Source organism: Lentzea sp. NBRC 102530, assembly GCF_030269365.1.
GTDB lineage: Bacteria > Actinomycetota > Actinomycetes > Mycobacteriales > Pseudonocardiaceae > Lentzea.
This window is the reverse complement of the sequence record NZ_BSTF01000007.1, coordinates 287,471-488,321: the sequence shown is the minus strand read 5'-3', so window position 1 is coordinate 488,321 and position 200,851 is coordinate 287,471. Positions and strand designations below refer to the sequence as shown.

The window sequence follows — 200,851 nt, the reverse complement described above, 5'->3', positions numbered from 1 at the left end:
GGTGAGCCGGGGTGGCCGACCGGTCCGAGCGGGTCTGCCCAGGTGGTCATCGATCTTGACGTAGAGTGCGGTCAGAAGGGTGTTCAGGTCGGTCCTCACAAACTGATCTTGAACACCCTTCGTCTGTCTCCAGACACCGCCCATGCTTAGGACTTACTCATCTAGGCGTTGTAGGCCTCGACGGTCACGCGGGGCTGTTCGGAGGTGAGGTCGCGCCGGTGCCAGGACAGCGTGACCTCGCGGGTCTCCCTGGGCAGCAGCCACAGGTAGTTGTCGCTGTAGAACGTCGGCAGCACGCGGGTGTCCGACCGCCGGTCGCGCAGCCCGATCCGCGTCATCGCGGCCACGACCTCGCCGGTGTTGCGCACCTTCACCTCGAGCGTGCGGCGGTCGCCATCGCGGCGGGTGGTGCCGACGTCGGTGGAGATCCTGGTGCGGACCGAGTTCAGGCCCTGGAGGTCCGCCGGAGTCCGGTGACGCCAGTAGGTGTTCTCGGAGAGCAGGCGGTCGCGGTCGAACAGGCGCAGCCGCACGAGGTGCAGCGGTGAGTCGTGCGGGGTGACGGTGAACAGGTCGGCCTTCGCGGACGGGCCCGCCTCGACGTCGGTCCGCTGGGTGCTCAGGACCTCTCCGGTCAGCGCGTGCACCGTTGCTTCGACGTGGCCGCGCAGGGACGTGGTGGTGTGGTTGAGGACCGTGACCCGCCAACTGTCCGAACTGGCCTGGACGTGGTGTGGTTCGCACGCCTTCTTCGCGCCGAAGTACGTGCCGTTGACGTCCATGTCGTAGTCGTAGGTCTGCCAGACGGTGGAGTGCCACGCCGGGTGTGACATCCACAGCAGCAGTCCGGAGGCGTCGTCCCAGAGGTTGGCGTTCCAGGCCTCGAACATCGCCCGCATGTTCTCGTAGTTCACGAACTGGGCCTTGCGGCAGAACTCCTCCATGCTCGCGGACTCGCCGAGCCCGGCGTCGACGGCGGCCTGGTAGAGCTGCGGGCGCTGGTTGCCGCCGGTGCACCAGTCGTGGGCGTACCAGACGTCGCCGATCGGCCACGACGGTTCGTCGCCGACGAGGGCGCGCATCGTCTCGGCCACGGGGACGGTCGGCATGCCGATCTCGGTGTGGAAGCCGAAGCTGGACGTGTCGTAGGTGGCGGGGTCGAAGTACTTCGCGGGCTCGACCCAGTGGTACGGGCCGTGGCCGGAGACGCTGCCGTCGGCCGAGTGGCTCTGGTAGTGGACGTCGGTGTGCTGCTCGGTGACGACCTTGCGCAGGCCCGCGTCGGTGTTGGGCGGCGGGGAGGCCTCGTTCGCGCCGCACCACACGACGATGCTCGGGTGGTGGCGGTAGCGGGTGACGGTGTCCAGGGCGGTCTCGAGGTAGTCCGGGATGTCGTCGGGGAAGTGGCCGACGACCCAGAAGTCGTTCCACACCAGGATGCCGTGCCGGTCGCAGGCCTCGAAGAACTCGGCGCGGTTGCTGCTGCCGATCCAGTTGCGGATCATCGTGAAGTTCAGGTCGCGGTGCAGCCGGACGAGGTCGTCCATGCGCTCGGCGGGCATGCGGCGCAGCAGTTCGTCGAAGCCCCAGTTGCCGCCGCGGCAGAAGACCGGGACGCCGTTCACGCGGATCTTCAACGGCCTCGGCGCGGTGCTGCCTTGGTCGATGGTCCGGGTGACGGCGTTGCCGGCGGGCGGGAACTCGATCGGCACCTCGTGCTCGTAGGTGAACTCGCGGACGCCGAAGTGGGTGGTGCGCTGGTCGCTCTCCGCGCCGTCGGTCGTGACGGTGACCGTGAGGTCGTAGAGGTTCGGGTCGCCGTACCCGTTGGGCCACCACAGTTTCGGGTTCGTGATCCGGTGGGTGGGGAGGGTGACCTCGGTGGTTCCGGGCGGGAGCGTGACGGTCTGGGCGAGCTTCGTGCCGTCGAACCGCGCCTGCAGCGTGACGGGCAGGGCGGCGGTGCCGGTGTTGCGGACGGGCACGCTGATCGTGACGTCGGCGGTCCGGTGGTCTGGGGACAACGATGTCACGACTCGGGTGTCGCCCAGGGTCGCGGGGCCGGTGGCGCGCAGCCGGACGTGGTCCCAGAGGCCGGTGCCGCGGTCGCGCACGGCGGGCATCCAGTCCCAGCCCGAGATGCAGAGGTAGGTGGGGGAGTCGAGGTAGAGCTGACCGGAGTTCGGGAACGCGCCGCCGTCGCCGCCCTTGTCGGTCGGGCTGCCGGGGTGCTTCATCGGGTTGAGCCGCAGCGCCAGTACCTGGGTGCCGTCTGTGAGCGCCGCGGTGATGTCGAACGAGCCGCGCACGAACGGGTTGGTGACGTCCCCGATCCTGGTGCCGTTGAGCCAGATCTCGGCGTGCTGCATGACGCCGTCGAGTTCGAGCCACACCGTGCGGTTCCGGAAGCTCTCGGGCAGGTCGAACGCGCGGCGGTACCACCACGAGTGCCTGGACAGCGCCTCCGGGATCGCCGTGTTGTGCAGGGCGAGCGCAGGGTCGGGAAGGTGGCCCTGGTCGACGAGCGATGTCAGGACCGTGCCGGGGACCGTCGCGTCGAGCCACTTCGACGTGTCGACGTGCGGCTGTGCGAGTGCGGCGCCGTCGGTGGTGCCGGCGAAGTCGTCCATCGTGAGGTGCCAGCCGCTGTGGAGTTCGGCCGTGTTGTCCGCTCCGGGCTTGAGGGCGGGCGGTCGCACGGTGCTCCGCCAGTCGGTCCAGCCCTTCGCGCTCGGCTGCTCGCCGGTGCCGTGGACCTGGAAGCCGTTGAGACCCAACGGGTTGCCGTTCGACGGGCGGCTCAGGCTGAGCCTCACGTACCGCGCGGTGGCCGGTTCGTCGAGCTGGATCCTGGTTTCCGCGCCCTGGCCGTCGTCGGTGCGGAGGACCTCGCGCCACGTCTCGTCGTCGGTGCTGAGTTCGATCGCGTAGGTGAGCGCGGCGGCCGAGAGGACCTCGTCGCCGGTGGTGTCGTTGCGCGGCTGGTAGGTCGGCACGGGCACGAACGTCGGGTCGTCCAGCCCCGCCTCGAAGACCAGCACGAACGCCTCGACCTCGCAGACGGCCTGCAGGTCGACCGTGACCTGCTGCGGGTCGCCGTTCGCCGCCCGCCACCCGGACCCGCGCACCCCGACCTGCTGCAACCCGTCCGTGATGAACTGCGCCGGTGTGGCGGCGTGGGCGGTGGACGTGACGCGGACGGGCCGGTTGCGGGCGAGGTCGACCACCTCGCGGGCCGCTTTCTCCCGGGCGGCGGGGGAGACGGGGCGGGAAAGCTCGTGCGACATCGACTCTCCATGCGATCAGGCGCCCGCCGACCACCATCGTGGGCTGCCCGAGCGAGGGTCAAGAGGACAAGCGAGACAAGATGACAAGGTTGTCGTGAACGTTCCCATAGTGGCGAGCTATGCGCGGAAGAGATGATCGCCGCGCTGTGGGCGGTGTGACGCTCTGGGCACCTCGAACCCCTGCTTCGGAGGACCCGATGAGATCACTCGCCCTGGTGGTGGCGCTGTCGGCCGGCTTGCTGGTGCCGGTCCACGCCACCGCCGCTCCCGCCGGCACCTCGCCCTCCGGCCGACCGGAGACGGTCCGTGTGACCGGTCAGCCGACCAGCCCGTTGCTGCCGCCTGCCGTGGCTCGCGACCTGCACCCCGGCGAAGCCCCCGACTCGACCATCCACACCGCCGCCGTCACCGACTACCCGGCCGAACTGCGCGCGTTGGTCCGCGTCCTCGACAACTACACCCCCTCCGACGACGCGACCGTGCACGCCGGAATGCTCCTTCTCTACTACGGCCACAGCTATCCGGAGTTCGTCACGGCCGTGCGCGCCGATCCGGAGATCCTGCGCGCGCTGTGGCGGTTCGTCGTGCGCCACCAGGACCTCTTCGGCACCGACCGCCAGTACCAGGTCCAGAACGCCACCCGAGAGCTCGGGAGGTTCCTGCAGTACAACGACCTCGCTCTGCACGCGCGTCCGCTGCTCGCCGACATGGCCTCGCGTGCGGACGTCGTCGGCCGCCTGGCTCCGATGTGGGTGGGTGTCGCGGAAATGGTCGACTGGTACGACAAGGCGAACTGCCGCCGTTACGGCACCTGTGACTTCCGCGCGCAGATCGACCGGCGCGTGCTGACCGTCCGGCACACGTGCAGCGCGTCGGTGAAGGTGCGCGCCCAGCAGCTGACCCAGGCGCAACTGCGGCAGACCTGCACGTCGCTGGCCAACCAGGACGCGGCGTTCCATCGCGTCGTGCGTGACCCGGGACCCGTTGCCGGCGACAACAACACGTCACTCGAAGTCGTCGTCTTCAACACGTCCAACGACTACCGGACGTACGCGGGCGTGCTGTTCGACATCTCCACCAACAACGGCGGCATGTACCTCGAAGGCGATCCGGCGCTGAATCAGGCGCGGTTCATCGCGCACGAGGCCGACTGGCTGCCGACGTTCGCCATCTGGAACCTCAACCACGAGTACACCCACTACCTCGACGGCCGGTTCGACCTGCACGGCGACTTCGAGTCGAACATGACCACGCCGACGGTGTGGTGGATCGAGGGGTTCGCCGAGTACCTGTCGTACAGCTACCGGGGCGAGGTCTACGCCGACGCGCTGGCCGAGGCGAAGAAGAAGACGTACGCGCTGAGCACCCTGTTCGACACCACCTACGACCACGACTCCACGCGGGTCTACAACTGGGGTTATCTGGCCGTGCGGTACCTGGTGGAGAAGCACCCGCAGGACGTCGCGGCGGTGCTCGCGGACTACCGGGTGGGTGACTGGGCCGGTGCTCGCGACCACCTGGGCAGGGTGATCGGGTCGAGGTACGACAGCGACTGGTACGGGTGGCTCGGGACGCTGAGCTGAAGGTGACGGCGCGGCCGGAGGCTCAGTCCGCCGAGGTGAGAGCGGCCCCCCGTTCCTCCCACCAGGGCCGGAACGCCGGGCTCGCCACCGCCTGCTCCGCGTAGGCCTCCAGCACCTCGGTGAACACGCGGCTGGCCTGGCGGAAGGTCAGCCGCTCCCGCCGCCACGCGAACACCAGCCGCATCCGCATCGGCGCCCCCGCCAGCGGGCGCACCGCCACCCCCGGACCACCCTGCGACGTCGGCTCCACCAGCTGCACCGCCTTGCCCGCCGCGATCAGTTGACGCCCGGCACCGCTCGGCATCTCGAACCGGATCCGCGGCACGAACCCCACCGCCCGGCAGGCCGCCCGCAACGCCGTCAACGACCCGTCCTCGGCGCCGGGAGGCCCGACCCACGACTCGCCCGCCAGGTCCGCCAGCTCGATCTCCGAACGGGCGGCAAGCCGGTGACCGGCGGGAACCGCGATGAACACCGGCACCCACGGCACCACGATCCGTTGCGCCACCCCACGCGGCAGGCCCAGGTCGCCGTCCTCGTCGACGGCGATCACCGCGGCGTCGAGGTGCCCGTTCGCCAACGCCAGCGCCAGACCGGTCGACGACGGGTCGACCACCAGCGTGATGTCGTCCAGCACCTGCTCCAGGCGCGTGTACAGCGGCCCGACGCACTCCATGTGCACCGAGCCGAGGCGGGTCGGTCCGCCCCGTTGCACCATGTCCGAGCCGAACGCGTCCAGTTCCACCAGCAGCAACCGGGCCCGTTGCAGCATCTGCGCCCCCAGGGCCGTGGGTTCGGCACCGGCCCGGCCGCGGTCGAACAGACGGCCTCCCACCAGGCGTTCCACCCGTTGGAGCAGGGTCGTCAGGGACGGTTGGGAGATGCCGAGCTGGGTGGCCGCGCGCGACAGCGAGCCCGCGTCGCCGATGGCACAGATCGCCCGCAGGTGCCGGATCTCCAGTTCCATAGCCTGAGGCTATCCCCGTTCCGGATTGGCGGGATCCCTCCGGGTGGGGGGAGGGTGGCAGGCAGGACCACTCTGGAAGGACCCGAATTGGCTCGGACACGCCGCGACATGGCGAAACTGGTGGACGCGGACGGATTCCGCACGTACATCCGCGACGGCTGGGGTGACTGGGACAGCGCGATCGACCTGCCCAAGGGCACGGCCGAGGCCGCCGCGGCCCACCGCGCCAGGCTCACCGCCGCGCTGCCCGGCAAGCGGATCGCGCTCGCCGCGGGACGGGCCCACGTCCGGTCCAACGACACGTTCCACGAGTTCCGCGCCGACAGCGACTTCGTGTGGCTGACCGGGTGCCAGGTCGAGGGCGCCGTGCTGGTGCTCACCGACGACGACGCCACGCTGTTCGTGCCGGTGCCCAGCGAGACCCACAGCGTCGACTTCTTCGGTGACGCCGACCGCAGCCCGTTCTGGATCGGCGCCGCCGCCGGACCGAAGGAGTGGGGCGCCGCGCTCGGCATCACGGCCCGGCCCCTCGAAGACCTCGCGAACGCGCTGCGCGGCCGCCACCCGCAGACGCTCACGGCGCAGGGCGTCGACCCGCTGCTCGACGCGCTCACCGGCGGCCACAGCGACGAGCTCCGCACCACCCTCGCCGAGCTGCGCCGCATCAAGGACGACTGGGAGGTCGACCAGCTCCGCCAGGCCGTCGACGCGTCCGTCAAGGGCTTCGCCGACGTCGCCATGGAACTCGGCCAGGCCGTGCGCGGCGGGGGAGAGCGCTGGCTGCAGGGCACGTTCGACCGCCGGGCCCGCACCGAGGGCAAGGGCCCCGGCTACACCTCGATCGTCGCCGCCGGCCCGCACGCGCCGGTCCTGCACTGGACGCGCTGCGACGGCCGCGTGAACGACGCCGACCTGCTCCTGCTCGACGCCGGCGTCGAGATGAACTCCCTCTACACCGCCGACGTCACCCGCACGTTCCCGGTCAGCGGTGAGTTCAGCGAGCCGCAGCGCCAGGTCTACGACCTCGTGCACAGGTCGCACGTCGCGGCGTTGGCGGAGGTCCGGCCGGGCAACGACTACAGCGCCTTCCACCACACCGCCATGCGCGTGCTCGCCGAGGGCCTGCACGACTGGGGCCTGCTGCCGGTGAGCGTCGACAAGGCGCTCGACCCGTCCGGCCAGCACCACCGCCGCTACATCGTCTGCGGCACCGGCCACTTCCTCGGCCTCGACGTGCACGACTGCGCCGACGCCCGCCAGGAGACCTACCAGCAGGGCATCCTCGAACGCGGCATGGCGCTCACCGTCGAGCCGGGCCTGTACTTCCACCCGAACGACGAGACGCTGCCGCCGGAGCTGCGCGGCATCGGTGTGCGCATCGAGGACGACCTGGTCGTCACGTCGACCGGCGCGGACATCCTGTCGGACGCGCTGCCGATCGCCGCCGACGACGTCAGCGCATGGGTGAGGAAGCAACGCTCCTAGTGGAGCGGCCCGGCGCGAGCAGCGGCGCTCCTAAGTAGACGGACTGGAGCGGGCCCACGCGAACGTGAGTTCCACGGCCCGCTTCCAGTTCGCGTACTCGGCCTCGCGGTACCCGGCGTCCATCGCCGGGTTCCACCGCGCGGCGAGGTGCCAGTTGCGCCGCAACCCCTCCAGGTCCGGCCAGTACCCGGCCGCCAGCCCGGCGGCGTAGGCGGCGCCCAGCGACACCGTCTCGGCGACGAGCGGCCGTTGCACCGGGATGTCCAGCACGTCCGCGATGAACTGCATCAGCAGGTGGTCCGCGGTCATCCCGCCGTCCACCTTCAGCACCGGCGTCGGCGCACCCAGGTCCGCGTTCATCGCGTCCACGACCTCGCGCGTCTGCCAGCCCGTCGCCTCCAGCACGGCCCGCGCCAGGTGCCCCTTGTTGATGTACGACGTGAGCCCGACGACCAGGCCGCGCGCCTGCGCGAGCCAGTGCGGCGCGAACAGCCCGGAGAACGCGGGCACGATGTAGCAGCCGCCGTTGTCCTTGACCGTGCGCGCGAGCGTCTCGATCTCGGGCGCGCTGTGGATCAGCCCGAGGTTGTCGCGGAACCACTGCACCAGCGACCCGGCGACGGCGATCGATCCCTCCAGCGCGTACGCGGGCTCGCCGCCGATCTGGTACCCGATCGTCGTCAGCAGCCCGTGCTTCGACCGCACCAGTTCCGTGCCGGTGTTCATCAGCAGGAAGCCACCGGTGCCGTAGGTGCCCTTGATCGATCCCTTCTCGAAGCACGTCTGCCCGAACAACGCGGCGTGCTGGTCGCCGAGGGCCGCCGTGATCGAGATCCCCGGCACCACGCGGGTCGTGACACCGCTGATCTCCGTCGACGGCCGGATCTCCGGCAGCATCGAGGCGGGCACGCCGAAGAACTCCAGCAGCATCGGATCCCATTGCCGCGTCGAGAGGTTCATCAGCATCGTCCGCGACGCGTTGGTCACGTCCGTCACGTGCAGGCCGCCGTTGACCCCGCCGGTGAGGTTCCAGATCAGCCAGGTGTCCATCGTGCCGAACAGGACGTCACCGCGTTCGGCCTTGGCGCGCAGCCCGGCCGTGTGGTCGAGCATCCACCGCAGCGAAGGAGCCGAGAAGTAGGTCGCCAACGGCAACCCGCACCGTTCGCGGACCTCCTCGATGCCGGGCTGCTCGCCGAGCCGCGCAACGAGTTCCTCGGTCCGGATGTCCTCCCAGACGATGGCCCGCCCGATCGGGACGCCCGTGTGCCGGTCCCACAGCACGAACGTCTCGCGCTGGTTCGTGATGCCCATCGCGACGACCTGCTCGGCCGTGATCCCCGCCTGCCGCAACGCCTGCGGCACGATCCGGTCGACGTTGCGCCAGATCTCCACGGCGTCCTGCTCCACCCAGCCGGGCCGCGGGTGGTACTGCCGGTGCTCGCGCTGCGCGACCGCGACGAGGCGGGCGTTCTGGTCGAACACGATGCAGCGCGTCGACGTCGTGCCCTGGTCGATCGCCATTACGAACCGTTGCACGGCGAGCCCTTCAGTTCTCGTCGACGAGGGACGTGGTGACGGAGTCCGCTGCCTGGACGACCTGCCGCACCAGGGTCGCACGTGGACGGCCCGTCGCGTCGCACAGCCGGTCGGCGGCACCCGAGATGCCGATCGCGCCGACCACCAGGCCGCCGGGGATGCGGATCGGCGCGGCGATGCTCGCCTCGCCCGGCATGTACTCCTCGGCCTCGCCCGCCCAGCCCTGCCCGCGCACCTCGGTCAGCACGCGCTCCAGCATCTGGGTGCGCGTGATCGTGCGGCGCGTCAACGACGTCAGCTCCCGCCGGCGTGCGGCCGCCGACAGATCCGGGTCGTAGGCGAGCAGCACCTTGCCGAGCGCCGTCGCGTGCAACGGCAGCATCGCGCCGATGCCGAGGGTTTGCACGGAGTCATCGGGACGGAACACGTGGTGCACGACGAGCACGGCGCCGTCGTGGTGCATCCCGATCCGCACTTCCTGACCCGACCGCGCGGCGAGCGTGTCGGCCCAGTTGATCGATCGAGAACGCAGTTCGTTGGCGTCGAGGTAGGACGTGCCCAGGTGCAGCAGGGCCGCGCCGAGGCGGTAGCGGCCGGTCGTGTGATCCTGCTCGACGAACTCGACCCGTTGCAGCGTGCGGAGAATCCCGTGCGCGGTGCCGCGCGCGAGACCGAGCGAGTCGGCGATCTCCGTGAGACCGTGGTGGCCGGAGCCACGCGCGAGCAGCCGCAGCACGGCGGCGGCGCGTTCGATCGACTGGATGGGTCCCGGCACGCGAGAAACGTAATTGAGACGACCCGTGTCGGCAATGTCGAACAGCTACGACGCCCGTCACCCCTGGACACGGGCCTGAAACGCCTTGTCTGCGCGCAGCGTGACGGATCAGTCACGCGATCGTGGGCAGCAGGTGTCGACATTGTCGAAACGCGCCTGTTGAACAGCTGTTCAGACACTCATACGTTCCGCCTCAATCACCACGGGGTGATCAGCCGTTCAGAGTCGAATGGGAGGCCAGCGTGGGTCTCGGGTCAGTGTTCCTCAGCGAGGTGCTCGGTACGGCAGTCTTGCTGTTGATGGGTGCGGGCGTGGTGGCCAACGTGCTGCTCGCCAAGTCGAAGGGTTTCGACGGCGGTTGGCTGTTGATCAACTTCGGCTGGGGTCTCGGTGTCTTCGCCGGTGTGTACGTCGCCTTCAAGTCGGGTGCTCACCTCAACCCTGCGGTGACGATCGGCATTCTCACCAGCGGTGCGGCCGACTACGCGCCTGGTGTTCCCGTCAGCTTCGGCTCGACGCTCGTCTACTTCGCCGGTGAGTTCCTCGGCGCGTTCCTCGGTGCCGTCGTCGCGTGGCTCGCCTACAAGCCGCACTTCGAGGAGACCAACGACCACGGTCTCAAGCTCGCCGTCTTCTCCACCGGCCCGGCGATCCGCAGCTACGCCTGGAACCTGGTGTGCGAGATCATCGGCACGTTCGTCCTCGTCTTCGTGGTCCTCGCGTTCGCCAAGACCCCGTCGCAGCTCGGCCCGCTGGCCGTCGCGTTGCTCGTCGTCGGCATCGGTGCCTCCCTGGGCGGCCCGACCGGTTACGCGATCAACCCCGCCCGTGACCTCGGTCCGCGCGTCGCCCACGCCCTGCTGCCCATGTCCTACAAGGGCACCGAGGGTGCGGAGATCGGCAAGAAGGACTCCGACTGGGCTTACGCCTGGGTGCCGGTCGTCGGCCCGATCATCGGTGGCGCGCTCGCCGGTGTGATCGCCTCCATCGCGTTCTGACTCTCCGGAAAGGACTTCTTCGATGTCGCAGTACGTTCTCGCCGTCGACCAGGGCACGACCAGCACGCGGGCGATCATCTTCGACCACAGCGGTTCCATCGTCGCCGTGGGCCAGAAGGAACACGAGCAGATCTTCCCGCGCGCCGGCTGGGTCGAGCACAACCCGGTGGAGATCTCCGAGAACACCCGGTTCGTGATCGGTCAGGCGCTCGCGAAGGCCGACCTCAACACCGGGGACCTCGCCGCCGTCGGCATCACCAACCAGCGCGAGACCGCGGTGGTGTGGGACAAGAACACCGGCGAACCCGTCTACAACGCCATCGTCTGGCAGGACACCCGCACCCAGGCGATCGTCGACGAGCTCGGTGCGCTGGGCGGCGGCGCCGACCGCTACAAGGCGAAGGTCGGCCTGCCGCTCGCGACCTACTTCTCCGGTCCCAAGATCCGCTGGATCCTCGACAACGTCGAGGGCGCCCGTGAGCGCGCCGAGGCGGGCGACCTGCTGTTCGGCAACACCGACACGTGGACGCTGTGGAACCTCACCGGTGGCCCCAACGGCGGCGTGCACGCCACGGACGTCACCAACGCGTCGCGCACCATGCTGATGGACCTCGACACGCTCCAGTGGGACACCGAGATCGCCGGTGAGATGGGCATCCCGGTGTCCATGCTGCCGGAGATCCGGTCCTCCTCCGAGGTGTACGGCAACGGTGGTCCCGGCGGAGTGCTGAAGGGCGTGCCGATCGCGGGCATCCTCGGCGACCAGCAGGCCGCGACGTTCGGCCAGGCCTGCTACGAGCCCGGCACCGCCAAGAACACCTACGGCACCGGCAACTTCATGCTCCTGAACACGGGCACGGAGAAGGTCGCCTCGAAGAACGGTCTGCTCACGACCGTCTGCTACAAGATCGGCGACGAGGCCCCCGTCTACGCGCTGGAAGGCTCCATCGCGGTCACCGGGTCGCTGGTGCAGTGGTTGCGCGACAACCTCGGCATCATCGGCTCGGCGCCGGAGATCGAGACTCTCGCCGCCTCGGTCGAGGACAACGGCGGTGCGTACTTCGTGCCCGCGTTCTCCGGTCTGTTCGCGCCGTACTGGCGTTCGGACGCCCGCGGTGCCGTCGTCGGCCTGACCCGGTTCGTCAACAAGGGTCACCTGGCCCGTGCCGTGCTGGAGGCGACGGCGTTCCAGACCCGCGAGGTGCTGGACGCCATGAACGCCGACTCCGGTGTGCCGCTGACCGAGCTGAAGGTCGACGGCGGCATGGTCGCCAACGAACTGCTCATGCAGTTCCAGGCGGACGTCCTCGACGTGCCCGTGGTCCGCCCGGTCGTCGCCGAGACGACCGCCCTCGGTGCCGCGTACGCCGCCGGCCTCGCCGTCGGCTACTGGTCGGGGCTCGACGAGCTGCGCGCCAACTGGGCCGAGGACAAGCGCTGGACGCCCGAGGCCGACGCCGACGAGCGCGAGCGCCAGTACCGCAACTGGAAGAAGGCCGTCACCAAGTCGTTCGACTGGGTCGACGACGACGTCCGCTAGTCCTTTCTGCTGAGGAGCTGAAGTTGTTCGCGAGGCTGGATCCGGCTCGGCGTGCCCACTCCCTGGAGGCGTTGGGCAGCACGGAGTTCGACGTACTCGTCGTCGGAGGAGGTGTGGTCGGCGCGGGTGCTGCTCTCGACGCGGCGTCGCGCGGCCTCTCCGTGGCGCTGGTCGAGGCCGACGACTGGGCGGCGGGCACGTCGAGCCGGTCCAGCAAGCTCGTCCACGGCGGGCTGCGGTACCTGGAGCAGCTGGAGTTCAAGCTGGTCCGGGAAGCTCTGAAGGAACGCGGGTTGTTGCTGCGCCGGCTCGCACCGCACCTCGTGCGGCCGGTGCCGTTCCTCTTCCCGTTGAAGAAGCAGTGGGAGCGCGCGTACGTCGGCGCGGGCGTGCTGCTGTACGACTCGATCGGCGGGGCCGGTGCCGTTCCGATGCACCGGCACCTCTCCCGTCGCCGGATGGCGGCCGTCGGGCCGTCGCTCGACTCTTCTGCCTTCGCCGGCGCGATCCGGTACTACGACGCGCAGATGGACGATGCGCGGCTTGTCGCCACTGTGGTCCGTACCGCGGCTCAGCACGGTGCGACCGTCGTCTCGCGGGCCCGGGTCACGTCGTTGCTCCGGGCGGACGGCCGGGTTTCCGGGGCTTCGGTGCGGGACGAACTCTCCGGCGTGACGCACGTGGTGCGCGCTCGGCGCGTGATCAGCGCTACCGGCGTGTGGACCGACTCGCTGAACTCGATGTCGCCCGGTGCGCCGCCGTTCCACGTGCGGATGTCCAAGGGCGTGCACGTGCTGGTGCCGCGGTCGCGCATCTCGCTGGACGGTGGGTTGATCACGCAGACCGAGAAGTCGGTGCTGTTCGTGATTCCCTGGGGCGCCTACTGGATCATCGGTACCACGGACACGCCCTACTCCGGCGCGCCGGAGGACGTTTCGGCCACCGCTGAGGACGTCTCCTACATCCTCGACCACGTGAACGCTGTGCTGCGGACGCCGTTGTCCGTCGAGGACGTCGTTGGGACGTACGCGGGGCTGCGTCCGTTGCTCGCCGGTGCCTCCAGCGACACCTCCAAGTTGTCGCGTGAGCACGCCGTGGCCGAGCCGGAGCCCGGGTTCTTCGTGATCGCCGGCGGCAAGTACACGACGTACCGCGTGATGGCCGCTGACGTGGTGAACGCTGCTGTGGCCGGGTTGGGGCGGGCGGTCGCGCCTTCGTTGACCGCTCGGCTGCCCCTGTGCGGGGCGGTCGGGTTCCAAGAGCTGTGGGCGGACCGGGCTCGGATCGCTGCGGAGTCCGGCCTGCCCACGTCCACTGTGGAGCGGCTGTTGGGGCGGTACGGCTCTGCGGTGTCGGATGTGCTGGCGTTGGTCGCGCAGGACCCGTCGTTGGGGGCGCCGGTCGCCGGGTACCTGGCGGCGGAGATCGTGTACGCGGTCACCCACGAAGGGGCGTTGGGGCTGGAGGACGTGCTGGCTCGGCGGACCCGCGTCGCCATGGAGCACCTGGACTTCGGCGCGTCGGTGGCGGGGGAGGTCGCGTCGCTGATCGCGGGTCCGCTGGGGTGGTCTCCGGGCGAACGTGACGCTGCTGTCGAGGCTTACCTGGCTGATGTCGCGCCGGCGGGTCGGGCCGGGAACCGGCGGTAGGTCGCGGCGAGCTGGTTCCTGTTCCAGCGGGGCCGGTCGCGTTCGTCGGTTGGGCTGCCGGTTGAGTGCGCGCGCCTGGCTCGGAGAACGCCTCGCCGGCCCGGAGTGCCGGTGCGGGCCCGATCCGGGGTCGTCGGCGGGATCGTGACGGTGGCGACCAGGCCCGCGAAGCCCTGGGGATGGCGGGGGACTGGTGCAGCAGGACGTCCAGTGAGTTCGTGGACGAGGGGCCGATGACTGTCATGATCACGAAATAGCGGTGGATCGGCCCGCGTTCGTGGTCCAGTCGCGGTGCGTTTTCGTGGGCGACTGAGGTGTTCGGCGGCGCGGGTGCTGGAGCCCGTGGGCCGTGTCCGATTTGAAATCCAGTCCTCTGAGCTGGGCTTTTCTTCTCGTGGGACCCATGTGCGGCCGTCGCCGCCCTTGTGCCGGTCCGCATCACGTGCCTATATTTGCCGAAACAGCCGAATGTAAGCGCTTACATAACAAAGAGTGACATGTAAGCGCTTACATGAACAGTCAGCGACGACAGAGGCGGCAGGCAGCGCGTATGGGCAAGCAACAGGCCTCACCCGAGGCCAGGTCCGCGGGGGCGACCATCTACTCGGTCGCCGAGCACGCCGGCGTCAGCATCGCCACCGTCTCGCGGGTCCTGCAGGGTGCGACGGTCGTGGCCGAGACCACGAAGCAGAAGGTGCTGGCCGCCGTCGAGGAACTCGGGTACGTGCCGCTCGGTGCCGCGCGCAGTCTTGCCGTCCGGCACCACGAGGCGCACGGCCTGGTGTTGCCGGAGCTGTCCGGTCCCTACTACGCCGAGCTGCTCATGGGGTTCGAGGCGCGGGCCGCGGAACTGGCGCAGTCGGTCGTGCTCGTGCTCACCGACAGCCGGACCGACCTGGCCGCCGCCGTGCGGCAGCTGGCCACGCGGGTCGACGCCATCGCGGTGTTCGGGTCGGCGGCCTCGGGGGACGTGGTGCGGTTGTTGCGCGCCAAGAAACCCGTCGTCGTCATCGCCGGAGAAGCGAGTGACGGGGTCGAGGCGGTGTCGGCGGAGAACCTGGAGAGCGCGCGGGAACTGGCCGGGCACCTGCTCGGCCACGGACGGCGGCGGGTGCTGTTCGTCGGCGACCCCGACAGCGGGCCCGACATCCGCGACCGGTACGCGGGATTCGTCGCCGCGCACCGGGATCGCGGACTCACGGCGGCCGAACCGGTGCGGGTCGCGTTGAACGAGGCCGACGGTCTCGTCGTCGCGCGGCGACTGCTGAACGGTGAGCTGGAGGCGGACGCGTTGATGTGCGCCAACGACGAGTTGGCGCTGTCGGTCATGACCTCGTTGCAGGACGCGGGACGCAGCGTGCCCGGCGACGTGGCGGTGGTCGGCTGGGACGACGTCATGACCTCGCGGTACGTGAGGCCGGGGCTGACGACGGTGCGTCAGCCCGTGCACGAGCTCGGAGCGCTGGCGGCCACCAGGCTGCACGAGCTGGTCGGTGGTGAGGCGGCGCGGTCGGACGCGCGCACACTGCCCACGCAGCTCGTCGTGCGCTCCTCCTGCGGCTGCTGACGCCGCAGTCCACTTGAGACGAACGCCGAGAGGAAGCGAGAAGCCGATGGCGCGCAGCACTTCCAAGATGCTCGCGAGCGTGACCGCCCTGGTGCTGGTGCTGGCCGCATGCGGGCGCGAGGACTCCCAGGGCGGCGGGCAGACGGGGGCGGAGATCGGCTCGGGACCCGCCACCGGGACGATCACCGTGTGGGCCATGGGGGCGGAGGGCGAGAAGCTCCCGGCGCTCGCCAAGGAGTTCGAGGACGCGAACCCCGGCGTGGACGTGCAGGTGACCGCGATCCCGTGGGACTCCGCGCACAACAAGTTCACCTCGGCGATCACGGCGGGGCAGGCGCCGGACGCGGCCATGGTCGGGTCGACGTGGATGGGTGAGTTCGCCGGGATGGGCGCGCTCGACCCGACGCCGTCGTCGATCGACAAGGGCGCGTTCTTCGAGGGCGCGCAGAAGACGACCGAGGTGGACGGGACGTCGTTCGGCATCCCCTGGTACGTCGAGACCCGGTTGCTCTACTACCGCAAGGACCTCGCCAGGACGGCCGGGTTCGAGACGCCGCCGAGGGACTGGGCGGGCGTGAAGGAGATGGCCAAGGCGTTGCAGGCCAAGGCCGGCGCCAAGTGGGGCATCGGCCTGCAGCCCGGCGGCACCGGGTCGTGGCAGTCGCTGCTGCCGTTCGCCTGGTCCAACGGCGCCGAGCTGACCAAGGACGACGGCAAGGCCTACAACTTCGACAGCCCCGAGATGAAGGAGACGCTGGAGTACTACGGCTCCTTCTTCTCCGAGGGCATCGCGGACAAGGAAGCACCCGCGCAGCCCACGACCGAACCGGACTTCGCGAGCGGTCGCGTGCCGATGTTCATCTCCGGCCCCTGGATGATGTCCGCGGTCGAGAAGGTCGGCGGCGAGGGCTTCAAGGACAAGTACGACGTCATGCCGATGCCGACCAAGAAGACGTCGTCGAGCTTCGTCGGCGGCTCGAACTTCGTGGTGTTCAAGGAGAGCGAGAACCGCGACTCCGCCTGGAAGTTCGTGCGGTGGCTCGCGGACGCCAAGACGCAGGTCAAGTGGTACCAGTCCTCGACCGACCTGCCGTCGGTGAAGAGCGCGTGGCAGGACCCGGCGCTGACCGCCGACACCAAGCTCGCGACGTTCGGCAAGCAGCTCGACACGGCCCAGTCGCCGCCCACGTTCCCCACCTGGGAGCAGGCGATCACCGCGCTCGACACCGAGGTCGAGAAGGTGGCGCGCTCCGGTTCCGACGCGGCGGCCGCGCTCAAGGCCGCCCAGGCCTCGGCCGACTCCATCGGTACCGGCAAGTGAGCTCGTCCGTGACGCTGCGCCGCCGCGGGGCAGAACGGGCGGCGTGGTTGCTGATCCTCCCGTTCTGCCTGCTGTTCGCGGTGTTCACGGCGTGGCCGGTGGTGCAGTCGCTGTTCATGAGCTTCACCGACACCCGCAACCGCGACCTGCGCACGCCGTTCGCGGTGGACTTCGTCGGGCTCGACAACTACGTCCAGGCGTTCGGCGACCCGCTCTTCCGCACGGCCGCGGCCAACACCGCGTACTTCGTGCTGGTCGGCGTGCCGCTGACGCTGGTCATCGCGCTCACCGCCGCCGTGGTGCTGGACAAGGGGATCACCCGGTTCCGGGCGTTCTTCCGGCTCGGCTTCTACACGCCGGTGATCACGTCGATCGTCGCGATCGCGGTGGTGTGGCGGTTCCTGCTGCAGGACGAGTACGGGCTGATCAACACCATGCTCGGCTGGGTCGGCGTCGAGGGCCCGAACTGGCTCGGCGACCCGGACTGGGCGATGCCGGCGATGATCCTCATGGCCGCGTGGCGCAACTTCGGCACGGCGATGATCATCTTCCTGGCAGGGTTGCAGGCGGTGCCCCAGTCGTTGCACGAGGCCGCGTCGATCGACGGCGCGGGCGCTGTGCGGCGGTTCCGGCACATCGCGCTGCCGTTGCTGCGGCCCACGCTGCTGTTCGTGTCGGTGACGACGGCGATCGGATACCTGCAGTTCTTCGAGGAGCCGTTCGTCATGACCAACGGCGGCCCGCTCAACTCGACCATCTCCGCGACGATGTACACCTACAAGCAGTTCGGCTTCGGCAACTACGGCTTCGCCTCCGCCATGAGCTATCTGATCTTCGTCGTGATCGCGATCGTCACGGCGATCCAGTTCCGGTTGCTGCGGGAGAGGAGCTGACGTGAAGAACCGCTGGCTGTACCTGCCGCTCACGGTCGCGTTCGTCGCCGTCGTCGCGCCGTTCGCCTGGATGGTGCTCGGCAGCTTCAAGGGCGAGGGCGAGATCCTGCGCAACCCGCCGACGTGGTGGCCTGACAGCGCCTCGCTCGACAACTACACGCAGCTGTTCTCCCGCCTGCAGTTCGGCACGTACTTCTTCAACTCGGCGGTCGTCGCGGTGGCGGTGACGCTGGGGAACCTGCTGTTCTGCTCGGCGGTCGGCTACGCGCTCGCCATGCTCGACTTCCGGGGCAAGAAGCTGTTGTTCACGATCGTCATGGCGACGCTGATGATCCCCGGCGTGGTCACGTTCGTGCCGCTGTACGTGCTCGTCGTGAACGCCGGTCTCGCGAACTCGCTGCCCGCCCTGATCCTGCCGTTCCTCGTCTCGCCGTTCGGCGTGTTCCTGATGCGCCAGTTCATCTCCGGCCTGCCGGGGGAACTGCTCGACGCCGGGCGGGTCGACGGCGCCGGCGAGATCCGGATCTTCGCGCGGATCATCCTGCCGCTGTGCGGGCCCGCGCTCGCCACGCTCGGCATCCTCACCTTCCTGGGCAGCTGGAACAACTTCCTGTGGCCGCTCGTGGTGGCGCAGCAGGAGAGCCAGTTCACCCTGCCCGTCGCGCTCGCCCTGTACTCGACCGGGCAGAACTCCATCCAGTACGGCCTGCTCCTCGCCGGGGCCACGATCGTCGTCGTCCCCGTGCTGCTCGTGTTCCTCGTCTTCCAGCGGCGCTTCATCGAAGGCATCGCGACCACCGGCATCAAGTGAGAGGTCCAAAGGGGACTCCTGTGACGTTCACCCGCCGAACCCTGCTCCTCGGCAGCGCCGTCGCGCTCGCCGCACCCGCCGTCTCCGCCACCGCCGCGCCCCGGCGCTTCGACCCGGTCCGGGTCCGGGGCTGGGCGAAGGACACCTGGCGCAGCCTCGTCGCCATGACCCCGTCGGGCACGGGGCTGCCCGCCGACAACATCCCCGAGTCGCTCGCGGCGGGCGACCGGTCCGGCTACACCTCGCCGACCAACGTCGGCGGCTACCTGTGGTCCACGGTCGTGGCCCGTGAACTCGGCTTCATCGGCAGGGAAGAGGCGTCCGCGCGGCTCGTCCGCACTCTGTCCACTCTGGACCGGATGGAGCACCACACCGCGAGCGGCATGTACTACAACTGGTACGACGAGGAGACGGGTGAGGCGTTGCGGGCCTGGCCCGGCACGGGCGCCGTCGTGCACCCGTTCTGCTCCAGCGTCGACAACGGCTGGCTCGGCGCGGCCCTGCTGGTCGTGGCGGGCGCGGACCGGGCGGCGGCGGACCTCGCGCGCCGGATCTTCGCCCGGATGCGGTGGGACGCCTTCTACAACCCCGGCGACGACCCCGCGCACCCCGCCGTGCGTCCGGGAGGCCTGATCCACGGCGGGTTCTTCCCGTTCGACCACGACCGGCCCGGCGGCGTCTACCAGGGCACGCACATCGGCGGCGAGCCCGTGTGGCTCACCGACCACCACTACGACACGACGGTGTCGGAAACCCGCATCACCAGCTACCTCGGCATCATCACCGGGCAGGTCCCGCCGAAGCAGTACTTCGCGATGTGGCGGACGTTCCCGGCGTCGTGCGACTGGTCGTGGCACGAGATGCAGCCGGTGGGGGAGAACCGGACCTACCACGGCATCGAGGTCTTCGAGGGCGCCTACACCTATCGCGGCATGCGCATCGTGCCCGGCTGGGGCGGGTCGATGTTCGAGGAGCTCATGCCGGACGTCTTCGTGCCGGAAGCGAAGTGGGCGCCGAAGTCGTGGGGCCGCAACCACCCGCTGCACGTCCGCGCGCAACGCGAACACGGTCTCCTGGAAGCGAAGTACGGCTTCTGGGGCTTCAGCCCGTCCAGCAACCCGGCCGGCGGCTACCGCGAGTACGGCGTCGACGCGCTCGGCATGGGCCCCGGCACCGAACCGGGCAACGGCGCCAACGGCTACTTCTCCGACCAGGAGATGACCAACTACGACGTCGGCTTCGGCACCTGCCGTCCCGCCACCGCGCCGACACCGGCGTACGGGGACGGCGTGGTCACGCCGCACGCCGCGTTCCTCGCGATGATGCACGAACGCGACGAGGCGTTCGCGAACCTCGCGCGCGTCCAGGACGACCTGCGCGCGTACGGCAGGGGCGGCTTCTTCGACGCCGTCGCCGTCCGGTCGGGCACCATCGCCCGCCGCTACCTCTCCCTGGACCAGGCGATGGTCATGGGGGCGATCGGGAACGTCCTGTGCGGTGACGTCATCCGCAGGGCGTTCAGCACACCGGCCGTCGAACGCGCGCTGCGCCCGGTGATCGGTGTCGAGGAGTTCGGCGCGAGCCGAGTCTGAAAATCTCAGGAGGTAAGGGAATGCGGCCCGTACGGCTGATCTCCGAGGACGGCGTCGAGTACCGCGACCTCAACGGCAACGGCGTGATGGACCCCTTCGAGGACCCGCGCCTGCCGGTGGCCGACCGGGTCGCCGACCTGCTGGGGCGCCTGTCGCTGGAGGAGAAGGCAGGCCTGCTGTTCCACACCGTCATCGAGGCGGGCACCGACGGCACGGTCAAGGAAGCACCCGGTGACATCAGCAAGTCGCCGACGAGCGTCGTGGTGACGCAGAAGCACCTGAGCCACTTCAACGTCCACGCGTTGCACGACGCGCGGATGGCGGCGCGCTGGTACAACAACCTCCAGCTGATCGCCGAGAGCACCCCGCACGGCATCCCGGTGACGATCTCCACCGACCCCCGGCACGCGTTCCTCGAGAACGCCGGGGTGTCGTTCAGCGCCAAGGCCTTCTCGCAGTGGCCGGAGTCGCTGGGACTGGCGGCGCTGCGCTCACCGGAGCTGGTCGAACGCTTCGCGGACGTCGCCCGTCAGGAGTACGTGGCGGCCGGCATCCGGTGCGCGTTGCACCCGGCGATCGACCTCGCCACCGAACCGCGCTGGGCCCGTCAGGCGGGCACGTTCGGCCAGGACAGCGCGCTGACCGCCGAACTGGCCGTCGCGTACGTGCGCGGGTTCCAGGGCCCGGAACTCGGGCCGGAGTCGGTGGCCTGCACCAGCAAGCACTTCCCCGGCGGCGGCCCGCAGAAGGACGGTGAGGACGCGCACTTCCCGTACGGGCGCGAGCAGGTCTACCCCGGTGGCCGGTTCGACGACCACATGGCGCCCTTCAAGGCCGTGATCGACGCCGGGACCGCCGCGGTGATGCCGTACTACGGGATGCCGGTCGGGCTGGAGGTCGGCGGCGAGGCCATCGACGAGGTCGGGTTCGGCTACAACAAGCAGGTCGTCACGGGCATGCTGCGCGAGGGTCTCGGGTTCGACGGCGTGGTGCTGACCGACTGGGAACTGGTCATGGACAACCACGTCGGCGACAAGGTGCTGCCCGCCCGCGCGTGGGGCGTCGAGCACCTGGACGCGTTGGGGCGCATGGAACTCATCCTCGAGGCGGGCGCCGACCAGTTCGGCGGCGAGGAGTGCGTGGACGTCCTGCTGGAGCTGGTCGCGCAGGGCCGGGTGACCGAGGAACGGATCGACGAGTCGGCGCGCCGGTTGCTGGCGGTGAAGTTCCGCCTGGGGCTGTTCGACAACCCGTTCGTGGACGAGGACCGCGCGGCGGAAGTCGTGGGACGGCAGGACTTCCGCGACGAGGGCCACGCCGCGCAGGCCCGGTCGGTGACCGTCCTGCAGAAGGGCTCGCTGCCCCTGCCGCAAGGGCTGAAGCTGTACGTGGAGAACTTCTCCGCGGAGGTCGCGGGACGGTTCGGCACTGTCGTCGCCACCCCGGAAGAGGCCGACCTCGCGCTGGTGCGGCTGATGGCGCCGTTCGACCCGAGGGCGGACCTGTTCCTGGAGTCGTGGTTCCACCAGGGATCGCTGGAGTTCCAGCCAGGACTGGCCTCGCGGCTGGCGCGGATCGCGGCGGTCTGCCCGCTGGTGCTCGACGTGACGCTGGACCGGCCCGCGGTGCTGACGCCGTTGCTGCCCCTCGCCTCGACCGTCGTGGTCAGCTACGGCTCCACGGACGAGGCGCTGGCCGACGCGCTGACCGGTGTCATCGCGCCGGAGGGACGGCTGCCGTTCGACCTGCCCCGGTCGATGGAGCAGGTGCGGCGGCACCCCGAGGACGTCGCGGGCTACGACGACCCGCTCTTCCCGTTCGGCCACGGCCTGTAGGGGCCTCCCGGCGGGGGAGGAGAATGCGCGGAATGCACCACACCGTCATCTCCTCCCCGGTCGGGCCGCTCACGCTCGTCGGCGACGGCACCGCGTTGATCGGGCTCTACTTCGACGGCCACCTGCGCACCCCGCGCCTCGACTTCGGCCCCGCGTCGGACGCCGGGTTCGACGAGGTCCGGCGGCAGCTGGACGAGTACTTCGCGGGCACGCGGCGGACGTTCGACCTGGAACTCGCGCCGCGCGGGTCGGCGTTCGAGCGGAGCGTGTGGGAGATGCTGATCGCGATTCCGTACGGCGAGACGCGGACGTACGGGCAGCTGGCCGCCGCACTCGGTGATCCCGCCGCGGCCCAGGCCGTCGGGAACGCCAACGGGTGGAACCCGATCAGCATCATCGTGCCGTGCCACCGGGTGGTCGGCTCGAAGGGAACGCTCACCGGCTACGCGGGCGGGTTGCGGCGCAAGCGGTACCTGCTGGAGCTGGAGGAGCCGCCCGCCGAGGAGGACGGCCGCCTGTTCTGACGTACGGTGCGGAGCATGGCGGAGAACAGTGCCAAAGTGGAGAACAGCGCAGTGCTGGTGACGGGCGCGTCCCGCGGAATCGGCAGGGCGACGGCGCGGGCGTTCGCCGAACTCGGGCACCGCGTCGCCGTCCACTGCAGCAGCCGGCGTGACGACGCCGAGGAAACGCTGTCCCTGCTCCGCGGCGACGGGCACGCGGTGCTCGGTGGCGACCTCGCCGACCCCGAGGCCGCCCGCACCCTCGTCGCGGAAGCCGTCGATCGGCTCGGCGCGGTCGACGTGCTCGTCAACAACGCCGCCGTCGCCCCGACAGCGAGCAACCGGCACCGCGTCGGCGAGGCGGAGTGGGACGTGTGGACCGGCGCGTGGCAGCAGATGTTCGCCGTCAACCTGCACGGCGCCGTGAACGTCACCTGGGCCGTGGCGCGGCATCTGGTCGAACGGGGTGTGCCCGGCGCGATCGTCAACGTCGGCTCGCGGGGTGCGTTCCGGGGCGAGGCCGACCACCCGGCCTACGCGGCGAGCAAGGCCGCGCTGCACGCGTTCGGGCAGTCGGCGGCGATCACGCTGGCGCCGCACGGGATCTCGGTGACGTCCGTGGCACCGGGGTTCGTCGCCACCGAACGCCAGGCCGCGAAGCTCGGCGGCGCCGAGGGCGACGGGGTGCGCGGGCAGAGCCCGTTCGGCAGGGTCGGCACACCCGAGGAGGTCGCGGCGGCGATCGTGCACCTGGCCTCGCCGGGGGCTCAGTGGGCCTCGGGTGCGGTCCTCGACCTCAACGGGGCCTCGTACCTGCGCTGACTCACAGCTCGGCGATCGGCACCGGCCGGCCGAGGTAGAACCCCTGCGCCAGGTCGCAGCCCAGGCCCCGCAGGATCTCCAGCTGCTCCGGCTGCTCCACGCCCTCGGCGACCACCGTCATGTCCACGGCGTGCGCCATGGCGATGATGCTCGTGACGATCGCCTCGGCCTCGCCGGAGTCGCCCAGCCCGACCGTGAACGAGCGGTCGATCTTGAGGGTGTCCAGCGGCAGGGTGAGCAGCTGCGCGAGCGACGAGTACCCGGTGCCGAAGTCGTCGATCGCGAGCCGGACCCCCAGATCCCGCAACGCCGCCAGCGTTCTGGACGCCAGCGCCGGGTCGCGGGTGAGAGCGCTTTCGGTGATCTCCAGGCAGAGCGAGCTGGGCGCCAGGCCCGCCTTGTGGGTGGCGTTGCGGACCGCCGAGACGAGCCACGGGTCGTCGAGCTGGCGGGCCGAGAGGTTCACGGTCAGCTGGAGTTCCGGGGCCTGCTCGGCGATCTCGCGGGTGGCGGTGTGCAGCATGTGCGCGCCGATGATGTTGATGAGATCGCTCTCCTCGGCGAGCGTGATGAACTCCGCCGGGGTGATCGGGCCGTAGCGGGGGTGCGTCCAGCGCAGCAGGCCCTCGACGGCGGTGCGCTCGTCCGTGCGCAGGTCGACGATCGGCTGGTAGGCGACCCACAGCTCGTGGCCGAGCGGGGCCATCCGCAGGTCCTGCTCCAGCTGCAGGCGGCGCTGGATGCGTTCGCGGAGTTCGACGTCGAAGAACGCCGTGCGGCCGCGGCCCCGCGTCTTGGCGTGGTACATCGCGAGGTCCGCGTCGCGCAGCAGGTCGGCGCCGTCGCGGCGGTCGCCCGGTTCGGCGATCACGATGCCGACGCTCGCGTCCACGTGCAGCTGCCGGCCGGCGACGGTGATCGGGCGGTTCAGCTCGGACCGGACGTGCTCCGCGAGCGCCGCCGCCTCCTCGGGGCCGCTCAGGCCGTAGGCGATCACGGTGAACTCGTCGCCGCCGAGCCTGCCGATCACGTCGCCGCGGCGGGAGCTGCGCCCGAGCCGGGTGCCGACCACGCGGAGCACCTCGTCGCCCACGCTGTGGCCGAGGGAGTCGTTGATGACCTTGAACTTGTCCAGGTCGATGAACAGCACGGTGGTCGGGCCGGACCGGTGCGCACGGGCGGCCGGGCTGAGGCGGTTGATGATGACCGTGCGGTTGTTCAGACCCGTCAACGAGTCGTGCGTCGCCTCGTGCTCCAGCTGGCTGTCGATCATGCGGCGTTCGGTGATGTCGGTGAACGACACGACCGTCGCGGACGGCACCGAGCCGTCGGGAGACAGGGCGCGGGCGCTCAGCGACAGCCACACGTGCGAGCCGTCCGGGCGCAGCGAACGCAGGATCCGGCCGTGCTGCGCCCTTCCGTTGGCGCGGGTGTTGGCCGACGGGTAGTCGCTGCGCGGAACGGGCTGACCGGACTCGTCGTGCAGTTCGGCCAGCGACGCGGGCTTGCCGATCACCTCGTGCGCGCTCACGCCGAGGATGCGTTCGGCCGCGGGGTTCACCGACTCGACCAGGCCCGTGCCGCCGACGACGAGCACGCCCTCCTCGATGGCGGCGACGACGGCGGTGAAGTGGTGCTCGGCCCGGCGGCGCGCTGTCTCGTCCGCGCAGATCAGCACGTACCCGTCGTCCATCCGCGCGACCGACACGCGAACCGCGAGCGTGGCCCCGTCCGAACGGCGGTGCACGGCGTGCACGACACCGCCCGCCTGGAGCACCGCCACGGGGTCCAGCGGCGCACCCACGACGTGGCTGATCGGCTGGCCGACGGCGTCGGCGGTGCTGTGCCCGTAGACGGTCTCGGCGCTGGGGTTCCAGCTCGTCACGACGCCGTCCGAGGTGGTGGCGATCAACGCGTCGCTGACGTGCGCGGCGAGGGCGGCCTGGTAGCGCAACGCCGCCGCGGCCGCCTTCTGCTCGGTGACGTCCCGCATGATCACCTGGAAGGCGGGCCTGCCCTCCCAGGTGGTGCGCACCGACACCGACTCGACGTCCGTGGTGCCGCCGTCGAACCGGACCAGCACGGCGTCGGCCGGATCGCTCGTCGCGCCCGGCTCGGTCAGCTTCGCGATGCGCCGCAGCATGTCCTGCGTGGAGTCCGGGTGGACGAAGTCGGTGATCGGCCTGCCCAGCAGGTCCGCCTCGGACTTGGCCCGCACGTACTGCACCGCCGCCGGGTTCGCGTACACGAGCAGGCCCGCCTCGTGCACGACGATCGCCTCGGGCGCGAGGTCGACCAGCAGCCGGTAGCGGTCCGCGAGGTCGGCGAGCTCCTGCTGCTGGGTGTGCCTGCGGGTGACGTCGGCGACGACACCGACCAAGGCGCGTGCCGAGTCGTGCGTCGAGACGCGGGCGCGGAACTGGAGCCAGCGCGTACCGTTCGGGGTGTTCAGGGGCTGTTCGAGCTCGAAGTCCTGCCAGGCCGCAGCGGCCTTCGTGGCGACGGTCAGCGGTGCTACGAGCTCGGCCAGCCGGTCGCGCACGGTGTCGGTGTCCTCGCCAGGGACGCCGATGACCACGTCGAGGCCGGGAGCCCAGCCGAGCCGGTCCGTCCCCAGGTCCAGCCACCACACCACGGCGGCACCGACCGAGAGCGCGAGGTCGACCAGCAGTTCGTGGTCGAACTCGGCGTCACCGATCAGGTCGCTCACGTCTTGGCTCCCAGATCACACGTGTGGTTTCGACATGGTGTGCCGTTATATCCGGTCGAACCTACCGGGTCGTGACCAGGGTCCGTCCCTTCCTGGTCCATTGTGGACGGGGGAGGTGCTCGCTGGGAGCCCTTTTGCCCGGTTATCCTTGCAGGCAGTCGAGTCGTTGGCCCTCGGTGTGGGGGAGCTGGAAGCTATGGTCGCGCCTGGTGTGGGCATCTGCGGAATCGGTGTCGTCAGCGCGTACGGGTGGGACCGCCCGTCGCTCTGGGAGGGGCTGATGAGCGGCAAGCCCGCCGCGTCCATAGTCCCTGAGCTTGGCCGATTCCCGGGTGACACGGTCTGGGCCGCGTACGTCGGCGAGGGCGGCGACCCGGTGGACGGTCCGAGCAGGTTCGCGCGGGCGATGCGCGCCGCGGCCCGCGAGGCCATCGAGGACGCGGGCACGCGCGGGTGGCGTCCCGGTCGCCGAGTAGGCCTGATGCACGCGGTCGTGCTGGGCGAAGTGGACCTGTGGCGCGACTTCTACGTCACGCGCGGCGGCAAGTTGCCCGTCCACGACTACCTCGCGTTGATGCCGTCGACCCCGATGTCGACGTTCATGCAGGAATACGGTTTCCACGGCCCCGCGATGAACGTCTCGGCGATGTGCGCGTCCGGCAACGCCGGCCTGATCACCGCGAAGGCCTGGCTGGACGCCGGGATCGTCGACGACGTGGTGTTCGTCGCGACGGACCTGTCGCTCACCCCGGAGAACGTGTCGCACTTCGTCCGCCTCGGGGTGGCCGTCGTGGACGCCGAACCGCTCGACGCGTGCCGCCCGTTCCAGGAGGGCAGCAGGGGCTTCGTGATGGGCGAGGCGTCCGTCGCGTTCGTCCTGTCCCGGCACGCCACCAACCCGTACGCCCTCACCCTCGGCGGCGCGATGTCGCACGACGCGTACCACGTGACGTCGATCGACCCGGCGCTCGACCAGATCACCTCCTGCTTCACCGACGCCCTGGACAACGCCTCTGTCAGCGCCGCCGACGTGCGCTACCTCAACGCGCACGGGCCGGGCACCGCGCAGTGCGACACCGCCGAAGCCGCCGTGCTGGAACAGCTCTTCGGTCCGGAGACCGGGATCTACTCCGTGAAACCGCTGACCGGCCACTGCCAGGGGGCGGCGTCGGCGATCGAGGTGGCCGTGGCCGCGATGGGGTACGACAACGGCGTGATCCCGGCGCCGCCGGTCGTCGCGCCGGGACACCCGCGGCTGCTGAACGGGCCGACACCGGTGCGGGACGGGCTGACGATCAAGTCGTCGCTCGGGATGGGCGGCCACAACTCCGCCGTGGTGCTCGCGCCGCCCGCCTGACCCGGCGGGGCGTTCCACATCGCGGGAGCCCTTGCCCGCCCTGCCGCCCGGCTCGGACGATGACGCCCGAGCGGAGGAGGACCGGGTGGAGACGGACGAGGGCGTGCGCCGCGAGCGCAGGCTGGCGTGGAACGAGGACTGGGCCGCCACGATCGTCGGGCTGGTGCTGCTGGCACTGGTGCTGACGCAGTTCATCCCCGGCTGGCTGGTGCCCTGATGACGGAAGTCCAGGCGCGGCAACGGTCTCAGGTCTGGTGGGCGGTCGGCGGCGTCGCGGTCGTCGTGCTGCTGGGAGCGCTCACCAGATACCTGGAGCAGAACGTGCCGGTGTTCACGAAGGGCACCTGGCTCGGGGGCATCGCGAAGAGCGTCGAGTACCCCGTCTACGCGATCGTGCTCGGGCTGCTGGGCAACGCGGTGCTGACCGGTCTCGGATTCCGGGACCGGCTCGCCGCGGGGTTCCGCACCGAGTTCTTCATCAAGACGGGGCTGGTGCTGCTGGGCGCGTCGATCAACTTCGCGGTGATCGTCAAGGCGGCGGGACCGGCCATCGCCCAGGCGTTCCTGCTGATCACCCTGGTGTTCGGGTTCACCTGGTGGCTGGGCGGGAAGGTCGGGCTGGGGCCGAAGCTGCGGGCCCTGTTGTCGTCGGCGGTGTCGATCTGCGGGGTGAGCGCGGCGATCGCGGCGGCCGGGGCCGTGCAGGCGCGGCGGGAACAGCTCGCCTACACCGCGAGCCTGGTGATCATCTTCGCGCTGCCGTCGATCTTCGTGCTGCCGTTGCTGGTGGACGCGTTCGGGTTGCCGACGGCGGTGGCGGGCGCGTGGATCGGCGGCAACATCGACACGACCGCGGCGGTGAGCGCGGCGGGCGCGCTGGTGGGCGAGGAGGCGTTGCAGATCGCGACGATCGTGAAGACGACGCAGAACGCGTTGCTCGGCGTGGTCGCGGTGGCGCTGACGGCCTACTTCGCGCTGAAGGTCGAGAAGACCGGTGAGGCGAAGGTCAGCGGGCGGGCGTTGTGGGAGCGCTTCCCCAAGTTCGTGCTCGGGTTCCTGGTCGCGTCGGTGGTGGCGACGGTGTTCCTGGAGTCCGGCGGCGACAAGACGGTGATCGCGACCGTCAACGACCTGCGGACGTTGTTCCTGATCCTCGCGTTCGTCTCGATCGGGCTGGAGTTCCGGGTCGCGCCGCTGCGGGAGGCGGGCTGGAAGCCGATCGGGGTCTTCGCCAGCGCGACCGTGTTCAACCTGCTGGTGGGGCTCGGGCTGGCGAGCCTGCTGTTCGCGAACTTCAGCGGCTGATCTCGCGGCGATCTTCGTGCGGACGGGCGTGGTCCGCTCGACCGCCTGGACGTGGCGCACCGGCTGGTCTCGAACCGGCAGCCGGCGCACCACGACCCGGTGTGCTGCCCGCCGAGCGCCGGGCACGGGGGACCAGCCCGAGTTCGGCCGTGCTCGCTGTCGTCGCGGGGGCGTCAGCCCGAGTCCGGCCGTGCTCGGCGTCGTCGCGGGCATCAGGACGGCGTCGGCGCGGTGGTGACCGGGACCCGCGCGACGCCGGAGGCCGCCGGGGACGCGAAGATCGTCGGCGTGACTGATCACCCGGCCACCCTCCTGCGCGAATGGGTCCGCGAGCACGCGCCCGTCACCTTCGCGACCCTCACGGCCCAGCCCGACGACCGGGGCGTCTTCCTGTTGTCCGGTCTGCGCGACCTCTTCCCGCCGATGTGGGAGGCCATGACCCCCGAGAGCTCGGCGAGGCAGCGGGTCTGGCTCGCCGAGCTGTGCGAACGCTCCCCGCACCCCGAGGACCCGGACGGACCGGCCGGAACGCCGTCGGCCGACTTCCGCCGGACGTTCCTGCCGATCGCCTCCAACGGGTCCGGTGACGTCCTCTACGTCGACGAACGGCCGGGGCCGGAGTCGGGGTGCGTGTGCCAGTGGTGGCACGACGACTACATGTGGGCGAAGTTGTGGCCGAGCGTCGACGCGATGCTCACCGACGTCCTGCAGGCGGTGCGGACGGGCGGTGTGGTGCTCGGGAAGTACCGCGCGCAGGTGCGGGACGGCGTGGTCGGCTGGGTGTTCCTCGACTAGGACTCCCAGGGCGGGACCCGGTGGACGTCCGCACCCGCCGCGGCCACGAGCGCCGCGCACTCGGGCTGCCCGCCCCGGCTCGCACCCCAGTACGCCGTGTCGAGCTCGTCCTGGCTCGCCCCGGCCAGCAGAGCTTCGAGCCGGTCGCGCAGCCCGAGCGTGGCGGCGTCGGCGAGCGTCACGGCCGCGCCGCGCTCGACCAGCCGGTGCGCCGCGGCCCACTGCGCGAACACCCGCGCGTCGGTCAACGCGGTGCCACCGGCGACGACCGCGCCGTCGGCGTCGATGTCCGCACCGTGGTCGAGCAACGCGTCGAGCACCTCGACGTCATCGGCGCTGGCGGCCCAATGCAACGGCGTCTCCCGGTGCGGACCTTCGAATCGTGCGTTGACATCGGCGCCTGCTGCCACCAGCACCGCAACGGTTCGGGCGCCGTTGGGGCGGCGTGCGGGCCAGTCCGTCAGCACGTGCAGCAGGCTCCGCGCGTGGCCGTGCTCGTCGACGATCCGCGCGGTCGCGAGGCCGGGGTGGTCCGCGAGCAGACGTGCCAGGGCGGGCACGTCACCTGCCTGGATGGCGGCGGTCACCGCGGCGGCCAGTGGATCGTCGTGTCGCACGGTCACCTCCGTCAGGCCTCGTCGGCGGTCCCCGCGTCGTGGTGGCGCCGAGGGAGTCGCACGGAGGCTACCGGTCCCGCCGTCACGCCGGAGGCGTCGAGCACGCGCAGTGCGGCGTGGTGGCCCGCTCGTGGCCCAGGATGCGGAGCAGCCGGGCGCTGTCCTCGGCGCCGCCTCCCGCGGCAGGCACGAACTCCGCCTCGCCCGGGATCCGTCCCCGGCCCAGCCCGCCGCTGGACTCCGCGATCGGCGAGATGGTCACGCGCCTCCCGGAACCCCGCTAACGGGTCCAGCGCACGACGTCGTCGAACGTCACGTTGCCGCCGCACACCACGACGCCCAGCCGTGCGCCCGGGCCCACCCGGTCGAGCACGGTGCGGGCGGCCGGCAGCAGGCACCCGGCGGCGGGCTCGGCCCACACCTTCTGCGTCTCGGCCAGCGTGACCGACCCGCGCACGGCGTCCGCGTCGGACACCAGCAGCACGTCCTCCACCAGCGACGTCACGTGGTCGTAGGTGAGCTGGGAGGCGTGCGGCGCCGACAGGGTCGAGACGATCGACGTCGGCGTGATGTCGACCGGCCCGCCCGCGGCGAGTGCCTGGCGCACCGCGTCGGCGCCCTGGGTCTCGACGCCCCACACCCGCACGCCCGGCACGAGAGCGTGCAGCGCCGTGGCGACACCGGAGATGAACCCTCCGCCGCCGACGCTCACCAGCACGTCGGTGACGTCCGGCGCGTCGGCCGCGAACTCCAGCCCGACCGTGCCCTGCCCGGCGACGACGATCGGGTCGTCGTAGGGGTGCACGAGCGTCGCGCCCGCCTCGACCAGTTCGCCGAGCAGCGCGAACGCGGCCGCGAGGCCGTCGGTCAGGCGCACGTCGGCGCCGCAGGCGCGGGCGAGTTCGACGGATCGGGCGGGTGCGGACGACGGCATGACGACCGTCGCGGCCACCCCGAGTTCGCTCGCGGCGGCGGCCAGCGCGATGCCGTGGTTGCCGCCGCTGACGCCGACCACGCCGGCCGCGCGGTCCTCGTCGGACAGCGAGAGGATCTTCGCGAGCGCGCCGCGGATCTTGAACGAACCGCTGCGCTGCAGCAGTTCCAGCTTCACCGTCGTCGGCACGCCCAGCAGGGCGGACAGGCCGGGCGACGCGAGGGTGGGCGTGCGCAGCACGCGGCCGTCGAGCACCTCGGCCGCGGCCCGGACGTCGTCGATGGTCAGCAGGTCCGCCATGGCGACACCCTAAGCCGCGTCGGAACTCGCGATCTCGTGGACGTGCAGGTCGGGGTGGGACGGGTCGCTGTTCCGCAGAAGCGGCAACTAGGATCACCTGGTGTCGGATCTGCGGGTCCGTCGTCGCCCTCGAGGAGTTCCGGAGGCCTGAGATGTCCAGCTGCCCGATCGCGCCGGGCTCCGGCGGCCCGTGACGCGCCACCGGGTGCGGGGACGGCTGCCCGTCGTCCTCGTCGTGCCCGCCGTGATCGGGCTGGCCTTCCTGCTGGTGCCGCTGGCCGGGCTGCTGATCAGGACGCCGTGGACGTCACTGTCCACCTTGCTCAGCGCCGAGGTCGGCGAGGCGCTGCGGCTGTCGCTGATCTGCGCCTCCCTGGCCACCGTGTTGTGCCTGTTCCTCGGGATCCCGCTGGCCTGGTTGCTGGCGCGCTCGGGGTTGCCCGGTCGTGGCTTCCTGCGGGCGCTGGTGACCGTGCCGCTGGTGCTGCCGCCGGTGGTCGGCGGTGTGGCTCTTCTGCTGGTGCTGGGACGGCGCGGGCTGATCGGCGAGCACCTCGACGCGTGGTTCGGGATCTCGCTGCCGTTCACCACTGCCGGGGTGGTGGTGGCCGAGGCGTTCGTGGCGATGCCGTTCCTGGTGATCTCGGTGGAGGGGGCGCTGCGGGCGGCCGACCCGCGGTTCGAGGAGGCAGCGGCCACGCTGGGGGCGTCGCGCTGGCTGACGTTCCGGCGGGTGACGCTGCCGTCGGTGCTGCCGGGCGTGGTGGCCGGGGGCGTGCTGTGCTGGGCGCGGGCGCTGGGGGAGTTCGGGGCCACGATCACGTTCGCGGGCAACTTCCCCGGCGAGACGACGACCATGCCGCTGGCCGTTTATCTCGCCCTGGAAACGGATCCGGACGCGGCGATCGTGCTGAGCATCGTGTTGTTGCTGGTGTCCGTCGGGGTGCTGGCCGGTCTGCGCGACCGGTGGATCAGCGGGCCGACGTGACCCTGAACGCGAACCTGCGCGTCACGCGCGGCACCTTCGACCTCGACCTCGACCTGGCGATCGCGCCCGGTGAGGTGGTCGCGCTGCTCGGTCCGAACGGCGCGGGCAAGTCGACCGCGCTGCGGGCGCTCGCCGGACTGTCGCCGCTGACCTCGGGCAGCATCGCGCTCGGTGAGTCCACCTGGGACGGCGACGGCACGTTCCTGCACCCCGAGCACCGCCCGATCGGCGTGGTCTTCCAGGACTACCTGCTGTTCGCGCACCTGACCGCGCTGGAGAACGTCGCCTTCGGCCTGCGGGCCCGGGGCACCCGGCGCGCCGAGGCCAGGGCCGAGGCGGCGCGGTGGCTCGACCGGGTCGGGCTCGCGGAGTTCGCCCAGCGCAAGCCGCGCGCGTTGTCGGGAGGCCAGGCGCAACGGGTCGCGCTCGCCCGCGCCCTCGCGACCGGTCCGAGCCTGCTGCTGCTGGACGAACCGCTGGCCGCGCTGGACGCGAGCACCCGGCTGCAGGTCCGCTCGGAACTGGGCAGGCACCTGGCCGAGTTCGGCGGGCACACGCTGCTGGTGACGCACGACCCGCTGGACGCGATGGTGCTCGCGGACCGGCTGGTGATCCTGGAGCACGGCCGCGCGGTCCAGCAGGGCCCGCCCGCCGAGGTCGCCCGGCAGCCGCGCACCGACTACGTGGCCAACCTGGTCGGCCTCAACCTCTACCGGGGCACGGCCAACGGCACGGCCGTCGACCTGGCGGACGGCGGCGTGCTCACCGTCGCCTCGCCGGTGACCGGCGCGGTGCACGTGGCGTTCCCGCCCACCGCGGTGAGCCTGCACGTGGCGCGGCCGGACGGCAGCCCGCGCAACACCTGGCAGGTGACCGTGGCGGCGATCGAGCAGCACGCGCACACCACCCGCGTGCGGCTGGACGGCGCGCCGTCCGTGCTCGCTGACATCACCACGGCGACGCTCGCGGACCTGCGGCTGCGGCCCGGCGACACGCTGTGGGCGGCGGTGAAGGCGACCGAGACGCACACCTACCCGGCCTGAACCCGGTGCACGGGGTCTACGGCTGCAGGCGCTGCGCGAGCCAGCCCTCGCCGGTGCGGACGTAGCGCAGGCGGCGGTGCAGGCGGTTCGGTTTGCCCTGCCAGAACTCGATCTCCTCCGGCAGCAGGAGGTAACCGGTCCACGTCTGCGGGCGGGAGAGCGGTTCGTCGCTGTCAGCCAGGGCCTGGGCGCGGTCGTGCAGGGCGGACTCGTCGTCGAGCGGGGTGCTCTGCTCGGACGCGATCACCGCGGCCTGGGCGGCGCGCGGGCGGTCGGCGAACAGGACGTCGGAGGCCTCGGGCGCCACCTTCCGCACGGTGCCGACGACGGTGATCTGCTGCAGGGTCTCGCGCCAGTGGAAGGTGGCGGCCGCGTGCGGGTTCGCCGCCAGGTCGCGGCCCTTGCGGCTGGCGCTCGAGCCGGCGAACACCAGGCCGCCGTCCGCGAACTCCTTGAACAGCACGACCCGGCTGGACGGGCGGCCCCGGTCGTCGGCGGTGGCGAGGACCATCGCGAACGGCTCGCTGACCTCGCGGGCGACGGCGCCGGCGAACCACTCGGCCAGCAGGACGACCGGGTCGGCCGGGGGCGCGTCGAACTCGGGCAGGACCAGGGTGGCGTCGCCGCTCAGCGTCATGATCCCACCGTAGTCCGATCTTGGTGGTCGCCCTGCCGAGTCCGGTCGACTGTGATCCAGTGGGGGCGCGGCTACGGCGAAGGGGCTCGGGATGACAGAGACGGCACCGCGGGGGTGGGTGCCGGTCGAGCACCGGTTCCTCGGACTCGACCGGCGGACGTTCGGCCCGGCCCTGAGCGTTCTGGTCATCGCGCTGGTGCTGCTGGCCGGGTTGCCCGCGGTGAACGCGCTCATCCCGTGGCACAACGAGATCCGCGCCGGTGACGTGCTGGACCTCGGTGACGGCGCCACCGCCGTGCCGCCGGTCGGGTGGCAGCTCGAGGACGGCACCCTGGCCGGTACCGGGGCGGCGTCCGCGACGGGCCTGCAGGTGCAGCTCACGACCGGTGGCGCCACGATCTCGTTGCGCGGCACGGCTTTCACCGGCACGGCGGACGCCTTCCTGGACCAGGTGCTGCGGTCGGAGGGCAGCGCCGGGGTCGACGGGACGCGTGGCACGGTGACCACGGCGAGCGGCCTCGCCGGCGTCGCGCTCGGGAGCACCTCGCCGCAGGGCGACGGCCTGGACGTCGCGTTCAAGATGGCCGGGCCGCCCGCGCGGGCCGAGACGGCGCCCGCGTTGCTGGTGCGGGTGCGGACGGCGCCGGGGCAGTTCGAACGGCAGCAGGACGTCGTGGGCGAGTTCGTCCGCAGCATCACCCCGGGAGCGTCCCGATGACGATCACCGACGCGAAGACCGCGCAGCTCGTCGCCATCGAGGAGTCGGGCTGGGGGCTGCCGTTCCGGTTCGTGCAGCCGCGCAACCTGGCGTTCTGGGTCTACCTGGTGGGCGTGGGCGGCGGCGCGCTCGCGATCCTGCGCTACTTCGGCCCCGGCGCCCACTTCTACGGCCCGGCGCTGACCGGCGGCGTGCTGCTGTTCGGCCTGTACCTGGTGCCGTGGTTGCTGTTGCTGCGCCACCAGAACCGGTACACCGCGCAACCCGCGGCGTTGCTCGCGGCGGCGTTCGCCTGGGGTGGCCTGGCCGCGACGTTCTGGATCGCGCTGCCCGCCAACACCGCGTTGCTGGAGATCTGGTCGAAGGTGGGCGGCACCGAGTTCGCCTCCGCCTGGGCGGCGGGCCTCACCGCGCCGATCAACGAGGAGTTCGCCAAGGCGCTCGGCCTCGTGCTGCTGATCGGCCTGGCGCCGCGGCTGGTGCGCAGCGCGTACGACGGGTTCATCATCGGCGCGTTCCTCGGCCTGGGCTTCCAGGTGTTCGAGGACGTCCTCTACGTCTACAACGGTGCCGCCCAGACCTTCGGCGCGAACCAGCTCGCCTCGTCGTTCCAGATCTTCGTGGTCCGCGGCGCCACCGGCATCGTGTCGCACGCCCTGTTCAGCGCGATCTTCTGCGCGGGCCTGATGTGGGTGCTGGGCCGCACGCCCGGCGATCGGAACGTGCCTCGCGGGCTGCTGACCATGCTGGCGGCGATGGTGTTCCACTTCGCCTGGGACGACATGGGCGGGCTGAGCGGGGGCGTCGCGGTCCTGGCGGTCCTGGTGCCGTTCGTGATCGTGGTCGTGGAGCTGCTGACGCTCTTCTCCGTCCTGCGCCGCGCGGCCCGGCAGGAACGGGTCTGGATCCGCCAGATCCTCGGGCCGGAGAGCGAGGTCGTCGATCCGGCGCTGTTGTCGGCGGTCAGCGGTCTGCGGCGCGACCGCAAGGCGTTCCGCAAGCTCGTGCACGACCGGCGCCGGGCCCGGCACCTCCAGGAGGCGGCGGCGGATCTGGCCCGGGAGATCGCCCGGGCTCGCGGCCAGGAGACGGCCGAGGTGGCGCACGCCCGCGCCGAGGTGCTCCGGCTGCGCGGGGTGCGGCCGACCGGGTGACCGCGCCGCGCCGAAGGCTTACGGTGGAGGCGTGACGACCACGGCGGAGGTTGTGAGCCAGGCCGACGAGCGGATCCGGCGCCTGGAGTCGCGGCTGGTCCGCGAGTTCGGGGACGTTCCGCCGAGCCTCGTGCACGAGTGGATCGAACGGGCCAGGGCGCGGTTCGGGAGCGCGAGGGTGCAGGAGTACGTGCCCCTCTTCGTGGCACGGGAGGTGCGGGCCTCGGCCAGGGCGTTCCCGGTGCAGGCGCAGGAGAGCTCGTTCCTGGCCACCTGGGCGCGGAACACGGCGCGCAGACTGCTCGCCCCCGAGCTGCCCAAGAGGTGGGCGCACACGGCCGGGGTGGCGCGGCGGGCCGAGCGGGTGGCGCGGGTGCTGCCCGAGGACGAACGCGAGTTGCTCGTGGCGGCGGCCTGGGTGCACGACATCGGGTACGCGGCGGAGGTGAAGGACACCGGGCTGCACTCGTTGGACGGGGCGCGGTACCTCCGGCGGGCCGGGCTGAGCGAACGGGTGTGCGGGCTGGTGGCGCACCACTCCGGGGCGTCGGCGGTGGCACGGCTCGTCGGGCTCGGGGACGAGCTGGGGGAGTTCCCGGACAACCGGGGGCGGCTGCGGGACGCGCTCTGGTACTGCGACATGAGCACCGGGCCGGACGGGCAGCCGACGACGGTGCAGGGGCGGTTGCAGGAGATCCGGCAGCGGCGCGGGCCGGACGACCCCGTCGTCAGGGCGCTCGCTATCAACGGCGAGGAGCGGCTGGCGGCCGTGCGCAGGACGCACCGGCTGCTCAAGCGGCAGTGACGGACGCCGCGCGCATTTACTTGAATATTGAACTATCTTGGGTGTCATGAAGAAGATCGGTTTTCTGTCGTTCGGGCACTGGACGGACAGCCCGCACTCGCAGACGCGGTCGGCGGCCGACGTGCTGACGCAGTCGATCGACCTGGCCGTCGCGGCGGAGGAGCTCGGCGCGGACGGGGCGTACTTCCGGGTGCACCACTTCGCCCAGCAGCTCGCGTCGCCGTTCCCGCTGCTCGCGGCGATCGGCGCGAAGACGGAGCGCATCGAGATCGGCACCGGCGTGATCGACATGCGCTACGAGAACCCGATGTACATGGTCGAGGACGCGGGGTCGGCCGACCTCATCTCGGGCGGCAGGCTCCAGCTCGGCATCTCGCGGGGATCGCCCGAGCAGGTCATCGACGGCTGGCGGCACTTCGGCTACGGGCCGGCGGAGGGCCAGACCGACGCCGACATGGCGCGCATGCACACCGAGTTGTTCCTGAAGGTGCTGGAGGGCGGCGGGTTCGCCCAGCCGAACCCCAGGCCGATGTTCCCGAACCCGCCCGGGCTGCTGCGCCTCGAGCCGCACTCGCCGGGGCTGCGGAACCGCATCTGGTGGGGCGCGGGCTCGAACGGCACGGCGGTGTGGGCGGCGCAGCAGGGCATGAACCTGATGAGCTCCACGCTCAAGTTCGACGAGGGCGGCGCGCCGTTCCACGTCCAGCAGGCCGAGCAGATCAGGGCGTTCCGCAAGGCCTGGACCGAGGCCGGTCACGAGCACGAGCCGCGGGTGTCGGTGTCGCGCAGCATCTTCGCGCTGACGACGGACCTCGACCGCATGTACTTCGGCGGCGACGGCAAGAGCACCGACTCGATCGGGTTCATCGACGGGCCGCAGAAGGCCATCTTCGGCCGCTCCTACGCCGCCGAACCCGAACTGCTCGTCAAGCAGCTCGCGGAGGACGAGGCGATCGCCGAGGCCGACACGCTGCTGCTGACCGTCCCGAACCAGCTCGGCGTCGACTTCAACGTGCACGTCCTGGAGAACATCCTGGTGCACGTCGCTCCGGCACTCGGGTGGCGCTGACGCCGATCACCGCCGCGTCCCGCGTGCTCGCGGCCTCCGCCAGGTGCGCGAGCACGCGTCGGTCACGATCGGCGTCGCGGTGGACCTCGGCCGCACGTCGAGTCCTCACCCAGGCGTCGCAACAGCTTCAGTGCGGGTCGAAAGGAAACATCGGCTGGAAGCACGAGAGCTGCCGCCGGCACCGGTCCGCACGCGATCATCGCCGGGACCGCCGACCTTGCCACTGCCGGCGGTCCCCGGGCGATCAGCGGCGGCGGTCCTTGACGTAGACCGCCGACTGCTTGCCCTCGCCGTGACCGCGCCGGTCCACCTCGAACAACGTCGTCGCCGTGATCAGGTCGCTGAGCTTCGAGTAGCCGTACGTGCGGGAGTCGAACTCCGGCCGCTGCTTGGTGATGATGCTGCCGACGGCCGACAGCGACGCCCACCCGTCGTCGTCCGAGGCCGCCTCGACCGCGTTGCGCAGCAGCTTCACCAGCGTGGTGTCGCCCTTGAGCTGGGCCGCGGCCGCCACGGGCTTGCGCACCAGCGGTGTCTCGGCCGGCACCTCGGCCTCGGGGGAGACGAGGTTCTCGACGTAGACGAACTTGTCGCAGGCCGCCACGAACGGCTTGGGCGTCTTGCGCTCGCCGAAGCCGTACACCGTGAGCCCCGACTCGCGCAGCCGGGCGGCGAGCCGGGTGAAGTCCGAGTCGCTCGACACGATGCAGAAGCCGTCGAAGCGGTCGGAGTACAGCAGGTCCATCGCGTCGATGACCATCGCCGCGTCGGTGGCGTTCTTGCCGGTCGTGTACGCGAACTGCTGGATCGGCTGGATCGACTGGGCCAGCAGGTGGTCCTTCCAGCCCTTGAGGCTCGTGCCGGTCCAGTCGCCGTACGCGCGCTTGACGTGCGCGGTCCCGTACTTGGCGATCTCGGCGAGCAGTGCCTCGGTGATCGAGGGCTGGGCGTTGTCCGCGTCGATCAGCACCGCGAGCTTGACGGCGCTCTCATTGGCTGTGGCCACGGGGCGAACGGTAGCCGCACACCGGTTGTGACACCGAACCGACACGATCTCGCAAAGCACCACGAACGCCCTGTTCCCGCATTACGGTGGGGACGGCAAAGGGACGTGAGAGAGGCGGAACCGGGCGTGACGTCCTGGGTCGATGTGATCAACTATGTCCGGCTGCGCTACGAGGTGCTGGAGGAGACCGACGACTGGCTGCGCTTCCGCCTCGACACCGAGGGCGAGCGCACGCAGCAGGTCTCCGTGCACCACCTGAGCGATCTCGGCGGGGCGGCCTGGGTGGAGATCTCCTCCCCGGTCGGCCGGGCCGACGACGTGGACCTGCGCCGCTTCCTCGAGCTCGCGGGCGGGTCGCAGGTCGGCGGGGCCGCCGTGGTGGACGGGCTGGCGCTGCTCAAGCACGTGGTGCCGCTGGAGGACCTGAGCGTGCGCGAGGAGTTCGAACGGCCGCTCGCGCTACTGGTCGGCCGGGCGGACGCGATCGAGCACGAGCTGACGAGCCGCGACCACTTCTAGTGCCGCGTGGCACGCGTGGGCACGGCCGCGGCCTGGGCCGAGCAGCAGGTGGCGGCGGTCCGCGACGACCCCGCAGGGCGCCTCGCGCTGATGGAACGCTGCTACCGCGGACCGTTCGGGCAGGCGCCCCGGCACCTGCCGTTCCGCCGGGCCGCGCGGTCGTTCATGCGCTGGCAGCTGGCCAGGGGTGTGCTGCGTCCGGACACCGGCAGTCCGTGGTGGCGGGTGGTCAACGAACGCATCCTGCGCGACGGCTGCGAGGCCGTGGCGTTGTCGGGTGGGCTCGGTGGTCCGCCCTCGTCGCGCACGGCCGCGGACTGGCTGGCGTTCGCGCTCGAACCCACGGCGCGGGCCTGGTACCGGGCGCACAACGGCAGCGTGGTCGCGGCCTACCTGGAGCACCGGGTGATGGCGGAGCGGGAGAACGAACCCGAGCGGTTCTTCCTGAACGTCATCCTGTGCCGGGTGCTCTACACGCACGCGCTGGTGGCGGCGCCACGGCTCTCGCTCGGCTGGTTGCGCGGGCTGGCGCCGGTGCTCGGTGACCCCCGGCTGGGCATGACCGGGATCTTCCTGCAGCTCTCGCGGGTGTTGCCGGCGCGGTACCCGCTCGACGACGAGGTGAGCTACTACCTCGCGCAGGAGCACGGGTTCGCGCGGCTCGTCGACTTCGGCATGATCGTGCCGCGGCTGGACCGGCTCTACGAGTGGTCGGCGGCGGACCTGGGAGCCCCTGGACTGCTCGACTGCGTGCGGGACGGGGCGTTGACGTACGCGTGGCGGTTCGAGGACCGGCACGTCTGGGACCCGCCGAAGTCGGTCGTGCTGCCCCTGGTCCACCGGCTGCTGCCGGTTCGGTAGGTCCGGTCGATCGCAATTGTCCGGGGAAATCTTGACTCCGCAGTCAATGTTGCCCAGGGTGTGCGGCGTGACTGAAGTGGCGCAGCGCCCGGCCGACGTCGTGATCGTCGGCGCGGGCTACGCGGGACTGGCGGCGGCGACGCGGCTGGCGTCCGCCGGGGTGGACGTCGTCGTGCTGGAGGCCGCGGACCGGGTCGGTGGGCGGGCGTTCAGCGAGGTGCTGCCGTCCGGGGCGCGGGTCGACCACGGCGCGCAGTGGATCGGGCCGTCGCAGAAGCGGTTCCACGAACTCGCGGCGCGGTTCGGCTGCACGACGTTCCCCACCCGGGAGTCCGGGCGGCACGTCGAGGTCTGGCACGACGGCACGCGCACCGACCACTCCGGTACGGAGCCCAACACCGGACCGGGGATCGCCGAGTACCGGCGGGTCACCGAGACGCTCGACGAGCTGGCGCGGACCGTCGACCTGGAACAGCCGTGGCGCACGCCGCGGTTCGAGGAGTTCGACGCCCAGTCCGCCGAGGACTTCTTCCTGCGGCAGACCCACGACCACGACGCGCAGCGCAGGCTGGCGCTCGCCGTGCGGGGCGTGTGGTGCTGCGAGCCCAGGGAGATCTCGTTCTTCCACGTGCTGTTCTCCCTCGCGTCGGCGGATGGGTTCGAGCAGCTGGTGGAGATCTCGGGCGGTGCGCGGGACTCGCGGTTCACCGACGGCGCGGACGCTCTCGCGGTGGCGATGGCGGCGGCGTTGCCCGGGGTCGTGCGGCTCGGCGAGCCCGTGCTGACGATCCGGCACTCCGCCGAGGGCGTCGAAGCCGTGACGGGCAACGGGGTCGTGCGCGCGCGACGGGCGATCGTGACCGTGCCGCCCGCGGCCGTGGGGCGGATCGGGTTCGAGCCCGCGTTGCCGATGGCGCGCCGCGGCTGGGCCGGGCACACGCCGATGGGGCGGGTCGCGAAGGTGCACGCGGTGTTCGAGGAACCGTTCTGGCGCAAGAAGGAGCGCTCCGGCATCGCCACGCTGTTCAGCCGCAGCCCGGTCGGCGTGGTGTTCGACAACTCGCCGGAGGACGGCTCGCGCGGCGTGCTGGTGGCGTTCGTCCACGGCGACCGGGTGGACCGCTGGGTCGCCGCGCCCGACTCGACGCGGCGGGCGGAAGTGCTGGAGGCGCTCGGCGAGGTGGCCGGGCCGCGGGCGCGCATGCCGATCGACTACGCCGAGATGGCGTGGTCCGAGGACGGCTGGACGATGGGCGGGTACGCGTGCTTCGTGACGCCCGGCGGCTGGGCCGAGCACGGCGAGCACGGCTGGCGGCGCGCGACCGGCGGCGTGCACTGGGCGGGCACGGAGACGGCGTCGGTGTGGAACGGCTACGTCGACGGCGCGATCACGTCCGGGGAGCGGGCCGCGGACGAGGTGATGGCCGCGCTGGAGATCCCCGGACAACCGGCGTGAGAGCGTCCCCGCTGCCATACTGACGGCGATGACCAGCGCAGATGGCCTTCCTTCCCGTGTGCGGACGGCACTTCGGGCGGCCACGCTGTCGCAGCGCGCGCTGGCGGGACGCGTCGGGATGGACCCGACGGCGTTGTCGAAGTCGTTGCGCGGCACCCGGCGGTTTCGCGACGAGGAGATCGCCGCGATCGCCGCGGCGTGCGGGGTCGGCGTCGAGTACCTGACGACCGGGGCCGGGCCGGAACCCGTGGTGTCGCAGGACGTCCGGGACCGGGCGCCTGCCACGCCGGACCGGCGGGACCAGATCCTCGCGGCGGCGACGGCGGTGATCGCCCGGCGCGGGTACCACAACGTGCGGGTCGCGGACATCGCGCGGCAGTGCGGCACCAGCAGCGCGACCGTGCACTACCACTTCCCGACCAAGGAAGCCGCGCTGCACGCCGCGCTGGAGCACTACGCAGGGACGTTCCGGGACCGGGTGCACCGGGAGTTCGGCAAGGCCACGTCGGCGCGGGACAAGCTGCGCCGGCTCGTCGAGGTGCAGTTGCCGGTGAGCGCCGCCGACGTCGACGAGTGGTCGGTGTGGGTGCAGTTCTGGGGGCAGGCGGTGCTGCAACCGCGGCTGCGCCCGGCCCAGCGCCAGGTCTACTCGGAGTGGCGCGCGGTCGTCGTCGGGTTGCTGCACGAGTGCCGTGCGGAGGGCCTGTCCCCGGACGCCGACGTCGAGGCGCTGGCCGACCGGTTCACCGCGCTGGTCGACGGGCTCGCGGTCCAGATCCTGGCGGGATCGACCGCCATGACGCCGGACCGGATGCGGGAGTTGTTGCTGCGGGCCTTCGAACCGGACCTGGTGCTGGCGGACGGCGCGTGAAACTTGACGCTCGATGTCCAGGTTTCCTAGCATCGGCCGGTGCGGATGAACCAGGGCGTCGAGTGGGCGGTGCACGTGCTGCTCTCCCTCGCGTGGCTGGACGACGACCGCCCGGTGAGCACCGCCGCCTTCGCCGCGAGCTACGACCTTCCCCAGGCGTACCTGCACAAGCAGCTGCAAGCCCTCGCGCGGGCGGGCCTGGTCGAGTCGATACCGGGCGCTCGCGGCGGTTTCCTGCTGGCCCGCCCGGCGGACAAGATCACGTTGATGGACGTCGTCACCGCCATCGAAGGGCCTGAGCCCGCGTTCACCTGCACCGAGATCCGCCGCCGGGGCATGGGGGAGGACGCGCCGAAGAGCGCGTTCCGCCGCACGTGCGCGGTGCACGGGGCCATGCAACGCGCGGAACTCCAGTGGCGCCAGTCGCTCGCCTCGCAGACCATCGCGGACGTCAAGGCCGAGGCGGACGCGCACGCCCCGTCCGCGGCCAGGCTCGCCCGCCGGGCCTACGGCCGCGAGGAGTAGCTCTCGCCGGCGAGCCGGTTGGCGGCGCCGCTGTTCAGGATCCTCCCGTCCCCGCCGTCCATCATGGACAGTGCTGCCCATCGCGCCGATCGACGTGGTGCCCTCCGCGGCACCGCTCGCGTCGGTGCTGTCCTGGTTCCGTCTCGGTGTCAACGGTTGATACGCCGGCCACGGCAACGGACGTCCCCGCCCGGTCGTGCTTCTGACGTCCGCCGCACGGAAGCAGTCAGAAAGGGGAGTCTGATGAGGTTTTCCAGGGGGATGGCCGCGGTCGGCGTCGCCGCCGCGCTGACGACGTCCGCGTTCGCCGCGCCCGCGTCCGCTGACGCGTCGATCTTCATCCGGCACTACGAGACCGGGTCGTACCTGGACGCGAGCGAGACGAGGGGTGTGCGCCTCGGGGAGTGCTGCAGCGAATTCCAGGTCTGGGAGCAGATCGGCACCAGGATCGAGCAGGTGCGGTCCGGGTTGTGCCTGGACGCCAGCGTGAGCCAGGGCGTGCGGCTCAACGCCTGCAACGGCAGCGCCTACCAGCAGTGGACCTGGTCGAGCGACGCCATCGTCAACCGCGGTGCCGGGATGTGCCTGGACGGCAGCGCGAGCAAGGGCGTGCGGCTCAACGCGTGCAACGGCAGCACCTACCAGATCTGGACCCGCAAGAGCTGACCCGTGGCGTGGACGGGCCTGCCGAAGCGATCGGCAGGCCCTCCCGTCAGGCGATCGCCGGTGCCGGAACGGGTTCGGCCCGCTGCCGTTCCGCCCGCACCGACGCGATCCCCGCGAGGATCAGCAGGCCGCCGAACAGTTGCAACGGCGAGAGCGCCTCGCCCAGCAGCAGCCAGGCGAAGATCGACGCCGACACGACCTCCAGCAACGCGATGAACGACGCCACCCGCGACCCGAGGATGCCGGAAGCCGTGATGCCGCTGGCATAGGCGAGCGCGGTGCCGACCACGGCGACGATCAGCAGGGGCACCCACCAGGCCACCGGCGTGCCGAACAGCGCGACGTCGCTGAACGTCGCCGTGAACGGCAGCAGCCCGAGCCCGCCGATCACCGCCAGCACGGGAGCGGCCAGCAGCAGTCCGGCGCCGGCCAGCGCCACCGGCGGCAGGCCGTTGTTGGGCCGCGCGGCGATCACGAAGTACACCGAGCACCCGATCGCCGCGCCGAAGGCGGCCAGCAGTCCGAGCGGGTCCACGGCCTGGATCGCGCCGGGACCGATCACCAGCACCAGGCCGCCGACCGCGAGCACCGACCCGATCAGCACGACCGGGGCGGGCGTCTTCCTGCTGACCGCCCAGGTGAACCCGACCAGGATCAGCGGCGCGAGGAACTCGATCAGCAACGCCGTCGCGACCGGGATCCGGGCGATCGCCGCGAAGTAGAGGACCTGGGTGATCGCGACGCCCACGAGGCCCATGCCCAGCACGGGCCACCGCGCCGCCACTAACAACGACCAGCGGCCTCTCATCATCACGATCACGAACGGCAGCAGCACGAGTCCGGCGGTGAACGCGCGGGCCGTCACGGCGGCGGCCGGCGACCAGCCCGCCTCCAGCAGTGGTTTGACGAACGCCCCGGACGTGCCGAACGAGATGAACGAGACCGCGGCCGCGATCAGGCCGGTGGACTTCGACGGCATCCCCACGCTTGCCTCCCAGCTCCGAGCGATGTCATGGCCTAACCTGGCTGACACTCCTGACGCTAGGTCAGTCGAAGTAAGGAGTCAATTTGCGTTTTGCCCCTGACACGGAGGAGTCGCTCGCATTCGTCGTGGCGCTGGCCAACACCGACCCGTCGGCGTCTCGCGGCGGTGACGACGAACTGGCCACCATCGCGCAGTTGCAGGCACTGCTCGGCCGGTACCGCTACAGCGGTCGCATCGACGGCGACGAGGCGGAGTTGAAGGACGTGCACCGCACCCGTGCCCTGCTCAGGCGGGTGTGGTCGCTCGACCGGGACGACGCGGTCGAGGCCGTCAACAAGATGCTGCGCGACGCCAGGGCGTTGCCCCACCTCGTGCGGCACGACGACCTCGACTGGCACATGCACGCCACCGAACCCACCTCGCCGCTCGCCGAACGGATGCGCGTCGAGGCCGCCCTCGCGCTCATCGACGTGATCCGGATGAACGAGATGGACCGGCTGCGGGTGTGCTCGGCCGACGACTGCGAGGGGCTGCTGCTCGACCTGTCGCGCAACGGCCTCAAGCGGTTCTGCTCGGTGCGCTGCGGCAACCGGATGAACATGATCGCCTTCCGGGAGCGGCGCGCCACCGAATCCTGAGCGTCTTGTGTCGCTGCTATCAGCGATAACGGCACGCCGCGCAGGTCGAGCCCACGGTGACGCCGCACGTCCGCGACATGGCCTCGATCGGCGGGCACCTGTCGCGGCGCGCCAGGTGCGGTCACTTCCGTGACTCCGCCTCGCCGTGCGACAAGCGACCTGCCCGATCACCCAGGACAAGCTGCTCTGAGGCAACGAGGAGGTGCTGGAACTGGCCGCCGCTTCGCCGGAGCGCGCACCGGCTGCGTCAGCCGCGCCGCATCAGCGCCTGTGCGAGCTTGCGGCCGAGGTCGTGGAACGGCGGCTGTGCCAGGCGGAGCGTGTCGAGCAGGAGTGGCTTGCGCAGCACGGGTTTGAGGTGCGAGAAGGCCTGCCACGAGTAGGTGCCGTGGTAGGCGCCCATGCCGCTGGCGCCGACGCCGCCGAACGGCAGCCCGGCCGCGGCCACGTGCACCAGGCCGGCGTCGTGCACGACCGCGCCGGACGACGTGCGCTCCTCGAACAGCCGCCGGGTGCGGGCCGAGGCCGAGAAGACGTACAGGGCGAGCGGCTTGTCCCAGCCGGTGACCAGGTCGACCGCGTCCTCGGCCGAGTCGACGGCGACGATCGGCAGCACCGGGCCGAAGATCTCCTCCCGCAGCACGGGGTGCGCGGCGTCCGGGCCGATCGCCGCCGTGCCGCTGAGCGTCACGACCGTCGGCGCGAGGTAGCGCTCCGACCGGTCGTGTTCGCCGCCGACCACGACGTTCGTGCCGTCCAGCAACGACACGAGCCGGTCGAACTGCCGCTCGTTCACGATCCGGCCGTAGTCGCGGCTCTCCCGCGGATCGGCGCCCCACAGGTCGGCGATCGCCCTGCGGCACGCCTCGACCAGGGCGGGCACGCGGTCCGGCGTGGTCAGCACGTAGTCCGGTGCGACGCAGGTCTGGCCCGCGTTGGTGAACTTCGCCCACACCAGCCGCCGTGCCGCCTGGTCGATGTGCGCGTCGTCGTCGAACCAGGCCGGTGACTTGCCGCCGAGTTCCAGCGTCACCGGCGTGAGGTGCTCGGCGGCCGCGCGCATCACGATCCGCCCGACCGCGCCGCTGCCGGTGAACACGATGTGGTCGAACCGCTGCGCCAGCAGGTCCGTCGTCTCCTCGACCGCGCCCTCGACCACGCGCACGGCGCCGTCGGGGAAGTACCGCGGCACCAGCTCCGCCATCAACGCCGACGTGGCCGGCGCCAGCTCGCTCGGCTTGAGCACGGCCGTGTTGCCCGCCGCCAGCACGCCGACCAGCGGGGCGAGCAGGAGCAGCACCGGGTAGTTCCACGGCGCGATCACCAGCACCACGCCCAGAGGTTCGGACACGAGCTTCGCCCGCGCCGGCCACAGCACCATCGGCACCGGGCCGCGTTTGGCCCGCGTCCACTTCCGCAGGTGGCGCAGCGTGTGGCTGATCTCCGCCAGCACCACGCTGATCTCGGTCAGCTGCGCTTCACCCGCGCTCTTGTGCAGGTCGGCGTGCAGCGCGGCCTCGAACGCGGCCTCGTTCTCGACGAGCATCGCGCGCACGGCCCTGAGGCTCGCGGCACGCACGGCGGGGGAGCGGGTGGCACCGGAGTCGAAGACCTCGCGCGCGGCGGACACGACCGCGGGGATGTCGGCTGTCGTCGTGGGCATGCGCCCACCGTACACCAATACGAAACAGATCCTTTTCGTTTCTTGCGGCCTGTAGACTCGGCGGCGATGACCACGAAGGACGCGGCACAGGGACGCCCCAAAGATCCTCGGGTGGACGCGGCCCTGATCAGCGCGGCGATCGAGGTCCTGACCGAGTCGGGCTGGGCCGCCTTCACCACGACCGCCGTCGCGAAGCGAGCCGGTGCCTCCACCGCCTCGCTCTACCGCCGCTGGCCGTCCAAGCAGGCGCTCGCCGGCGCCGTCGCGCGGCACATCGCCCAGACCGAGCTGTCCGGCATCGACACCGGGTCGCTCGAAGGTGACCTGCGCGAACTGCTGGACCGCAAGCGGCAGGTCCTCGAAACCGCCACCGGTCCCGCGTTGCTCTCGCTGATGGGCCAGGCCGCGCACGACCCCGAGCTGCGGCAGATCCTGCACGACGACGTGTACCTCGCGGTCCGCGAACAGCTCGGCGCGCTCATCGCGAAGGCCGTGCGGGCCGGCGAGCTGGCACGGGAGATCGATCCCGCCCAGGTCGACGTGCTGACGCTCGTGCTGATCGGAACGGCGCTGGCCCGGTCGGTCTTCGTGGTGCCGTCCGGGCGCGACGCCGAGCTGATGATGCTGCTGGGCGTGATCATCGGAGCCAGCGCGCAGGGCTGAGGCCTCAGGGGCAGTTCGCGCGCAACACCACGCCGGTGGTCCCGGCCATGCTCACGGACGTGACGGGCTTGCCGTCGTGGTCCTGGTAGGTGCGCTGGAGCTGGACCGTGGTCGGCGGCGTGTCGGTCGGGTTCGCGTTGACCAGTGCCACGCCACAGGTGAAGTCGCGGCGGAACAGCTTGTCGCCGATGGCGCGGTAGGCACCGGCCGGGTGCCCGAGGTTCCAGTCGTACTCCGGGTGCCACGCCGTGGGGTCGGAGTAGCCGTCGGTCTGGGCGATCTCGGCCATCGCCGCGGTGCCGCCGGTGGTCATGTACAGGCTCGCCAGCGCGTAGCGGAACGCCCTGGCGTCACCCGCGTCGAAGTGCGGCTGCACCCAGGCCATCTTGCCGTTCGACTCGTTGACCGCGATCTCGGCGACCTGCCTGCGCCAGCCCTGCGGGTAGTCCTCCAGCAGCCGCTCGCTCGAGAACGTCAGCCACCACTCGTCGAACCCGCCGTCGAGGTAGGCGCCGTAGGCGTCCCAGCCGCCCTCGTGCAGGCGCGCGTCGGTCAGGTTGCCGACCGAGAGCAGGCCCGCGGCACCGAAACCGGCCTCGACCTCGGCCAGCATGCCCTTGTACGCCTCCTGGAACCGGGCGTTGTCGGGGTACTTCGGCGGGCAGACGCCGGGGTGGTGCGCGTCGCACGTGTAGAGCGCGTTGTCGAGGAACACCCCGTCGAACCCGGTGGCCTTCGACGTGGCCACGACGGCCGTCACCCACGCCTTGCGGTAGGCGGGGTTGCCGACGTCCATCTGCCAGTGGTCGCGGTAGCCCGCGTACTCGAGGTTCCTGCCGTCCGGTCCTTCGAGGAACCAGTCCGGGTTGGACGCCTTCACCGCGCAGTACCCCAGCCCGGCCGGCAGGTGCACGTCGTCCTGGCCGCCCTTGCACGCGTACGACCGGGTCGACGACAGGTCTTTGTAGACGTACACCTTCACCGCCGGGTTGGCGGCCTTGAGCTTCTCGAGGATGTCGCCCTCCCACGCGTTCAGCACGACGTGGGCGCGGCGCTTGGCCTCGGTGGCGATCACCGCGTCGGACACGGGGGTGCTGTTGAGGTGCAGCCAGAACGACTGCGTGCGCGCGACCGGGGCTGTTGTCCGGGGAGTCGTGGCCTCGGTCGGTCCGGCGACGAGTCCGGAGATCAGCGCGGCCACCGGGAGAAGAATCTTGCCTGCCTGCTCAAGCATCGTTCCTCCTGGCTCTGGAGACGTCCCGCTGAGGTACCCCGTTGCGAGACGGGCCAGTGCCGGTGAGGCGGTAAACCACCTGTTGCGGTCAGCCGGGCCGGGGGAGTGACACCGTGAGTGCGCCTGCTCGTCGCGCTGACCGCGCGACGCCGGCACGACCGGTTCACCGTGCCGCCGCGGCTCTCCGGCGCGGCGGGCTGACCGGTGCAGGAGGTCCCGGTTAGGATGCGGTCCGGCGAGTTCCACGCCGAACCTCCTGACCGGGTGCCCACGCCACCCGGCTCTCGCGGGGGCAAAGGGGACCTGGGTGCCTCGGGACGGCGACCTCGTCACGCCTGGAGAGACCAAGGCTGTCGTGACATCGGGGCGCGTGGGGTTCGGGTGTCAGCCGCGACGGCCGGGGAGTTCGGCGATGACGTCACGCAAACAGCTCAAGGCCCAGGTCCGCGCCCGGATGGCGAAGACCGGCGAGCGCTACACCACCGCGCTGGCCCACCTGACGGGCGCGACGCCCGCGGGCGGCTGGACGTTGCGCGGGGGCACCGACCCGGACGCGGCCGGGGTCGCCACGATGCTGGCCGCGCGGGGGATCACCGGCCTGACCGAGGCGCTGCTGTTCGGCATCGGCGGCGGGCTCGGCGCGGGCTACATCCTGTGGGAGTTCAAGCAGCACAACAGCCGGCACGTCACGCTGGGCTTCGGCAACTCCTGGCAGTACGTCACCCGCCGCACCGAGAAGGCGCTGGTCCGGCTGGGCGTCGAGCACGAGTGGCACCGGTCCGGCAACAAGGCCGCGCAGACGTGGCTGACCGGGCAGCTCGACGCCGGCAACGCCGTGATGGTGTGGCCGGACCGCTACCAGATCGGCTACTGGGACCTGCCCGAGGAGTTCGACGGCCACGGCGGTCATCCCGTCGTCGTCTACGCCACCGCCGGGGACCAGGTGTACCTCGACGACCGGAACCTGGTGCCGTTCACCGTGGCCCGCGAGGACCTCGACCGCGCAAACGCCCGCGTCGGCACCTGGAAGAACCAGGCGCTCGTGATCACCGACGAGGACCGTGCGATCGACGTCGGGGCGGCGGTGCGCGAGGGCCTGCGGGACTGCGTCGAGCACCTGTCGCAGAAGTCCGACTCGTTCTCGCTGCCCGCGTGGCGCAAGTGGTCGCGGATGATGACCGACACCAAGGCCGCCAAGGCGTGGCCCAAGGTCTTCGCGGACGGGCAGGGGCTCGACGTCGCGCTGCGCGGGGTGCGCGAGGGCGTCGACGAGCGGTACGGCGTCACCGGCGGCAACCTGCGGCCGGTGTTCGCCGACTTCCTCGACGAGGCGGGGCATTCCGGGCAGGCGCCGCGGTGGCGGGAGATCGCCGAGATGTGGCACGCGCTGGGCGCGATGACCGAGTTCGCGGACATGGGCAGGCAGCTCGCCGCGCTGTACGACGCCGAGACCGAGGCGATCGCGCGGCTGAAGACCGTCGTGGACTGATCCGGTGCGGGGGTGCGGACCGGCGCCCGCACCCCTTCAGTCCTCGGACTCGATGACCATCAGCCGGAACGTCGCCGACGGCGCGATGCGGCCGCACGTCTCCAGCATGTGCCACGCCAGGTTGCCGGGACCGTTGCCCGCCTGCGGCAGGCGTTCGCGGCTGATGCCGAGCACGCCGTCCTCGCTCGCGTTCAGCAGGTCGGGCGTGCCGACGAGCACCGCGATGCCGAACGCGAGCACGTCGGCGCGCAGGTCGTCGTCGAGGTTGTCGGTGAGGCCGATCTTGCAGACCGGACCGCCCGGCGCGTCCAGGTCGACGCCGACGAGTCCGGCGAGCCCGATGCTGTGCCGGGCGGGCACGTCGAACACGCGGATGTTGGTGCCCATGGCCAGCGCCATCAGCCTCGCCATCGGCGTGGTGAGCATCGGGTCGTCGATGACGGGACGTTTCTTCGAGTGTGCGCCCATGATTTCGGAGCGTATTGCTTGGAAACGCTCTGTCACCAGTCAGGCGATGCCGCGGGTCAGCACGTCGATCATCGCGTCGAACGGGGCGGGGTCCCGCAACGCCCGCGCGGTGATCAACGCGCCCTCGGCGCCCGCCACGGTCACGTCCGCGAGCCGGCGCGCGTCGTCGGGGGCGAGGCCGAACGCGACGAAGTGCCCGGCCAGCGCCGCGATGATCGTTTCGAAGGACCGTCTCCCCACGGCGTCCAACTCGTCGGAGTCTCGGGTGGACTCGATCACCAGGGGCGCGATCGTGCAGCCCTGCCGGTAATCGCTCGCCACCAGGTTGGTCCGCGCCCGCTCCAGGTAGGCGCGGACCAGCTCGGCGGGGGAGGTGGCCGCGGCCGCCGCGCTGTCGATGGCGCTGACCTGTTCCTGCGAGTGCAGTGCGGCCGCCTCCACCGCCAGCTCGGCCTTGCCCCCGGGGAAGTGGAAGTACACCGAACCCCGGGGAGCCTCGCTCCGCCTGAGCACGTCGGACAACGCCGTCGCGTGGTAGCCCTGCTCGCGCAACAGCTCCCGAGCCGCGGAAACCATCTTCTGCCGCGCGTCGGTGCGTCGTCCTGCCATGTCACCCATGCTACGTCAAGGTATGTCGTGCGACATAGCTTCTTGACATGTATGACGACCGACATAGCATCGGAGTCACGGAACTCAGGAGGTCGTCATGTCGTCAGTGCTCATCACCGGTGCGTCCAGGGGGATCGGCCGCGCCATCGCCGTCGAACTGGCCGGGCGGGGTCACCGCGTGGTCGCCACCGCCCGCACCCCCGAGGACCTGGCCGGCCTGCCCGTGGCCGCGCGGCTGCGGCTCGACGTCACCGACCAGGCGAGCATCGACGAGGCCGTGACCGCGGCCGGGCGGATCGACGCCCTGGTCAGCAACGCGGGCACCACGGTCCGCGCCCCGCTCGAGAGCGTGCCGGTGGACGAGGTCGAGAACCTCTTCCGGCTCAACACGTTCGGCGCCTTGCGGGTGGCCCAGGCGGTGCTGCCCGCCATGCGCGAACGCGGCGACGGGCGGCTGCTCTTCGTGTCCAGCGTGCAGGGCCGGGTGGTGCTGCCGATCATCGCCCCCTACGGCGCGAGCAAGTGGGCGCTGGAGGCGATCGCCGAGGGCCTCGCCCTCGAAACCGGTCACTTCGGGGTCAAGGTGAGCATCGTGCAGCCCGGCGCGGTGTCGTCCGGTGGGGCCGAACGGGCGAAGTCGTTCTTCGCCGACGACGATCCGTACCTGCCGTTGCTGCGTCAGGTGCCCGCGTTGCGCGGCGAGTCCGTGACGCCGGAGGAGGTCGCCGCGGCCGTCGCGGACGCCCTCGAAAACCCGGCCCCACCACTGCGTGTCCCGGTGGGCGCTCCTGCGGCGAACGCGTTGGAAGCCCGCAAGAAGGCTTCGGACGAAGAGCCCTTCCTGCCCGTTCCCCTTGACTGGTGAGCGTTCCGGCCGATTGAGACGCGACCTGGCGGGGAAGCGCTTTCATGCTAGCTTCGGATGAGAGTGACCTCTCGGAACGGAGCAGCCTATGCCGGCTCTTTGGGGTGTCTCGTTCGACGCCACGGCCATGTCCGGCGTGGTGGTGGAGTTCCTCAAGACCGCCAGATCCTTTGCGGAGCAGGGTTTTCGCGTTCACCTCGACCTCGGCTACGACATCAAGGCCGACAAAGGACGATTCTTCGAGCCGTACCGGCACGAACTCGTGCCGGAGTGGGTGAGGCTCGATCGCGTCGACGGCGTCGAGGAGATCGCCGGGTACGACCAGGACTTCGTCGCGGCGACGCTGGAGTCCGTGCGCCGCAACGAGGTCCCCGACACCGAACGCGTCACCGAAGCGTTGGCCGACGCGCTCGTGCGCACGTGGGAGGCCCGCGAGGTCTCGCTCGTCATGGTCGAGAACGGCACGCTGCCGGAGAACGTCGCCTACACGAGAGCGCTCTACCGCGCCATCGAACGGTACGGGGCCGCGCACGACCTCGGCCGGTTCGTGCTGTGGCGCGACCACGACCTGATGTGGCAGAGCGAGCCGGTCAAGTACGGCAGCTTCCCCTATCCCGCAACGCCTCCGATGGTGAACTCGCCGCACATCCACTACTTCGCGCTGCACGAGGAGGCGAGACGGCGCACCCTGGAGTGGATGCCGCACCTGCGCAACCTCGACCTGCTGCCGAACACCTTCACCGCACCGACGCGCGCGGCCAGGCCGGACTTCCTGGCACACCACGGCATCGCGCCCGGTGCGCACGTCGTCGCCCGGTTCACGAGGATCATTCCGCAGAAGCGCATCGACCGCGATCTGCACCTGGTCGCGCAGTTGCCGGACACCTGCCTGTTCATCGCGGGCGACACCGAGGAGGACCCGGCCGAGACGGCACGGCTCCGCGCGCTGGCCGACGAGCTGGCGGTGCCGGTCGTCTTCGGTGGCGTGCTGGAACCGTGCGAGTCGGCGGGCGCGGGGTTCAGCGTGCGCGATCTGCTCGCGCACGCCTCGGTGGTGTCCTTCCTGACCTCCTACGACTACGAGAGCTTCGGCAACCCGATCGGCGAGGCGATCGCGGCCGGCGTGCCGTACGTCGCGAGCCGTTACGCCCTGTACGACACGGTGTACGGCGGCTACGAGGCGCCGGTCCTCGAAATCCTCGAGCACGACCTGCCGACGGCGGAGTTCGCCCGGCAGGTGCACGAGCTGATGACGAACGCGGAGAGGCGGGCGGAAGTGGTGGAGCACAACAGGCGGCTCGGCACGCACACCCGTGCGGCCGCGACCGGTCTGGTCAGCGAGCTGTTCCCGCCGGCGATGGGGCCGCGCGTGCGGGTCAGCGTGGTGCTGCCGGTGCTGAACGAGGCCGCGAACATCGACGCGGTGCTGGCGTCGTTGCGCGACCAGGAGGACGTCGACCCCGAGACGTACGAGATCGTGCTGGTGGACAACAACTCCACCGACGCCACGGTCGAACTCGCCCGCCGGTTCGCCGAGACCTCGCCGGTCGCGGTGCACGTGATCAGCGAACGCGAGCAGGGCGTGGCGTGTGCGCGCAGAGCGGGCATGGAGTTCGCGGTCCGCCGCAGCCGTCACCGCAAGGACCCCGGCGAACGCTTCTACCTGCTCTCGGCCGACGCGGACTGCCAGGTCGACCGGCGGTGGATCACCGAGCTGATCGCGGTGATGGAGGAGGACAAGGCCGCGATCGGCGTCTGCGACTACTACTACAACGAGGAGCACTTCGTCGGCAGGCCGCGGCTCTGGGACGCCATCCAGCGCACGCTGCGGTGCCGCGCGGTGACGTTCTCGCTGTTCGGCGGCTTCCCGGACGGCAAGGGCTTCGCCGTCGAACGCGAGGCGTACGAGGCCGTCGGCGGCATCGAGATCTTCTACCAGCTGCAGAACGGGCGGTTCGTCAACCACCTCTCCGACGACTGGGACTTCGGCATCCGGGTCGCGGGCTCCGGCCACGACATCGCCTACGCACCGCTGTCGAGGGTCGAGATCAACCCGCGCCGGGTCAACCACGCGATCGACGAGGTCATCACCGGCCGCGCGTACGGCAACGACGGCATCATCGTCATGCGCGACATCCGGCCGGAGGCGCCGGCGAAGACCGCCGACCTCACCGAGGCCGAGGCGCTGCAGGCGTGGGAGTTCTCGATCAAGGACTTCACCCCGAAGAACACCATCCTGCCGGTCCTGCTGACACCGTCCTTCCTGGACGAGGACGCGGTGGTCGCGTTCTTCGGCGAGGACCTGGCCGCCCGGCTGGGCAAGCGCATCGCGGAGATCAAGGCCGAGATGAGCGTGACCGACTTCCTCCCGATCCACTCCTACAAGACGCCGACGTACCGGCTGTACCTGGAGTTCCGCGACGAGATCTTCGCCCGGCTGCGCGCGGCGGTCGGCGAGGACATCGGGTACCCGCCGCCGTTGCCGGAGTGCTTCGCGGACGTGCCGGAAGGGCGGTTCGCCGAGTTCGTCAAGTACTACTGCGAGGACCGCGAGTCCGGGGAGGCGCACAACTACTTCGGCAATGGAGGCGTGTTCTGATGGCGCAAGTGCTGACGGCCGAACCCAGGGTGTGGGCGGCGTTGCAGGACCCGGCGAACGCGCACCTGCTCGACTACGTCACCGAGGACCCGTTCGGGGCGCACGTGTTCCCCGGCAACGTCGAGGGTTACGGCGTCGACGACTTCCTCGGCGACCTGAGCTCCCAGCTCGCCGGGACCGCGCCGATCCACCTCTGGTCCTACATCCCCACCTGCGCCTACAAGTGCCGCTTCTGCCAGTACCCGGTCGTGCTGGTGAAGGGCGGGCGCAACGAGGAGAAGCTCTCGCAGTGGGTGGACTGGAACATCCGCGAGGCGCAGCTGTGGCTGGACCGCGTCCCCGAACTGCGGCGCGCCCCGGTCGGTGAGTTCAACGTGTTCGGCGGCACGCCGTCGTTGTTGCCGGAGAAGGACATCCGGCGGTTGCTGGACTTCTACCGGGAGAACTTCGGGTTCACCGACGACACGACGATCCGGTTCGAGGGCGACCCGAGCACGTTCACGCCGGCCAAGCTGGAGACGTTGCGGGAACTGGGCTGCACCAAGCTGTCCAGCGGCGTGCAGTCGTTCGACGACCACGTGCTGCGCGAGTGCGGCCGCGAGCACTCCTCGCAGATGTGCGTGGACTTCGTGCGCAACGCGCAGGCCGCCGGGTTCGAGTGGATCAGCATCGACCTGATGTACGGACTGCTCGACCAGACCGTCGACAGCGTGCGGCGCGACCTCGACGTGGTGCTGGAGAACGAAGTCACGGCTGTGGTGTGCACCAAGCTGCACCTGAAGTCGTACGCCGAGACCAGGACCGGGGTGGCCGGCGAGCAGCCCGCGCCGTGGCAGCTGCCGCAGTACCGGGAGAAGCTGGTGCGGGACGGGCACTTCTGGCCGACCCTGCTGGAGCAGTACCGGATGCGCGAGGTGCTGACGGACGGTCTGCGGGCCGCCGGCTACACCGAGCACCCCACCATGTACTTCGCGCGCGACGGGCTCGGGCCGGAGAAGTGGAAGTCCATCATGGTGGACCAGGACAAGCAGGAGGCCGAGGTCGCGATCGGCCTGGGCGGCAGTTCCAGTTGCCGGGTGTCGGAGGCGATCACCGACGTGAACTGGAAGAACTACGCGCAGGCCGTCGAGGCGGGGCGGGTGCCGCTCGGGTCCGCGACCGGGTTCGACGCGGGCGCGCAGGAGGCGCGTGCGGTCAAGATGGCGCTGTCGACGTTGCAACCGGTGCGGGAGGACCTGCACCGCGCCCGGTACGGCAGGTCGTTGCACGACGGCCCGTGGCGGGAGAAGTTCGCGTCGCTGGCCGCGCGCGGTCTGGTCACCGTGGACGCCCGGGGCGTCGCGCTGACCGAGGACGGCGAGGTGCTCGTCGAGGCGATCATCAACACCGAGCTGTGAGAGCGGGGTGGGCTTGGCGGCCCACCCCGCTTCAGTTCGTCAGCAGTGGTCGAAGGCGTACGCGGAGTTGCCCGGCGCCACCAGGTAGCGGTCGCGCAACGTCGTCGTGGCCGGGGTGTCCGGGTCGTTGCAAACGTCCTCGAACGTGCCGCGCAGGTCGTCGGTGTACTCGATGTCCATCACGTGCTCCTTGTAGACGTCGGAGTACGAGGAGCACTCCTCCCAGCGGTGGCACTCCTCCGACACCGCGAAGTCGAAGCCGACCTCGCTACGGGCGCGCGCGGTCTGCTCGGCCGAGTTCTTCTGACCGATCGCGAGGCCGCGGTTGTGCGTGCGGTCGGCGAGGAGCTTCGCGTACGCCAGGTTGTCGTCGACGCTGAGCTTGCCCTTGGACCGCAGGTAGGAGTCGAGGTTGTCGACCTCGACGGCCTTGAAGCCCTTGTTCGCGCAGGTGTCGATCGTCGCGCCGATGATCCCGGCGAGTTCGCTGCGCTTGGCCGAGGTCGAGGTGTCGAGCAGGAACTCGTCCGGCCAGTTCGGGTCGATGATCGGCTTGCCGTTGGAACCCTTGAGGATCAGGTGTCCCCGCTGGTTCAGCCAGACGTTCCGGTCGGCGGGCTGGGTCTGGAACCCGTTGACGTAGCAGATCGAGTACATCCCGGGCGCGGGTGAGGCCGTGCTGTCGCGCGTCACGAGGTTCACGCCGGACGGCGGGGGGTACGCGGCGCCGAGCTGGTAGTCGAGCACGGCACCGACGGGCGGCAGCTCGAAGGGCGCGGGACTCGCCGCGCCGGAGGCCGGCGGGACGGCCGCGCAGGCGGCCACGGCGAGCGCGGTGAGCACTGTTCCGGCGAGGGCGCGGGCAGGGGAGGTCATAGGCGCCAAATCTCCTTGATCGCTCAGGCTTGTTGATCGGGTGTGAGCGACCGTACCGACAATGTCCGAATCAAGCTAGGAACCAATCTCAATCGGTCACGACTCTTGCGTGTTTGAGCGATTTCGGCTTACTGTCCCCGACCACAGAGCCGCACCCACCACGCGAGGGAGTCGACATGGCGCACGGCAGAGGGCTGAGTCGCCGCACGGTGCTGACGATGGGCGCCGCGCTGGTCATGACGGCCGCCTGCGGAACGGGGTCGAGCTCCGACGGCAAGGTCCGGGTGTGGCACGGCTACACCGACAAGGAAGCCTCCGCGCTGACGAAGCTCGCCGACCGCTGGAACACCACGCACCCGAACCAGCAGGTCGAGCTGGTGTTCAACGGCGGCAACGACAACGCGTTGCAGAAGACGCTGGCCTCGTTCGCCTCGGGCAACCCGCCGGAGGCGGCCTACCAGTACGGCTCCTCGATCACCGGCCTCACCGGCAGGCAGCAGACCCAGGACCTGACCGACGTCCTGCGCGGCGACAGCGCGTTCAACTGGGACGACCTGTTCCAGGCCGGCCGCGAGGCGTCCACCGTGGACGGCAAGGTCTACGGCGTTCCCGCGCTCGTCGACAACCTCTCGCTGGTGTACAACGAGAAGCTGTTCGACGAGGTCGGGATCGCGCACCCGACGCCCACCTGGACGTGGGACGAGTTCCGTGCGGCGGCCCAGAAGCTGACGGCGGACGGCCGGTTCGGCTGGGCCTACGTCAACGACGGCACCGAGGACACGGTCTGGCGGTTCCTCGCGCTGCTCTGGCAGGCGGGTGGTGACCTGCTGTCGGCGGACGGCAAGAAGTCGGCGTTCGCCTCGCCCGCGGGTCTTCAGGCCATGCAGTTGTTGAAGGACATGGCCGTCACGGACAAGTCGGTCTACCTCGACGCCGGTGACCAGCAGTACCTGAACCTGTTCAACTCCGGGCGCATCGGCATGCTCTGGACCGGGCCGTGGGACCTCGGCTCGATCAACGAGGACGTGTCGTACGGCGTGCAGTTCCTGCCGGGCAAGGTCAGCCACGCGACGATCGCGGGCCCCGACACGTTCGTCGTGTTCGGCGAGAACGGCCGCAAGAACGCCGTGCCGTTCCTGAAGTGGCTGCTGTCGGCGGAGATCCACCTCGAGTTCGCCATGGAGACCGGGCACCTGCCGATCCGGCAGTCCGAAGTGGACCTCGCCGGGTACGCCGAGTTCGAGGCGAAGTACCCCGGCACCAAGGTGTTCGTCGACAACCTCGCGCAGAACGTCACCAAGGCGCGGCCGAACATCCCGCAGTACCCGAAGATCTCGCAGGTGCTGGGCACGGCCGTGCAGTCGGTGCTGCTGGGGCAGGCGGAACCGCAGGCGGCGCTGGACCAGGCCCGCGGTGAGGTCGACCAGGAGCTCGCGGGTTCATGACGGCCGACCTCGAGACCCGGCCCGCGCAGGCCGTCCGCGAGCGCGCGCCGGCGAACCGTCCGCGCAACCTCGCCGACCACGTGTCCGGCTGGGGCTTCGCGGCACCGGCGGTGGTCCTGATCGGCCTGTTCGGCCTGGTGCCCGTGGTGTGGTCGGCGGTGCTGTCGTTCCAGCACACCGACCTCACCTCACCCGGCACGTTCGCGGGCGGCGACAACTACGCCAAGCTCGTCGCCGACCCGTTGTTCTGGGACGCGGCCCGCCGGACGTTGGTCTACGTCGTGCTGTTCGTGCCGGTGACGCTCGCGCTGGCGTTGCCGATCGCGGTCATGCTCAACCAGCAGATCCGCGGGGTCGTGCTGTACCGGCTCGCGGTGTCCGTGCCGCTGGTGACCTCGACGGTCGCGACCGGCATCATGTTCAGCTGGCTGGCGAACCCGCAGTTCGGGCTGGTCAACGCCGCGCTGGACGCCGTCGGCCTGCCGAAGCAGGGCTTCTTCGCCGATCCCGGCCAGGCGTTGTTCTCCGTCGTCGCGATGACGGTGTGGGGCTGGCTCGGGTTCGCGGTCATCATCTACCTGGCGGCGTTGCAGAACGTGCCGAAGGACCTGATCGAGGCGTCCAGCCTGGACGGTTGTGGCCGCGCCCGGTCGTTCTGGCACGTCGAACTGCCGCTGGTCGCGCCCGCCACCGGGTTCCTGCTGGTGTGGCTCACGATCAACGGCTTGCAGCTCTTCGACGCCGTCTACGTGACGACCAAGGGCGGGCCGCTGCGCGCGACGACCGTGCTGGTCTACCACCTCTACAACGAGGCGTTCGTCAGTTTCGACGGCGGCTACGCGGCGGCCATCGGCTGCGCGGTGTTCCTGGTGATCGGCGCGTTCACCCTCGTCCAGTTGCGGTTCAACCGCCGCACGTCCCACTACGAGGTCCGATGAGAAGGCCGAGCGCCCTGCACCTGGTCCTGCTGCCGCTCTCGCTCGTGATGGTGACGCCGCTGGTGTGGATGATCCTCGTGTCGATCTCCACCCAGGAGGAGTCGCGGCGGTTCCCGCCGGGGCTGCCGGGTGGGATCGAGTGGGAGAACTACCTCGCGGCCGTGCGGGACGCACCCTTGGGGTCGTGGCTGGTCAACAGCTTCGTCGTGTCGATCGTGTGCGTCGGCGGCAACCTGCTGCTCTGCTCGCTGGCCGGGTACGCGTTCGCGCGCATCCCGTTCATCGGGTCGAAGGTCGCGTTCGTGCTGATGCTGGCGACCCTGATGGTGCCGTTCCAGATCGTCATGCTGCCGCTGCTGATCATGATGCGGTCGCTGGGGCTGGTGGACACCTTGGGGGCGTTGATCGCGCCCAACCTGGCGACGGCGTTCGGCGTGTTCCTGATGCGGCAGTTCTTCACGACCTTGCCGCGGGAGCTGGAGGAGGCCGCGCGGATCGACGGCGCGTCTCGCCTGCGCACGTTGCTGCAGGTGCTGCTGCCGTTGATGCGGCCGACGCTCGCCACCCTCGCCGTGCTCACGTTCCTGCAGACCTGGAACGACTTCCTGTGGCCGTTGATCGCGGTGCAGAGCCCCGGTGTGATGACCGTCCAACTGGGACTGCAGTCGTTCCAGGGCGCGCACACCACGAACTGGCCCAAGCTCATGGCCGGCACGGTGCTCAGCCAGCTGCCCGTCCTGCTCGTCTTCTTCTTCGCCCAGCGGTTCTTCGTGCGGTCGGTGGCCGCAGCGGGCATCAAGTGACTGAACAACCGGAGGAATCCGCCATGCACACTCAGCTGCACACCACCGAGGAGATCGCGTCCCAGCCCGCGTGCTGGCGCCGGGCGATCGCACTGGCCGCCGATCCTGACACCGTCGCCTCCCTGCCGTCGCCGGGGGAACGCGTCGCCGTGATCGGTTGCGGCACGTCGTGGTTCATGGCCCAGGCCTACGCCCGGCTGCGCGAGGACGCGGGCCTGGGCGAGACGGACGCCTTCGCCGCGTCGGAGTTCCCGTTCGGCCGGGCTTACGACCGCGTGGTGGCGTTGACCCGCTCGGGCACCACGACCGAGGTGATCGACGTGGTGCGGCGCCTGACCGTGCCCACGACGGCGATCGTCGGGACGCCTGGCACGCCTGTGACCTCGTTGGCGGACCACGTGGTGGCGCTGGAGTTCGCCGACGAACGCTCGGTCGTGCAGACCCGGTTCGCGACGACCGCCCTCGTGCTGCTGCGCGCCCACCTCGGTGAACGGCTGGACCGCGCGGTGCTCGACGCGGAGCAGGCGCTGGCCGATCCGCTCGGCGCGGACCTGGTGGAGCGCAACCAGTTCACGTTCCTCGGCGGTGCGCCGTGGACGACCGGACTCGCCGCCGAGGCCGCGTTGAAGATGCGCGAGGCCTCGTTGTCGTGGGCCGAGTCGTACCCCGCCGCGGAGTACCGGCACGGGCCGATCGCGATCACCGACGAGGGGTCGCTGGTGTGGTCGTTCGGGACGCCGCCGACCGGGCTCGAGGTGGACGTCGCCGCCACCGGGGGCCGCTGGATCGCCCGCGCCCGCGACCCGCTGGCCGAACTCGTGGCCGTGCACCGGTTGGCCGTGGAGGTCGCCCTGCTGCGCGGGCTCGACCCCGACGCGCCGCGCAACCTCACCCGCTCGGTCATCCTCGACGGCACGCCGTGAGGGCGTTGACGGTCACCCTGAACGCGGCCCTGGACGTCACCTACCGGGTCGGGGCGGTGGAACCCGGTGCCACGCATCGGGTTTCGGACGTCGCGGTGCGGGCCGGCGGCAAGGGGGTGAACGTGGCGCGGGTGCTGCACGGGCTCGGGGTGTCCGTGGTCGCGACCGGGCTGGTGGGTGGCGCGGCGGGGGCGGCGTTGTGCGACGACCTGGCCCGGGCCGGGATGGCCGCGGCGATGTTCCCGATCGCGGGGGAGACGCGGCGGACGGTCGCGGTGGTCGGGGAGGCGGGGGAGGCGACGTTGTTCGCCGAGCCCGGGCCGGTGGTGACGGAGGAGGAATGGGCGGGGTTCGTCCGGCACTTCGCGGGGCTGGAGGCCGACGTCGTGGTGTTGTCGGGGTCGTTGCCGCAGGGGCTGCCGGGGGATGCGTACGCGACGCTCGTGCGGGCTTCTCGGGCGCCGGTGGTGCTGGACGCGGATGGGCCGGCGCTGGCTGCGGGGGCGGCGGCGGGGCCCGCGGTGATCACGCCGAACCGCGGGGAACTCGCGGCCGCGCTCGCGGTGAGCGAGTCCGCCGCGAGCGCGCTGGACACCTCGTCCCGGCCGGAGTCCGCCGCGAGCGCGCTGCTCGCCTCGTCCCGGCCGGAGTCCGCCGCCGCGTCCGCACTGGCCACCTCGCACCCGCGCCCGGCCCCCGCTTCCTCCACAGCGGACGACCCTCGGGTGCTTGGTGCCGAAGCCGCCCTCGTCTCCGACGGCGCCAACGGCATGACCGCCTACACCCCCGACGGCGTCTGGACCGCCGCGCCACCCGAGGTCCTGCGCGGCAACCCGACCGGTGCCGGCGACGCCGCCGTCGCCGCCCTGGTCGCCACCTGGCACCTGCCGTGGCCACGACGGCTCGCCGAGGCCGTCGCCCTGTCCGCCGCGGCCGTGCGCGCCCCGCTCGCCGGCGACTTCGACCGCTCCTTCTACGACCAGCACCGGGCCGTCATCGTGCCCAGACGAGTGTGACGGGAACCAGACCATGCCGTTGATCCAGCTCCGCGAGATCATCGACGGGCCCGCGCCGGTGCCCGCGTTCAACGTGATCCAGGTCGAGCACGCCGAGGCGATCGCCGCCGCCGCCGACGAGACCGGCGCGTCCGTCGTGCTCCAGATCAGCGAGAACGCCGTGCGCTACCACGGTTCGCTGAAGCCCATCGGGGCCGCCACGCTCTCGGTCGCGGCCGCCGCCCGCGCGCCGATCGCCGTGCACCTCGACCACGCCACGTCCGAGGACCTGGTGCGGGAGGCGGTGCGGCTGGGGTTCGGGTCGGTCATGTTCGACGCGTCCGCGCTGGCGCACGAGGAGAACGTCGCCCGCACCGCCGAGGTCGTGCGGGAGTGCCACGAGGCCGGGGTGGCCGTCGAGGCGGAACTCGGGGAGATCGGGGGCAAGGACGGCGTGCACGCGCCGGGGGTGCGCACCGATCCGCGGGACGCGGCGGCCTACGTGGCGGCGACGGGCGTCGACCTGCTCGCCGTGGCGGTCGGGTCGTCGCACGCGATGCTGACGCGGGACGCCGAGCTGGACTTCGAGCTGATCTCGTTGCTGCACAGAGCTGTGCCGGTGCCGTTGGTGCTGCACGGGTCGTCCGGGGTGGCGGACGAGAGCCTCGCGGCGGCGGTGCGAGCCGGGATGCGGAAGATCAACATCGCCACCCAGCTCAACAAGCACTTCACCGCGAGCGTGCGGACCGTGCTCGACGAGCAGCCGTCGCTCGTCGACCCCCGGCGCTACCTCGGTGCCGGTCGCGAGGCCATGTCCGCCGAGGTCGCTCGGCTCATCCGGGTACTGGAAGGCTGATCAATGTTCACCATCGCGTTCGTGGGCGCGGGTTCCGTCGAGTTCACCCGCCAGCTGCTCCGCGACGTCCTGTCGTTTCCCGAGCTGGCCGAGTGCACGATCTCGTTGCACGACATCGACGCCGAACGGCTGGAGGTCGCCGAGGCGCTGGCCCGCCTGGCCGGGGCGGCGAACGTGCGCGCCTCACTGGAGCGCAGGGAGGCGTTGGCAGGCGCGGACGTCGTCGTCAACATGGTCGCGATCGGCGGGCACGAGGCGACGTTGAAGGACTTCGACGTGCCGGAGTCGTTCGGGCTGCGGCAGACCATCGGCGACACGCTCGGCATCGGCGGGATCTTCCGGGGGCTGCGGACGTTCCCGTTCCTGGACGGGCTGGCGGCCGACGTCCTCGCCGTGTGCCCGGACGCGTGGCTGCTCAACTACACGAACCCGATGGCCATGAACATCCAGTACATGGCGACCGTCGCGCCACGGCTCAAGGTCGCGGGGTTGTGCCACTCGGTGCACTGGACGATCCACGACCTGAGCGCCCTGGTCGGCGTGCCGCACGAGGAGGTCGACTTCCTCTCCGCCGGGGTGAACCACCAGGCGTGGATCCTGCGCTGGCAGCACCGGGGACGTGACCTGTACCCGGCGCTCGACGCCGCGATCGCCGCCGATCCGGGGCTGGCACGGCGGGTGCGCGTGGACGTCTACCGCAGGTTCGGCTTCTACCCGACGGAGACGAGCGAGCACTCTTCGGAGTACGTGCCGTGGTACCTGACGCACGAGTCCGAAGTGGAGCGACTTCGGCTGCCGGTCCGCGACTACGCGACGATCAGCGCGGAGAACGTGGCCACGTACGAGAAGACGCGGGACGCGCTCAACGCCGGTGACGCACCGCCACCGCTGACGGAGGACGCCGTCGAGTACGCGCCGCAGGTGATCCACAGCCTCGTCACCGGGCAGCGGCGGACGATCCAGGTGAACGTCGCGAACGACGGCCTGATCACCAACCTGCCCGCCGGCGCGGCGGTCGAGGTGCCCGCCACGCTCGACCGGCTGGGCGTGCACCCGCACCACGTCGGGGCGTTGCCGCGGCAGCTCGCGGCGCTGAACCGCAGCTTCCTCAACGTGGTCGACCTGACCGTGGCCGCCGCCGTCGAGGGCGATCCCGCGCACGTCCGGCACGCGGCGTTGTGCGATCCGGCGACCGCGGCGGCCCTGACCGCCGGGCAGGTCGACGACCTCGTGGCGGCGATGACGGCCGCGCACGGCGACCTGCTGCCGGCCGCGTTGCGGGGCGCGTGATGCTGGACCTCCTCGTCGTCGGGGACGCGAACCCGGACGTGCTCGTCTTCGGCGCGCCTGCCGCTCCGGCCTACGGGCAGGCGGAGACGCTGGTGGAGCAAGGGGTGCTGGCGCTGGGGGGCTCGGCCGCGATCGTGGCGCACGGGGCCGCGCGGCTGGGGCTGTCGGTGGGACTGGCGGCGATGGTCGGCCGGGACGCGGCCGGGGACTTCGTGCTGGACGCGTTGCAAGACGCGGGCGTGGACATCAGCGCGTGCATCAGGCACGAGTCGTTGCCGACGGCGTTGACGGTGTGCCTCAACCGATCCGGCGGCGACCGCGCGATCCTGACCGCTCCGGGCTGTCTGGCCGAGTTCGGTGCCGAGCACGTGCCGGACGTCGAGGCGCGGCACGTGCACGCGGCGTCGTACTTCCTCCAGCCACGCCTCGCCGCCGGGCTGCCGGAGGTGTTGCGCAGGGCGCCGGGGAGCACGTCGCTCGACACCAACGACGACCCGTCCGGGAACTGGAAGGTGCCGCCGGAGTTGGTGCGGCACTGCACCTTCGTGCTGCCCAACCGGGCCGAGGCGGTGGCGTTGACCAGGGCTGAGGACCCGCTGGCCGCGTTCGCCGACCTGGGCACGACCCCGGTCGTCAAGAACGGCGGGGACGGTTGCGAGGCGCTGCTCGGCGGCGAACGGATCACCGCGCGCCCGCCGGTGCTGGAGCCCGTCGACACGGTCGGCGCGGGCGACTCGTTCGACGCGGGTTTCCTCGCCGGGTGGCTGCACGACCGGGACCTCGCCTCCGCGCTGGCCCTGGGCGCGGCGGCGGGCGCGTTGTCCACGCGAGGAGCCGGCGGCACGGCGACCCAGCCGACGTGGGCCGAGGCGTCGGCGCTGGCGCGTCGGGTGGCGATAACGCGCAGGACCGATGCGTGATTAGGTCGCAAGTTGCCGCAAAACGAGCAACATTCGTGCGCTATAGTGATCGAATGCGTCAAGAGCAGCGGCTCGCTGCCATCCTGGGTCAGCTCGCGGACACGGGCTCGGTCACCGTCACCGGGCTCGCCGAGACCCTGGACACCTCGGTCGCCTCGATCCGCCGCGACCTGCAGGCGCTGGAGGAGCAGAAGCTGCTCAAGCGGACCCACGGCGGCGCGGTGGCGGTCGAGGTCATCTACGAACTGCCGCTGCGTTACCGGGTCGGCCAGCAGGAGGAGAAGCGGCAGATCGCCGGGGCGGCCGCGAGGTTCGTGACCGAGGCCGTGCACTCCGTCGGGCTCAACGGCGGCACCACGACCACCGAACTCGCCCGCCTGCTCGCGACCACCCGGTCGTTGAAGGTCGTCACGAACGCGCTGAACATCGCCTCGGACCTGTGCTCGCGCCCCACGATCGACCTGGTCGTGACGGGCGGCGGCGTGCGGCCGGAGAGCTACGAGCTGGTCGGCCCGATCGCCGACCGGGCGCTCGCGGGCATCAGCCTCGACCTCGTGTTCCTGGGCGTCGACGGCATCGACGCCCGCGCCGGCATCACCACGCACGACGAGGTCGAGGCCCAGACCGACCACTGCCTGCTGCGCACCGCCGCCCGCGTGGTCGTGCTCGCGGACGGCTCCAAGGTGGGCAAGCGGGCGTTCTCCCGCATCGCCGCCGTCACCGACGTGCACGTGCTGATCACCGACTCCTCGGCGAACACCGAGGAGCTGGACCGGCTGCGCGCGGCAGGCGTCGAAGTGGTCGTCGCCTGAACTACTTCGGGTCGAGCACGAACACCGGGATCTGGCGGTCGGTCTTCGTCTGGTACTCGGCGTAGTTCGGGAACGCCGCCACGGCCCGTTCCCACCAGGCGGCCCGCTCGTCGCCGTCGACCTCACGAGCCGTGTAGGTCTTCGCCTCGGTGCCGTCCTGCAGCACGATCTCCGGGTGCGCCACGATGTTGTGGTACCAGGTCGGGTGCTCCGCCGCACCGCCCTTGGACGCCACGACCGCGTAGCTCCCGTCGTGCTCGACGCGCATGACCGGCGTGTAGCGGAGCTTGCCGCTCTTCGCGCCGCGCACGGTCAGGAGCACGATCGGCCGGCCGAGCACCTTCACGCCCTCGGTCGTCCCGGTTTCCAGGATCGTCTTGGTCTGGTCGTGCACCCATTCGGTGGGGCTGAGCTCTACGTCTGCCATGTCAGTGATCAACGTCTCGGCTCCCGGCCGCATTCCCGGCCAGTAGTGACGTCACCACCTTGCGCACCGCCTCGGGCGCGGTGTCGCTGTGCTCGGTGAACTTGAGGTGCGCGGCGCCGATCAACGTCGGCGCGAGCGTCTCGACGTCGGCGTCCGGTGCGATCCGGCCCGCCGCGCGCTCGGCCCGGAGGTAGTCGGCGATCATCGCGGTGTACTCGCCGACGAGCGGGAGGTGCGCGGTGCCGGCCGCGCGGAGCCGCCGACGCAGCCCGTCCCGCGCGACGACCAGCACGATGATCGACACCATCACCGGCTCGAAGCCCCTGACCAGGGCGTTCGTCAGGTTGTCGGCGACGGACCCGGTGGCGTCGCGCAGCTCGGCCGCCTGCACCTCGATCTGCGCGATGCGGTCCAGCACCAGTTCGGTGAGGAAGCCGTCGAAGTCGGTGAAGTGCCGGTGCAGCACACCCTTGGCGACCCCGGCCTCGGTCGTGACGGACCTGCTGGTCAGCTCGCTCGGACCGTCCCGCAGCAGGACCCGTGCGGCCGCGTCGAACAACTGCCGGCGCGCGTCGTGCAGCGCCACCCCGGTGGGCACATCTGCTCCTCTAGTGGGCACTTGCCCACTAGAGTGGGCGCATGGTCACTTTACCGCCGCACAGCCACCGAGCGGTGGCGGAGTCGTTCGGCACCGACCCCGCCCGCTACGACCGCACCCGTGCCACCTACCCCGAGGCGGTGCTCGACCGCCTGCCCGGCCGCGACTTCCTCGACGTCGGCTGCGGCACCGGCATCGTCGCCCGCCAGCTGCTGGGGCGCGGCCGCACCGTCCTCGGCGTCGAACCGGACGCGCGGATGGCCGAGTTCGCGCGGGGGACCGGCGTCGCCGTCGAGGTCGCGACCTTCGAGGAGTGGGAGCCGGCGGGACGCACGTTCGACGCCGTGGTCTCCGGCACCGCCTGGCACTGGATCGACCCGGTCGCGGGCGCCAGGAAAGCCGCGCAGGTCCTGCGTCCGGGAGGTGTGCTGGCGCCGTTCGGGCACGTCTACGAACTCCCCGATGGTGCTGCCGAGGCCTTCGCGAGGGCGTTTGGGAGGTTCGTTCCCGACTCGCCCGTCGTGCCGCGAACGTCCATGCTGGACGCCTACCGGGGGCTCTACGTGCGGGCCGCGGAAGGGATCCGCGAGGCGGGCGGCTTCGGCGAACCCGAGATCTGGCGGCACGACTGGGAACGCGTCCACACCCGCGCCGAACTCCTCGACCTGATCCCGACCTCCGGCGGCCTGACGATGGTGTCGTCGTCCGATGTGGACTCGCTGCTCGCGGAGGTGGCTGCCGAGGTCGGTGACGTGGTGACCCTGAGGTACGCCACCTGGGGTCTCACCGCGGCCAGGCGCTGACCGTTCGGGCAGTCCGCCTGTGGGCTGAGGGGGATATCAGGCGATCGTCAGGGGAAACCCTGATGCCGCAGGTGACCGATCGCGGGCACTCTGTAGTTGTCAGGGACAACCGCAGTTCTAGGAGAGTCATGAGCGAACCCAAGCCCGAGTCCGCCCGTTCCGCCGTCGACTCGGTGGTCGACGCCGTTCGAGGGCTGGTCAGCGAGGGCATCAACCGCCGCGTGGTCGTGCGTGACAGCAAGGACGACGTGGTGCTGGAGGTGCCGGTGGCTCTCGGTGTCGTGGCGGCGCTGGCGGCCCCGGTGGCCACGACGATCGGTGCCGGTGTCGCGCTGGTGAGCAAGTGCGGCATCAAGTTGGAGAACCGCGAGCAGCCCGCCGCGCAGCCGCCGGCGACGACCGTGGAGTCCGAGCGCATCTGAGCGTGCTGAACCGCCGCGGCCGGAGGGGAACGACCCTCCGGCCGCTTTGGCGACGTGGTCGTGGAACCCGAACAACGCCGTCAGCCGCAGCGTGTTCGCGTTCAACACCATCGCCCTGCCGGTCGATCTACGGCGGCACCGACGACCGCATCGAGGACTCGCTCATCGCCGGCACCGTCTTCAACGGTTCCGGTGTGATGGTGTCGAGCCGGCACGACGCCAAGCCGTTCGGGGCACGACGCTGACGTGCGCCGGTACCCGCGACTGGGACTGGAACACGCACACCGGCGCGGTCTGGGTGTTCGCGGATCACCGGGACGGGCGGGGCGACCAACGCGTTCACCGACGACAAGAGCGAGGTCTTGCCGAATGCCGGGCCCCGGTTGCGAACGCGGGGGGTGGCCCCTGCTTCACCTGATCCGCGTTTTCTCGAGCGAACGTGCGCCACCTGGCCGAGGGGGACTCACCGGTGCAGTTTCTCGACCCAGTCGGCGGGAACGCGCCCGGCCGGTCCGGGGGCGGGCTGGTCGACCGGGTGGTGCGCGGGTGCCGCGAGTTCCGGCCCGCTGTCGTAACCGGTCTGCGCCTCGAAGTCCCAGAACCACTCCTCACCGGGCTCGAAGCTGCGCAGGATCCTGTGCCCGGTGGCCTGGAAGTGCGCCGTGGCGTGCTGGGACGGCGACGAGTCGCAGCAGCCGATGTGCCCGCACTGCGCGCACCGTCGCAGGTGGAACCACCAGCCCTCGCTCGCCTCGCACTCCGCGCAGCCGGTCCCGCTCGGCACCGCCGCCGGGTCGACGCCCGCAGTCGTGTTCACCATGTCCGTGCTCCCGTCGAGGTCGAGGTCGATCGACTCCATCCTCGCCCTGAACGCCGGTCCGCAGCGCCCGTCATTTGACGGGCGTTCGCCTCAGCGCACGGGCGCGCTCTCAGCGGTGGCCTAGCGCTCCCAGCACCGTCGAGACCTGCAGCGCGGTGCGCGCGGTGAGGTCGTCGCCGTCGCCGAGTTCGGGTGCGCCGACCGGCAGTTGGTGGACCTCGTCGAGGATCGCGAGGTAGACGCGCAGGCACCAGGACGGGTTCGCGGCGGTGATCGCGCCGGCCTCGTGCAGCCGGACGAACAACTCCTTCGCCCGCTCCTGCACCTCCGGGCTCAGGAACGAGTGGCCGACGCCGCTGCCGTTCACGACCTCCACCGCGAGGCGGTGCCGGAACTTGATCTCGATGACCAGCTCGGTCACCCGGTGCAGGGCCACGAGCGGGGGAGCGGTCTCGGCCCTGGCCTCGGTCAGCGCGTGCAGGTACTGGTCGTTGAGCTGCGCGAACAACGCCTCCAGCAACGCTTTGCGCGAGGAGAACCGGCGGTGCACGGTGGCGCGGGCGAGGCCTGCCTCGTCCGCGATGCGTTCGAGCGACGCGGTCGGGTCGTCCGCGAGAACGACCTTGGCCGCCTCCAGGATGCGCGTCACGTTGCGTTCGGCGTCCGCGCGGACCGGCCGCGGCGGGGTGGGCGCGCTCATCTGACCTCCATGGTGTGACCCAGCCTAACGACCACGATAAATGCAACACCTAAGTCTCACTTGTTGACATAAGTGAGACTTAGGTGTTGCATTTGTGGCATCGGTCGTTCGACAAGGAGCTGAGAGTCATGGATCTGAACCTCGCCGGGAAGCGCGTGCTCGTGACGGGCGCCAGCAAGGGCATCGGGCTCGCGATCGTGCGGGCCTTCCGGCAGGAGGGCGCGGACGTGGTCGCGGTGTCGCGCCGCTCGACGCCCGAACTGGAGGCGACCGGCGCCACCTTCGTCGCGGCCGATCTGTCCGAAGTGGAGGGACCGCGCCGTGCGGTCGAGGCGGTGCTGGCGGCGAACCCCCGGCTGGACGTGCTGGTCAACAACGCCGGGGGCGGCGACGGCCTGCCGGACGGCTCGTTCGGTGACGTGCTCGACGGCGGCGACGACATCTGGCGGGACGTCTTCGAACTCAACCTGCACGCCGCCGTGCGCGTCACCAGGGCCGCGCTGCCCGCGTTGCTCGAGGCGCGCGGGGCCGTCGTCAACATCAGCTCCGACAGCGGGCGGCGGATCGGCGCTCCCGGCGCCACCCCGCTGCCGTACGCGGTGGCCAAGTCGGCGATCAACATGTTCACCCGCGCCCTCGCCGAACGCGTCGGCCCGGAAGGCGTGCGGGTCAACGCCGTGTCGCCGTCGCTCACCCGCACCCACACGATCGCGGGGGAGGGCGGCTACCTGTCGCAGGTCGCCGGGGCGATCGGCGTCGGGCACGGCGACCTGCTGGCCGCCTTGCCGAAGGAACTGGGCATGCTCACCGGCACGATGATCGAACCGGAGGAGATCGCCCGCGCCGTGCTGGTGCTCGCGTCGCCGACGATGCCGAGCGTCATCGGCTCGAACTGGGCGGTGGACGGCGGCTCCACCAAGGTCGCCTGACGCGCGGGGCGGGCGTCAGTCCGCCCACTCGGCGAGGCGGGCGGCGCGGACGTCCGGCGGCAGCACCTCCGCGATCTCCCGGAGCAGCGGCAGCGGCACCGTCGAGTACCGCGGGAACCGGTGGTAGGGCTTGACCATCGGGTGGAAGTGCTCCGGCACCCCGCCGGACCGGGCGAGCGCCGCCAGTGCCGTGCCGATGCGCTGGCCGGGCACCTGGAACGCCAGGTCGTGACCCTCCACTTCGGACACCACCGGCAGCCACTCGTCGAGGAACGCCCCGGCCCGGTCGCGGTGACCGGCCAGGGCGTCGGCGAAGGTCGAGCACAGCTGGAGGGTCGCGGCGTTCTCCCGGCCGTCGCCGTAGAGGTGGCGCACGGTGAGGGTGATCTTCTCGGCCCTGCTGTCGGGGCGCGGGGCCGCGAACACCTCGCCGAGCGCGGTCCACGCGTCCACCTCGGCCAGTGCGGCGAGCGCGGTCTTGGTGTCACCGGAGGCGAGCAGGGCGTCCTCCAGCACGAACCACAGCAGGCCGGCCGAGGTGCGCCGGGTGAGTTCGCCGGTCGCGGTGCCGAGCAGCCGCCGCGCCGCGGGCACCGATCCCGGTACGTCGATCCACCGGTAGGTGACGTCCGCGCCGGTGATCGTCTCGGGCGCGGACCGCAGTGCCGTTTCCAGCGTGAGGCGCTGGGCGTCCGTCAGTTCTTCCGGCGCCACCGGCCGGTAGACCTCGCCGCTGCGGCGGAACTGCCGCGTCATGCGTTCGAGCAGGCGGCTGTGCAGGGGCGGGTTCGTGTGCGAGGGCGTGGCGAGCAGACCGTCGTCGGTCGTGCCGAACGTCCACGCGGCGGCGGCCAGTTCGGCGAAGTCTCCCGTCCACGCGTCGAACACCCGGTACTCGCCCTGCGCGAGGTGGTGCAGCAACGCCAGCGCGTGCTCGTCGGCGAACCCGGAGTACACAATGGACACCGCAGCCGCGCACCGCACATGGAGCGACGGGCTGCTCGTCATCAGGTCGCGGGCCGCCGCAACGTGCTCCACCGACACGTCGCGCTGCCTCGGAACACCCGCCGTGACGCCGTTGGCACGGGCGGCGGCGAAACCGTGCGCCAGGCACAGCGAGGCGGACGCGTCCGGGGTGAGCGCGGGCAGCGAGGGCTCGCGGCCGAGCAGGACCAGCAGCCGCAACGCCTCGTCGTCGCCGGTGCGCACCCACATCGCCTCGACGTCGGCGGCGAACTCCGCGACCACGCCCGCGTACCTGCTCGTGGCGTCGCGCAGGTCGTCCGGCCGCGTGACGAAGTGCGTCTCGCCGACCGCGATCCTGGCGAGGAACTGCACGGCCAGTGCGTTGTCGTGGCGGACCGATTCGGCCAGGAACGGGATCGCGGCCTCGGAGGCGGTGTAGACCGAACCCTGGTGCGTGGTCGCCGAGTACAGGCCGTAGAGGCCGAAGTTCCGGTCGCCCGCGTCGTCACTGGTGATCGCCTCGATGAACAACGGCGTCTGGTCGGCCGTGTCGTAGGCGTCCTCGAGCGAGGCCCAGTCGACCTCGTCCATCCCGGCGGGCGGGGTGGTGGTGCCGCGCAACGGCGGCCGCTCGTCCTCGTCCGGCTGCTCCTCCTCGAACTCCGGCGGCTCGAAGGCGGGCAGGTCGGTGGCGTCGAACGAGGTCCCGGGCACGGCCGCAGCATATGTGGTCGAATCCAGGCATCCGATCCCCGGAGGGACGACCCGTGACCCACACGTTCACCACCCCGGTCGAGCTCAACGGCAAGACCGCGACCGGCCTGCGCGTCCCGGCGGACGTGGTCGAGGCGCTCGGCCAGGGCAAGAAACCCAGGGTGCTGGTGACGATCGGCCCTCACACCTACCGCAGCACCGTCGCGGTCCACGGCGGCGACTTCATGCTGCCGCTGAGCGCCGCCAACCAGGAGGCGGCGGGCGTCGAGGCCGGCGACACCGTCGAGGTGACGCTCGCACTCGACCTCGCGGAACGCACCGCAGAGGTGCCCGACGACCTGGCGGCGGCACTGGACCGGCACCCGGACGCCAAAGCGGCGTTCGGTGCGCTGTCCTACAGCAACCAGCGGCAACGGGCCGAGGCGGTGGCGGCGGCGAAGCAGTCCGAGACCCGCGCGCGGGTCTCGAGAAGATCATCACCGAGCTGTCCTGACCCGGTGGGCACGGGCTAGCCCGGGCGCGTGGCCGGCACGATGCGGAAGATCGCGCGAGTGGGTCTCGTGCGCGTCTTCGCCGTGCTCGCGCTGGCCGTGGGGATCGCGCTGCTGCAGGGAACACCGTGCGAGGGCGACTTGGTGCCGTCGGAGGAGTGCTCGATCTCCAGCGTCCAGGTGCTGGCCGACCCCGATGATCTCGACGGTCTCGGCGCTGTGCCCGAGATCTGCCTCGCCGTGTTGTTCGCCGTGCTGCTGCTGGTGATCGGGCTTCGGCTCCCGCATGTCTTCCCGGTGCGCGGTGCCGCCGTGCCGGTGCGGCGCGGTGGTCCGTGTCGCCGTCCGGAAGTGCGGCTGACCCAGCTCTGCGTGTCGCGGACGTAGACCGAGCCCGTTCAGTGCTCGTTCCCCGTCCCCGAACACCCAGAGGTGTGTCGTCGTCATGTCCAAGAACGCCCGGATCTCGTTGATCATCATCGCGACGGTCGTCGTGGTGGTAGGCGGTTTCATCCTGCTGAGCAGGCTCACCGGCCCGTCGCAGCCCCAGGCGGGCACCACCACGGCGGCGGGACCGGTGGCCGCCGCGCCCGCGGAACTCCTCGTCCGGCCCGACAGCCACCGGCTCACCGACGTGCCCGGTGCCGAGGTGACGCTCGTCGGGTTCCTCGACTTCGAGTGCGAGTCCTGCCGCGCTGCCTACCCGAGTGTCGAGCGGTTGCGCGCCGAGTACGGCGACCGCGTGACGTTCGTGCTGCGGTACTTCCCGATTCCCAGCCACCGCAACGCCGAGCTGTCGGCGACCGTCGTGGAGGCGGCGAGCCGGCAGGGCAAGCTCCAGGCGATGTACCAGCGCATGTACGAGACCCAGGCCGAGTGGGGCGAGCGGCAGGTCGAGCAGCGCGACCTGTTCGTCGGCTTCGCCCGCGACCTCGGGCTCGACCTGGCGAAGTTCGAGGCCGACCTCGACGACCCCGCCACGCTGGAGCGCGTGCTGAAGGACCGCGAGGACGGCGCCGCCGCCGGGGTGCGGGGCACGCCCACGTTCTTCGTCAACGGCACCAGGTTCACCGGCCGGGCGAGCTACGAGGGGTGAAGGCGGCACTCGAGCAGGAACTCGCCAAGTAGCGCGGAACCGTTGGAAATCCCGGAAAAATGCGCTTTTGGTACCGGGAAATCTGCCTGAACGGGCGTGTTGTGCCGGTCGCGATGGACGCTTCCCGTCTCGTATCGCCCCAGTCGCCGTGCCCGTGGTTTTCATGGAGAGGAGGCAATACCCGCAGCGAGACTGAAGAGGTTTCTGCATGAGCTACCAGCTCAACCGCCGCAAGGTGCTGCAGGCGTTCGGTGCGGCCGGTGCCGCGAGTGCCGCCGCGATGTACGCGGCGGATCCCGTGCTCGGGGCGACGCTCGGCTACGACGAGTCGATCGGCGTCGACCCGGCCACGTACGCGGCACCGACCGGCATCGCGAAGGACAGCGCGGGCAAGGCGACCGCGCTGAACTGGCTGCGTGACCACGGCGGTGAGGTCACCGGGCTGTCGGACCGGATCTGGCAGCACGCCGAGTTGTCGTTGCGCGAGTGGAACTCCGCGTGGGACAGCGCGGAACTGCTGAAGCGGCACGGGTTCACGATCGAGTGGGGCACCGGCGGGTTCCCGGCCGCGTTCACCGCGACGTACGGCTCGGGCAAGCCGGTGCTGGGCTTCAACGCCGAGTACGACGCGTTGCCGGGCCTGTCGCAGAAGCAGGGCGTGGCGACGCACGACCCGCTGGTCTACAACTACGACGCGTACGGCCCGACCTACGGGCCGGGCCACGGCGACGCGCACAACGTGCTGGGCGCGGGCTCGATCGGCGCCGCGATTGCCGTGAGCAAGGCGATGAAGCGGGACAACCTCACCGGCACGCTGAAGGTCTACGGCTCCAGCGGCGAGGAACAGCTGGTGGGCAAGGCGTTCAGCGCCAAGGCCGGTGTCTACAACGGACTCGACGCCTACCTCGACTGGCACCCGCTGACCTCGACGCTCGCCGACTGGGGCACCACGGCCGCGCTGATGTCGGCGACGTTCACGTTCCTCGGCGCGGCGGGCCACGGCGGCACGCCGCTGGGCAACAAGAGCGGCCTCGACGGCGCGTTGCTGATGGCCACGATGAGCGAGTACCTGCGCGAGAAGAACGTGGCGCCCTCTGGGCGGTTCCACTACGCGATCATCAACGGCGGCGGCGCGCCCAACGTCACCCCGGACATGTGCTCGATCTGGTTCTTCGTGCGCGAGGGCAGCCCCGCTCGCGCCCAGGTGCTCTACGACAAGATCGTCGAGTGCGCGAAGGCGGCCGCGCAGGCCAGTCAGACCCGCCTGGTGCACAAGTTCCACTCCGGCACCTGGAACTCGCTCGGCAACAAGGTCGCCGCCGAGGTGCTCAACGACAACATGGTCAAGATCGGGCCGCCCGTCTTCACCGCCGCCGACCACGACCTCGCCAAGGGACTGCAACGCGCACTGGGCAGGCCGGAGGCCGGCATGTCGACCACGCTGGTGCCGCTGACCGCGCCCGCTCCGGTGTACCTCGGCGGCCCGTCGACCGACGCCGCCGACGTGAGCTGGCAGGCGCCCAAGGTCACCGCGCTGGTGGCGACGTTCCCGATCGGCGTGCCGCACCACAACTGGGCGGTGTCGGCGGTCGCCTCGACGAACATCGGGCACCAGGCGGCGTTGTCGGCGGCCCGGTACCTGGCGGCCACGTCGATCGACCTGCTGACCCAGCCGGACCTGCTGAAGCGGATGAAGGACGAGTTCGTCGCCAGGACCGCGCCCGCGCAGTGGAAGAGCATGATCCCGGACGGCGTGCAGCAGCCGCTGTACCAGCCGCCCGCGGACTTCTTGGCTCGAACCGGACAGACCTTCCCGCCTGCCGGGATCACCTGGCCGGTGCCGCAGGTGGTCGCGCAGGAACACCTGGGCACGACCGGGCCGGCGTTGCCGCCGGTGAGCTAGCGGTGTGACACAGGACGTCGGCGGAGTGTCCGCGCCCAGCGGGGCGCGTCGCGGCGCCGCCCCCACCCCCGCTCCGCTGACACGATGGTCTTCCAGGTCCCGCCGTGGGCCGACTCCGGCACCGGCCGTGAGGGCATCTCCGCGCACACCGGCAGCCCCACGCTGTACCGCGACGGCGAGGAGGACGGCGCGGGCAACTCGGTCACGGAGACGATCGTGGACACGTTCCTGCTGAAGTGAGTCGCGAAGGCATCGGGCGTTCGAGGGCGCCCGATGCCGCGTGACTAACGGCGGGCACGCGTCTTCTCGGCGATCCCGCACTCCAGGCGTCGCAGCATCGCGATCATGGCGTCGACCTCGTCCTCGTCGGTCACCACGCCGTCGAGCAGGTCGCTCCAGATGTCGTTGAGCCGCCGCAGGTTCTCCTGCGCGCGGGCGGTGGGGTAGAGGCGGACCCTGCGGGCGTCCTCCGGGTCGGTCTCCCGGCGTACGCGGCCCTTCTCCTCCAGGCCGCGCAGGGAACGGCTGAAGTTGCTGGAGGTCTGCTGGGTGGCGTCGGCGGCCGCGCGGGCGGACGTGCCGGGGTTGCGGTCGATGTACCGCATCACCGCGATGTCCGACGCCGACCACGTCTCCTTGAGCACGCCCTCCTTGGTGGCCGTGATCTGCCGGCCGACCGCCGCGATCAGGTCGGCGAGCTCGAACAACCGCGACTTCTGAGCCTCGTCCACCTGCCCATGGTACTTTTCCTCTCAGATGATAGCTATCACCTGAGAGGGGACTGCGGTGGACGCGCCGTCTCGCAGCACCATCCCGACGCCGTTGCTGCTCGTGCTCGCCCTGCTGGCGAGCGTGGCGCCGTTCGGCATCGACCTGTACTTGCCCGCGTTCCCGCGCATGGCACTGGACCTGCAGACGAGTGACACGTCCATCCAGCTCACGCTCACGATGTTCCTGCTCGGACTCGCCGCCGGGCAGCTGGTGTTCGGCCCGGTCTCGGACCGCTGGGGCAGGCGCGGGCCGTTGCTGATCGGGTCGACGGTGTTCGTGGCGGCCAGCGTGCTGGTGGCCCTGGCGCCCACGATCGAACTCCTGCTGGCCGGCCGGCTCGTGCAGGGGCTGACCGCCGCCGCGGGCATGGTCATCGGCCGCGCGGTGATCGCCGACCTCGCCACCGGACGGGCCGCCGCCCGCGCGTTCAGCCTCATGATGATCGTCGGCGGCGTGGCCCCGGTGGTGGCGCCGCTGCTGGGCAGCCTGCTCGTGGACGGCATCGGCTGGCACGGCGTGCTGTTCGTGCTCGCCGGGCTGGCGGTCGCGATGCTCGCCGGGTCCGCGGTCGTCGTGCCGGAGACCCTGCCCCGCGAACGCCGGGGCACCGCGCGCGAAGGCCGGTTCCGCGCGCTCGGGCACCGCGCCTACCTCACCGCCACGGCCACGTTCGTCTTCTCGTTCGCCGTGCTGATGGCGTACATCTCCGCCTCACCGTTCCTGTACCAGGTCGTCATCGGCATGAGCCCGGTGAGCTACGGCCTGTTCTTCGCGCTGAACGCCCTGGGGTTGGTCTCGAGCAGCGCCACCGCCTCACGCCTGCTCAAGACCCGTCACCCGCGCCAGGTGCTGGCCATCGGGCAGCGCTGGCTCCTCGTCGCCGCCGCGGTGCTGCTGGTGTTCGCGGTGCTGCCGATCAACCCGATCTGGCTGGTGGCGCCGATCTTCTTCGTCATCTCCTCGCTCGGCTTCGTCATGGGCTCGGCCACCGCGCTGGCGCTCGACGCCGTGCCGGGAGCCGCCGGCACCGGCTCGGCCGTGCTGGGCGCCGCGCAGTTCGGGTTCGGCGCGGCCATCTCGCCGCTGGTGAGCGTCGGCACCGGGCACTCCGCGCTGCCGATGGCGATCGTCATCGCCGTGCTGGCGGTCCTCGCCAACGGCGCGTTCAGCCTGCTGACCACGCGGGAGAGCGCCGAGGCGAAGGTGCCGGCCCTCAGCGGGTGACGACGCCGGTGCGCCACGCCCAGGCCGCCACCTCGACGCGGTTGCGGACGGAGAGCTTGCGCTGGGCGTTGGCGAGGTGCGTCTTGACCGTGGCGACGGAGACGTAGAGCTTGGCCGCGATCTCGTCGTTGGTGTTGCCGTTCGCGACGAGCCGCACCACGTCGAGCTCGCGATCGGTCAGCGGTTCGGGCAACGGCCGGTGCCGGTCCTCGGACGGCTTGGGCGCGAGCTTGGCCAGCAGCCGCACCGTGACGGCCGGGGAGATGAGGCTGGTGCCGGTGGAGGCCGCACGCACCGCCTCGACCAGCAACGCCGGGGACATGTCCTTGAGCAGGAACCCGCACGCGCCGTTCTGCAACGCCCGGTAGACGTACTCGTCGAGGTCGAACGTCGTCGCGATGAGGACGTTGAGCGGCGCGTCCACGCCCGGCCCGGCGAGCAGCCGCGTCGCCTCCAGACCGTCGAGCGCCGGCATCCGGATGTCGAGCAGGCACACGTCGGGGCGCAGCCTGCGGGCCTCGGCGACCGCGCTCTCGCCGTCGCCGACGCTCGCCACGACCTCCATGTCGGGCTGCGTGCCGAGGATCATCCCGAACGCCGAGCGGATCATCTCCTGGTCGTCGGCGATGAGCACCCGGATCGTCATGCGCCCGAGGATGGCAGAAGCGCCGTGACCGTCCACCCGCGACCCGCCGGGCCCGCGGTGAGGCTGCCGCCCGCCGACTCGACCCGTTCCGCGAGGCCGACCAGCCCGAACCCGCCCTTCGGCAGGCCGTTGTCGCTCGCCTGACCGTCGTTGGTGACGCTGATCTCCACCTCCGCGCCCCTGGACCGCGCGCTGATCATCACCTGGGTGACGCGGGTGGCGTGCCGCAGCACGTTGGTGAGCGCCTCCTGCACGACGTGCCTGGCGGCGTCCACAGTGGACGTCGGCAGGTCGAGGTCGGCGATCGCCGGGTCGATGTTCGTGCTGACCGGCGCGCCGGCGAAGCTGGTGGCGAGGTCGTTCACCATCAACGTGAGCGCCTGGTGCGGGTGCATCGGGGCGTTGTCGTCGCGCAGGACGTCGACCATGGTCCGCATCGACGTCAACGCCTGCGAGCCGGCCTTCTCGATGCCGTCGAGCATCTTGTCGAGCACCGCCGGGTCGGGCAGTTGCCCGCTGCCGGTGGCGAACCGGACCGCCTGGGTCTGCACGACGATCGCGGTCACGTGGTGGGCGACGAAGTCGTGCAGGTCGCGGGCGTACTCCAGCCGTTGCGTCTGGCGGGAGAGCTGGAACGAGTCGGTGCGCGTGCGGTCGTGCAGCCGCATGACCAGGCCGAGCAGCTGCACGAACGCCAGGACCAGGGCGATGAAGAAGGCCATGGCGGGAGTGAGCTCGCGTTCGACGTCGGCCAGCCGCAACGGCAGCGTGACGGCGGCGAGCCCCAGCAGCGCGCACAGCCCTGCCGCGCGCCAGGCGGGGAACTCCACCAGGGCCCGGACCGACAGGCACGCCAGCCCGATCAGTTCGAACAACCCGAACGTGTTGTCGAGGTGTCCGGGGACCACGGTCGCGCACAGGACGGTGAAGACGACCGACAACGTCGCGACGCCCGCCACCGCGCCCTCGGTGAGGTTGCGGGTGAACAACGCCGCCGACGGCAGGATCCCGCACAGCGCGAGACCCACCGCGCCGTAGACGCTCGGGGAGCTGAACGCCTCGACGGTCAGCATGGCGCCGCCGGCCGCGATGATCAGCCAGAAGACGACGCGCTGCCACCACGTGAGCCGGGTCAGGATGCCTGTCATGGAGGCGACGGTAGGCCAGGGGCGTCGCCGGAGGCCTCAACCTTTTGGCGGAGTGGCCCCGAAGTCACTCAACAGTGCGGTGGATCCGCGTGATCGTCCCGGTCAGCAGGCTGGGAGCCGTTCCCCAGAAGTCGACGAGAACGGTGTCCGATGGATCAGGCAACGGTGGCGGTGGCCGAGCGGCTCGGCAAGGTGTACGGGTCCGGCCAGGCCGCGGTGACGGCGCTGGCCGGGGTGTCCGCGCGGTTCCGGCGCGGTGAGTTCACCGCCGTGATGGGACCGTCCGGTTCCGGCAAGTCCACCCTGATGCACTGCCTGGCGGGCCTCGACACGCCCACCTCGGGCAAGGCGTGGGTCGGCGGCGTCGACCTCGGCGCGGTGAAGGAGGCCGAGCTCACGAAGCTGCGGCGGGAGAAGATCGGGTTCGTCTTCCAGTCGTTCAACCTGCTGCCCACGCTCACGGCGTGGGAGAACGTCGTGCTGCCGCTGACCCTCGCCGGGGTGAGGCCCGACCCGGACTGGACGCGCCGCGTCGTCGACGCCGTCGGTCTCGCTGACCGGTTGCGGCACCGTCCGTCCGAACTGTCCGGTGGCCAGCAGCAGCGCGTGGCGTGTGCGCGGGCGCTGGTGTCGCGGCCGGAGATCGTGGTGGCCGACGAACCGACCGGCAACCTCGACTCCCGCACCGGCGCGCAGATCCTGGCGTTGCTGCGCCGCTGTGCGAAGGAGTGGGGCCAGACGGTGCTGATGGTCACGCACGACCCGATCGCCGCCGGGTACGCGGACCGCGTGCTGTTCCTCGCCGACGGCCGGATCGTCGACGAGATGCTGAACCCGACGCCCGACCTGGTGCTCGACCGCATGCGCCACTTCGACGGTCAGGCGGTGCGCGGATGATCCGGGTGGCCTGGCGGTCCATGACCGACAACCGGCTGCGCTTCCTGCTGCCGGCGATCGCGATCGTGTTCGGCGTCGCGTTCGTCACGGGTTCGCTGGTGTACGGCGACACCGTGCGTGCGGCCGTCGAGGGCGTCACCAAGGACTTCGACGTCCACGTCGACCGGCGCGACAACCACGCGATGTCCGCCGAGACGCTGGCGGAGCTGCGCGGTGTGGCCGGGGTGGGCGGGGTGCGGCCGGTCGCGGAGGGGCCGGCGTTCCTGGTGGGCAGGGACGGGAAGCTCGTCGGCACGCCCGGTGCGAAGGGCGGGGTGAACTTCGACCCGCAGCGGCACACGTTGATCAGCGGTTCGGCCCCTGCCGGGCCCACCGACATCGCGCTCGACAGGTGGGCCGCGCACCGCACCGGCTACCAGGTCGGCGACGAGGTGCGGGTCGTGGTGGCGGGGGTGGCCCGCGACGCCCGGCTCGCCGGCGTGTTCGACTTCCAGAGCACCGAACTTGCGCAGGGCGGCACGCTCGTGGCGTTCACCGGCGCGGCGGCTCAGGAGTACTTCGGCGGTGGGTACAACACGGCGTTGCTGACCGTGACGCCCGGTACGAGTCCCTCGACGCTGGCCGGCGCGGTCGAGAAGGCGTTCCCCGGCCTGCTGCGGGTGTCCACAGCGGACGAACTGACCCGGCTCGAGGCGAGCTACGGCGACAAGCTGACCATGATCCTGCTGATCTTCGCGGGCGTGGCGTTGTTCTCGTCGATCTTCCTGGTGGCCAACACCTTCACGATGCTCGCCGCCGCCCGGTCGCGCGAACACGCGTTGCTGCGGGCGGTCGGCGCCGGGCGCCGGTACGTGCTGCGGCTGGTGCTCACCGAGGCGACGCTGCTGGGTGTGGTCGCGACCGTGCTCGGCTACCTGCTGGGGATCGGGGGAGCGGCGGTGCTGAAGTCGCAGTTCGCCGTGTTCGACGGGGCACCGGTGCCGTTGCGGCTGTTCAGCCCGACGACCGTGCTCGCGGCGTTCGGTGTCGGTCTCGGGGTGACGCTGCTCGCCGCCTGGCTGCCGGCCCGCCGCGCGGCGTCGGTCCCGCCGATCGCGGCGCTGCGCACCGGGCTGCCGCCGACGGCGAAGTCGTTGCGGTGGCGGAACATCACGGGGTTCGTGGTCACCGCTCTCGGCACGGCGATGGTGGTGTTCGGGCGCGGCGAGGAGACGATGATCTACCTCGGCGCACCGGCGATGCTGATCGGCCTGATCATCCTGACGCCGTTGCTCGCTTCGGGTTTCACCGCCGCGCTGCGCGGGCCGCTGACCCGGGTCGCCGGGCTGACCGGCACCCTCGCGGTGGAGAACACGCGACGCAACCCGCGCCGGACCGGTGCCACGGCGAGCGCGCTGATGATCGGGCTGTCGGTGTGCGCCGCCGTGACCGTGCCGATCGCGTCGATCTCGGCGAAGGCCGAGGAGTCGGCGAAGACGTGGAACAACGCCGACGTGCGGCTGGAGGCCTTGCCGTTCGCGGACATCGCGCCCGGCGTGGCCGACGAGATCGCCCAGGTCCCCGGCGTCACGCACGTCACGGCGTTGCGACAGGCGTTGCTGCCGCTGGACGAGGGCTCTCTCGAGATGACCGCGGTGAACGCCGGTGCGATCAGCGCGCTCGTGCCGCTGCGGGTGCGCGGGGGTTCGCTGGACGGGCTGGGTTCGGGCATCGCGGTGGCGAGCGAGGTGGCGGCGAAACGCGGCTGGACGCTGGGATCGCTGGTGGGCAAGGAGAAACCCCTCCCGGTCGTGGCGATCTTCGACGCGCCCGCGGAGTTCGGTGCCGACGCCCTCGTGGACACCGCGAACGTGCCGTCCGACGAGCTGTGGAACCGCGAGGTGCTGGTGAAGGTGAGCGGCTCGGCGGAGCAGGTGCGCGACGCCATCCGCGGCAAGCTCGACAACCCGGTCCTCGTGGTGCAGACGCGCGACGAGCACGTCCAGGCGCAGGCCTCCGAGTACGACCTGTACCTGAACCTGCTCTACGCGATGCTGAGCGTCTCGGTGCTGATCGGCGCGATGTCGGTGGTCAACACCATGACGATGTCCACGATGGAACGCATCCGCGAGATCGGCCTGCTGCGCGCGATCGGTCTCGGCCGGTCGCAGGTGGGGTCGGTGCTGCGGATCGAGTCGGTGATCATCGCGGTGATCGGCGCGGTGGCGGGCGTGGTGTCCGGGTGCGTGATCGGGGCGATGACGGTGAGCGGGCAGGCGGGCACCACCCCGGTGCTCCCGTGGGACCGGCTGGCGCTGTTCATGCTGATCACGGTGGCGATCGGGGTCGCGGCGGCGTTCGTCCCGGCGAGGCGGGCGGCGCGGATCCCGATCCTGACGGCGATCAAGACGGACACGGAGTAGTGAGCGACGACCGGGGTGTCGCGCGGCGTGACACCCCGGTCAGGTCCTGCGTGAGCGCGAGCAGCCTCGGCCCTCACCGATCACCCGCGAAGACCTGCCGCCCGCGGGACTCGGCACCACCGACGGCTGCTCAGCCTGTCCGCCGGCGTCGAGGCCCCGGCCGACCTGGTCTCGGAGCTCGGAGCCGCACTGGCAGGCTGACGCTCGTGAACGCCGAAGCGGCCTGCGGCTAAGAACCACCGTGATGACCGTGATCAACCGTAGTTCGCGGGACGAAGTCCCACCCGGCCCGGGTCTCGGGGACACCGGGGCCGGGGAGGACTTCACAGTTCTGTTCACCCGCCACGCCGACGAGTTGCACCGCTATCTGGCCAGATGGGTGCCGATGGCGGCGGACGACCTCGTCGCGGACGTGTTCGTCTCGGCGATCCACAGCCGCACCCACTTCGACGCCACCCGCGGCACCGCGCGGGCCTGGCTGTTCGGCATCGCGACCAACCTCCTGCACACCCACCTGCGCGGACGCAGGCGGGAACGGGAGGCCTACGCGCGCCTCGCGCCCGGTCACGAGAGCGACAGCCACGAGGGCCGGGTGGTCGACTCAGTGGACGCCGAGGTCAAGGCACGTCAGTTCGCCGTGGCGGTCCAGCAGCTCAAGCAACGGGACCGCGACGTGCTGCTGCTCACGAGCTGGGCCGGACTGGACACCACCGAGGTCGCCCAGGCGCTCGACATCCCCGTCGGCACCGTGCGTTCCCGGCTCCACCGCGTCCGGCAGCAGCTGCGCACCGCGTGTCCCGCCGTCGTCCTGGAGAGCAACGATGACTGACACCACCTGGACCGAAGAGGAACTGGACGCCGCGATCGCGGCGCAGCCGGAGGGGCCCGCCTTCTCGGCCGAGGCCCGCGAACGCGCGCTCGCCCGCGTGCTCGCCGCCGTGGAGGAGGTGGAAGGAGGTACGGGACGTGGGCTGGTGGTCGCCGGAGGGGCACCGGAGCACGGCTCAGTGGCTGCCGGCGCGGCGCCGCAGGCCGGCGGTCGGCTGGTGGCCGCAGGCGAGGCGTCGGAGAGCGGCGGCGGGCCCGGGCTGGTCGCCGCGGGCGGAGCACCGCGGGGTGGCCGGGAGCGAGGCTCGGTGGCTGTGAGCGGAGCACCGCGGGGTGGCCGGGAGCGAGGCTCGGTGGTTGCGGGCGAAGCACCGCGGGGTGGCGCCAGGCGCTGGGCGGGGGCCGGCGGCAGGCGCTGGCTGGTCGCCGCCGCGGCCGTGACCCTCGTCGCGGGCGCCCTCGTCGCCGTCCCCACCCTGTGGTCGAGCGACTCGGGTCCCGCCGCGAGCGCCGCCGAGACCCTGCGCCGGGCCGCCGCCGCCACGACCGCGCAGCCCGGCCCGTCCACGGGCCAGTACCGCTACGTCGCCCGGCACTCCTGGGACCTCGGCAGCGCCCGGACCAGGACCGGCAAGCCCTTGTCGGCGCTCTTCCACAACCTCCAGGAGGTGTGGATCCCCGCCGACCGCACGGGGGAGTGGCTCGAACGCCGCGCCGTCCTCGACCACCGGTGGGTGGTCGGCAGCGAGGAACTCGTCGAGGCGGAGGGGGACGGCGGCCTGTTCTCCGGCAGCAACCCGATGCCGGAACTGCGGGGCCCGTGCGGCGACTACCCCGGCATGAACGAGGAACTCGGCGGGGACCCCGACTGGGGCAAGCCCTGCGCCGAGCGGGCGGGTGGCTGGCACAAGCCCAACCCCCGGTTCATGGGCGCGCTGCCGACCGAGCCCCGGGCGCTGTACGACCGCCTGTGGAACGACTCGCGCCAGGACGCCGGGAGCGCGCTGTACAACGCCGGTCTGGTCCTGGCCTCCCCGGAGGCGTCGAAGGAACTGCGGTCCGCGCTCTACCAGGCGTTGCAGCACCTGCCGAACCTGCAGGTCACCGAACGGACGGCGAACCTGAACGGGAAGGTCGGCACCGCGCTCGGCCTGCCGGGAGGCGCGACCCGCGAGGACATCATCATCGACCCGGAGTCCGGCCGGTACATCGGCACGCGCATGGTGTTGCTGCAGCCGGGAACCGACTCCTGGGAGGGTGTGCCGGCGGGCACCGACGTCTCGTTCTCCGCCGTCGACACCGGGGTGGTCGACCGCGCCGGGGACAGGCCGTGACCGGCCTCCGGTAACGCTGCGGAGCCGGAGATCGCTGCCTGCCAAAGGATTCGGCAGTCAGCGATCTCCGGTGTGCGCGGGCACCGGACGTTCACTCGGCCGGGTAGACCTTGGCGGGGAGTGCGGGTGACGGTGCCGTCCGCCCCTAGCCTTGTGCCCCATGGGTTCTGGCAAGACGTGGGGCGCGGCAGGCATGGCGCTCGCGCTCACCGCGGTGTTGGCGCAACCGGCTCAGGCGGCCGGCCCGTTGCTCCCCGACCTCCGCCAGGCGCCGGTCGGCTGCCCCGGCGGGTACGGCGGCGACCCGTCGCTGTGCCGCGACTGGGACGTGTGTCTGGTCGCCGATGCCAAGGCGCCCAACGGGGAGTGCGTGACGTCGGGCGACATCAGGGCCGTCCGCATCCGGTTCACCACCGCCATGGACAACGTCGGCGACGGCCCGCTGATGCTGCACGGCCGCCGTTCGGGCGGGTCGACCATGGAGGTGCGGCAGGCGTTCCAGACCGCGCGCGGCGCCGAGATCCCCGCCACGTTCGACGACGCGCGTCGCTCCACCGCCACGTCGATGTACTACGAGCCCGCCCCGACGCACCTGCACTGGCACCTCATGGGGTTCGCGCACATGCAACTGCGCACGCCGGGTGGCCGCACGGTGGTGGCCGACCGCAAGAACGGCTTCTGCCTGGGCGACCGGTACCGCACCGCCGACGCCGACCGGCTGCCCGGCGCCCAGCGCGACGCCGCCAGCCCGGAGGGCCGGCTCGCCGAACGCCTGAAGAAGAGCAACTGCGGCCGCAACGATCCGGACGCCACCGAGATGTTCGAGGGCATCTCGGTCGGCAGCGGCGACGACTACCGCAAGGCCGTCGACTTCCAGTGGCTCGACCTCACCAACGTCGCCTCGGGCACCTACGACCTCGTCAACACCGTGAACTCCGACCGCACGCTGGTGGAATCGCGCTACGACAACAACTCCTCGTCCATCTCGATCTCCGTGCAGTGGCCGGGCGGGGCCAAGCGCCGCCCGCCGGTGATCACCGAGGCGCCCGCCGTGACGCTGGTGAAGAGCTGCCCCGGCACCGACCGGTGCTCGGACCAGGAACGGCAGCTGCCCCCGCTCGCCCCGCGCAGCGGCCCGGTCCACGAGCCCACGCCGGGCAGGCCGGAGTGCGGGAGCGACGACGCGAGTTGCTGCGCCTGCGAATGACGTCCGCGTTGCTCCGTCCCGGGCGAGTTGTACCACCAGCGTAACGAGCCGGTCGCTCTCAGAGACATCAGCCTTGGTGTCCGCACGAGGTGAGGGTGTGTGCCGATGAAGATCGACCTGTTCAACGAGATCCAGAACCCCGGCCCTGCTCCCGAGGAGTTCCGCTTCCGCCAGGCCCTCGACCAGGCACGACTCGCCGACGAGCTCGGCTACGGCTGCTGGTGGCAGGTCGAGCACCACGGCGCGGGGGAGTTCAGCCTGTCCTCCGCGCCCGAGCTGATGCTCGCCGCGCTGTCCCAGCAGACGTCCCGCATGCGCCTCGGCCACGCCGCCGTGCTCGCGCCGGGCAGGTTCAACCACCCGATCCGCGTGGCCGAACGCGCCGCCACCCTCGACCACCTGAGCGGCGGCCGCGTCGAACTCGGCCTCACCCGCTCCACCATCCCCGAGTGGAACCTGTTCGGCATCGAGCCCGCCGACGCCCGCGCCCAGACCGCCGAGGCGTTCGAGATGGTGCCGAGGATGTGGACCACCGACCGGTTCTCGCACCGCGGCGAGCACTACGACATCTCCGACGTCTCGGTCATCCCCAAGCCGTTGCAGAACCCGCACCCGCCGCTGTGGCAGGCCGCCGCGTCCCCGACGTCGTTCGAGGAGGCGGGCCGGCGCGGGGTGGGCGTGCTGGGGACGACGATCTGGGAGTCCATCGACCGGGTCGCCCGCATGATCGAGCTCTACCGTTCGGCCGCCGACCAGTGCACCTCACCCGTCGGGTCGTTCGTCAACAACCAGGTCGCGTACTTCACCTTCGTGCACTGCGCCGAGACCGACGAGCAGGCCATGCGCAACGGGGCGGCCGCCGCCGCTGCCTGGTACACGGTGACCGCGCTGCGCTTCTTCAACGCCGCCGCCGAGTTCGCCGCCACCATGCAACGGCACCAGGACATCCTCGCTGCCGGCGACGGCGGTCTCACGGGTGAGTTCCTGCGCGCCGAGGTCGACGCCGCGCCCACCGACGCGCAGCTCGTGATCGGCCGGATCATCCAGGGTGAGGACGTGCCGGAGGACGAGCTGTTCGAGGTGCTGTCGGCGCAGCAGTCGCTGATCGTCGGCAGTCCCGACACGTGCCGCAAGAAGCTGCGGGCCTACGCGGACCTCGGGATCGACCGGCTGATGTGCCTGCAGCAGATCGGGCCGATCGGTGCCGAGGAGGTCATGACGAGCATCAGGCTGATCGGCGAGCTGATCCCGGAGTTCGACCGGTCCTGAGTCTGCCCACAACCGCCCGAAAGTCCGATAAGGACGTTCTGGGGCGTTGCCACCGGTGCCCGAACTCGTTGTGGCACAAGGTAGTGTCGAGTTCGGGCACAACCGGAGGAAGTGAGCACATGGGCAACCTCGGAGCAACCGAACTGCTGATCATCGCGGCGGTCGTCCTGTTGTTGTTCGGCAGCAAGAAACTGCCGGAGATGGCACGGTCGCTGGGCCAGTCGGCGAAGATCCTCAAGGCCGAGTCGGCGGGTCTGCGGGACGAGCCGCAGGCGGAGCGCGAAAAGCCCCAGAACGGCAGCAATCCGGCGAGTTGACGCGCGCCGCCGGCGAAAGTTCCCAACCCCTCCACGCGGTGAACGCGATCGCGTAGCCTGCGACGCGCACGTGTTGTTGACTTTCGGGGGAAGTTGAAGTGACGGACCGCCAGGAGCGCATGCAGTCACTGATGCGCTCGTTCGAGGAACAGGCGAAGAAGGCCGGCGCGTTGCAGCAGGCCATGAAGGACCTGCGCGGGGTCGGCCGCAGCCGCGACGGCGCGGTCACCGTGACCGCCGCCACGTCCGGCGCGGTGCTCGGGTTGCAGCTCGCGCCGAACGCGATGAACCGCTCGCACGTGCAGTTGCAGCAGGAGATCCTCGACGCGATCAGGATGGCGACGCAGAACGCCGCGCAGCAGCTGGAGCAGGCCGTGGCGCCGATCCTCGGGGACCAGCTGCAGCAGTTCAAGGACGGCATGCTCGCGTCGGGCGTCGAGCCGATCATGCCCTCGGCGCCCCCGCCGCCCGGCCAGCCGCCGGCCCCGGCACCACAGCCGCAGCAGCCCCCGCGGAACCGCCCGGCACAAGATCACGTCGAAGACGAGGAACCGCCGAGCACGTACCTGAGGTAGGGGGAACCGGGTGAACTTCCAGATCCAGCCGGACGCGCTGACCGCGTTCGCGAAGGGCAGCGACAGCCTCGCGGAGAAGTTCGGCGCGCTCGCGAAGCTGCTCGAACAGGCGCGGGTCGACGACCAGTGCTTCGGGCCGATCGGCGACGCGGTCGGGCTGAGCAGCGGCTACTTCAAGAGCCTGCAGGAGTGCCAGCAGCTCGCGACGGACGCGCAGGGCTTCCTGAAGCAGACCGGCGAACAGCTCCGGGAGAGCTCCTCCGTGTACCGAGGCGTCGACCAGGGGCTCTCGCAGGCGTTCGGCCGGCTCGGCAAGGGGCTCGGGGGCGGCGCCTGATGACCGGCCCCGGCACGTTCGCCGACCTCAACGGCGCCGACCAGAAGAACTGGGCCGAGCAGGCCGCCGAGCGCGGCAGTTCGGCCTACGGCGCGATGGCCGACCTCGCGGACGCCACCTCGCCACCGCAGATGACCGCCGCGACGATCGCCGGCCGGATGGAGTTGCTCCAGACGCTGGCGAGTCCCGGGCAGGCGTTGCTGGACAACGGACTCGGCTTCCTCGTCTCGATCGTGCTCAGCCCGCTGATCGAGCTCGCCGAGTGGGCGATCGGCGACCCCGAGCAGATGCGTGCGACCGGCGAGGGCTGGGAAGAGGTCGCCAAGTGGCTCGACGAGGTCGCCGAGTCGGAGAAGAAGCGCGGCGCGGCCACCACCCAGATGTGGGCCGGCGCGGCCGGTGACGGGTTCCGCAAGCAGGTCGACGAGTTCGCCGGGGGTGTCGAGGCGCTCGCGGAGGACATCCGCGGCCTGAAGCAGACCCTGGAGACCATCGCCGAGCTCTTCGACATGTTCGTCGAGTTCGTGATCCAGGTGCTCACCGAACTGATCATCGGGTTGATCGTGCAGTGGCTCGCCGCCCTCGCGGCCTCGTGGATCACCGCGGGCGGCTCGGTCGCGGCGGCCGGCGCGACGACGACCGTGCAGGTCGGCAGCACCGGGGTGCGGATCACGATGCGCGTCTCGAAGCTCCAGATGGAGCTGTTCAAGGCCGTGCAGCAGATCGAGAAGCTGCTGGTGCGCCTGCGCGGCCCGTTGCGCCAGGTCATCCAGCGGATGAACGGCCTGCGCGGCGGCAACGTGGTGCAGCAGGCCGCCGGCCGGCACCTCGGCGCGAACCCGATCGTCAACGTCCTCACGCGCGCCGACGGCACGTCGCTCGCCTCGACCACGGCCAACCGGTTCATGCAGGGCGTCACCGGCGAGGGCGCGCTCGCGAGCAACGTGGCGCAGACCGTGCTCACCGGCGCGCTCGGCGGCCAGACCCGGATCACCGGCGCGCTCTTCGACGCGGGCGTCAGCACGGCGGTCGACGGCGCGATCAAGTTCGGCAGCCAGGAAGCCTACGACGCGGCGCAGAACAAACCGTCCGAAGAGGAGCGTCGCGACGCTCAGGAACGCGGGTTCAGCTGGTGAAGCTCGACGGCGTTCTCGCCATCAGGCAGTCGTGGTGCCAGGCGGGCGAACCGATCCTGCTGTGCGTCGGCACCGACGTCGCGAGCACCAGGTTCGACCTGAGAGGACTGGACTGGCAGGGCCGTCCCGAACGGGGCGGGCTGGGCAAGGTCACCGGCGCGTTCGGCAACGCGGCGGCGGGCGTCTTCGACGCGGCGTTCGCGGGCAGCGGTCCCGAGGACGGCGGTGCCGACGTCCCGCACGTCGTCGCCTGGGGTCCGCACCCCACCTCGGCCACCGCCCAGCTCTGCCGGCCGGTCGCCGGGGTCTCGTGGCTGGTGCTGACGCCGGGCAGGCTCGCACGGGTCGCCCTGGTCGGGGAACCGGCCGCACCGGAACCGGAGAAGAGCCTCCTCGACCGCGTGAGCGGCTTCGCGAAGAGCGCCAAAGAGGCGTTCAGCACCAGGAGCCCGTACCCGCCGCACCAGCCGATCGAGACCGCCGACGTCACGACGGTCGCCGAGGTGGCGCGCGGCCAGATCGCCGCCGTCGCGCTCGCCGAGCGGAAACTCCCGAAGCAGTACCAGATCCGCGACGTGCACGCGGTGCGGGTGTCCTTCGTGGACGGTTCCGGGGTCGACGTGCTCACCCCGGCGCCGGACAACGCGCGACGCCTGCTCGCCATGGCCAACGGACAGGGGTGACCGGTGCCCAGGGACAGGTTCAAGCTCGCCGAGATCGCCCAGAAGCACTGGACCCGCGCCGGTGAGCAGATCGTGTGGGCCGTCGAACGCAAGGGCCACGTCGGCTCTGCGGGCACCGCGCCACACCGGATCGCGGGCGCGGTACCGGACGCGGAGATCGCCGAACCCGAGTGGCCGCTGCCGACCGCCGCCGTGAGCAGCGGCCGGTTCGGCACCGACGAGTGGGCGCACGACCCGGCGGTGTGGGGCTGGGCGCACGCGCGTGGCCCCGAGCAGATCTCCGTGCGGTGGGCGGACCTCTTCACCGCCGGGCGCGACGAGTGCTGGCTGCTGCTGAGCAACCAGCGACTGGGCCTCGTGGTCGAGGGCGAAGTCCTGACGCCCGAACGGGGTGGCCTGTTCAGCCGGTCCCGCGAAACCCAGGCCGAGCCGCTGATCACCTGGTGGGAGGCCCCGGTCAGCGCCGCCCGCAGGTTCGTGGCGGTGCCGCTGGGCCGGCTGGTCGAGCCGGAGTGGTTCGTGCGGGTCGAGTTCGCCGACGGTTCGGCGTTCGACTTCCGGGACCCGCAGGCCGAGCAGTCGGTCCGCACGGCCTACGCGAACCTCTAGACGCCGAACGGCGCGCCCGGCGGCAGTGCCGGACGCGCCGTTCGACTACACGATCTTGTTGAGACCTAGCTTCCCGTCGCCTCCAGCGGCAGCCGCACCTGGAACCGCGTGTCACCCGGCACCGACTCGACCCGGATGTCGCCGTGGTGCTTGTTGACCACGATCCGCCACGAGATCTCCAGCCCGAGCCCCGTGCCCTCACCGACCGGCTTGGTGGTGAAGAACGGCTCGAAGATCCGGCCCTTCACCTCGGGTGGGATGCCGGGCCCGGTGTCGCCGATCTCCACGACCAGGTTCCGGTCCTCCGCGAACGTCCGCACCGTCAGGGTGCCCGCGCCGCCCATCGCGCTCAGGGCGTTGTCGATCATGTTCGTCCACACCTGGTTGAGCTCGCCGGCGAACGCGGAGATCCGCGGCAGGTCGCGGTCGTAGTCCTTGACCACCCGCACGTCGCCGAGCTTGCCGCCGAACATCACCAGTGTGGAGTCGAGCAGTTCGTGCACGTCGACGACCTGGAACGGCGCGCGGTCCATCTGCGAGTACTGCTTGGCCGCGCCGACCAGGGTGGACACGCGGGTGGTGGCGTCCTCGATCTCGTTCATCAGCATCTCGGTCTCGACCGTGTACCGCAGCCAGTAGACGGCCGAGCCGGTGATCGCGGCCGGGCACGGCCTCAGCGACGTCTCCAGCCACTCGACGTCGAGACCGCCCGCGACCAGCACGGGAGCCAGTTCCCAGCCGCCGGTGATGCCGTGGTCGTCGAGCCAGTCGGAGACCTCGTCCTCGGCGTCGCTGGTCTCCAGCGGGCTGAGCTTCGGTGCTTTGGCGACCTGTTCGACCGCCTTCTCCTGCAGCTTCACCAACGCCGGCAGCTCGGCCGGGTCGAGCGCTCCCTGCGCCAGCAGCGCGAGCTTGTGGCGCATGCCCGCGACCCGTTCGCGCAGGGCTGCGGTGGCCCGGACGGCTGCGGCCGCCGGGTTGTTGAGCTCGTGCGTGAGGCCCGCGGACAGCGCGCCGAGGGCGGTGAGGCGTTCGTGCTGGCCGACGGTCGCCTGGGTGTTGCGCATGCCCCAGAACAGGCCCTCCAGCAGGTGCATCGCCATCGGGAACCACGTGCGGATCATCGGGCCGAACTCGTCCGCGTCGAACTGGAGCATCGACGTGGCGGTGATCGACTCGACGGTCATCTGGTAGGTCGGCTGGTCGAGCTCCAGGTACGCCTGGGTGGCGCCGAAGTACGAGCCGCGCTGCTCGCTGCGGCTCACCTCGATGCGCTGGCCGCCGATGGTGCGGCAGAGCGCGACCGTGCCTTCGAGCAGCACGAAGAAGCACGTCGCGGCGTCGCCCTCGGTGAGCACGGGCGTGCCCGCCTCGCGCGTCTCGATGTGCCCGTGCGCGGCGAGCCACTCCAGCTGGGCGTCGTCGAGCCTCTCGAACAGGAACAGTTCGCGCAGCTCCGCGGGGGTGAGCCTGTCCATCAGGACCTCTCCAGGTAACGGTGGACCAGGGTGACGGCCATCGCGCCCTCGCCGACGGCGGAGGCGACGCGCTTGACCGAGTCCGCGCGGACGTCGCCCGCCACGAACACGCCCGGCACGTTCGTCTCCAGGTGGTACGGCGCCCGGCCGAGGTCCCAGCCCGGCGGGGTGGTGCCGAGGTCGGGACCGGCCAGCAGGAAACCGCGGTCGTCGCGTTCCAGTGTGCCGTCGAGCCAGTCCGTGCGCGGGGCGGCGCCGATGAACGCGAACAGCCAGCTCGCCTCGACCGTCGTCCGCTCGCCGGTCTTGTTGTGCAGCAACGTGAGCGTTTCGAGGTGGTCCTCGCCCGTGCCGGCGCAGACCTCGGTGTGCGTGCGCACCTCGACGTTCGGGATGGCGTCGAGCTGGTCGATCAGGTACCGCGACATCGACTGCTCCAGCCCGTCGCCGCGCACCAGCAGCACGACCTTGCGCGCGTGCCCGGAGAAGTAGACGGCCGCCTGGCCCGCCGAGTTCGCGCCACCGACCAGGTAGACGTCCTGACCGGCGCAGTTCGGGCCCTCGGTGGTCGAGGCGCCGTAGTAGACGCCCCGCCCGGTGAGCGCGCCGAGTCCGGGCGCGTCGAGCAGCCGGTACGACACGCCGGTCGCGAGGATGACGGTGTGCGCGGCGAGTTCCGTGCCGTCGCCGAACCGCACCACGCGGGCGGAACCCCGGCGTTCCAGGGAGACGACGTCACGGGTCGTGAGCAGCTCGACCCCGAACTTGACCGCCTGCCTGCGGGCGCGTTCGGTGAGCTGGCCGCCGGACACGCCGTCGGGGAAGCCCAGGTAGTTCTCGATGCGGCTGCTGGTGCCCGCCTGGCCGCCGGTCGCGATCCGTTCCACGAGGACGGTCCGCAGCCCCTCCGACCCGCCGTACACCGCGGCCCCGAGCCCGGCGGGCCCACCGCCGACGACGATCAGGTCGTAGAAGTCGGCCGACGGCTGCGTGCTCAGCCCCACCTCGGCGGCGAGGTCCGCGTCGGACGGGTCCACCAGCGCCTTGCCCTGCGCCGTGACCACGACCGGGAGCTTCGTGCCGTCCTGGTGCGCGGCCTTGAGCAGGCACTGCGCCTCCGGCTCCTCGAGCGCGTGCCAGACGAACGGCACGCTGTTGCGCGCCAGGAAGTCGCGCACCTCGTAGGACCGGGGCGACCACCGGTGCCCGACCACCCGCACCCGCTGCGGCGGCTGCCGGTCGCTCACCGCCCACGCCCGCAACTGCTCGTCGAGCACCGGGTAGAGGTTCTGCTCCGGCGGGTCCCACGGCTTGAGCAGGTAGTGGTCGAGGTCGACGACGTTGATCGCCTGGATCGCCGCGTCGGTGTCCGCGTACGCCGTCAGCAGCACCCGGCGGGCCTGCGGGAACACGTCCATCGCCTGTTCGAGGAACTCGATGCCGCTCATCTGCGGCATCCGGTAGTCGGCCAGCAGCGCCGCGACCTCCTCACCGCGCAGCTTGATCTCGTGCAGGGCCTCCAGCGCCTGCGCCCCGGACTCCGCGCGCACGATCCGGTAGTGCTCGCCGTACTGGCGGCGCAGGTCGCGCGCCACGGACCGGGACACGGCGGGGTCGTCGTCCACGGTGAGGATCGAAGGTCGCGCGACGCGACCGGCAGTCGTCATGCGTCCAGTCAAACACCAGAACTCGTCGATGTCCTCAACAGAGGTACCGTCGTCGCGTGACCACCAAGACCTGCGCCCACGTCGCCGAGCTGCCCGCCGAGCCCGCACCCTCCACGTTGGAGGGCTGCGAGGACTGCCTGGCCGTCGGCGGCCGGTGGGTGCACCTGCGCCTGTGCCTCGGCTGCGGCAAGGTCGCCTGCTGCGACTCCTCGCCCGCCAAGCACGCCTCGAAGCACTTCGCCGACGAAGGCCACCCGATCATCCGTTCGTTCGAGCCGGGGGAGACCTGGCGCTGGTGCTTCGTGGACAACACCCTCGTCTGACCTGGTCGACAGCCGAGGGCTGTCAGGCAACAGAAACGTTCGTTCGGACACCCGGATCCCTTGCCTGAGGAAGGTCGAAATCGCTCGACCTTCCTCAGACAAGGGAAACCTGCAATGGCGAAGGTTCTGTGAGTCCTCTACGACGACCCTGGCAACGGCTCCCCGAAGACCTGCGCGAGGGACGGCCTGCCGCACCTCGACGGCTATCCGGGCGGCCAGACGCCGCCGACGCCGTCCGGGATCGACTCCACGCCCGGCCACCTGCTCGGCAGCGTGTCCGGTGAACCGGGCCCGCGGCAGTACCTGGAGAGCCAGGGCCACGACGATCAGGCCGAGGCGCGCACCACCAGCTCGGTCGGCAGGATCAGCGACGTCGGCTGCTCCCCGTTCAACAGCCTGATCAACATCCGGGTCATCTCCCGCCCCAACGCCTCGATCGGCTGCCGAACGGTGGTCAGCGCGGGTTGGGTGTGCTGCGCCGTGACGATGTCGTTGAACCCGACCACCGCGACGTCCTCCGGCACCCGCCTCCCGGCAGAACGCAGGACGGTCAACGCCCCGGTGGCCATGGCGTCGGAGGCCACGAAGACCGCATCGAGGTCGGGGTGGTCGTCCAGCAGAAGTTTCATCCCAGCAGCACCGCTGGGTTCGCTGAAGTCCCCGTGTGCCACGCGCTTGTCGCTCAACCCGGCCAGCACCACCGCCTCGCGGTAGCCCATGTAGCGGGACATGCCGGCGTGGGTGTCCAGCTCACCGGTGATCGTGGCGATGTTCTTGCGGCCCTTGGCTATAAGGTGTTCCACGGCGGCGCGGGCGCCGCCCCGGTTGTCGGCGTCCACGTACCACTGCGGGGCCCTGTCCAGGGAGCGGCCGCCGTGCACCGCGGGCAGGCCGCTGTCCTCCGCCATCTTGGAGAGCGGGTCGTTCTCCTTCAACGCCAGCAGCATGATGCCGTCGGCGCCGCGGGACTGGATGACCTGGGCGAACCTGTCACGGCCTCGCTGGGAGGCGGCCAGCAGGAGCATGAGGTGCAGGTCGGTCTCTTCGAGGGCAGCGTTGACGCCGGTGATGGCCTCGGCGAAGAAGAGGTTCGCGAACAGGGCCGGGTCGTCGCTGGAGATGACGAGGACGACCACGCCTCGGCGTTGGGTGGCCAGCGAGCGGGCGGCGGTGTTCGGGACGTAGCCCAGGTCCGCGATGGCGCTCTGCACGGCCAGGCGCGACTTCTCGCTGACGTGGCGGGCGTTGTTGATGACGCGGGACACGGTGCCGGTGGAGACTCCCGCCCGTTGCGCCACTTCCTCCAGGGTGGGAGGTCTGGTCATCGTGGGGTCCCCCTGTGTGCGTCGGCGTACGGGCAGCGTAGCAACTCTGTAAGCGCTCACAGTCCGCCACGCCGGATCACGGCCGCGTACCAGTGCGCGCTGTCCTTGAGTGTGCGCTCCTGGGTCTGGTGGTCGACGTGCACGAGGCCGAAGCGCTGGGCGTAGCCGTAAGACCACTCGAAGTTGTCCAGCAACGACCAGGCGAAGTAACCGCGCAGCCGGACACCGCGCGCAGCAGCCTCCCGGCATGCTCGGACGTGACCGTCGAGGTAGGCGATCCGATCCGCGTCGTGCACGCCGTCGAACGCGGCGCCGTTCTCGGTGACGTACAACGGGATCGCGGGGTAGTCGGCGTCCAGGCGCACCAGCAGGTCGCGCAGGCCGCGGGCGTCGATCTCCCAGCCGATCGACGTGCGGGCGCGGCCGCCGTCGAGGTGGGTGACGTGCTCGGAGCCGACGTACGCGGACGGGCCGGACGACGAACCGTGGCCGACGAGCATGGGGGAGTAGTAGTTGACGCCCAGGAAGTCGAGCGGTGCGGCGATCACCTTCAGGTCGTCGTCCTGCACGAAGGAGAAGTCGGTCACCGGCGCCAGGTCCGCCACCACGTCGGCCGGGTACTCGGCCAGCAGCACGGGGTCGAGGAACAGCCGGTTCTGCAGGCCGTCGATCCGGCGCGCCGCGTCGAGGTCGGCACCGGCGTCGGTGCCCGGTGTGACGTGGGTGAGGTTGAGCGTGATGCCGACGGACGCGCCGGGCATGGCCCTGGCCGCGAGGCCGTGACCCAGCAGCAGGTGGTGGGCGGCGCGGACGGACGCGGCGGGCTCCTGGCGGCCCGGCGCGTGCCTGCCGGTGGCGTAGCCGAGAAATGCCGAACACCACGGCTCGTTCAACGTCGTCCAGTGCGTGATGCGGTCGCCCAACGCCTCGTGGACGATCTGCGCGTACTCGGCGAACCTGAGCGCGGTGTCGCGTTCCGGCCAGCCGCCCGCGTCCTCCAGCGGCTGGGGGAGGTCCCAGTGGTAGAGGGTGGGCCACGGCTGGATCCCGTTGTCCAGCAACGTGTCCACCAGGCGGCGGTAGAAGTCGAGGCCGCGTTGCTCGACCGTGCCGGACCCGAGCGGCTGCACGCGCGGCCAGGCGATGGAGAACCGGTACGCGCCGAGCCCGAGCGAGCGCATGATCGCGACGTCCTCGGGGTAGCGGTGGTAGTGGTCGGCCGCCACGGCACCGGTGTCGCCGTTGTCGACCTTGCCCGGCGTCGCGCAGAAGGTGTCCCAGATGGACGGGAGGCGGCCGTCAAGATCGGCGGCCCCTTCGATCTGGTAGCTGGAAGTCGCGGCGCCCCAGAGGAAACCGGGCTCGAACGTGGTCATGCCTTGACCGCCCCCTCCATGATGCCGCCGATGATCTGACGGCCGAACGCGATGAACACCAGCAGCAACGGCACGGTCGCGACCAGCGCTCCGGTGAACATGAGCGTGTAGTCGGTGTAGTAGGTGGTGGACAGCTGCGACAGCGAGAACTGCACCGTCGGGTTGTCGGCCTCCAGCACGGCCAGCGGCCACAGGAACTCGTTCCACGTGCCCATGAACGTGGTCAGCGCGAGCACCGCGGCACCGGGCCGCAACGCCGGCAGCACGATCGACCAGAAGATCCGGAACGTGCTGCACCCGTCGATCCGCGCGGCCTCGATCAGCTCGTCCGGCACGGCCTGCTCGGCGTACTGGCGCATCAGGAACACGCCGAACGCCGACACCAGTGCGGGCACGACGATCGCTTCCATCCGGTTCTGCCAGCCCAGCTCCACCATGATCATGTACAGCGGGATGATGCCCATCTGCACGGGGATCATCATCGTGGCGAGGATGACGAGCAGCAGCCCGTTGCGGCCGCGGAACTTGAGCTTGGCGAACGCGAACCCGGCCAGCGACGAGAAGAACACCACCGAGACGGTCACGACGGCCGACGTCAGCAGCGAGTTCCCCATGCCCAGCAGGAAGTTCGCGTCCTCGGCGGCGAAGAGCCGGCCGAGGTTGTCCCAGAGGTTCTCGCCCGGCGCGAGCGGGGGCGGCCAGTCGCCGACCACGTCGTTCGAGCGGGTCGCGACGACGAAGAGCCAGTACAGCGGGAACGCCGACAGCACGATGCCGACGAGCAGCGTGGCGTAGAGCAGCGGCTGGGTCTTGCGCGTGATCAACGAGACCTCCGCGTGATCAGGAAGTTGACGACCCCGAGCAGCGTGATCAGCAGGAAGATCATCCACGCGACGGCGGAGCCGTAGCCGTAGTCGAAGTCCCGGAACGCCTTCTCGAACATGTACATCGACACCGTCTGGAACTGGCGCAGGCTGCCGCCGGAGATCGCGAAGCTGCCCTGGCCGAAGATCAGCGGCTCGGTGAAGAGCTGCATGCCGGCGATGGTCGACATGACGACGGTGAAGACGATGGCGGGCCGGATGTTCGGGACGGTGATGCTCCAGAACTGCCGGATCTTGCCCGCACCGTCCACCGTGGCCGCCTCGTAGAGGTCGCGCGGGATCGCCTGCATGGCCGCGAGGTAGATCAACGAGTTGTAGCCGGTCCACCGCCAGTTGACCATGGTCGAGATCGCCGTCCAGGACGACCACTTGTCCGCGCGCCAGTCGACCGCGTCGACGTTCACGAGGCCCAGCAGGCCGTTCACCATGCCGGCGTCGCGGTCGAAGATCTGGCTGAACACGATGCCGACCGCCGCGACCGACGTGACGATCGGCAGCAGCACGCCCATCCGGAAGAACGTGACGGCGCGCAACCGCTGGTTGAGCAGGCTCGCGAGCACCAGCGCCATCAGCAGCTGCGGCACGGTGGCCAGCACGAGCATGCCGACCGTGTTGTAGACCGAGTTCCAGAAGTCGGGGTCCGCGAACAACGTGACGTAGTTGTCCAGCCCGACGAACGCGCCCGCGCCGGTGATGTCCCAGTCGTGCAACGACACCCAGGCCGTGTAGACCAGCGGGAACAGCCCGAACACCGCGAAGATCACGAAGAACGGCGCGATGAACAGGTACGGCGACCACCGCACCTCGACGCGCGAGACGCGGTCCCGCAGCCGCGGCCGCTCGGGGGGCGTGCGCCCGGCCGCCTTCCGGGCGACCGGACGCTGCTTCAGGTCGACCATCACTTGGTCAGGCGCTTCGCGTCGTCGACGGCCTTGGCCCACGCCTCGTCGGGCTGCAGCTTGCCCTGCTCCACGGCGAGCAGCGCGTTGCCGACGCGGTCACCGATGGCGTTGTTGTCCGGGCCCAGGTAGACGGGCTTCAACGCCTTCACGCTGTCACCGAAGATCTTGCCGACGGGCGCGTCGTTGAAGTACGGGTTCTTGAAGTCCCGCACCGCCGGGTCGTCGATGGCCTGCGGGGACGACGGGAAGTTGTTCTTCGCCTTGAACGCCGCGGTCTGGCCCTTCGCGCTGGTCAGGAACTTGGCCAGCTCGGCGGCCTCCTTCTGGTGCGTGCTCTGCGTCGGCACCGCGAGGAACGAGCCACCGCGCACCGCGCCGTCACCGGGCACGCGGGTGACGTCCCACTTGCCCTTGTTCTCCGGCCCCGCCTGCTTCTCGATCGTGCCGAGCATCCAGGACGGGCAGGGGATCGTGGCGAACGTGCCGTTCTTGAAGCCCGCGTTCCACTGTGGACTCCACTGCTCGATGTTGGCCGACAACCCGGCCTTCACCATGTCGATCGAGGCGTTCCAGGTGGTCCTGACGGCCGTGTTCGAGTCGATGACCAGCTTGTTCGAGGCGTCGTAGTAGGTGTGGTCACCGGACTGCATGAGCATGTTCAGGTAGACGCTGCCGGTCGAGTCGTAGAAGCCGATGTCGGGCCTCCTGGACTTGAACAGCTTGCCGGTCTCCAGGTACTTGTCCCAGGTGGGCCAGAGTGCGCCGACCGCCTCCCGGTCGGTCGGCAGTCCGGCGGCCTCGAAGAGGTCCTTGCGGTAGCACATGCCCTGCGCGCCGACGTCCGTGCCGAGCCCGACGACCTTGCTTCCGTCCGGAGTGGACGCCTGTTGCCACTTCCACGGCAGGAAGTTGCCGGAGAGTTCCTCGGCGCCGTGGTCGAGCAGGTTCACGAACTGGTCGGGCTTCGCCATGAACTGCGAGAGGATGCCCTCCTCGATCGCCACGACGTCGCCCGCGCCCTTACCGGTGGCGAGCCACTGCTGCAGCTTCGGCGTGTAATCGCCGAGCTTGCCGATGTTCTCTTCCTTGATCTTGATGCCGGGGTGGCTCGCCTCGTACTCCTCGTACAGCTCGTCGTAGCCGAACTGGCTGAACGTCTTGACGATCAGCGTGACGTCCCCCGACGCGGAGCCGGCAGCGCCGCCACCGCACGCGGACATGGCCACGAGCGAGCCGAGCAGAGTCGTGGCGAGCAGAGCGCGCCCTGGTCGAACACCCATCGAAGAACCTCCAGTCGGCGGATGGTCCGCAAGCGCTAACACCTGAAACGGGCTGCTTCGCGGACCCCTGGAACACCGTTCACCTGCTGCGACGCTGCGGCTTCGGCCGGTGTGCGCCCAGCAGGATCGGGGGAGACTGTGAGCGCTTACAGGACTGTAACCACGAGTTCACCGGGATGGGAAGACCCCGCCCCGATCACGTTTCGATGACGCGGGGTCGTTGACACCGCGAGTCGGGTGGGTGAACATTCGCTCCGACGCTGCGGTCGTGCCGGAAGACCTCCGACCCAGAAAAGGCTCCGGTATGTCCGTGAAAACCAGGCTGACAGCGGTCGGCCTCCCGCTGGTCCTGATAGCCGCGCTGGTGCCGTCCGCGAACGCCGCGGAAGCCTACGAGCGGGTGCTCAACGGCAAGTTCGACACGGTCAAGACCCCGTGGTGGAGCAGTGGAATCGCTCCGTCCACTGTGGTCGGCGGCAGGCTGTGCGCGCAGATCCCCGGCGGCACGGCGAACCCGTGGACGGCGATGATCGGCCAGAACGACGTGCCACTCGAAGCCGGCCAGCCCTACACGTTGCGCTTCACCGCCACCGCCACGAAGGACGTCACGGTCAGGGCCGCTGTGGCGCTCGCCTCGCCGCCGAACACCACCGTGCTGAACAAGGCCGCCGCGCTCACCGGCACCCCCAGGACGTTCGAGTTCACCGGAACGTCCACAGTGGCCACCCGCACCGGCGGCCAGGTCGCGATCCAGGCGGGTGGCGCGTCCGCCGAGCCCTACACGCTGTGCATCGACGACGTGTCGCTGACCGGCGGCGTCGTCCCGCCCGGCGGTGGCTGGGACCACGGCTCGCCCGTGCGCACCAACCAGTACGCGTACCCGACGGCGGGCGCCAAGCGCGCCTCGATCGTCAGCAGCTCCGCGACCCCGCTCGACTGGCAGCTCAAGGACGCCGCGGGCACGGTGGTCCAGACGGGAAAGACGCAGGTCAAGGGCAGGGACGCGATGACGCGTGACGACGTGCACATCGCCGACTTCTCGGCGTACCGCAAGGCTGGAAGCGGTTACAGCCTGACCGTCGGGAACGACAGCAGCTACCCGTTCGACATCGCCGACAAGCCCTACGACCAGCTACGACGTGACTCGCTGGCGTACTTCTACCACAACCGCAGCGGCACCCCGATCGAGGCGAAGTACGTCGGTGACGCCTACGCACGACCGGCGGGGCATGTCGGCGTCGCGCCCAACCGGGGCGACGTCTCCGTGCCGTGCCTGCCGGGGGAGTGCGACTACACCCTGGACGTGAGCGGTGGCTGGTACGACGCCGGTGACCACGGCAAGTACGTCGTGAACGGCGCGCTCGCGGCGTGGCAGCTGATGGACACCTACGAGCGTTCGCTCCACACGTTCGACATCGAGGGCATCCGCGACGGGCTGCTCAGCATTCCCGAGCAGGACAACCGGCGGCCCGACGTGCTCGACGAGGCGCGCTGGGAGGTCGAGTTCCTGCTCAAGATGCAGGTACCGGCCGGCAAGCCGCTCGCGGGCATGGCCCACCACAAGATCCACGACCTCGCGTGGACCGGGCACCCGATGCTGCCGGGCAACGACCCGCAGCCGCGCTACCTGCACGCCCCCTCCACCGCCGCCACCCTGAACCTCGCCGCCGCCGGTGCCCGGTGCGCCCGCGTCTTCAAGATCTGGGACCGCGCGTTCTCCGACCGGTGCCTGGCGGCGGCCGAGACGGCGTGGCAGGCCGCGCTGGCCAACCCCGCGAAGTACGCCCCGGACGAGGACAGCGTCGGTGGTGGCGCCTACGACGACACGAACGTCACCGACGAGTTCTCCTGGGCGGGCGCCGAACTCCACGCGACGACCGGCAAACGCGAGTACCTGACCAAGGTGACCACGAAGCTGACCTCGGCCGGGTTCTCCTGGAAGGACACCGGCGGACTCGCCGACCTCACGATCATGAGGCTGCCGCTGAGGTTCCCGCTCGACCGCGTGCTCACCGCCCGTGCCCGGCTGATCAACGTCGCCGACGGCCACCTGCGCGACCTGAAGGCGCAGGGCTACCCGAACCCGTCCAGGCCGGCCGACGGCCAGTACGCCTGGGGTTCGACCAGCGCCACGCTCACCGCGTCGATGATCATGGCGATGGCCCACGACACCACGCTCGACCGCAAGTACAGCGACGGCGTGCTCGAATCGATGGACTACCTGCTCGGCCGCAACGGCCTCAACCAGTCGTTCGTCAGCGGCTACGGCGAGCGGGCCAGCAGGAACCAGCACCACCGGCACTGGGCGCACTCGGTCAACGCCGCCTACCCGAACCCGCCCGCCGGATCGCTCGCCGGCGGCCCGAACTCGGGCCTGCAGGACCCGGTCGCGCAGCAGAACCTGCCTGGCTGTGCCCCCGCGAAGTGCTACATCGACGAGCTGGGTTCCTGGTCGACCAACGAGGTCGCCATCAACTGGAACTCCGCGCTCGCCTGGGTCGCGGCGTTCGCCGACACCCGCTGACACCGGTGGCCCGCGGGTGCAGGCAGCCGCCCGCTCCCGCCGCGACCTCCCTTCCCCGAGAACTCCCACCGCCCCCGCCCGCACGACGCCGTGCGGGCGGGCCCCGCGGTGGGCGAGAGGAAAACCGTCCCCCACCGAGAGGAGATCCACAGTGCGGTGGATCATCCGTTCCGCGGCCGCCGTCTGCGCGGTCCTGCTGCTGTCATCCGCGACCCCTGCCACAGCAGCCAGTCCGATCAGCCTGACGAGCGGCTGGTACGTCAACCCGGGTTCGGCACCGGCCACGTGGGTGCGGAACAACCCGAACGACTCGCGGCGCACGCAGATCCAGAACTCGATCAGCTCCAAGCCGATCGCGCGCTGGTTCGGCAACGACGCCGACATCGCCTCCACGGTCGCCAACTACACGGGCGCCGCCGACGGCCAGGACGAACTCCCCGTGCTGGTCGCCTACAACATCCCCAACAGGGACGCGTGCGGCGGCCACTCCGGCGGCGGAGCGGGCAGCGCGGGCGCGTACCGGACCTGGATCGCGAGCTTCGCGGCCGGGATCGGCACCAAACCCGCGGTCGTGATCATCGAACCGGACGCGCTCGCCGCGTACGGCTGCCTGACCCAGGCGCAACGCGACGAGATGGCCGGCCTGCTCAAGTACGCCACCGAGCAGTTCAAGGCCAAGGCGCCCAACACCTACGCCTACCTCGACGCGGGCAACGCCGGGTGGGGCACTCCCTCGACCATGGCGTACCGGCTGAACGAGGCCGGCGTGGCCGACGTCCGCGGGTTCGCCGTCAACGTGTCCAACTACTACACGACCAGCCAGTCGATCACCTACGCCAACCAGGTCAACAGCTTCCTGCCGGCCGCGAAGCCGTTCGTGGTCGACACCAGCCGCAACGCCAACGGCCGCAACTCCGACCCGAACGGCTGGTGCAACCCGGCCGGCGCCAAGCTCGGGGTGACCGCCCAGACGGGCGGCGGCGCCGAGATGGTGTTGTGGATCAAGACACCCGGCGTGTCGGACGGCCCGTGCGGCATCGCGCCGTCCACCCCGGCCGGGACGTTCAACCCGGACCTGGCCGTCCGGCTGATCAACGGGACGTGACCCGCGCGTAGGTCGCGACGATCACGCCCTTGGGCGTCGTGACACTGCTGGTCAGGTCGAACTCGGTCACCGGCGCGGGCCCGTCGAACAGGCGTGCGCCGGTGCCGAGGGTCAGCGGGTGGATCACCAGCGTGTACACGTCGATCAACCCGGCCGCGTGCAACGACCGCACCAGCGCCGCGCTGCCGATGATCGACAGGTCCTCGTCCAGCGCGGCCACGTCGTCGTTGCCCCGCAACAACACGGAGTTCTGCCACGCACTCGCGTCGGCGAGGCTCGACGACACCACGTACTTGCGCGCGGCGTTCATGTGCGTGCTGAACGGGTTGCCGTCCGTCGCCGACGCCCACACGCCGATGAAGTCCTCCCAGGTGCGGCGCCCGAACAGCATCGCGCCGCTCCGCGCCATGCCCTTGCCCATCTCGGCGGCCAGCACGTCGTCGTTGTACGCCGTACCCCAGCCGCCGTGGGTGAACCCGCCGCGGGTGTCCTCGTCCGGGCGGCCGAAGCCCTGCACCACACCGTCGAGCGTCACGAACATCGTCGCCGAGATAGATCGCATCACCGCACCCCTTAGGAAGTCGAAGTCACCCCTGCACGAACGGCGAGACGCGGTTTCGACACCTAGAGCGAAAACTTTCCGACCCGCCACTGCCAGTGGTGACCGGCCTCCAGGTGGTCGAGGACCGCGCGCTGCAGGAGCGTGCGGCGGGGCAGGCGGTCGAGCGGGGTGGTCAGCGTCCGGAACACGAACCGCAACACCTCCACGTCGGCGTCGATGCCGTCCAGTTCCGCGTGCGGTTCGAGCTCGAACCGCCGCTGGAACCGGATGATGTTGGAATCGGCGGGCAGGTACTCCCGCAGTTGCGGGTCCAGCAGCCACGACCCGCAGGAGAACGCCGAGTAGTGCTCGTCCGGGAAGTGGCGCGGGAAGAACGCGCGGGCCGCGTCGAGCGAGGCGTCGACCAGTTGCGGTGCCAACGGTCCGGCGTCCGGCACGTGCAGCGAGAGAGCGCTGTCACCGCGCTGGTGCTGCAACCGGCCGAGTTCGTAAACGCCGCCACGCCAGTGCAGGGTCAGCCAGCTCTGCATGACCGGCCAGCCCTCGCCGCGCATGCGCCGGTCGACCGCGAGGTTGCGGCCCAGGTCCGCGAGGGTCGTCCAGGACACCTCGTCGGAGACGCCGTGATCGCGGTGGTAACCGCGCACTACGTCCACCAGCGCCAGGTACACGTACACGTAGAAGTGCCGCCAGGCCGGACCGCGTTCGCGCGGCAGTTCCGGGCCCGGTGACAGCCAGTCGGTGCCACCGAGGTCGGCGCGGACCAGCGCGGTCGACCGGTCCAGCAACCAGTCCAACTCGGGTGTCCACAGTGGAGTTCCGGGCCAGCCCGCCAGGATCTCGGCGGCGTCTTCGGCAGGCACCCCGAGCCGGTCGAGCAGCGCGGGCGCCCCGGCCTTCGCCGGCAGGGGAGCGGACGGCCGATCGCCGGCGAGGTCGTGCACGCGGTGCAGTTCCTCGAAGGGAACACCGAGCAGGGTGGCGGTCTCCTCCAGATCCACGCGCACGACCCTATCCAGTTCCGAGTCACAGCACTGAGCACTCGGCCGGAAGTCCTGTCCGTGGTCGCGCTCGCTTCGCGAGCGCGTTTCACTTCCGGGCAGTTGCTCAGAAGGCGTCCTCCGTGAAATCGCTCGGCAGATCATCGTCGTAGTCGCCGCGTGACGGCCGGGCACGTTGCTGACCGGCCGCGACGATGTCGTCGAGGTTCTGCCCCTCCTTGATCCCTGCGTAGGCGCGCTTGAGCGACGGCATGCTGGTCTGCATCGCCCGCTGCACGTCGGGGTCGTGCACGGCCCGGCCGGACGCGATGTCCTGCCAGGACAGGGCACCCGAGTCGACCTTGCGCTGGAGGTCCCTCAACGCGTTGGGCGCGTCCTTCGACTTCGCGAACTTCTCGATCTCGGCGATGTCGGCGGGGGAGAGGTCTCCGCCGCGGCTCTGCACCCGCGACGCCTCGAGGGCGACCTTCTCCAGTTGCGCGCCGCGCGCGTCGAGATCCTGTTGCCAGGCCTGCAACTGCTGGCGGGCGCTGTCGTACGGGAACGTCATTCCGCACCGCCTGAAGTGGCCTTGTCGGCCCAGCGTTCTTCCTTCGCGGCCTCGTTGAACTTGCTGCGCGCCTTGTACCCGCTCTTGGCCACACCCCACGCGCCGCCGCCCGCTGCGGAGGCGCCGTCGCTGAACTTCTCCCTGCCGTCCTGCCACGCGTCGACCACGTCGAAGAAGTCGTTGACGTCGCGGACGTCCGGGATGCGCGCGAGGGCCGTGCCCATCAGCCTGATGCCGTTGATCATGCCCTTGACGCCCTCGATCAGCGTCTGCATCGACTGGATGAGCTTGCGCACCTGGTCGACGATGTTGACCACGTCGTAGACCATCCACACCGCGCGGCCCCAGCCGACGAGCGGGATCCACGCCGTCATCGCGGCCTTCATCAGCTTGTCGCAGATCTTGTCGAGCAGCGTCAGCGCGAGCTTCGCGGCCGTCCGGCAGGAGCTCGCCATGTTCTTGAAGCGGTCGCCGATGAACTTCGCGATCTGCGAGTCCCACTCGATCGCGGTGGTCCACGTCCGGCGCACGCGGTTCTCGAAGCTCTGCGCCGCGCCGCCGTCCCAGTGCGGCGCGAGCTCCTCGACGCCGTTGTTCACGTTGTGCCGCACGTTGTCGAGCGCCTTCGCGATCCGGTCCCACGCGGCGGCGTTCGCGTCGATCTTCTCGAAGTCGCCCGCCAGCGGCATGACCAGGTCGCGCACCAGGTCGTCACCGGTGACCTGCTGGTAGATCCAGTTGACGCCCTGGATCTTCCACCCGGCGGCCTCGATCAGCTCCTTGACGGTCTGCCGTCCCGGCCGGTCCTCGGGCGCGGCCCGCAGCGCGACGTTCGGGTCCTCGACGTCCTGGTACCCGTTGCACACCCCGGCGCTCATCCGCCCAGCCCCAGGAACCGGCCGAGCCACGACGGGGCCTCCGCGGACCCGGCCGCCGTGTCGATCAGGCAGACGCCGACCTCGTCCGCCTTCTCGTAGGCGCGCGCGGCCTTGACCAGCGACTCGGCGTCCTGGCCCATCTTCCCGTTCGCCGCCGTGAGCGTCTCGCCGTAGAGCTGGGCGACTCCGATCACGACGGGATCGAGCAGGGACAGCAGCCCGGTGAACCCGGACGTGTCCCCGCCCTTCTCGATCGCGTGCTCCCGGATCGTCAGGAAGTGCTCGGCCTGGCGTTCGAGCAGCCCGCTGTACCCGCGGAGCTCATCCGGCTCGACGTGGAACTTCTCTCCCATAACCGGGAAAGTCGTCGCTGCGCGTCAAGCGATACATAAGGATTCCTGATGGGGTGGATCAGTCCTGCGCCCTGAGCATCGGCGCCATGTCGAACACGCTGATCACGTGGCTGATCCTGCCGTCGGTGACGGTGAGGTACTCGGTGCCGTGCACGTTCCGCACGAACGGCAGATCGATGTTGTAGACGGTCACGGCACGGCTGTCGCGCGCGAGCACGTCGAGCACCTCGCCCCTGGTGAGCCTGCCGACGAACGGCGCCAGGAACTGCCGGTAGCCCTCGATGCCCTCGATGCGCCCGGTGGGTGCCTCGCACACGACGTCGTCGGCCACGAAGCCCAACGCCGTCTCGGCGTCCCCGCTCGTCCAGGCCTTCACGTACTGCTCGGCGATCATCTGCGCGGTCATGACCGGTGGTTCCTCTCGTTCGATCCGATGTGGACCAGAGTCTTGCGCGCCTTATATGACATCCCCTGTCATGTACGTGGAGGAGATTGGGGAACATGAAGTCCGACCGGTTGCTCTCGATCCTGCTGCTCCTGCAGACGCACGGGCAGCTGTCCGCCGCCGACCTGGCCGCCCGGCTGGAGGTGTCGGCGCGCACGATCATGCGCGACTTCGAGGCCCTGTCGGCCGCGGGCGTGCCGGTCTACACCGTGCGCGGACCGCAGGGCGGCATCGCGCTGCTGCCCGGCTACCACACCGACGTCACCGGGCTCACCGCCGACGAGTCCCGCGCGTTGTTCGTGGTGCTGGCGGGCTCGGCGCACGCGGACCTCGGCCTCGGCCAGGCCCTCGGGTCGGCGCTGCGCAAGGTGATGGCCGCCCTGCCCGCCCCGCACCAGGGCGGCGCCGACCTGACCAGCAGGCGCGTCCTGATCGACCCCGTCCGCTGGCGCGGCTCTCCCGGGGCCTCGGACCTGGAGGTCTACCAACGGGCCGTGTTCGCCGACCGGCGGCTCCGGCTGCGCTACCGGCACGGGCGCGACAACCGGGTCCGCACCTACACCGTCGACCCGTACGGCTTGGTCAACAAGGCCGGCGTCTGGTACCTGGTCGCCGACCACCAGGGTGAACCGCACCTCTACCGGCTGGACCGGGCCCGGTCGGCCGTCGTCGTCGCCGAGCCCGTCCGGCGCCGGGCCGGGGTGGAACTCGACGACGCCTGGGAGGCGTTGCGCCGCCGGATCGACGACCTCCCGTCGCCGGTGGCCGTCACCGCTTTGGTGCGGGACGACGTGCTGGCGTTGTTCCTGCGGATGCACGAGGGGGATCTCGACGGCCCGCCGGTGCCCCGCGACCCCGGTTGGAACGAGGTGCGCGTGCGGTTCCGGTCGTTGCGCGCCGTGGAGACGCTGCTCGCGTTCGGCGCGGGCGTCGAGGTGCTCAGCCCCGACGCCGCACGCGATGCCCTTGCCGCACAGGCGAAGGCGATCGCCGACCTCTACGCGGTCAGCTCGGCACCTCGTCCAGGTACGCCTGCGCCTGGAGCGTGAACAGCTCGGCGTAGCCCGCCTTGGCCGCCATCAGCTCCTCGTGCGTGCCGTACTCGGCGACCTTCCCGTGCTCCAGCAACAGGATGCGTTCCGCCTGTCGCACGGTCGAGAACCGGTGCGAGATGTACAGCGTCGTCCGGCCCTCCGACAGCTCCCGCAGCCGGGAGAACAGGTCGTGCTCCGCCTGCGCGTCGAGGGCCGAGGTCGGTTCGTCGAGCACCAGGATCGGTGCCTCCCGCTGGAACGCCCTCGCGAGCGCGATCTTCTGCCACTCGCCGCCGGACAGGCTCACGCCCTGGTCGAACCAGCGGCCGAGCGGGCTGTCGTAGCCGCGGGGGAGACGTTCGATCCGTTCGTCCGCACCGGCGCGGCGGGCCGAGTTCTCGATGTGCTCGCGGTCCTCCAGCCGGGTCAGGTCGCCGAGACCGATGTTCTCCGCCGCTGTGCCCTGGTACGTCACGTAGTCCTGGAACATCGCGCTGATCCGGGTGCGCAGCGCGACCGGGTCGTACTCGCGGATGTCGACGCCGTCGAGCAGGATGCGCCCGCCCGTCGGGTCGTAGAGGCGGCAGAGCAGCTTGAACAACGTCGACTTGCCCGCGCCGTTGCGGCCCACGACCGCCACCGTCTCGCCGGGACGGATCTCGAAGCTGACGTGGTCCAGCGCGGGTTCCGGCGCCCCCGGATAGCTGAAGGTCACGCCGTCGAAGGTGATGTGACCCTCCACCGTGGACGGCATCGGGCGCGGTCGCGCGGGTGCGGTGATCTCCGGCTTCGTGTCCAGGAACCGGTACAGCGTGTCGAGGTAGAGGTTGTTCTCGTACATCCCGGAGAACGCCGTGAAGAGTCCCGACACCGACGCCTGCACGGAGGCCGCGGCGGCCGTGTACAGCGCCAGGTCGCCCAGCGTGAGCCTGCCGCCGACCGCTTCGAGCGCGATGTACAGCGTGATCGCCGACCCCGCGGCCGTGCTCAGCAGGCCCCAGGACGTCGAACTGACGTTGCGGTTGACGGTCAGCTTGCGTGATCGTTCGTAGGCCACCGTGCCGAGCCGGCGGAACCGGTCGACGAAGTACGGGCCCAGGCCGAAGAGCTTGGTCTCCTTGGCGTACGTGTCCGTGGTGACCAAAGAGGACAGGTAATCCATCCGCCGCTTGATCGGCGACATCATGAACGTCAGCCAGAACGCGCGCGAGCCGTACTTCGACTGCGAGATGAACGCCGGGATCGGCGCCAGCAGCGCGACGAGCGCCAGCAGCGGGCTGATCGCGACGAGCAACGCGATCATGCTGCTGAACGTGATCAGCGTGCGCAGCAAGCCCAGCGCGGAGTTCATCATCGCGAGCGGGCGCGTCGGTGCCTCCTGCGCGGCCTGGCGCAGCATGTCGTACGACGTCGAGCCCTCGAAGTACGCGAGGTGCAGGTCGCTCGCGTGCGCCATCACCCGGTGCCGGATCGTCAGCGTCATGCGTTCCTGCAGCAACGACTGCGCGATCGACGTCAGCGCGCTGCTCAGCGCGGTCCCGGCGAGCACGGCGAACTGGAACAACGCCACGTTCACGATGTCGCGCGTGGTGCCGGTGCCCTGGATCGCCGCGACGACGGAGTCCAGCAACAGCTTCGCGACGTAGGCCGTCACGGTCGGCAGGAGTCCCGCCAGCACCGTGATCAGCGCCAGCACGATCGTCAGGGCCGGGCTGGCCTCCCAGGTCAGCCGCGCGACCTTCGGCAGGCCGCGGACCGTGCCCACCACGGACGTCCGCACGCGCTTGAGCCGTGAGCGCAGGTCCTTCGGTTCGTCGTCCTGCGTCGGTTCCGGGATGTCGACCGGCCCGGTGAGCCCGCTGTCCGGCACCGTCGACGCGCGCCGGCGGCGGTTTCTCCGCCCCAGCGCGAACTCCATGCCCCCTCCCGGGATCATCCAGCCTCCACAGCGCCGTGCAGGAAGAAGTCGACCACCTGGCGCGTGGTGGGCGCTTCGACGTCCGGCGCCAGCCTGCGGCCGCCGGACAACAAGGTCAGGAACAGGCCGGCGAGCTGCTCGGGTGGCAGCCTCATCCGGTCCTCCTCGGGGTCGAACAGCTCGACCACCGCCGCGCGGATGGCGACCATCGACTCGCGGCGAGCGCCCCTGCGGGGGCTCTTCGGGTCGCGGTGGCGGACCCGGCCGGACGCGTGCAGGGCGCTCATCAGCGCGCTCATGCGTTCGAGGTGCGCGCCGAGTGCGTCGGCGGCCTCGACCAGCCGGTCCTCCAGGGGCTGGTCGGCGGGGATCTCGGCGATCGCGTCGAGCACGTGGTCGGGTTTCAACGCCTCGGCCGTGCAGGCGTCGAGGAGCTCGTCCTTGTCCTTGAACGCCCGGAAGACCGTGCCCTCGCCGATGCCCGCGGCACGGGCGATCTGGCTGCTCGTGACGTTGGCGCCGTGCTCGACCAGGAGCGGCAGCACCGCGTGCACGATCATGGCGCGCCGCTCGTCGGCGCTCATGCCCGGCGCTCGTCGCCGGGTCTCGGGTGCTGGTGTCATGCACCCATAGTGCGGAGTGAGCGCTCACTCCGTCAAATGAGTTCGCCGGGTCCCTTCAGCAACACCCTCGCGACCTGCGCCAGGTCGGGGTTCGCGCCACCGGCCCTCGCCACGTCCATGAGGGTGGCGACGGACCTGCCCCAGCACTCGGCGAACTCGTTGATCATGCACGCCGACCGGTCCTGCACGCCGGACACGGGGAACACGACCGAGATCAGCTCGCTGAACCGGGCGGCGACGGCGGGGCTCGCCGCGGGGTTGAGGGCGGCGGCCGCCTGCGCCTCGAGGTAGTCGCGCACAGCGGCCCGGATGCGCTGGTCGTTCACCACGGAGAGGGCCACGGCCGGTCACCGTCCCCCGCCGAGACGGCCCAGGTCCTCCAGTTCGCGCAGCCTGCCCTGCCTGTCCCGGCCGCCGATCGGCCGGAACTCGCGGAGCAGCCGGGGGCCCTCGGGGTGGCCGCGGAGCAGACGCGCGTAGTCGTCCCAGCTCAGCTCTGCCCGGCGGCGGGCGTTGTCGATCTCGTCGACGGATGACCTGGCCATCGGTGCTCCTCGGATCGGCGGGAATTCCTCCTGGTGCGGACAAAGCTCGACTCGGCCGGTACATCGGACCGGAATGCGTCGGCGTTATGCGGCGTGCGCGGATCGAGTCCGCATTTCGCCCCGGAAGATCGCCTGTAGGCTGCGGGCGGCAGGTGGGGCGTCAAACAGTCGGCGCGGTGGAACTCCCTGCCGAGTTCGTCGTGTGCCGGCTGCCTGAGGAGACCTGTGTGACTGCGGACGCGGAGCGCGCCCAGACCCTGACCGACCTGTTGCGCGCCAACAGCGAACCCCTGATCGACCAGTGGGTGAGCGCGGTCGCCGCGCTGCTGCGCGGGCGGTCGACGCGGGTGGAGCTCGAGGCCGACTTCAAGGAGTTCTTCGCGGCGTTGCTGCCCCTGGTCGGGCGGGACGGCAAGGACACCGGCGGGCCCGAGTTCGCCGAGATCCGGTCGCTGCTGGAGGAGTACTCGCGCACGCGGGTGCGGGCGGGCTTCACCCCGTCCGAGACGGCGGCGAGCGTGTTCTCCCTCAAGCGGCAGGTCTTCGACCTCACCGAGAACAGCGACGACCCGCAGATGTTCCGCCAGCTCATGGCGTTCTCCGGGCTGCTGGACGCGCTCGGCCTGCTGACGTTCGAGTTCTACGCGCGGGCTCGTGACGAGATCATCCGCGAGCAGTCCGAGCAGTTGCTGGAGCTCACCACGCCGGTGGTGAAGATCTGGGAGGGCGTGCTGGCGGTGCCGCTGGTCGGCACGCTCGACTCCGCCCGCACCCAGGTCGTGATGGAGAAGCTGCTGGAAGCGCTCGTCGAGACCGGGTCCGAGCACGCGATCATCGACATCACCGGGGTGTTCGCCGTCGACACGCAGGTCGCGCAACACCTGCTCAAGACGGTCGTCGCGGCCCGGCTGATGGGCGCGGAGTGCATCGTGTCGGGCATCCGCCCGCAGATCGCGCAGACGATCGTGGCGCTGGGCATCGAGTTCGGTGACATCGTCACCAAGGCCTCGCTCGCCGACGCGCTGCGGCACGCGCTGCGCCGCGAAGGCGTCGACGTCGTGCGCCGCGAGGCCCAGTGATGGACCAACGCGTCCCGATCCTGAAGATCGGTGGTGTGCTGCTCGTCTCCATCCAGATCGACCTGCAGGACCAGAGCGTGCTGGCCCTGCAGGAGGACCTGGCGGAGAAGATCAGCGCCACCGGTGCGCACGGCGTGGTCATCGACATCTCGGCGGTCGAGATCGTCGACTCCTTCATCGGGCGGATGTTCGCCACGATCGCGTCGATCTCCCGGCTGTTCGACGCCGACACGGTGGTCGTGGGCATGCGCCCGGCGGTGGCGATCACGCTGGTGGAACTGGGTCTCACGCTCGGCGGCGTGCGGACCGCGCTCGACCTGGAACGCGGCATGAAGATCCTCGAGCAGCTCCGAACGCGGGACGCCTGATGCCGCCCCGGTCCGAAGGGCCGGAGGAGCTGCCGATCAGCGGGGACGACGACGTGGTCCGGGTGCGCCAGCTCGTGCGCACGTACGCGCAGGACACCAAGCTCTCGTTGGTGGACCAGACGAAACTGGTCACCGCGGCGAGCGAGCTCGCGCGCAACACGCTCATCTACGGCGGGGGAGGGTTCGCCCGCGTCGAGCAGGTCAGCGACGGGCGCCGCGCCGGCGTGCGCGCCTCGTTCCACGACGAGGGGCCGGGCATCCCGGACCTCACCCTCGCCCTCGCCGACGGCTGGAGCAGCGGCAGCGGACTCGGGCTCGGCCTGAGCGGCGCCCGCCGCCTGGTGGACCTGTTCGACCTCGACACCGAGGTCGGCCGCGGCACGGTCGTGACGGTGACCAAGTGGAAGAGGTGACTGCGGCGCAGTGCCTGCCGCTGGTGCGCGACGAGGCGTGGCTGCCGGTGGAGGAGACCGCCCACGTGGGCAGGATCCGCCGGGCGGTCACGTCCCTGGCCGAACGGCTGGGGTTCACCGCGAACCGCACCGCCGAGATCGGCCTCGCCGCCACCGAGATCGGGACGAACCTGCACAAGCACGCCTGGGACGGCGTCGTGCTGATCCGGTCGGTGCGGGGAGAGCACGACGCGGCCGTGGAGGTCGTCGCGATCGACCGCGGGCCCGGCATCGCGGATCTGGCGCTGGCGTGGGAGGACGGGCACTCCACGACCGGCACGCTCGGCGTGGGGCTCGGTGCCGTGGCGCGGCTCGCGACCTCCTGCGCGATGACGTCCCGGTTCGGCGCGGGCACCGCGCTGGTCGCGAGGTTCGCGCCCGTGCTCGACTGGAAGCCCGAGTGGGGCGACGAACCCGCGGCTGGGCTGACCAGGCCGATCAGCGGTGAGGAGATGTGCGGTGACGCCTACGCGGCCTGCCGCACCGCCGACCGCATGACGTTGATGATGTGCGACGGCTCCGGGCACGGACCGCTCGCGGCGGCGGCCTCGGACATCGCGGTGCGCCTGTTCCGCGAACAGCCCTTCCTGCCGCCGGAGCAGGCGGTCGCACGCCTGCACACCGCGTTGCGGGGCACGCGCGGGGGAGCGGTGGCGGTCGCCGACCTCGACCTCCGCGCCAGGACCGTGCGCTTCTGCGGGCTCGGCAACATCGCCGCGGCCGTGCTCGGCGACGACCGCAAGCACGGCATGATCTCGGTGCCCGGCGTGGCGGGTCACCAGGCGCGCACGATCCGCGCGTTCGACTACCAGCTCCCGGAACGCGCCGTGGTGGTGCTGCACTCCGACGGCCTCACCGAGCGCTGGGGCCCCGAGCAGTGCAGCGACCTGCGCGCCGACCCGCCCCTGCTGATCGCGGCGACGTTGCTGCGCGAGGCGGGGGTGCGCAGGGACGACGCCTGCGTGCTCGTGGCCAGACCGGCATGACCACCGACCTGCTGCGCCTCGTGGTCGGCGAGGAGCCCGACGTGTTCCTGCTCCGGCAGCGGGGCCGGCAGGTCGCGGCGTCGGTGGGGCTCGACGGCCAGGACCAGATCCGCGTGGCGACGGCGTTGAGCGACCTCGGCCGGGAACTCGTGCGCCAGGAGGTCAGCACGACCGCGGTCTTCCGGTTGCGGCGCGCCCCGGTCGCGGCCCTGCTCGTCGAACTGACCTGGCACGCGCCGGTCACCGCGGCAGGACCCGGCTGGGACACCGCGCGCAGGCTGATGAACGAGATGCTCACGACCTCGACCGGCGTGACGCTCGTGAAGCACGTCCCGCGCGCCGTCGTCCCCGACGGCGCGTTGCTGGACGACCTGCGCGACAGCACCGGCACCACCGCGCTCGACGAACTCCGCACCCAGAACCAGGAACTGCTGGAGACGCTCGAGCACCTGGAGGCCAAGAGCAAGGAGCTGGAACGGCTCAACGCCGAGCTCGAGGAGACCAACCGCGGTGTCGTCGCGCTCTACCAGGAGCTGTCCGACGAGCTGGAGCAGACCAACCAGGGCGTGGTCGCCCTCTACGCCGAACTCGACGCCAAGTCCGCCGAACTGCGCGAGGCGGCCGCCGCCCGGATCCGGTTCTGGTCCAACATCAGCCACGAGCTGCGCGGCCCGATCAACTCGGTGGTCGGCCTGACCCGGCTGCTCGGCGGGCCGGGCGGCGACCCCATGACCGACGACCAGCGCCACCACGTGGACCTGATCAACGAGTCCGCGGCGACGTTGCTCGCCCTGGTGAACGAACTGCTCGACACCGCCAAGGCCGAGTCCGGCAGCCTCCAGCCGCGACCGGCGCCGGTCGCGCTCGACTACGTGATCTCCCAGCTGCGGTCGGCGGTGCGGCCGTTGCTGCGCTCCGGTGACGTGAAGCTGGTCGTCGACGAGACGCCCGCGCTGCCGCCGCTGGTCACCGACGAGACGATGCTCGTGCGGATCCTGCGCAACGTGCTGTCCAACGCCGTCAAGTTCACCAAGCGCGGCGAGATCCGCTTCACCGCCGAGGCGGGCCCCGGACCCGACGAGGTCCGCTTCGTCGTCGTGGACACCGGAATCGGCATCCCGGCCGGCGAGCAGACCAGGGTGTTCGAGGAGTTCTACCAGGTGCCGAACGCGCTGCAGGTCGGTGCCGGCGGCACGGGCCTCGGCCTGTCCTACGCGCGCAAGCTCGCCGAGATCCTCGGCGGGACCCTGACGCTGAGCAGCACACCGGGCGTCGGCACCGAGGTCGTGCTGACCCTGCCCACCGCGAAGGACGAGCTCGTCCAGGCCGCGCCGGTCGCGTGCGCGGTGATCGCGGACGGCGACGAGGCGGGCCGCGCCCGGCTCCGCGACGCGTTGACGGGCATCGCCGCCGAGGTCGTCGAGACCGGCGACGGCCGCAGCGCCCTGAACCTCGCGAAGCAGCGGCGGCCCGACCTGGTCGTGGTGCACGCGGGCGCGCCGGTGATGAGCGGCAGTGCGGTGCTGTCGGTGCTGAGGCTTGATCCAGAACTCGCCGGGGTACCAGTGGTCATCGTGTGCGGCGACGATCCCGGTGGTCTGGCGCGCAGCGTGCACGGTCTCGGCGCGGCGATGCTGCACGAGGCCCGGATCTCGCCGGAAACGGTGTCCCGGGCGATCAGGGACGCCCAGCTCACCGCACGCAGAACGGACAGCCGATGAACCCGACAGCCATGGGCGGCGGACCGGCCAGGGTCCTCGTGGTCGACGACCTCGAAGCGAGCCGCTTCATCGCGTGCACCTGGTTGCGCCGCAACGGTCACACGGTCGTCGAGGCGACCACGGCGGCCGAGGCGCTCGTCGCGCTGGAAGCGGACTCGTTCGACCTGATCCTGCTCGACGTGCACCTGCCCGACATGAGCGGCTACGACGTCACGGAGCGGATCAAGTCGGATCCCCGCACGAGCTCGATCCCCGTCGTGATGCTGTCGGCGACCTACATCGAGCCCGAGGACAAGGTCACCGGCCTCACCCGCGGCGCGGACGCCTACCTGACCGAGCCGGTCGATCCGGGGGAGCTGCTCGCCAACGTCGAGGCGGCGCTGCGTTACCACCGCGCCCGCGCCCTCGCCGAGCACCTGGCCGCCCGGCTGACCCGGCTGACCACCGCCACGTTCGCCATCAACGCCGCGACGACGTTCGACGCGCTCGCCGAGGCGGCCGCGATCGGGGCCGCGGACGTGCTCGGCACGGCGGCGACCGCGGTCCTCACCACCCCGTCGAACTCCCTGCGCGTCGCGGCGGCGGGCGTCGGTCCTCCTGACCGGCCGGACATCGCCGAGGTCGAGCAGTGGATGTCGGCCCGGCTGTCCGGCGTCGGCGTCGCGCTCGTCGAGGACGGTCCCGCGCCGTGGCACCCGGTGCAGCCCGCCGCGGTGGTGCTGGTGCGCACCAAGCCGCGCAGGCCGCCCATCGGCATCGCGGTCGCGTGGACGGCGGTGACGAGCGACGAGGACCGCAACCTGCTGCGCCAGCTCGGTCAGGCGACGGCGCTCGCGGCGGAGGGCCTGCACACGTTCGCGGAGGAGCACTCGCTCGCGCTGACGTTGCAACGCAGCCTGCTGCCCCGCACGTTGCCGAGGAACCCGGCGCTGCCGATGACGGCGAGGTACGTGCCGGCGTCGAGCAACGCCGAGATCGGCGGCGACTTCTACGACGTCATCGAGCTCGACGACCACGTGCTGATCGCCATCGGGGACGTGTGCGGCCACTCGATCGAAGCCGCCACCGTCATGGCGGAGGTGCGGCACACGTTGCGCGCGTACGCCGTCGACGGGCACCGGCCGGCGGAGATCCTGCGCCGGGTCGACGCCCTGCTCCAGCGCTTCCACCCGATCGGCGGGCTGACCACGATGTGCCTGCTGCGCGTGGACCTGGCGACGGGCACGATGGCCGTCGCGAACGCGGGCCACGTCCCGCCTCTCGTCGTCGACGACCAGGGCGCGCGCTACGCCGGCGTCCACGGCCCGTTGCTGGGCATCGGGCTGGCCCGCCCGGAAGCCACCGAACTGCCGTTGCCGCCCGGCACCACCGTCCTGCTGATCACCGATGGCCTGGTCGAACGGCCGGGCGTCGACCTGGACGAGGGCATGGAGAAGCTGCGCGGCACCGTGTCGAACACCGAGGACATGGACGACCTGGCCGACCGCCTGCTCACCGAACTGGGCCAGGGCAAGCAGGACGACATCGCGCTGCTGTTGCTGCGACGGCTCGGATGACGGCCCTGGTGGCGGACCTGCCCGTGGAACCCGGCATGTCGATGTCGTCGCTGCGCAGGCAGCTCACGACGGTCCTGCGGATGCTCGGCGAGGACCACCTCTACGACGTCCAGCTCGTGGTGACCGAGCTCGTGACGAACGTCCTCGACCACACGCCGAGCACCGGCCGCCTGCGCCTCCTGCTGGGTCACGACCCGTGCGAGGTGACGGTGGAGGTGGACGACGGCTCGCCCGCCCAGCCCGTGTACGGCCGGTCCCGCCTGGGGGAGAACCGGGGCAGGGGAATCGTCGTCGTGGACAACATCTCCCGCGAATGGGGCTGGCGGCCGGGCGTGGTGACCGGCAAGACGGTCTTCGCCGTGGTGGCCTGCGTCAGCTGACGACCCGGACGGCCCATCTCGGGCGGGACTCCCATCGGACCGGGCTTCGACACAGGCCCTAGGCTGGCGATCATGACGAAGCACCGGTGGGCCGCCGAGGACCTTCCCGACCTGACCGGGCGCACCGTCGTCGTGACGGGTGCCGCCAGCGGGGTGGGCCGGGGCACCGCCACCGCCTTCGCCGCCGCAGGGGCCCGCACCGTGCTGGCGGTCCGTGACGTCGCCGCCGGTGAACGGGCGGCGGCCGCCATGTCCGGCACCACCGAGGTCCGAGCGCTGGACCTGGCGAACCTCGCGTCCGTGCGGGCGTTCGCCGAGGGCTGGCAGGGCGACCTCGACGTCCTGGTCAACAACGCCGGGGTGGCGATGACGCCGTTCGGCCGCACGGCCGACGGGTTCGAGCTCCAGTTCGGCACCAACCACCTGGGCCACTTCGCGCTGACCAACCTGCTGCTGCCGTCGATCACCGGCCGCGTGGTGACGGTGGCCTCCGGCGCGCACAAGGTGGGCGTGCTCGACCTCGACGACCTGGACATGGCCCGCGCCGGCTACACGGCGGCGAAGGCCTACGGCCGCTCGAAGCTCGCGAACCTGCTGTTCACCCTCGAGCTGGACCGCCGCCTGCGCTCTGCCGGGTCGCCGGTGCTCGCGTTGTCGTCGCACCCCGGCTACACGGCGAGCAACCTGGGCACCAAGGGCCGCAACCCCTACCTGGTCAAGATCGTCCACTTCGCCGGGCGCCACCTGGCCCAGACCGAACTGCAGGGCGCGCTGCCGTCGCTGTACGCGGCGACCCAGGACCTGCCGGGCGCGAGCTACGTCGGGCCGGACGGCCGGTTCGAGCTGCACGGCCACCCCGCGCTGGTGGGGCGGTCGGCGGCGGCCAGCGACCCGGTGCTGGCGGGGCGGCTGTGGGAGACGTCGGAACGGCTCACCGGGGTGAGCTTCCCGCTGGCGGAGCAGAAGGACCGTGCCGAGTAGTCAGGAGGCGGTCCGCGAACTCCTGCTGGACGGCGTGGACGACTGGGTGTCGCTGGACCGGATCATCTGGGCCGCGCGGCAGGTCTCGGAGTCGAGCAGCGCGGATTTCGGCGACGAGTTCCGCGACCTCCTCGACACCCTGGTCCGAGGCGGCCTCGTGGTGCCCGGGGAACTCGGCGACAGCGGCTTCGAGAGGTGGGGCGGAGAGCCCGGCGAGCTCATCGCCCGCGTCATCGAGCAGGCGCAGGAGTTCGGCTGGGCTCCGCAGGGGGCCGGGTGCTGGTTCGCGAACACCGAACTCGGTGATCGAACGGCCGGGTGAGGCGGCGCGTCACAGCCAGCCGCGGCGCTCCGCCAGCGACCCCGCCTGGAACCGCGACGACGCCCCGAGCTCGTTCATCAGCCGCTGCAACCGCCGGTACGTGGTCAGGGCGTTCCAGCCGTCCACCCGTGCTGCCCCTTTCCCGAACCGTTCTGGGACAACGCTGGACGTGCCGCTACCGGCTCTCCCGCAGGATCGCGCCACCACCGCCCAGGAACGCGTCGACCTCGGCCGCGTCAGGACTCGTGGCCGGACCGGACCGGGTGACGGCGAGCGCGGCGGCCGCGTTGGCCCGGCGCGCGGCCTGCTGAGGTGGGAGCCCGGCGGCGAGCCCGGCCGCCAGCACCCCGGCGTGGGCGTCACCGGCGCCGTTGCTGTCGACGGCGTGCACCGGGAAACCGGGGACCAGCACCGGTTCCCGCACCTGCGACCCGGCCAGCCAGCAGCCCGCCGCACCGTCCCGCACGACGACCAGCCCTCCGGGGCGGATGCGTCCGGTCAGGGCGGAGGCGGCGGCCGCGAGGTCGGTGAGACCGGTCGCGACGGCCGCCTCGCGGGCGTTGGCGCTCAGCACGTCGGTGCGCCGCAGCACCGGGCCGAGCACGGCGGGGTCGAGGTCGCCGACCAGCGGGGACGGGTCGGTGATCAGCCGCGTGCCGGTGGGCAGGCCGGGCAGCCAGCCGGTGAGCGCGGCCGCGTTGACCGGGTGGGCGAGGCTGTAGCCGGAGACGTGCACGAGGTCGCGTTCGGTGACGTCCACGCGGTCGAGGTCGGCACGGGTCAGCCTGCCCTCCGCGCCGACGGCGGTGACGAACGTCCGCTCGGCGGAAGGATCCACCAGGACGACGCAGTAGCCGCTGTCCACGTCGTCGAGTCCTGTTTGGACGACCGAGGCGCCGCTCTCCTGCAGTGCGGCCCGGACGATGTCGGCCATCGGGCCGGTGCCGTACTGGCCCGCGAACACCACCGGCAGGCCGGCGCGCCGGGCGGCGACGAGGGTGTTGAGGCCGCCGCCCGCGGTCATCCGGGAGTCCGCGGCGATGACGTCGCCGCCCGGTTCCGGCAGGTGGGCGACGGTCATCACGATGTCGACGATCACGTTGCCGGTCGAGATCAGCCTGGCCTCAGTCACGGGCACCACCCAGGGCGAAGTAGCCCGCCGCCGCCACGGCGAACGTGACGATCCAGCCGATGGAGCTGAAACCGCCCGCCAGCAACAGGTACCCGGCGACGATGGCGACGGCCCAGGCCGCGGTCGCACGCCATTCGACGCCGCCCTGGTACCAGTAGGCGCTCGCGCGGGTCATGTCGAGCAGCGCGTCCGGGTCGTAGTGGCGGCGCTTGACCATGTCGACGAGGAACACGCCGAGCCAGGCCGTGATCGGGATGGCCAGCAGCGAGATGAAACCGATGAAGGGGCCGTAGAAGTTGTCGGCCAGCAGCATGAAGTAGATCGCGCCGAGGAACGTGACGGTCACGTCCAGCGCCACCGCGTACACCCGTGGCACCCGGACACCGAGGGTGAGCGTGGTCAGCCCGGCCGAGTAGACCGACAGGTGGTTCGACAGCAGCAACCCGCCGAACGCCGCGATCAGGTACGGCACGGCCATCCAGGACGGCAGCAGCTCGCGGATCGCGGCGACCGGGTCGGACGCGGATGCCAGCGAGTCGTCGCCCGCGGTGAGCAGGGCGCCGAGGCCGATCAGCAGCACCAGCGGGATGCCTGCACCGGCGGCGCTCGCGCTGATCAGCCTGCCCGCGCGCACGCTCGTCTTCTGGTAGCGGGCCATGTCGGCGCCCGCGTTGGCCCAGCCGATGCCCGTGCCGCCCGCGATCACGCCGATCCCGGCCAGCACCGCGGTGATCGGTCCCGCCGGCATCGCGGCGACGGCGTTCCAGTCGACCGTGGCCACCAGCACGACGCCCACGACGACGTTGAGCGCGCCGAAGATCCACGTCGCCCACTTCTGGATCACCAGGATCGCGGCGTGGCCGAGGCCGGAGACCAGCAGCGTGCACAGTTCGAAGATCGCGATCGCGACGATCGTCAGCACCGGCACGGACTTGGCGTCGGTGGCGGTGCCGAACGCGATCGTGAACAACGACAGCAGCACGAACGCCCCGGTCGTGGTGTTCACCGTCTCCCAGCCGAGGCGGGACGCCAGGGCGACCAGGGTCGGACCCGCGTTGCCGCGCGTGCCGAACACGGCGCGGGACAACGTCATGCTCGGCGCGCCACCCCGCCGTCCGGCCACCGAGACGACGCCGACCACCGCGAACGATCCCGCCGCGCCGACCGCCGCGACGATCAGCGCCTGCCAGACGTTGAGGAACTGGAACGCGACCAGCGTGGCGCCCAGCGGCAGCCCGAGGATGGAGATGTTGGCGGCGAACCACACCCAGAACAGCTGCAGGGGGTTGCCGTTGCGGTCGGCGTTCGGCACGGGCTCGATGCCGCGCTGCTCGACGGCGCTCAGGGCACCGCGGGTGGTGGTGGACATGGCTGTCTCCAGACGACGGTGGTGGAAACGCTTCAGGGGCGGCGCCGCGGCCTTTCGCGCAGAGCGAGCAGGGTGCTCACGAGCGGGTCGAGTGCGAGGTCGTTGACGCTCGCGACGGTCGTCACGGCGGCGGCGGGCCAGACCTCGATCCCGTGCACCGCACCGAGAACGGCTCCCGTCATAGCGGCGATCGTGTCGGTGTCGCCGCCGAGACCCGCGGCCTGGCAGAGCGCGGCCCACGGGTCGTCGGCCAGTGCCGCGAGCGCCAGCGCCGCGACCACGGACTCCTGCGCGGCCACGGACGTGCCGACTACCTCGATCAACGCCTCTTCGCGGGCACGCACGGAAAGCGACTTCAAGTAGGGGAGTGCCCAGCGCAGCCGGGCCGCGATCGTGCCGCCCGCCACCCAGTGCCCACGCCGGCCGCCCTCCTCGGCCGCGGCGACGGCGACCTCGACGGCCTCGGGCAGGCTCGCTCCACCCACGCCCGCGCTCACCGCGGCGCCGACGGCGGCCGCGGCACCGATGCCCAGACCCGTGTTGTGCGTGGGAGCGCTGGTGTGCGCGACGACGTCCACAAAGGACTTCAAATCCGAGGCGTCACAGGCGATCCCGACCGGTGTGATGCGCATGGCCGCTCCGTTGGTGGCCCCGTTCCGACCGGCCTCGTCCGCGGGAACCCCGTCCTCCAGCCGCGCCAGCGCCGCCTTGGTGGACGGCCCCAGCAGGTCGAGCGACCCGCGTGCGCGCATCCGGTCCTCCCACGCGAGCAGCCGCCGCGCCAGTTCGACCGGGTCGACGACGCCGTCGTTCTCGACCAGCAACTGCGCGAGGAGCACGGCCTGCTCGGTGTCGTCGGTGATCGACCCCGCCGCCATGCCGTGCGCGATCCGCTGCCGGGGCCCGGCGGCGACCAGTCCGGTGATCGGCCCGTGGTCGGCGAGGATCTCCGCGCGGGACATCGACTGCGTGGGCATCCCCAGCGCGTCGCCGAGCGCCAGTCCCCAGAACGCGCCGAGCGCGTTGCTCTTCACCTCAGCCCCCGAAGCTCACGTGCAGCCGGAACCGCTTCGGGTCGAGCCAGCTCACGACCTTCTCGACGAAGTTCCCGTCGGCGTCGCGCGCGATCCGGGTGGTGTGCAGGAACATCTCGCCCGGCTCCCGCCCGAGCAGCCGCGCGTCGGCCTCGCCCAGCGCCGCGACCGCGATCCACTGATCTCCCCGCGCCGGCACCAGGCCGGAAGCCGTCATGGTCTCCGACAACGAGTCGTCGGTGAGCCCCAACTCGGGGACCTGCCGCACCGCACCGACCGCCGGCACGCGGCTGCGTTCCAGCGACACGGCGGTCCCGTCACCCACGAGCCGGCGGATCCGGTCGAGCGCCAGGAACTCCATCGCGCCCGCTCCGACCGTGGCCGCCAGGTCGGGATCGACCACCCGTTCCGCGCGCACGACCTCGGCCCTGGTGTGGACGCCGGTCATCGCGAGCGCGAGACCCCAGCTCGGCGACTCGTCGAGCGACCGGCCGTCGAACGTGACGAACGAGCCGACGCCCGTCTGCGTCTCGATCAGGTTGTCGCGGGCCAGGCCTTCGAGCGCGCCCCGGACGGTGCTGCGGCTGACGGCGAACCGGCGGGCCAGCTCGTTCTCGCCCGGCAGCAACGAGCCGGTCGGGTGCTCGCCGGAGCGGATCGCCTCGCGCAGCCGTTCCGCGACCTCCTGGCGTTTGAGCGACGATCGTCCGCGACCCTGGTTGTCCATACCTGGACCATACCTGTCCGGTACCTGTCTGACTAGGTGTCGGGACATCGCCGAACGCACGGACCGTTTTTACGCGATCTTGATGCCTGACCCCTCCTGCCTTTACGAGGGCCGGACTTCACGCGAAGTTGACTCGTTCCCCAATGACTGGACAGCACTTCGGGGGCACGGGCATGACCGAAACGTCGCAGTACGCGATACCTGACCGCGTGGAGAGCCCGGTGCGCCCGGCCGCCCCCGCGACGGGGCTGGGACGGTGGTTGCTGAAGCACCGGGTGCAGCCGGTCGTCGGCCCGGAGAGCGGCGAGACCCACGCCGTGCCGCAGTCGTGGTGGAAGGTCATGTGCCTGACCGGCGTGGACTACTTCTCCACGCTGTCCTACCTGCCGGCCATCGCGGCGCTGGCGGCCGGGGCCGTGTCGCCGCTGGCCACGCTGTTGATCGTGGCGCTGACGTTGCTCGGCATGCTGCCGATGTACCGGCGGGTGGCGAAGGAGAGCCCGCACGGGCAGGGCTCGGTGGCGATGCTCGAGAACCTGCTGCCGTTCTGGCGGGGCAAGCTGTTCGTGTTGGTGCTGCTGGGGTTCGTGGCCACGTCGTGGATCATCACGATCACCCTCTCGTCCGCGGACGCGACCGTGCACCTGCTGGAGAACCCGCTGGCGCCGGGGTTCCTGCACGGCCACGAGGTCGCGGTGACCGTGGTGCTGTTGCTCGTGCTCGGCGGGGTGTTCCTGCTCGGGTTCAGCGAGGCCGTCGGCGTGGCGATTCCGCTGGTCGCGGTGTTCCTGCTGCTCAACGCCGTGGTGGTGGCCGCGGGCGTCGTGCAGGTGCTGTCCGAACCGGTCGTGCTCGACCGGTGGGTGGACGCGCTGACGGCCAGCGGCGGGTTCACCGGCGCGGTCGGCCCGGCGGTGCTCGCGTTCCCGTTGCTGGTGCTGGGGTTGTCGGGTTTCGAGACCGGCGTGAGCATGATGCCGCTGGTGGCCTCCAAGGGAAGGACGGAGCAGGAGCGGCTCGCGGACCGGGTGCGCAACACCCGCAAGCTGCTCACGACGGCCGCGCTGATCATGTCGGTCTACCTGATCGCCACGAGCTTCGTCACGACCGTGCTGATCCCGGCCGAGGAGTTCCGGCCCGGCGGGGAGGCCAACGGCCGCGCGCTCGCCTACCTCGCGCACGAACTGCTGGGGGAGGGCGTCGGCACGGCCTACGACATCAGCAGCATCCTGATCCTCTGGTTCGCGGGCGCGTCCGCGATGGCCGGCCTGATCAACATCGTGCCGCGCTACCTGCCGTCGTACGGCATGGCGCCGGACTGGTCGCGCGCGGTGCGGCCGGTGGTGATCGTCTACACGGTGATCTGCGTGCTGGTCACGATCGTCTTCAACGCCGACGTCAACGCGCAGGCGGGCGCCTACGCCACCGGCATCCTGGCGATGATGGTGTCCGCGTCGGTCGCCGTCGCCATCTCCGCGGTGCGCAGGAGGCAGCGCAAAGCCGCGGCCGCGTTCACCGTCCTGACGCTCATCCTGGTGTACGCGCTCGTGGAGAACGTCATCGAGAAGCCCGACGGTCTCACCATCTCGTTGTTCTTCATCCTCGGCATCATCGCGATCTCGCTGGTCTCCCGCGTCACCCGCACCACCGAACTGCGGGTCGAGCACATCGAGTTCGACGAGACCGCCCGCCGGTTCGTCTCCGCCACGCTCGCCCACGACGGCGCCGTGACGCTCATCGCCAACCGCAGGCAGGCCGGTGACGCCGCCGAGTACGCCGAGAAGGAGGCCGAGCAACGCGGCACGAACCCGGTGCCCGGCACGGCGGACGTGCTGTTCCTGGAGATCGACGTGGTCGACCCGTCGGACTTCAGCGAGGTGCTCCAGGTGCGCGGCGTGGAGGTCGACGGGCACCGGATCCTGCGGGCGGACAGCCCGGCCGCGCCCAACGCCATCGCCGCGATCCTGCTGGCCCTGCGCGACTGCACCGGCGTGCGGCCGCACTGCCACTTCGCCTGGAGCGAGGGCAACCCGCTGGGGCACCTGTTCCGGTACCTGCTGCTCGGCCGCGGCGACACCGCGCCGGTGGTGCGGGAGATCATCCGGGCGAGCGAGCCGGACCCCGACCGCAGGCCCGGCATCCACGTCGGAGGCTGACGCCCGTCAAGACGGCGCCCGTCAAGACCGCGCCCGTCAAGGTGGCGCCCGGATCGGGTGAGGACGCCCGACCCGATCGACGCCTGCGCGGGTGTCCAGGTCACATCGGGTAACCCCTCTCCGTGCCGTTCGGGTGAGACGCAGATCGCTCCGCGTCAAGATCCCGTCAAGGAAGGCACCGCCGGTGTCAAGGTGTTGTCAGGCGGCGCTGACCTGCGGGTTTTCCTGATGCACGCTTCCCGGCGTCAGGAAAACCTCGTTGAAGTCGGAAGGGAGCGCGCCATGGCCGACCTGGCCTACGCGTTGCTGCTGATCGTGAGTTTCCTCGTGCTGGGACTCACCGTGCGCGGACTGGAGAAGCTGTGAGCGGCACCGGTCTGATCGCGAACGCCGTCGCGGGCGTGCTCGCCCTCGCGTTGATCGTCTACCTGTTCGTCGCACTCGTCCGGCCGGAGAAGTTCTGATGTCACCCCTCGTGGCAGGCCTCGTGCAGGTCGGCATCCTCGTCGCGGCGCTGGCGGTCGCGTACCGCCCGCTCGGCGACCACATGGCCCGCGTCTTCCGCGTCCAGGAAACCGAAGACCAGAAGCATTCGAAGGTCGAGCTGGCGATCTACCGCTTCGCCCGCATCGATCCGAACGCCGAGCAGAAGTGGAGCACCTACGCGTTCGGCGTGCTGGGCTTCTCGTTCGTCGGCATCGTGTTCCTCTACGTGATCCAGCGGATCCAGTCCGTCTTACCGTTCGCCTTCGACCGCGGCACCGTCTCGGAGGGCATGGCGTTCAACACGGCGATCAGCTTCGTCACCAACACGAACTGGCAGTCGTACGTGCCGGAGGCCGTCCTGGGCCACACGGTCCAGATGATCGGCCTCACCGTGCAGAACTTCGTGTCGGCCGCCGTCGGTCTCGCCGTCGCGGTCGCGTTGATCCGCGGTTTCGTGCGGCACCAGACGGACCGGCTCGGCAACTTCTGGGTCGACCTCGTCCGCGGCACGCTGCGGATCCTGCTGCCGATGGCGTTCGTCTTCGCGATCGTGCTGATCGCGCTGGGCGTCACGATGTCGCTCAAGTCCGGTGTGGACGTCGACGGCCAGACCGTCGCGAACGCGCCCGTCGCCTCGCAGGAGGCCATCAAGGAGCTCGGCACCAACGGTGGCGGCGTCCTCAACGCGAACTCCGCGCACCCGTTCGAGAACCCGAACGAGTGGAGCAACCTCGTCGAGATCTTCCTGCTGCTGGTCGTCCCGGTCGCGCTGACCCGCACGTTCGGGCGGATGGTCGGCCAGCCGAAGCAGGGCTACGTGCTGCTGGGCGTCATGGGCACCATCTGGTCCGCGATGCTCGCGGTCATCTGGGCCGCCGAGGCGAACGGCATCAGGCCGTTGGAAGGCAAGGAACTCCGCTTCGACGTCGCCGCCAGCGCACTCTTCGCGAACTCCACCACGGGCACGTCGACCGGCGCGGTCAACTCGTGGCACGACAGCTACACCGGTCTCGGCGGTGGCGGCACGTTGCTGAACATGCTGTTCGGCGAGATGACGCCCGGCGGTGTCGGCACCGGCCTCTACAGCATCCTGGTGATGGCGATCATCGCGATGTTCCTGGCGGGCCTCATGGTCGGCCGCACGCCCGAGTACCTCGGCAAGAAGCTCGGCCGCCGCGAGGTCACCGCCGCCGCGGTGTCGATCCTCGCGATGCCGACCGTGCTGCTGATCGGCGCCGGCATCGCCGCCGTGCTGCCGAGCACGCAGGGAGCGTTGAACAACCCGGGCGAGCACGGCCTGTCGGAGATCCTCTACGCCTACGCGTCGGCCTCCAACAACAACGGCAGCGCGTTCGGCGGCATCACGGTGACCAGCGACTGGTTCCAGTCGTCACTCGGCCTGTGCATGCTGTTCGGCCGGTTCGTGCCGATCATCGCGGTGCTCGCGCTCGCGGGTTCCCTGGCGGCGCAGAAGAAGGTGCCGGTCACGTCGGGCACGCTGCCCACCACCGGGCCGCTCTTCGCCACCCTGCTCGGCGCCAGCGTCGTGCTCGTCGCCGCGCTCACGTTCGTTCCCGCTCTCGCTCTTGGTCCCATCGCGGAGGCTTTGCTGTGACCAGCACACTTCAGCGGTCTCCGGAAGAGAACCGCTCCCGGCCCGCGGAGAACCCGGGCCACCAGGTCGGCGCCGGTGTCTTCGACCCCAAGCAGCTGCTCAAGTCCTTTCCGGACGCACTGCGCAAGTTCGACCCGCGCCACCAGTTGCGCAACCCCGTCATGTTCGTCGTGTGGGTCGGTTCGCTGCTGGTCACGTTCTTCGCGGTCACGGACCCGAACGTCTTCAACGTCGCCGTCACGCTGTGGCTGTGGTTCACGGTCCTGTTCGCGAACCTCGCCGAGGCCGTCGCGGAAGGCCGGGGCAAGGCGCAGGCCGAGTCGTTGCGCAAGACCAAGAAGGACGCGGTCGCGCGGCTCGTGAACGGTGACGTCGTGGCCGGTACCGAGCTCAAGATCGGCGACCTGGTCGTGGTCGAGGCGGGCGAGGTGATCCCCGGCGACGGCGACGTGGTCGAGGGCATCGCGACCGTCGACGAGTCGGCGATCACCGGGGAGTCCGCGCCGGTCATTCGCGAATCGGGTGGTGACCGTTGTGCGGTCACGGGTGGCACGACCGTGCTGTCGGACCGGATCGTCGTGCGGATCACCACCAAGCCCGGCGAGTCCTTCGTGGACCGGATGATCGCTCTCGTCGAAGGCGCGGAGCGGCAGAAGACGCCGAACGAGATCGCGCTGACGATCCTGCTGTCCACGCTGACGATCATCTTCATGCTCGCGGTCGTCGCGTTGCAGCCGTTCGCGATCTACTCCGGCGGCGAGCAGTCGGTGATCGTGCTGACCGCGTTGCTGGTCTGCCTGATCCCGACGACGATCGGCGCGCTGCTGTCCGCCATCGGCATCGCGGGCATGGACCGGCTCGTGCAGCGCAACGTCCTGGCCACGTCCGGCAAGGCGGTGGAGGCCGCGGGCGACATCGACACGTTGCTGCTGGACAAGACCGGCACCATCACCTGGGGCAACCGGCGCGCGACCGAGTTCATCGCGGTCAACGGCACGGACGAGCGGACGCTGGCGGAGGCCTGCCGCCTGTCGAGCCTGGCCGACGGCACGCCCGAGGGTCGCAGCGTCGTCGAGCTGTGCGTGGAGAGGTACGGCCTGCCCGCCGAGGCGAGCGATCACGAGAAGACCGGCGAGTTCGTGCCGTTCACGGCGCAGACCCGCGTGTCCGGCATCGACCTGGGGGACCGTCGCATCCGCAAGGGTGCCGCGTCCGCGTTCGACCTGCCCGGCACGGCCCGCGAGATCGTGGACGAGATCAGCGGCCAGGGCGGCACGCCGCTCGTCGTCGCCGAGAACGACCGGGTGCTCGGGGTCATCAGGCTGAGCGACGTCGTAAAGCCCGGCATGAAGGAACGCTTCGCCGAGCTGCGCGCGATGGGCATCCGCACGGTCATGGTCACCGGCGACAACCCGTTGACCGCCAGGGCGATCGCCGCCGAGGCCGGTGTCGACGACTTCCTCGCCGAGGCCAAGCCCGAGGACAAGATGGCCCTGATCCGCAAGGAGCAGGAGGGCGGCCGGCTCGTCGCGATGACCGGTGACGGCACGAACGACGCACCGGCGCTCGCGCAGTCCGACGTCGGCGTGGCGATGAACACCGGGACGTCCGCGGCCAAGGAGGCCGGGAACATGGTGGACCTCGACTCGGACCCCACCAAGCTGATCGAGATCGTGGAGATCGGCAAGCAGTTGCTGATCACGCGGGGTGCGCTGACGACGTTCTCCGTCGCCAACGACCTGGCGAAGTACTTCGCGATCCTGCCCGCGATGTTCGCGGCGATCTACCCGGCGCTGGACAAGCTCAACATCATGCACCTGGCCACGCCGCAGTCCGCGATCTTGTCGGCGGTGATCTTCAACGCCCTGGTGATCGTGGCGCTGATCCCGCTGGCCCTGAAGGGCGTCCGGTACCGGCCGTCCAGTGCAAGCGCCCTGCTCCGGCGCAACCTGCTGATCTACGGCCTGGGCGGCGTCGTGACGCCGTTCGCCGGGATCTGGCTGATCGACCTGCTCGTGCGACTCATCCCCGGGATCGGCTGAACCATGGACAACTTCTTCAAGCAGGCGTGGGCGGGACTGCGGGTCCTGCTGGCGCTCACCGTGATCCTCGGCGTGGCCTACCCGGCCGTGGTGTGGGGCGTCTCGCGCGTCCCCGGCCTGCACGCCAACGCCGAGGCGTCCGGCACCTCGCTGGTGGCCGTCGTGCGGGAGGGTGACGAGTACTTCGTGCCGCGCCCGTCCGCCGCGACGCTGCCCGCGTCCGGTGGTACCAACAAGAGCGAGATCAACGAGGACTACACCAAGGTGATCGCCGAACGCCGGACGGAGATCGCGCGGCGCGAGGGTGTCGCGGAGGACCAGGTGCCGCAGGACGCCGTCACGGCGTCGGCCTCGGGCCTCGACCCGCACATCAGCCCGGCCTACGCCGAGATCCAGGTTCCCCGCGTGGCCAGGGTGTCCGGCCTGCCCGTGGAGAAGGTGCGGGAACTGGTGGCGGCCGCCACCGAGGGCACGTTCACCACCACCGTCAACGTGACGGCGCTCAACCGTGCCCTCGACGCGGCCTGAGCGTCGCCGCGGCGAGCTGAGGATCTACCTCGGCGCGGCTCCCGGTGTCGGCAAGACCTTCGCCGTGCTCGGCGAGGCCCACCGGCGCCGGGAGCGCGGCACCGACGTGGTCGTCGGCCTCGTCGAGACGCACGGGCGGGAGAAGACCCAGAACCTCGTGGAGGGCCTGGAGGTCCTGCCGCGCCGGGAGTTCCGGCACCGGGGCGTCGACTTCTCCGAGATGGACGTCGACGCCCTGCTGGCCCGCGCCCCCGAGGTCGCCGTCGTGGACGAACTGGCGCACACCAACGTGCCCGGCTCGCGCAACGAGAAGCGCTGGCAGGACGTCGGGGAACTGCTCGACGCCGGCATCGACGTCCTGTCCACGGTCAACGTCCAGCACCTGGAGTCCCTCAACGACGTCGTCGAGCGCATCACCGGTGTGCCGCAACGGGAAACCGTGCCGGACGAGGTGGTGCGCGGAGCCGACCAGCTGGAACTGGTCGACATCACCCCGGAGGCGTTGCGGCGCCGGCTCGCGCACGGCAACGTCTACGCCGCGCACAAGATCGACGCCGCGCTGGGCAACTACTTCCGGGTCGGCAACCTGACGGCGTTGCGCGAACTGGCCCTGCTGTGGGTGGCCGACCAGGTCGACGTGGCCCTGCAGCGCTACCGCACCGAACAACGGATCACCGACACGTGGGAGACGCGCGAGCGGGTCGTCGTGTCGGTCACCGGCGGCCCGGAGAGCGAGACCCTGATCCGCCGCGCGCGCCGGATCGCGTTGCGCGCCGGGGCAGAACTGCTGGTGGTGCACGTGCTGCGCGGTGACGGCCTCACCGGCGCGACCCCCGAGCTGATCGCGAAGTGCCGCAGGATCTCCGAAGACGTCGGCGCGACGTTCCACCAGGTCGTCGGCGACGACGTGCCGACGGCGCTGCTGGAGTTCGCCCGCGGCGTCAACGCGACCCAGCTCGTGCTCGGCACCTCCCGCCGCTCCCGGCTCGCGCGCGCGTTCGACGAGGGCATCGGCGCGTCGGTCGTGCAGGAGTCCGGCGCGATCGACGTGCACATGGTCACGCACGACGAGTCGCACCGCGTGCTGCGCTGGAAGATCGGCCGCAACGCGTTGAGCCCGTCCCGGCAACTGGCGGGCTGGGCGGCCTCGCTGCTGCTGCCCGCGCTGACGACGGTGCTGGGTATGTCCTGGCGCGACGACGTCACCTACTCGACCGACCTCGTGGGCTTCCTGCTGGCCACCTGCGTGGTCGCGCTGATCGGCGGACTCGGCCCCGCGCTGGTGAGCGCGTTCCTCGGCGCCGGGCTCCTCAACTACTTCTTCACCGAGCCCTACTACAGCCTGGCGGTGAACTCGCCGGAGAACGTGATCACGCTGGCGGCCATGGTGATCGTGGCGGTGATCGTCGCCCTGGTCGTGGACCGGGCGGCCCGCCTGGCCGAGCAGGGCGCCCGGGCCCGCACCGAGGCCGCGCTGCTGGCCTCCTACTCCCGCACCGTCCTCACCTCCCCGTACCCGCTGGCCCGCCTGCTGGAGAAGATCCGCGAGAACTTCGGCCTGGACTCCGTGGCCCTGCTGGAGAAACGAGGCCCCGGCTGGGAACGCGTGGCCTGCGTGGGCGCCCGCCCGTGCGACGAGCCGGACGACGCCGACGCCGACATCGCCGTGACCGCCGACATCCACCTGGCCCTGAAGGGCAGAACCCTGCCCGCGAGCGACCAGCGCGTCCTCGAAGCCGCCGCCGGCCAGGCCCTGATGGCGTTGCGGCAACAACGAATGGCCGACGAGACCCGCGACGCCCAGCGCAAGGTCGAGACCACCGAACTGCGCACCGCACTGCTCTCCGGTGTGGGCCACGACCTCCGCACGCCCCTGACGTCCATCAAGGCCGCGATAGGCAGCCTCCGCGACCACGACCTGGCCCTGTCCTTCGAGGACGTGAACGACCTCATGGAGACCGTGGAGGAGTCCGCCGACCGCCTCAACGCCCTGGTCGACAACCTCCTGGACTCCTCCCGCCTCGCCACCGGCTCCGTGACTCCGCTGATGCGTCCGGTCGGCTACTACGAGGTGGTGGCGCGCGCACTGTCCGCAGTGGACGAACGCCGCGCCGTCACGGTCGACGTGGACGAGGACCTGCCGGCCGTGGACGCGGACCTGGGCCTGCTCGAACGCGTGGTGGCCAACGTGATCGACAACGCGCTCCGCCACGGCCGCATGACCCCGCGCCGCACCGTGGACGTGGACGGCGACGGCCGGATCACCCAGGACGAACCAGAGGTCGCGGTCCGCGCCAGCACCCACGGCTCCTTCGTGGAACTGCGCGTGGTCGACCACGGCCCAGGCCTGCACAAGAAGGCCCTCGCAGGCGTCTTCACCCCGTTCCAGCGCCTGGGCGACCGGGACGCCACCCCGGGAGTGGGCCTGGGCCTGAGCGTGGCCAAGGGGTTCACCAACGCGATGGGCGGCGAGATCACCGCCGAAGACACCCCCGGCGGGGGCCTGACCGTCGTCATCTCGTTGCCGGTGCACAAGGAGAACCACACATGACCTCAGTGCTGGTGGTAGACGACGAACCGCAGATCGTCCGAGCCCTGAGAATCAACCTGAGCGCCCGCGGCTACGACGTCATGACGGCCTACGACGGCAAGACCGCACTGACCGTGGCCGTGGAGACCAAACCGGACGTGGTCGTCCTGGACCTCGGCCTGCCGGACCTGGACGGCGTCGACGTGATCGCGGGCCTGCGAGGTTGGTCCACCGCCCCGATCATCGTCCTCTCGGCCCGCACGGACTCAGCCGCCAAGGTGGAGGCCCTGGACGCGGGCGCCGACGACTACGTGACCAAGCCGTTCGGCATGGACGAACTCCTCGCCAGACTGCGCGCCGCGGTGCGCAGGAAGTCCACCACCACCCGCATCCCGGACGAACCACTCGTCCACACCGCCACCTTCACGGTCGACTTCACCGTCAAGCGCGTGCACCGGGGCGACCGCGAGGTGCACCTCACCCCGACGGAGTGGGGCATCCTCGAGATCCTCGCCCGCAACCCGGACCGCCTGGTGACGCAGAAGCAGCTGCTGCAGGAGGTGTGGGGTCCCAAGCACCTCAACGAGACCCAGTACCTGCGGGTGTACATGGCGCAGCTGCGCCGCAAGCTGGAGAACAACCCCTCGCACCCGCAGCACCTGATCACCGAGCCGGGGATGGGCTACCGCTTCCAGGCTTGAGGCGGGGTGACAACAGCTTCAGTTCATGAGTTGGCGCCCAGGCTGGAGAGCATCATGCCTGTTGTTGTGTGAGAAAGCCGGAATCGTGCGGCAGTGGCAGGTGGTGAACTCGCAGGTAGTCGCCGAGCAGCCGCCGTACGTCGATGGCAGCCAGCTTCAGGTCGTGCAGCGACATGTCAGGAAGCGGTCCGCCGTCGGCGGAGACTGCGCGCCACGTGGTGCCTTCGAGCCGGTACAGGAACCACCTGTCCATGTGGGACAACTCGAAGAGGTGGTCGTGTTCCGGAGTGACGAGGAACTGCCAGATCAGTCCGTCAGGCCGGTATTGGATCTCGAAGGAGTTGTCCAGTTCTGGGATGGGAACGCTGACCGGTCGTTGAACGTGACGGGCGTGGGCCACGCCCTGGTCGAACGAAGGCCGGTGCGCAACCATGACGATCCGCACGAACTCTTCCGTCAGACTGTTGATGTACGCGCGGTTGAGTCGGATCAGAGCCTCGTCAGTGGGGTCCACGGGTGCCTTTCGCGGTGGTCACGAAGACGGTCGGTTGCCGTACAACACATCGGTGAAGCGAATCGCGGGAACATCGCTCGGCGCCTGGAATTTCTTGGTCGCCGATCGCCTGTCAATCGTTACGGGCAGGGGCGCGCGTGTCCGGTGTTTGTCCACTGAAAGACGGGTTGTCCTTGCCGTGGCAGGAAGTTGACACCGTTCTGGACAGAAAGATGTCAGTCTCCCACGAGGTGTGGTCCCCTCGTTCGGGGCCGTGGGAAGCTCCCCTTCGCTCGAAGGGAGGAGCCGATGACGGGTGAGGAAGACGAATCGACCGAGACCGGCCGAAGTGCATTGACCATCGCTGTCGAACGCCGTGAGCGAGAAAACAGCCAACCGGAGGTCGAGGCCACCGCGCACACCGATCACACCGCGTTCTCGTCGAATCCTTGGTAGTGAACCACGACTTGCGGGGGCCACCATGACGTCACAGGGGAGTACGGCTGCTGCCGGCACCGTCCTCAGCGGTGAGCAGGCCGGGCAAAGCGCGATCGAGCGGGCGCTCGTGCGGTTGGGCCGTGAGCGGGACGGCGGCGCCGACGAGATCAACGCCCACACCGACCACACGAACACGCACTCGTCGAACCCGTGGTGAGCCGGGGATGAAGCCGATCGGTGAGTGGCCGGACAACGGCGCGGTCGATGCCGCAGAGCTGATACGGCACGGTTGGCAGCCGCGGCCGCTCAGCGAGTTCATCCTCAAGGTCCAGTCGCGGTGCAACCTCAACTGCGACTACTGCTACGTCTACCACCTCGCCGACTCCAGCTGGCGGCAGCAGCCGAACAGGATGTCCGAACGGACCGTGCGCGCGGCGGCGGCGCGGATCGGCGAGCACTCCGCCCTGCACGGGCTCGAGCAGGTCAGCATCAGCATGCACGGTGGAGAACCACTCCTGTGCGGGCGCGACTACCTGGAGCGGTTCATCTCCATTGTGCGCGAGCAACTCGGCGATGTGCGCGTCAGGTTCTCCCTTCAGACGAACGGCGTGCTCCTCGACGAGGAGACGGCCGCGTTCCTCGTGCGCGAAGGGGTTTGCGTCGGGGTGAGCCTCGACGGTGACGAGGCGGCGAACGACCTGCACCGCCGATTCCGCAACGGCAGGTCGAGCTACCGAGCCGCGTCCGCGGGGGTGCGGACGATGCTGCGCCCGGAGCACCGCGCCGCCTTCGGTGGCGTGCTGTGCACCATCCAGCTCCCGTCGGACCCTCTGCGGGTCTGGCACAGCATGCTGGAGCTCGGCACTCCCCAGGTCGACTTCCTGCTGCCGCACGGCACCTGGACGAACCCGCCTCCGGGTCTGACTCCCGGCGACGGTGCCACGCCTTACGCCGACTGGCTCCTGCCGATCTTCGACGAGTGGTTCGACGCGCCGGTGAAACAGGCCGGGGTGCGGATCTTCGAGGACGTGATCAACCTCCTGCTCGGCGGCCGTATCAGCTACGAGTCGTTCGGACTCCGCCCGGTCGGGTTGCTGGTGGTGGAGACGGACGGGAGTTACGAACAGGTCGACAGTCTCAAGGCGGCTTACGAGGGTGCCGCGGCCACCGGGCTCAACGCGTTCGACCACCCGCTGGACGACGTGCTCGCCTTGCCCGGCGTCACGGCGCGCCAGATCGGTGCCGACGCGCTGAGCGACACCTGCCGTCGTTGCAAGTTCGCCGAGGTCTGCGGCGGTGGCCTCTACTCGCATCGGTACCGGCCGGGCACCGGGTTCCTCAACCCCTCCGTGTACTGCGCCGACCTGTACGCGTTGATCTCCCACGTCGAACGACGGGTCACGGCCCAACTGGTCCAGCGCGGGCTCGACCTCGACGTCGTCCGCACCGCCTTCGAGCCGGAGAAGAGCAACCGATGACCGCTCTCGACAGCAAGACCCCGGTCGTCGCGGTGGACGCCGTTCGGATCGGGCTGGGGCTGGGTCTGCACCGGATGGTCCGCGACGCCGCGGAGTTCGGCTGCGTCGTCGACGCCTGCGAGGAGCTCGGAATCGACTCGCTGTGGCTGAGCGAGCACGCGACGACGGACGTGTTCTCCCCGCTGGTCGGGCTGGCTGTCGCCGCCGGCCGCACCCGCAGGATCAAGCTCGGCACCAGCGTCGCCGTCGTGCCGGGCCGCGAGCCCGCGTTGCTCGCCCAGGACCTCGGCACCCTGGACCAGTTGAGCGGAGGCAGGATGCTGCCGGTGTTCGGCCTCGGTACCCGGGAGGACGAGGAACACCAGGCGTTCGGCGTTCGCGCGGACGAGCGCGCCCGCCGCATGGACGAGGCGCTCCCGCTGGTGCGGCGTCTCCTGTCCGGCGAGACCGTGACGCACGAAGGAGAGTTCCACCGCTACGACGGGATCTCCGTCGGGCCGCAGCCCACGCGGTGCCTGGACCTGTGGCTGGGCGGAATGAGCACCACCGAGCTGCGCCGCGCCGGACGGCTGGGCGACGGCTGGCTGGGCAGCTTCCTGAGTCCCGCGGAGACCGCGCGGGCCCGTCAGACGATCAACGCGGAGGCGCACCGCCACGGCAGGGTGATCGACCAGGGACACTTCGGCACGATGGTCTTCCTGGCTACGGACGGCGTACCCGACGAACTCGCCCAGGTGCTGCGGCGGCATCGACCGGACCTCCCGGTCGAGTCGCTCGTCGCGGACAGCTTCGACGCGCTCCGGGAACTCATCGCCGCTCACGTCGCCGGCGGCCTCACGAAGTTCGTGATGCTGAGCGCGAGCCGGCCGCGGGACTGGGCGGCGTGGCTCGCCACCGTCGCTCCCCACCTCCGCGCGGTGCAGGACGAGTTCTCGCCGACGCGCCACACGCCTCGGGAGGCCGCCCCGACGCGGCTGCCGATCATCGACGCCGACTGCCACGTCGTGGAGCCGTTCGAGCTGTGGCAACGGATTCCGGAGAAGTTCCGGGACCGGGTGTGGCGCCGCGAAGTGTCTGAAGAGGACGGTGAGGTCCTCTGGTTCGAAGGCAGGCGGATCAAGGCCGAGTGGACCACGGGAACGCTCAGCACGCCGGGCGCCGCCGCCGAGGGAGGCAGGCTCGACGTCGACTTCGACCACGAGGTCGACAGCGGCGTGTGGGAGCCGCACCGGCGACTCGAGGTGATGGACGAGCAGGGCATCGCGGTCAGCGTGCTCTTCCCGTCGATGATGCTCGGCCTGTGCGATGTGGACAGTGCGGAGCTGCAGGCTTGCTATGCCGAGGTCTACAACGCCTGGATGGCCGAGTTCTGCTCGGTCGACCCGATTCGCCTGCGGTGGGGCGCGTTGCTCCCCACCCGTGAAGTCGACGGCGCGGTCTCGGCACTGCGCAAGGCGGTGGACCAGGGTGCGTGCACGGGGATGCTGCCTCCGACGACGGCACCCGACGTACGGCTCAGCGACCCCGAGTTCGACCCGCTGTGGGAGGCGTTCGGCGAGCTCGGCGTTCCGGTGGTGTTGCACGCGGTGAACCCCGCGAACAACTGCTTGCGGGTGGGGCGGCTGTGGGCGAACCGGACCCAGTGGCAGATGGGCTACCCGTTGCAGCACCAGCTGTCACTGCTCCAGCTCATCGACGGCGGCGTGCTCGACCGCCATCCCGCGCTCCGGGTCGGGCTCTTCGAGGCCGACTGCGGCTGGCTCCCGCACTGGCTCGGCAGACTGGACGCCACGTACCGCAAGATGGCCCTGGTCTCCCGCGTGCCCAGCCGGTCGCCAGTGCGGCAGTTCCTCGACCAGTGCGTCATCTCCGGCGAACCCGGTGACGCCGGACTCGCGCCGACGTTGGACCTCATCGGTGCCGACAGGTTCCTGTTCGCGAGCGACTGGCCCCACCAGGACGGGTCGTGGCCCGACCCGATCATCATCGTGCGTGATCGCACCGACCTGGACGACCGGCAGAAACTCGGGATGCTGGTGCACGGCCCCGCGGCGTTCTTCGGCATCGATCTGGCCGAACTGGCCGGTCACCTCGGTGGCGCCTGGTCGGTCGATGCCGCGATCGCGGACCTCACCGGCCTGCTGCCGGACGGCAGGCCCGGCATCGACTCCCCGGTCACGACATGAAGAACGGCGCCTACCCGCACAACGTGCAGCTGATCGTCACCGAGCGGTGCAACCTGGCCTGCCGCCACTGCGCGGTGCCGGAGGAGGACTCGCCGGCCGGGACGGAGTTGACGATCGACGACTGGAAGGCGTTCACCACGCTGCTCGACGGTGCGGGTGTCCGCTCGCTCACCATCTCCGGCGGTGAGGCGCTGCTGCGCCACGGCGTGATGGACCTCACCGAGCACGCGTGTGCCCTGCGTTTCGACCAGGTGTGCCTGGTGAGCAACGGTCTGGTCATGCGCGAACCCGATCGCGTCGCGGTCGCCCGCCTGCAGCGGCAGAGCCACGCCTTCGGCTACCACGTCAGTCTGGACGGCGCGAGCGCGCGGACCCACGACTGGATGCGTGGCCAGGGCGCGTGGGCACGCACGTGGCGAAATCTGGAGCGGCTCCGTGCTGCAGGCGGGCGGGTCGACGGTGTGCAGGTCGTTCTGCACGAAGGCAACGCCGACGAGCTCGAGCAGCTCGCGCACCAGGCGCGCGAGCTCGGGTCTCGCGTCGTGGTCGTGTTCCCCCACGCCGCGATCGGACGTGCGCGGCGCACTCCGCACGGTCTCACACCGGACGGCTGGAGCGAGGTGTACCGCCGGACCGCGGCACTCGAGGCGGCCACCGGGCTCAGCATCGTCCTCATGGGTCCCGTGCTGATCGACGAGTGGCCGGACTCGGCGTCCGTCGTACCCAACCCGGCGACACCGACGAGCATGAACATGTGCGTCGGCCCGGACGGCGAGGCCTTCACCTGCCCGCCGCTGCGCCCGCGGTCGCTGGGCGCCGTCGGCGATCTGCTCTCGGGCGCCGACAGCTTCGACGCCGTCGCCGCCCGCGGCGGCCTGCTCACCCACGAGGTGTGCGGGACCTGCAAGTTCCAGCTGCTGTGCACCGGGGTGAACCGCGCCCAGCCGTGGCGCGATCGCGCGGCCGGTCAAGTCTTCCGGGATCCTCATGTGGTGGCTTGAGCCCCCGAACGCGCTACCCGCCTGGCAGCGGGCCACCACGGCGGTCGCACCGGACCGGGAGCTGCGGGTGCCGCCGCTGAGCCGGTTCCCGTTGCCCGGCGGGCAGGTCGCACTCGTCGACAGCGACACCGGTGGTTGGTGCGTCACCGACGACGTCGAGGCGGGCCTGCTGACCGAGGGACGTCGTTTCAGCAACGCCATCGGGTCGGCGTGGACCACGCAGGCCTGGCGGCGCGGTCTGCTCCGGGACGGTGACCGCCACGTCCTGGGCGACGCCGACCTCGCCGGCGAGGCCGCTGCCTGTCGTGACACCTACGGTCTCGTGCTCCTGCTCAACGGCGGATGCAACCTGGTGTGCACGTACTGCTACCTGGGCCACGAAACACCGTCCAAGAAGCGGATGATCGACCTCTCCCTCGCGGAGGAAGCCATCCGGTCGGCGCTCCAACGGCCGGAAGAACAGATCATCGTCGATCTCGGTGAGATCGCGGTCAGCAACCCGCACTGGCGTCACCTCGCGACGTACACGCGTGAAGTCGCGGCGAGCAGTCCCGGCGAGGTCCGGCTCACCGTCCAGACCAACGGCACCACCCTCGATCAGTCCTCAGTGGACTTCCTGGCGCAGCACGAAGTCACCGTCGGCCTCAGCCTCGACGGGCCGGCCCGCCACCACGACCGGGCGCGGATGTTCCGCACCGGGGCGGGGTCGCACGAACTCGCCGTGCGAGCGCTCGAACGGTGCGCGAAGACGGGCGTGAGTACGCACCTGATCGCGACCGTGGCCCGGCACAACGTGGCGGTGCCCGAACTCGTGGTCGGGGAGCTGCTGTCCCATCGACCTGGCTCCTACCTCCTCAAACCGGTGCTCGCGCACGGCGAGGCGGCCACCGCGTGGGACCGGGAGGGAGTCACCTCGGACGAGTACGCGTCGTTCATGGAACGGGCGATCCGCGCGGCGGTCGAGTCCGGTGGAGCGCTCGACCAGTCCGCGGCCAAGTTCGCCCAGCGTCTCCTCGGCGAACGACGCGGCTGGGCGGACGGGTGCACCTCACGGCAGTGCGGCTCTGGGAGGAGCCTGCACGTCGTCGCGAGCGACGGGGAGGTGTTCGCGTGTCCGCGGTTCGTCACCGGCGGCACCGGTTTCCGGCCGCCTGGGCGGCTCAGCCTGCCGCTCCTGCTCGCCGACTCCCTGCGCGCCGTGCCGGAGAGTTGTGCGGGGTGTCCGTGGCTGCGCAGCTGCGGTGGCGGCTGCACCTTGTCGGGGCACGACGGCACGCGCGGGACCGTTCCGCTGCCAGATCCGCAATGCACCGCCTACCAAGTGATGCACGAGGTGTTGCTGCGTCAGGTGATCGCACCCGCTGCCCTCGGTGCCGACGGTCTGGTCAACGGGCGCGTCAAGAGGTGTTCGGTGCGGCCGGACCATCTCATCGAAAGCGAGTCCAGGTGAACGTCGAACACGTCTGCGATCAGCTGCACGCGCGATTGGACCTCGATCCCGCTCCTTGGCCGGACGACTGCCTACGTTCGTTCGTCGGATACGCGGAGGACACCGAGATCGATGCGCTGCTGCGCGACTCGCTGCGCCGCAGGAGGCTGGCCTTCCTCCGTGCCAGGGTTCCCGCGCATCTGGCAGCGGCAGACGACCGCAGCCGCCGGGCGTGCGCGCTCCTGCTGCAGGTGCTTTCCGAGGCGCCGTCGGTGTTGGTGGAGCATCTGCTCGAGTCTCCTGCTCTCGAAGGCTGGCTCTGCGGGCCGCCGACCGCGGACTCGGTCTCCGCGCTGGGCGGCTTCCTGGCGGCGGCGCAGCTCGCGCACCCCGATGTCACGCTGCGGTGGTCGGCCGGGGTGGCGCCATTGCACCTCGGCCGGGTCGTCGTCACCGGGCTCGGCGCCGGCGTCGTCGACTCGTTGGACGACGGCAGTCTCCGGGTCACCGGTGACACCGGCGTGGTCGAGATCGATCCCACCGCTCTTGCACACGACGACACCGGCGTGACCTGCACGGGTACGGCGGTCGCGACCGTGTTGCCGCGGACCCGGCTCGGTGAGCTCGTGCTGGACGGTCTCGACCCGCGCCTGCGTGAAACGCCGCTGCCCGTCGAACCGCTCCGCGCAGGGGAGGCGAGAGCCCAGCACTGGGTCGACCTGGTGGACGCCGGCACAGCCCTGCTGGAGTCCGTCGAACCGCCGGCCGCTCGCCAGGTCCGGCGCGCGCTGCGGGTGCTGGTGCCGCACGAACAACTCGACGGTCGCGTCTACGGCATGCGCCGACTCGAAATGATCAGCTCCACGGCCGAACGCACCGTCGGGGCGTTCGGCATCAGCCTCGGCGAGGAAGATCCGCTGCAGATCGCTGAATCGCTCGTTCACGAACACGCGCACACCCGGCTCCGAGCGCTTCTGTGGGACCGGCCGATGCACAGGGCGGACAACCTGCGCTACGAAGCACCGTGGCGTCGTGATCCGCGGCCCATCAGCGGTCTGGTCCAGGGAATCGCGGCGTTCACCTTGGTCACCGAGTTCTACCGGGCCGCCTGGCAGGTGAGGTGCGCGGATGCGTGGCCGGGAGCGGACGCACCGAGTGCGGCGTCGTTGCTCTCGACCATGAACAACAAGCGTGAAGAGGTGCTGTACGGCATTCGCCAGGCGCTTGACGCAGACGAGCTGCTGTCCTTCGGACGGGACTTCCTGCTTCTCTCGGCCGAGGTGCTTTCGAGGGCGTCCGATCAGCCCGTGTCGTCCGTGTGACGCCAGGGGTCAGGTCATCCCACAGGGCCTGGAACCGGTGAGCGGTGTCCCCGTCGCTGGGGACACGCTCCGGCAACCGGTGATGTGTCGGAGCATCCACTGCTGCGACCTGCTATCGCCAGTATCTGGCAATAGCAATATGCTCGCAGGTGATCGAGTGCGTTGAGGAGTGGCCACGCGCACCGGGCCTGGCGACGAGTTGGTGGTTGCGATGCAGGGAGTGGGCGGCGCGTCGGTGCTCGCAGGCGCGTCCCTGCTGGTGGGGTCGGCGGCCTTTTTGGTGGCGTTCGTACTGGTCAGGGATGAGCCGGCGAGTCTGAGGACCGCCAGGTCGCTCGCCTTCAAGCTGCGCGTGACGTGGGTGGTGGTGGTCCTGGCAGCGGTGGCTGTGTGCGCTGGTTTGTGGCTGGACCGGTAGAGAACGGGGAACCTCAGCCGGTCCCGTGCGTTGGTGAAGGTGAACGCCGAGCGATCCACCGGGAGGACCGGACGTGAAACTGCCGGACCACGAGCAGCGCGAACTGGAAGAGATCGAGCGAAGACTGGCCGAGGACGACCCGAAGTTCGCGGCCAGGCTCAACCGCCCGGCCCCGAGAATCCCGCACCGAACCCTGGTCCTGGCCGGGGTGCTGGCGTTCTACGTGGCAGGCCTGGTGGTGGTGATGACCGGGGTGAGCCTGGCCTTGCCGGTGATCACCGCGCTGGGCGCCGCCATGCTCCTCGCGGTGTTCGCGTGGTTCGCCGTCCGGGCCTGGCGCGCCGACCAGAAGTAGGTCACCCGCGATCGAACGCCCCGCGCACGCGAGCCGGGGCCTTGATCCGCCATGCCTGCTCGACGAGTTCGGCGAGCCGGCCCGGATCGACGCGGGCCAGGTCGACGAGGATCGCCCCGTACCCGTCGTAGTGCGCCGTTGTGCAGAACGCCGGATCGCCGGACGCCAGGAGCGCCGCCTTCTCGTCGAGGCCGCACATCAGCACGAGCCCGCCCTCGGCCTCGCTGCGCAACCGGGCGAACCCCTTGCCGGACACCTTCAGCGAGGGCGTCCGGTACCAGGTCGACTCCGCGACCTCCGGCAGCCGCAGGCCCATCGTCACCACGTCGTCCCAGGTAGCCATGCGCACCATCGTCGCAACGACCGGCCCGGCCTGTCTTGGACGAAGGGAAACTCTCAGCGCGGCAGCGTGAACACGACGGTCGTGCCACCACCGGGGGTGTCGAGCAACGACAGCTCCCCGCCGTGGCGCTCGACGATCCGGTGCACGATCGCCAGGCCGGCGCCGTGCCCGCCGCCGTGCGCGTCCCGCTTGTGCAGCCGGCGGAACAACCGCAGCGCCTCGGTCCGGTGCTCGGGCGCGATGCCGATGCCGTTGTCCCGCACGTGCACCGCGTCGCCGACGGCCAGCACCTCCACCACCCGAGGTCCGTCGGCACGCGCGTACTTGGCGGCGTTGACCAGCAGGTTCACCAGCACCTCCGACAGCCGGTCGGCGTCGGCCCACACGTACCGACCGGGCTCGGGCAGCACGACGGAGACCTCCCGCTCGGTCAGCCGGGGACCGGCGACCTCCAGCGCCGCCAGCACGGCGTCGCGCAGGTCGATCTCCGAACGCCGCAACGACCCGTGCCCCAACTGGGCGAAGTGCAGCAGCGAGTTGATCAGCTCGTCCATCCGCTGCGCCAGCCGTTGCACGGTGTCGAGGCGGCGGACGGTGGTGGGGTCGAGGTCGGTGGCGTCCTCGCGGATGAACGCCGTCGAGTTGAAGATGCCGCGCAGGGGTTCCTTCAGTTCGTGTGCGGCCACGTGCGCGTAGGTGTCGAGGTCGCGGTTCGCGCGGCTGAGTTCGTCGTTCAGCGAGGCCAGCCGCGCGTGGTGGCGCAGCACCATCGTGCTGACGGCACGGCCGAACTCGCTCGCGACCGCCTCGTCCGTGGCGGTCCACGGCACGCAGTGGCCGCGCGTCACGGCCCGGTAGACCGCCGACGAGCCGCGCGGGGTGAGGCGCTCGCCCCGTTCGCCGAGCTGCACGGGCTTGTCCGGGTCGGTCGCCCAGGTGCGGCTCGCGCGGCGTTCCGGGCGCACCCAGGCGATGAGGTCGCCGGTGCCGCTGGCCAACGACAGCACCAGCGCCCCGCTGAGGTGCTCGGCATGGGGTGCCAGCGAGTCGGAGTGCGCGGACAACGTGTCGGCACTCCAGACCTCGCCGGCGTCCAGCGCGGGCACGACCTCCCACAACGCGTGAAGGCCCGGCAGCAGCAGCTCCGGATCGCCGCTCACGATCGTCGTCACACCCTCCAGCCGCAGCACGACGGCCGAGGCGTCGATCAGCTCGTGCAGCAGGTCGACGCTGGTCGAGACGGACTGGGTGATGTCCGTGCTCAGCTCGGTGACCAGCCGCGACAGCGCCGTGCGGGTGTCGTGGCGGGCACGGGACGTCTGCGCCTCCTCCAGCGCGGCCAGCTGCAGCGACAGCGTCACGCCGAAGAACTCGCAGGCCGAGCGCACCTCGGGGTCGAGCCGCCGCGGCGCGACGCCGTGGCAGGCGATGAGCCCCCACAACGAACCGGAGTGCAGCAGCGACACCGACATCGAGGACGCCACCCCGATGTTGCGCAGGTACTCCAGGTGGAACGACGAGACCGTGCGCAACGACGAGTCGGACAGGTCGAGCGGCGCCGACGTGCCGGGCAGCACCCGGGGGAGCAGCGTGGCCGTGGCGTCGTCCACGTCGTGGATCACCCGGATCCAGTTGCGCTCGTAGAGCCGCCTGGCCTGCGGCGGGATGTCGGTCGCCGGGAACCACAGGCCGAGCCACGGCTCCAGCCCGTCCGCCACCGACTCGGCGATCACCTCGCCCGGACCGGCCTGGCCCTCGAAGCGGTACGCGACCACCCGGTCGTAGCCGGTCAGGGCCCGGATCTCGGCCACCGCCGAGGCGCACACGTCGACGACGGTCCGTTCGCGCTGGAGCTTGGTCAGCGAGGCCCGCAGCCGGGGGAAGAACTGGGAGAAGCGGAACGCCTCCTGCGCCGGGCGTGGCTCGAACTCCAGCACGGTCCGGCCGTCCGCGCGGTAGACCGTGACGTCGAAGTGACCACCGGAGGCGGGCAGCACCAGCCCGGTCAGCCCGCGGTCCCCGGTCGGCGCCTCCAGCGTGGCCCGCACCGCCGCCAGCCCCTCGGCGCCGACCAACGCCTCGACCGGCGTGCCGAGCAGTGCTTCCGGCGCCACGCCGAGCACGGACGTCGTGTTGGCGCTGGCGACCTCGACCACACCGGAGCCGTCCACCGCGAGCAACGCGCCGTGGGACTGGATGCCGCCCAGCAGGTGGATCGGCTCGGTCAGGCACACCGTGAGGTCGAACGACGTCGCGCCCGCCTCGGCCTCCGCCTGCGCGACACGAGCCCACTCGGCGCCGAGTCCGCTCTCGTCGGTACCGGAACGCTCTTGATCGTCGTGCATACTCGTTCCAGCTCCCGGTGGACGTGCGGAAAGGAGGTGCCGGGCCGCGTGACCGAGAGACGAGTGCCGACCTGGCCGGACCTCCTGCACGCCCTGTGGCGGGCCGCGTTCGCGGCGGGCAGCACCAAGGTCTTCGCGAAGGAACTCTACTTGGGGCTCCTGGAGCTGCCGCACGTCCGCGGTGTGCTCGGGGCCCGCATCCACCCGTCCGGGGAAGTGCCGGTCGTCCGGTGGGCCGACCACGACGGCGGGGTGCGCAGCGGTCCGCCCGGGCTCGCCGCCGACGTGCTGCCGTGGGTGGCCACTTCACCCGAACTCGTGACGCGTGACGAGGGTCAGGCGAAGATCGCGAACCTCACCGTGGCCGAGGTGGCCGCGTTCGCCCCGCACCTGGCCGAACGGATGCGCGAGGCCGGCGGCACCGTCGTGGTGGCCGCGGCGTTCCGCGCCGCCGAGGGGGACCGGGGCCTGCTGCTCGTCACCCTGGACGCCGCGGCGGGGGCCGAGACGGTCGCGACCGCGCTCGGGCAGGTCGCCGACGTGGTGATCGCGGCCGACGACCGGATCGCCGACCAGGCGTTGCTCGACACCAGGCTCGCGGCGGACGCGGTGCTGGCCGAGATCTCGCTGCGGCTCGCGCGGTCGCTCGACGTCGACGAGACCCTCCGCGCGGTCGTGCGGATGGCGGTGCCCGGCCTTGCCGACGGCGCCGCCGTGCACGTCCAGCGCGACGACAAGCTGGTGCAGATCGCCGCGGCCCACGTGGACGTGCGTCGGGAACGCCTGCTCAACGAGCACCTTCGGCAGGGTCGGTGGGCCGGGGTGCAGGCGTCCGGTGACGAGATCGACCCGATGCCGTCGCTGCTGCCCGCCGACGTGGGGCTGGAGTTGATGACCAGCGCCGTCCTGCAGGCCCGCAGCCGGGTCCTCGGCGTGCTGACGTTCTTTCACCGGGCCGGTGCGCGCCGCGTGCCCACCAGGGAGTTCGTCCGCGACATCGCGGCACGGGCGGCGCTCGCCATCGACAACGCCACCCTCTACAGCCAGCGGCGCGCGGAGGTGGAGGAACTCCAGCTGCACCTGCTGCCCTCGGTGCTGCCGGACCTGCCCGGCGTCGAGATCGCCACCGGTTACAACGTCGCGGGCCACCTGCTGGAGGTCGGCGGCGACTTCTACGGCGTCGTCCGGCAGCCGACCGGGTTCACCGCGCTCATCGGCGACGTGTGCGGCCGAGGCGCCGCCGCCGCGGCCCTCACCGGACTGGCGCGGCACACCGTCGAGACGATCCTGGAGGAGGGCGGGCGCGCGGAGGACGCGGTGCGCCTGCTCAACGCCAAGATGCTGCGCAACGAGGTCACCAAGTTCCTGACGCTGGCCACGATCACGTTCGGCACGCCCGGCCCCGACGGTCTGCCGATGCGCGCGCTCACCGCCGGCCATCCACCACCGGTGATCATCCGCCGCGACGGCGGGATCGAGGAGAGCACCTGCCGGGGCCCGCTCGTCGGCGTGCTCGACGAGCTGAGGTTCACCCCGGCCGACGACGTGCTGCGGCCCGGCGACGCGGTGATCCTCTTCACCGACGGGCTGGTCGAGGCCCGCGACGCCGCCGGGGCGTTCTTCGGCGACACCGACCTGGAACCCACGCTGGCGGCGTTGCACCGACTGCCGTTGCCGCAGATGGCGAGCACGCTGGTCGCGGGCGACGGCCGGTACGCCGTGGACGACGACGCGGCTGTGCTGCTGATCCGGTACCGGGGCGACCGGGTCCTCGACACGACACTGCCGGCGGAACAGGCGCTCGACGCCGCACTCGCGGCCGTCCGGTCGCTGGGCAGACCGGTGGACCGCCTCACCACCTCGCTCGAACCGGGTGACGTGCGGGTCACCGTGGACGGCGACGCCGAGTGGGCGCGGGTGGAGTTCCACCGGGGAGAAGAGACGTGGTGGGAGGTTCTGTGACGGCCGGCGAGGAACAGCTCGTGCTGGTCGTGGAGGACAGCGACGAGGACCGGGAGGCCATCCAGCGCGCCCTGTCCCGCTCGCACCCCGAACTCGTGCTGGAGTTCCTGCCCGACGGAGACCGGGTCGCGGACCGGCTGCGCGACGGCACCCGGTCGTTCCCGGCCCTGGTGCTGCTCGACCTGAACATGCCGGGCGTGGACGGCTACCGCGTGCTCGCGGACCTGCGCGCCGATCCCGACCCCCGGCTGAAGGACGTGATCGTCGTCGTCTTCACCTCGTCGACGACCTCGGCGGACATCGACCGCTGCTACGAGGCCGGCGCGGACAGCTACGTCTACAAGCCGGTGAACTTCACGCTGTTCCGCACGGTGCTCCAGGGTGCGGTGGACTACTGGCACACCAACGACTTCGTGCGTCCCAGCGCGGACTCATGACCCTGCTCGCGCGCCTGCGCACCGAGACCCGTGCGGCTCATCTCGCGCTGGAGGACGACCTCGGGATCGGTCCGGACACGATCTCGCGCGCGCGGTACGAGGATCTGCTGGCGACCTTCCTCGGGTTCCACGAACCGCTCGAACGGGCGTTGGCCGCGTCCATCGCGGCACACGACCTGCACTGGGAACTTTTGCCCGGCGCGGCACATCTCCGTTCGGACCTGAGCGGACTCGACTGGAGCGCGGAACGGATCGACGAGTTGCGGCGATGTGTGCCACCGGACGTGAGCACGCTCCCGAGGTTGATCGGCGCGCTGTACGTCGTCGAGGGCGCGCGGCTCGGCGGCCAGGTGATCACGCGCTGGGTCGCGGACGCCCTCGGGCCGGTGCCGGTCGCGTTCTTCGGCGGGAACGGGGACGCGCGCCGGAGGTTCCGCGGGTTCGGAGCGATGGCGGAGGCCGCCCTGCCCGCCGCCGGGTTCCCGGCGGCGAGCGACGCGGCGAACGCCTGCTTCTCGGCGTTCCGCACCTGGTCAGGGCACCGCCACCGGGTGCAGCCAGCAGGCCACTGACCGGTTCTGCCTGCTCTGCCCCAACGCCGGGGTCTGGCTGTCGCAGACGTCCAACGCGCGCGGGCACCTCGGGTGGAACGCGCACCCGGTCGGCATCGTCCTCAGGTCCGGTGGCGAACCGGGGATGCCCGCGAGGTCGCGGCGCGGCCCCTTCAACGCGGGGAACGACCGCAGCAGCCCGTCGCTGTAGGGGTGCAGGGGAGTGCGGTAGAGGTCCGCCGACTGCGCCTCCTCGACCACCCGGCCCGCGTACATGATCGCGATCCGGTCCGAGAACTCCACCAGCAGCGACAGGTCGTGGGTGATGAACACGACCGAGAACCCGAGCCGTTCGCGCAGGTCGACCAGTGTGCGCAGGATCTGCCGCTGCACCACCACGTCCAGCGCGGTGGTCGGCTCGTCCATGATCACGACGCGCGGTTGCAGGGCGAGCGCCATCGCGATCATCACGCGCTGCCGCATGCCGCCGGAGAGCTGGTGCGGGTAGCTGTGCAGCCGGTCCGTCGCGATGCCGACCAGCGTCAGCAGTTCCCGCGCCCGGTCCTGGCGGAGGCGGTGCGGCGTGCGCGGGGAGTGCGCCTTGAGGACGTCCACCAGCTGGGTGGAGATGCGTTGCACGGGGTTGAGCGAGTTGATCGCGCCCTGGAAGACGATCGCGATCTCGGACCACCGCAGCCTGCGGAGGTCGGCGTCGGGCAACCGCAGCAGGTCGACCGACGAGCCGTCCTCCAGGTGGTACAGCACCTCGCCGCCGGTCACGACGCCCGGCGGTGGCAACAACCTGGTCATGCCGTAGGCCAGAGTGGACTTCCCGCTGCCGGATTCTCCCGCCAGGCCCAGCACTTCGCCCTTGTGCAGGGTCAGGTCGACGTCGCGGACCGCGCGCACCGCGTCGTCACCGAGGCCGTAGCCGACGTTCAGCCCGCGCACGTCGAGGATGCGCTCCTTCATGACGACTCCTTGATCAGCACGGGGGTGAAGCCGACGCGCATGTGCACGCCCCGCAGGGACGACCGGGTGCGCAGGCGCGGGTTGACGTACTCGTCGATGCCGAAGTTGACCAGCGACAACGCCGTGCCGAGCAACGCGATCGCGAGACCGGCCGGCACGAACCACCACCAGGCGCCCTGCGCCAGCGCCTGCTGCGACTGGGCCCAGTAGAGCACCGTGCCCCAGTTCCAGCCGCCCGCGTCGGACACGCCGATGAACGCCAGCGTGATCTCGGAGATCACCGCGAACAGGACCGTGCCGACGAACCCGGACGCGATCACCGCGTACAGGTTCGGCAGGATCTCGAACAGGACGATCCGCCACGTCGACTCGCCGTTCGCGCGCGCCGCCTCGACGTAGTCCCTGCGCCGCAGCGACAACGTCTGCGCACGCAGCACGCGGGCGTTCCAGGCCCACGACGTCAGGCCGATCACCAGCGCGATCGTGAGGTTGCTCGTCTCGGGCAGCGACGAGGTGATGATGACGATCAGCGGCAGCGCCGGGATCACCAGGAACACGTTGGACAGCGCGGACAGCCCCTCGCCCGCCGAGCCGCTGAGGTACCCGGCCGTGACGCCGACGAGCACCGACAGCACGGTCGCGACGATGCCCGCGACGGCCCCGACGAACACGACGCTGCGGGTGCCGGCCAGGACCTGGCTGAAGATGTCCTGGCCGAGGTGCGTCGTGCCGAACCAGTGCTCCGACGACGGCGGCTGCAGCAGGGCGTTGCTGCGCATCGACGGTTCGAACGGCGCGAGCCACGGCCCGACGACCGCCAGCACGGCGAACACACCGAGGGCGACGAGTCCGATGAACGCCTTGCGGTTGTGGCGCATCAGGCCTCCCTGCGGGTGCGCGGGTCCAGCGCCAGGTAGGCGACGTCCGCGAGGAGGTTCGCCAGCAGCACGGACAGCGTGATGATGAGGAAGATGCCCTGCAGCAACGGGTAGTCCTTGGCGCCGACCGCCTGGAACAGCTGGAGGCCGAGGCCGGGGTAGGAGAACACGATCTCCACCAGCAGGGTGCCGCCGACGATGAACCCGAGCGCCAGCGCGAAGCCGGACACGTTGGGCAGCAACGCGTTGCGGGCGGCGTAGGCGAGCATCACCCGGCGTTCGGGCAGGCCCTTGGCGTGCGCGACGGTGACGTAGTCGTCCGACGACACCGTCACCATCATGTTGCGCATGCTGAGGATCCAGCCGCTGACCGACGACACCAGGATCGTGAACGCCGGCAGCAGACCGTGCTGGACGGTGCTGCCGATGAACTGCCAGTCCCAGTTGGGCACGAGGCCGATCTCGTACGCGCCGGACGCCGGGAAGAAGCTCCCCGGCCCGGTGAGCAGCGCGATCGCCACCAGGCCGAGCCAGAAGTACGGGATCGACGAGACGAACGTGGTCACCGGGATCAGCGAGTCCGCCCACGTGCCGCGCCGCCAGCCCACCACGGCGCCCGCGGCGGTGCCGAGGAAGAAGCCGATCACGGTCGTGATGCCGACCAGCCCGACGGTCCACGGCAGGCCGTCGCCGATCACGTCCGCCACCGGGCTCGGGAAGAACGTGAACGACATCCCGAGGTCACCGCGCAGCAGTTGGCCTAGGTACGAGAAGTACTGGCTGGCCAGGCTCTCGTCCTTGTCCAGTCCGAAGAGGACGTACAACGACCGGACGGCCTCGCTGGTCATCTGCCCGCGCTGCTTGGTGATCAGTGCCTGCACCGGGTCGCCGGGGATCATCCGCGGCACGAAGAAGTTGATCGTGACCGCGGCCCAGACGGTGAGCAGGTAGAAGCCGAGGCGTTTCAGCAGGTAGCTCACGACGCCTCCCGCTCGCCGTGGTTGCCGTGGTCACCGTGGTCGCCGTAGAGCCAGCAGGCGGCGAAGTGGCCGTCACCCAGCTCGAAGCGCGGGGGAACGTCCGTGCGGCAGACGTCCAACGCGTGCGGGCAACGCGGGTGGAACCGACAGCCCGGCGGCGGTTCGATCAAGGACGGCGGCTCGCCGAACCCGCCGTCCTTGTCCTCCACCGCCGGCCTGTCGGGGTCGGGTGCCGACTCGATCAGCAACTGCGTGTACGGGTGCGCGGGTCGTTGCGTGACGGTCTCGCTGTCGCCGCCCTCGACGATCTGGCCCGCGTACATCACGATCGTCTCGTCCGCGAAGTACCGGGCGGACGCGATGTCGTGCGTGATGTAGAGGATCGAGAGGTGCAGGCGTTCCTTCAGGTCCCGCAACAGGTTCAGCACGCCGAGCCGGATCGAGACGTCCAACATGGACACCGGTTCGTCGGCCAGCAGCACCTCCGGGCTCGCCGCCAGCGCCCGTGCGATCGCCACGCGCTGCCGTTGCCCGCCGGAGAGCTCGTGCGGGTACCGGTCGAGGTACCGCTCGGCGGGCGTCAGGTGCACCCGGGTCAGCAGGTCCGCGAGCGAGGACTCCAGGTCGTCGCCGCGGTTGCCGTGGATGGTGAGCGCCCTGGTCAGGTGGTAGCGGATGGTGTGCACGGGGTTCAGCGAGGCGAACGGGTCCTGGAAGATCATCTGGACCCGGCGGCAGTACGCGCGGAACTTCCTGCCGCGCGTCAGGCCTCCTCGTACCGCGACGTTCGCGCCGTGCAGCCGGATCTCGCCGGACGTCAGCGGGTAGAGCTGGGCGAGCAGGCGGGCGACCGTCGACTTGCCCGAGCCGGACTCGCCGACGAGCGCGGTCACGCTCGCCTTGCGCAGCTGGAACGACACTCCCTCGACCGCGCGCACAGCCTTCTTCGTGCGCGCGAACGGCTTGCTGACGGGGAAGTGCTTGGTGAGGCCGTCGGCCTCCAGGACGATCTCCGAAGAGACCGTCCCGGAGACCGCCGGCGCTGCCTCGGCCGTCACGAGGCAGGCCTCAGCTTCAGCACGATGTCGAGGGCGTTTTCGAGGGTCGGCTGAACGGGGGCGTACTGGTCGGAGTCGCTCGGCCAGCCCACCCAGTTCTTCGTGCTGTACTGGCCGCCGCCGTTCGCGGCCGACGTGATGATCACCGGCATGTCCTGCACGAAGATCTTCTGCAGCTCCTGCAACGCCGCGTTGCGCACCGACTCGTCGGCCGCGTTCGCGAAGTCGTCGAGCGCCTTGGTGGCGGCCGGGTTCTCGTAGCGGCCGTAGTTGCCGTTGACGCCGGGCGTGCCGATCGGCTTGTACAGCGCACCGTCCATGATGGACTGGTAGATGTCGTAGAGCGTCTGACCGTTGTTGGTCCAGTGCATCGCGGCGCCGAAGTCGCCCACGTCGAGCGCCTTGGTCCACGCGTCGGCGTTCTGCAGGTTCACCGTGGCGTTGATGCCGATCTTGGAGAAGTTGTCCTTGATGATCTCCAGGTCGGTGACGTAGTCGGACCACCCGGACGGGACGGTGAGCGTGATCGTGACGGGCGCGCCGTCCTTGCCCTTCAACGTGTTCCCGTCGAACGTGTAGCCCGCCTCGGTCAGCGCCTTCTTCGCGCCCTCGACGTCGACGGTCACCTTCTTGTCCTTGAACTGCGGGGCGATGAACGACTCACCGGCGGGCGTCGGGATGCCGGTGATGTTGTCGACCTTCGGGTAGAAGTAGCCGGCCTCGCCCTGCGTGAAGATGTCGTCGCGGTTGACGACCATGTTCGCGGCACGGCGCAGGGCCGGGTCGTCCCACGGCTTGGCCTTGGTGTTGAACCAGAGTCCGTGCACGCCGAGGACCGGCGGGAACCACAGCTTGTGGTTCTTCGGGTCCTTGCTGGTGTAGGCGGCCTCGTAGTTGGGGATGAAGACGAAACTCCACTCCGCGGCGCCCGTGGCGAGCGCGTTGGTCTGCGCGTTGTTGTCGCTGTAGGAGGTGTAGCGCAGCTCCTTGACCTTCGGGAGCTCCTGCCAGTACTTGTCCCGGACCGACAGCGTCACCGTCTGCGGGGTGAACGACTTCAGTGTGTACGGGCCGCTGCCGATCGGGTCCTTCAGCGTCTCGGTCGACGGGTTGGCGAACGTCGACCACTGGTGCTTGGGCACCACGAACTGCTCGAGGATCTTCTTCTGGTTGACGAACTGCGACTTCGGGAAGCCGACGGTGACCTCGCTGCCGGAGAACGAGATGTCCTGGTAGGGCACGCCTTCGATGTTGAGCCCGGGGTTCTTCTTGAGGAGCTCGAAGGTGTACGCCACGTCCTCGGCCGTCAGCGGCTTGCCGTCGGACCACGAGACGCCGTCGCGGATGGTGAGCGACAGCTTGTGGTAGTTGTCCGACCAGGTGAACTTCGTTGCCAGCCAAGGCTTCGGCTGGTCTGTCACCTTGACCTCGTTGACCATGGCGAGCGGTTCGAAGAGCAACCGCCGGTAGCCGAGCGACGAGGACGCCGACGAGTTGAGGAACGGGTTGTTGTTCTCCGTTTGGGGTCCGTTCGGCATGCCCACGTTGAGCACGCCGGCGGAGTTGCCCCCGCTGCCCGGGTTTGTCGCCGAACAGGCACCGGTGAACGCCAGGGCGGTCGCGGTGACGGCAGCGCAAACACGCCTCATTCTCATGGAAACTCCTTGTTCTCCAACGAAAGCGAGAAGAATCAAGTGAGCGCTGGGAGAAGGTGACCGCGCGTGCCATCGCGGGTGAGGCCGTGGTGGCCCTCTGGTCGCCGTAGAGTAGACGCCTGACCTCTTGGGCAAGTCAATAACGAAGAGGTCACGACCCGAGGCTTATTTTTAGGCGCGAACTAACCTCGGCGCTCATGGTGCGTACTCGGGCGACCGTGCGAGACCTCCGCCGGCAGAACCGATCGGTGCTCTTGACGGCCCTCTTCCTGGACGGCCCGCTGAGCCGTCAGCAGCTGAGCCTGGCCACCGGGCTGAGTCCGGCGACGGCGTCCACGATCACCGGCGAACTGCTCGATGAGGGCCTGCTGGTGGAGGCCGGCTCGGTCGACTCCGACGGCGGCAGACCGCGCGTGCTGCTGCGGGTCAACCCGGCGTTCGGGTACGTCATCGGCGTTGACGTGGGTGAGACGGGGATCAAGGTCGAGCTGTTCGACCTCGCCATGACCCGTCTGTCCACTGTGGACCGTCTGCTGACCGCGCTGGAGCCCGCGCTGGTCGCCGACCTGATCGCCTCGGGGGTCGACGAGGTGCTGGCGGGCGTCGAGGCGTCGTCGGTCCTCGGGGTCGGCGTCGGGGTGCCCGGCACGGTCGAGCAGGGCGAGTCGGCGGTCGTGCACGCGCAGACCATCGGCTGGGACGCGGTGCCGCTGGAGAAGATGATCCGCGCGGCGGGCGTCACGCTGCCGTTGCTGGTGGAGAACGGTGCGAAGACCCAGGGGCAGGCCGAGATGTGGTTCGGCGCCGGCCGGGGTGCCCGGCACGCGGTGATCGCGCTGGTCGGGTCGGGCGTCGGCATCGCGGTGGTGGCCGGCGGCGTGGTGCACCGGGGTGCGACCAGCAACGCGGGGGAGTGGGGCCACATGACGATCGCGTACGGCGGCAGGCGCTGCCGGTGCGGAGCCCGCGGCTGCCTGGAGGCCTACGCCGGCGCCTCGGCCGTGCTCGCCCGCTACCGGGAGGCAGTGCGACGAGACGACTCGTCGTTGGACGAGCAGTCCGCTTTGGAGGAACTGCTCACCTCGCGCTCGGCCGTGGCCCGCCGGGTGGTGGACGAGTCGGTGGGCTATCTGGGCGCGGGCATCGCGAACCTGGTGAACCTGTTCAACCCGGAACGCGTGGTCCTCGGCGGATGGGCGGGCCTCGCGTTCGGTGCTGTGAAGCTGGACGAGATCGTCGCCGCGACGTCCTCGCACGCGTTGCGCCACCCGTTCGGCCAGGTCCGCATCGAACTGGCTCTGACCGGCCCGGACGCCGTCGCCGTGGGTGCCGCGACCCTCCCGCTGGCCGTCCTCCTGGAGACCGGTGCGCCGGGGTGACCCCGGCGAGAAGCGACCTTCCGACGCATTGACAGCGGCGCCCGGCACCCCGACCCTTTGGAGAGCGCTCTCCAAGGAGGTTCCGTGCACGACGACCACGAGCTGGTCCGGCTGGTCGGCAAGCTCGACCTGCGCGCCAAGGTGCGCCTGCTGGCCGGCGGCTCCGTCTGGCGCACCTGCGCCGAACCGTCGATCGGCCTGCGCGCCCTGACGTTCTCCGACGGCCCGGCGGGAGTCCGGGGCCCCGGCTGGGACGAACGCCGCACCTCGCTCGCGTTGCCGTCCCCGACGGCCCTGGGCGCCACCTGGGACGAGGGCCTGGTGCACCGCCTGGGCGCCCTGCTGGCCGAGGAGTCGCGCCGCAAGGGCGTCGACGTCCTGCTCGCCCCGGTCCTGAACCTGCACCGCACCCCCTACGGCGGCCGCCACTTCGAGTGCTTCTCCGAGGACCCGCTGCTCACCGCCCGCCTGGGCGTCGCGTACGTGGAGGGCGTCCAGTCGCGCGGCGTGGCGGCGGCACCGAAGCACTTCGTGGCCAACGAGACCGAGACCGACCGCCTCACCCACGACGTCCGGGTGGACGCCCGGACCTTGCGGGAGCTGTACCTCGCGCCGTTCGAGGCGGTGGTGGAGGCGGGCGCGTGGGCGGTGATGTCGGCCTACAACGGTGTCAACGGCCATCCGATGTCGGAGAACCCGCTGCTCACGGAGGTGCTGAAGGACGAGTGGGGGTTCGACGGGGTCGTGGTGTCGGACTGGGGTGCGGTGCGGACGACGGTGGAGTCGGCGGCCTCCGGGCAGGACCTGTCGATGCCGGGACCCTGGGGGCCGTGGGGGGACCTGCTGGTGGCCGCGGTCGAGGCGGGGGAGGTGGCGGAGAGCGCGGTCGACGACAAGGTGCTCCGGCTGTTGCGCCTGGCCGCACGGGTCGGGGCGCTGGAAGGTGAAGTGGCGCTGGAAGGTGAAGTGGCGCTGGAAGGCGAGAGCGCGTCGGAGGCGGGCCAGGCCGGGGAGGTCGTCTTTGCTGGTGACGTGTCACCTGAGGCGTCCGACGTGGAGCTGCTGCGTGAAGCGGTGGCCGCGAGCACGGTCCTCCTGCGCAACAACGGAATCCTGCCCCTGCACCCCGGCCGCACCATCGCCCTGATCGGTCCCGGCGCCGCCGTCCCGCGCGTCCAGGGCGGCGGCAGCTCCGGCCTCTACCCCTCCGCCGAGAACTCCCTGCTCGACGCCCTCCTCCCCCGAGCCGAAGTGGTGCACGCCCCCGGCGTCCGCATCGACGACCAGCCGACCCCGGTCCGCGCACCCGTCCTCGTGCGCGTGCTCGGCGAGAACGACGAGGAGCTCTTCCGCGAGCACCGCCTCACCGGCCGCATCCTCGAAACCGAGGAGGTACCGGGAGCGCGGGTCCTGGAGATCAGCACCACCCTGCACGTCACCGGGACCGGTCCGTGGCGGCTGGCGGTCGCGGGCTACGGCCGGCTGACCCTGGACGTGGACGGCACCAGGGTGCTCGACGAGGTGCAGCCGGTGGACACCGACGACCCCGCCGTGAAGCACCTCCGCCCGCCCCACCGCGAGGTCGAGGTCCAGCTCACGGACAACACCGAGGTCGAGCTGGTGGCGAGGCGCGAGCTGGGCGAGGACAGCGGGATGGCCTCGTTGCTCGCCGCCGACCCGCCGAGGCCCGACGCCGACCGGGAGTTCGGGGCGGCGGTAGGAGCGGCGAGCAGGAGCGACGTCGCGATCGTCGTCGTCAGCACCACGGACGCGATCGAGGGCGAGGGCCGCGACCGGACCACCCTGGAGCTGCCGGGGGAGCAGGACGCGCTGGTCACGGCCGTGTGCCTGGCGAATCCGAACACGATCGTCGTGGTGAACTCGGGAGGCCCGGTGCTGTTGCCGTGGCGCGGCGACACCGCCGCTGTGCTGCTCACCTGGTTCCCGGGGCAGGAGGGTGGGAACGGGCTCGCGGACGTGCTGTTCGGTGAGCGCGAACCCGGCGGGCGACTGCCCACCACGTGGCCCGTGCGGGAGGAGGACGTGCCGGTCGCGGACTTCCTGCCGCGGAACCAGGAGCTCGTGTACGGCGAGGGCCTGGACATCGGGTACCGGGCGTGGACGGCGCACGACGTGGAGCCCGCGTACTGGTTCGGGCACGGGCTCGGCTACACCACCTGGGACTACCTGGGGGCGCACGCCGAGCGGGGTGCGGTGCGGGTGCGGCTGCGCAACACCGGCAGGCGGCGCGGGCGGGAGGTCGTGCAGGTCTACCTGTCCCGCGAGGACAGCGCGGTGCCGAGACCGCCGCGGTGGCTGGGAGGCTTCGCCGCGGTCGTCGCCGAGCCGGGGGAGGCGGTCGAGGTGCTGGTGGAGGTCTCGCCGCAGGCCACGCGGCACTGGGAGAACGGGTGGTGCACCGAGTCGGGCGGGTTCACCGTCCACATCGGACCCGACGCCGGGACCACCCGTGTTCGCCTCGCGGCCAGGCACGTCTTGAGGCCGCGGTAAGCGGATGATCAGGGGGATCCCGACGCTGGAGGACGTCGCGCGGGTCGCCGGGGTGTCCCGGGCGACGGTCAGCCGCGTCGTCAACGGCACGCGCAACGTCGACCCGTCGTTGCAGGAGACGGTGCGCGACGCCATCGAGCAGACCGGGTACACGCCCAACCACGCGGCGAGGTCGCTCGTCACGCGCCGGACCGGGACGGTGGCGCTGATCATCTCCGGAGCCGGTGGCGGGTCGGACGTGTTCGTGGACCCGTTCTTCGGGCGGGTGACGGCCGGGGTGGTCGACTTCCTGCGCGGCCACAGCGTGCACCCGGTGCTGATGCTCGCGGACACCGACAAGGCGCGCACCGAGGTCGTCGAGTTTCTCAAGCAGGGCAGCACGGACGGGGCGTTGCTGGTCACCACCCACGCCGCCGAGCCGTTGCCCGATCGGTTGCTGGAGGCCGGCGTGCCCGCGGTGCTCTACGCGCGGCCCGGCAGGCCGTTGCCGGTCAGCTTCGTCGACCTCGACCACCAGGCGGGCGGACGGCTGGCAGCGACGAGGCTGGTCGCGATCGGACGCACCAGGGTCGCCGCGATCTCCGGGCCGCTCGACGTGCCCGCCAGTCAGGACCGGCTCACCGGGTTCCGGGATGCCATGGCGCGCAACGGTTTTCCGTACGTCCCGGCGGTCGAGGGCGGGTTCACGGCGGGCAGCGGCGCGCGGGCGATGGCGCGGCTGCTCGTCGAGCACCCGGACGTCGACGGTGTGTTCGCGGCCAACGACCTGATGGCCCAGGGAGCCGTGGAGGTGCTCCAAGCTGCGGGAAAGCACGTTCCCGGGGACGTCGCCGTGGTCGGTTTCGACGACAGCGCGCCCGCCACGTCCTGCCGCCCGCCGCTCACCACGATCCGCCAGCCCGTCGAGCAGATGGCGGCCAAGATGGCGGAAGTGCTGCTCACGACCCTGGACGACCCGGAGGCGCGCCCCCGGTCCATCATTTTTGAACCGGAACTCGTACTGAGGGGGTCCGCGTGATTGACCTGTCCGTCATCGCGCGTTAATCTGCGGGAGAGCGCTCTCCCGACGCCCGGTGCCACGGGCGTCACCGTTCGGGCTCACTCGCCCCAAAGGTGTCAGGCAGGCTCATGAGCTCTCCCCTGTCCAGGGTGGCCGGTCTCGCGGCCGCCGCCTTGTGTCTCGTGACCACGGCAAGCATCAGTTTCCCGGCCGGCGCCGCCGCGTGCGGCACCACCAACATAGCCCTCAACAAGACCGCCACCGCGTCCTCGACCGAGAACGGTGGCACCCCGGCGTCGGCCGCGGTCGACGGCAACGCCGGAACGCGCTGGTCCTCGCAGTTCGCCGACCCGCAGTGGCTCCAGGTCGACCTCGGCTCCACCCAGCAGGTCTGCCGCGTCTCCCTGAACTGGGAAACGGCGCACGGCAAGGCGTTCCAGGTCCAGGTGTCCGACACGGCCGCCGCGAACTCGTGGCGCGACGTCTACTCCACGACCACGAGCACGGGCGGCAACCAGTCGCTCGACGTCACCGGCTCCGGCCGGTACCTGAGGGTGTTCGGCACGCAGCGCGGTACCGGCTACGGCTACTCGTTGTGGGAGCTGGGAGTCTTCGCCACGACCCCGGACGTCCCCGGCGTCACGCCGACCGACCCGCGCAACCCGGACTTCGGTCCGAACGTGTACGTCTACGGCCCGGGCTCGTCGCAGTCGGACATGCAGGCCCGCCTCGACGCGATCTCCGCGCAGATGAAGACGAACCAGTTCGGCCCGCAGCGACACGCCGTGCTGTTCAAGCCCGGCACCTACAACGCCGACGTCAACCTGCGCTTCTACACGCAGATCGCCGGCCTGGGCCTGATGCCGGACGACGTGAACATCAACGGCCACATCCGCGTCGAGGCCGACTGGCTCCAGCAGGGCAACGACCCCAACAACCTCGGCAACGCCACCCAGAACTTCTGGCGCGGAGCGGAGAACCTGTCCGTCACGCTGCCGGCGAACCAGATCGAGCGCTGGGCGGTCTCGCAGGCGACGGCCTACCGCCGGATGCACCTGCGCGGCCAGCAGCACCTGTGGAACGGGTACGACGGCTGGGCCAGCGGCGGCCTGATCGTGGACAGCAAGATCGACGGCACCGTCATCTCGGGTTCGCAGCAGCAGTTCCTCACCCGCAACAGCAACCTCGCCGGTGGCTGGTCGGGTTCGGTCTGGAACATGGTGTTCGCGGGCACGCAGGGCGCGCCGCCCGACAACTTCCCGAACCCGTCGCACACCACCGTCGACACCTCGCCGGTCACCCGCGAGAAGCCCTACCTCTACTTCACCAACGACGGTGAGTACCGGGTGTTCGTCCCGGCACTGCGGCAGAACTCGCGCGGCACCAGCTGGGAGAACGGCAACCCCGGCAGCTCCCTGTCGCTCGCGGACTTCTTCATCGTCAAGCCCGGCACCCCGGCCGCGACCATCAACGCGGCTCTCCAGCAGGGCAAGCACCTCCTGCTCACGCCGGGCATCCACCAGCTCGACGACACGATCCGGGTCACCCGCCCGAACACCGTCGTGCTGGGCCTCGGCCTCGCGACCCTGACGCCGACCACCGGCAAGGCGGCGCTCACGACGTCCGATGTGGACGGTGTGAAGCTCGCGGGCTTCCTCGTCGACGCGGGCGTGCAGAACTCCCCGGTGCTGCTGGAGATCGGCGACTCGACCACCACCGACCACGCGGCGAACCCGACGTCGATGCACGACGTGTACCTGCGCGTCGGCGGGTCGCAGGCCGGCAAGGCGACGACGAGCCTCCGCGTCAACAGCCGCAACACGATCATCGACCACACCTGGGTGTGGCGCGCCGACCACGGTGAAGGCGTCAGCTGGACCGCGAACCCGGGCCAGAACGGAGTCGTCGTCAACGGCGACAACGTGATCGCGTACGGTTTGTTCGTGGAGCACTACCAGCAGCACAACCTGGTGTGGAACGCCAACGGTGGCAAGGTCTACCTGTACCAGAACGAACTGCCGTACGACCCGCCGAACCAGGCCGCGTGGATGAACGGCTCCAAGCGCGGCTGGGCCGGCTACAAGGTGGCCGACACCGTGACCACGCACGAGGCGTTCGGCGTCGGCGTGTACGCCTTCAACCAGGCCGACCCGAGCATCGTCACGGACAACGGCTTCGAGGCACCGAACCGGCCCGGTGTGCGCTTCACGCACCTGGTCACCGTGTCGCTCGGCGGCGTGGGCACGATCGCCAACGTCATCAACGGCATCGGCGGTGAAGCGAACCTCGCCACCCAGGTCCGTTACCTGGTGACCTATCCGTGAGCCTGATCGGCGTGCTCTCCCGGGACTCCCTTCCCGGTGAGAGCACGCCCGCTCTGGCGGGCATCGGGCACGCGGCGCACCGGGCGGGCAGCGGCCTGCTCCTGTGCGCCGATCTCGACTTCGTGGACACGAGGGGAGTGGCCCTGAGCGGCTGCGTCCTGCTCGACCGCACCGCCGACGAGCACGACCTGGCCTGCCTCGCCGACCACGCGATCCCGTTCGTGTCGATCGGCAGACGGGACAGCACGTCCAGACAGATTCCTTACGTGGACGTCGACTACGCCGCGGGCGTGCGCGATCTCGTCGCGCGCACCGCGGCTCTCGGCCATCGGCAGATCGTCTACATCGGACTGCCCGGCGGCACCGCCTCCGCCGAACGCCTGCACGGTTTCCGTGCGGCGGCGGAAGCCATGAACGTCAGGGGGATGCACGCGCCGGCCGTCTGGCTGGACCAGCTCGTGCGCATCGGCGTGACGGCCGTGATAGCGGAACACCCCGACGACGCCTCCGCACTCGTCCGTGCGGCGCGCAGCCGGGGCATGTCGGTTCCCGGAGAACTCTCGGTGCTGGCGCTCGACGTGCCGGAGACCGACCTGCTGGGCCTCACCGGACTGCGCGTGCCGAGGTGGGAAACGGGCAGGCGGGCCGTGTACCTGCTGGCCCGCCTGCCTCAGAAGCGTCCTCACGAGCTCATCGCGTGCGAGTTCGTGCGGGGAACCACGTTGTCAGCGCCGGAGGATCACCGCGGCAGGCGGTAGTCCGGTCCGAGCGCCGCGCCCCGGTGGGGCTTGTACTGGTCGTAACCACGGGGATCGCACTGCAGTCCACCGTTGATGCAGTGCCGGACGAGCGCGGCCTGGGTGGGTGCGTCCCAGGCGTTCATGAAGTCGTAGTGCCAGGTGTAGCCGCGGCCGCTCGACAACCTCACCCGTGACATGTCCCCGGAGACCGGGAACGCCATCTTGAACTCGATCATCGGCACCGCCACGGGGTGCGACGGCGGGCAGACGAGCGTCGCGCGGTCCGGGTAGGCCATGTGGGACCTGTGGTCCGCCGAGTCGAGGTCACGGCCGTTCCAGCAGCTCGGCGCCTGGAAGCGGACGTTGAGCTGGCTGCCGGGGGCGCACCAGGACGGGATGTCCCAGTTGTGGAAGCTGTCGCCGCACTCGAAGCCCTCGACCGCGCCGGGGTGGTCGCGGAACTGCTCGAGCGTCGAGGTGGGGCTGCCGACCACGAACCGCATGCCCGGCGGGAACGGCTGAACCTCCTGGTACTTCAGAATTCCCGACTTGTAGTAGACGACCTGGTTGCCGGTCGGGCGCACGACCTGGTCGCCGTTGAGCACCGACGGGAACCAGTACGCCGACCTGTCGTCGGGGGTGATGCAGTTGGTGCTGCCCTGCCGCAGCGAGTCGTTGGTGCTGTTGGCGTCGATGGAGTTGTTGCCGAGGAAGGTGTGCAGGTGCGACGCGCCCGGCAGGCCGGGGAAGACGATCGGGTCGTCCGGGCGGTCCGTGGCGAAGGAGCAGTTCGCCTGGAACTCGTGGTGGCTCACGTAGTCGTCGGCCTGGGCCGACTGGGTCGCCACCGCGAGCACCGCGGCGACGAGGCCGGCCGCGACGGCCGGCGCGCTGAGTTTTCGGGACAAGTCGTGTCCTCCTGCCGATGTGGGAACCGGCTGGGAGAGCGCTCTCCCAGGAAGAGTCCCGCTCGCCGCCCGAGGTGTCAAGGGGCCAGTTGACACCGTTGAAGTCCGTTCGTAACATTCGCCAGCAGGGTTGGGAGAGCGCTCTCCCGCACTTCAACCCATCGATTCCCCTGCAGGAGACGCCATGTACCGCCTCCGCTCTGCCGGCACGGTGATCGCCGTGCTGGTGGGACTAGCAGTCGTGCCGGGCACGGTCAGTGCCGCGCCTTCACTGCTGTCCCAAGGCAAACCCACCACCGCGTCGTCGATCGAGGGCGGCGGCACCCCCGCGGCCGCCGCGGTCGACGGGAACTCGGGCACGCGCTGGTCGAGCACGTGGAGCGACCCGCAGTGGTTGCGCGTGGACCTCGGCGCCACGTCGCGCGTGTCCAGGATCGAGCTCGACTGGGAGGGCGCCTACGCCACGGCGTTCGACCTCCAGGTGTCCGACAACGGCGACTCGTGGCAGACGATCCGGTCGGTCACCGGTGGCACCGGCGGCAACCAGGGCTTCGACGTCACCGGCACCGGCCGGTACGTCCGCATGAACGCCACCCAGCGCGCCAACGGCTACGGCGTCTCGCTGTGGGAGTTCCGCGTCTTCGGTGAGCAAGGCGGCTCGAACCCGCAACCCGGTTCCGGTGTGCGGGTGACCGGGTCGCAGGGCAACTGGCAGCTCACCGTCGACGGTGCGCCGTGGACGGTCAAGGGCCTGACCTGGGGTCCGCCCGCCGCGGACGCCGCGCGGTACATGCCGGAGCTGAAGTCCATGGGCGTCAACACCTTGCGCACCTGGGGCACGGACGCCTCCACCAGGCCGCTGCTGGACGCCGCCGCCGCCAACGGTCTGCGGGTGATCAACGGGTTCTGGTTGCAGCCCGGCGGCGGTCCCGGTTCCGGTGGCTGCGTGAACTACGTGACCGACACCCAGTACAAAGCGGACATGCTCGGCCAGATCCGGCAGTGGGTCACCACGTACAAGGACCACCCCGGCGTTCTCATGTGGAACGTGGGCAACGAGTCCATCCTGGGCCTGCAGAACTGCTACTCCGGCGCCGAGCTGGAGACGCAGCGCGTCGAGTACGCCAAGTACGTCAACGAGGCGTCCCGGGCGATCCACGCGATCGACACCAACCACCCCGTGACGAACACCGACGCGTGGACCGGCGCGTGGGCGTACCTGAAGGCGCACACGCCCGACCTCGACCTCTACTCGGTGAACTCCTACGGCAACGTGTGCAAGGTCCGGCAGGACTGGATCGACGGCGGCTACACCAAGCCGTACATCCTCACCGAGGCCGGCCCCGCCGGTGAGTGGGAGGTGTCCAACGACGCCAACGGTGTCCCGGCCGAGCCGACCGACGTCCAGAAGCGGGACGGCTACACGCAGGCCTGGAACTGCATCACCGGGCACACCGGCGTTTCGTTCGGCGGCACGTTGTTCCACTACGGCACGGAGTACGACTTCGGCGCGGTGTGGTTCAACCTGACCCCGGCGGGCAAGAAGCGGCTGTCGTTCTACTCGGTGCAGCGGGCGTTCGGTGGCGCGACGCCGTCCAACACGCCGCCGGTGATCTCCGCGATGAACCTGCCACAGACCATCGCGGCCGGGGCACCGCTGAACATCGACGTCGCGGCCTCCGACCCCAACGGGGACGCGATCACCTGGTCGGCGGCGTTCAACAGCAAGTACATCGACAACAGCGGCGGCCTGGCCAACGCGCCCGTGCAGGTCAACGGCAACCGCCTCACCGTCACCGCCCCGGACCGCCTCGGTGTCTGGAAGGTGTACGTGATGGCGGAGGACGGGCGCGGCAACATCGGCATCGAGACCAGGTCGGTCCGGGTCGTCGCACCCCAGCCCGCCGGGACGAACGTCGCACTGGGCAAGCCCGTGACGGCCTCCTCGTACCAGCAGGTCGGCGACGGGGCACCGTTCCCGCCGTCCAACGCGGTCGACGGCAACGCCGGCTCGCGGTGGGCCACCGACTGGGCCGACCCGCAGTGGCTCCGGGTCGACCTCGGCGCGGTGACCACCTTCCAGCACGTGCAACTGGTGTGGGAAGGCGCTTACGGACGTGCCTACGAGATCCAGGTGTCCGACGACGGCAACAACTGGCGCTCGGTCCACGGCACCACCACCGGCAACGGCGGCGTCGACTCCATCGACGTCACCGCGACCGGCCGGTACGTCCGGCTGCACGCCACGCAACGCGGTACCGGCTGGGGCTACTCGCTGTACGAGTTGGGCGTGTACCGGCGGTGAGTTGCGGCGACCGGGTGGATTCCGTGACCGCATGAGGTGAATGTCGTTCTTCGGCCCCGACGTCATGACTAATTTCGGATCATGACCGTGGACGTGGCGTTGGGGCCGGGATCGAGCACGTGGGAACGCCTGGGCCAGTGGCGTTTCCTGATGGTGATGCACCGGGCGTTGGTGTTGCAGGCGGCCCATCCCGCCGTGGGCGCCGCAGTGGCCGAGTACTCGGTCTACAACGCACGGCCGTGGCGAAGGTTGTTCCGCACCATCGAAAGCCTGCACACGTACGTCTACGGCAGCCCGGCCGAACAGCGCCGTGAGCTCGCCCGCCTCGAACGGCTCCACCGCCGCATGCAGGGCACCGACGGCTACGGCCGCGCGTTCGACGCGGGCGACTCCTCGTCGAGGGCGTGGGTGCACCTGACGTTGTTCGAGGCCGTGCTGACCATGCAACGGCTTGGCGGAGAACCGTTGTCGTCGGAGGAGACCGGCCGGTTCTACGACGAGTGGCGACGCGTCGGGCGCCAGTTCGGCCTGGCCGAGGACGACCTGCCCGCGACGCCCGAGGAGTTCCGCGCGTACTTCGACCACGTGGTGGCCGAGGTGCTGGAGGACAACGCGACGGTCAGGGACCTGTTGTCGGGCAGCATCTACCGCATCCCGCCGCCGTCCGGCGTGCCGGTTCCCGGCCTGGTGTGGGCGCCGCTGCGGTTCGCCGTCGTCACGGCCGCGGTCCAGGCCACGACCGCGACGCTGCCTCCCGCCTACCGCGAACGGCTGCGGCTGGCCCCGGTGCCCGGCTCCGAGTTCGTGGTCGGCGGCCTGCACCTGGCCGTCCGGATGATCACCGACCTGCTGCCGAAGCCGTGGCGGTACATGCCGCTGGCGGCGGCCTCGATCAGGGCGGCCGAAACACCCGCGGAGGTGGTGGTGCCGGAGTCGTTCTTCGGCACGGTGCTGGACCAGAGCGGCGACGGCGTGCTGCGGTGGAGCGACCTGCTGGCGATGGCCCGCGAGATCAGCACCCACCTGGACCTCGACGAGAAGGACGAGGACGCGCTGCACGACGCCTTCCGGTCGTGGTGGGAGCAGCTGGCCACGGCCACCGGCACGCCGGTGGACGGCAGCGTCACCGAGGCCGCGTACGCCGTGGCGCTGGCCGATCGCGCGTACCCCGGCGAGGCCGATCGCGAACGGGGGTACGGCGCGGTGGCGGCGGTGGTGCGCGGGCTGATCGACCGCGACGGCAACGGCGAGGTGCGGCAGGACGAGTACACCCGGCTGCTCGACCACAGCCCGCGCCGGCACGAGCTGATCGCGGCGTTGCGGGAGCTCGACCACGACGGCGACGGGACCGTGCACGGGGACGAGCTGGAGCAGGTGTTGCGGCAGTTCCTGGTGGGGGAGCGGGACTTCGAGGCCGCCCGCCACCTGCTCGGCCGCGTCTAGGGGCGGTTTGGGGGAGGGCGTGCCTAGGGTGGAGGGCGTGCCCTCCGCTGTGATCGTCGAGTACGACCCGTCCTGGCCGGTTCGCGCGCACCACCTGCTGGAGGAGGTGCGCGCGGCGTTCTCGGTGCTGCCCGGGGCGGACGGGTTCGCCTACGAGCACATCGGATCCACGTCCGTTCCCGGGCTCGGTGCGAAGCCGGTCGTCGACCTCCAGGTGTGCCTGCCGGACCTGCCCACGCGGGACGAGTCGGCAGCGTTGCTCGCCTCGACGCCGTTCGTGCCGGCGCTCGGGTCGCGGCCGGACTCGCCCGGCGTGCACCGCGACGCGCGCCGGCCGGGTGAGCACGCCGACGCCGTGTACGAGAAGCGGCTGTTCCACATCCCGGACTCGGCGATCCTGCACGTCCGGCGCGCCGACTCACCGTTCGCGCGGTTCGTCGTCGACTTCCGCGACTGGCTGCGCGCCCACCCCGGCCAGGCCGTGCGCTACGAGCGGATCAAGCGCGACCTCGCCGGCGTGCACGCGGGTGCGGCCGACTACGACGACTACACCCGTGCCAAGACGGCGTTCTTCACCGAGATCGGGCCGGAGCTCACGCGCTGGGCAGCCGGATCGTGACGCGCAGGCCGCCTTCCGGACGCGGCGCCAGGTCCAGCGCCTCGCCGTGGGCGCGCGTGTCGAAGACGTCCGAGAGCTCGCGGAACTCGTCGGCCTTGCCCGGCAACCGGATCCGGTGCGCGAGCGAACTCCGCGCGGCCAGCCGCCGACGAGCCCGACCGCGGTGAGCCCGACCACGGCGATCGCGGTGACCCGGCCGAAGATCATGGTGAGCAGGTCGCGGCTGGGGCTGATGCCGATGAGTCCCCTGAGGCTTGTCGGCAGGTACCGCAACAGGAAGAACCAGCACCAGCAGGACCGTGCCGGACACGATCACGACGCCCGCGTAGCGCAGCGCGAGCTTCATCCGGGCGCTGGGGCCGGGCGGCCTACGCGTCGATGCGGTACCCGACCCCCGGTACCGTCGCGATCAGCCACGGCTCGCCGAGCCGCTTGCGCAGCGCCGACACCGTGATGCGCACGGCGTTGGTGAACGGGTCGGCGTTCTCGTCCCAGGCCCGTTCCAGCAGCTCCTCGGCGCTCACGACCCCGCCCTGCGCGCCGACGAGCACCTCCAGCACCGCGAACTGCTTGCGGGTCAGCGCCACGTACTGGCCGTCGCGGAACACCTCGCGCCGGAACGGGTCGAGCCGCAGCCCGCCGATCTCGCTGATCGGTGGCCGCGCGTAGGCCCTCCTGCGGGCCAGCGCACGCAACCGCAGCACCAGCTCGCGCAGTTCGAACGGCTTGGTGAGGTAGTCGTCGGCGCCGAGCCCGAACCCCGACGCCTTGTCGTCGATCCGGTCGGCCGCGGTGAGCATGAGGATCGGCATGCCGCTGCCGGACGCCACGATCCGGCGCGCCACCTCGTCCCCGGACGGCCCTGGGATGTCGCGGTCGAGCACGGCGAGGTCGTAGGAGTTGACGCTCAGCAGTTCGAGCGCCGTGTCGCCGTCCCCCGCGATGTCGGCGGCGATCGCCTCCAGCCGCAGCCCGTCCCGGACGGCCTCGGCCAGGAACGGCTCGTCCTCCACGATCAGCACGCGCATGCGGCCCAGCCTAGGGAGCACCACATATCGCCCGCGTATTCAGACCGCGACCAGGTGCCGGTCCTCTGCTTCGTGGCGGGGACGCCACCAGTACCAGGACAGCAGGCTGGCGACGGCCGCGCCCGCGGCGTTGAGCAACACGTCGTCCACAGAGGACACCCGGTCCAGCAGCAGCACGAATTGGAGCACCTCCAAGAACGCCGAGCAGGCCGCCGCGAACACGAACACCCTTCCTGGCGATCGGAGTTTCGCGAACCGCAGCGGCGCGAAGCACCCCAGTGCCGCGAACACCAGCATGTTGCCGACGATCTGCCCCCAGTCGTTGTGCGAGAGCAGGTCCGCGACGTCCGCGAACGGCACGAGGCTCAGCTCGCCGGGCGTTCCCGGCTCCGCGCCCGGCAGCATGATGATCCAGACCCACGGCAGGGTCCCGTAGACCATCCCCACGTCGGCCAGCGCCTTGCGCGCGCCGGTCCTGCGGCACAGCGCCAGGAGCGGCACTGCCAGGACGGCCAGCGGCAGTCCCAGCACGGACCCGAGCACGACCCCGGTCTCCGTTCCGACCCACTCCTGCCAGGTGTTGAGCACGTTCACTCCAGCTTCCGGTGACGAAGGTGCCCACTCCAGCCGCACGCGCGTTGCCAGGGCGTACGCGTTTTTGCATACGCGGGCGATATGTGCAGAATGCTGGCGTGCTGGAGGCGAGACTGCTTGCGACCGTCTCGCGTCTCGCGGGGCCCGTCCGAGGCGCCGGCGTCGCGCTGATCAGCCTCTTCGGTGCCTTCTCGCTCAACTCGCCGCTCGGCTGGGGCCTGTTCGCGGTGGTCGGGCTGAGCACCCTCGCCGACTTCCGGCTGCCCCGCGTGGCGCTGCCGGTGGCGTTCCTGCGGGTCGTGCTGCTCTCGCTGCTGCTGGGCGCCGACGCCGACCAGTGGGTGCTGACCGTCCTCACGACCACGTTGATCACCTGGCAGTGGCAGTGGCCGCTCCGGGTCACCGTGCCCGCGACCGCCGCGCTGCTCGCCGTCCAGGTGGTGACGACCGGGCCCGGTGTGCTGGTCAGGGCAGTGCTGGAGTCGGTGCTGGCCAGGCTGGCGTACGAACTGCTGCGGAGGTCCAGCCGGCGGGTGGACGTGCTGCGCGAACGCGCGGCCACGCGGAGCCGGGCCGCGGCCGTCGCCCTGGACCAGGGACGGCGGGAACGCGAGTACCTGGCGTTGCTGCACGACACGGCCGCGTCGACGTTCCTGATGGCCGCGCACGGCGGCGATCCGGCCGAGGTGGCGGCGCAGGCCCGGCGGGACCTGGTGGTGCTGGCCGAACGCGACGTGCCGGGCACGGTGGACCTCGGAGCGGCGCTGTCGGCGGTGGCGCGGGACTCCGGAGTGGAGGTGCGGGTGGAGGCCGCCGTCGTGCCGGTACCGGCCGGGGTGGCGCTGGTGCTGGTGCGCGCGGTGCGGGAGCTGCTGACCAACGTGGCGCGGCACGCGGGGACCGGGCGTGCGGACCTGTCCGTGTCGCCCGGGGTGGTGGTCGTGCGGGACGAGGGGCGGGGGTTCGAGGTCGCTGACGTGCCGGAACACCGCCGAGGGCTGCGGGGGTCGGTGGTCGAGCGGATGGTGGCCGCGGGTGGGACGGCCGTCGTCGAGTCGGCGCCGGGACGAGGCACGCGGGTGCGCCTGGAGTGGCCGGTGGGCGGTCTGGCGGCGCGGACGGTGACCGATGGCGACCGGCCGGACTGTGGTGTGGCGGCTGGCGGCGGTGCGGCCGGCGGCAGGGGTGGCGGCGCGGTGGGTGGCTGCTTGCCGGCCGGCGGCGGTGTGGACGGCGGCGAGGCGGCGGGTGGCTGCTTGCCGGTTGGCGGCGGGCCTTCCAGCGATGCTGGTGGCAGTGCGACCGGTGGTGGAGGGCCTGCCAGGGGCGTCGGCGGTGGTGCCGATCGTGGCAGCGCGGCCGGTGGCGGCAGTGCGACCGGTCGTGCCGATCAAGGCAGCGCGGCCGGTGGCGGCAGCGCTCACCATGGCGGAGCGGCCGATGCCTGACGTCGCCGTCGTCACCCTCACCCGGCGGGTCCTGCTCGTCGTGGTCCTCGCCGTCCAGCTCGTCCTCATGCTGCCCCAGCTCATCGACCACCCCCACGCCCCGCCGGCCTGGCTCGCCTACGCCCTGCTCACCGCCGTCCTGGCCGCCGTCGCCACCCTCGTCGCCGCCGGCAGCCCGACCGTGCCGCCGATCCTGGCCGCCCTCCCGCTGGGCGCCTCGGTCCTGGCCACCACCGCGCTCCCCGATGGAGCGTCGCTGGGCCCCGCCGACTGGGGGTTCGGACTGGTCGGCTGGTACCTGCTGCTCGTGCTGGTCGACCGCCCACCGGCGCTGATCGCCGCGCTCGCCGCGCACATCTGCTTCAGCGTCGGCTGGTTCGCGCACGACGGGAACGGCGACGCCGGCACGGCCGGGGTCGTGATCCTCAGCGGCACGAGCTTCCAGCTGGGCGTCCTGGTGATCACGCGCGTGCTGCACCGCGACGCGGAACTCGCCGCCGAGGCGGCGGCCGCGCACGACGCCGCCAGAACCCGGGAAGAGCTCGCCCGTCAACGGGAGCAGGACCTGCGGGCCGGGTTCGAGGGGCAGCTGGGGGCGTTGCTGCCGCTGCTCGCGGACCTCGCCGACGAACGGGTCAGCACCGAAGACCCCGGGACGAGGCTCAGGTGTTCGGTGGCGGCCGTGCAGTTGCGGAGGTTGTTCGCGGAGAACGACGACGTGCCCGATCCGTTGCTGCACGAGCTGACGGCGTGCGTGGACGTCGCGGAACGGCGCGGGGTCGTGGTGCAGCTCGCGGTCAGCGGCACGGCCACGCCGGTGCCCACGGAGGTCCGGCGGGAGCTGGTCGCGCCGATGGCCCAGGCCCTGGCCGTGGCGCACGGGCGTGCGAAGGTGAGTCTGTTGCGCACCGCGACCGAGGTGCGGGTGGCGGTGGTGGCGGACGCGGAGCACGAACCGCCCGAAGCCGCGAAGCCGAACGAGGTCACGGTCGAGACGAGTGTCCACAGCGGACTGGTGAGGAGCGAGGCGCGATGGCGGACGGCGTGACGGCGGTCCTGGTCGACGACCATCCCGTGGTGCGGGCGGGGGTCGCGCACTGGCTGTCCACGGCGGACGTCGAGCTCGTGGCCTCCGGTGAGGACCCCGCGGTGGCGTGGGACGGGCCCGGCGCGACGGCCGACGTCGTCGTGCTCGACCTGCACCTCAACAGCGTCACCCCGGCGACGGCGGAGCTGCGCAAGCTGGTCGAGGACGGCCGCAGGGTCATCGTCTACTCGATGCGGTCCGACGACGAGATCGCGTTGCAGTGCCTGGAGATCGGCGCGCTCAGCTACCTGACCAAGGCCGAGGGCGCCGACCACCTCGTGCAGGCCGTCAAGGCGGCGGCGGAAGGCCACTCGTACACGCCGCCGGCACTGGCGGGCGCGCTGGCGGGAGACCGGAGCGAGACGCGGCCGGCGTTGTCGCCACGCGAGACCGAGGTGCTGGTCGAGTGGTTCCAGTCCGAGTCGAAGGAGTTCGTGGCGCAACGCCTCAACATCACGCTCAGCACCGTCAACTCCCACCTGGAGCGGATCAGGGTCAAGTACGCGGCGATCGGCAGGCAGGCCCCGACCAAGGCCGCGCTCGTGGCGCGGGCGATCCAGGACGGGCTGATCGGCCTCGACGACCTGTGAGCGCCCTGTGGTGTGATCGACCGATACCGGCGTTGCGGCATCTGGCCTAGCCTGCTGGGCATCCCCAGGTTCCGCAGCCGGATGGAGTTCCACCAGTGACGCACGCCCGTGGCCCCCTGTTCCTCGCCGTCGCCGCGACAGCAGGTCTGCTGCTGACGGCCTGCGGTGGGGAGACCACCGGATCACCCGTCGCCGCACCGGAAACGACGACGGAGACGACGTCCGAGAGCCCGACCAGCACGTCGAAGAAGGAAGACACCCCGGTCGCGGCGGGCGGCGACGTCACCGCCCCCGGCACCAAGCTCAAGGTCGGTGCCCGTGCCGTCCTGCCGATGTCCTCCGGGGACAAGACCGGCACGATCGCCGTCACCCTCACCGCCATCGAGGCGGGCGCCAAGGAGGACCTGGCGAAGTTCGGCGACAAGGCCAAGAACGTCACGCCGTTCTACCTGCGCGTCAAGGTCGAGAACCTCAGCGGCACGGACCTGAGCTACACCTCGGTCTCGTTGCGCGGCCTCGGCACCGACGGCAAGGGCACCGGCGTGATCATCAGCGGCGACACCCCGAAGTGCGACTCCACCAGCGCCCCGAAGACGTTCAAGACGGCCGGCGAGACCTACGAGACCTGCGTGCTCACCGCGGCTCCGGACGGCTCCGCGGTCGTGGCGGGCGAGTACAACCGCGGCGACGGCTACACCAAGTCACCGGTGGTCTGGGAGAGCTGAGCCGCGGGGTACGACGAGGGGTCCCCGCGGCTCAGCGGCTCTGCACCAGCCCGTTCATGTGCGCGTACGCCACGGCGTGCACCCGGTCCCGCAGCCCGAGTTTCGCCAGCACGCGGGACACGTGCGTCTTGACCGTCTCGTCCCCGACGTGCAGCCGCGCGGCGATCTCGGCGTTGCTGCACGCCGCCGCGACGAGCTGGAGCACCTCGCGTTCGCGCGCGGTCAGCAGTTCCAGCTCGGGCGGCGTCGGGGGAGGGGCGAGGCTGACGGCGAACCGCGCGATCAGCCGTTGCGTGACGGACGGGTCGATCAACGCGTCCCCGCGCGCCGCCACCCGCACGGCGGAGATCAGCTCCTCCGGTGGCAACGACTTCAGCAGGAACCCGCTGGCCCCCGCCTTCAACGCCCGGTAGACGTACTCGTCGGTGTCGTACGTGGTGAGCAGCAGGACCTTCGTGCGGTTGCCGGGATCGGCCAGGATCCGTTCCGTGGCACCGAGTCCGTCGAGCTTCGGCATGCGGATGTCGAGCACGGCCACGTCCGGTCGCAGCCGCGCGACCTCGGCGACGGCCGCGTGGCCGTCCGCGACCTCGGCGACGCACCGGAGGTCGTCCTGCGTGTCGAAGATCGCGCGCATGCCGGAACGCAGCATCGCGTGGTCGTCGGCGAGCAGCACCGAGAGCGTCATGAGGCCTCCAGGGGGAACGTGACGACGGTGCGCCAGGTGCGGCCGTCCGGGTCGAGCCCGGACCGGGTGGTGCCCGCGAACATGCTCGCGCGGTTGCGGATGCCGACGAGCCCGCGCCGCACCGCACCGGTGTCGTCGCCGCGCCCGGCGACGTTCACCGCGGCGACGGTCAGCGAGTCCGGCGCGTACTGCAGCGTCACGGTCACACCGGACGAGTCGCCGTGCCGCAGCGCGTTGGTCAGCATCTCCTGGATGATCCGGTAGACGGTGACGTCCACCGACTCCGGCACGTCGCGGCGTTGCCCGCACACCTCCAGCCGGGCCGGGGTGCCCGCCGCGCGGACGCCGTCGAGCAGCTCGTCGAGGTTGTCGAGACCGGGTTGCCGCGCGCCCTCGGACTTGTCGCCGTGCAACAGGTCCAGGAGGTGCCGCAGGTCGACCATGGCCGCGCGGCTGGACGTCTCGACCGCGCGCAACGACGTCATCAGCTTCGGGTCGCCCTCGGGCGTGCCGAGCCGGGCGGCACCGGCGTGCAGGTTGATCGCGCTCACGTGGTGGATGATCACGTCGTGCAGGTCGCGGGCTATCGCGCCGCGTTCCTCGGTCACCGCCTTGGCCACCGCCGCCTTCGCGTCCTTCTCCGCCATCGCCGACTGCTTCTCCAACTCGGCGAGGTACGCGCGCCGGGCCGTGGTGTACCGGCCGACGAGCCACGGCAGCAACGCGCCCTTGGCCGCGACGAGCACGGCGAACAGCGGGCCGTAGCCGTTGAGGAACATGGTGGCCATGAGACTCGCGGAGAGCACGCCGAGCGACGCCCACGCGGGCGCCCCGCGCAACCAGGCCCCCGCGCGGTAGCCGGCGATCAGCAGGCCGGCGTCGTTGGAGTCGGCGCCGTTGAACCAGGAGAGCAGCACGACCACCGGGACCACCGCCTGTGCCACGGCCACCCAGAGGGAGAGCCGCGCGGGGCCGGCCAGCATCGCGTCCACGGCGAGTGTCATCAGCAGCACGACCGCGGTCTGCGCCGGCGGTTCGCCGTCGAGCAGCACGAGACCGCCGTCCACGGCCATGCACACGGCGGCGACCAGCCACGACTGGTGCTTGAGGGGCAGCTTGATCAGATCCATCGGGCTCGATCCTGCCCCATCGCGTCCCTGAGGACCTCCCGCCTCACAGGGGTCCGGGGTCCCCCGCGCGGGGGACCCGGTTTCCGACTCCGCAGTGACGCGCCGGGCACCGCGTGATCGCTACGTTCGGTCGCGATGAAACGACGTGTTGTGACCTTGCTGCTCGCGCTGGGGGCGATCTTCGGGATCGCGGCCCCTGCGCTGGCCGACGGTGCCCAGAACGGCGCGGACGTCCACGTCGCGCAGAGCCTCGGCGACCGCGACCTCACGGTGATCGTCCGGCGGGTCGCGGAGGTGCCGGGGCCGGTGCACGTGGACGTCGTGACGCACGCCGGGACACCGGCCGGTGAGCTCTCGCTGACCCTGCGCTCGGCGGGCGCGCCGTCCAGCGCCACCAAGGTGGTTCTCGGTGCCACGCCGGGCTTCTACTCCGGCCTGCTGCACGTGGACCGGCCCGGCCCGTGGGAGCTCGCGGTCGACGAGGCGACGATCCCGTTCGTCGTGCCCGCGCTCGTGCCGTCGCCGTGGGAGAACGCGACCTACGGCGGGTTCATCGCCGCGGGCGTGCTGCTGCTGGCGGCGCTGGTCCTGGCCGTGCTGGGCCGGCCCGGGTTCGCGCTCGTGCCCGCGGCGGGGATGGTCGCGGCGATCGCGGTGGGGGTGACGGCGGCGCTGCTGTCGCCGAGCATCCCACCGGTCCCCGCGCCGGGCTCCGACCTGGACCCGACCTACGACACCGTGATGAACCCGTACGAACGAACCTCCATCGCGGACTTCTCGCGGCCGCCGGTGAACATGGTGCCGCGGGTGGACGGCCAGGACCTGGTGCTGAGCCTCACCGACGGCTCGTCCGGACGGCCGGTGGACGACCTGCTGGTGCACGACAGCGCGTTCGTCCACCTCGTCGTGGTGTCGCCGTCCGGGCACCTGCGGCACCTGCACCCGGTCCGCACCGCGCCCGGCGAGTACCGGGTGAAGCTGCGCGACCCCGAACAGGGCACGCACGCGCTGGCGGCGGAGATCGCCCGGCGCGGCGGGGGAGTGCAGCTGCTGCGGTCCACTGTGGACGTCGAGGGCGGTGCGGCCGCTCCCGCGCACGACGGGAAAGCCGACACCGGGATGGAGATCCGCGAGGCCGGCCGGCCGAGCACGCTCACCGCGAACTTCGGTGAGCGCGACCTGCAACCGTGGCTCGGCATGCTCGGCCACATGATCGTCGTCGGCCCGATCACCGACGGACCGGCGGGAGCACCGATCTGGGCGCACGTGCACTCGATGCTCCCGCCCCGGCCGGGGCAGCCGGACCAGCCCGACGAGAGCGTCGCCGCGTACGGGCCGGACGTGCCGTTCACCTACTCGTTCCCGTTGCCCGGCAGGTACCTCGTGTGGATCCAGGTCGAACGCGACTACTCCGTCGTGACCGTGCCCAGGACCGTCGACGTGCCCGCGGGAAAGGCGGCCGTGAAGTGAAGCGCTCAGTCGTGGCGGTCGTCGCGGGCGTTCTCGCCGTCATCGCGGCCGCGGTCGTGCTCTGGCCGCGCACGGTCGAGGCCCAGCCGCACCTGGCCGAGAGCGCCGACCTGCGGTTCGAGCTCACGCCGGACAGCACCAAGTCCGGCAGCAACGCGTTCGACCTGCGCATCACCGATCGTTCCGGCAACGCCGCCGACGGCGACGTCACGGTCGAACCGGCGATGCCGCAGATGGGCCACGCGCTCGCCCCGATCACGGCGGCGGCGCAGGCACCGGGCCGGTACCGGGTCGCGGGCGTCGACCTGACCATGCCCGGCCAATGGGAGATCACCGTGTCACTGCGCGGCGAGCGGGTCGTCATCCCGCTGCTGCTCACCTGAAGGGGGAGGAAGAACCTTGACCACAGCGGACATCACCGCGGCGACCTCGGCGTCGTCGGCGAGGACGGTGCCGAGGGGCCTGGTCCCGGCGAGCGTCGTGCTCGGCGGCACCCTGCTCTCGTTGATCGGCCTGACCTGGGACATCCAGTGGCACAGCGACGTCGGGCCGGACACGTTCTTCACGATGCCGCACCTGTTCCTGTACGCGGGCAGCGCGATCTCCGGCCTCGCGAGCCTCGCCGTCGTGCTGCTGACGACCGCGAACGCCAAGCGGGACAGGGAGGTCGACCCGCTGGTCGGCGGCAGGGCGGTCGCCGTCCTCGGCCGCACGTTCGCCGCGCCCGTCGGCTACCTGGTCTCCGGTACCGGCGCCGCGCTGTTCCTGGTCTACGGCCTGTGGGACCAGTGGTGGCACGGCCTGTACGGGTTCGACGCGGTGATCGACTCACCGCCGCACATCGGCCTGCTGCTGTCGATCTCGATCACCATGGTCGGCGCGGTCATGATCTTCGCGGTCGCCCGTGACCGGGGCTGGGGCGTCTACGGCGTCGCGGGCGCGGCGGGCACGCTGCTCGCGTTCAGCATGGTCACCGTGCTCGGGTTGCGCGCGTTGCCGGGCGGCCCGGTGAACACGGTGAACGCCGGCAGCGCGTTCTTCTCGGTGATGATCCTGTTCATGGGCGCCCACGTGCTCAACCGCCGGGGTGGCGCGCTCGCCGTCGGTGTCGTCGTGGCCGTGCTGCAGGCCGTGTTCTGGTGGTTCTCGCCGTGGGCCACCGAGGTCTACGCCGACGCCACCGGCCTGCCGTTGCGCGACTACGTCGACGGCGTTCCCGGGCTGCCGAACATGATCCCGATGAGCCTGGTCCTCGTCGCGGTCGTCGTGGAACTGCTGCGCGGCCTGCCCGCGTGGGCCACGGGCGCGGCCGGCGGCGTGATCATCACGGCCCTCGCGCCGGTCCAGCGGATGATCACCTACGGCGCGGGCTTCCCGAACGCCGAGCGCTACGTCGCCACCGTCGTCGCGGGTGCCGTGTTCGGCGCACTGGCCGGGATGCTCGGCCGGCGGTTCGGTCACATGCTCCGTCACCTCGCACCAGCAAAGGAAGACCGCCATGCGTAAGACCCTGCTGGCACTCGCGGGCACGGCCGCGCTGCTGTTCGGGCTCACCAGTCCCGCGCTGGCGTTCGAACCCGTCAACGTCGTGCACACGGAGAAGGTGCAGGCCGGACCGTACGACCTGACGATCGGCTTCAGCACGTGGCCGGTGAAGGCCATGCAGTCGCTCGACTTCACCTTCGCCCCGGAGAACGGCGTCGACGGCAAGAAGGGCACGCTCACCCTGTTCCGGGAGGGCGTCGAGGCCGACGACAGCCCGCTCGCCCGGCACCCCCGCAAGCGCGAGGTGTGGGGGCTCGACATCTTCGCGTTGCCCGAGCAGGGCAGCTGGTCGATGAAGTTCGACGTCGACGGCCCCGCCGGTCCCGGCTCGGGTGAGCTGAAGAACCTCCAGGTGATGGAACAGCCCGGCCCGCCGATGGGCCTGTCGTGGGCGATCAGCACCATCCCCCTCTTCGGCCTGATCGCGTTGATCGTGATCGCGTGGCGCCGGACGCGGACCGTGGTGGACTGATCCGGTTCGGACTTCACCCGGCCACCTGACCGGGTGAAGTTCCGCCCGAACGGATGTACTGGCTGGATTTGCCGGGCCGAGGTCCGATAGCCAGTTCGCCGTGCGTTTGCCTCACGCGGTTTGGATTGGCGGGCTCTTGGTGCCCGCGTTGCTCGCCGCCACCGGCGTGATCGTCTACGGCGGTGGCATCGAGCGGGACCTGCACGCCGAAGTGCGTGCGGCGCTCGGCAAGGCCGGCTACCACGGCGTCGTCGCCGTCGAGGGCCGGTCGGTCGTGGTCAGCGAAGTAGCGCCGCGCTCGGTCGACGCCGTGCGCGCGGTGGTGTCGGACGTGTCCGGCGTCGGCAGCGCGGACGTGCGGCAGGCCGAACCGGAACAGCTGCTCGTGGCCGTGCGCGGCAGCGAGATCCTGGTGTCCGGCGCGGTCGCGGACGACGCCGAACGGCGCGCGCTGATCGAGGCCGTCCAGACCGACGGCCACCGCGTCACCGCCGCGCTGCGCCTCGGTGGCCTGCTGCCGATCCCCCCGGCCGTGATCGGCAGGGTCGTCACCGCCGCGCTGTCCGCCAAGGTCTCCGAGGTGACCACCACCGTCCACAACGGACAGGTGGTCGTCGCGGCCCGCGTGCCGGACGAGACCAGGGCCGCGGCGGTGCGCGACGCCCTGAAGCAGGCGGCCAACGGCCTGCAGGTCACCGACCGGATCGAGGTGGGCCCGTCCACCAACGCGGGCGACCTGAACGTCGAGGCGTTGCACGACTCGATCTCGCGGCTGGTCAACGGCAACGGCGCCATCCGCTTCGTGCAGGGCACCACCGCCTACGAGGGCCACGGCACCGTGCTCATCCAGCGTGTCGGCCGGATGCTGCTCGTCGCACCCCGGGCCTCGATCACGCTCGTGGCGCACGGCACGGACCCGACGATGGCCCAGACGCGCGGCCAGATGGTGCGCGACGTCCTGGTGGGCCAGGGAGTGTCCCCCGCGTTGATCGCCATCGAGACCCGTCCCGCCCCCGACGGCGAGTACGACCCGGCCACGCGCCAGGTCGACGTCGTAGTCCGTTAGGAGAGTTCCTGTGCTCTGGTTGTTCTCGCAGATGTTCCTGCTGTGCCTGGCGTCCTTCGCCGTCGGCGCGCTGGTGACGTGGCTGTCGGTGCGCGGCCGCCTGCAGCCCGAACGCCCGAAGACCCGCCTCGCCCTGCCCGCCCCGCGCCCGGCCGCCGAGCAGGTCGTGATCGCCGAGCAACCAGCGCCGCGCCAGGAACCGAAGCAGGAACCCCTGCCGGTCAAGGGAAACTCGAAGACGATGGTCTACCACACGCCCGATTCCCCTTATTACCGGCGGATGAAGGGCGACATGACGTTCGGCTCGGAGGCGGAGGCCGTCTCGGCGGGCTATCGCATGTGGACGACCAAGGGCCGTATCAAGGCTGGATGAACGAGGAGGGGCTGCCCGGGCGGGCAGCCCCTCCTCGTCAGAGCGGTCCTACTTCTCGTCGAGCTTCTGCTTGGTCGCCTTGGCGGGAACCTTCCTGCTGGACTTGTCCAGCGAGGTCGCCGCGTCCGAGGACAGGGCGAGGCTCGGTTCCGAGGCGTACGGCGGGGCTTCCGCCAGGATGTACAGCCCGTTGCCGACGTCGGCGAAGATCCGCTGCTCGTTGTTCGCGCCGGCGGCGAACGACACGTCGAACTGCGAGTCCCAGCCGATGTTGGTCCACACCCGCCAGGTCGCGGAACCCGGTTCGGTCTGGCCACCGCGGTGGATCCAGCCGTTGGTGTCGCGTGCCACCACCTCGACGACGTTGAACTTGTTCAGCAACGCCTCGGGGGTGCCGGTGAACTGCAGGGCACCGCTGATGTTCGTCCAGCCCGCGAAGCCCGACGCGCCTTCCTTCAGCGTGTAGAGCTTGTTGTCGTTGGCACGGGCCACCAGCTGCACCTTGCCGTCGGAGAACACGACCGCCGCGGGAGTACCCACGCCGGTGATACCGCCGGCGATCCGGCTGGCACCGAGCGCACCGCCCGCGAACTTCTTGACCGTGATCGCGCCGGTCGGGTCGGTGTAGGCGATCTCGAACCCGTCACCGGACGGCACGATCGTCATCTCGCCGGTCATGGTGTAGGTGTCGGGCGCGGTGGCCTGACGCCACGGCTTGAACTCGCCGTTGACCGCGAACTGCTCGGCGTACCAGAGCTTGTTGTCGCCGTCGACGGCGAACGCGGTGAGCACCTTGTTGGTGCCACGCGCCAGCACCGGCGAGGTGTGCAGTGCGCCCTTGACGTCCTTCTGCGTCCAGGTGAACGTGCCGGAGTTGGCCGCCGGTTCGACGAAGGCCTTCGTCTGGGCGTTGGTGCCGCGCGCCATCACGACGATCTTGTCGTCCTCCTGCTGGGCGAGGGTCGCCCGGCCGGTGAACCCGGTGCTGGACAAGGGGTTGACCTGGAGGGACTCGCTGTTCGACACCTGCTGGAAGTAGTGCTTCACGGAGCCGTTCTCGTCCGCGAAGGCGAGCTCGAACCGCGACTTCTGCGCGTTGTAGATCATCTCGGCCTTGTCGACCCCCGGTGCGGGCGTCTGCGGCGGCGTGATCTTGTCGGGGTTCGTCAGCTTGCACGCGTCGACGTCGACCATGATGTCGTTGACGTCGTTCCAGACGGCGAGCTCCTTCTTGTAGTCGCCCTCCGCGTGGTTGGTGAACACCTTCGCGGTGTTGTCCCAGCGGTACCACCAGATCGCCGTGCCCCACACCGCGTACACGATGTCGCCACCGGGGGAGAGCAGCTGGCGGTAACCGTTCCAGCCGTTGCCCACGTTGCGCGCGTAGTCGATCCAGCGGCGGTTCTTCCAGTCGTAGTGGTAGCGGTAGAGCGTGCCACCCGCGACGTTCGGGTCACGGGCGTAGAGCACGCCGTCACCCGCGGCGAAGACCTGGTCGTACTTGTTCCAGCCGTCGTCGATGATCTGCTTCTGAGTGAGGGTCTTCGTGGTCTCGTCGTAGACGTTGAACTCCAGCTGACCGGTGGCCAGGCCGGCGTACACGTGGTTGTTGCTGTCGACGGTCACGCGGTTGTGGTAGGCGGGCAGGTGCCAGCCACCCCAGTCGGTCGCGATGACGGTGCTGTTCCCGCCGTTCTCCCAGCCGGTTCCGTCGATCCACCGGAACACGCGGAACTCGCCGTCCGGCTCGATCGAGAACTTGTACCCCTTGGCGCCGCCCATGAAGCGGCTGCCGTTCCACCCGCTGCCCACGTGGGTCGGCTTCTCCCAGCTCGTGACCCCGGCCTCCGGCTCGTTGTGGTCACGCCGGTAGAGGTTGTCGTCCGCCTGGGAACCCCAGAGCCGGGCGCTGGTCGCGCACTCGACGTCGGTCGCCGTCTCGCCGGTGCGGCAGTTGTCGATCGCGGGCGCGATCTCGTCCACACCGGTCCAGTTGGTGATCTGGTACTTCCAGTCACCGGTGGCGCTGTTCTCCCAGCGGTCGTACTTGGGCAGGTAGCGGTACCACCAGGTCTCGCCGCCCGGCCAGGTGCCGTAGAGGATGTCGCCGCCGGGCGAGGTGATCTGCTTGTAGCCGTTCCAGCCGAAGCCGACGTTCTTGTCCTGCTGCTTCCACGTCTCGGCGTCGGCGTCGTACTCGAACCGGTAGAGCGTGCCGCCGTTGACGTTCGGGTCACGGGCGTAGAGCACGCCCGCGCCGCCCGCGGTCACGTGGTCGTACTTGTTCCACCCGGTGGCGATCACCTTGCGGGACAGGACGTTCGTGGTCTCGTTGTACCGGTAGAGCGCCAGCTCCCCGGACGCCTCGGCCGCGTAGATGTGGTTCTTGGCGTCGACCGTGACGCGGAAGTGGTACTGCGGGAGGTCCCAGCCGCCCCAGTTGTTCGCGATCAGCTGGCTGATGCCGCCGTTGTCCCAGCCGGTACCGGTCCAGCGGTGCCTGCGCAGCTCGCCGTCGGTCTCGATGAACCAGAGGTAGCCGTTGGGGCCGGCCATGAAGCGTTCGTTCCAGCCCGTGCCGATCCACTCGTCGTACGACCAGCTGTTGATCCCGGCGGCCGGGTTGTTGACCTTGCGCAACCGGAACACGTCGCTGTTCGCCATGCCGACGAAGACGTTGCCGGCGGGCTTGCACATGGCCGTCTCGACGGCGTTGGCGACGTTGCCGCTGCCGGCGAGGATCGGAAGGCCGACGATCCCGAGAATCGCGGCGAGAGAGGCTTGCACCAGCCGTCTCCACGACTGGCGCGCAGGTCTACCCATAGCTGAGGCTCCCCAGATTCCGGACACGCCAAAGCACACGCTCGTCGCGTGTCCGTTCGTTGCTGACATCCCCCAGAGGATGCTGACGGAACGCTTTGTAGCAGACGAAATCCCCGGATGGGAATCCTGCGGACGAACCTCTCATCGGAGGTTCTTCGTTACACGAGGTGACCAGACGCACATCCCTTGTAAAGACGGTGTTAGCCGCTTATGCTCCGGACCGCCTGCATCTGGGGGCCTCACTTCCTGGGGGAAGATCACCATGACCGGCCGGAGAGCCGGGCGCTTCCGCGCGCCCGATACCTGGTTCCTGTCCTCGGTTTGTTGCCCACCGTGACACTCGTCATCGGCGTCGGCGGGCACCCGTGGCAGTGCGGGTGTGCAGGCAGGCACGACGGTCATGAGACCTCCCGCCGCGGCCCTGGGGTGTGACGGCGAAGGTCGTGAACGGCGCGCAGTCGTCCGGGACGTGCTGACGCGGCCGGTGCTCCCGCGCCTCGGGCACGGCCAGGTCGGCCGACGCGCCGGACGGTTCGGGACTGGTCCCGCCTGCCGGGTGGAACACCCGCGGCGACTTCGCGCCGGACTCCTGCTGCGCCGTGTCGATCATCGCGCGGTTGCCCGTGCCCACGTCGATGCCAACCCGTCCTTCGTCCACTCCGCCCTGGTGCAAGCGCTCCGCCGGCGGGCCGTTCGGCGAGTGGTGTGGACCATGCCCGTGGCCTGGTGCGCGCTTCCGTGCGTGATCAAGGGAAGGAGTTTTCCTGTGCGCGCGGGAATCATCGCTTCAGCAGGTCGCGGATCATCTGCGCGATCTCCTGCGGTACCTCTTCCGCCATGAAGTGTCCATAGGGGACGGTCCGGTGGTCGAGGTCCCGCGTCCAGGCGTCCCAGAGCTGCTTCGCGTCGAAGCCGAGTGCCGCGCCCCAGTCCTGTTGCAGCACGGTGACCGGCATGGTGAGACGGTTGCCCGCGTTCCGGTCGGCGGTGTCGTGCTCGACGTCGATCGTGGCCGACGCCCGGTAGTCCGCGACGATCGAGGTGACGGCCTCGCGGCTCGCCCGCAGGTACTCGGCCTTGATCTCGTCGGAGAACGGTGTGGCGCCCCACGCGTCGAGGAAGTGGCCGAAGAACGCGTCGGGACTCGCGCCGATGAGCTGTTCGGGCAGGCCGGGCGGCTGCGCCATGAGGAACAGGTGGAAGCCGACGGCGGCGGACGTGCCGCGCATGACGTCCCACATGTCCAGCGTGGGCAGCACGTCGAGCGATGCGAGGTGGGTGACGTGGTCAGCGTGGTCGAGGGCCGTGCGGAACGCCACCAGGGCGCCCCGGTCGTGGCCCGCCAACGCGAACCTGTCGTGCCCAAGAGCCTTCGCGACGTCGACGACGTCCTGCGCCATCGTCCGCTTGGCGTAGGTCTCGCCGGTGTCCTGGGGCTTGTCGCTGTCGCCGTAGCCGCGCAGGTCGGGCATGATCACGGTGTGGTCGGCGGCCAGGTCGGCGGCGACGTGCCGCCACATGAGGTGGGTCTGCGGGAAGCCGTGCAACAGCACGACGGGCGTCCCGCTGCCGGTCGTGGCCACGTTCAGTTCAACGTTCCCGGAGACCTGAACGCGCTGGTAGTCGAATGCGGTGTGGTTCACGCAGCTACTGTGCGCGGGGCCGATCAGCAACGGATCAGTGAACGGTGAGGTTCGGTGTCCTGGGCCCGCTGACCGCCGGTTCCACCCGCCTGGGCGGCCCGAAACAACGCGCCGTCCTGGCCCGCCTCCTGGTGGCCCGCCGCCGCGTGGTGCCGGTCGACACGATCGTCGCCTCGCTGTGGGAGGACCCGCCGTCCGGCGCTGTAGGCACCGTGCAGACGTTCGTGGGCGCCTTGCGGAAGGCGCTGGAGCCCGACCGTCCACCCAGGACTCCGTCTTCCCTGCTGGTCACGTCGGGCGCCGGGTACGCGTTGCTGGCCTCGGACGTCGACGCGTGGGAGTTCGAGTCGCTGCTCGACGGCGACCTGTCCGCTTTGGACCGGGCGCTGGCTTTGTGGCGGGGCCCGGCCTACGCCGAGTTCGACTTCCCGTGGGCACGCGCCGAAATCGCCCGCCTCTCCGAGCTGCGCCTGCTGGCCGTGGAACGCCGCGCCTCACTCCAGCTGGACCTGGGCCGTTCCGCCGGCGTGGTCGCCGACCTGCGCGCCCACCTGGCCGACCACCCGTGGCGCGAGAAGGCGTGGAGCCTGCTGGCCCTAGCCCTGTACCGCGAGGGCCGCCAGGGCGACGCCTTGGACGCGGTGCGGGAGGCACGTGCCGAGCTCGTCTCGAACCTGGGCGTGGACCCCGGCCCGGAGTTGCGTTCGGTAGAGGCCGACATCCTCGCCCACTCACCCCGCCTGACGTTGCCGTCACCGCTGGTGGGGCGTTCGGCGGAGTTGGCGAGCCTGTACTCCGCCGTCCCCGCGGCAGGCCTCGGCCTGGCCGTCGTGACGGGTGAGGCCGGCGTGGGCAAGACCGCCCTGGCCGAGGCGTTCGCCACCCGCCTGGGCTGGAGGTACGTCTGGGCCCGCTGCCCGGAGGACGCCCCGGTCGCCTGGCCGTGGCAACAGGTGGTGGAGGCACTGGGCTCCAGCCTTGTCCCTGCCGACCGCTTCCAGCTGCGCCGGTCCGTCGTGGCCGCCGTGGAGTCCGCCGCCCCGGTGCTCGTGGTCCTGGACGACCTGCACCAGGCCGACGAAGAAACCCTGGCCGTGCTGGCCGCCTTCACCACAGCCCGCCTCGCCGGCCGAGTCCTGATCGTCGCCACCTCGCGCTCTGCGCTGCCATCGGAGGCCCTCGCCCGCGCCGAACCGGTGCGCGTGGACCTGCACGGCCTGGACGAGGACGCCATCGCCACCCTGATCACCCCGATCGCACCGACCGCCGACGCACGGGCCGTTCGTGACCGCAGCGGCGGCAACCCGTTCTACGCCAAGGAACTGGCCCGCCTCTTCGCCGCCGAGGGAACGCTCGGCGTGCCCGCGGGCGTCCGCGAGGTGATCCGCCACCGCCTGGCCGCACTCCCCGCCCCTGCCGCGACCGTGCTGCGGCAGGCATCGGTGCTGGGCCGGGACATCGACGTGGACCTGCTGAGCGCCGTCGCCGGAGCGGACGTGCTGGACGCACTGGACCTGGCGCTGGCAGCGGGTTTCGTGGTCGAGGAGGCGCCCGGCCACGCCCGCTTCACCCACGCGCTGGTGCGGGACACGGTGTACTCGGACCTCTCCCTGACCCGCCGAGCCCGCTGGCACGCGGCCGCGGCGGCGGCTTTGGAGTCGTCGCGGCCCGCCGAGGCGACGCTGCTCGCCCACCACTACCGGCTGGCAGGTGCTCGGGGCGAGGCGGCGGTGCGGGCACTGGCCGGGGCCGCCTCGGTGACGCGCTCGCCGCGGGAGGCGGTGGGGTTGTGGAGGGCGGCGATCGCGGCGGCGGGGGAGGAGCGGCTCGGGCTGCTGGCCGGGTTGGTGCGGGCGCTGGCGGTCGGCGGGGACCTGGAGGGGGCGCGGGAGCAGAGGTCCGCCGCACTGCGACTGGCCACGGCACGCACACCCATCACCACCACCGGCTTCTCCGGCGCTCCCGCCGACCCGAGCGCGGTGGCCGAGGTCATCGGCTCGTTCGACGTGCCCGGCATCTGGACCACCAACGACGACCCCGCCCACTCCGCCGAACTCGTCGCCGCCGCCCTCCGCACCCTGCCCGCCTTCCCGGAGCCGACCGCCACCCGAGCACGACTCCTGGCCACCATCGCCCTGGAGGATCGCGGCACCGGCCGTCGCCTGCCCGAAGCGACCGAGGCCGAGGCCATCGCCCGCACCCTGGACGACCCGGCCCTGCTGGTGTTCGCCCTCAACGCCCGCTTCATGCACACCTTCCACCGCACCGGCCTGGCCCGGGAGCGTGCCGCCATCGGGCGCGAGCTGGTGGCGTTGGCGGCGGGGCGGCTGACCACCCACGAGGTCCTCGGCCACCTGATCCTCGTGCAGGCCCACTGCGCGTTGGGCGACCTGGTGACCGCCGACGAGCACGCGCGGGCGGCCGACGAGGTGGCTGAGCGCGACGACTTGCCGTTGGTGGGGGTGTTCACCGAGTGGTTCAACGCCCTGAAGCTCGCGGCGGCCGGGGACAAGAGTGGGGCCGACAGGGCTTATCGGGTGGCGGCCGGGCGTGTTGCGGGCACCGGGATGTGGGGGATGGAACGGGGGCTGTTGCCGTTGGCCCTGCTGAGTTTGCACGGACCGTCCGCTGTGGACCTCGACGACGACTGGGGGCCGCACCGGGCGTGGGTGGAGCCACTGGTGTTGCCGGCGGACGAGGCGTTGGCCGCGGTCAGGGCGTTGCCGGACGGGCCCGCTGACCTGTTGGCCGAGGTGCGCGGGTGTTTGCTCGCGATGGCGGCCGATCGGCTGGGGGACGACGGGGTGCGGGCGCGGGCTCGGCGGGTGTTGTCGCCCGCCGCGGGTGAGGTGGTGGCGGGGACCGGGCTGTTCACGTTCGGGGCGGTGGCGGACTACCTCTAGGCGGCCAGGGCGGGGCCGAGCAGGAGGCCGCCGTCGAGCACGAACTCGGCGCCCGTGGCGAAGGCGCCGTCCGGCGAGACCAGGTGCAGGATCAGGGCGGTCACCTCTTCCGGGGTGCCCAGGCGCGGGACGGCGAACGGGGCAGGGGAGTAGAGGTCGCCGATCGGGGGCTGGTCGGCGATCGGTTCGGTGATCAGCGGGGTGGCCACCACTCCCGGGTGGATCGAGTTCACCCGGATGTTGTCGCGGCCCAGTTCGAGGGCGGCGGTGCGGGTCAGGCCGCGCAGGGCCCACTTGCTCGCCACGTACGGTGCGTAACAGGCCTGGCCCACGTTGGCCATGGTCGAGGCGATGTTGATGATCGTGCCGCCGCCGGCCGCGCGCAGGGACGGCGTCGCGTGCTTGATGCCGAGGAACTGGCCGGTCAGGTTCACCGCGAGGGTGCGTTCCCAGGTCGGCAGGGGCGTGTCCTCGATCAGGGCGGCCGGGTGCTGCGCGCCCGCGTTGTTGACCAGCACCGACAGCGGGCCGATCTGCTCGATCGCCGCGATCCAGTCCGGTTCGGACGTCACGTCCAGGCGGACGGCGGAAGCGCGGGGGCCCAGCGAGGAAGCGAACGAGGACGCCGCGTCCAGGTCGCGGGCGGCGATCACCACCTGTGCGCCCGCCGCGTGGAAGCCGCGCACGTGGCTCGCTCCCATTCCGCTCGTCGCGCCGGTGATCAGCACGGTCTGCCCGTCGAAGCGGTTCATGGTGGTTCCTCCCGAGAGTGGTGAGTCGAGTGACTCGCCTCGGAAACGTTAGACAGGGATGCGATGGCGAGTCAAGTGACTCACCTCATGGCACAATGGGGAGGTGCCGACCTACCACGAGCGCATGGCCGAGCAGAAGCGGGCGGCGATCGTCGACGCCGCGACGACGTTGTTCCTGGAGTCCGGGTACGACAAGACGTCGCTCGCGCGCATCGCCGACGCGGCCGAGGTGTCGAAGGCGACGCTGTTCAAGCAGTTCCCGACGAAGGCGGAGTTGTTCGACGCCATCGTCACGGACTACTGGCGCACGGAGGAGGGCGCGCTGACGCCCCCGGCCGGCGACCCGCGCAAGGGGCTGACCGCGCTCGGGCGGCGGTACGTGACGTTGCTGACGCGGCCGGGCATGGTCGCGTTGTTCCGCATCGTGATCGCCGAGGCACCGCGGTTCCCCGAGCTCGGGCAGACGCAGTTCAAGCTCGGCAAGCAACCGTTCTTCGACGCGGTGCGCGACTACCTGGAGCAGGAGCACGACGAGGGCACGCTGGACGTCGCGGATCCGGTGCTCGCGGCGACGCAGTTCCTCGGCATGATCTCCAACTTCGCGTTCTGGCCGCGGATGCTGCTGATGAACTGGTCGCCCTCCGAGAAGGCCATGACCCACGCGGTGGACGAGGCCGTCCACACACTGCTGGCCCGCCACGAGGTCAGAGCGGGATCCGCCGCAAGGCGGGCTTGAGCACCTTGCCCGAACCCGTGCGCGGCAACGACGACACCACCGACACGTGCACCGGGATCTTGTACTTCGCCAGGCGCGGCAACAGGAACTCCCGCAGCGCCGGGACGTCGAACGCGACGCCGTCGTGCGGCCGGACGAACGCGCGACCCACCTCGCCCCAGCGGACGTCCGGCACCCCGACGACCGCCACCTCGGCCACGTCCGGGTGGGCGGAGATCGCGTTCTCGACCTCGGCCGGGTAGACGTTCTCGCCACCCGAGATGAACATGTCCTTCAGGCGGTCGAGGACGTACAGGTGGCCGTCGGCCAGACGGCCGAGGTCGCCGGTGCGGAACCAGCCGTCCGGGGTGAAGGCCGCCGAGGAAGCCGCCGGGTCGTTCCAGTAGCCCGGTGTGACGTTGGGGCCCTGCACCTCGATCTCACCGGACGCAGCGAGCCGGAGGTCGCCGAAGAACACCGGCGGCCCCGCCGAACCCGCCCGCGCCACGCTGTCCCAGGCCTCGAGGAACGTGGCACCGGGCGCGGTCTCGGTGAGCCCGTACCCCTGGCAGAACACCAGGTCCCGGTCCTGGAACGTCCTGATCAGCGAGTCCGGCACCGCGGCCCCGCCGCACAGCAGCACGCGCAACGACGACAGGTCGGCCGAAGGCCACAGCGGTGACGACGCCAGGTCGGCGTACATCGTGGCCACCCCGAACATCCACGTCACACCGCGGCCGGAGATCAGCGACAGGCACTCCGCGACGTCCCAGCGCGGGGTGAGCACGCTGTGCCCTCCCTTCACGAAGGAGGGCAGCAGCGTCTGGGTCAGCGCGGCGACGTGGAACAACGGCGCGGTGACCAGCACGACGTCGTCCGCACGCAGGTCGACGCCGATCATCAGGTTGAACGTGTTCCACAGCAGGTTGGCGTGCGTGAGCATCGCGCCCTTGGGCCTGCCCGTGGTGCCGGACGTGTAGAGGATCAACGCGACGTCGTCCACCGACACCGGTTCGTCCAGCACCTCCTCGGAACCGCGGGACAAGAACTCCTCGTACGACGACAGGGACACGGCGCAAGGGTGCGAGACGACGTGCGACGGCGCGTGCACCAGGACAGCGGCACCGCAGTCGGCCAGCTGGTAGTCGATCTCCGCCGGGCTCAGCCGGAAGTTCAGCGGCACGAAGATCGCGCCCAGCTGGTGCGCGGCGAACATCGTCTCCACGAACGACGGGTGGTTCGGCCCGAGGTACGCGACCCGGTCGCCGTGCCCCACGCCCAGCGACCGCAACTGCCACGCCAGCCTGGTCGTGCGCAGCGCCAGAGCGCCGTACGAGACCGAAACCCCTTCGTACGTCAGGGCTTCACGCTTCGGCGCCATGCGTGCGCGGCGGTGTGGCCAGCTGCCCAGTCCCGCGTTCCGCATCCCCGTCTCCCGTCAGGCTGGTCCGGCTGGTCTCCCGCAACGCCACCGTGCACACGACCGTGAGCACGCAGAACCCCGCCAGGATGACCGGGATCGCGCCCACCCCCGCCGACCGCTGCACCTGTGCGAACAGCAACGGCGCGAGTCCCGCGCCCAGTCCCGCGAGCTGGTAGCCGAGTGACGCGCCGGTGTACCGGCTGCCGGTGTTGAACAGCTCGCTGTACAGCGCGGCCAACGGCCCGTACATCATCGGGTGGATCACCGCCTGGCCGAGCACCAGGGCGATCACCACGAAACCGTTGTCCACCAACGGGAACAACGCGAACCCGAACGCCGCCATCAGCACCGCGCCCGCCAGCACGACGGGGCGTCGCCCGAACCGGTCGGACGCCGCCGACCAGCCGATGATCCCGACCACCGCGAGTGCCGACGACAACGTCAGCGCGTTCAGGATCGTCTGCCGGCTCTCCCCGGCCTGCACGCCGTAGGCCAGCACGAACGTCGTCAGCGTCGACTGCGCGACGAACGCCGCGAGCCCGACGCCGATGCCGAGCGCCAGCGTGCGCGGGTGGTTGCGCAGCACGTCGAGCAACGGCAGCGAACCCCGCCGGCGCGACGCCTGGAACACCGGCGTCTCCTCGACCTTGAGCCGCACGAACAGGCCGACGCCCAGCAGCACGATGCTCAGCAGGAACGGCACCCGCCAGCCCCACTCCAGAAACGCCTGCTCGCCGACCAGCGCGGCCGTGCCGGTCAACGCCAGGGTCGACAGCACCATGCCGGACGGCGCGCCCGCGTTGGTGAAGCTCGCCCACAGACCGCGCCGCGACGTGGCGTGCTCGGCGGACATCAGCACCGCGCCGCCCCACTCGCCGCCGACGGAGACGCCCTGCACGACCCGCAGCAGGACCAGCCCGGCCGGGGCGAGCCAGCCCGCCTGCGCGTACGTCGGCAGCAGGCCGATCAGGAAGCTCGCCACACCCATCAGGCTCATGGTCAGCACGAGCATCTTCTTGCGCCCCAGCAGGTCACCGAAGTGTCCGAAGAGGACTCCGCCGAGCGGCCGGGCGAGGTAGCCGGTGGCGAACGTGCCGAAGCTCGCGATCGTGCCGACCAGCGGGTCGAGCGACGAGAAGAACACCTTGTTGAACACGATCGCGGAGGCGGTGGCGTAGAGCAGGAAGTCGTAGTACTCGATCACGCTGCCGAGGTAGCTCGACGCGACGGCACGGCGTAACTGCGTTGTTGGCGCCATGACTTCACCCTCATGTGTAGTGGCGGTAGACGGCACGAGCGACGCAAGCGGGCTTCGCGGAGCCCTCGATCTCGACGGTGAAGTCGACGGTGAGCTGCACGCCGTCGCCTGCCACGTCCTCGACGGTGTCGACCCGGCCGGCCAGCCGGATCTTGGCGCCGACCGGGACGGGAGCGGGGAACCGCACCTTGTCCAGGCCGTAGTTGAGGCTCATCCGCACCCCGGAGACGTCCAGCAGTTCGGTCATCAACGGGATGAGCAGCGCCAGGGTCAGGTAGCCGTGCGCGATCGTGCCGCCGAACGGCCCGGCGGCGGCACGTTCCGGATCGACGTGGATCCACTGGTGGTCGTCGGTGGCGGCGGCGAACGTGTCGACCCGGACCTGGTCGATCTGGAGCCAGTCGGTGTGGCCGAGACTCTTGCCCGCCAGGGCTTTCAGCTCTGCGGTTCCCTGCACGGAGATGGTCACGCGTCCTCCTTCACGAGGCCGAGCAAGCGGGCGGCGTTGAGCTTGAGGATCTTGGGGCGCACGTCGTCGGAGAGGTCGAGCTTCGCGAAGTCGGCGAGCCAGCGGTCCGGGGTGATCACCGGGTGGTCCGAGCCGAACAACACCTTGTCCTGCAGCAAGGTGTTCGCGTATCGCACGAGCTGCGGCGGGAAGTACTTCGGCGACCAGCCGGACAGGTCGATGTACACGAACGGCTTGTGCGTCGCGACGGCCAGAGCCTCGTCCTGCCAGGGGAACGACGGGTGCGCGAGGACTATCCGCAGGTGCGGGAAGTCCACGGCCACGTCGTCCACCAGCATCGGGTTGGAGTGCCGCAACCTGATCCCGCCGCCGCCGGGCACCCCGGCGCCGATCCCGGTCTGTCCACTGTGGAACAGCGCGGGTACGCCGAGTTCCTCGATCACCTCGTACAGCGGGTACGCCATCCGGTCGTCCGGCGAGAAGTCCTGCAGGCTCGGGTGGAACTTGAACCCGCGCACGCCGTGCTCCTCGACCAGCCTGCGGGCCTCGCGGACGGCGGCGCGGCCCTTCCACGGGTCGACGCTCGCGAACGGGATCAGCACGTCGGCGTGCTCCGCGCAGGACGCGGCGACCTCCTCGTTGGAGATCCGGGGGTGACCGGTGGCGTGCTCCGCGTCGACCGTGAAGATCACCGCGGCCATGTTCCGCTCGCGGTAGATCTCCGCGGTCTCGGCGATCGTCGGCTGCCGGTGCGCGGTCCTGAAGTACTTGGCGGACGCCTCGACCAGCGCGGGGGACAACGAACTGTGGCCGTCACGCGAGATCTCCGCGTGCGTGTGGACGTCGATCGCGACCAGGTCCTCCACGTTCATCCGGGGAACGTTCACGGCGCCACCGGTGCCGGGATGCCGTAGGGCTCGGGCTCGAACTCCGCGAAGCCCGCCGCGATCCCGTCGGCGGTCCAGCCGCCGTCGGCGAACTGGACCTGCTTCTCGGCGGGGTGCGACCAGAGCGCGAGCCGGTCGCCGCCGATGCCGATCGCCTGCCCGGTCACACCTTTCGCCGCGTCCGAGGCCAGGTAGACGATCAACGAGGCGGCGTCCTCGACCGTGCCGAGACCCTCGTCGCGCCGCAGCCACGCCGGCAACGGCTCCCCGGTCCGTTCGGACTCCTCGATCAGCGGCGCGAAAGCGGGGATCGTCCTGGTCATCTCGGTCGCGGCGACCGGCACGATCGCGTTCACGGCGATGTCGGAGCGGGCGAGCTCCAACGCCCAGGTCCTCGCCATGGCGGCGATTCCGGCCTTCGCGGCCGCGTAGTTGGTCTGCCCGAAGTTGCCGCGCTGACCGGCGGGGGAGGAGACCAGCACGAGACTGCCGCCGGTGCCCTGCTCGCGCATCCGGACCGCCGCCGCGCGGGCGCAGGTGAACGTGCCGCGCAGGTGTACGTCGATCACGGCGTCGAAGTCGTCGTCGCTCATCTTCCACAGCACCCGGTCGCGCAGGATTCCCGCGTTGGTGACCAGCACGTCGAGCCGCCCGAACTCCTCGACGGCGGCCGCGACGAGGCGGTCGGCGGTCGAGGCGGGCCCGACCGGCGCGATCACCGCCACGCCCCCGATCTGCTCGGCGAGTTCGGTGACCGACTCGTCCACGTCGTTGACGACGACGCCGGCCCCGTTGCGCGCCAACGCTTCCGCGTACGCCCGGCCCAGCCCGCGCCCGGCTCCGGTGACGATCGCGACCTTTCCCGACAGCATCATGGCACCCAAAGTAGGGCACTATCGTGACGCTCGTCTAGATGTTGCCCAACATGTATCGTGAGCAGCGTGACGCCCCAGTCCTTGATGCTCAACTTCCTGGGTCTGTACGTGTTCGGCCGCGACATCGCGGTCTACTCGGGCAGCGTGATCGACGTGTTCGCGCGCGTGGACGTCTCGGAGGAGGCCGTCCGCTCGACGCTGACCCGGATGACCTCGCGCGGCCTGCTCGCCAAGCACCGCAACGGCCGCAAGGTCTACTTCGGACTGACGCCGCGCGCCACGGAGGTCCTGCGCGACGGCGAGCAGCGCATCTGGCAGCGCGGCGCGGTGAACCGGGACTGGGACGGCACCTGGACGCTCGTCGGGTTCTCGCTGCCGGAGGGGCGCCGCGGCGAACGGCACGACCTGCGCTCGCAGCTGCAGTGGGCGGGCTTCGGACCGGTGCAGAACGGCCTGTGGATCGCGCCGGGCACCCGCGACGTCACCGCGCTGGTCGAGTCGCTCGCGGAGAACGTCACGGTCTTCACCGCGCAGCACGCGAAGCCGACCGAAGCCTCCGACCTGGCGCGCCGCGCGTTCGACACGGCCGCGATCGGTGCCCGCTACCAGGACTTCCTCGCCCGCTGGCGCAATCCGCTCGACGCGCCGGACGACCTCGCCCGCCAGCTCCTGCTGCACTGCGACTGGCTCGACCTCGTCCGCCAGGACCCGCACCTGCCCGCCGAACTGCTGGACCGCGACTGGCCGGCGATCGAGGCCGAGCAGCTGTTCCAGGCCCTCGCCACCCGCTACGCCGAAACCGCCACCCCGATCGCGGAGGGCGTCATCGAGTCGATCGCTGCTAGCTAGCTCACAGCGCAAACCAGGGGATAGCGCTAACTAGAAGTTAGTGCAATGCTCTCGGGCACCAGTCCAGTGGAAGGTGTCCGAGATGCTCAACCGTCGTTCGCTCATCACGCAGGGCAGCACCGCCGCGTTCGGTGCGATGGCGCTGGCCGCCGTCACCGGTGGCGTCGCCGAAGCAGCGGCCCCGGCGGGCTACTCGCCGTGGACGCCCCTGCCCGACCCGGCCACCACGCCGGTGCCGAACCCGCCGCCGGCCAAGGACCTGACCAGGGAGGAACGCGAGAACCTCAGGACGTTCGACGAACTCGACTTCGACGTCTTCAGCCACGAGAAGTGGGCGCGGCTGGGAGAGAGCCACGCCCGCAACATCCGCGTGCACTGGCCCGACGGCCACTACACCGACGGCATCGACAAGCACGTCGAGGACCTCAAGGCGCTCTTCGTGTGGGCGCCCGACACCCGCATCGAGTCGCACTACCTGCGGGTCGCGAACGGTGGGCTGACGGCGGTGGCGGGCGTCATGCTGGGCACGTTCACGCGGCCGATGCCGGACGGGAAGGGCGGGTTCATCGCACCGACCGGCAGGAAGTACGCGATCAACATGGCCACGATCGGGCTGTGGAACCGGCGCGGCACGATGGACGAGGAGTTCCTGTTCTGGGACAACCAGGCGTTCTACGCGCAGATCGGCCTCGGCTGACGGACGGACGCGCCCGTGGTGCACCGGCACCACGGGCGCGTCACCTGTCAGGACGTGCAGACCGAGGCGGTCCTGCGGCAGGCGACGGAGGCCTTGTTCCGGTGTTCGTGGTCGATCAGCTGGATGTTGGCCTGGTGGATGCCACCCGCGACGGTCGTGCCCAGGGAGACGTCCCCGACGGGCGTGCTGGCGCACTGCGGGTCCAGCGTGGCCGGGCCGGCCACCCGCGTGTTGCCCTGGTAACCGGCGAAGGCGCCCTCCACGCACTCGCCGGACTTGACCGACAGGTACTGGTTCGTGAGCATGACCGTCCTCCCGGACGACGACCACGCGATGGTGCCGGTGAGCCGGCCGACGATCACGCCGGAGCTGTGCTTCACCACGACGTCGAACGAGGACGGCGCCGCGCTGGCCGTTCCCGCGGTCGTGGCGGCGAGCAGCGCCGCGGCCCCCAGGGCGAGTCCGGCTCGTTTCAGGATGCGCATCAAGGTTGTTCCTCTCCACTGGCCGACCCCCTGCCGGCCGTCTCCATGACGCGCAGCCGCCGTCACCGTTTCGTCCTCGTTCCGTCCTCACCACCGCTGACCTGCGGCTGGGCGAGCCGTTCCTGGAGCCGGACGTGCCGGAACTGGTAGACCGCGCCGACCTGCCGGAGCACGCCGCGGCGGTGGGCGTCGTCGAGGAACGTCAGGAACCGCCACGGAACGCGGCCCCTCGCGGCGAGCCAGCAGACCGCGGGACCGAGCGATCCGGACGCCCTGGCGAACCAGACGCTCAGCCCCACCGAGAGCCCGAACAGCCCGCCCGCGAGGCACGCCTGCGCGACGCTGCGGGTCGGTTCGAAGACCTGGCCTCCGATGAGCGCACCCGCGACGGCGTAGGCGAGACCGCCGGGACGGGGGATCAGGAACCAGCCGAGCAGACCCGCGGCCAGCCCGCCCGCCACGCCCAGGACCACGTCGAAGCGGCCGTTCAGGATCTCGGTCGTGGGATCGTCCGGGGTCAGCAGCAGCGCCAGCGTGAAGAACAGGCTGAGCGACACCGCGAACGACGCGGTCAGGGAGAGCGCCGCCCTGCGGTCGTCGCGCAGCACGGTGCCGGGGCTGGAGACGCGGTTCGCGTCGAGCGGGGTGTCGAGCCACACGTGCACCCCGACGGCCAGGCCGAACACCGCCGAGATCAGGCAGGCCACCCACACCGGGAGGGACCAGCCGAACCCGAGGCTGACCCCGATCACCGCGCCGATGGCGAACCGCCGGGCGAACCCGGCCGCGGTGCCCGCGAACCTCGCCTCGACCCGCAGCGGACCCGGCCGGCGCATCGCCCGGTGCGTGATGAACCCGGCGGCGCCGAACGAGACGCCGTAGACGACCCCGATCGCGGGGCCGGCCGCGAACCAGCCGGTGAGCGTGAACAGCACCGCGGGCGGCAGTCCCAGCAGCAGGCCCGCGATCGTCGGCGGCACCGCGCGGTCGAGCCGCCACCAGGCGAAGTCGTGCGTGCCGCCCAGGTGGCGGGCGAGGAAACCGAGCCAGCGCCGTGCGTCGGTGAGGTCGTAGTGGCGCGCTCGGGTGGCGCTGCCGGGCGGAACCGGGCGGTCGCTGTAGACGGCGGGCAGGTACGCGTCGAGCAGGTGCCGTTCGACCGCCGCCCGGTCGGGGAACCGCGTGGTGTCGCACAGCTCGCCGGGATCGCTCGCGGGATCGCGGTAGGCGGTCTGGGCCAGGTCGACCATCAACGGCGTGCGCAACGCCCGCGCGAGCGCGCTCGAAGGTTCCCGCCGCAGCGCCTGCACCACCGGCTGCCACCGCGTCTCGCCGGTCCGCCGTCGCGCGGTGAGGAAGTCGATCGCGTCCTGCGCGCGCACGGGTTCGATCTCCACCACGGCGGCACGGAGCAGGAACGCGCCCTCCTCCCGCACCGCCGCCTCGTACTCGTCGCCCCGGCAGGTCAGCACGAGTGGCCGTCCACCCGCGACGGCCCTGTCGATGGCGTCGATCGCGGCCGTGTGCAGGCCCGGCGGCGTCTCGTCGAGGCCGTCGAGCACCGGCATGACCCGCCCCTCGAGCACCAGCCGCAACGCCGCGTCCCGCCCGTACGTGCCGGCGTTGCCGAGTCCGGGGTGCTCCTCGACCAACCGGCGGGCCAGCCACGCGTGCAGGTGCTCGGTATGCGGGTTCCACGACGTCAGGGACAACAGCACCGGCACCGGTTCACCCGGCCGGGGGTCCGCGAGCAGCCCGAGCGTCAGCAGGATCGCCAGCACCGACTTGCCCGCTCCCGGCTCGCCGAGCACCACGAGCTGACGTGCCGGGATCTTGCGCAACGACTCGACGACGTCGGTGAGGTCACCGCTCAGCTCCAGCCGTTCCGGCACCTCGCCCGGCCGCGTGCCCAGCACCGACGAGGCCGCGGCGGCCACCTCCCGCGCGGTGCTCGCCCACGTCAGCGGCACGGGACGCGGCCGGTCGAGCGACCGGAGCTCGACCTCGGCCGTCCACTGCCTGCCGATCGCCGCCGCGAGTTCCGCCGCGGCCCGGTCGAGTTCGCCGGGCCTCGCGAACCCGTCGGCGTCCGCAGGGCGCGCGGGAGGTCGCGTCTCACCGCGCAGCACGCGTTCGTGCAGGTCCCGGATCTCCTGGCCGGGGTCGAGGCCGAGCTCCTCCGCCAGGGTCGTCCGCAGCCTCTCGAACACCAGCAGCGCGTCGGCCTGCCGTTCGCAGCGGTCGAGGGCGAGCATCAGCTGCCCGTGCACCCGCTCCCGCAAGGGGTTCTCGGCGGCGACCTCGGCCAGCTCGTCGACGACCTGCCGGTGCTGGCCCAGCGCGAGCTGCCAGTCGACGCAGGCCTCGAACGCGTCCAGCCGCTGTTCGTCCAGCCGCGCGGCCCGGCCGTCGAGCGCACTCGCGCCCAGCCCGCTGAGCGCCGGTCCGCGCCACAGCCGCAACGCCGCCCGCATCTCGGTCACGGCCTCGCGCGCGGCACCGCGTTCCCCGGCCTGCCGCGCCCGCGCCACCAAGGCGGTGAAGCGCAGCAGGTCGAGGTCGTCCTCGCCGACCACGACGCGGTAACCGGGACCGTCGGTCACGATGATCCGCTGGCCGGTGTCGCCGAGGCGGTCGCGCAGCGCGGAGACGCAGTTCTGGACCTGCTTGGTGGCGGTGGCGGGTGGTTCGCCGTCCCAGGTCGCCTCGACCAGCCTGCCGATCGTCACCACGGCGTTCGGTGTCAGCAGCAGCGCGGCCAGCACCCGCTGGTGCCTGCTGCCCGGCAGAGCGAGCCTCGTTCCCCCGTCCCACACCTGCAACGGCCCGAGCACGCGAAAGTCCACGCGGACCACCCCCCCGCCTGGAAGATACCGAGATCACCCGTCTCAATCGGGTGGGGTTCCGGGCTCCTCGGGACGGTGTGCCCGGGCCGGGGTGTCACGCCACCGCCGTCGCCTCCATTTCGACCATCAACTCCGGCAGGGCCAGCCTGCTCACGCCCAGCATCGTGGTCGGCGGTGAGACGCGGGCCTGCCCGAGCCGGGCGGCCAGCACCCCGTAGTGCTGGAACAGCACGTCGACGTCGGTCGTGTAGACGTTCAGCCGCACCAGGTTCGCGAGCGACATGCCGGCCTCGGCCAGCACCGCCTCGAGGTTGTCGAGGCTCAGCGACACCTGCGCTGCCATGTCGCCGGTGTGCTCGGGCTTGCCCTCGGCGTTCATCGCGGTCTGCCCGGCGCAGTACAGCGTGCGGGTCTGGCCGGTGACGACCTCGCCCTGGTGGTAGCCCAGCTGCGCCGACCACGGCCACGGGTTGACCGGCGTTCGTTCCACTGCCACAACGGCTCCTTCTTCTTGGGGGACCGCCGTAGCCTCGCAACGAATACACGACATCCTGTGTCACGTATTCCCGTAGGGTTCGCGCATGCGTGCCGACCGACTGGTTTCGCTGGTCCTGCTGCTGCGGCGGCACGGACGGCTGTCGGCGACGGCGCTGGCCCGTGAGCTCGAGGTGTCGAACCGGACGGTGTTGCGCGACGTCGAGGCGTTGTCGGCGGCGGGGGTGCCGGTCTACGCCGAACGCGGGCGGCACGGCGGGTTCGCGTTGCTGCCCGGCTTCCGGACGGAGCTGACCGGGCTGAACCACGACGAGGCGCTCGCGTTGCTGGTCGCGGGATCGCGGCGGGGCGCGCAGGTGTTCGGGCTCGGGTCGGCGCTGGCGTCGGCCATGTTGAAGGTCGTGGACGCGTTGCCGGAGAGCTACCGGCAGACGGCGGCGGGGGCGGCCGAGCGGTTGCTGATCGACCCCGCGATCGACCTGCTGGCCCGGCGTGCCGTCGAGGAGGAGCTGCCGGACGAGGTCGTGGCGGAGGTCCGGCGCGCGGTGTTCGCCGGGCGGCGGCTGCGGATCCGGTACGCGGCCGAGAACACCGAACCACGGTGGCGGACGGTGGATCCGATCGGGCTGGTGACCGTGCGGGAGCAGGGATATCTGCTGGCCACGCGGGACGGCGCGGACCGGACGTACCGGTTGTCGCGGATCGTCGCGGCGCAGGAGTTGGACGAACCCGCGGTCAGACCCGACCGCGTCGATCTCGGCCAGGCCTGGCAGGAGCGGAGCACGCGGTTCCGCGCCGGCGAAGATCAGGTCGTCGTCCGGCTGAGGGTGGCTCCGGAACGGCGGGACGAGCTGCTGGGAACGGTGGTGGCCGTGCTCGCCGAGGAGTCCGGCGTGCTGGAGGTCGCGTTTCAGGACGCGCGGCACGCCGAGTGGGCGGTGTGGCGGCTGTCGGCCGGAGTGGAGGTGCTGGCGCCGCGGTGGTTGCGGGCCGCGCTGAGGGAACGGGCGTTGCGGATCGCGGCGCGCTACGAGGAACTCGATGAACGCTGACTTCAGCAGGTACCTGCACTCCCGCGTGCTGTCGGGCATCGGCGCGGTCGTGGCCGTCGTCGCGCTACCGGTGCTCGTCTACCAGCTGACGGGCTCGGCGGGGTGGACCTCCGCGGTCACGGCCGCGGAGGCGTTGCCGTACCTGGTGTTCGGGTTGCCCGCCGGTGCGCTCGCCGACCGGCTCGACCGCCGGAAGATGATGGTGACGTCGGAGCTGACCGTCGCCGTCGTGCTGCTGAGCGTGCCGCTGGCGTGGCTCGCGGACGTGCTCACCGCGCCGCACGTGGTCGCGGCGGGGTTCGCGACGCAGACGGCGTTCGTGTTCTTCAGCGCCGCGAACTTCGGGGCGCTGCCCGCGTTGGTGGGCAAGGAGAAGCTCACCGCCGCCTACTCGACGCTCTTCGGGCGCACGACCGCGGTCGAACTCGTGGTGCCCGGGCTGACCGGGTTGCTCGTGGCGGTCGTGTCCCCGGCGGCGCTGCTGGCGGTGAACGCGCTCACCGGGGTGGGCGCGGTGATGTTGTTGCGGGGCATCACGAGCAGCATGGCGACCCCGCGCAGGGTCGAGGGGGCGGGGCAGCTCGTCGCGGACGTGCGCGAGGGGCTGCGGTTCATGTGGCGCGAGCCGGTCATCCGGCTGCTCACGCTCGTCGGCGCCACGCACTCGGTGGCGTCCGGCGCGTGGATGGCGGTGCTGGTGCCGTTCGCCGACCAGGTCCTCGGCGTGGCACCGAAGGGCGACGTGCGGCTGTCGGCGCTGTTCACCTGCTGG

193 protein-coding genes and 1 pseudogene (1 of these 194 only partly in view) are annotated in these 200,851 nt (G+C 70.9%); 122 read left to right on the top strand and 72 right to left on the bottom strand.

Annotation, left to right across the window (positions count from 1 at the left end):
* Positions 1-99 (bottom strand): annotated as a pseudogene (locus QSK25_RS45425) (IS982 family transposase); the annotation flags it as partial.
* 62 nt (positions 100-161) lie between these two features.
* Positions 162-3,287 carry a glycosyl hydrolase 2 galactose-binding domain-containing protein gene (locus tag QSK25_RS21855; protein WP_285640733.1) on the bottom strand — a complete coding sequence of 1,042 codons (3,126 nt, stop codon included), beginning with the start codon at positions 3,285-3,287 and terminating at the stop codon, positions 162-164.
* A gap of 197 nt (positions 3,288-3,484) precedes the next feature.
* On the opposite strand from QSK25_RS21855, the gene QSK25_RS21850 reads away from it, so the two are divergent.
* Positions 3,485-4,870: a collagenase gene (locus QSK25_RS21850; RefSeq protein WP_285640732.1), complete on the top strand. Its 1,386-nt coding sequence runs from the start codon at positions 3,485-3,487 to the stop codon at positions 4,868-4,870.
* Between the two features lie 22 nt (positions 4,871-4,892).
* Here the strand turns inward: QSK25_RS21850 and QSK25_RS21845 are convergent, their stop codons facing one another.
* Positions 4,893-5,837 (bottom strand): LysR family transcriptional regulator, encoded by a 945-nt coding sequence (locus tag QSK25_RS21845; protein WP_285640731.1) that lies wholly within the window; start codon positions 5,835-5,837, stop codon positions 4,893-4,895.
* A gap of 108 nt (positions 5,838-5,945) precedes the next feature.
* Here QSK25_RS21845 and QSK25_RS21840 point away from each other — a divergent pair, with 108 nt between their 5' ends.
* Complete coding sequence (locus QSK25_RS21840; protein WP_285640757.1) at positions 5,946-7,322, top strand: aminopeptidase P family protein; 1,377 nt, start codon at positions 5,946-5,948, stop codon at positions 7,320-7,322.
* A gap of 30 nt (positions 7,323-7,352) precedes the next feature.
* Here QSK25_RS21840 and glpK (QSK25_RS21835) read toward each other — a convergent pair whose 3' ends face one another.
* Entirely contained in the window at positions 7,353-8,846 is a 1,494-nt protein-coding gene (gene glpK, locus QSK25_RS21835) for a glycerol kinase GlpK (protein ID WP_285640756.1), read from the bottom strand.
* 25 nt (positions 8,847-8,871) lie between these two features.
* The gene (locus tag QSK25_RS21830; RefSeq protein ID WP_285640730.1) at positions 8,872-9,636 is read right to left on the bottom strand and encodes an IclR family transcriptional regulator; all 765 of its coding nucleotides are present in this window, start codon (positions 9,634-9,636) and stop codon (positions 8,872-8,874) included.
* A 242-nt stretch (positions 9,637-9,878) separates the two neighbouring features.
* On the opposite strand from QSK25_RS21830, the gene QSK25_RS21825 reads away from it, so the two are divergent.
* The 11 genes from QSK25_RS21825 to QSK25_RS21775 all read left to right on the top strand — a co-directional run bounded on the left by QSK25_RS21825 (position 9,879) and on the right by QSK25_RS21775 (position 23,167).
* Positions 9,879-10,634, top strand: coding sequence for an MIP/aquaporin family protein (locus tag QSK25_RS21825; protein WP_285640728.1), 756 nt, complete (start codon positions 9,879-9,881; stop codon positions 10,632-10,634).
* Between the two features lie 22 nt (positions 10,635-10,656).
* Complete coding sequence (gene glpK, locus QSK25_RS21820; protein ID WP_285640727.1) at positions 10,657-12,174, top strand: glycerol kinase GlpK; 1,518 nt, start codon at positions 10,657-10,659, stop codon at positions 12,172-12,174.
* Between the two features lie 23 nt (positions 12,175-12,197).
* Complete coding sequence (locus tag QSK25_RS21815; protein ID WP_502881878.1) at positions 12,198-13,823, top strand: glycerol-3-phosphate dehydrogenase/oxidase; 1,626 nt, start codon at positions 12,198-12,200, stop codon at positions 13,821-13,823.
* Positions 13,824-14,373: 550 nt separating this feature from the next.
* Complete coding sequence (locus QSK25_RS21810) at positions 14,374-15,390, top strand: LacI family DNA-binding transcriptional regulator (RefSeq protein WP_285640725.1); 1,017 nt, start codon at positions 14,374-14,376, stop codon at positions 15,388-15,390.
* 46 nt (positions 15,391-15,436) lie between these two features.
* A complete protein-coding gene (locus tag QSK25_RS21805) occupies positions 15,437-16,711 on the top strand; it encodes a sugar ABC transporter substrate-binding protein (RefSeq protein WP_285640724.1) in 1,275 nt (424 codons plus the stop codon).
* A complete protein-coding gene (locus tag QSK25_RS21800; protein ID WP_285640722.1) occupies positions 16,708-17,604 on the top strand; it encodes a carbohydrate ABC transporter permease in 897 nt (298 codons plus the stop codon). Before QSK25_RS21805 ends, QSK25_RS21800 begins: the two co-directional genes overlap by 4 nt.
* A 1-nt stretch (position 17,605) precedes the next feature.
* On the top strand, positions 17,606-18,415 hold the full coding sequence (locus QSK25_RS21795; protein WP_285640720.1) for a carbohydrate ABC transporter permease: 810 nt from the start codon (positions 17,606-17,608) through the stop codon (positions 18,413-18,415).
* 20 nt (positions 18,416-18,435) lie between these two features.
* Positions 18,436-20,007 (top strand): glucoamylase family protein, encoded by a 1,572-nt coding sequence (locus QSK25_RS21790; protein WP_285640719.1) that lies wholly within the window; start codon positions 18,436-18,438, stop codon positions 20,005-20,007.
* A 20-nt stretch (positions 20,008-20,027) separates the two neighbouring features.
* Complete coding sequence (locus tag QSK25_RS21785; protein ID WP_285640718.1) at positions 20,028-21,842, top strand: glycoside hydrolase family 3 protein; 1,815 nt, start codon at positions 20,028-20,030, stop codon at positions 21,840-21,842.
* A gap of 32 nt (positions 21,843-21,874) precedes the next feature.
* Positions 21,875-22,366, top strand: a complete 492-nt coding sequence (locus QSK25_RS21780) for a methylated-DNA--[protein]-cysteine S-methyltransferase (RefSeq protein WP_502881877.1) — start codon at positions 21,875-21,877, stop codon at positions 22,364-22,366.
* A gap of 15 nt (positions 22,367-22,381) precedes the next feature.
* Entirely contained in the window at positions 22,382-23,167 is a 786-nt protein-coding gene (locus QSK25_RS21775; RefSeq protein WP_285640714.1) for an SDR family NAD(P)-dependent oxidoreductase, read from the top strand.
* 1 nt (position 23,168) lies between these two features.
* Here QSK25_RS21775 and QSK25_RS21770 read toward each other — a convergent pair whose 3' ends face one another.
* Positions 23,169-25,877: a sensor domain-containing protein gene (locus QSK25_RS21770; protein WP_285640713.1), complete on the bottom strand. Its 2,709-nt coding sequence runs from the start codon at positions 25,875-25,877 to the stop codon at positions 23,169-23,171.
* A gap of 196 nt (positions 25,878-26,073) precedes the next feature.
* On the opposite strand from QSK25_RS21770, the gene QSK25_RS21765 reads away from it, so the two are divergent.
* From QSK25_RS21765 to QSK25_RS21750, 4 genes are all read left to right on the top strand, one after another.
* Positions 26,074-27,234 (top strand): beta-ketoacyl synthase N-terminal-like domain-containing protein, encoded by a 1,161-nt coding sequence (locus QSK25_RS21765; protein WP_285640712.1) that lies wholly within the window; start codon positions 26,074-26,076, stop codon positions 27,232-27,234.
* Between the two features lie 85 nt (positions 27,235-27,319).
* On the top strand, positions 27,320-27,451 hold the full coding sequence (locus QSK25_RS21760; RefSeq protein WP_285640710.1) for a hypothetical protein: 132 nt from the start codon (positions 27,320-27,322) through the stop codon (positions 27,449-27,451).
* A complete protein-coding gene (locus QSK25_RS21755) occupies positions 27,451-28,539 on the top strand; it encodes a YeiH family protein (RefSeq protein ID WP_285640709.1) in 1,089 nt (362 codons plus the stop codon). The genes QSK25_RS21760 and QSK25_RS21755 overlap by 1 nt, the downstream gene beginning before the upstream one ends.
* A gap of 51 nt (positions 28,540-28,590) precedes the next feature.
* Positions 28,591-29,334: an SMI1/KNR4 family protein gene (locus QSK25_RS21750; protein WP_285640708.1), complete on the top strand. Its 744-nt coding sequence runs from the start codon at positions 28,591-28,593 to the stop codon at positions 29,332-29,334.
* Here the strand turns inward: QSK25_RS21750 and QSK25_RS21745 are convergent.
* The 3 genes from QSK25_RS21745 to QSK25_RS21735 all read right to left on the bottom strand — a co-directional run bounded on the left by QSK25_RS21745 (position 29,331) and on the right by QSK25_RS21735 (position 31,185).
* Complete coding sequence (locus QSK25_RS21745) at positions 29,331-29,951, bottom strand: ankyrin repeat domain-containing protein (protein WP_285640707.1); 621 nt, start codon at positions 29,949-29,951, stop codon at positions 29,331-29,333. The two genes, QSK25_RS21750 and QSK25_RS21745, sit on opposite strands and share 4 nt — an antisense overlap.
* A gap of 82 nt (positions 29,952-30,033) precedes the next feature.
* On the bottom strand, positions 30,034-30,213 hold the full coding sequence (locus QSK25_RS21740) for a hypothetical protein (protein WP_285640706.1): 180 nt from the start codon (positions 30,211-30,213) through the stop codon (positions 30,034-30,036).
* 18 nt (positions 30,214-30,231) lie between these two features.
* Positions 30,232-31,185: a threonine ammonia-lyase gene (locus QSK25_RS21735; protein WP_285640705.1), complete on the bottom strand. Its 954-nt coding sequence runs from the start codon at positions 31,183-31,185 to the stop codon at positions 30,232-30,234.
* 190 nt (positions 31,186-31,375) lie between these two features.
* On the opposite strand from QSK25_RS21735, the gene modB reads away from it, so the two are divergent.
* Both modB and QSK25_RS21725 read left to right on the top strand, forming a co-directional pair.
* Positions 31,376-32,173 carry a molybdate ABC transporter permease subunit gene (modB, locus tag QSK25_RS21730; RefSeq protein WP_285640704.1) on the top strand — a complete coding sequence of 266 codons (798 nt, stop codon included), beginning with the start codon at positions 31,376-31,378 and terminating at the stop codon, positions 32,171-32,173.
* Positions 32,170-33,216, top strand: coding sequence for an ABC transporter ATP-binding protein (locus QSK25_RS21725; protein ID WP_285640702.1), 1,047 nt, complete (start codon positions 32,170-32,172; stop codon positions 33,214-33,216). The genes modB and QSK25_RS21725 overlap by 4 nt, the downstream gene beginning before the upstream one ends.
* Before the next feature lie 16 nt (positions 33,217-33,232).
* Here QSK25_RS21725 and pdxH read toward each other — a convergent pair whose 3' ends face one another.
* Positions 33,233-33,853: a pyridoxamine 5'-phosphate oxidase gene (pdxH, locus tag QSK25_RS21720; protein WP_285640701.1), complete on the bottom strand. Its 621-nt coding sequence runs from the start codon at positions 33,851-33,853 to the stop codon at positions 33,233-33,235.
* Positions 33,854-33,944: 91 nt separating this feature from the next.
* On the opposite strand from pdxH, the gene QSK25_RS21715 reads away from it, so the two are divergent.
* The 4 genes from QSK25_RS21715 to QSK25_RS21700 are packed head-to-tail and all read left to right on the top strand — an operon-like array spanning position 33,945 to position 37,599.
* The gene (locus QSK25_RS21715; protein ID WP_285640700.1) at positions 33,945-34,571 is read left to right on the top strand and encodes a hypothetical protein; all 627 of its coding nucleotides are present in this window, start codon (positions 33,945-33,947) and stop codon (positions 34,569-34,571) included.
* The gene (locus QSK25_RS21710; protein ID WP_285640699.1) at positions 34,568-35,725 is read left to right on the top strand and encodes a PrsW family intramembrane metalloprotease; all 1,158 of its coding nucleotides are present in this window, start codon (positions 34,568-34,570) and stop codon (positions 35,723-35,725) included. Before QSK25_RS21715 ends, QSK25_RS21710 begins: the two co-directional genes overlap by 4 nt.
* A 31-nt stretch (positions 35,726-35,756) precedes the next feature.
* Positions 35,757-36,530, top strand: coding sequence for an HD domain-containing protein (locus tag QSK25_RS21705; protein ID WP_285640697.1), 774 nt, complete (start codon positions 35,757-35,759; stop codon positions 36,528-36,530).
* 46 nt (positions 36,531-36,576) lie between these two features.
* The gene (locus QSK25_RS21700) at positions 36,577-37,599 is read left to right on the top strand and encodes an LLM class flavin-dependent oxidoreductase (RefSeq protein ID WP_285640696.1); all 1,023 of its coding nucleotides are present in this window, start codon (positions 36,577-36,579) and stop codon (positions 37,597-37,599) included.
* Positions 37,600-37,843: 244 nt separating this feature from the next.
* On the opposite strand, the gene QSK25_RS21695 is transcribed toward QSK25_RS21700, so the two are convergent.
* Positions 37,844-38,605 (bottom strand): NYN domain-containing protein, encoded by a 762-nt coding sequence (locus QSK25_RS21695; protein WP_285640695.1) that lies wholly within the window; start codon positions 38,603-38,605, stop codon positions 37,844-37,846.
* 126 nt (positions 38,606-38,731) lie between these two features.
* Here QSK25_RS21695 and QSK25_RS21690 point away from each other — a divergent pair, with 126 nt between their 5' ends.
* The 6 genes from QSK25_RS21690 (at position 38,732) to QSK25_RS21665 (ending at position 43,503) form a co-directional block, all read left to right on the top strand.
* Positions 38,732-39,124 carry a hypothetical protein gene (locus QSK25_RS21690; RefSeq protein WP_285640693.1) on the top strand — a complete coding sequence of 131 codons (393 nt, stop codon included), beginning with the start codon at positions 38,732-38,734 and terminating at the stop codon, positions 39,122-39,124.
* A 15-nt stretch (positions 39,125-39,139) separates the two neighbouring features.
* Positions 39,140-39,985, top strand: coding sequence for a hypothetical protein (locus tag QSK25_RS21685; RefSeq protein ID WP_285640692.1), 846 nt, complete (start codon positions 39,140-39,142; stop codon positions 39,983-39,985).
* 67 nt (positions 39,986-40,052) lie between these two features.
* Positions 40,053-41,441 carry a flavin monoamine oxidase family protein gene (locus QSK25_RS21680; RefSeq protein WP_285640690.1) on the top strand — a complete coding sequence of 463 codons (1,389 nt, stop codon included), beginning with the start codon at positions 40,053-40,055 and terminating at the stop codon, positions 41,439-41,441.
* Positions 41,442-41,469: 28 nt separating this feature from the next.
* Positions 41,470-42,312: a TetR family transcriptional regulator C-terminal domain-containing protein gene (locus QSK25_RS21675; RefSeq protein WP_285640688.1), complete on the top strand. Its 843-nt coding sequence runs from the start codon at positions 41,470-41,472 to the stop codon at positions 42,310-42,312.
* A gap of 45 nt (positions 42,313-42,357) precedes the next feature.
* Positions 42,358-42,837 (top strand): RrF2 family transcriptional regulator, encoded by a 480-nt coding sequence (locus tag QSK25_RS21670; protein WP_285640753.1) that lies wholly within the window; start codon positions 42,358-42,360, stop codon positions 42,835-42,837.
* 243 nt (positions 42,838-43,080) lie between these two features.
* The gene (locus QSK25_RS21665) at positions 43,081-43,503 is read left to right on the top strand and encodes an RICIN domain-containing protein (RefSeq protein WP_285640687.1); all 423 of its coding nucleotides are present in this window, start codon (positions 43,081-43,083) and stop codon (positions 43,501-43,503) included.
* 46 nt (positions 43,504-43,549) lie between these two features.
* On the opposite strand, the gene QSK25_RS21660 is transcribed toward QSK25_RS21665, so the two are convergent.
* Positions 43,550-44,482 (bottom strand): EamA family transporter, encoded by a 933-nt coding sequence (locus tag QSK25_RS21660; protein WP_285640752.1) that lies wholly within the window; start codon positions 44,480-44,482, stop codon positions 43,550-43,552.
* 89 nt (positions 44,483-44,571) lie between these two features.
* Between QSK25_RS21660 and QSK25_RS21655 the strand changes: the two genes are divergently transcribed.
* Entirely contained in the window at positions 44,572-45,126 is a 555-nt protein-coding gene (locus tag QSK25_RS21655) for a CGNR zinc finger domain-containing protein (protein WP_285640685.1), read from the top strand.
* Positions 45,127-45,373: 247 nt separating this feature from the next.
* On the opposite strand, the gene QSK25_RS21650 is transcribed toward QSK25_RS21655, so the two are convergent.
* Positions 45,374-46,789, bottom strand: coding sequence for an aldehyde dehydrogenase family protein (locus QSK25_RS21650; RefSeq protein WP_285640684.1), 1,416 nt, complete (start codon positions 46,787-46,789; stop codon positions 45,374-45,376).
* A 66-nt stretch (positions 46,790-46,855) separates the two neighbouring features.
* Here QSK25_RS21650 and QSK25_RS21645 point away from each other — a divergent pair, with 66 nt between their 5' ends.
* Positions 46,856-47,452 (top strand): TetR/AcrR family transcriptional regulator, encoded by a 597-nt coding sequence (locus tag QSK25_RS21645; protein WP_285640683.1) that lies wholly within the window; start codon positions 46,856-46,858, stop codon positions 47,450-47,452.
* Between the two features lie 4 nt (positions 47,453-47,456).
* Here the strand turns inward: QSK25_RS21645 and QSK25_RS21640 are convergent, their stop codons facing one another.
* On the bottom strand, positions 47,457-48,686 hold the full coding sequence (locus QSK25_RS21640; RefSeq protein ID WP_285640680.1) for a putative glycoside hydrolase: 1,230 nt from the start codon (positions 48,684-48,686) through the stop codon (positions 47,457-47,459).
* Positions 48,687-49,098: 412 nt separating this feature from the next.
* Between QSK25_RS21640 and QSK25_RS21635 the strand changes: the two genes are divergently transcribed.
* Positions 49,099-50,175 (top strand): BtrH N-terminal domain-containing protein, encoded by a 1,077-nt coding sequence (locus QSK25_RS21635; RefSeq protein ID WP_285640678.1) that lies wholly within the window; start codon positions 49,099-49,101, stop codon positions 50,173-50,175.
* A 36-nt stretch (positions 50,176-50,211) separates the two neighbouring features.
* Here the strand turns inward: QSK25_RS21635 and QSK25_RS21630 are convergent, their stop codons facing one another.
* Positions 50,212-50,643, bottom strand: a complete 432-nt coding sequence (locus tag QSK25_RS21630) for a hypothetical protein (RefSeq protein ID WP_285640676.1) — start codon at positions 50,641-50,643, stop codon at positions 50,212-50,214.
* Between the two features lie 39 nt (positions 50,644-50,682).
* Complete coding sequence (locus QSK25_RS21625) at positions 50,683-51,252, bottom strand: TetR/AcrR family transcriptional regulator (protein WP_285640674.1); 570 nt, start codon at positions 51,250-51,252, stop codon at positions 50,683-50,685.
* Between the two features lie 97 nt (positions 51,253-51,349).
* Between QSK25_RS21625 and QSK25_RS21620 the strand changes: the two genes are divergently transcribed.
* The 3 genes from QSK25_RS21620 to QSK25_RS21610 all read left to right on the top strand — a co-directional run bounded on the left by QSK25_RS21620 (position 51,350) and on the right by QSK25_RS21610 (position 56,113).
* Entirely contained in the window at positions 51,350-52,117 is a 768-nt protein-coding gene (locus QSK25_RS21620; protein ID WP_285640672.1) for an SDR family oxidoreductase, read from the top strand.
* A gap of 88 nt (positions 52,118-52,205) precedes the next feature.
* Complete coding sequence (locus QSK25_RS21615) at positions 52,206-54,716, top strand: glycosyltransferase (protein ID WP_285640669.1); 2,511 nt, start codon at positions 52,206-52,208, stop codon at positions 54,714-54,716.
* Positions 54,716-56,113, top strand: a complete 1,398-nt coding sequence (locus QSK25_RS21610; protein ID WP_285640667.1) for a radical SAM protein — start codon at positions 54,716-54,718, stop codon at positions 56,111-56,113. The genes QSK25_RS21615 and QSK25_RS21610 overlap by 1 nt, the downstream gene beginning before the upstream one ends.
* Before the next feature lie 39 nt (positions 56,114-56,152).
* On the opposite strand, the gene QSK25_RS21605 is transcribed toward QSK25_RS21610, so the two are convergent.
* The gene (locus QSK25_RS21605; protein ID WP_285640665.1) at positions 56,153-56,989 is read right to left on the bottom strand and encodes an endo alpha-1,4 polygalactosaminidase; all 837 of its coding nucleotides are present in this window, start codon (positions 56,987-56,989) and stop codon (positions 56,153-56,155) included.
* 176 nt (positions 56,990-57,165) lie between these two features.
* On the opposite strand from QSK25_RS21605, the gene QSK25_RS21600 reads away from it, so the two are divergent.
* Genes QSK25_RS21600 through QSK25_RS21560 form a run of 9 tightly spaced genes read left to right on the top strand, consistent with a single transcriptional unit; the run spans position 57,166 to position 65,971 of the window.
* On the top strand, positions 57,166-58,434 hold the full coding sequence (locus tag QSK25_RS21600; RefSeq protein WP_285640663.1) for an ABC transporter substrate-binding protein: 1,269 nt from the start codon (positions 57,166-57,168) through the stop codon (positions 58,432-58,434).
* Positions 58,431-59,372 (top strand): carbohydrate ABC transporter permease, encoded by a 942-nt coding sequence (locus QSK25_RS21595; RefSeq protein WP_285640661.1) that lies wholly within the window; start codon positions 58,431-58,433, stop codon positions 59,370-59,372. The genes QSK25_RS21600 and QSK25_RS21595 overlap by 4 nt, the downstream gene beginning before the upstream one ends.
* Entirely contained in the window at positions 59,369-60,175 is an 807-nt protein-coding gene (locus QSK25_RS21590) for a carbohydrate ABC transporter permease (protein WP_285640660.1), read from the top strand. Before QSK25_RS21595 ends, QSK25_RS21590 begins: the two co-directional genes overlap by 4 nt.
* 23 nt (positions 60,176-60,198) lie before the next feature.
* Entirely contained in the window at positions 60,199-61,098 is a 900-nt protein-coding gene (locus QSK25_RS21585) for an SIS domain-containing protein (RefSeq protein WP_285640658.1), read from the top strand.
* Positions 61,095-62,114, top strand: coding sequence for a 1-phosphofructokinase family hexose kinase (locus QSK25_RS21580; protein ID WP_285640656.1), 1,020 nt, complete (start codon positions 61,095-61,097; stop codon positions 62,112-62,114). The genes QSK25_RS21585 and QSK25_RS21580 overlap by 4 nt, the downstream gene beginning before the upstream one ends.
* Before the next feature lie 13 nt (positions 62,115-62,127).
* The gene (locus QSK25_RS21575; RefSeq protein WP_285640654.1) at positions 62,128-62,949 is read left to right on the top strand and encodes a class II fructose-bisphosphate aldolase; all 822 of its coding nucleotides are present in this window, start codon (positions 62,128-62,130) and stop codon (positions 62,947-62,949) included.
* 3 nt (positions 62,950-62,952) lie between these two features.
* Positions 62,953-64,239, top strand: coding sequence for an alpha-galactosidase (melA, locus tag QSK25_RS21570; protein ID WP_285640652.1), 1,287 nt, complete (start codon positions 62,953-62,955; stop codon positions 64,237-64,239).
* Positions 64,239-65,159 (top strand): carbohydrate kinase family protein, encoded by a 921-nt coding sequence (locus QSK25_RS21565; RefSeq protein WP_285640651.1) that lies wholly within the window; start codon positions 64,239-64,241, stop codon positions 65,157-65,159. Before melA ends, QSK25_RS21565 begins: the two co-directional genes overlap by 1 nt.
* A gap of 53 nt (positions 65,160-65,212) precedes the next feature.
* A complete protein-coding gene (locus QSK25_RS21560; RefSeq protein WP_285640650.1) occupies positions 65,213-65,971 on the top strand; it encodes a DeoR/GlpR family DNA-binding transcription regulator in 759 nt (252 codons plus the stop codon).
* A gap of 1 nt (position 65,972) precedes the next feature.
* Here the strand turns inward: QSK25_RS21560 and QSK25_RS21555 are convergent, their stop codons facing one another.
* Both QSK25_RS21555 and QSK25_RS21550 read right to left on the bottom strand, forming a co-directional pair.
* Complete coding sequence (locus tag QSK25_RS21555) at positions 65,973-66,398, bottom strand: nitroreductase family deazaflavin-dependent oxidoreductase (protein WP_285640649.1); 426 nt, start codon at positions 66,396-66,398, stop codon at positions 65,973-65,975.
* 1 nt (position 66,399) lies between these two features.
* Positions 66,400-66,996, bottom strand: a complete 597-nt coding sequence (locus QSK25_RS21550) for a TetR family transcriptional regulator (protein ID WP_285640648.1) — start codon at positions 66,994-66,996, stop codon at positions 66,400-66,402.
* 41 nt (positions 66,997-67,037) lie between these two features.
* On the opposite strand from QSK25_RS21550, the gene QSK25_RS21545 reads away from it, so the two are divergent.
* Together QSK25_RS21545 and QSK25_RS21540 are read left to right on the top strand one after the other, a co-directional pair.
* Entirely contained in the window at positions 67,038-67,799 is a 762-nt protein-coding gene (locus QSK25_RS21545) for a class I SAM-dependent methyltransferase (RefSeq protein ID WP_285640646.1), read from the top strand.
* A gap of 128 nt (positions 67,800-67,927) precedes the next feature.
* Positions 67,928-68,221: a DUF4342 domain-containing protein gene (locus QSK25_RS21540; RefSeq protein ID WP_285640644.1), complete on the top strand. Its 294-nt coding sequence runs from the start codon at positions 67,928-67,930 to the stop codon at positions 68,219-68,221.
* Between the two features lie 463 nt (positions 68,222-68,684).
* Here QSK25_RS21540 and QSK25_RS21535 read toward each other — a convergent pair whose 3' ends face one another.
* Positions 68,685-69,080 (bottom strand): UBP-type zinc finger domain-containing protein, encoded by a 396-nt coding sequence (locus QSK25_RS21535; protein ID WP_285640642.1) that lies wholly within the window; start codon positions 69,078-69,080, stop codon positions 68,685-68,687.
* A 70-nt stretch (positions 69,081-69,150) separates the two neighbouring features.
* On the bottom strand, positions 69,151-69,741 hold the full coding sequence (locus QSK25_RS21530; protein ID WP_285640640.1) for a TetR/AcrR family transcriptional regulator: 591 nt from the start codon (positions 69,739-69,741) through the stop codon (positions 69,151-69,153).
* 128 nt (positions 69,742-69,869) lie between these two features.
* Here QSK25_RS21530 and QSK25_RS21525 point away from each other — a divergent pair, with 128 nt between their 5' ends.
* Positions 69,870-70,670 carry an SDR family NAD(P)-dependent oxidoreductase gene (locus QSK25_RS21525; protein WP_285640639.1) on the top strand — a complete coding sequence of 267 codons (801 nt, stop codon included), beginning with the start codon at positions 69,870-69,872 and terminating at the stop codon, positions 70,668-70,670.
* A gap of 15 nt (positions 70,671-70,685) precedes the next feature.
* Here QSK25_RS21525 and QSK25_RS21520 read toward each other — a convergent pair whose 3' ends face one another.
* Positions 70,686-72,350, bottom strand: coding sequence for a hypothetical protein (locus QSK25_RS21520; RefSeq protein ID WP_285640637.1), 1,665 nt, complete (start codon positions 72,348-72,350; stop codon positions 70,686-70,688).
* 53 nt (positions 72,351-72,403) lie between these two features.
* On the opposite strand from QSK25_RS21520, the gene QSK25_RS21515 reads away from it, so the two are divergent.
* From QSK25_RS21515 to QSK25_RS21495, 5 genes are all read left to right on the top strand, one after another.
* Positions 72,404-72,862: a YdeI/OmpD-associated family protein gene (locus tag QSK25_RS21515; protein WP_285640636.1), complete on the top strand. Its 459-nt coding sequence runs from the start codon at positions 72,404-72,406 to the stop codon at positions 72,860-72,862.
* Positions 72,863-72,871: 9 nt separating this feature from the next.
* Positions 72,872-73,228, top strand: a complete 357-nt coding sequence (locus QSK25_RS21510) for a hypothetical protein (protein ID WP_285640635.1) — start codon at positions 72,872-72,874, stop codon at positions 73,226-73,228.
* A gap of 58 nt (positions 73,229-73,286) precedes the next feature.
* Entirely contained in the window at positions 73,287-73,937 is a 651-nt protein-coding gene (locus QSK25_RS21505; RefSeq protein WP_285640634.1) for a DsbA family protein, read from the top strand.
* A 208-nt stretch (positions 73,938-74,145) separates the two neighbouring features.
* On the top strand, positions 74,146-75,840 hold the full coding sequence (locus QSK25_RS21500) for an amidohydrolase (RefSeq protein WP_285640630.1): 1,695 nt from the start codon (positions 74,146-74,148) through the stop codon (positions 75,838-75,840).
* A gap of 84 nt (positions 75,841-75,924) precedes the next feature.
* On the top strand, positions 75,925-76,080 hold the full coding sequence (locus tag QSK25_RS21495; RefSeq protein WP_285640629.1) for a hypothetical protein: 156 nt from the start codon (positions 75,925-75,927) through the stop codon (positions 76,078-76,080).
* A gap of 44 nt (positions 76,081-76,124) precedes the next feature.
* On the opposite strand, the gene QSK25_RS21490 is transcribed toward QSK25_RS21495, so the two are convergent.
* Entirely contained in the window at positions 76,125-76,571 is a 447-nt protein-coding gene (locus QSK25_RS21490; RefSeq protein ID WP_285640628.1) for a MarR family winged helix-turn-helix transcriptional regulator, read from the bottom strand.
* 55 nt (positions 76,572-76,626) lie between these two features.
* On the opposite strand from QSK25_RS21490, the gene QSK25_RS21485 reads away from it, so the two are divergent.
* Positions 76,627-77,835 carry a multidrug effflux MFS transporter gene (locus QSK25_RS21485; RefSeq protein WP_285640627.1) on the top strand — a complete coding sequence of 403 codons (1,209 nt, stop codon included), beginning with the start codon at positions 76,627-76,629 and terminating at the stop codon, positions 77,833-77,835.
* On the opposite strand, the gene QSK25_RS21480 is transcribed toward QSK25_RS21485, so the two are convergent.
* Together QSK25_RS21480 and QSK25_RS21475 are read right to left on the bottom strand one after the other, a co-directional pair.
* On the bottom strand, positions 77,825-78,481 hold the full coding sequence (locus tag QSK25_RS21480; protein ID WP_285640626.1) for a response regulator: 657 nt from the start codon (positions 78,479-78,481) through the stop codon (positions 77,825-77,827). The two genes, QSK25_RS21485 and QSK25_RS21480, sit on opposite strands and share 11 nt — an antisense overlap.
* Positions 78,478-79,629: a sensor histidine kinase gene (locus QSK25_RS21475; protein WP_285640623.1), complete on the bottom strand. Its 1,152-nt coding sequence runs from the start codon at positions 79,627-79,629 to the stop codon at positions 78,478-78,480. Before QSK25_RS21475 ends, QSK25_RS21480 begins: the two co-directional genes overlap by 4 nt.
* Before the next feature lie 150 nt (positions 79,630-79,779).
* Between QSK25_RS21475 and QSK25_RS21470 the strand changes: the two genes are divergently transcribed.
* The 12 genes from QSK25_RS21470 to QSK25_RS21415 all read left to right on the top strand — a co-directional run bounded on the left by QSK25_RS21470 (position 79,780) and on the right by QSK25_RS21415 (position 91,223).
* A complete protein-coding gene (locus QSK25_RS21470; RefSeq protein ID WP_285640622.1) occupies positions 79,780-80,526 on the top strand; it encodes an ABC transporter ATP-binding protein in 747 nt (248 codons plus the stop codon).
* The gene (locus QSK25_RS21465) at positions 80,523-82,928 is read left to right on the top strand and encodes an ABC transporter permease (protein ID WP_285640621.1); all 2,406 of its coding nucleotides are present in this window, start codon (positions 80,523-80,525) and stop codon (positions 82,926-82,928) included. The genes QSK25_RS21470 and QSK25_RS21465 overlap by 4 nt, the downstream gene beginning before the upstream one ends.
* A gap of 244 nt (positions 82,929-83,172) precedes the next feature.
* Positions 83,173-83,757, top strand: a complete 585-nt coding sequence (locus tag QSK25_RS21460) for an RNA polymerase sigma factor (RefSeq protein WP_502881876.1) — start codon at positions 83,173-83,175, stop codon at positions 83,755-83,757.
* A complete protein-coding gene (locus tag QSK25_RS21455) occupies positions 83,750-85,090 on the top strand; it encodes a CU044_5270 family protein (protein ID WP_285640618.1) in 1,341 nt (446 codons plus the stop codon). Before QSK25_RS21460 ends, QSK25_RS21455 begins: the two co-directional genes overlap by 8 nt.
* Before the next feature lie 160 nt (positions 85,091-85,250).
* Positions 85,251-86,297 (top strand): lysyl oxidase family protein, encoded by a 1,047-nt coding sequence (locus tag QSK25_RS21450; protein ID WP_285640617.1) that lies wholly within the window; start codon positions 85,251-85,253, stop codon positions 86,295-86,297.
* A 105-nt stretch (positions 86,298-86,402) separates the two neighbouring features.
* Positions 86,403-87,566 carry an LLM class flavin-dependent oxidoreductase gene (locus QSK25_RS21445; protein WP_285640616.1) on the top strand — a complete coding sequence of 388 codons (1,164 nt, stop codon included), beginning with the start codon at positions 86,403-86,405 and terminating at the stop codon, positions 87,564-87,566.
* Between the two features lie 119 nt (positions 87,567-87,685).
* Positions 87,686-87,883: a Sec-independent protein translocase subunit TatA gene (tatA, locus tag QSK25_RS21440; RefSeq protein ID WP_285640614.1), complete on the top strand. Its 198-nt coding sequence runs from the start codon at positions 87,686-87,688 to the stop codon at positions 87,881-87,883.
* A 98-nt stretch (positions 87,884-87,981) separates the two neighbouring features.
* Positions 87,982-88,458: a YbaB/EbfC family nucleoid-associated protein gene (locus QSK25_RS21435; protein ID WP_285640613.1), complete on the top strand. Its 477-nt coding sequence runs from the start codon at positions 87,982-87,984 to the stop codon at positions 88,456-88,458.
* 10 nt (positions 88,459-88,468) lie between these two features.
* Positions 88,469-88,795 (top strand): hypothetical protein, encoded by a 327-nt coding sequence (locus QSK25_RS21430; protein WP_285640612.1) that lies wholly within the window; start codon positions 88,469-88,471, stop codon positions 88,793-88,795.
* Positions 88,795-89,931: a WXG100 family type VII secretion target gene (locus tag QSK25_RS21425; RefSeq protein ID WP_285640610.1), complete on the top strand. Its 1,137-nt coding sequence runs from the start codon at positions 88,795-88,797 to the stop codon at positions 89,929-89,931. Before QSK25_RS21430 ends, QSK25_RS21425 begins: the two co-directional genes overlap by 1 nt.
* Entirely contained in the window at positions 89,928-90,614 is a 687-nt protein-coding gene (locus tag QSK25_RS21420) for a hypothetical protein (RefSeq protein WP_285640609.1), read from the top strand. The genes QSK25_RS21425 and QSK25_RS21420 overlap by 4 nt, the downstream gene beginning before the upstream one ends.
* A 3-nt stretch (positions 90,615-90,617) precedes the next feature.
* On the top strand, positions 90,618-91,223 hold the full coding sequence (locus tag QSK25_RS21415) for a hypothetical protein (protein ID WP_285640608.1): 606 nt from the start codon (positions 90,618-90,620) through the stop codon (positions 91,221-91,223).
* Positions 91,224-91,288: 65 nt separating this feature from the next.
* On the opposite strand, the gene QSK25_RS21410 is transcribed toward QSK25_RS21415, so the two are convergent.
* Together QSK25_RS21410 and QSK25_RS21405 are read right to left on the bottom strand one after the other, a co-directional pair.
* Positions 91,289-92,701 carry an ATP-binding protein gene (locus tag QSK25_RS21410; RefSeq protein ID WP_285640607.1) on the bottom strand — a complete coding sequence of 471 codons (1,413 nt, stop codon included), beginning with the start codon at positions 92,699-92,701 and terminating at the stop codon, positions 91,289-91,291.
* Positions 92,701-94,368 carry an NAD(P)/FAD-dependent oxidoreductase gene (locus QSK25_RS21405; RefSeq protein ID WP_285640605.1) on the bottom strand — a complete coding sequence of 556 codons (1,668 nt, stop codon included), beginning with the start codon at positions 94,366-94,368 and terminating at the stop codon, positions 92,701-92,703. The genes QSK25_RS21410 and QSK25_RS21405 overlap by 1 nt, the downstream gene beginning before the upstream one ends.
* Positions 94,369-94,424: 56 nt before the next feature.
* On the opposite strand from QSK25_RS21405, the gene QSK25_RS21400 reads away from it, so the two are divergent.
* Positions 94,425-94,691, top strand: a complete 267-nt coding sequence (locus QSK25_RS21400; protein WP_285640604.1) for a UBP-type zinc finger domain-containing protein — start codon at positions 94,425-94,427, stop codon at positions 94,689-94,691.
* 326 nt (positions 94,692-95,017) lie between these two features.
* Here the strand turns inward: QSK25_RS21400 and QSK25_RS21395 are convergent, their stop codons facing one another.
* From QSK25_RS21395 to QSK25_RS21375, 5 genes are read right to left on the bottom strand one after another with little or no spacing between them, the layout of a single operon-like run.
* Complete coding sequence (locus tag QSK25_RS21395) at positions 95,018-96,016, bottom strand: LacI family DNA-binding transcriptional regulator (RefSeq protein ID WP_285640602.1); 999 nt, start codon at positions 96,014-96,016, stop codon at positions 95,018-95,020.
* 56 nt (positions 96,017-96,072) lie between these two features.
* Positions 96,073-97,392: a GH1 family beta-glucosidase gene (locus QSK25_RS21390; RefSeq protein ID WP_285640601.1), complete on the bottom strand. Its 1,320-nt coding sequence runs from the start codon at positions 97,390-97,392 to the stop codon at positions 96,073-96,075.
* Positions 97,389-98,216, bottom strand: a complete 828-nt coding sequence (locus QSK25_RS21385; RefSeq protein WP_285640600.1) for a carbohydrate ABC transporter permease — start codon at positions 98,214-98,216, stop codon at positions 97,389-97,391. Before QSK25_RS21385 ends, QSK25_RS21390 begins: the two co-directional genes overlap by 4 nt.
* Positions 98,213-99,175 carry a carbohydrate ABC transporter permease gene (locus QSK25_RS21380; protein ID WP_285640751.1) on the bottom strand — a complete coding sequence of 321 codons (963 nt, stop codon included), beginning with the start codon at positions 99,173-99,175 and terminating at the stop codon, positions 98,213-98,215. The genes QSK25_RS21385 and QSK25_RS21380 overlap by 4 nt, the downstream gene beginning before the upstream one ends.
* A complete protein-coding gene (locus tag QSK25_RS21375) occupies positions 99,175-100,458 on the bottom strand; it encodes an ABC transporter substrate-binding protein (RefSeq protein WP_285640598.1) in 1,284 nt (427 codons plus the stop codon). The genes QSK25_RS21380 and QSK25_RS21375 overlap by 1 nt, the downstream gene beginning before the upstream one ends.
* 310 nt (positions 100,459-100,768) lie before the next feature.
* Here QSK25_RS21375 and QSK25_RS21370 point away from each other — a divergent pair, with 310 nt between their 5' ends.
* Positions 100,769-102,982 (top strand): glycoside hydrolase family 9 protein, encoded by a 2,214-nt coding sequence (locus QSK25_RS21370; protein ID WP_285640596.1) that lies wholly within the window; start codon positions 100,769-100,771, stop codon positions 102,980-102,982.
* 151 nt (positions 102,983-103,133) lie between these two features.
* On the top strand, positions 103,134-104,087 hold the full coding sequence (locus QSK25_RS21365) for a glycoside hydrolase family 6 protein (protein WP_285640594.1): 954 nt from the start codon (positions 103,134-103,136) through the stop codon (positions 104,085-104,087).
* On the opposite strand, the gene QSK25_RS21360 is transcribed toward QSK25_RS21365, so the two are convergent.
* From QSK25_RS21360 to QSK25_RS21335, 6 genes are all read right to left on the bottom strand, one after another.
* Entirely contained in the window at positions 104,074-104,649 is a 576-nt protein-coding gene (locus QSK25_RS21360; RefSeq protein ID WP_285640592.1) for a dihydrofolate reductase family protein, read from the bottom strand. The genes QSK25_RS21365 and QSK25_RS21360 overlap by 14 nt on opposite strands.
* A gap of 62 nt (positions 104,650-104,711) precedes the next feature.
* Positions 104,712-105,650, bottom strand: coding sequence for an acyltransferase domain-containing protein (locus QSK25_RS21355; protein WP_285640591.1), 939 nt, complete (start codon positions 105,648-105,650; stop codon positions 104,712-104,714).
* 106 nt (positions 105,651-105,756) lie between these two features.
* On the bottom strand, positions 105,757-106,200 hold the full coding sequence (locus tag QSK25_RS21350; RefSeq protein ID WP_285640590.1) for a hypothetical protein: 444 nt from the start codon (positions 106,198-106,200) through the stop codon (positions 105,757-105,759).
* Complete coding sequence (locus tag QSK25_RS21345) at positions 106,197-107,078, bottom strand: WXG100 family type VII secretion target (protein ID WP_285640589.1); 882 nt, start codon at positions 107,076-107,078, stop codon at positions 106,197-106,199. The genes QSK25_RS21350 and QSK25_RS21345 overlap by 4 nt, the downstream gene beginning before the upstream one ends.
* Positions 107,075-107,431 carry a hypothetical protein gene (locus tag QSK25_RS21340; protein ID WP_285640588.1) on the bottom strand — a complete coding sequence of 119 codons (357 nt, stop codon included), beginning with the start codon at positions 107,429-107,431 and terminating at the stop codon, positions 107,075-107,077. Before QSK25_RS21340 ends, QSK25_RS21345 begins: the two co-directional genes overlap by 4 nt.
* A gap of 58 nt (positions 107,432-107,489) precedes the next feature.
* The gene (locus tag QSK25_RS21335; RefSeq protein ID WP_285640587.1) at positions 107,490-107,837 is read right to left on the bottom strand and encodes a nuclear transport factor 2 family protein; all 348 of its coding nucleotides are present in this window, start codon (positions 107,835-107,837) and stop codon (positions 107,490-107,492) included.
* Positions 107,838-107,932: 95 nt separating this feature from the next.
* Here QSK25_RS21335 and QSK25_RS21330 point away from each other — a divergent pair, with 95 nt between their 5' ends.
* Positions 107,933-108,925, top strand: a complete 993-nt coding sequence (locus QSK25_RS21330; RefSeq protein ID WP_285640586.1) for a helix-turn-helix transcriptional regulator — start codon at positions 107,933-107,935, stop codon at positions 108,923-108,925.
* Here the strand turns inward: QSK25_RS21330 and QSK25_RS21325 are convergent.
* From QSK25_RS21325 to QSK25_RS21310, 4 genes are all read right to left on the bottom strand, one after another.
* Entirely contained in the window at positions 108,882-110,828 is a 1,947-nt protein-coding gene (locus QSK25_RS21325) for an ABC transporter ATP-binding protein (protein ID WP_285640749.1), read from the bottom strand. The genes QSK25_RS21330 and QSK25_RS21325 overlap by 44 nt on opposite strands.
* Positions 110,829-110,842: 14 nt before the next feature.
* On the bottom strand, positions 110,843-111,412 hold the full coding sequence (locus QSK25_RS21320; RefSeq protein WP_285640748.1) for a TetR/AcrR family transcriptional regulator: 570 nt from the start codon (positions 111,410-111,412) through the stop codon (positions 110,843-110,845).
* 71 nt (positions 111,413-111,483) lie between these two features.
* Positions 111,484-111,792 (bottom strand): hypothetical protein, encoded by a 309-nt coding sequence (locus QSK25_RS21315; RefSeq protein ID WP_285640585.1) that lies wholly within the window; start codon positions 111,790-111,792, stop codon positions 111,484-111,486.
* Between the two features lie 6 nt (positions 111,793-111,798).
* Entirely contained in the window at positions 111,799-111,996 is a 198-nt protein-coding gene (locus QSK25_RS21310; RefSeq protein WP_285640584.1) for a hypothetical protein, read from the bottom strand.
* 227 nt (positions 111,997-112,223) lie between these two features.
* Between QSK25_RS21310 and QSK25_RS21305 the strand changes: the two genes are divergently transcribed.
* The 9 genes from QSK25_RS21305 (at position 112,224) to QSK25_RS21265 (ending at position 119,841) form a co-directional block, all read left to right on the top strand.
* On the top strand, positions 112,224-113,075 hold the full coding sequence (locus QSK25_RS21305) for an STAS domain-containing protein (protein WP_285640583.1): 852 nt from the start codon (positions 112,224-112,226) through the stop codon (positions 113,073-113,075).
* Positions 113,075-113,443, top strand: a complete 369-nt coding sequence (locus QSK25_RS21300; protein ID WP_285640582.1) for an STAS domain-containing protein — start codon at positions 113,075-113,077, stop codon at positions 113,441-113,443. The genes QSK25_RS21305 and QSK25_RS21300 overlap by 1 nt, the downstream gene beginning before the upstream one ends.
* Entirely contained in the window at positions 113,443-113,856 is a 414-nt protein-coding gene (locus QSK25_RS21295) for an anti-sigma regulatory factor (RefSeq protein WP_285640580.1), read from the top strand. Before QSK25_RS21300 ends, QSK25_RS21295 begins: the two co-directional genes overlap by 1 nt.
* Positions 113,844-114,881, top strand: coding sequence for an ATP-binding SpoIIE family protein phosphatase (locus QSK25_RS21290; RefSeq protein WP_285640579.1), 1,038 nt, complete (start codon positions 113,844-113,846; stop codon positions 114,879-114,881). Before QSK25_RS21295 ends, QSK25_RS21290 begins: the two co-directional genes overlap by 13 nt.
* Positions 114,878-116,602 (top strand): ATP-binding response regulator, encoded by a 1,725-nt coding sequence (locus QSK25_RS21285; protein ID WP_285640577.1) that lies wholly within the window; start codon positions 114,878-114,880, stop codon positions 116,600-116,602. Before QSK25_RS21290 ends, QSK25_RS21285 begins: the two co-directional genes overlap by 4 nt.
* Positions 116,599-118,158: a fused response regulator/phosphatase gene (locus tag QSK25_RS21280; RefSeq protein WP_285640576.1), complete on the top strand. Its 1,560-nt coding sequence runs from the start codon at positions 116,599-116,601 to the stop codon at positions 118,156-118,158. The genes QSK25_RS21285 and QSK25_RS21280 overlap by 4 nt, the downstream gene beginning before the upstream one ends.
* A complete protein-coding gene (locus QSK25_RS21275) occupies positions 118,155-118,538 on the top strand; it encodes an ATP-binding protein (protein WP_285640575.1) in 384 nt (127 codons plus the stop codon). The genes QSK25_RS21280 and QSK25_RS21275 overlap by 4 nt, the downstream gene beginning before the upstream one ends.
* 72 nt (positions 118,539-118,610) lie before the next feature.
* A complete protein-coding gene (locus QSK25_RS21270; RefSeq protein ID WP_285640573.1) occupies positions 118,611-119,519 on the top strand; it encodes an oxidoreductase in 909 nt (302 codons plus the stop codon).
* Positions 119,509-119,841 carry a hypothetical protein gene (locus QSK25_RS21265; protein ID WP_285640571.1) on the top strand — a complete coding sequence of 111 codons (333 nt, stop codon included), beginning with the start codon at positions 119,509-119,511 and terminating at the stop codon, positions 119,839-119,841. The genes QSK25_RS21270 and QSK25_RS21265 overlap by 11 nt, the downstream gene beginning before the upstream one ends.
* Positions 119,842-120,016: 175 nt before the next feature.
* Here QSK25_RS21265 and QSK25_RS21260 read toward each other — a convergent pair whose 3' ends face one another.
* Genes QSK25_RS21260 through QSK25_RS21245 form a run of 4 tightly spaced genes read right to left on the bottom strand, consistent with a single transcriptional unit; the run spans position 120,017 to position 124,103 of the window.
* On the bottom strand, positions 120,017-120,973 hold the full coding sequence (locus QSK25_RS21260; RefSeq protein ID WP_285640569.1) for a PfkB family carbohydrate kinase: 957 nt from the start codon (positions 120,971-120,973) through the stop codon (positions 120,017-120,019).
* A complete protein-coding gene (locus tag QSK25_RS21255) occupies positions 120,966-122,342 on the bottom strand; it encodes a purine-cytosine permease family protein (protein WP_285640568.1) in 1,377 nt (458 codons plus the stop codon). The genes QSK25_RS21260 and QSK25_RS21255 overlap by 8 nt, the downstream gene beginning before the upstream one ends.
* Before the next feature lie 32 nt (positions 122,343-122,374).
* Positions 122,375-123,376: an ADP-ribosylglycohydrolase family protein gene (locus QSK25_RS21250; RefSeq protein WP_285640566.1), complete on the bottom strand. Its 1,002-nt coding sequence runs from the start codon at positions 123,374-123,376 to the stop codon at positions 122,375-122,377.
* A 1-nt stretch (position 123,377) separates the two neighbouring features.
* Positions 123,378-124,103, bottom strand: coding sequence for a GntR family transcriptional regulator (locus QSK25_RS21245; protein ID WP_285640565.1), 726 nt, complete (start codon positions 124,101-124,103; stop codon positions 123,378-123,380).
* A gap of 173 nt (positions 124,104-124,276) precedes the next feature.
* Between QSK25_RS21245 and QSK25_RS21240 the strand changes: the two genes are divergently transcribed.
* From QSK25_RS21240 to QSK25_RS21205, 8 genes are read left to right on the top strand one after another with little or no spacing between them, the layout of a single operon-like run.
* Positions 124,277-126,259 carry an APC family permease gene (locus QSK25_RS21240; protein WP_285640564.1) on the top strand — a complete coding sequence of 661 codons (1,983 nt, stop codon included), beginning with the start codon at positions 124,277-124,279 and terminating at the stop codon, positions 126,257-126,259.
* 57 nt (positions 126,260-126,316) lie between these two features.
* On the top strand, positions 126,317-126,625 hold the full coding sequence (locus QSK25_RS21235) for a hypothetical protein (protein ID WP_285640563.1): 309 nt from the start codon (positions 126,317-126,319) through the stop codon (positions 126,623-126,625).
* Positions 126,622-126,723 carry a K(+)-transporting ATPase subunit F gene (gene kdpF, locus QSK25_RS21230; protein ID WP_285640562.1) on the top strand — a complete coding sequence of 34 codons (102 nt, stop codon included), beginning with the start codon at positions 126,622-126,624 and terminating at the stop codon, positions 126,721-126,723. The genes QSK25_RS21235 and kdpF overlap by 4 nt, the downstream gene beginning before the upstream one ends.
* A complete protein-coding gene (kdpA, locus tag QSK25_RS21225) occupies positions 126,723-128,360 on the top strand; it encodes a potassium-transporting ATPase subunit KdpA (protein ID WP_285640561.1) in 1,638 nt (545 codons plus the stop codon). The genes kdpF and kdpA overlap by 1 nt, the downstream gene beginning before the upstream one ends.
* A complete protein-coding gene (gene kdpB / locus QSK25_RS21220) occupies positions 128,357-130,402 on the top strand; it encodes a potassium-transporting ATPase subunit KdpB (protein ID WP_285640560.1) in 2,046 nt (681 codons plus the stop codon). Before kdpA ends, kdpB begins: the two co-directional genes overlap by 4 nt.
* 3 nt (positions 130,403-130,405) lie before the next feature.
* Positions 130,406-130,930, top strand: coding sequence for a potassium-transporting ATPase subunit C (locus QSK25_RS21215; protein ID WP_285640559.1), 525 nt, complete (start codon positions 130,406-130,408; stop codon positions 130,928-130,930).
* The gene (locus QSK25_RS21210) at positions 130,911-133,481 is read left to right on the top strand and encodes a DUF4118 domain-containing protein (RefSeq protein WP_285640558.1); all 2,571 of its coding nucleotides are present in this window, start codon (positions 130,911-130,913) and stop codon (positions 133,479-133,481) included. Before QSK25_RS21215 ends, QSK25_RS21210 begins: the two co-directional genes overlap by 20 nt.
* Positions 133,478-134,161, top strand: coding sequence for a response regulator (locus QSK25_RS21205; protein WP_285640557.1), 684 nt, complete (start codon positions 133,478-133,480; stop codon positions 134,159-134,161). The genes QSK25_RS21210 and QSK25_RS21205 overlap by 4 nt, the downstream gene beginning before the upstream one ends.
* A 52-nt stretch (positions 134,162-134,213) precedes the next feature.
* Here QSK25_RS21205 and QSK25_RS21200 read toward each other — a convergent pair whose 3' ends face one another.
* Positions 134,214-134,675, bottom strand: coding sequence for a hypothetical protein (locus QSK25_RS21200; RefSeq protein ID WP_285640556.1), 462 nt, complete (start codon positions 134,673-134,675; stop codon positions 134,214-134,216).
* Between the two features lie 288 nt (positions 134,676-134,963).
* On the opposite strand from QSK25_RS21200, the gene QSK25_RS21195 reads away from it, so the two are divergent.
* From QSK25_RS21195 to QSK25_RS21155, 9 genes are all read left to right on the top strand, one after another.
* Positions 134,964-135,110, top strand: coding sequence for a hypothetical protein (locus QSK25_RS21195; RefSeq protein ID WP_285640555.1), 147 nt, complete (start codon positions 134,964-134,966; stop codon positions 135,108-135,110).
* 25 nt (positions 135,111-135,135) lie between these two features.
* Complete coding sequence (locus QSK25_RS21190; protein ID WP_285640554.1) at positions 135,136-135,309, top strand: hypothetical protein; 174 nt, start codon at positions 135,136-135,138, stop codon at positions 135,307-135,309.
* Positions 135,310-135,316: 7 nt separating this feature from the next.
* Positions 135,317-136,570 (top strand): FxsB family cyclophane-forming radical SAM/SPASM peptide maturase, encoded by a 1,254-nt coding sequence (locus QSK25_RS21185; RefSeq protein ID WP_285640553.1) that lies wholly within the window; start codon positions 135,317-135,319, stop codon positions 136,568-136,570.
* Positions 136,567-138,756, top strand: coding sequence for an LLM class flavin-dependent oxidoreductase (locus QSK25_RS21180; RefSeq protein ID WP_285640551.1), 2,190 nt, complete (start codon positions 136,567-136,569; stop codon positions 138,754-138,756). Before QSK25_RS21185 ends, QSK25_RS21180 begins: the two co-directional genes overlap by 4 nt.
* The gene (locus QSK25_RS21175; RefSeq protein WP_285640550.1) at positions 138,753-139,757 is read left to right on the top strand and encodes a radical SAM protein; all 1,005 of its coding nucleotides are present in this window, start codon (positions 138,753-138,755) and stop codon (positions 139,755-139,757) included. The genes QSK25_RS21180 and QSK25_RS21175 overlap by 4 nt, the downstream gene beginning before the upstream one ends.
* The gene (locus tag QSK25_RS21170; RefSeq protein ID WP_285640549.1) at positions 139,744-141,207 is read left to right on the top strand and encodes a radical SAM protein; all 1,464 of its coding nucleotides are present in this window, start codon (positions 139,744-139,746) and stop codon (positions 141,205-141,207) included. Before QSK25_RS21175 ends, QSK25_RS21170 begins: the two co-directional genes overlap by 14 nt.
* Positions 141,204-142,508, top strand: a complete 1,305-nt coding sequence (locus QSK25_RS21165; protein WP_285640548.1) for an aKG-HExxH-type peptide beta-hydroxylase — start codon at positions 141,204-141,206, stop codon at positions 142,506-142,508. The genes QSK25_RS21170 and QSK25_RS21165 overlap by 4 nt, the downstream gene beginning before the upstream one ends.
* A gap of 169 nt (positions 142,509-142,677) precedes the next feature.
* The gene (locus QSK25_RS21160; protein ID WP_285640547.1) at positions 142,678-142,926 is read left to right on the top strand and encodes a hypothetical protein; all 249 of its coding nucleotides are present in this window, start codon (positions 142,678-142,680) and stop codon (positions 142,924-142,926) included.
* 73 nt (positions 142,927-142,999) lie between these two features.
* Entirely contained in the window at positions 143,000-143,281 is a 282-nt protein-coding gene (locus QSK25_RS21155; RefSeq protein WP_285640546.1) for a DUF3040 domain-containing protein, read from the top strand.
* Position 143,282: 1 nt separating this feature from the next.
* Here the strand turns inward: QSK25_RS21155 and QSK25_RS21150 are convergent, their stop codons facing one another.
* Entirely contained in the window at positions 143,283-143,624 is a 342-nt protein-coding gene (locus tag QSK25_RS21150) for an MmcQ/YjbR family DNA-binding protein (RefSeq protein ID WP_285640542.1), read from the bottom strand.
* 53 nt (positions 143,625-143,677) lie between these two features.
* Positions 143,678-145,969, bottom strand: coding sequence for an ATP-binding protein (locus tag QSK25_RS21145; protein ID WP_285640540.1), 2,292 nt, complete (start codon positions 145,967-145,969; stop codon positions 143,678-143,680).
* A gap of 48 nt (positions 145,970-146,017) precedes the next feature.
* Between QSK25_RS21145 and QSK25_RS21140 the strand changes: the two genes are divergently transcribed.
* From QSK25_RS21140 to QSK25_RS21130, 3 genes are read left to right on the top strand one after another with little or no spacing between them, the layout of a single operon-like run.
* A complete protein-coding gene (locus QSK25_RS21140; RefSeq protein ID WP_285640538.1) occupies positions 146,018-147,931 on the top strand; it encodes a PP2C family protein-serine/threonine phosphatase in 1,914 nt (637 codons plus the stop codon).
* Positions 147,913-148,368: a response regulator gene (locus QSK25_RS21135; RefSeq protein ID WP_285640536.1), complete on the top strand. Its 456-nt coding sequence runs from the start codon at positions 147,913-147,915 to the stop codon at positions 148,366-148,368. The genes QSK25_RS21140 and QSK25_RS21135 overlap by 19 nt, the downstream gene beginning before the upstream one ends.
* Positions 148,365-148,940: a biliverdin-producing heme oxygenase gene (locus tag QSK25_RS21130; protein ID WP_285640535.1), complete on the top strand. Its 576-nt coding sequence runs from the start codon at positions 148,365-148,367 to the stop codon at positions 148,938-148,940. Before QSK25_RS21135 ends, QSK25_RS21130 begins: the two co-directional genes overlap by 4 nt.
* Here the strand turns inward: QSK25_RS21130 and QSK25_RS21125 are convergent.
* The 5 genes from QSK25_RS21125 to QSK25_RS21100 are packed head-to-tail and all read right to left on the bottom strand — an operon-like array spanning position 148,902 to position 154,456.
* Positions 148,902-149,891: an ABC transporter ATP-binding protein gene (locus QSK25_RS21125; protein ID WP_285640533.1), complete on the bottom strand. Its 990-nt coding sequence runs from the start codon at positions 149,889-149,891 to the stop codon at positions 148,902-148,904. The genes QSK25_RS21130 and QSK25_RS21125 overlap by 39 nt on opposite strands.
* Entirely contained in the window at positions 149,888-150,769 is an 882-nt protein-coding gene (locus QSK25_RS21120) for an ABC transporter permease (RefSeq protein WP_285640532.1), read from the bottom strand. The genes QSK25_RS21125 and QSK25_RS21120 overlap by 4 nt, the downstream gene beginning before the upstream one ends.
* Positions 150,769-151,749 carry an ABC transporter permease gene (locus QSK25_RS21115; protein WP_285640531.1) on the bottom strand — a complete coding sequence of 327 codons (981 nt, stop codon included), beginning with the start codon at positions 151,747-151,749 and terminating at the stop codon, positions 150,769-150,771. The genes QSK25_RS21120 and QSK25_RS21115 overlap by 1 nt, the downstream gene beginning before the upstream one ends.
* Complete coding sequence (locus QSK25_RS45420; protein ID WP_352236166.1) at positions 151,746-152,807, bottom strand: ABC transporter ATP-binding protein; 1,062 nt, start codon at positions 152,805-152,807, stop codon at positions 151,746-151,748. The genes QSK25_RS21115 and QSK25_RS45420 overlap by 4 nt, the downstream gene beginning before the upstream one ends.
* Positions 152,804-154,456: an ABC transporter substrate-binding protein gene (locus QSK25_RS21100; RefSeq protein ID WP_285640530.1), complete on the bottom strand. Its 1,653-nt coding sequence runs from the start codon at positions 154,454-154,456 to the stop codon at positions 152,804-152,806. Before QSK25_RS21100 ends, QSK25_RS45420 begins: the two co-directional genes overlap by 4 nt.
* Positions 154,457-154,659: 203 nt before the next feature.
* On the opposite strand from QSK25_RS21100, the gene QSK25_RS21095 reads away from it, so the two are divergent.
* From QSK25_RS21095 to QSK25_RS21075, 5 genes are all read left to right on the top strand, one after another.
* A complete protein-coding gene (locus QSK25_RS21095; protein WP_285640529.1) occupies positions 154,660-155,841 on the top strand; it encodes an ROK family transcriptional regulator in 1,182 nt (393 codons plus the stop codon).
* A gap of 84 nt (positions 155,842-155,925) precedes the next feature.
* Complete coding sequence (locus QSK25_RS21090; RefSeq protein WP_285640527.1) at positions 155,926-158,352, top strand: glycoside hydrolase family 3 C-terminal domain-containing protein; 2,427 nt, start codon at positions 155,926-155,928, stop codon at positions 158,350-158,352.
* Between the two features lie 4 nt (positions 158,353-158,356).
* Positions 158,357-159,370 (top strand): LacI family DNA-binding transcriptional regulator, encoded by a 1,014-nt coding sequence (locus QSK25_RS21085; RefSeq protein WP_285640525.1) that lies wholly within the window; start codon positions 158,357-158,359, stop codon positions 159,368-159,370.
* Positions 159,371-159,480: 110 nt separating this feature from the next.
* Positions 159,481-161,676 (top strand): discoidin domain-containing protein, encoded by a 2,196-nt coding sequence (locus tag QSK25_RS21080; RefSeq protein WP_285640523.1) that lies wholly within the window; start codon positions 159,481-159,483, stop codon positions 161,674-161,676.
* Positions 161,673-162,434, top strand: a complete 762-nt coding sequence (locus tag QSK25_RS21075; protein WP_285640521.1) for a substrate-binding domain-containing protein — start codon at positions 161,673-161,675, stop codon at positions 162,432-162,434. Before QSK25_RS21080 ends, QSK25_RS21075 begins: the two co-directional genes overlap by 4 nt.
* On the opposite strand, the gene QSK25_RS21070 is transcribed toward QSK25_RS21075, so the two are convergent.
* Entirely contained in the window at positions 162,416-163,324 is a 909-nt protein-coding gene (locus QSK25_RS21070; RefSeq protein WP_285640520.1) for a DUF1996 domain-containing protein, read from the bottom strand. The two genes, QSK25_RS21075 and QSK25_RS21070, sit on opposite strands and share 19 nt — an antisense overlap.
* Before the next feature lie 184 nt (positions 163,325-163,508).
* Here QSK25_RS21070 and QSK25_RS21065 point away from each other — a divergent pair, with 184 nt between their 5' ends.
* The 3 genes from QSK25_RS21065 (at position 163,509) to QSK25_RS21055 (ending at position 167,691) form a co-directional block, all read left to right on the top strand.
* Positions 163,509-165,629, top strand: coding sequence for a discoidin domain-containing protein (locus tag QSK25_RS21065; protein ID WP_285640519.1), 2,121 nt, complete (start codon positions 163,509-163,511; stop codon positions 165,627-165,629).
* Positions 165,630-165,710: 81 nt separating this feature from the next.
* Positions 165,711-167,072: an oxygenase MpaB family protein gene (locus tag QSK25_RS21060; protein ID WP_285640518.1), complete on the top strand. Its 1,362-nt coding sequence runs from the start codon at positions 165,711-165,713 to the stop codon at positions 167,070-167,072.
* Positions 167,073-167,109: 37 nt separating this feature from the next.
* The gene (locus QSK25_RS21055; protein WP_285640516.1) at positions 167,110-167,691 is read left to right on the top strand and encodes a GrpB family protein; all 582 of its coding nucleotides are present in this window, start codon (positions 167,110-167,112) and stop codon (positions 167,689-167,691) included.
* Here QSK25_RS21055 and QSK25_RS21050 read toward each other — a convergent pair.
* Genes QSK25_RS21050 through QSK25_RS21040 form a run of 3 tightly spaced genes read right to left on the bottom strand, consistent with a single transcriptional unit; the run spans position 167,666 to position 169,313 of the window.
* Positions 167,666-168,037: a hypothetical protein gene (locus QSK25_RS21050; protein ID WP_285640515.1), complete on the bottom strand. Its 372-nt coding sequence runs from the start codon at positions 168,035-168,037 to the stop codon at positions 167,666-167,668. The two genes, QSK25_RS21055 and QSK25_RS21050, sit on opposite strands and share 26 nt — an antisense overlap.
* 22 nt (positions 168,038-168,059) lie before the next feature.
* The gene (locus tag QSK25_RS21045; RefSeq protein WP_285640513.1) at positions 168,060-168,719 is read right to left on the bottom strand and encodes a response regulator transcription factor; all 660 of its coding nucleotides are present in this window, start codon (positions 168,717-168,719) and stop codon (positions 168,060-168,062) included.
* A gap of 39 nt (positions 168,720-168,758) precedes the next feature.
* Positions 168,759-169,313: a VanZ family protein gene (locus QSK25_RS21040; protein ID WP_285640512.1), complete on the bottom strand. Its 555-nt coding sequence runs from the start codon at positions 169,311-169,313 to the stop codon at positions 168,759-168,761.
* A 98-nt stretch (positions 169,314-169,411) separates the two neighbouring features.
* On the opposite strand from QSK25_RS21040, the gene QSK25_RS21035 reads away from it, so the two are divergent.
* The 4 genes from QSK25_RS21035 to QSK25_RS21020 all read left to right on the top strand — a co-directional run bounded on the left by QSK25_RS21035 (position 169,412) and on the right by QSK25_RS21020 (position 173,163).
* Positions 169,412-170,761, top strand: coding sequence for a sensor histidine kinase (locus QSK25_RS21035; protein ID WP_285640511.1), 1,350 nt, complete (start codon positions 169,412-169,414; stop codon positions 170,759-170,761).
* Positions 170,754-171,809, top strand: coding sequence for a hypothetical protein (locus QSK25_RS21030; protein ID WP_285640510.1), 1,056 nt, complete (start codon positions 170,754-170,756; stop codon positions 171,807-171,809). The genes QSK25_RS21035 and QSK25_RS21030 overlap by 8 nt, the downstream gene beginning before the upstream one ends.
* Entirely contained in the window at positions 171,794-172,438 is a 645-nt protein-coding gene (locus tag QSK25_RS21025; RefSeq protein WP_285640509.1) for a response regulator, read from the top strand. The genes QSK25_RS21030 and QSK25_RS21025 overlap by 16 nt, the downstream gene beginning before the upstream one ends.
* A 95-nt stretch (positions 172,439-172,533) precedes the next feature.
* Positions 172,534-173,163: a hypothetical protein gene (locus QSK25_RS21020; protein ID WP_285640507.1), complete on the top strand. Its 630-nt coding sequence runs from the start codon at positions 172,534-172,536 to the stop codon at positions 173,161-173,163.
* Between the two features lie 31 nt (positions 173,164-173,194).
* Here the strand turns inward: QSK25_RS21020 and QSK25_RS21015 are convergent, their stop codons facing one another.
* Positions 173,195-173,851, bottom strand: a complete 657-nt coding sequence (locus tag QSK25_RS21015; RefSeq protein WP_285640506.1) for a response regulator — start codon at positions 173,849-173,851, stop codon at positions 173,195-173,197.
* Positions 173,848-174,981, bottom strand: coding sequence for a sensor histidine kinase (locus QSK25_RS21010; RefSeq protein WP_285640505.1), 1,134 nt, complete (start codon positions 174,979-174,981; stop codon positions 173,848-173,850). Before QSK25_RS21010 ends, QSK25_RS21015 begins: the two co-directional genes overlap by 4 nt.
* 135 nt (positions 174,982-175,116) lie before the next feature.
* On the opposite strand from QSK25_RS21010, the gene QSK25_RS21005 reads away from it, so the two are divergent.
* From QSK25_RS21005 to QSK25_RS20980, 6 genes are all read left to right on the top strand, one after another.
* Positions 175,117-176,451, top strand: coding sequence for a DUF8832 domain-containing protein (locus QSK25_RS21005; protein ID WP_285640503.1), 1,335 nt, complete (start codon positions 175,117-175,119; stop codon positions 176,449-176,451).
* Positions 176,448-176,834, top strand: a complete 387-nt coding sequence (locus QSK25_RS21000; protein ID WP_285640501.1) for a FixH family protein — start codon at positions 176,448-176,450, stop codon at positions 176,832-176,834. Before QSK25_RS21005 ends, QSK25_RS21000 begins: the two co-directional genes overlap by 4 nt.
* 16 nt (positions 176,835-176,850) lie before the next feature.
* Positions 176,851-177,957, top strand: coding sequence for a hypothetical protein (locus QSK25_RS20995; RefSeq protein ID WP_285640499.1), 1,107 nt, complete (start codon positions 176,851-176,853; stop codon positions 177,955-177,957).
* Positions 177,950-178,468 (top strand): hypothetical protein, encoded by a 519-nt coding sequence (locus QSK25_RS20990; RefSeq protein WP_285640498.1) that lies wholly within the window; start codon positions 177,950-177,952, stop codon positions 178,466-178,468. Before QSK25_RS20995 ends, QSK25_RS20990 begins: the two co-directional genes overlap by 8 nt.
* Positions 178,469-178,607: 139 nt before the next feature.
* Positions 178,608-179,534: a hypothetical protein gene (locus QSK25_RS20985; RefSeq protein ID WP_285640497.1), complete on the top strand. Its 927-nt coding sequence runs from the start codon at positions 178,608-178,610 to the stop codon at positions 179,532-179,534.
* A 10-nt stretch (positions 179,535-179,544) separates the two neighbouring features.
* Positions 179,545-179,907 (top strand): sunset domain-containing protein, encoded by a 363-nt coding sequence (locus QSK25_RS20980; protein WP_285640496.1) that lies wholly within the window; start codon positions 179,545-179,547, stop codon positions 179,905-179,907.
* Positions 179,908-179,955: 48 nt separating this feature from the next.
* Here QSK25_RS20980 and QSK25_RS20975 read toward each other — a convergent pair whose 3' ends face one another.
* From QSK25_RS20975 to QSK25_RS20965, 3 genes are all read right to left on the bottom strand, one after another.
* Complete coding sequence (locus QSK25_RS20975; RefSeq protein ID WP_285640494.1) at positions 179,956-182,694, bottom strand: tachylectin-related carbohydrate-binding protein; 2,739 nt, start codon at positions 182,692-182,694, stop codon at positions 179,956-179,958.
* Positions 182,695-183,073: 379 nt separating this feature from the next.
* Positions 183,074-183,388 (bottom strand): hypothetical protein, encoded by a 315-nt coding sequence (locus QSK25_RS20970; RefSeq protein ID WP_285640492.1) that lies wholly within the window; start codon positions 183,386-183,388, stop codon positions 183,074-183,076.
* Between the two features lie 121 nt (positions 183,389-183,509).
* Positions 183,510-184,373: an alpha/beta fold hydrolase gene (locus QSK25_RS20965; protein WP_285640491.1), complete on the bottom strand. Its 864-nt coding sequence runs from the start codon at positions 184,371-184,373 to the stop codon at positions 183,510-183,512.
* Between the two features lie 44 nt (positions 184,374-184,417).
* Between QSK25_RS20965 and QSK25_RS20960 the strand changes: the two genes are divergently transcribed.
* Positions 184,418-187,276 carry an ATP-binding protein gene (locus tag QSK25_RS20960; RefSeq protein ID WP_285640490.1) on the top strand — a complete coding sequence of 953 codons (2,859 nt, stop codon included), beginning with the start codon at positions 184,418-184,420 and terminating at the stop codon, positions 187,274-187,276.
* Here the strand turns inward: QSK25_RS20960 and QSK25_RS20955 are convergent.
* Entirely contained in the window at positions 187,273-188,028 is a 756-nt protein-coding gene (locus QSK25_RS20955; RefSeq protein ID WP_285640488.1) for an SDR family NAD(P)-dependent oxidoreductase, read from the bottom strand. The two genes, QSK25_RS20960 and QSK25_RS20955, sit on opposite strands and share 4 nt — an antisense overlap.
* A 103-nt stretch (positions 188,029-188,131) precedes the next feature.
* Between QSK25_RS20955 and QSK25_RS20950 the strand changes: the two genes are divergently transcribed.
* A complete protein-coding gene (locus tag QSK25_RS20950) occupies positions 188,132-188,764 on the top strand; it encodes a TetR/AcrR family transcriptional regulator (protein WP_285640486.1) in 633 nt (210 codons plus the stop codon).
* Here QSK25_RS20950 and QSK25_RS20945 read toward each other — a convergent pair.
* From QSK25_RS20945 to QSK25_RS20925, 5 genes are read right to left on the bottom strand one after another with little or no spacing between them, the layout of a single operon-like run.
* On the bottom strand, positions 188,733-190,169 hold the full coding sequence (locus tag QSK25_RS20945) for an acyl-CoA synthetase (RefSeq protein WP_285640484.1): 1,437 nt from the start codon (positions 190,167-190,169) through the stop codon (positions 188,733-188,735). The genes QSK25_RS20950 and QSK25_RS20945 overlap by 32 nt on opposite strands.
* On the bottom strand, positions 190,108-191,424 hold the full coding sequence (locus QSK25_RS20940) for an MFS transporter (RefSeq protein ID WP_285640483.1): 1,317 nt from the start codon (positions 191,422-191,424) through the stop codon (positions 190,108-190,110). Before QSK25_RS20940 ends, QSK25_RS20945 begins: the two co-directional genes overlap by 62 nt.
* Before the next feature lie 10 nt (positions 191,425-191,434).
* The gene (locus tag QSK25_RS20935; protein ID WP_285640481.1) at positions 191,435-191,893 is read right to left on the bottom strand and encodes a MaoC family dehydratase; all 459 of its coding nucleotides are present in this window, start codon (positions 191,891-191,893) and stop codon (positions 191,435-191,437) included.
* Positions 191,890-192,765 carry an amidohydrolase family protein gene (locus QSK25_RS20930; RefSeq protein ID WP_285640480.1) on the bottom strand — a complete coding sequence of 292 codons (876 nt, stop codon included), beginning with the start codon at positions 192,763-192,765 and terminating at the stop codon, positions 191,890-191,892. Before QSK25_RS20930 ends, QSK25_RS20935 begins: the two co-directional genes overlap by 4 nt.
* Before the next feature lie 11 nt (positions 192,766-192,776).
* Complete coding sequence (locus QSK25_RS20925; protein WP_285640479.1) at positions 192,777-193,655, bottom strand: SDR family NAD(P)-dependent oxidoreductase; 879 nt, start codon at positions 193,653-193,655, stop codon at positions 192,777-192,779.
* 66 nt (positions 193,656-193,721) lie between these two features.
* On the opposite strand from QSK25_RS20925, the gene QSK25_RS20920 reads away from it, so the two are divergent.
* Together QSK25_RS20920 and QSK25_RS20915 are read left to right on the top strand one after the other, a co-directional pair.
* Positions 193,722-194,504 (top strand): PaaX family transcriptional regulator, encoded by a 783-nt coding sequence (locus tag QSK25_RS20920; protein WP_285640478.1) that lies wholly within the window; start codon positions 193,722-193,724, stop codon positions 194,502-194,504.
* An 82-nt stretch (positions 194,505-194,586) separates the two neighbouring features.
* Positions 194,587-195,201 carry an ester cyclase gene (locus QSK25_RS20915; RefSeq protein WP_285640477.1) on the top strand — a complete coding sequence of 205 codons (615 nt, stop codon included), beginning with the start codon at positions 194,587-194,589 and terminating at the stop codon, positions 195,199-195,201.
* A 47-nt stretch (positions 195,202-195,248) separates the two neighbouring features.
* Here the strand turns inward: QSK25_RS20915 and QSK25_RS20910 are convergent, their stop codons facing one another.
* From QSK25_RS20910 to QSK25_RS20900, 3 genes are all read right to left on the bottom strand, one after another.
* Positions 195,249-195,686 (bottom strand): hypothetical protein, encoded by a 438-nt coding sequence (locus QSK25_RS20910; protein WP_285640476.1) that lies wholly within the window; start codon positions 195,684-195,686, stop codon positions 195,249-195,251.
* Between the two features lie 62 nt (positions 195,687-195,748).
* Positions 195,749-198,532 carry a BTAD domain-containing putative transcriptional regulator gene (locus tag QSK25_RS20905; RefSeq protein WP_285640475.1) on the bottom strand — a complete coding sequence of 928 codons (2,784 nt, stop codon included), beginning with the start codon at positions 198,530-198,532 and terminating at the stop codon, positions 195,749-195,751.
* 94 nt (positions 198,533-198,626) lie between these two features.
* Positions 198,627-199,022, bottom strand: coding sequence for a RidA family protein (locus QSK25_RS20900; protein ID WP_285640746.1), 396 nt, complete (start codon positions 199,020-199,022; stop codon positions 198,627-198,629).
* A gap of 91 nt (positions 199,023-199,113) precedes the next feature.
* On the opposite strand from QSK25_RS20900, the gene QSK25_RS20895 reads away from it, so the two are divergent.
* Entirely contained in the window at positions 199,114-200,079 is a 966-nt protein-coding gene (locus tag QSK25_RS20895; RefSeq protein ID WP_285640473.1) for a helix-turn-helix transcriptional regulator, read from the top strand.
* Positions 200,069-200,851 carry the 5' portion of an MFS transporter gene (locus QSK25_RS20890; RefSeq protein WP_285640471.1) on the top strand. The gene runs 435 nt beyond the window's last position, so the window shows 783 of its 1,218 coding nt (coding positions 1-783); the start codon lies at positions 200,069-200,071; the stop codon falls past the right edge of the window. The genes QSK25_RS20895 and QSK25_RS20890 overlap by 11 nt, the downstream gene beginning before the upstream one ends.

Bases quoted from the DNA above. Each gene is read 5' to 3' on its own strand.
- melA (WP_285640652.1), top strand. From the start codon at position 62,953: ATGTTCACCATCGCGTTCGTGGGCGCGGGTTCCGTCGAGTTCACCCGC.
- QSK25_RS21455 (WP_285640618.1), top strand. From the start codon at position 83,750: ATGACTGACACCACCTGGACCGAAGAGGAACTGGACGCCGCGATCGCG.
- tatA (WP_285640614.1), top strand. From the start codon at position 87,686: ATGGGCAACCTCGGAGCAACCGAACTGCTGATCATCGCGGCGGTCGTC.
- QSK25_RS21185 (WP_285640553.1), top strand. From the start codon at position 135,317: ATGAAGCCGATCGGTGAGTGGCCGGACAACGGCGCGGTCGATGCCGCA.
- QSK25_RS20930 (WP_285640480.1), bottom strand. From the start codon at position 192,765: ATGAACGTGGAGGACCTGGTCGCGATCGACGTCCACACGCACGCGGAG.
- QSK25_RS21640 (WP_285640680.1), bottom strand. From the start codon at position 48,686: ATGCTTGAGCAGGCAGGCAAGATTCTTCTCCCGGTGGCCGCGCTGATC.
- QSK25_RS21190 (WP_285640554.1), top strand. From the start codon at position 135,136: ATGACGTCACAGGGGAGTACGGCTGCTGCCGGCACCGTCCTCAGCGGT.
- QSK25_RS21805 (WP_285640724.1), top strand. From the start codon at position 15,437: ATGGCGCGCAGCACTTCCAAGATGCTCGCGAGCGTGACCGCCCTGGTG.
- QSK25_RS21850 (WP_285640732.1), top strand. From the start codon at position 3,485: ATGAGATCACTCGCCCTGGTGGTGGCGCTGTCGGCCGGCTTGCTGGTG.
- QSK25_RS21275 (WP_285640575.1), top strand. From the start codon at position 118,155: ATGACGGCCCTGGTGGCGGACCTGCCCGTGGAACCCGGCATGTCGATG.
- QSK25_RS21505 (WP_285640634.1), top strand. From the start codon at position 73,287: ATGTCCAAGAACGCCCGGATCTCGTTGATCATCATCGCGACGGTCGTC.
- QSK25_RS20940 (WP_285640483.1), bottom strand. From the start codon at position 191,424: ATGGCGCCAACAACGCAGTTACGCCGTGCCGTCGCGTCGAGCTACCTC.
- glpK (WP_285640756.1), bottom strand. From the start codon at position 8,846: ATGGCGATCGACCAGGGCACGACGTCGACGCGCTGCATCGTGTTCGAC.
- QSK25_RS21095 (WP_285640529.1), top strand. From the start codon at position 154,660: ATGGTGCGTACTCGGGCGACCGTGCGAGACCTCCGCCGGCAGAACCGA.
- QSK25_RS21030 (WP_285640510.1), top strand. From the start codon at position 170,754: ATGCCTGACGTCGCCGTCGTCACCCTCACCCGGCGGGTCCTGCTCGTC.
- QSK25_RS21125 (WP_285640533.1), bottom strand. From the start codon at position 149,891: ATGAAGGAGCGCATCCTCGACGTGCGCGGGCTGAACGTCGGCTACGGC.
- QSK25_RS21575 (WP_285640654.1), top strand. From the start codon at position 62,128: ATGCCGTTGATCCAGCTCCGCGAGATCATCGACGGGCCCGCGCCGGTG.
- QSK25_RS20915 (WP_285640477.1), top strand. From the start codon at position 194,587: ATGCTCAACCGTCGTTCGCTCATCACGCAGGGCAGCACCGCCGCGTTC.
- QSK25_RS21340 (WP_285640588.1), bottom strand. From the start codon at position 107,431: ATGGGAGAGAAGTTCCACGTCGAGCCGGATGAGCTCCGCGGGTACAGC.
- QSK25_RS21810 (WP_285640725.1), top strand. From the start codon at position 14,374: ATGGGCAAGCAACAGGCCTCACCCGAGGCCAGGTCCGCGGGGGCGACC.
- QSK25_RS21635 (WP_285640678.1), top strand. From the start codon at position 49,099: ATGACGTCACGCAAACAGCTCAAGGCCCAGGTCCGCGCCCGGATGGCG.
- QSK25_RS21425 (WP_285640610.1), top strand. From the start codon at position 88,795: ATGACCGGCCCCGGCACGTTCGCCGACCTCAACGGCGCCGACCAGAAG.
- QSK25_RS21410 (WP_285640607.1), bottom strand. From the start codon at position 92,701: ATGGACAGGCTCACCCCCGCGGAGCTGCGCGAACTGTTCCTGTTCGAG.
- QSK25_RS21630 (WP_285640676.1), bottom strand. From the start codon at position 50,643: ATGGGCGCACACTCGAAGAAACGTCCCGTCATCGACGACCCGATGCTC.
- QSK25_RS21525 (WP_285640639.1), top strand. From the start codon at position 69,870: ATGGATCTGAACCTCGCCGGGAAGCGCGTGCTCGTGACGGGCGCCAGC.
- QSK25_RS21650 (WP_285640684.1), bottom strand. From the start codon at position 46,789: ATGCCCACGACGACAGCCGACATCCCCGCGGTCGTGTCCGCCGCGCGC.
- QSK25_RS21585 (WP_285640658.1), top strand. From the start codon at position 60,199: ATGCACACTCAGCTGCACACCACCGAGGAGATCGCGTCCCAGCCCGCG.
- QSK25_RS21660 (WP_285640752.1), bottom strand. From the start codon at position 44,482: ATGCCGTCGAAGTCCACCGGCCTGATCGCGGCCGCGGTCTCGTTCATC.
- QSK25_RS21475 (WP_285640623.1), bottom strand. From the start codon at position 79,629: ATGACAGGCATCCTGACCCGGCTCACGTGGTGGCAGCGCGTCGTCTTC.
- kdpA (WP_285640561.1), top strand. From the start codon at position 126,723: ATGTCACCCCTCGTGGCAGGCCTCGTGCAGGTCGGCATCCTCGTCGCG.
- QSK25_RS21465 (WP_285640621.1), top strand. From the start codon at position 80,523: ATGATCCGGGTGGCCTGGCGGTCCATGACCGACAACCGGCTGCGCTTC.
- QSK25_RS21045 (WP_285640513.1), bottom strand. From the start codon at position 168,719: ATGCGCGTGCTGATCGTGGAGGACGAGCCGTTCCTGGCCGAGGCCGTC.
- QSK25_RS21335 (WP_285640587.1), bottom strand. From the start codon at position 107,837: ATGACCGCGCAGATGATCGCCGAGCAGTACGTGAAGGCCTGGACGAGC.
- QSK25_RS21785 (WP_285640718.1), top strand. From the start codon at position 20,028: ATGCGGCCCGTACGGCTGATCTCCGAGGACGGCGTCGAGTACCGCGAC.
- QSK25_RS21205 (WP_285640557.1), top strand. From the start codon at position 133,478: ATGACCTCAGTGCTGGTGGTAGACGACGAACCGCAGATCGTCCGAGCC.
- QSK25_RS21450 (WP_285640617.1), top strand. From the start codon at position 85,251: ATGGGTTCTGGCAAGACGTGGGGCGCGGCAGGCATGGCGCTCGCGCTC.
- QSK25_RS21345 (WP_285640589.1), bottom strand. From the start codon at position 107,078: ATGAGCGCCGGGGTGTGCAACGGGTACCAGGACGTCGAGGACCCGAAC.
- QSK25_RS21320 (WP_285640748.1), bottom strand. From the start codon at position 111,412: ATGAGCGCCGACGAGCGGCGCGCCATGATCGTGCACGCGGTGCTGCCG.
- QSK25_RS21395 (WP_285640602.1), bottom strand. From the start codon at position 96,016: ATGACCAGACCTCCCACCCTGGAGGAAGTGGCGCAACGGGCGGGAGTC.
- QSK25_RS21120 (WP_285640532.1), bottom strand. From the start codon at position 150,769: ATGCGCCACAACCGCAAGGCGTTCATCGGACTCGTCGCCCTCGGTGTG.
- QSK25_RS21560 (WP_285640650.1), top strand. From the start codon at position 65,213: ATGCGTCAAGAGCAGCGGCTCGCTGCCATCCTGGGTCAGCTCGCGGAC.
- QSK25_RS21540 (WP_285640644.1), top strand. From the start codon at position 67,928: ATGAGCGAACCCAAGCCCGAGTCCGCCCGTTCCGCCGTCGACTCGGTG.
- QSK25_RS21085 (WP_285640525.1), top strand. From the start codon at position 158,357: ATGATCAGGGGGATCCCGACGCTGGAGGACGTCGCGCGGGTCGCCGGG.
- QSK25_RS21375 (WP_285640598.1), bottom strand. From the start codon at position 100,458: ATGGGTGTTCGACCAGGGCGCGCTCTGCTCGCCACGACTCTGCTCGGC.
- QSK25_RS21295 (WP_285640580.1), top strand. From the start codon at position 113,443: ATGCCGCCCCGGTCCGAAGGGCCGGAGGAGCTGCCGATCAGCGGGGAC.
- QSK25_RS21280 (WP_285640576.1), top strand. From the start codon at position 116,599: ATGAACCCGACAGCCATGGGCGGCGGACCGGCCAGGGTCCTCGTGGTC.
- QSK25_RS21195 (WP_285640555.1), top strand. From the start codon at position 134,964: ATGACGGGTGAGGAAGACGAATCGACCGAGACCGGCCGAAGTGCATTG.
- QSK25_RS21500 (WP_285640630.1), top strand. From the start codon at position 74,146: ATGAGCTACCAGCTCAACCGCCGCAAGGTGCTGCAGGCGTTCGGTGCG.
- QSK25_RS21005 (WP_285640503.1), top strand. From the start codon at position 175,117: ATGAAACGACGTGTTGTGACCTTGCTGCTCGCGCTGGGGGCGATCTTC.
- QSK25_RS21555 (WP_285640649.1), bottom strand. From the start codon at position 66,398: ATGGCAGACGTAGAGCTCAGCCCCACCGAATGGGTGCACGACCAGACC.
- QSK25_RS21670 (WP_285640753.1), top strand. From the start codon at position 42,358: ATGAACCAGGGCGTCGAGTGGGCGGTGCACGTGCTGCTCTCCCTCGCG.
- QSK25_RS21495 (WP_285640629.1), top strand. From the start codon at position 75,925: ATGGTCTTCCAGGTCCCGCCGTGGGCCGACTCCGGCACCGGCCGTGAG.
- QSK25_RS21255 (WP_285640568.1), bottom strand. From the start codon at position 122,342: ATGTCCACCACCACCCGCGGTGCCCTGAGCGCCGTCGAGCAGCGCGGC.
- QSK25_RS21240 (WP_285640564.1), top strand. From the start codon at position 124,277: ATGACCGAAACGTCGCAGTACGCGATACCTGACCGCGTGGAGAGCCCG.
- QSK25_RS21285 (WP_285640577.1), top strand. From the start codon at position 114,878: ATGACCACCGACCTGCTGCGCCTCGTGGTCGGCGAGGAGCCCGACGTG.
- QSK25_RS21300 (WP_285640582.1), top strand. From the start codon at position 113,075: ATGGACCAACGCGTCCCGATCCTGAAGATCGGTGGTGTGCTGCTCGTC.
- QSK25_RS21715 (WP_285640700.1), top strand. From the start codon at position 33,945: ATGACAGAGACGGCACCGCGGGGGTGGGTGCCGGTCGAGCACCGGTTC.
- QSK25_RS21565 (WP_285640651.1), top strand. From the start codon at position 64,239: ATGCTGGACCTCCTCGTCGTCGGGGACGCGAACCCGGACGTGCTCGTC.
- QSK25_RS20925 (WP_285640479.1), bottom strand. From the start codon at position 193,655: ATGATGCTGTCGGGAAAGGTCGCGATCGTCACCGGAGCCGGGCGCGGG.
- QSK25_RS21620 (WP_285640672.1), top strand. From the start codon at position 51,350: ATGTCGTCAGTGCTCATCACCGGTGCGTCCAGGGGGATCGGCCGCGCC.
- QSK25_RS21590 (WP_285640660.1), top strand. From the start codon at position 59,369: ATGAGAAGGCCGAGCGCCCTGCACCTGGTCCTGCTGCCGCTCTCGCTC.
- pdxH (WP_285640701.1), bottom strand. From the start codon at position 33,853: ATGACGCTGAGCGGCGACGCCACCCTGGTCCTGCCCGAGTTCGACGCG.
- QSK25_RS21100 (WP_285640530.1), bottom strand. From the start codon at position 154,456: ATGAGGCGTGTTTGCGCTGCCGTCACCGCGACCGCCCTGGCGTTCACC.
- QSK25_RS21130 (WP_285640535.1), top strand. From the start codon at position 148,365: ATGACCCTGCTCGCGCGCCTGCGCACCGAGACCCGTGCGGCTCATCTC.
- QSK25_RS21645 (WP_285640683.1), top strand. From the start codon at position 46,856: ATGACCACGAAGGACGCGGCACAGGGACGCCCCAAAGATCCTCGGGTG.
- QSK25_RS21065 (WP_285640519.1), top strand. From the start codon at position 163,509: ATGTACCGCCTCCGCTCTGCCGGCACGGTGATCGCCGTGCTGGTGGGA.
- QSK25_RS21675 (WP_285640688.1), top strand. From the start codon at position 41,470: ATGACCAGCGCAGATGGCCTTCCTTCCCGTGTGCGGACGGCACTTCGG.
- QSK25_RS21755 (WP_285640709.1), top strand. From the start codon at position 27,451: ATGACGGAAGTCCAGGCGCGGCAACGGTCTCAGGTCTGGTGGGCGGTC.
- QSK25_RS21700 (WP_285640696.1), top strand. From the start codon at position 36,577: ATGAAGAAGATCGGTTTTCTGTCGTTCGGGCACTGGACGGACAGCCCG.
- QSK25_RS21170 (WP_285640549.1), top strand. From the start codon at position 139,744: ATGTGGTGGCTTGAGCCCCCGAACGCGCTACCCGCCTGGCAGCGGGCC.
- QSK25_RS21780 (WP_502881877.1), top strand. From the start codon at position 21,875: ATGCACCACACCGTCATCTCCTCCCCGGTCGGGCCGCTCACGCTCGTC.
- QSK25_RS21270 (WP_285640573.1), top strand. From the start codon at position 118,611: ATGACGAAGCACCGGTGGGCCGCCGAGGACCTTCCCGACCTGACCGGG.
- QSK25_RS21445 (WP_285640616.1), top strand. From the start codon at position 86,403: ATGAAGATCGACCTGTTCAACGAGATCCAGAACCCCGGCCCTGCTCCC.
- QSK25_RS21050 (WP_285640515.1), bottom strand. From the start codon at position 168,037: ATGAAGCTCGCGCTGCGCTACGCGGGCGTCGTGATCGTGTCCGGCACG.
- QSK25_RS21175 (WP_285640550.1), top strand. From the start codon at position 138,753: ATGAAGAACGGCGCCTACCCGCACAACGTGCAGCTGATCGTCACCGAG.
- QSK25_RS21530 (WP_285640640.1), bottom strand. From the start codon at position 69,741: ATGAGCGCGCCCACCCCGCCGCGGCCGGTCCGCGCGGACGCCGAACGC.
- QSK25_RS21665 (WP_285640687.1), top strand. From the start codon at position 43,081: ATGAGGTTTTCCAGGGGGATGGCCGCGGTCGGCGTCGCCGCCGCGCTG.
- QSK25_RS20895 (WP_285640473.1), top strand. From the start codon at position 199,114: ATGCGTGCCGACCGACTGGTTTCGCTGGTCCTGCTGCTGCGGCGGCAC.
- QSK25_RS21360 (WP_285640592.1), bottom strand. From the start codon at position 104,649: ATGCGATCTATCTCGGCGACGATGTTCGTGACGCTCGACGGTGTGGTG.
- QSK25_RS21600 (WP_285640663.1), top strand. From the start codon at position 57,166: ATGGCGCACGGCAGAGGGCTGAGTCGCCGCACGGTGCTGACGATGGGC.
- QSK25_RS20910 (WP_285640476.1), bottom strand. From the start codon at position 195,686: ATGCGCATCCTGAAACGAGCCGGACTCGCCCTGGGGGCCGCGGCGCTG.
- glpK (WP_285640727.1), top strand. From the start codon at position 10,657: ATGTCGCAGTACGTTCTCGCCGTCGACCAGGGCACGACCAGCACGCGG.
- QSK25_RS21535 (WP_285640642.1), bottom strand. From the start codon at position 69,080: ATGGAGTCGATCGACCTCGACCTCGACGGGAGCACGGACATGGTGAAC.
- QSK25_RS21150 (WP_285640542.1), bottom strand. From the start codon at position 143,624: ATGGCTACCTGGGACGACGTGGTGACGATGGGCCTGCGGCTGCCGGAG.
- QSK25_RS21060 (WP_285640518.1), top strand. From the start codon at position 165,711: ATGACCGTGGACGTGGCGTTGGGGCCGGGATCGAGCACGTGGGAACGC.
- QSK25_RS21545 (WP_285640646.1), top strand. From the start codon at position 67,038: ATGGTCACTTTACCGCCGCACAGCCACCGAGCGGTGGCGGAGTCGTTC.
- QSK25_RS21010 (WP_285640505.1), bottom strand. From the start codon at position 174,981: ATGGATCTGATCAAGCTGCCCCTCAAGCACCAGTCGTGGCTGGTCGCC.
- QSK25_RS21845 (WP_285640731.1), bottom strand. From the start codon at position 5,837: ATGGAACTGGAGATCCGGCACCTGCGGGCGATCTGTGCCATCGGCGAC.
- QSK25_RS21765 (WP_285640712.1), top strand. From the start codon at position 26,074: ATGGTCGCGCCTGGTGTGGGCATCTGCGGAATCGGTGTCGTCAGCGCG.
- QSK25_RS21595 (WP_285640661.1), top strand. From the start codon at position 58,431: ATGACGGCCGACCTCGAGACCCGGCCCGCGCAGGCCGTCCGCGAGCGC.
- QSK25_RS21840 (WP_285640757.1), top strand. From the start codon at position 5,946: ATGGCGAAACTGGTGGACGCGGACGGATTCCGCACGTACATCCGCGAC.
- QSK25_RS21710 (WP_285640699.1), top strand. From the start codon at position 34,568: ATGACGATCACCGACGCGAAGACCGCGCAGCTCGTCGCCATCGAGGAG.
- QSK25_RS21380 (WP_285640751.1), bottom strand. From the start codon at position 99,175: ATGGTCGACCTGAAGCAGCGTCCGGTCGCCCGGAAGGCGGCCGGGCGC.
- QSK25_RS21735 (WP_285640705.1), bottom strand. From the start codon at position 31,185: ATGGCGGACCTGCTGACCATCGACGACGTCCGGGCCGCGGCCGAGGTG.
- QSK25_RS21350 (WP_285640590.1), bottom strand. From the start codon at position 106,200: ATGACGTTCCCGTACGACAGCGCCCGCCAGCAGTTGCAGGCCTGGCAA.
- QSK25_RS21025 (WP_285640509.1), top strand. From the start codon at position 171,794: ATGGCGGACGGCGTGACGGCGGTCCTGGTCGACGACCATCCCGTGGTG.
- QSK25_RS21245 (WP_285640565.1), bottom strand. From the start codon at position 124,103: ATGGACAACCAGGGTCGCGGACGATCGTCGCTCAAACGCCAGGAGGTC.
- QSK25_RS21145 (WP_285640540.1), bottom strand. From the start codon at position 145,969: ATGCACGACGATCAAGAGCGTTCCGGTACCGACGAGAGCGGACTCGGC.
- QSK25_RS21775 (WP_285640714.1), top strand. From the start codon at position 22,382: ATGGCGGAGAACAGTGCCAAAGTGGAGAACAGCGCAGTGCTGGTGACG.
- QSK25_RS21390 (WP_285640601.1), bottom strand. From the start codon at position 97,392: ATGACCACGTTCGAGCCCGGTTTCCTCTGGGGCGCCGCGACTTCCAGC.
- QSK25_RS20945 (WP_285640484.1), bottom strand. From the start codon at position 190,169: ATGCGGAACGCGGGACTGGGCAGCTGGCCACACCGCCGCGCACGCATG.
- QSK25_RS21310 (WP_285640584.1), bottom strand. From the start codon at position 111,996: ATGGCCAGGTCATCCGTCGACGAGATCGACAACGCCCGCCGCCGGGCA.
- QSK25_RS20990 (WP_285640498.1), top strand. From the start codon at position 177,950: ATGCGTAAGACCCTGCTGGCACTCGCGGGCACGGCCGCGCTGCTGTTC.
- QSK25_RS21605 (WP_285640665.1), bottom strand. From the start codon at position 56,989: ATGACCTCCCCTGCCCGCGCCCTCGCCGGAACAGTGCTCACCGCGCTC.
- QSK25_RS21855 (WP_285640733.1), bottom strand. From the start codon at position 3,287: ATGTCGCACGAGCTTTCCCGCCCCGTCTCCCCCGCCGCCCGGGAGAAA.
- QSK25_RS21615 (WP_285640669.1), top strand. From the start codon at position 52,206: ATGCCGGCTCTTTGGGGTGTCTCGTTCGACGCCACGGCCATGTCCGGC.
- QSK25_RS21480 (WP_285640626.1), bottom strand. From the start codon at position 78,481: ATGACGATCCGGGTGCTCATCGCCGACGACCAGGAGATGATCCGCTCG.
- QSK25_RS21460 (WP_502881876.1), top strand. From the start codon at position 83,173: ATGACCGTGATCAACCGTAGTTCGCGGGACGAAGTCCCACCCGGCCCG.
- QSK25_RS21610 (WP_285640667.1), top strand. From the start codon at position 54,716: ATGGCGCAAGTGCTGACGGCCGAACCCAGGGTGTGGGCGGCGTTGCAG.
- QSK25_RS21180 (WP_285640551.1), top strand. From the start codon at position 136,567: ATGACCGCTCTCGACAGCAAGACCCCGGTCGTCGCGGTGGACGCCGTT.
- QSK25_RS21325 (WP_285640749.1), bottom strand. From the start codon at position 110,828: ATGGAGTTCGCGCTGGGGCGGAGAAACCGCCGCCGGCGCGCGTCGACG.
- QSK25_RS20955 (WP_285640488.1), bottom strand. From the start codon at position 188,028: ATGAACCGCTTCGACGGGCAGACCGTGCTGATCACCGGCGCGACGAGC.
- QSK25_RS21405 (WP_285640605.1), bottom strand. From the start codon at position 94,368: ATGACGACTGCCGGTCGCGTCGCGCGACCTTCGATCCTCACCGTGGAC.
- QSK25_RS21330 (WP_285640586.1), top strand. From the start codon at position 107,933: ATGAAGTCCGACCGGTTGCTCTCGATCCTGCTGCTCCTGCAGACGCAC.
- QSK25_RS21625 (WP_285640674.1), bottom strand. From the start codon at position 51,252: ATGGCAGGACGACGCACCGACGCGCGGCAGAAGATGGTTTCCGCGGCT.
- QSK25_RS21470 (WP_285640622.1), top strand. From the start codon at position 79,780: ATGGATCAGGCAACGGTGGCGGTGGCCGAGCGGCTCGGCAAGGTGTAC.
- QSK25_RS21080 (WP_285640523.1), top strand. From the start codon at position 159,481: ATGAGCTCTCCCCTGTCCAGGGTGGCCGGTCTCGCGGCCGCCGCCTTG.
- QSK25_RS21015 (WP_285640506.1), bottom strand. From the start codon at position 173,851: ATGACGCTCTCGGTGCTGCTCGCCGACGACCACGCGATGCTGCGTTCC.
- QSK25_RS21215 (WP_285640559.1), top strand. From the start codon at position 130,406: ATGGACAACTTCTTCAAGCAGGCGTGGGCGGGACTGCGGGTCCTGCTG.